The following is a 230,686-nucleotide window of genomic DNA, read 5'->3' on the forward strand; positions in this document are numbered from 1 at the left end:
GAGAATCTGTTTCGCGCGGATATGTGCAACGCTGACGTTAAGCTTGGCGATCTGTTGATTCATGAAGGATCAGCGAAACATGCGCAGAAATTTGCTGCGAAAGTTTTCCACGCGGATAAAACCTACTTTGTGCTGAATGGGACCTCTGCGGCCAATAAAGTGGTCACCAATGCGCTGCTGACGCGCGGCGATCTGGTGCTGTTTGACCGCAACAATCATAAATCGAACCACCACGGGGCGCTGATCCAGGCGGGTGCTACGCCGGTTTATCTGGAAGCGGCGCGTAATCCGTTTGGCTTTATTGGCGGCATTGATGAGCACTGCTTTGATGAGGAGTATCTGCGCCAGCAACTTCGAGAAGTTGCGCCGCAAAAGGCTGATCAACCGCGCCCGTTCCGTCTGGCGATCATTCAGTTGGGTACCTATGACGGTACGATCTACAACGCCCGGCAGGTGATCGACAAGATCGGTCACCTGTGCGATTACATCCTGTTTGATTCCGCATGGGTCGGTTACGAGCAATTTATCCCGATGATGGCCGATGGTTCGCCGCTACTGCTGGAGCTCAATGCTAACGATCCGGGGATTTTTGTCACTCAGTCGGTACACAAACAGCAGGCCGGATTCTCGCAAACCTCGCAGATCCATAAAAAGGATAACCATATTCGCGGCCAGGCGCGGTTCTGCCCGCATAAGCGTCTGAACAATGCGTTTATGCTGCATGCTTCCACCAGCCCGTTTTACCCGTTGTTTGCGGCGCTGGACGTTAACGCCAAAATCCATGAAGGCGAGAGCGGCCGTCGGCTATGGGCGGAATGTGTGACGCTGGGGATCGAGGCCCGCAAAGCGATTATTACCCGCTGTAAGCTGCTTCAACCGTTTATTCCTCCGGTAGTGGATGGCAAACCGTGGGAAAGCTATCCGACACAGGTGATTGCCAGCGAGCGTCGCTTCTTTAGCTTCGAACCTGGTGCTAAATGGCATGGTTTTTCTGGATATGCACGCGACCAGTATTTTGTCGATCCCTGCAAACTGCTGTTAACCACTCCGGGCATTGATGCGCAAACCGGGCAATATACTGAGTTTGGTATTCCGGCGACGATTTTGGCGCATTATCTGCGTGAAAACGGTATCGTGCCGGAGAAATGCGACCTTAACTCGATTCTGTTCCTGCTGACCCCGGCAGAAAGCGCTGAGAAACTGGCGCAACTGGTCGCGATGCTGGCGCAGTTTGAACAGCATATTGAGGACGATACGCCGCTGGCAAACGTGCTGCCCACCGTCTTCAACAAGTATCCGGTACGTTACCGGGATTACACGCTGCGTGAACTGTGTCAGGAGATGCACTCACTGTACGTCAGCTTTGATGTGAAAGATCTGCAAAAAGCGATGTTCCGTCAGGAGAGTTTGCCTGCCGTGGCGATGAACCCGCAGGATGCTAACAGCGCCTTTATCCGCGGTGATGTTGAACTGGTGCGTATTTGTGATGCCGCTGGTCGCATTGCGGCAGAAGGCGCGCTGCCTTATCCTCCGGGCGTACTGTGCGTGGTACCGGGCGAAGTATGGGGCGGGGCGGTGCAACGTTACTTCCTGGCATTGGAAGAGGGCATAAACCTGTTGCCGGGCTTCTCGCCGGAGCTGCAAGGGGTTTACAGTGAAACGGATGCAGACGGTATTAAACGTCTGTATGGATATGTTCTGAAGTAAGCGTCATCTGACCAAATAGGGCCACCATCAGGTGACCCTATTTAATCAATAAAGATTAGTGCGCGATAGTCTGGGCACCTGCCGGAACGCGTACGTGTTTGTATTTAAACAGCGCAACGAAGGCAAAAGCCAGAACCAGCGAGTAACCTGCGAAGATCAGCCACACGGTCTGCCAATCGGTAATACCGTTCAGCGTATAGTGTTCAACTACTTTACCGCTCACCAGACCGCCCAGAATACAACCGAAGCCGTTGGTCATCATCAGGAACATGCCTTGTGCGCTGGCGCGGATTTCAGGGCGAACTTCTTTCTCTACAAACACGGAGCCAGAGATGTTGAAGAAGTCGAAGGCGCAGCCGTAAACAATCATCGACAGAACCAGCAGCACGGTACCAAACGGTGTTGGATCGCCGTAGGCAAACAGGCCAAAGCGCAGCATCCACGCCACAATACTGATAAGCATCACGTTCTTAATACCGTAACGGCTTAAGAAGAACGGGATGGTCAGGATAAACAGCGTCTCGGAGATCTGCGAAATCGACATCATCACCGACGCGTGTTCAACGATGAAGCTGCCGGAGAACAGCGGATTGTTATCGAAGCTGTGCAGGAAGGTATTACCGAACATATTGGTAATTTGCAGCTCTGCGCCCAGCATCATAGAGAAGATGAAGAAAATCGCCATACGCTTGTTTTTAAACAACGCGAAGGCATCCAGGCCCAACATGGAAGACCAGCTCTGGTTTTTCTGCTGATTGGCGACCGGGATATGCGGCAGCGTCAGGGTGAACAGCGCCAATACGACGGACAGCGTCGCGCCGATATACAGCTGCATATGGCTCAGTTCAAAGCCGGAGAAGCTTACCGCCCACATCGCCAGAATAAAGCCGATGGTGCCCCAGATACGGATTGGCGGGAAGTCTGTAACAATATCCATCCCGGCTGATTGCAGGCGATAGTAAGAGATGGTGTTGATTAACCCCAACGTTGGCATATAGGCCAGGGAGTTAAGCAAGATCACAAAGAACATGGCGCCTGGCGTGGTGACTTCGGCTGCGGCGAACAGCGTTGCTGCGCCGACCAGGTGACAAATGGTGTACACCCATTTCGCACTGATCCATTTGTCAGCCACGATCCCTAACAGCGTAGGCATAAACACGGCGGCGATCCCCAGCGAGCTGTACACCGCGCCAATGGATGCACCATCAAATTTAAGGGTGACAAACATATAGGAGCCGAGGGTAGTGAGCCAACTACCCCATAAGCAGAACTGCAGAAACGAGAGAACTTTCAGCTGCAGCTTAAGATTCATGTTAATTTCCTCACACCGTAATGCGGATGAATGTTTTAAAAGGCACATTTGCCGTGGCTATATGATGTGATTCTATCAACGAGAGGCACTCTTTTTTTGTTACCTGTGACAAATATTTGCAAACAATTTCGGATTGCAAAGCAAAAGAGTGATGGAGTTAACGTTTTTCCCTCTTCAGGCCCCCGTTTTAGGGGGCAAGAGAGGGATACATTAGCGGCGACGATATGATTTTTGTGCGGAATTGACCTTGTAAAGATATCGGCGTGATTCAGCAGATGGGTGTCGGGTGGTCAGCGTTTGATAAACGTCCCCAGGGGACATACTGTTAATGATGTTTGCGGCCTGAATTTTATCGTTCGAGAACACGCGCAGCACGCTGCCCGCACCGCCGTTATACGCGGTGATCACCACATAGCGACGTGAGGTCGGATTATCAATGCCGCCCAAATAGACATTATTCAGCATTGCCAGATAGGCAGTACCGGTATCAATGTTGCTGGCCGGGTCAAACAAGAAGCTACGGCTTGGCGTGCCTGAGCGCCCCTGCGAACGGAACACATCTTTTCCGGCGCTGTGTTGTACCACCTGCATGAGTCCCAGCGCATCGGCATGGCTGACCGCATACGGGTTAAACGAGGATTCGGTTTGCATGATGGCCAGAATCAGTGACTCGTCGACGCCATACTTACGTGAAGCCTGACGTACCATGCCGACGTATTTATGCGCGCGCTTATCAAGGTGGTTCGGGACCAGATTGATCGTCACGCTATAGATGATACGCAAGCCATTGCTGCGCTTTTTCAGTCGCGTTTGTAGCAGGTAGTTGGCAAAGTTGGTTGCACGTCCCTCCCAACGAATAGGCTGGCCGGTATTATCGACTACCTGCCCGTACAGGAACGGCTCTTTGGAAATCTTAATGTCGTCGACATCGGAATAGAGGTCGATAGAACCCGGATCATCGCCCATCAGCAACGTCTTGATAATCGCTAGACGCAGATGTCCGGCGGGATCTGTCCCGGCAATGGTCTCGACGGTTATCGTACCGTCATCAAAATTGATATGGCTGCGGGTTTGATACTGATCGGTATACTTTACGTAGTCCTTCGGACCCGCAATCAGCACTTCCTTAAATCCCCACAGATTCTCAATGTTATGGGCAAATTGCCCCATCAGAATATCAAAACCGTTGGTATCCTTGACCCAGGCTTCGTTATAGGAGTCGCCTTTTTTGGTCGAACTGGAACAGGAGATGAGCAACGGCGCGATAACGGCAAGCGCGAGAAATTTTTTCATCATTCCGGGAGTGCGTGTTGTGTTTGTTGTTGTATCGTTTTGCCGGATGGCGGTGCAAGCACCCTATCCGGCCTACGAGATTGCCAGCAAGCGATGCTTATTTTTTTTCTTCAGGCGTATAGCCTTCAATATGCACATCCTTACCTTCAAACAGGAAGTTAATCATCTCCTGTTCCAGTAACTTACGGTGTTCAACGTTCATCATATTGAGTTTCTTCTCGTTAATTAGCATGGTTTGTTTATGCTGCCATTGCGCCCATGCTTCTTTAGAAATCTCGTTATAGATGCGTTTTCCCAGATCGCCCGGGTACAGCTGAAAATCCTGTCCTTCTGCTTCGCGTTGCAGGAAAGTGCAAAAAATCGTTCTGCTCATAAAAAATCCTCTTTATCGACCGGTACGTTAAACCTGTGTGCCGGTACGTAATTGCTGTAACAAACGCTCCACGGGGGCCGCCAGTCCGACCGACGGCGGTTGCGCTAAGTTATACCAGAGCGCGTTGCCTTCATCCATGCATGAGGTGAATGAGGACACGGGAAGCCACATAGGCACAATATCTAAGTGGAAATGGCTAAAGGTATGGCGAAACGCATTAAGTTGGGTCAGATTATCTGCGTTAATTTGCCGTTGCGCCAGCCAGTCGCGTAGCCCATCCTCATCATCAAACTGCGGAAAACAGTATAAGCCACCCCATAAGCCGCTGGGTGGTCGCTGCGCGAGCAACACCTCGTTTTCATGCTGCATCAGTAAAAAATAGCCCGTCCGTTCTGGTAATGTCTGTTTGGGCTTTTTACCCGGGTACAGCGCCCAGCTTGCATTGGCGCTCGCCACACAGCCATTTTCCAACGGACACAGGGAACATTTGGGTTTTGAGCGCGTACAGACCATGGCGCCTAAATCCATCATCGCCTGATTAAACCGTTCAACCCCATGGGCTGGCGTAATCTGCTCGCTCAACTCCCACAGTTTCTTTTCGACCTCTTTTTTACCCGGCCAGCCGCTTACAGCATAACAGCGAGCCAGCACACGTTTGACGTTACCGTCAAGAATCGGAAAATGCTGACCCAGGGAGAGCGAAAGGATCGCGCCTGCAGTTGAACGTCCGACGCCTGGCAGGGCGGCCACTTCATCAAAGGTTTGCGGGAATGAGCCGCCGTGCAGCGTCACAACCTGTTGCGCGGCTTTATGCAGATTACGCGCTCGAGCGTAATAGCCCAGCCCGGTCCATAAATGCAGGACTTCATCCAGCGGCGCATGGGCTAAATCCGTTACCGTTGGGAAGCGCGCCATAAAGCGCTCAAAGTAGGGGATAACGGTCGCAACCTGAGTTTGTTGCAGCATCACCTCAGAGAGCCATACTTTGTAAGGCGTCTTATCAATTTGCCAGGGCAGCGTTTTCCGCCCGTATTTGTCGTACCAGCTCAAAACCTGAGCCGAGAATTGAGACGCTTGCATGATTACCGTTTCATTATTGCCGGGGGCAAGATTGCAGCACAGCGGCAACGGGGTGTAAACCGGAACTTTCCGCTGCTCACTTTCTTCCTTTACTTGCATCCGGCAACTAACTTTGGATAATGCCCGTTTTCAGAACTCAAACACAGCAGACTAAACTTTTATGAAGAACGACGTCATTTCACCGGAATTTGATGAAAACGGCCGCCCGCTGCGCCGGATTCGTAGTTTTGTTCGTCGCCAGGGGCGACTGACGAAAGGGCAGGAACACGCGCTGGAAAACTACTGGCCGGTGATGGGCGTTGAGTTCAGCGAAGAACCTGTGGATTTCGCTGCGCTGTTTGGTCGCGATGCGCCAGTCACGCTTGAAATTGGTTTTGGTATGGGGGCTTCGCTGGTGGCGATGGCGAAAGCGCGTCCGGAGCAAAATTTCCTCGGCATTGAGGTTCACTCACCGGGCGTTGGCGCGTGTCTGGCTTCAGCTCATGAAGAGGGCGTCGAGAACCTGCGTGTCATGTGCCATGATGCCGTCGAAGTCCTGCATAAAATGATTCCTGACAATTCTTTATCTATGGTTCAGCTGTTTTTCCCTGACCCGTGGCATAAAGCACGTCATAATAAACGCCGTATCGTTCAGGTACCGTTTGCTGAGCATATCTTAAGCAAGCTGAAGCTGGGCGGCGTGTTCCACATGGCAACCGACTGGGAAGCCTATGCGGAGCACATGCTTGAAGTGATGTCCTCGATTGACGGGTATAAAAACCAGTCAGAGAGTAACGATTATGTACCGCGCCCGGAATCGCGCCCGGTAACCAAATTTGAACAACGTGGTCATCGTCTTGGCCACGGCGTATGGGACTTAATGTTCGAGAGGGTGAAATAATGGCAAAGAACCGTAGCCGTCGTCTGCGTAAAAAAATGCACATCGACGAATTCCAGGAAGTAGGATTTTCGGTTGCATGGCGTTTCCCGGAAGGTACATCTGGAGAGCAGGTCGATCAAATCGTTGATGATTTTATCAATGAAGTTATCGAACCGAACAAGCTGGCCTTTGACGGCAGCGGCTATCTGGCCTGGGAAGGTCTGATCTGTCTGCAGGAAATCGGCAAATGCACCGAAGAACATCAGGCTATCGTGCGTAAGTGGCTGGAAGAGCACAAACTCGAAGAAGTGCGCACCAGCGAACTTTTCGATATTTGGTGGGACTAAGTAGCAAAGGGTCGGCAAATGCCGGCCCAATTTGTATTGAGGGAAAGATATGATGCGCAAAACGCTGCTGGCGGCAGTCCTAACGTTCACGGCGATGGCCGCACATGCTGATTATCAGTGCAGCGTCACCCCGCGTGACGATGTGATTTTGAGTCCACAAACGGTACAGGTGAAGGGTGAGAACGGCAACCTGGTCATTACCCAGGCCGGTGATGTCACCTTTAACGGTAAACAGTACAACCTGAACGCCGCGCAGCGTGAGCAGGCTAAAGATTATCAGGCGGCGTTGCGTAGCAGCCTGCCGTGGATTGATGAAGGTGCCAGAGCGCGCGTGGAGAAAGGTCGCGTGGCGCTGGATAAAATCATCGCCAAAGAGGTCGGCGAAAGCAGCAACATGCGTGGCCGCTTAACTAAGCTGGATGCGCAATTGAAAGAGCAGATGAACCGCATTATTGAGCATCGCACTGACGGCCTGACCTTCCATTATAAGGCGATTGATCAGGTCCGCGCGGATGGACAACAGCTGGTCAATCAGGCGATGGGCGGTATTTTGCAGGACAGCATCAATGAGATGGGGGCGAAAGCCGTGCTCAAAGGCGGTGGTAATCCGCTGCAGGGCGTGCTCGGAAGCCTCGGAGGTTTGCAAACCTCAATTCAGAACGAATGGAAGAATCAGGAACAAGACTTCCAGCAGTTTGGCAAAGATGTCTGCGCCCGCGTCGTGACGCTGGAAAACGATCGTAAGACGCTGGTTAGCAATCTGAAATAATCTTCACCTCTTTTTAACGGCACAGAAACATTCTGTGCCGTTTTATTTTGTATTTTTCTGTTTTTTTGATATCCATCTCTAAGAATAACAATTTGATGGAGATATAAATCTGGTTAATTGGATGGCGTCACATTATTCATCTGTAAGATAGACATAATGCTGCAAATTCAAGTAACTGGAGAAATAACATGGAGTTTTTCAAGAGAACGGCACTTGCCGCACTGGTTATGGGTTTCAGCGGCGCGGCGCTTGCACTGCCAAACATCACTATTTTAGCTACCGGTGGGACGATTGCCGGCGGCGGTGACTCCGCAACAAAATCTAACTACACGGCAGGCAAAGTCGGCGTAGAAAATTTGGTTGATGCCGTACCTCAGTTGAAAGATATCGCCGTTGTGAAAGGCGAGCAGGTGGTAAACATTGGCTCCCAGGATATGAATGACGAAGTCTGGCTAACGCTGGCGAAAAAGATTAATACCGAGTGTGATAAAACTGACGGCTTCGTGGTAACACATGGTACGGATACCATGGAAGAAACCGCCTATTTCCTCGATCTCACCGTCAAGTGCAACAAGCCGGTGGTGCTGGTCGGCGCAATGCGTCCGTCTACGGGTATGAGCGCTGATGGCCCGTTCAACCTGTATAACGCCGTGGTAACCGCCGCAGACAAAGCCTCTGCCAACCGTGGTGTGCTGGTGGTCATGAACGACACCGTTATGGATGGTCGCGACGTGACCAAAACTAACACTACGGATGTCGCTACTTTCAAATCCGTTAACTATGGTCCGCTGGGTTATATCCATAACGGTAAAATCGACTACCAGCGTACGCCTGCGCGAAAACACACCACATCCACGCCGTTCGATGTATCTAAGCTGACTGAGCTGCCGAAAGTTGGGATTGTTTACAACTACGCTAACGCCTCCGATCTGCCAGCTAAAGCATTGGTAGACGCGGGTTACGCCGGGATCGTCAGTGCGGGTGTAGGTAACGGTAATCTGTATAAAACCATTTTCGATACGCTGGCCACTGCCGCGCATAAAGGTACCGTTGTGGTGCGTTCATCCCGTGTACCAACGGGCGCCACCACCCAGGATGCTGAAGTTGATGATGCGAAATACGGATTTGTGGCGTCAGGCTCTCTGAACCCGCAAAAAGCGCGTGTTCTGCTGCAACTGGCTCTGACCCAAACCAAGGATCCTAAGCAGATCCAGGAAATGTTTAATCAGTATTAATGGCATAAAAAATGCCCCTACCGTAGCGTTGGGGCATTCTCCAGAGGCAGTTACTCTTCGTATTTACATCAACCCCAGCATCTGTGGAATAAACAGAGAGATCTGTGGAATGTATACGATCATCATGAGTGCGACCAGCAATGCGGCGTAAAACGGCAGCAGGGGTTTGATCAATTGCTGGATCTTCACGCCAGAAATCGAACAGCCTACAAACAATGCACTTCCTACCGGCGGTGTCAGCAGACCAATGCACAGGTTGGCGACCATCATGATGCCGAAATGTACCGGATCCATACCTAACTCTTGAGCGATTGGCAAGAAAATGGGGGTAAAGATCAGGACTGCCGGTGTCATATCCATAAAGATCCCAACAACCAGTAGTACAATATTGATTAACAGTAGGATGATCAGTGGATTATCGGAAATACCCATTAATGTGTCACTGATCATGTAGGGAATATCGGCATTGGTCATCGCCCAGGACATGCCGACAGAGAAGCCGATCAGTAACAGTACGATAGAGGTCATCACGACTGATTCCAGGATCAGCTTTGGTAAATCACGCCATTTTACTTCCCGGTAAATCAGCACCGAGAGAATGAAGGTGTAGACGACCGCAATCGCTGAGGCTTCTGTTGCGGTAAAGATCCCACCTAAAATACCCCCCATCACAATGATGACCAGTAACAGACTCGGTAGCGCATCCAGAAGTGCTTTTACTGCCTGTGCGCAGGTTGGTCTTTCCGACAGGGGATAACCACGGCGTTTGGCGATAATGGCGCATACCACCATGATCGAAAGCCCCATCAGGATCCCTGGTAAATAACCCGCCATAAACAACGAAGCAACTGAAACACCGCCAGCAGTAAGAGAAAACACAATTAACACATTTGATGGTGGAATTAACAGCCCGGTAATGCAGGAGGAAACGTTAACGGCTGTCGAGAAGGTTGGGTCGTATCCTTGCTTTGTCTGAATAGGATTAAGCGTACCGCCAACGGCTGCAGCTGCGGCAACGGCAGAGCCGGATATCGAACCAAACATCATGTTTGCCAGCACGTTGACATGACCAAGTGAGCCGGGAACTCGCCCAACCATCACCTGCGCCAGGTTAATTAGCCGGATGGCGATCCCACCGCTGTTCATCAGCGTACCTGCGAAAATGAAAAACGGGATCGCCAATAGGGCAAAATTATCTAATCCGTTTGCCAGACGTTGAGAGACAGTGATAACGGCAACATCCCAAGGAAACATCAGCAGCATTGAGGCTACAGTGGCGATACCGATGGAGAACGAAATAGGTACGCCAATGAACACCAGGACAAAGAAGCAGCCAAACAGGGTTAGTGCGATATAGCCTTCCATCAAATTACTCCCTGCGAAGATTGTTTCAGTTGCTGAATATTTTGGTGAATAAACCACAGGGCATAGAACATCATGACTGCGCCGCTGAGCGGCAGGATGATATACACGTAACCCATTGGAATTTGCATGGCCGCAGAAACTTGCACCGTTGCCAGCGTTTTATTAATCAGCTTGATACCGCCTGTAACGATGACTGAACCTGCAAAGCCAAAAATCAGCAGATTAATGAATAAGCTCAATAACGCCTGTTTACGTTTATTAATCGACATGAACAGTAGATCGATAGACAGGTGGCGCTGGGCGCCTACGGTATAGGCTGCACCTAATAATCCGACCCAGATCATTAAGAAGCGTGCCAGTTCGTCAGTTAAGGTGCTGGGCTGATTGAGCACGTAGCGGCTAAAAACTTGCCAGACTACGCACATGACCAGCGCAATCATTACGATGACCGAAAATGCGGCAATGACGCGGTCTACCGCAAGCTTAAGGCGGTTAAATATCATGGTGAGTTTCCTGGTGAAACAGGGCCAATCAATGGCCCAAAGGGTTATTGTACTGCGTCTTCAAACTTCGCCAGCAGGGCTGCATGTTTTGGGTCTTTTTTGAAGTCATCAAACAGCGGTTGAACAGCGGCGCGGAAAGGGGCTTTATCAACTTTGATAATCTCGCCACCCATAGCTTTTGCTTGAGCGCGGGTATCAGCATCGATTTTTTCCCACAACTTTTGTTGATAAGCCTCGGAATTTTTAGCCGCTTGACGAAGGATCTGTTGTTGCCCCGGGGTCAGCTTATTCCATGTTTTGGTTGAGATAACGAGAAAATCTGGAATAGAGGCGTGCTCATCTTCGGAGAAGACTTTAGCTATTTCGATATGACGTGTTTGCACCCACGATGGAACGTTATTCTCTGCGCCATCCACTACACCTTGTTGCATAGCGGTATAAACCTCACCGAAGGAAATGGGGGTCGGCGATCCGCCCATCAGTTCAACCATTTTAATGGTTGTGGGGCTGGGTTGAACGCGGACTTTCAGACCTTTCAGATCCTCTGGTTTGGTAATAGGTTTTTTGGCATAAAAACTACGCGTGCCGGCAACGTAAGCAGATAACGCAAAGAATCCCTTTTCTTTTGTGGATTCCATAATGTCTTTACCTACCTCACCAAATACAACGTTATTGAAATGGTTTTGATCTTTAAATAAGAAAGGTAAATTATAAATGGCATAAATATTATCAAATGACTCTAAATCACTGGCAGAACCTTTTGTCATATCCAACGCGCCATTTTGTAACAACTCCATCGTTTCTCGGGCATTACCCATTTGGCTACTGGGATATATACGTACAATCATTTTACCGTCGGAGAGTTGTTTTACCTCTTTGGCCATTTCTTCGAAAGCCTGGTGAACCACATGGCTACGTTCAAGGTTGTGTGCCAGTTTGAGAGTCACTTTTTCAGCAGCATATGCGCCAGTGCTAAGTAGCGCCAACAAGGACGCACAGACTAGCGAGCGGGAAAAGGTTTTGATTTTCATAAGTAAGCTCCGTGCTTTAAGGTACAGTAATTGGTTGACATCTGATGATGGTTCACCTTTTTCTGTATGATAAATTAATATAGTTGTCAGACATCTATCCACTATATAGATCACATACCTTTTGCATGGCAGCAGTTTGATCTTATTTTGTGCGCTGTGTTCAATATATTTATGTTGGTGAAGAGGCTATTTAAAATGAATAAAATAATTAATATGGTTATTGTCAATAAATGACGTGTATTGTACTCGGTTTTTCCGAGTACAATATTTAGAGGAATTTGTAGAAGAAAATGCGCCGACAGGCGCACAGAGATTACTCCGCCAGAAACAGCTCCAGCAGAGAATTCAAAAATAGCTTACCGTGTTGGGTAATCTGCCAGTATTCATCGCATTCACTCAGATAGCCCTGGGCAATGGCCTCATCGATCTGTCGACGAATAACGTCTTCGGTAAGCCCGGTATATTGCGTGAACTCCGCGCGAGGCGCGGCTTCCAGCAGCCGGAAACGGTTCATAAAGAACTCAAACGGCTTATCGGCCTCGGCGACATCTCGCTGGCTTTCCAGATAACGTCCTTGCATGTATCCGCGCGGATGTCGCGTTTTGGTAGTGCGCAGGATGCGACCGTCTGGGAAAGTGACTTTGCCGTGCGCGCCGCAGCCAATGCCTAAGTAGTCGCCAAAACGCCAGTAATTTAGGTTGTGCTGACACTGATAACCCGGTCTGGCGTAGGCTGAGGTTTCGTACTGCTGATACCCCGCGGCGGTCAGCAACTGGTGGCCTTGCTCAAAAATATCCCACAGCGCGTCGTCGTCCGGTAATACCGGTGGTCGGGACCCGAAAAGCGTATTCGGCTCGATGGTCAACTGATACCAGGAAAGATGCGGCGGGTTGAGCGCGATGGCCTGCTGTAAATCGCCCAGCGCCTCTTCCAGCGTCTGATCCGGTAAACCGTGCATCAGGTCGAGGTTAAAGCTGCGTAGTCCCAGACCGCTCGCCAGGTGCGCTGCACGTTTGGCTTCTTCCGGCCCGTGAATACGTCCCAGACGTTCGAGTTTGGCGGAGCTAAAGCTCTGTACACCAATGGAGATACGGTTTACGCCAGCACGTTGATAATCCACAAAGCGATCGGCTTCCACCGTACCGGGATTCGCCTCCATCGTGATTTCTGCATCTGCGGCGAGATTCAGCCGTGCGCGCACGCCGTCGAGCAGCGTTTGCATTGCCGGGCCAGAAAGCAGGCTCGGCGTACCACCACCGATAAAAATCGTCTTTACCTCGCGGCCCTGGGCGTGGGCCACCTCAGAATCCAGATCGCTCAGCAGATGCTGCACATAGTCGTCATGAGGGACTTCGCCTTTAAGCGCATGCGAGTTGAAGTCGCAGTACGGGCATTTCTGCACGCACCACGGGATGTGTATGTAAAGACTTAACGGCGGAAGCTTAACCATTACGCAGGGCATCCAACAGCAGCTTCAGTGCTTGTCCGCGGTGAGAAATCGCACTCTTTTCTTCGCGGGTCAGTTCGGCGGCGGTTTTCCCTTCGGAGGGCACAAAGAAGATTGGGTCGTAGCCAAAACCACCGTTTCCGGCAGGTTCACGGGCAATAACGCCCGGCCAGCGTCCGTGGCAAACCACAGGTGTTGGATCGTCTGCATGGCGCATATACACCAGCACGCAGTGGAATTGTGCCTGGCGCTTGTCATCAGGAACATCCTGCAGGGTGTGGAGCAGTTTTTCCAGGTTCTGCTGATCGGTTGCATCTTCGCCGGAATAGCGGGCTGAATAGATGCCCGGCGCGCCGCCAAGGGCATTTACCGCCAGACCAGAGTCATCAGCAATGGCGGGTAAACCGGTAATTTGCGCGGCATGACGTGCCTTCAGAATGGCGTTCTCAATAAACGTCAGCCCGGTCTCTTCTGCAGAATCAACACCCAGATCCGTTTGAGCGACAACATCAAGACCGAAATCACTCAGAAGGGAGGCGAGTTCACGCACTTTACCGGCGTTGCCGGTCGCGAGGACAACTTTTTGCATGGGATACCTAATCAGTTAGCGCCGCAATTTCGGGCGGGATCTGTTGCGGATGAATGATTTTAACCTGTTTGTGACGACCAAGCTCGCCCTTCTCAATGACGACCTGGCTTTTTGCCACGCGGAACTGTTTGCCGAGAAACTTCACCAGATGGCTATTGGCTTGCCCATCAACCGGTGGGGCGGTAATGGCGACTTTTAGTTCGTCGCCATGTAAACCTACAATACTGTCACGGCTGGCTTTAGGCTGAATGTAGAGCCGTAAAACCAGACCGTCATCGCAGGGGGTAACGGCACTCATAGCGCCATCCACAGCCCCGGCAGCAGCATGTTACCTGTCGCCTGTAACACTTCTGCGATGCCCATGTTAATGACATACAGCAGCAGAACCAGGATCATTGGCGAGAAATCGATCCCGCCCATGCCTGGAAGTAAGCGACGAATAGGACGCAGCAGCGGATCCGCCAGTTGAATCAGCACGTACTCCACAGGGCTGCGGCCCTGGCTGACCCAGCTCATAATCGCCATCACCAGCAGAACCCAGAAAATCAGCAGTCCGATAGTCTTCAGGACAATCAGCACGGCGGCGATCCAGATGATCGGCTGGAACGTAACCACCTTAAACAGCACGATGGCCTTGATAAAGCTCAGAACGAGCGCAACTAATGCCGATGCGCTGTCAATTGGCCCCATCGGGGGAATGATACGGCGTAACGGCCCAATAATGGGCTGAGTGATTTTCACAATAAACTGCGAGAACGGGTTGTAGAAATCGCAGCGAGACCATTGCATCCACACGCGCAGCAGCAGCGCCATGGTATACAGCTCAATTACCGTTGAGAGCAGGAAGGTCAACGTATTCATGGTGTTCCTTAGTTTTCCTTATTTTTTAGTGTAATCACGAGCACCAAAAATGGCAGTGCCGATGCGCACCATCGTGCTACCCGCCGCAATGGCGGCATCCATATCATCAGACATCCCCAGTGAGAGCGTGTCGATACTTGGGTAGCGTGTTTTCAACCCGGCAAATGCTACCGCCATTTGCTGTGCAACTTCAAACTGCCTTACATAATCTGACTCTGGCGCCGGAATCGCCATCAGACCACGCAGGGTAATGCGTGGCAGCGCGGCGACTTCAGCGGCCAGTGCGTCAAGCTCTGCAAGCGGAATACCTGACTTACTGTTCTCATCGCTGATATTAATCTGAATCAACACATTGAGCGGCGGCAGTTCCGCAGGGCGCTGTTCGCTCAGACGGGCAGCGATACGCAGACGATCAATCGTATGGCACCAGTCAAAATGTTCAGCGACCAGACGACTTTTGTTCGACTGCAGCGGGCCGATAAAGTGCCACTGCAGATCGTTAACGCCTTTTTCCTGAAAGTAGCGGATCTTATCCACCCCTTCCTGGACATAGTTTTCACCGAAGGCACGCTGCCCTGCGGTCATGGCTTCTTCGATGGCGCTCGCAGGTTTGGTTTTGCTGACTGCAAGCAACATAACTTCTTCTGAAGACCGCCCGCAACGCGTCGCGGCGGCTGAGATTTTGTCCCGGACATGTGCCAGGTTATGCGCGATATCGTTCATTTTCCGAGGATGTTCATATGAATATGGAAGAAATAGTGGCCCTTAGTGTAAAGCATAACGTGTCGGATCTACACCTGTGCAATGCATGGCCTGCGCGCTGGCGCATAGGTGGAAAAGTCGAAATAGCACCATTTACTCCCCCTGACGTGGAGAATCTGCTGATGTGCTGGCTCAGTGAGCAACAACAGGTACAGTGGCGGGAACAGGGGCAGATTGATTTTGCCCTTACGCTGGCGGACTCCCGGCGTCTACGCGCCAGCGCATTTGCTCATCAGCAGGGCACCTCGCTGGCGCTAAGATTGCTACCGCTTGAATGTCCTCGTTTAGACGATCTTCAGACTCCGGAGGCCATACCTGAACTGCTGCACGGTGAAAATGGATTAGTTCTGGTCACTGGAGCCACCGGCAGCGGTAAATCAACCACCCTGGCGGCGATGGTGGAGTACCTTAATCAACATATTGCGGGGCATATTCTGACGCTGGAAGATCCGATTGAATATCGCTACACCAGCCAGCGTTGCCTTATTCAACAGCGGGAGGTGGGCGTACACTGCGCTTCTTTTGCTGCCGGTTTGCGCGGCGCATTACGCGAAGATCCCGACGTCATTTTGCTGGGCGAGCTGCGCGACGTGGAAACTATTCGTTTGGCCTTAACGGCAGCGGAGACCGGGCATCTGGTGTTGGCAACCTTACATACGCGAGGGGCGGCGCAGGCCATCGCGCGGCTGGTGGACACCTTTCCCGCTCAGGAGAAAGATCCGGTGCGTAACCAGCTGGCAGACAGCCTGCGGGCGGTACTTTCGCAAAAGTTGGAGGAAGATAAGCAGGGAGGACGCGTGGCGCTATTCGAACTGCTCGTCAACACTCCCGCCGTGGGCAATTTGATCCGTGAAGGGAAAACGCATCAGCTACCCGGTGTGATTCAAACCGGGCAGCAGACAGGTATGCAGACGTTTGCACAAAGTCAGCAGCAGCGCCAGGCGCAGGGGCGACTTTAGTAGCCCTGCTCGAAATAGCTTTCAAGGATAATAACGGCAGAAGCGGAATCTACTTTGCCTTTATTCAACGCCCGGTATCCGCCTTGCTCAAACAGGCCTGAGCGGGCTTCGACGGTGCTCAAACGTTCATCGTGCAGCGTTACGGTTACGCCAAAGCGACCGTGAATGCGGTTAGCGAATTTGCGTGCGCGCGCAGTAAGGGGTTGTTCAGTGCCATCCATGTTGAGCGGCAGGCCGACAATGATTTCGTCCGGCTGCCACTCTTTTAGCAGGCGTTCAATCAAACTCCAGTCTGGCGTACCGTCCTGTGCTTTGATGGCGGGCAAGGGTCTCGCCGTACCGGTAATGCGTTGACCAACCGCGACGCCGATACTTTTCGTACCAAAATCAAAAGAGAGTAATGTTCCGCTCATCAGGCGTGTCCCGCCACGCCAGGCATGGTCTGAATATCAATCCCGATAAGCTTCGCCGCATCGCGCCAGCGGTCGGCAATCGGCGTTTTAAATAAGATGTTGAGGTCTGCGGGAGCAGTGAGCCAGGCGTTATCCAATAGCTCTTGTTCCAGTTGACCTTTTTCCCATGATGAATAGCCCAGCGCAACCAGCACTTCGGATGGCTGCTCCTGCGTACCCAGGGTTTCAAGTACATCGCGGGAGGTGGTGATGATAGTGTTATCTGAAATGCGAATACTGGAGGCAAAGCGTGACGGCGGGGTGTGTAGAATAAATCCACGGTCTTCCGCCAGCGGGCCGCCGAGCATCACCGGTTTGTCCAGACGAATGGCAGGATCGCGTGCTTCTGGAGTAATCTTTAGCTTTTCCAGAATCCCTTCAATTTGTAAGTTTTCCAGAGGCTTATTGACGATAATCCCCATTGCTCCGTTCTCATTGTGTTCACAGATATACACCACGGAACGGCGGAAAATCGGATCCTGGAGAGCAGGCATGGCAATTAGAAAGTGATGCTGTAAATTCATTGTCAGAGGTTCTGTTTCCTGGTTCAAAAAAGCAACAGAGCCCAGTATGTGGGCAAAGCGCGAAGATGTCACCCTCTGAAGATAGCTTTGCCGGATGGCAGCTTTGCCTTATCCGGCCTACGGGGTGCAAATGTAGGCCGGATAAGACGCGAAGGCATCGCCATCCGGCAACTTATTTATTTCTGCAAACGTGCCTCGATGGCGTCCATCAGCATACCGGTAATCGAAACCGGGAACTCCGCTTCAATTTCACGAATACAGGTTGGGCTGGTGACGTTAATTTCCGTCAGACGGTCGCCAATGATATCCAGACCGACAAAAATCAAACCTTTTGCTTTCAGCGTTGGCCCAATGCGACGTGCAATTTCCCAGTCGCTGTCGGTTAATGGACGCGGCTCGCCACGACCGCCGGCTGCCAGGTTGCCACGGGTTTCGCCGCCTTGTGGAATACGCGCCAGGCAGTACGGAACGGGTTCGCCATCGACCACCAGCACGCGTTTATCGCCGTCTTTAATTGCCGGCAGATAGTTCTGCGCCATGCAATAACGGGTACCGTGCTCGGTCAGTGTTTCGGCAATAACGCCAAGGTTCGGATCGCCTTCCTTCACGCGGAAAATAGATGCGCCGCCCATGCCGTCCAGCGGTTTGAGAATGATGTCGCTGTGTTTTTGCCAGAAGGCTTTCAGCTGCGCTTTGTTACGCGTGACCAGCGTTTCCGGCGTCAGGTCGGCAAACCATGCGGTGAACAGCTTCTCGTTACAATCGCGCAGGCTCTGCGGTTTGTTGACGATTAGCGTCCCTTTCTCCTCTGCACGTTCCAGAATATAGGTTGCATAGATGAACTCGGTATCAAACGGTGGATCCTTACGCATCAGAATGACGTCCAGATCTGCCAGCGGGAGATCCTGCTCGCTATTGAACTCATACCATTTGTCGTAGTTCTGCTCTACGCTCAGGGTACGCGTACGGGCGCGGGCTTCACCGTTGATCAGATAGAGATCGGCCATTTCCATATAATGAATTTCGTAATCGCGACGTTGCGCTTCCAGCAGCATAGCGAAGCTGGAATCTTTCTTGATGTTGATGCTTGCGATGGGATCCATCACGATGCCGAGCTTGATCATTGTTCTTCTCCGTTAGCCCAGATCGCCAAAACGCACCTGTAGCGCGGTGATGGCGGTGAGCGCAGTTGTCTCAGTACGCAGAACGCGAGGTCCTAACAGAATATCAGTAAACTGATACCGTGCGGTCATGGCAATTTCATCTGCCGACAGCCCACCTTCGGGGCCAATCAGCAAGCGGATGCGTTCCACCGGGAGCGGCAGCGTATTGATGCTGGCGCTGGCGCGGGGATGCAGGTTCAGTTTCAGACCTTCATCCTGTTCGGCGCACCACGCTTCCAGATCCATCGCCGGGCGAATTTCAGGCACCCGATTACGACCGCACTGTTCGCAGGCGGCAATGGCGATTTTCTGCCACTGCTGGAGCTTCTTGTTCAGGCGTTCGCTGTCCAGTTTAACGCCGCAGCGCTCAGAAAAAAGTGGCGTAATGAGGCTTACACCCAGTTCGATCGATTTTTGGATAGTAAATTCCATTTTTTCACCCCGCGACATCACCTGGCCCAGGTGGATGTGCAGCGGCGATTCTCGATCGTCGAGTTCAGCGTTAAGCACCTTCACGTCCACGCTTTTCTTACTGGCGTGGGTGATTTCGGCGTCGAATACCTGATTGCTGCCATCAAACAGTTGTAGCGCCTGGCCTGGCCCCATACGCAGTACGCGGCCGATATGGTTGGCTGCATCTTCACACAGTGAAATTTGGCTGCCGGAAGTGAGTGGCTCAGGGTGATAAATGCGAGGAATGCGCATAGTTAAACATCCGCGTCATGGCCCTGGGCTGCAAAAGGCCAGGGCATGGTTAAAAAATATTGCTGCTAGTGTAGGTTAGCTCTTTTGCGCCTGGCAAGAGCGTTGCACATAGGGGTTATGGTTCCCCTGTACCTTCGCAATGCGTTCGTCGCGCTCACACTCCCAATCGGTGACCGGATACTGCTTATTCCAGGCATTAAAAAGCTGAGTTTGCTGGCGGGAGAGCGACAGGTTGTATTGGTCGCGCATGTAAAAATAGGTACGCGCGATGGCGCCACGGGCGCGGGCTGGCGGCTCGGCAACTTTCTCTTTGAAGTCAACCTTCATGGTGCATTGTCCATATTGGCCTTCACCACCGTTCCACTGGCTGTACATAAAGTTTGCGCGATCGCCATTGACCTCACCCACCGCGGGCTGCAGGTTATGCATATCGCTTTCCATTTTGCGATAGACCGGATCTTTAGCGCAGTTTTTACGCCCTCCGTCCTGCCAGCACTGGCGCTGATGACCAAATTGCCAGGCGGGGACAACGTGTTCCCATTCAATTCGACTGGCGCGGTTTTCATTTTTTCGCACTTTATAGCCGCAGGATTCGAGGTCAACGACCCCTTTTTTTCCTTGCCAGTTAATTTTACATCCGCAATAGAAATCGCCTGGCGCATCGGCGTTAACTTTAACGCCCGCTGCTTTTGCCTGAGAAAAACTGTTGATGCCTTCGGCTAAAACCGAGCCTGAAAACGCAGCGGCTAACAGGGCCGCAGCAAAAGAAAGATTACGGTACATCACGAACTCCGTGTCAAAACGAGCCCGCAACGTAGCGAAAGTCATTCCTGTATGCAATCAGTTAGATCAGAAAAGTTCCTGATAATTCTGAAGATTATTCTGCAACCAACGGTTCACCGCAGTGGACGCAGCGGTAGGTGGCTTCGCCGCGTACAACGCGGTTATGGCGGCGGACGGTCAGTTGGTGTTCCTGACACTTACAGCGGTATGTAAAGGTCTTACGCTGCACGGATTGCAGCTCAAACTGATGCGTGCGCCGGGCCGGTACGCCCAGCACGCTCTCCATCATCCATTTCCACTCTTTCCCGTGCGGCGGTACGCGGCCAAAGTGTTTCCACACCAGTAGATGCGCCAGTTCATGGGGCACCACTTCGTTAACGAACGCGTCAACATTCTCCATCAGCAAAACTGGATTAAGACGAATTTCGTAGGTTTGTAGCCACGCGGTACCCGCGGCGGTTCCGCGCTGTTGGTAAACCAGCTTTGGTTCCGGGTATTGGCGTTCGAGCTTGAGATTGGCCTGAGCGAGTTTTTCCCGCAGGCTGCGCATAACGGCTTGCTGGATGGCGATCGGGAGACGGGAGGTTTTCATAACGCCAGAGGATAGTGCGACAGGGAAGGGACTGCAAGAGGAAGGCTCCCTCCCACGGGGGAGGAAGCCTAACGAGATTAGTCGTGTGCGCCAATTTCGCGCAGTTTACGACCTTTCATCAGGTTACGTTCAATGTGTTCCAGAGAGACGTTTTTAGTTTCAGGGATCAGCCACAGGGTCAGGAAGATGAACAGTACGTTCAGGCCACCGTAGACCCAGAAGGTGTTGGCGCTGCCCAGCGAGTTCAGCATCGTCAGGAAGGTTGCGCCGACAATCATGTTGGCAATCCAGTTAGTTGCGGTAGAGCAGGTGATGCCGAAATCGCGACCTTTCAGCGGCTGGATTTCAGAGCACAGTACCCAAATCAGCGGACCGGCGCTCATCGCAAAGCCAACGATAAACATTAGCAGCATCAGGACAGCGAAGTATTGTGCGGCTGGCGAGTGAATACCCACGTGCATCATTGTACCCAGCACGCCCATACCGACGGCCATGACGATAAAGCCGAGGATTAGCGTAGGTTTTCGGCCCCAGCGGTCAACCAGGCCAATGGCGATAAAGGTTGCCAGCACGTTGGTCAGACCGACAATAACGGTCCCCCACATCTGTTCGGTGGTGTTGGTGTAACCCGCCAGCTCAAAGATTTTTGGCGCGTAATACATAATGACGTTCATCCCGGTGAACTGCTGCATCACCTGTAACAGAACGCCAAGGAAAACTGCGCGGCGGAAGTTGCTGTTTTCTTTAAACAGCGCCCAGCCGCTCTGCTTCACTTGCAGGCTTTCACGAATTTCATCCAGCTCGCGTTTGGCTTCAGCGCTGGTGTCACGCAGACGCAACAGAACGCGTTCGGCATCGACAAAACGACGTTTAGCCGCAAACCAACGCGGGCTGTCCGGCAGGAAGATGACGCCAACCAGCAGTAACAGGGCAGGGATGATGATCACGCCCAGCATCCAGCGCCATGCGCCGCTGTAGCTAAACGCCGTATCGGAAAGATACGCACCTAAAATACCGATGGTGATCATTAACTGATACATAGAAATCATGCTGCCGCGAATTTTTTCCGGGGCGATTTCGGACAAGTACAACGGTGCGGTATAAGACGCAACGCCGACTGCCAGGCCGAGCAGCACGCGGGAAACCAGCAGCACTTCAACGTTTGGCGCTGCGGCGGAGAACAGCGAACCGGCAACAAACAGGATTGCGCCGATCATCAGGCTTTTTTTACGCCCCAGCTTGAAGGAGAGCCAACCGCTGCCGACGGCGCCCACTGCCGCACCAAACATCATGGAACTCACCACCCATTCCTGAGTGTGTGGGGTAATTTGGAACTCGTCGGTTATGAATGGTAAAGCACCGGCAATAACACCGATATCCAGGCCAAAAAGTAATCCAGCCAGGGCTGCCAGGAAGCAGACAAAAAATGTCATGGCTTTGTTGGAATGCCCCGTTTTTTTATTGTCAGGCATGATGCCCTCCGTTGGGTAGCTAGTTTTGTTGATGTTAAGGGTAGGTGAGTACGGGGTAAAAAAATGCGAATCACATCACATTAGTGTAATCGGTTACACTGGCATTCATGTGGATTATTGTTTAATTAGTTGAAAGTTAACATTATTTATTATTATAGAATAAAGTTGATTGGCTGATTTTAAGACAATGCTGAAATATGATGTAACAGTGATGCAATGCTGGTAACGAAGAGATGTGAATTCAAGGTGGATAGAAATACCGTGCTATGTAATCGCTTTCATTTGTTATTGAAGCAAATGAAATTAGCGTGGTTATAGCGATGGGGGATGGGAGAGCAAATGACATAAAAAAAGACCAGCGCGAGGCTGGTCTTCATAAGCGTTGAGCCGTCGGGGAATTACTTCAGACCGGCAGCTTCACGCAGCAGGGCGGCTTTGTCGGTTTTTTCCCATGGGAAATGTTCGCGACCAAAGTGACCGTAAGCGGCGGTTTCTTTGTAAATCGGGTGCAGCAGATCCAGCATCTGAATCAGGCCATACGGGCGCAGGTCGAAGAACTCACGCACCAGCAGGGTCAGCTGTTCTGAAGGCACTTTTTCAGTACCGAACGTTTCCACCATGATAGAGGTCGGTTCAGCCACGCCGATTGCGTAGGAAACCTGAATCTCACAACGGTCAGCCAGGCCAGCGGCAACGATGTTTTTCGCTACGTAGCGGGCTGCATAAGCTGCGGAACGGTCAACTTTAGACGGATCCTTACCAGAGAATGCGCCGCCGCCGTGACGGGCCATGCCGCCGTAGGTATCAACGATGATTTTACGACCCGTCAGACCGCAGTCACCCATTGGACCGCCGATAACGAAACGACCAGTTGGGTTGATGAAGAACTTGGTTGAAGCTGTCAGCCATTCAGTCGGCAGTACCGGTTTGATGATCTCTTCCATAACGGCTTCTTGCAGCGATTTCTGATCGATATCTTCAGAGTGCTGAGTCGACAGAACAACCGCATCGATACCGACGATTTTACCGTCGTCATACTGGAAGGTTACCTGGCTTTTTGCATCCGGGCGCAGCCAGGATAAGGTGCCGTTTTTACGCACTTCAGCCTGACGCTGCACCAGACGGTGAGCATAGGTAATCGGGGCTGGCATCAGCACGTCGGTTTCGTTGGTTGCATAACCAAACATCAGACCCTGGTCGCCTGCGCCCTGTTCCAGCGGATCCGCACGGTCAACACCCTGGTTGATGTCCGGAGACTGTTTACCAATCGCGCTCAGTACCGCACAAGAGTTGGCATCAAAGCCCATGTCGGAATGCACATAGCCAATTTCGCGAACCGTGTTACGGGTGATCTCTTCGATATCAACCCATGCGCTGGTGGTGATCTCACCGCCAACTAAAACCATACCGGTTTTGACGTAGGTTTCGCAGGCAACGCGTGCTTTCGGATCCTGCTCCAGGATTGCATCCAGCACGGCATCAGAGATTTGGTCAGCGATTTTGTCAGGATGCCCTTCTGATACGGACTCGGACGTAAAAAGGTGTTTTGCCATATTTAATTTCACCTAAGGAGAATGTAGTTAGCTCAAACTGTCGAGTGGAATAGCCATGTGTAGAAGATTCTACCATGAGTCTGCAGATGACGGACACTGGCAGTCTGAGTGTTAATCGGTATAGATGGATTAACATCTGGACGGCTATTTTAAGGCGGTTCTGCGCCTGATTTCCAGCTTTTTTTGATTGAGCTCGCATTGTACTGAAAATGTAACTGGAAATTTTTCCTGACGGTGCTGGCAATGCGCGTATTTATCTTTTGCTTTTTCGTACTGTTGTCGGTATAAAACGCGGCGCGCGGCTCATATCCGTCATACTTCAAGTTGCATGTGCGTTGGCAATACTCGCCCAGTCACTTACTCCTGTAAGCGCCCGGGGATTCACTGCGTTGCCGCCTTCCCGCAACTCGATTTATTGAGGATAGACAAAAAAGCACACGACGTTTTCATCGTGTTGCCACTTCCAGCCGGGTTAAAACTTTAGCTTTGGCTTGTGGGTTCGTTCCGTCAGGAGCAACCGTGGAGGTGATACGAGATAATGAACCGTTGTATTCTGCTGAATCTGTCGCACCGTTCTGGTGTACATATGTCCCCCGCAATCTGCATCTTGCATACCTGCCGATGTTATACCCATCTCGGCGCTTCTCAGGACTCCAGGGCCGGCAACGGTCACTAAGAACTGAACAAGGGCGCTCTTGGTAAACAAGAGTTTTCTCGTGGTTTCGCCGAACCGTCAGCATTAAGTTCGGTTACGTGTTTACATTGATATGAAAAAGAAACCGGTCGCACAGTCGGAGCGTCAGCACTATCTGCTGGAAATTCTGCCTGTATTTGGGTTGTTATCGCGTCTTCGGATTGCGATAGTAGTCAACTGTTTTACACTTGTTAATAAAATTTGAGGTTCGCTATGTCTGACGACATTTCTTTGGGTTCGCCTTCGTCAGCAGGCGAACACGGTGTACTACGCTCCATGCAGGAGGTTGCAATGAGTTCCCAGGAAGCCAGCAAGATGCTGCGTACTTACAATATTGCCTGGTGGGGTAATAACTACTATGACGTCAATGAACTGGGCCACATCAGCGTGTGCCCGGATCCCGACGTACCAGAAGCGCGCGTTGACCTTGCTGAGTTGGTGAAAGCCCGTGAAGCGCAGGGCCAGCGTTTGCCTGCATTGTTCTGCTTCCCGCAGATCCTGCAACACCGTCTGCGTTCGATTAACGCCGCGTTTAAGCGCGCCCGTGAGTCTTACGGCTACAACGGTGACTATTTCCTCGTTTACCCGATCAAGGTTAACCAGCACCGTCGCGTGATTGAATCGCTGATCCACTCCGGCGAACCGCTGGGGCTGGAAGCCGGTTCTAAAGCTGAACTGATGGCCGTTCTGGCTCATGCCGGAATGACCCGCAGCGTGATCGTGTGTAACGGCTATAAAGACCGCGAATACATCCGCCTGGCGCTAATTGGCGAAAAGATGGGCCATAAGATCTATCTGGTCATCGAGAAGATGTCTGAAATCGCTATCGTGCTGGATGAAGCTGAACGACTGAATGTTGTTCCGCGTCTGGGCGTGCGTGCGCGTCTGGCGTCGCAAGGGTCCGGCAAATGGCAGTCCTCCGGCGGAGAGAAATCGAAATTCGGCCTGGCGGCAAACCAGGTGCTGCAACTGGTAGAAATGCTGCGCGAGCGCGGTCGTCTGGACAGTATTCAGTTGCTGCACTTCCACCTCGGCTCACAGATGGCGAACATTCGTGATATTGCCACCGGCGTACGTGAGTCGGCGCGTTTCTACGTTGAGCTGCACAAGCTTGGCGTAAATATCCAGTGCTTCGACGTGGGCGGTGGCCTGGGCGTGGACTACGAAGGTACCCGTTCGCAGTCTGACTGCTCCGTAAACTACGGCCTGAACGAATACGCGAACAACATCATCTGGGCCATTGGCGACGCCTGTGAAGAGCACGGTCTGCCGCACCCGACGGTAATTACCGAATCCGGTCGCGCTGTTACCGCGCATCATACCGTGCTGGTGTCTAACATTATCGGCGTTGAGCGTAGCGAGCATACCGAAGCAACGCCTCCGGCTGACGATGCGCCGCGTGCCCTGCAAAGCATGTGGGAAACCTGGCAAGAGATGCATGAGCCGGGAACCCGTCGTTCGCTGCGTGAATGGCTGCACGACAGCCAGATGGATCTGCACGATATTCACGTTGGGTACTCTTCAGGCACCTTTAGCCTGCAGGAACGCGCGTGGGCAGAACAGCTCTATCTGAACATGTGTCACGATGTGCAAAAACAACTCGACCCGAGCAACCGCGCGCACCGTCCGATTATCGACGAGTTGCAGGAGCGTATGGCGGATAAGATTTACGTCAACTTCTCGCTGTTCCAGTCGATGCCGGATGCGTGGGGGATCGATCAGCTGTTCCCGGTGATGCCGCTGGAAGGGCTGAACAAAGCTCCTGAGCGCCGTGCGGTGCTGCTGGATATCACCTGTGACTCTGATGGCGCTATCGACCACTATGTTGATGGTGACGGCATTGCGACCACCATGCCGATGCCGGAATACGACCCGGAGAATCCGCCGATGCTGGGCTTCTTTATGGTGGGTGCGTACCAGGAGATCCTTGGCAACATGCACAACCTGTTCGGTGATACCGAAGCGGTTGACGTGTTCGTCTTCCCTGACGGCAGCGTGGAAGTTGAGCTGTCTGACGAAGGGGATACCGTGGCGGATATGCTGCAATACGTGCAGTTGGATCCGAACACCCTGCTAACTCAGTTCCGTGACCAGGTGAAAAACACCGATCTGGATACCGAGTTGCAGCAGCAGTTCCTCGAAGAGTTTGAGGCAGGTCTGTACGGATATACCTATCTCGAAGACGAGTAATGCTGTTGGGGCTCGCTTGAACCTGAGCAAATTAACGGCGATAATTCGCCTATACAAGTAGTCACGTAAATCAATCCCTTCCTCGTCGGGCTTAACGACGCGGAGGGGATTTTTTTTCACCGATTTTAAAAGAGGTCAGTACATGAGCACCTTAGGTCATCAATACGACAACTCCCTGGTTTCTAACGCCTTTGGTTTTTTGCGTCTGCCGATGAACTTCATGCCGTACGACAGCGACGCCGATTGGGTGATCACCGGCGTACCGTTTGATATGGCAACGTCTGGCCGCGCGGGCGGTCGTCATGGTCCGGCTGCGATCCGTCAGGTTTCCACTAACCTGGCGTGGGAACACAATCGCTTCCCGTGGGACTTCGATATGCGCGAGCGCCTGAACGTGGTGGACTGCGGCGATCTGGTTTATGCGTTCGGTGATGCCCGTGAAATGAGTGAAAAACTGCAGGCGCATGCTGAGAAGTTGCTTTCTGCTGGTAAGCGCATGCTCTCTTTCGGCGGTGACCACTTCGTCACGCTGCCGCTCCTGCGCGCGCACGCTAAACACTTTGGTAAAATGGCGCTGGTGCACTTTGATGCCCACACCGACACCTACGCTAACGGCTGTGAATTCGACCACGGTACCATGTTCTACACTGCGCCGAACGAAGGTCTGATCGATCCGAATCACTCTGTGCAGATCGGTATTCGTACCGAGTTCGACAAAGATAACGGCTTTACCGTGCTGGATGCTTGCCAGGTGAACGATCGCGGCGTAGATGACATCATCGCCCAGGTTAAGCAGATTGTTGGTGATATGCCGGTGTATCTGACCTTTGATATCGACTGCCTCGATCCGGCGTTTGCTCCTGGAACCGGTACGCCCGTGATCGGCGGTCTGACTTCCGATCGCGCGATCAAGCTGGTACGTGGTCTGAAAGATCTGAATATCGTCGGGATGGATGTGGTGGAAGTAGCTCCGGCCTACGATCAGTCAGAGATCACCGCGCTGGCGGCGGCTACGCTGGCACTGGAAATGCTGTATATCCAGGCGGCGAAGAAAGGCGAATAACGGGTTTCGGACTATTTTGCCGGATGTCGCTGACGCTAGTCCGGCCTACATTATTGCTGAATTTGTAGGCCGGGTAAGGCGTTCACGCCGCCATCCGGCACTGTTCGAGGATTATTTTATCCCGTCTGCGCTCATGCGATCGCGAATGTGTTGCGCACGTTCTGCAGATGCCGGGTGATCGTCAAACATTGAGCTTTGGCGTCCTGCTTCCAGTTTTGCCAGTTTCTCAAAGCTGGTGGCCAGGCCTGCCGGATTGATCCCACGTTTGCGCAACAAATCATACGAGTAATCATCCGCTTCGGATTCCTGACGCTGGGAGAACTGCGAGTTCACCAGTTTCTCGCCAAGATCGCCCAATTGCGACTGCGACAGGCTGCCGACAATGCCGCCAGCGGAAGCCGCTGCTGCACGTACGGCGTTAGTGCCCAGCGCGACCTGCATGCCTTTTTTCACGTGACCCAGCGCGACGTGGCCCATTTCGTGGCCGATCACCGCTTCGACTTCGTTATCGGTCATCATATCCATCAGGCCGCTGTACACGCGGATACAACCGTTCGCCATGGCAAAGGCATTCACATCTTTCGCCATATAGACTTTGTAGTTCACCGGCTGGCCGTTAATGTTGTCGCCAAGCGCGGCGGCGATTTTGCCAAGACGCGTTGCGTACTCGCTGCTGGCAGGGGCGATAGTAGCCTTGCTGTCCATATCTTTACAGGCCTGATCGCTCAGCGCTTTTACCTGAGTATCGCTCAGACTATAGGCCTGAAAAGCCTCTGCGCCAGAAGAAAGCAGTCCGTTTGAGTCCATGTTCTGGCAGCCGGTCAATGCCGCCGCCATGCTCGTAGCAAGCAGTAAAGCGCGAATTTTCATTTTTTCTCTTCCGCACAAAGTCAGGATTTTTCTAAAAAATGCGTCGTTTGCAGGTAAACCGACGCTCGGCCTTAGTATAAAGAAAAGAACATTCAGCGGGCGAGAAGATTGCGCAACTTGCGCGCATGATCCAGAGATTTCTGAAGCGGTAAAAGGATGCTCCATGTACATGACACGCGGCTTGGGTTACATTGTTGGCACTTTTTTCCGGCGTAGCCCAAAACGCGCTGTCGTCAAGTCGTTAAGGGCTCAGCCTTCATTATCCGATCTGGAGTCAAAATGTCCTCACGTAAAGAGCTTGCCAATGCTATTCGTGCGCTGAGCATGGACGCAGTACAGAAAGCCAAATCCGGTCACCCGGGTGCCCCGATGGGTATGGCTGACATTGCCGAAGTCCTGTGGCGTGATTTCCTGAACCACAACCCGACTAACCCGTCCTGGGCTGACCGTGACCGCTTCGTGCTGTCCAACGGCCACGGCTCCATGCTGATTTACAGCCTGCTGCACCTCACCGGCTACGATCTGCCGATGTCCGAGCTGCAGAACTTCCGTCAGCTGCATTCCAAAACGCCGGGTCACCCGGAAGTGGGTTACACCGCGGGTGTTGAAACCACTACCGGTCCTCTGGGTCAGGGCATTGCGAATGCTGTGGGTATGGCTATCGCCGAAAAAACGCTGGCGGCGCAGTTTAACCGTCCTGGTCACGACATCGTTGACCACTTTACCTATGCTTTCATGGGTGACGGCTGCATGATGGAAGGTATCTCTCACGAGGTATGTTCCCTGGCCGGTACGCTGAAGCTGGGTAAACTGGTAGCGTTCTACGATGACAACGGCATCTCTATCGATGGCCACGTTGAAGGCTGGTTCACCGATGACACCGCTAAGCGTTTCGAAGCTTACGGCTGGCACGTGGTTCGTGGCGTTGATGGTCACGATGCTGACGCGATTAAGCGCGCAGTTGAAGAAGCTCGCGCTGTGACCGACAAACCGTCCCTGCTGATGTGCAAAACCATCATCGGTTTCGGTTCCCCGAATAAAGCTGGTACCCACGACTCTCACGGTGCGCCGCTGGGTGATGCAGAAATCGCACTGACCCGCGAACAGCTGGGCTGGAAATACGCGCCGTTTGAAATTCCGTCTGAAATCTACGCGCAGTGGGATGCGAAAGAAGCAGGCCAGGCAAAAGAAGCTGCATGGAACGAGAAGTTCGCTGCTTATGCGAAAGCCTTCCCGCAGGAAGCCGCTGAATTCACCCGTCGTATGAAAGGTGAAATGCCGTCTGACTTCGACGCAAAAGCGAACGAGTTCATCGCTAAGCTGCAGGCTAACCCGGCGAAAATCGCCAGCCGTAAAGCGTCTCAGAACGCGATTGAAGCGTTTGGTCCTCTGCTGCCTGAATTCCTCGGTGGCTCCGCTGACCTGGCACCAAGTAACCTGACTCTGTGGTCTGGTTCTAAAGCTATCAACGAAGATACTGCCGGTAACTACATCCATTACGGTGTACGTGAATTCGGTATGACCGCTATCGCTAACGGTATCTCCCTGCACGGTGGCTTCCTGCCGTACACCTCCACCTTCCTGATGTTTGTGGAATATGCCCGTAACGCGGTGCGTATGGCTGCGCTGATGAAACAACGTCAGGTGATGGTCTATACCCACGACTCCATCGGTCTGGGCGAAGATGGCCCGACTCACCAGCCGGTAGAGCAGGTAGCTTCGCTGCGTGTGACCCCGAACATGAGCACCTGGCGTCCGTGTGACCAGGTTGAATCTGCCGTTGCATGGAAATACGGTGTAGAGCGTCAGGACGGTCCGACCGCGCTGATCCTCTCCCGCCAGAACCTGGCACAGCAGGAACGTACCGAAGAGCAGCTGGCGAACATCGCGCGCGGTGGTTACGTGCTGAAAGATTGCGCCGGTCAGCCGGAACTGATCTTCATCGCTACCGGTTCTGAAGTTGAGCTGGCTGTGGCTGCCTGGGACAAACTGACCGCTGAAGGCGTTAAAGCGCGCGTGGTTTCCATGCCGTCTACCGACGCGTTCGACAAACAGGATGCCGCTTATCGCGAGTCCGTACTGCCGAAAGCTGTTTCCGCACGTGTTGCAGTGGAAGCGGGTATCGCAGACTACTGGTTCAAATACGTGGGCCTGAACGGCGCTATCGTTGGTATGACTACCTTTGGTGAGTCTGCACCGGCTGAGCTGCTGTTTGAAGAGTTTGGCTTCACTGTCGACAACGTTGTCGCGAAAGCAAAAGAACTGCTGTAATTTTGATTACAGGTGAAAACGGGTCGCTTATGCGGCCCGTTTTTTTAAAGTAATTAAATTTATTTGGTCGTGTGCAACCCGAAAATGTAGATTTGCATCACAAATATGATATTTAGCGATGTTTTATATTTGTAACTTGAATCACATTATTTATGTTGACTTTTATATTTCTTTTCTCAATTCATTGTTTTTAAAGGCATCACCAAAAAACATTCTGCGCTGTATGTAGTTTTCTCCTCGATTGATTTCATTTCGCCGTGCGCGTATTTTATTTTTAACGCTAACTCGTACCCTAAAAATAAAATAAGGAAAATGTATGCGGCTGATTGATTACTTTCCCGAATCATCTATCTCAATAAAAAATTCAGCAAAGAACTGGCAGGAGGCAATTGACTTTTCTATGTCATCCTTACTTGCCAACCATTATGTCAATTCAGATTATATTCAGGCCATTAAAGACTCAACGATTAACAATGGTCCTTATTATATTTTAGCACCAGGTGTCGCCATGCCGCACGCTCGACCGGAGTGTGGCGCGTTAAAAACCGGTATGTCATTAACGCTTCTCAAACAGGAAGTGAAATTTGCCGAAGATGATGAAGGTATCAGATTATTAATCGGATTGTCGGCGGCTAATGCTGATTCACACATTGGCGCTATTCAGGCCTTAAGCGAATTATTATGTGAAGAGGAAGCACTAACCGCTTTGTTAGCGGCTAAATCAGAAAAACAATTGGCGGATATTATCGCTCAAGCATAATTAACGGTTTCCTTTCAGGATATTATTATGGAAAACAAGTCTGCTCGTGCCAAAGTCCAGGCTTTTGGTGGGTTTTTGACTGCAATGGTCATTCCTAACATCGGCGCATTTATTGCCTGGGGTTTTATTACCGCATTATTTATTCCTACTGGTTGGATGCCGAATGAGCATTTCGCCAAAATTGTCGGTCCGATGATTACCTATTTACTGCCCGTCATGATTGGCTCCACTGGGGGACATCTGGTTGGCGGGAAACGCGGTGCGGTAATGGGGGGTATTGGTTCTATTGGCGTTATTGTGGGCGCGGATATCCCGATGTTCCTTGGCGCGATGGTAATGGGGCCGCTTGGCGGTTGGGTGATTAAGCATATCGACCGTCTGCTGGAAAAACGCATTCCTGCAGGCTTCGAGATGGTTATCAATAATTTCTCTCTTGGTATTGCGGGAATGCTCTTATGCTTGCTGGGGTTTGAAGTTATCGGCCCGGCGGTTCTCATTGCCAATAATTTCGTGAAGGAGTGTATTGAAGCGTTGGTTCATGCGGGCTATCTGCCGTTGCTATCCGTAATCAATGAGCCGGCAAAAATCCTCTTTCTGAACAATGCCATCGATCAGGGGGTGTATTATCCGCTGGGGATGCAGCAAGCTTCTGAAACGGGAAAATCAATTTTCTTCATGGTGGCATCTAACCCAGGGCCGGGATTAGGTTTGTTACTCGGCTTTGCTATCTTTGGCAAAGGGATGAGTAAAAAGTCTGCGCCAGGCGCCATGATTATCCACTTCCTCGGTGGTATTCATGAACTGTATTTCCCGTATGTGCTGATGAAGCCTCTGACCCTGATCGCGATGATTGCCGGGGGAATGACCGGGACGTGGGTATTCCACCTGCTGGACGGTGGGTTAGTTGCGGGGCCAAGCCCAGGATCTATATTCGCCTATCTGGCATTAACGCCGAAAGGTTCTTTCCTCGCGACCATTGCAGGAGTCACCGCGGGAACCGTTGTTACTTTTGTTATTACCTCTGTCATCCTGAAAATGGAAAAGAACGTTGAAACAGAAAGTGAAGATGACTTTGCTGAATCAGCCAGAACCGTCAAAGCGATGAAGCAGGAAGGGAAATTCTCTTATAAAAACATTAAACGCGTCGCTTTTGTCTGTGATGCAGGAATGGGTTCCAGTGCTATGGGGGCAACCACGTTTCGTAAGCGTCTGGAGAAAGCGGGATTGAATATTACTGTGACGCATTATGCTATCGAAAACGTTCCGCAAGATGCCGATATTATTGTCACCCATGCCAGTCTTGAAGGTCGTGTTAAACGTGTAAGTGAAAAGCCATTAGTGCTGATTAAGAACTATATTGGTGACCCATTGTTGGATGATTTATTTAAACGCATTACTGCGAACTAGCCTTCTTCTATTTTTGGAGTGAATATGAAAACGAAAGTTGCTGCCATATATGGCAAGCAGGATATTCGTATCCGCGAGTTTGAACTGCCTGCAATTACAGATAATGAATTGTTAGTAAGCGTAATATCCGATAGCGTTTGTTTGTCCACCTGGAAAGCAGCAGCATTGGGGAGCGATCATAAACGCGTACCGGACGATCTGGAAAACCATCCGGTGATTACCGGACATGAATGTGCAGGTATTATTGTTGAGGTGGGAAAAAACCTGACGGATAAATATAAGAAAGGTCAGCGTTTTGTGTTGCAACCCGCGATGGGATTGCCAAGTGGATATTCAGCGGGATACAGCTATGAATATTTTGGCGGCAATGCGACATATATGATTATCCCGGAAGTGGCGATTAACCTGGGATGCGTTTTGCCTTACCACGGCTCTTATTTTGCCGCCGCCTCATTGGCAGAACCGATGTGCTGTATTATTGGCGCGTATAACGCGAATTTTCACACCACGCCTTACGTTTATGAGCATCGCATGGGGATTAAGCCAGGGGGGAACATTGCGCTTCTGGCCTGCGCCGGGCCGATGGGTATTGGTGCAATAGATTATGCCATTAACGGGAATATTCAGCCGTCGCGCGTGGTGGTGGTCGACATTGACGAAGCACGACTGGCGCAGGCTAAAAAACTGTTGCCCGTTGAGTTGGCGGCTGAAAAGGGGATTGAGCTCATCTATGTGAATACTACTGGCATGGATTCTCCGACAGCGATGCTGCGAGCGTTAACTCATGACGCAGGTTTTGATGATGTCTTTGTGTATGCGGCAGTGCCTGCAGTTGTTGAGATGGCTGATGATTTACTCGCGGAAGATGGTTGCCTGAATTTTTTTGCCGGTCCTACGGACAGTAACTTCAAAGTGCCGTTTAATTTTTATAACGTGCACTACAACAGCACTCACGTTGTCGGGACATCCGGTGGTTCAACGGATGATATGAAAGAGGCCATTGCGCTCAGTGCAACTGGCCAACTGCAACCGTCGTTTATGGTGACGCACATTGGCGGCCTTGATGCAGTTCCGGAAACTGTTTTGAATTTACCGGCGATCCCCGGCGGTAAGAAGCTGATATATAACGGCGTTATCATGCCACTAACCGCCATTGCTGATTTTGCCGAGAAAGGGAAAACTGACCCATTATTCAAAGAACTGGCGCTACTGGTGGAGGAGACGCACGGTATCTGGAATGAAAAGGCAGAAAAATACCTTTTGGCACACTTTGGCGTTGATATCGGGGAGGCGGGGATATGATGTCGCTGGCATGGCCGCTATTTCGTATCACGGAGCAGGCTGCACTGGCAGCCTGGCCGCAAACCGGGTGCGGCGATAAAAACAAGATTGATGGTCTGGCTGTGACGGCAATGCGGGAAGCATTGAACAGTATTGCCATTCGCGGACGCATCGTTATTGGCGAAGGGGAGATTGATCAAGCCCCGATGCTGTGGATTGGTGAGGCAGTGGGAACCGGCACCGGACCTGAGGTAGATATCGCCGTTGATCCTATCGAAGGAACCCGAATGGTGGCTATGGGGCAAAGCAATGCGCTGGCCGTCATGGCGTTTGCCCCTCGCGGCAGTTTGTTACACGCTCCTGATATGTACATGAAAAAACTGGTTGTTAATCGGTTTGCGAAAGGGGCGATTAATCTGGCGCTGCCGTTGGCAGATAATCTGCGTAATGTGGCAGAGGCGTTGGGTAAACCGCTGGAGCGACTGCGGATGGTGACGCTGGATAAGCCGCGCCTTCAACCAGCGATTGCCGAGGCGACACGGCTTGGCGTCAAGGTCTTTGCTCTGTCCGACGGCGACGTGGCCGCCAGCGTGCTGGCCTGTATGCAGGAGAATCCTTATGATCTGATGTATACCATTGGCGGCGCGCCTGAAGGGGTTATTTCAGCTTGTGCGGTTAAAGCGCTGGGGGGCGATATGCAGGCTGAACTGATTGATTTTTGCGGAGCGAAAGGAAATAACGCAGATAATCGTCTGATTGCGGCACAGGAACATCAGCGCTGCGCGGAAATGGGCGTTGCGATCAACCGGATCTACGCGCTGGACGAACTGGTAGGGGGAAATAAGATCCTATTCAGTGCGACAGGAGTCACGGGCGGCGATCTTGTGAAAGGGATCCAACAGGTTGCGAATGGTGTGCGCACGCAAACTTTACTGATCGGCGGCGCGGATCGAACGTGTAATATAATAGACTCTCTGCATTCATGGTGATTTATCGAGAAACGAATGACGACGCTGACAGAAGACGATGTGCTTGAGCAACTGGATGCTCAAAATAATTTACTCTCGTTTATGACGACGGCACATAACATTTTGCTCCAGGGCATTAAGCGCTTTCTACCGTCGCTGTTCGTTAATAACGATGAAGAGATCGTGGAATATGCAGTGAAGCCGTTACTCGCCCAAAGTGGACCGCTTGACGATATCGACGTTGCGTTACGTCTGATTTATGCGTTGGGAAAAATGGATAAATGGCTTTATGCCGACATCACCCATTTCTCTCAGTTTTATCAGTACCTGAACGAGCAGGATAATATCCCCGGTTTTGCCGATGACATTACCTGGGATTTTGTCAGCAACGTGAACAGTATCACCCGTAACGCAACGCTCTACGGTGCGCTGGAGTCGATGAAATTTGCCGACTTTGCTGCGTGGTCCGAAGTGCGCTTTAGCGCAATGGTCAAGACGGCAATGACGCTGGCAGTGACGGCGATTTTAAAGGAATTAACGCCGTGAAAATCAAACTAACGGTGAATGGGCTACAGGTTGAAGCACATTACCGTGATGATGAGATAGAGAACGTCCACAAACCGTTATTACAACAGCTGGCAAAAATACACGCCACTCACCCGCAGCGACGAACGATCGTTTTTCTCAGCGCACCGCCTGGTACGGGTAAATCGACGCTGACCACCTTCTGGGAATATCTCTCCCGTCAGGATCCTGGCCTGCCGGAGATCCAGACGCTGCCGATGGATGGCTTCCATCACTACAACACCTGGCTGGATGCTCATAACCTGCGAGCATACAAAGGTGCACCGGAAACCTTTGATGTGGATAAACTTGCACAGAATCTACGTCTGATAAGGGAAGGGGAGGGCACCTGGCCACAGTACGACCGGCAAAAACACGATCCGGTAGAAGCGGCCATAACAGTGACCGCGCCGATTGTGATTGTGGAAGGAAACTGGTTATTACGCGATGATGAAAGGTGGCGGGCGTTAGCTGAGTTTTGTGATTACTCGCTGTTTATTCGTGCACCTGCCAACGCGCTCCGTACACGACTGGTAGGCCGTAAACTGGCGGGCGGACTATCACAAGCTGACGCTGAGGCGTTTTATGAGCGTACCGACGGACCAAATGTTCGTCGGGTACTGGAAGCGAGTCTGCCTGGTGACCTGACGCTGGAGATGCTGGAATCTGGTGAATATCGGATTGCGTGAAGGCCAATTATTCCTGTTAAGCCGTAATGATTATTACGGTTTACTGGAATAATTTCCCCCGGTCTCAGCGGGAAAAATGTGATGTACGTCAGATAACTGTTTTCTTTGGCTGGACAATCATTCCTTTTATTCCGCGTTTCGCTTATTCTAGCTGAAGCGTTTCAGTCGATTAAATGTTCGACAATTAACCAATTAGTCGCAGTTTGCGACAGGTAAGGTTTCCCTGAGCGATTTGCTGCATTACTCTGTCTGCCACATCGTTTCTGAGAAATCCTTGCAGGAGACCTATGACCGTACGCGTAGCGATTAATGGTTTCGGTCGCATCGGACGCAACGTGGTTCGTGCTTTGTATGAATCCGGGCGTCGGGCGGAAATCACCGTGGTGGCAATCAACGAACTGGCGGATGCTGCAGGCATGGCGCATTTGTTGAAATATGACACCAGCCATGGACGTTTTGCTTGGGATGTTCGTCAGGAACGTGACCAGCTCATCGTTGGCGATGACGCGATCCGCATTCTGCATGAGCGAACGCTCGATGCGCTTCCCTGGCGCGAACTGAGTGTCGACGTTGTGCTGGACTGTACGGGGGTCTTCGGCAACCGCGAACACGGCGAGGCGCATATTGCCGCTGGTGCAAAAAAAGTGCTCTTTTCACATCCTGGTAGTCACGACATCGACGCAACCGTTGTGTATGGCGTTAATCAGGATCAGCTGCGCGCTGAACACCGGATCGTTTCCAACGCCTCCTGCACCACGAATTGCATAATACCCGTCATTAAATTGCTGGATGATGCTTACGGCATTGAGTCTGGTACTGTCACCACGATCCACTCCGCGATGCACGATCAGCAGGTTATTGATGCCTATCATCCTGACCTGCGTCGCACGCGAGCGGCCAGCCAGTCTATTATTCCGGTTGATACCAAACTGGCGGCGGGCATCACGCGAATTTTCCCGCAGTTTAACGATCGTTTTGAAGCGATTGCGGTGCGTGTACCGACCATAAATGTGACGGCGATCGACTTAAGCGTGACGGTGAAAAAACCAGTAAAAGCCAGTGAAGTCAACCAGTTGCTGCAAAAAGCAGCACAAGGTGCATTTCATGGTATAGTTGACTATACGGAATTACCGTTGGTCTCTGTAGATTTTAACCACGACCCGCACAGCGCCATCGTTGATGGTACGCAAACGCGCGTGAGTGGCGCTCACCTGATCAAAACGCTGGTCTGGTGTGATAATGAATGGGGCTTTGCTAACCGTATGCTCGATACAACGTTAGCGATGGCTGCTATTGGTTTCAGGCTCGACGCTTGAGCGTCGACAAAACTTTATGAATCAACGAGAGGATTCACCATGTCTGTAATTAAGATGACCGATCTGGATCTGGCTGGTAAACGCGTTTTTATCCGTGCGGACCTGAACGTACCAGTTAAAGAAGGGAAAGTAACCAGCGATGCGCGTATCCGTGCTTCCCTGCCGACCATCGAACTGGCCCTGAAACAGGGTGCTAAAGTGATGGTAACTTCCCACCTGGGTCGTCCTACCGAAGGCGAGTACAACGAAGAATTCTCTCTGCTGCCGGTTGTTAACTACCTGAAAGACAAACTGTCTGCTCCGGTTCGCCTGGTAAAAGATTACCTGGACGGCGTTGAAGTCGCTTCCGGTGAACTGGTTGTTCTGGAAAACGTTCGCTTCAACAAAGGCGAGAAGAAAGACGACGAAGCACTGTCCAAAAAATACGCTGCGCTGTGCGACGTATTCGTAATGGACGCTTTCGGTACCGCTCACCGTGCACAGGCTTCTACCCACGGTATCGGTAAATTCGCCGACGTAGCTTGCGCAGGTCCGCTGCTGGCTGCTGAGCTGGACGCGCTGGGTAAAGCGCTGAAAGAACCTGCTCGTCCGATGGTGGCTATCGTTGGTGGTTCTAAAGTTTCTACCAAACTGACCGTTCTGGACTCTCTGTCAAAAATCGCTGACCAGCTGATCGTTGGTGGTGGTATCGCGAACACCTTCGTTGCTGCTCAAGGCCACAACGTCGGCAAATCCCTGTACGAAGCTGACCTGGTTGATGAAGCTAAGCGTCTGCTGACGACTTGCGATATTCCGGTCCCGACTGACGTTCGCGTAGCGACTGAATTCTCTGAAACTGCACCGGCTACGCTTAAATCCGTTAGCGATGTAAAAGAAGACGAGCAGATCCTGGATATCGGCGACGCTTCTGCACAGCAGCTGGCTGACATCCTGAAGAATGCGAAAACCATTCTGTGGAACGGCCCGGTTGGCGTGTTCGAATTCCCGAACTTCCGCAAAGGTACTGAAATCGTTGCTAATGCTATCGCTGACAGCGAAGCATTCTCTATCGCAGGCGGCGGTGACACCCTGGCAGCAATCGACCTGTTCGGCATTGCTGACAAAATCTCCTACATCTCTACTGGCGGCGGCGCATTCCTCGAATTCGTGGAAGGCAAAGTACTGCCAGCAGTAGCCATGCTCGAAGAGCGTGCTAAAAAGTAAGACATTGATGGGCAGGGAAACCTGCCCAATTATTAGCGCGCTGTCGAGCGCGCCCCCTTTCCAAGGCCGAAGATACAGGACTCGCAACATGTCTAAAATTTTTGATTTCGTAAAACCAGGCGTAATCACTGGTGATGACGTACAGAAAGTTTTCCAGGTAGCTAAAGAAAACAACTTTGCTCTGCCAGCTGTTAACTGCGTTGGTACCGACTCCATCAACGCCGTTCTGGAAACCGCTGCAAAAGTTAAAGCGCCGGTCATCGTCCAGTTCTCCAACGGTGGTGCTTCTTTCATCGCGGGTAAAGGCGTGAAGTCTGACGTTCCTCAGGGCGCTGCAATCCTGGGTGCTATCTCTGGTGCGCATCACGTTCACCAGATGGCTGAACACTATGGTGTTCCGGTTATCCTGCACACTGACCACTGCGCGAAGAAACTGCTGCCGTGGATCGACGGTCTGCTGGACGCGGGTGAAAAACACTTCGCAGCAACGGGCAAACCGCTGTTCTCTTCTCACATGATCGACCTGTCTGAAGAGTCTCTGGAAGAGAACATCGAAATCTGCTCCAAATACCTGGCGCGCATGTCCAAAATGGGCATGACTCTGGAAATCGAACTGGGTTGCACCGGTGGCGAAGAAGACGGCGTGGACAACAGCCACATGGACGCTTCTGCACTGTACACCCAACCGGAAGACGTTGACTACGCATACACCGAGCTGAGCAAAATCAGCCCGCGTTTCACCATCGCAGCGTCCTTCGGTAACGTACACGGCGTTTACAAGCCGGGTAACGTAGTTCTGACCCCGACCATCCTGCGCGACTCTCAGGACTATGTTTCTAAGAAACATAACCTGCCGCATAACAGCCTGAACTTCGTCTTCCACGGCGGTTCCGGTTCTACTGCTCAGGAAATCAAAGATTCCGTAAGCTACGGCGTAGTGAAAATGAACATCGACACCGATACCCAATGGGCTACCTGGGAAGGCGTTCTGAACTACTACAAAGCAAACGAAGCTTACCTGCAGGGTCAGTTGGGCAACCCGAAAGGCGAAGATCAGCCGAACAAGAAATACTACGATCCGCGCGTATGGCTGCGTGCTGGTCAGGCAACCATGATCACCCGTCTGGAACAGGCTTTCAAAGAACTGAACGCGGTTGACGTTCTGTAATTCCGTCTGCGGACAGTAAAAATGGCTTCCTTTGGGAAGCCATTTTTTTTACTGCATAACGCAGGTTCCTTTTTCACCCGCCAGGACCTGCGGCGCATCCTTCAGGGCGCCGATAAATGCTGCGTTTCCGGTCTGTTTGACAAACTGTATCACCGCCGCCGCTTTCGGGCCCATTGCACCGTCAGGCGCGGCAAACGGCGCCAGCTCTTCTGGTGTGACATGTCGTAGCGCACGCGCCTGGGGGGTTCCCCAGTTTTCATACACGGCATCGGCGTCCGTCAGGATCAGCAGGTGGTCAGCGTTAATGGATTGCGCCAGCACGGCAGCGGTCAAATCCTTATCAATGACGGCTTCGGTTCCCTGATAGCCATCGCCTTGCGCAATGACCGGAATACCACCACCGCCACAGCAAATCACCATGTGTCCCGCATCCATCAACGTGCAGATGGCATCACTGTCGAGAATTTTTAGCGGTGTCGGGGAGGGAACCACGCGGCGAATATATTGCCCATCCGCTTTCATCTGCCAGCCATAGCGTTCTTCCAGCTCTGTCTGTTGATCCGGCTGGTAGACGGGGCCGATATATTTACCGGGGGTTGAGAAAGCGTCATCCTGCGGATCGACCTCAACGCGGGTCATCAGCGTCGTCACGGGCGCGTTACCCGTGGATGACGCCAGCGCCTGGGCAATGGCAAAACCGATCATCCCCTGACTTTCCGCAACCAGAATGTCCAGCGGCCAGGCCGGGGACTCTTTGTAAGCCGCGTTCTGTAGCGCCAGCAGACCAACCTGAGGACCGTTGCCATGAACAATGACCAGTTGATAATCACGGGCTAATTCGGATGCCATTTCGGCAAATACCTGAATACTACGCTGCTGGTTTTCTGCACTCAAAATTTCTCCGCGCTGTAATAAGGCATTGCCGCCAAGCGCAATGACAATCTTCTTTTTCATTAATGACCTCATTGTGAAAAATATCTCGTGGTCAACATAGCGTTTTATCGCTTTTATTATGTGATAAGGTCGACAACTCAAATACCTGTAAAAATATCTCGATAATTAATGATGTTTTCTGTCTCTTTATTTAAATTGCTTTGAAAGTGATTATTAGACTTTTTTTAATAATGTTGCGGCCAGTTCCCAGGAATTTATAACAATGGATTTTGTGTGATTTTGTTCAAATGAAATGAATTTTTACCCCGATATGGTAGACGCAGTTAAAACATCAAACCTCACGTATCCTGTCAGATAACATGAGGTATTCAGCGGTAATGATTACCGGGAGATTAATTATGTCTGGTTCATATGAAGTGGCTGAGGCCACAAAGAAAAGAGGAATACCGGCCTGGTGGGTCACCGTTTTTCTGTTCTGGCTGGGATGGATTTTTATGTATGCCGACCGCACGGTGCTCAATCCGGTGATGGGCGAATTAGAAAAAGAATTTGGCTTAAGCGGCACACAATTGGGTATTCTTAATTCTGTGTTCTATTTTTCTTACGCATTACTTCAGGTACCTGCCGGAATTCTGGGTGACAAAATTGGTAAGAAAAAGGTGCTGGTTCCGGGGTTTATTCTTTTTGGTGTTTTCACCGCGGTAACCGGCTGGGCAAAAAGTTGGTACACCCTGCTGTTTGCCCGCGTGGTGACGGGGGCGGGTGAAGGAACCTATTATGGTCCGCAATACGGTCTTTCCTCTGAGCAGATCCCGAAGAAGTACCGCTCTCTTGGCAGCGCAATCATCAACAGCGGTATGGCTTTTGGTATTGCGCTGGGGCTGATGACCTCAAGCTGGCTGGTATACGATCAGGGATATTCATGGCGGATGCCATTCTATGCGATGGCGGTTCCATCCGTGCTGGTTGGGGTGGCTATCTGGCTATTTGTGAAAGAGAAGAAACGTACTGCCGACGCCGATGGCGCGCCGGTTAAAAAGGGTAAATTCAGCGATCTGCTGAAAAACCGTAATTTAATTATCACCTATATTATGGTGTTCTGTAGCCTGTTCGGTTTCTTCGTTATCCTGACCTGGCTTCCCTATTATCTGCAAAATGAACGGGGTATCGCTGGCAGCGAAACCGGATTTATCTCTTCGCTGGTGGCCTGGATTTCCATTCCTGGGGCGCTGCTATTCTCCAGCCTGTCTGACAAATTAGGCAAGCGTAAACCTTTAATTATGTTCCTGGTGCCGGTCGCGATTATCAGCATGTTGTCAATTATTTGGATGCCGAATATGACAGGTGTTATCACTGCGCTGTGTGTCTATGGTCTGGTGGGTAAACTGGCGCTGGATCCGGTACTGGTTGCCTTGGTAGCCGACAGCGTGGATGAAAATAATTACAGCACCGCATTTGGCTTATTTAATTTTATTGGCATGAGTTCATCCATTCTGGCACCGATTATTGCCGGGGCTGCACGTGATATGACCGGAAGCCTGGCTTCCAGTTTCTATGTTTCAGCCGTACTGCTGGCTATTGGTTTATTCGCAATGCTGTTTTTAAAAGAACAACGCACATAAAGAGGTAGTGGTAATGATTTACGCCTTTATTAAAAAGGGAAGTTTTCAGGATTCCGTCAGCCTGATGATCATTTCCCGAAAACTCAGTGAGCGCCCGGAAGTTGATCAGGTTTCGGTCATGATGGGAACACCAGCCAATAAATCGATGCTGGATTCCACAGGGTTCTGGCACGACGACTTTGCCGATGCCACGCCAAATGATATTTGTGTGGCGGTCAGAACCGAAGGTGAGCAGCCTGAGATCCTGGATTTGATTCGTGAGCAACTGGAGAAAGAGCTAAGCGCGATCGCCAACGCGTCGGGGAGTTCACATCATCTGGTGAAAGCTCGCCGCTTCGAAAGCGCGTGCCAGAAATTACCTCAGGCCAATCTTCTGCTGGTCTCCGTCGCCGGAGAATATGCCGCATCTGTTGCCAGAGAGGGGTTGCAGGCCAATAAAAACGTCATGTTGTTTTCCGATAACGTACCGCTGGAGCAGGAAGTTGAGCTGAAAACCATGGCACGCGAGCGCGGGCTGATCGTCATGGGGCCAGACTGCGGTACGGCGATGATTGCCGGAAGCCCATTAGCTTTTGCCAACGTCCTGCCTGAAGGCGGGATTGGCGTGATTGGCGCGTCAGGCACCGGTATTCAGGAAATTACCTCGCAGATTGCGCTGCATCAGCAGGGCATTAGCCATGCGATTGGCCTGGGGGGACGTGACCTGAGCGCTGACGTGGGCGGTATCAGCGCATTGACCGCGCTGGAGATGCTGGCTGCGGATGATGCCACGCGGGTAATGGCTTTTGTCTCCAAGCCGCCGTCTCCGCAGGTGCGAACCCGCATTATTGCTGCGATGCAAAAGGTGGGGAAACCGGTTGTCGCGCTGTTTCTGGGCAGCAAGCCGGAGCAGCGTCGCGAAGGAAACGTCTGGCTGGCGAATTCACTTTCTGATGCCGCGCGGCTGGCGGTGCTGCTGATGCGCGTGGCGCAGCAGAGACGGGCTCAGCCGGAAGTGGCAGGCAAAGGGATTTACGGTCTGTATGCCGGGGGGACGCTGGCCGCGGAAGCCGCCATGCTGCTCTCAGCGGGGCTGGGGGTTCCCGTGAGTGAAAGCCACGACCAGGGCGTGATGCTGGACGCCGGTGGTCATCGTATTGTCGACCTCGGGGACGACAGCTACACCCTGGGCAGACCGCATCCGATGATTGACCCAACCACCCGCAGCATTGAAATCGAAAAACTGGCCGCGTTTCCGGATGTAGGGGTACTGCTGCTGGATGTCGTACTGGGCTATGGCGCCTGCGCCGATCCAGCGGGGGCGGTTGTTGAGGCGGTAGATCAAGTGCGCGCCAAACGCACTGCGCCGCTGGTGGTGATTGCTACTCTGACCGGAACCGAGGGCGATCCGCAGGGCCGCAGCGAGCAGGAAGAGAAACTCCGTGAAGCCGGGGTTGCCGTGGTAGAAACCCTCGAAGAGGCGGTACTGCTCGCCGTTAGCCTGACGCATCACCAGAATCACAATATTCCACAGACGCATAGCGCGCTTCTTGCGGGCGTACAGGTTATCAACGCCGGATTGCGCAGCTTCGCGCTGGATCTGCAAAGTAGCGGTACGCCGGTTGTGCATTATCAGTGGGCGCCTGTTGCCGGTGGCAACGCCCGTCTTGCCAGCTTACTCAAACAGTTACATTAAGTTCAGAGGTACGGATATGTATTCATCTATTGCACAGGCCAACGAAGCCATTATCGAACGAATTAAAGCTGCACGCCCCCACTGGGTTGCCGTGCGTCCTGCAAAAGAAGCGGTGGCCGAATTATCTTCTGGACGCAAATTACTGCACGCTGGTCCGCCGATTGCCTGGGGAGAGATGACTGGCCCAATGCGCGGAGCCTGTATTGGCGCATCGCTGTTTGAAGGCTGGGCGGTCACGGAGGAAGATGCCCTGCGGATGCTGGAGCAGGGAGAGGTCGAGTTTATTCCTTGCCACCACGTTGGCGCGGTCGGTCCGATGGGTGGTATTACGTCCGCCAATATGCCGGTGCTGGTCGTGCGTGATATCGTCCACGGCAATCAGGCCTGCTGCAACCTCAATGAGGGGATCGGCAAAGTGATGCGCTTTGGCGCTTACGGCGATGACGTGCAGAAACGTCTGCGCTGGATGCGTGATACGCTGGCGCCGGTATTGCAGGAAGCGCTCTCGCAGATGGAAAACGGCGTCGATCTGACGGCACTGATGGCGCAGGCTATCACGATGGGCGATGAGTTCCACCAACGTAATATTGCGGCCTCTTCTCTGCTGCTACGCACGCTTTCTCCGGTGATTGCCGGACTGGCGCGTCCGAAGGCGGAAATCATTGAGGTGTTGCAATTCCTGAGCGTCACCGACCAGTTCTTCCTTAACCTGGCAATGGCCTACAGTAAAGCCGTTATGGATGCGGCGGCGGAAATTAAAGCAGGTTCTGTGGTGACCGCCATGACGCGTAACGGCCGTGATTTCGGTATTCGCGTGAGCGGCACAGGCGATCGTTGGTTTACCGCGCCGGTGAACACGCCGCAGGGGCTGTTCTTTACCGGCTATAGCCAGACTGATGCCAATCCGGATATCGGCGACAGTGCCATCACGGAAACGCTGGGGATTGGCGGTGCTGCGATGATCGCCGCACCGGGCGTAACGCGCTTCGTTGGCGCGGGTGGCATGGGGGCTGCGCTGGAGACATCGGAAGAGATGGCGGAGATCTATCTTGCCAACAGTCCGCTGTTCCAGATCCCGTCATGGGATTTCAAAGGGGCATGTCTGGGGCTGGATATCCGTCGCGTCGTGGAAACGGGGATTACGCCGCTGATTAACACCGGTATTGCTCACAAGGATGCGGGGATCGGCCAGGTGGGGGCAGGCACCGTTCGCGCACCGCTGCTCTGTTTTGAAAAAGCGCTTGAAGCGTTGGCGGAACTGCATCACATCACGGCATAACAACGTTGCCGGAAGGCGACGCAGTTGCGTTTTATCCGGCCTGCGAATGAGTTCATTCCGTAGGCCGGCTCGGGCGCTCTCCCTGCCATCCAGTGTCCTGGAGTGTATCGATGGTGACGATTAAGGCATTAGCCAGCGCGGGTTTTTATCGACTTCCCGATGGCGAATGGAGGTTGCACAGCCGCTTCTCGCAGGCGATTAATTTTTGCCGTCCTGACGGCGAGCTGTTGACGCTGTTTCGCTACGGAAAGGGGATGGGACCGACGGGCATGCTGCTGAGCACCACACAGTTTTCCCGCGTGGCGCATATTGAACGACTTATCAAACAGGGGAGCATCCTGCGGGGACAGGGTATAGCGCTTTGCTCGCGTCGCACACTCCGGATGTCGCTGGATCCTGCCGTACTTGCCCCTGTCGATCTCTCTTTTTGCACTCAACACAGTGGTCTTTCCGGAGCGCTGAATCAGCCACTCAATACGATGTTGCACTACCCTGAAATCATTGAGCAACTTGAGTGCTGGCATCGTGGCGTGACGCCTGACTGGCGCTGGCTGATCGGATACGGCCCAGGACTGACGCCCAGCGGCGATGATATGCTGACGGGGATGCTGGCTGTGCTGTATGCTGCGGGGCTTTCTGCCAAATTGCGCTATTTTTTACCCCCGACGGAGCAACTTGTGCCGCTCACCACGTCAGTAAGCTGTAGCTATCTGAACAGCGCCAGAGTGGGCGAATTTTCAACGCCGCTACAGAAGGTGATACGTGGTTTACAGTCCGGACGCGATCCGCATTCTGCAATCAGACGCCTGCTTGCTGTCGGGCACTCCTCGGGGGCGGACATATTGCTGGGAATCGCGATAGCGCAACGGTGGTTACAGGTGGTCGACTCAAGGGGAACGCATGCTCGATCAGGAAACAATACGCACTTTTATTCGGGTTGCACAGACGGAGAGTTTTTCCCGCGCGGCCAGCTCCCTGCATAAAACGCCCGCGGCGATTAGCTATCGCATTAAAACGCTGGAAGAGCAGGTGGGGACGCAGCTCTTTTTACGTACAACCCGCTCCGTCAGTCTGACGCTAGCCGGACAACATCTGCTTGAGCATTGTCGACAGTGGCTTAACTGGCTGGATGCAATGCCGGACGAGCTTCAGCAGATCAACGCGGGCGTTGAACGGCAGGTGAACATCGTTATCAACAATCTGCTGTACCAGCCGCAGACCACGGCAGATTTACTGACCTGGCTGCACCAACAATTTCCCTTCACCAGATTTCAAATTTCCCGACAGGTCTATATGGGCGTGTGGGATTCGCTACTGTATGACGATTTCCAATTGGCGATTGGCGTCACCGGATCGGAATCGCTCTCCAATAATATCTCTCTGTTGCCGCTGGGAGATATCAGTTGGCGGTTTGTGGTAGCGCAAAATCACCCGCTGGCCAGCCATCCAGTGCCGGTACTGTCAGACGATATGCTGCGCCGCTATCCGGCTATCAATATTGAAGATACCTCGCGTACGCTTACGCGCCGCGTCGCCTGGCTGCTTAGCGGGCAAAAGGAGATCAAAGTGCCGGATCTCAGCACTAAGCTGGCCTGTCATTTAAGCGGGCTTGGCGTCGGCTTTTTACCCGAGCGGATGTGTCGTCCTTATGTTGAATCCGGGGCACTGGTTGCCCGTGAGGTGATTAATCCGCGCCAGCCATCGCCGCTCTCGATTGCCTGGAAGAATGCGGGCAGCGGAAAGGTGGTCAGTGAAATTGCGGACATTTTTAAGCAAAAAGATTCGCTGGTGAGTGGGTTCCTGCGGATGGTCGATCGACCGGCGGAGAACTGAGTTTACGGCGGTTTTTTAAGGGATCATGTTGAAAAAATGGCAGATTCGGTCTTTTTTGTTTACCTTTAATAGGGTGTTTTCGTGAGATTGATCTCGTAATTTTTTTGACATGCTCAAGGAATATTGAATGGAAGATTTGAATGTTGTCGACAGCATAAACGGTGCGGGCACCTGGCTGGTCCGCAATCAGGAGCTACTGTTGAGCTATGCCGTCAACATCGTTGCGGCCATCGCGATTGTCATTATCGGTATGATCGTGGCGCGTATCGTATCAAACACCGTTAATCGCCTGATGCTGGCGCGTAAAATTGATGCCACCGTTGCCGACTTTCTTTCTGCACTGGTGCGCTACGGTATTATCGCTTTCACGCTGATTGCCGCGCTGGGTCGCGTTGGGGTGCAAACTGCCTCCGTGATCGCCGTTCTCGGTGCCGCAGGTTTAGCTGTCGGTCTGGCACTGCAAGGGTCGCTGTCCAACCTCGCCGCAGGCGTGCTTCTGGTGATGTTCCGTCCGTTCCGCGCGGGTGAATATGTAGACCTTGGCGGCGTTGCGGGAACCGTGCTTAACGTGCAGATTTTCTCCACAACTATGCGTACCGTAGACGGTAAGATTGTGGTGATCCCAAACGGTAAAATCATTGCCGGGAACATCATTAACTTCTCTCGCGAGCCGGTCCGTCGTAACGAATTTATTATCGGCGTGGCCTACGACTCCGATATCGATCAGGTGAAAAAAATCCTCACTGATATCATCCAGTCTGAAGATCGCATCCTAAAAGACCGTGAAATGACGGTACGCCTGAATGAGCTGGGCGCTTCCTCGATTAATTTCGTCGTACGCGTCTGGAGCAACAGCAGCGATCTGCAAAGCGTCTACTGGGATGTACTGGAGCGTATTAAGCGCGAGTTTGACGCCAACGGTATCAGCTTCCCGTACCCGCAGATGGATGTGAACTTTAAACGCGTGAAAGAGAACGCGACCGAGTAACTTCAGCTAAAAACGCCCGCCAGAGAGAGGCGGGCGTTGATTTATCTCGTCTTGTTAAGAATTGCGCTGACACCCTGCATCAGCTCGCCAACATCGTTTATTCCTTTACTTTCCTGTTGGGCAATCCATTCGGCCTGAACGTGCTGATACCCGGTAGCGGCTTGCCACGCATTCAGCTCGCTGTTGCTCAGGTAGTGAACGTGTGCGCCCTCTTTTGCCATCTTTTTCGCCATTGCGGTCAGGCTTGCGTCCTGCACTGCGCCAATACGTTTTTGCGTCATGGCGGCGGCCCGATTGATGGCTGCGCGATCTTTCACGTCCAGGCTATCCCAGACGTCTTTATTCATCACCAGAAGATAAACGTGTCCGAGCCAGAGCGAAGGGGAGAGCTGAATATAGGGGGCCGCCCGCTGGGCATGGATATCATCTCCGCTGTCGAGGTTAACCATCAGGCCGTCAAGCTGTCCGGTCTGAAGCGCATCGGTAATTTTTTCATTCCATGGCATGCTGACCGGCACGCCGCCCGCGTTGCGTAAAAATGATTGATGCCAAAAGCTGGCGGTCCGCCATTGGCTTGCATTCAGCTGTGCCAAATCGACGTTCGGCCTGGTCGTAAAAAATCCAACCGGATAGCCGAGGAAAAACTGAAGATTCACCAGATTGTTGTTTTCCAGCTCGCGACCAAACTGGCGATACTCGCGGAAAATCCGCTGAAAGGCGTTAACCTGCGCTTCACCACGGCCCGGTCCGAGGGGGAAGCTCTTAAAAATCTGGTGTCGCGGCAGTTGTTCGGGCGTGTACTCAGGGACCACGATCCCCATATCCGCCACGCTGCCCTGGCCGATCGTTTTTAAGGCGTCATAGCTGGTGGACAGCTCGCCGTTCCAGTGAGCGTCGATTTTCAAACGTCCAAGCGACTCTTGTTCGATCGCACGAAAAAAAGTCTCTTTTATGAGCCGGGTACGCATGTTGCCATATGGCTCGTGATCGGTATAGCGCAGCGTTCTGTCTGCGCTGGCGACAGTGGGCCACAAACTGGTAACTATCAGCGAGGCACAGAAGAGAAAAATGTTCGCGTTATGCTTCATACCCATTCCTTTGGTATAGACAGATTTATCTTTCAGCATACCCCGGGTAACGCACAATCGCTATTGTCAGAGACTGAATATGGAGGGGAGTGTGCGCGGTATTATTAATAATGCTAATTACTGATTAATATTATCCATTTCCTCTAATGAATCCCGCGCAGTATAGTCTGCCCACAAGACAATTATGTGAGATGTTTTACATGTTATCCTACTATTTTCAAGGGCTTGCGCTTGGTGCAGCCATGATACTTCCGCTTGGTCCACAAAATGCCTTCGTGATGAACCAGGGGATCCGTCGTCAGTATCACATCATGATTGCTTTACTCTGCGCTATCAGTGACTTAGTGCTGATTTGCGCGGGGATCTTCGGCGGTAGCGCCTTGCTGATGCAGTCGCCATGGCTGATGGCGCTGGTCACCTGGGGCGGGGTCGCATTTTTACTCTGGTACGGATTCGGTGCGCTAAAAACGGCGATGAGCAGTAATCTGGAACTGGCCAGCGCCGAAGTGATGAAGCAGGGGCGCTGGAAAATCATCGCTACTATGCTGGCGGTGACATGGCTCAACCCACATGTTTACCTGGATACCTTTGTGGTGCTCGGGAGTCTGGGGGGGCAACTGGACGTTGAGCCTAAACGCTGGTTTGCACTGGGAACCGTCAGCGCTTCGTTCCTGTGGTTCTTCGGTCTGGCATTGCTGGCGGCCTGGCTGGCACCGCGTCTGCGAACTGCGAAAGCACAGCGCATCATCAATACGCTGGTAGGATTAGTGATGTGGTTTATCGCTTTTCAGCTGGCAAAAGAAGGTGTTGCGCACGTTCATGCGCTGTTCAACTAAGTGTTGTCTGATGGACAACGCAGCGAGATCGGCTAAGCTTGCCTGCATGTGCCCTGAGTTTTGGGGTAATTAATGAAACATGGAGGAACGACCGTGAAGTTCAAAATAATGGCCCTGGCGGCATTAGTCGGATTCAGCGCACTATCGGTACAGGCAAATGAGTTGCCAAATGGACCGCACATCGTGACTTCCGGAACGGCAAGCGTAGATGCAACCCCAGACATCGCCACCCTGGCGATTGAAGTGAACGTTGCTGCAAAGGATGCGGCTTCCGCGAAGAAGCAGGCCGATGAGCGCGTGGCGCAATATCTGTCCTTCCTTGAACAGAACCAGATAGCGAAGAAAGACATTAGCGCTGCAAACTTGCGTACGCAGCCGGACTACGACTACCAGAACGGCAAAAGCATCCTCAAAGGTTATCGTGCAGTGCGCACCGTTGAAGTCACGCTGCGTCAGTTGGACAAACTCAACGCTCTGCTTGATGGCGCGCTGAAGGCCGGTCTGAATGAGATTCGTTCGGTATCGCTGGGCGTTGCCCAGCCGGATGCTTACAAAGACAAAGCGCGTAAAGCGGCGATTGATGATGCTGTTCATCAGGCTGAACAGCTGGCCGCGGGCTTTAATAGCAAACTGGGTCCCGTTTACAGTGTGCGTTACCACGTTTCCAATTATCAACCGAGCCCGATGGTACGGATGATGAAAGCAGATGCAGCGCCTGCAACCTCCGCTCAGGAAACCTACGAACAGCCGGTTATTCAGTTTGACGATCAGGTTGATGTCGTCTTCCAGATTGAGCCTACAGTAACCAATAAGTAGTCTTGATATAGGCGTAAGTCGCCATCCGGCAAGTTTTTAGCCTGATGGCGATGCTTACGCGTCTCATCAGGCCGACAAAATATTCCAGCCGGTTTTTCTGTGAGCAACTGTAAAAATGAGACCTCACATTCAGTCTTTTTTTTCGTGGTAATGAGGATAGGCCATAGCGATTTTTAAGGGGACGCTATGGATATTTTTATCTCGAAAAAGATGCGTAATTTCATTCTGCTGGCGCAAACCAATAACATCGCCAGAGCGGCAGAAAAAATACATATGACCGCATCGCCTTTCGGTAAAAGCATTGCTGCACTGGAAGATCAAATCGGCTATACGCTGTTTACCCGTAAAGATAACAACATCAGCCTGAATAAAGCCGGACAGGAGCTGTATCAGAAGCTGTTTCCCGTCTATCAGCGCCTCTCTGCCATTGATAATGAAATCCATAACGCCTCTTGTCGCTCGCGGGAAATCGTCATCGGTATCGATAATACTTATCCAACGATTATTTTTGACCAGTTGATTAGCCTTGGCGATAAATATGACGGCGTGACGGCCCAGGCCGTTGAATTCAGTGAGAATGGGGTGATTGATAATCTGTTCGACCGCAAACTGGATTTCATTATCTCGCCACAGCACGTTTCTCCCCGCGTACAGGAGTTGGAAAATCTGGCGATCAGCGAACTGCCTCCGCTACGTCTGGGGTTTCTCGTTTCCCGGCGCTACGAAGAGAAACAGCCGCAGGATCTGCTGCGCGAGCTGCCCTGGCTGCAAATGCGCTTCCAGAATCGCGCCAACTTTGAGGCGATGCTGGATGCTTATATGCGGCCCTGCGGGATCAATCCGACGATTATCTACCGTCCGTACAGCTTTATGGCCAAGATTAGCGCGGTGGAGCGCGGGCAGTTTTTGACGGTGATTCCTCATTTTGCCTGGCGGCTGGTGAATCCGTCGACGCTAAAGTATTTCGACGCGCCCGGCAGCCCCATGTATATGCAGGAGTTTCTCTATTCGCTGAAAAATCATCGCTATACCGGCACCATGCTCCAGCATATTGCTGAAGATCGTGACGGTACGGCAAGTTAACCGAGCATCGATCCTGTCTCGAGAAGGTTGCGATGCAGATCGAACGCATGGCTGAGATCGTGATGGATATGCCCGCCGGGCGCTTTTTCCAGATAGCGGTGCAGGTAGTCCCGGTAAAGGGGATGCGCACAGTTATCGATAATCGTGTGCGCCCGCTGCATCGGAGATAACCCACGCAGATCGGCAATCCCTTGTTCGGTCACGATCACTTTAACGCTATGTTCGCTGTGGTCGACATGGCTGCACATCGGCACGATGGTTGAGATTTTCCCGCCTTTGGCAATCGACGGCGCCATAAAGATAGACAGATAGGCGTTGCGCTCGAAATCCCCGCTGCCGCCGATACCGTTCATCAGGTTCACGCCCGCAACGTGCGTGGAATTGGCATGGCCGTAGATATCAAACTCAAGCCCAACGTTGAGTGCAATGACCCCCAGCCGACGGATGATTTCCGGGTTATTGGAGATCTCCTGCGGGCGCAGCACAATTCGGCTGGCGAAGAAGTCCATGTTGTCGTAAATCTTCTGTAGCGACGGGGCTGAGATGGTCAGGCTGGAGGCGCTGGCACCGGTGATCTTGCCCGTTTCCAGCAGATGCACCACCGATTCCTGTAACACCTCTGAATACATCATAAAGGGCGGGATATCCGGATTCTCTCCCAGTCTCGCCATTACCGCGTTATTGATATTGCCCACGCCGCTTTGTAAGGGCAGAAACTCTGCTGGAATGCGTTTGTGCGCCATTTCTGCCAGTAGGAAAGTGACTACGTTATCGGCAATTTGTTGGCTGAGCGGATTGGTTTTATCCGACACATTCCCGGCATCGGGCAGCTCGGTATCCACCACCGCGACCACTTTCCTGGGGTCTATCTGCACGCACTGACTGCCCACGCGATCCATGGTATGAAATATGGGCACGCTGTTACGCCGCGGCGGTGCGCCGGGTATTACGATGTCGGCAAACTCAGCCACGCGTGGATTATGGTAATGATTCAACTCGATAATCACCTTTTTCGCCCGCAGCAGCCAGGTGGGTGCATTGCCAATACCGCTGGAAAGCCAAATCCGGCCATCCGGCGCAATGGCGGAAGCTTCAATGACGGCAACATCGATTTCGCCAAAAAAGCCGTAATTAACCATCTGCGCGACTTCGCTCAAATGGAGATCGACAAACCTCACCTGGCCCTGGTTAATTTTCTCGCGCAGGCCAGATGAGGTTTGATAAGGCGCACGCCAGGAAACGGCATCCGCCGCGGATAGTGCATCATCAGCGGCGGCGCCAATTGACGCCCCGGTCAGCAGGCGGATCTGAAAAGGCTGCCCGTCCTGATGCCGTTCGCAGGCGCGTTGGGCAATTGCGGTGGGTAACGCTTTTGGCGAACCCGCGGGGGTAAAGCCGCTGAACGCCACCATATCATCGTGCTGGATAATTTCTGCCGCCTGTTCGGCGCTCATCCGTTTCATGGCCGTCTCCTTCGTCGGACGTGATTAATGGCCAACAAAATTAGGTTTACGTTTTTCCATAAACGCGTTCATCCCTTCCTGATAATCCTCGCTGTCATACACCGCGCGGCGCATGCCCTGAATGCGCTCGAATTCGTCAGAGTTCATGGTGTGTGCTTCGCCCAACACGCGCAGTTCTTCTTTGATGACGGCGATTGCCAGCGGCGCTTTTTCCGAGATGTGATGCGCCATTTGCAGGGTGAAATCTTCCAGTTCCTCGGTTGGAACGACATGGTTGAGGATCCCGACCGCCATAGCGCGTTGAGCGGTGATGGGCGAGGCGGTAAAAATCAGCTCCTTAACGATGTGAAAACCAGCGTCGCGGGTCAGGTTGTGGATGCCCACCAGGTTATAGGGCACGCCGAGGTTGACCGGGGTCATGGAGAAGGTAGACGTACTGGCTGCGATGATCAGATCGGAACTCATGATCATCTCAAACGCGCCGCCCCAGACGCTGCCTTCAACCATGGAGATCACCGGCTTCGGATATTTTTGGATCATACGAGTTATCTGACGCAGCGGATCGTCATAAGAGAGCGGATCGCGACGTCCGGTGGGGAGTTCATGAATATCATGCCCGGCAGAGAACACTTTGGCCCCGCTCGGGGCGCGCAGAATGATGCAGCGAATGTCCGGACGATTGAGGTCGTTCAGCGCCTGCATCAGATCGTCAATAAACACTTTGCTCAGGGCATTGAGCTTGCGGGCGTAATTGAACTCAATGACCGCGACTTTCTGGATGATGACCACGTTGACGTATTGATAAGACATAATGTTCTCTTTATTGAAAGTAATGATGCTGGATAAATTCGCTGATGTGCCGCAGGCCGGTGCGCGGCGAAAGATCATTGTTTTTGACGGCCAGCAGCGTCTGCTGGAAATACTGGTCGAAATCAGCCCGTGCAAACAGCAGATGCAGGGCTTCTTCTTCAGCCTGCTTGTGTAGCCATTCCACCGCCTGCTGCTGGCGGACTTTTTCCAGTCGACCGCTGGCGGTAAGGCACGTTTTAAAGTCGGTTATCGCCTGCCAAACCTCCTCAATGCCGCGTTTTTCCAGGGCGCTGCAGGTCAGAACCTGCGGCTGCCACTCGTCATATTTGCGGCGCAGAATATGCAGGGCGGATTCGTACATATGGCGGGCGATGGCAACGCTGGTACGGTTATCACCGTCGTCCTTGTTGATGACGACCAGATCCGCCATCTCCATCAGGCCTTTTTTGATGCCCTGCAAATCGTCGCCACCGCCGGCGATTTGCAGTGAGAGAAAGCAATCCACCATGCCTGCGACTTCGGTTTCTGACTGTCCAACGCCGACGGTTTCCACAATCACCACGTTGAAGCCCGCCGCCTCGCACAGCAGCATTAATTCGCGGGCGCGCTGGCTGGCGCCGCCTAAATGACCGCTGGAAGGAACCGGACGTATAAACGCAGATTCTGCGCGAGCCAGTTCCGTCATGCGGGTTTTATCACCAAGAATGCTGCCGCCGCTAACCGGGCTGCTGGGATCGACGGCGATCACCGCTACCCGTAACCCGCGGCGAATCAACAGCATGCCGAATGCTTCCAGAAAGGTGCTTTTACCCGCGCCTGGCGTGCCGGTGATCCCCAGACGCAGGGCGTTACCGGTGAACGGCATAATCGCGTCCAGCAATTGCGTACTCAGCGGCTGGTGGCGCGGGTGATTGCTTTCGACCAGCGTCATCGCCTGGGCGAGCGTAGCCCGTTCACCGAGTCGCAAGCGGCGGACGGTATCCTCAAGCGTGGTGGCGTTAATCATGATGCTGACTGATACGGGTTAACACATCGCGGACGCTGTCGAGCATCGGCGTGCCTGGGCCATAAATGGCTGCCACGCCATGTTCGTGTAGAAAAGCGTAATCCTGTGGCGGAATAACCCCGCCGGCGACGACGCAAATGTCTTCGCGTCCCCAGCCTTTGAGCGCGGTGACCAGCTCCGGGATCAATGTCTTATGACCAGCTGCCAGCGATGATGCGCCAACGACATGCACATCGTTTTCTACCGCCAGACGGGCAATTTCCTCCGGTGTGGAGAACATCGGGCTGAGATCGACATCGAAGCCGAGATCGGAGTAGGCGCTGGCGATCACTTTTGCGCCGCGATCGTGGCCGTCCTGACCCATCTTGGCGATCAGAATACGCGGGCGGCGGCCATTTTCTGCGAGGAATTGTTCGGTTTGCGCAACAATGGCATCGAACTCATCGGCGGATTTGTCGGACTGGTGATAGCTTTGCGCAATCACCCCAGTAACACACTGGCTGGGAACCAGATAACGGTCAAAGGCGGCCTCGAGCGCATCGGATATTTCGCCGAGCGTGGCGCGAACGCGGGCGGCGTTGACGGCGGCTGCCAGCAGATTTTCATTCTGTTGCGCGGCGTGGGTCAGCGCGGATAGCGCGGCTTTAACCGCATCATTGTCGCGGGTGGCGCGGATATGCTGCAGTGAGGCAATCTGCTCGTTGCGCACCTTCACGTTGTCGATCTCCAGCACCGACGTGTCGTCTTCTTTATCCAGCTTGTATTTGTTCACCCCGACGATAACGCGCTTACCCTGGTCGATCAGCGACTGTTCGCGCGCGGACGCTTCTTCGATCATCCGTTTAGGAAGCCCGGCTTCAATCGCCTTCGCCATGCCGCCTGCCTCATCAATCTGCTTGATGATCGTGCGCGCCTGCTTCACGATTTGATCGGTGAGTGATTCGACGTAATACGATCCGGCCAGCGGATCGACGGTGCGGCAGATCTCTGATTCTTCCTGAATGATGATCTGCGTATTACGCGCAATACGGGCTGAGAAATCGGTGGGCAGACCGAGCGCTTCATCAAAAGCGTTGGTATGCAGAGACTGAGTGCCGCCAAGCGTAGCGCCGAGCGCCTCAATGGTGGTTCGTACCACGTTGTTGTACGGGTCCTGCTCGGTCAGGCTCCAGCCTGAGGTCTGGCAGTGGGTACGCAGAGCGAGAGATTTCGGGTTGGTCGCGCCAAAACTGCTGACCGCTTCGCTCCACAGATACCGTGCAGCGCGCAGCATGGCGACGTTCATAAACAGATCCATGCCGATGCCGAAGAAGAATGACAGGCGCGGGGCGAAGTCATCAATTTTCAGTCCGGCGGAAAGCGCGGCCTTGATGTATTCAATACCGTCTGCCAGCGTAAACGCCACCTGCTGTACGCAGTTTGCCCCGGCTTCACCCATGTGATAGCCGCTGATGCTGATGGTGTTAAAGCGCGGCATGTTGCCTGAGCACCAGGCGATGATGTCGGCGATAATGCGCATGGAGGGTTTTGGCGGATAAATGTAGGTGTTGCGGCACAAGTACTCTTTCAGAATATCGTTCTGAATGGTCCCGGTGAGCTGTTCCGGCGTCACGCCTTGCTCCTGCGCCGCGACGATATAAAACGCCAGTACCGGCAGCACCGCGCCGTTCATGGTCATCGATACCGACATCTTATCCAGCGGGATCTGGTCGAACAGCACCTTCATATCTTCGACGGTATCGATCGCCACGCCGGCTTTGCCGACGTCGCCCGCTACGCGCGGGTTGTCTGAGTCATAGCCACGATGAGTGGCAAGGTCAAAGGCGACGGAAAGCCCTTTTTGCCCAGCGGCGAGGTTACGGCGGTAAAAGGCGTTGGACTCTTTGGCGGTAGAGAAACCGGCGTATTGGCGAATCGTCCACGGCTGCGCGGTGTACATAGTGGCACGCGGGCCCCGCACGTAAGGCGGCAGACCGGGCAGGGTGCCCGTGACTTCCAGATTATCGAGATCCGCTTCGGTGTACAGCGGCTTGATGGTAATCCCTTCCGCCGTTTGTCTTTCCAGCGACTCAACGGTTTTTTCCCGTCGACTGAGTTCTTTATTGGCGAGTGTTTGCCAGTCCTGCACATTAGCCATTTTTTGCTCCGTATTACGCAATAAGTTGAATCTTTGCGAATACGGTGTGCTTTTTCATTTGGCTTGTCGCCAGCAAAAAATAGCCAACAGGACGTCTTTTTTTGCCGCGTGGCGTGTTTTATTTTGTGATGTATTTCAAAGACGTGGCGGGAATAGCATGAAAAGAGGGGAAAGGCTTGCAGGCCGGATAAGGCGTGACGCCGCTATCCGGCCTCTGTTCGAGGAATTAATCCTGACGCAGTACGTTGTGGCCATAGGCCAGCAGCGCGTCGGTGACGTTGCGCATCATGCGGCTTTCTGGTGCAAAGCGGTGCCAGTACAGCATTCGACGCTGGAACAGGCCTGGCGTTAAGTCGATAAGCTCACCGCTTTCCAGCTCTTTCTCAATCTGTAAGTGTGGGATCATGCAGCAGGTTGTTCCCTGACGGGCTAACTGGACGAAGGCTTCAGACGAGTTAACGATATGGCACGGTACGCTGCCCGGCGGCAGGTCGAAGTTTTGTTGCAAGAACGCCTGGTGCATATCATCAAGATGGTCAAACGCGACCGCCGGGGCTTTCAGCAGGGCGGAACGGGTGACGCCGTTTGGGAAATAACGCTCGGCGAAAGGTTTAGAGCCAACAAACAGGTAGTCCAGCGCGCCCAGTTTATCCACCAGACAGCTTGGCAGCGCCTGATGTTGAATACTCACCGCACCGACTACTTCACCACGACGCAGACGTTCCTGGGTTCGGGTTTCATCTTCAACCTGCAGGTTCAGTCGAATCGGTGAATTAGCCAGTACCGGGGCCAGCGCCGGAAGTAACCAGGTCGCCAGACTGTCGGCGTTCACCGCCAGCGAAAGCAGAAGCGGCGTCGAGCCGGTTTGTTCATCGCCCAGCCACTCGTCTTCCAGCAGTTCAACCTGGCGCAGAAGCGCCAGTAGTTTCTGTCCCTGTTCCGTTGGGCGCGGCGGTACGGTACGCACCAGCAGCGGTTGTCCGAACATATTCTCAAGCTGTTTTATGCGCTGTGAAACCGCGGATTGCGTGATGCACAGCTTTTGCGCCGCGCGCTCAAATCCTCGTTCACGAATAACCGCATCCAGTGCTTGTAGTGTTCTGTAGTCCGGACGTTTCATTGCTTTGACGCACTCCTGAAATTTTTGCTTGTTCTGCACTATGACACAATTTTTGATTGGGTAAAGACGAAATCCGCCGCTTGCGAGCGGGTGTGGGGACATTTTTCTGCACAATGTTCTATAATGCGCGTGAATTTTCCCACCATATTCACACCACAGGCGAAACGATCATGACGCAGGATGAACTGAAAAAAGCAGTAGGATGGGCGGCACTTCAGTATGTACAGCCCGGCACCATTGTGGGCGTAGGTACAGGTTCAACAGCCGCACACTTTATTGATGCGCTGGGCACAATGAAAGGTCAGATTGAAGGTGCGGTATCCAGTTCGGACGCATCGACTGAAAAACTCAAAAGCCTTGGCATCCACGTGTTCGATCTTAACGAAGTGGACAGCCTCGGCGTATACGTTGACGGCGCGGATGAAATCAACGGTCACATGCAGATGATCAAGGGCGGCGGCGCAGCGTTGACCCGTGAAAAAATCATTGCTTCCGTGGCGAAGAAATTTATCTGCATCGCGGATGCGTCTAAAGAAGTCGATATTCTCGGTAACTTCCCGCTGCCGGTCGAAGTGATCCCAATGGCGCGCAGCGCTGTGGCTCGCCAGTTGGTGAAGCTAGGCGGTCGTCCTGAATATCGTCAGGGCGTCGTGACGGACAACGGCAACGTGATCCTCGATGTGCACGGTCTGGAGATCCTCGACGCCATCGCGCTGGAGAATGCCATCAATGCGATTCCAGGTGTGGTAACCGTCGGCCTGTTTGCCAACCGTGGTGCGGATGTCGCGCTGATCGGTACGCCTGACGGCGTGAAAACTATCGTAAAATGATCTGACGGGAGCGTCTTCTCCCGTTAAAAAAATTTTGGCAGGGCAAATTTGGTGACTTGTGTCACGTTTATAATATTGTCCTGCCGATCTCTCCAAAGAAAAAGTTATCGCCAGTATTTTCCTCTGACATTTCCCGTTGAATGACATTTCTTCAGCACGGCGACGCAAACGTTCATATTGCCGCAATATTATTTTTTGATATGTTGAAGAGACGGATGAAAATCCCACACACAACACATCAGTTTGAACAAAAAAGACAGGGTCGGGGAAATGGCAAAGGTATCACTGGAGAAAGATAAGATTAAATTTCTGCTGGTTGAAGGCGTGCACCAAAAAGCACTCGAAAGCCTTCGTGCAGCAGGTTATACCAACATCGAGTTTCACAAAGGTGCTCTGGACACTGAACAACTGAAAGAGTCCATCCGTGATGCCCACTTCATTGGCCTGCGATCCCGTACCCATCTGACTGAAGATGTGATTGACGCCGCAGAGAAACTGGTCGCGATTGGCTGCTTCTGCATTGGCACCAACCAGGTTGATCTAAGTGCAGCGGCAAAGCGCGGGATCCCTGTATTTAACGCACCATTCTCTAACACACGTTCCGTTGCTGAGCTGGTGATTGGCGAACTGCTGCTACTGCTACGTGGCGTACCCGAAGCGAACGCCAAAGCGCACCGCGGCGTGTGGAATAAACTGGCTACCGGCTCTTTTGAAGCGCGTGGTAAAAAACTGGGGATCATCGGCTACGGCCACATTGGTACTCAGTTGGGCATTCTGGCGGAATCGCTCGGGATGCATGTCTTTTTCTATGATATTGAAAATAAACTCCCGCTTGGCAATGCCACGCAGGTACAGCATCTTTCCGACCTGCTCAATATGAGCGACGTGGTGAGTCTGCACGTGCCGGAAAATGCCTCCACCAAAAACCTGATGGGCGCGCGTGAGATTTCGCTGATGAAACCGGGTGCGCTGCTGATTAACGCCGCACGCGGTACGGTTGTTGATATTCCTGCGTTGTGCGACGCGTTAGCGACTAAACATCTGGCGGGGGCTGCAATCGACGTATTCCCAACCGAGCCAGCAACTAACAGCGATCCTTTCACTTCGCCGCTGTGTGATTTCGATAACGTGATCCTGACGCCGCACATTGGTGGTTCAACGCTGGAAGCGCAGGAAAACATCGGTCTGGAAGTAGCTGGGAAACTGACCAAGTATTCCGACAACGGGTCTACGCTGTCTGCGGTAAACTTCCCGGAAGTTTCGCTGCCGCTGCACGGTGGTCGTCGTCTGATGCACATTCACGAAAACCGTCCGGGCGTACTGACGGCACTGAACCAGATTTTTGCCGAGCAGGGCGTCAACATTGCCGCGCAGTATCTGCAAACTTCCGCGCAGGTAGGTTATGTGGTTATCGATATTGAAGCGGATGAAGATGTGGCGGAGAAAGCGCTGCTGGCGATGAAAGCCCTTCCGGGAACCATTCGCGCTCGTCTGCTGTACTGATTTCCTCTACATGGGCAGGCGGTTGACCTGCCCATCTTTCCTCTGATTTCCCTGCCTCAAAATCTCTTTCTGTAACGCATACATTCTGTTTTCGAGCTTTGCCGCAGTTGGCAACTAAAGGCAGCGTTGCGTGTTGTACAGCAATAAAAGGAATTTACGATAGGGGCGCAGCATAGCGCTGAAACGGGAAAGCCCCTACCGAAGCAGGGGCTCTAAAAAGGAAAGGGACGATGATGAGATACGTCATCATGCTGCTGATCCTGTTAATCATCGCTTGGCCAGCATATTAACAGAGAGTACGCAGGAGGGAGGTTCGCCTCCCTCACCCTTCACCGAGGAATTTAGGTCAAAAAAACGGCGCTGTCAATCGGCAAAAAACGGCTACCACTCCCAGATTTTGGACGGCGTCACCACCGCTGGCAGCGGGATATCCCACTCTTCAACCGGCAATTTTTCTACCAACTGGCAGTCATGCGCGTAGCCCACGGGTTGGATCTTATGCTGCTGCCAGTTTTGTAGCGTGCGGTCGTAAAATCCACCGCCCATGCCCAGGCGCTGCCCGTCCTCATCAAATGCCACTAACGGCGTAATCAGTACGTCCAGCTTTGACAGCGGCAATACGTCGCGTACATCAAGCCGTGGTTCCATGATCTTTAAGCGATTGGTCACCAGGTCGCTGCGCGGATGATAGTGCAGGAACAGTAAATTACCGGGACTGAAGGGATGAAGAACCGGAAGGTAAACGCGCTTGCCCGCTCGCCACAGTTGATCTATCAGCGGCTGGGTATCGAGTTCGCCATCGAACGAGAGAAATACCGCCACAGTATGCGCGAGTACAACAGGGGGAAAACTGAGCATTCGGGTCGCGGCTTGCTGACCGTATTGTCGTTGCTGTTCAGAGGTCAGCGCGCGACGACGCTGTCGAATCAGTTGACGAATTTCTTGCCGGGATAAAGGGAGTTCAGAAAGTAGTGTCATGGCTGTTGCCAGGTAGAAGGGAATCTCCGAGATGCCGCCGCAGGCTGTAACCCTTGAACCCTTGGTTCAAGGTGAATGCGTCGTCACAGTTTTAAGGCTTCTCGGACGGGCCGAGCATGCTCACCAACCATGGAGCGCCACATTCTTGTGGTATGAAATATCGGCTCAGGGGACTGGCCCGCTTGCAAACATCTCAGAGAAATTTTGTCTTCACGGTCACTCTACCACAGTAAACCGAAAAGTGTTATTCAAAGTTTTGGCCCGTTTTTTCGGTTATGCGACCCTGATCAAGCAACGCCTGTTCGATGGTCTGTTGTAGCATCCGAATACGTTGTTCCATGCTCGCCGCGTACTCACGCGTCTTCGCTTTTTCCTGAGTTAATTCATAGCTGATGTTCAACGCGGCGATGAAAACCAACTGCTCAGTATTTGTGACTCTAGTGCGAACTTTCAGATCTTGCAATCGCTGATTGAGATCGTCCGCAGCCTGATTCAACGCATCCCTTTGTTCAGGCGGGCAATTCACTCGCAGTGAACGGCCAAATATTTGGATATCGACGGGTTGTGCAGACATGCCACCTTCCTGCTGATTGACTGCGCTGCCTTCGTCTCCAGACCTTGGGTCCGCGAAGGGGCGACACTATAGCTACCCTGGTATCAAGATACAAGCCCTTTTCTGGTCCACCAGGGCCCAAAGTGGTAGCATACCATGAATATTCCTCCCTTTGATGACGAATGCTTATGTCTATACAGAACGAAATGCCTGGCTACAACGACGTTAGCCAGTTTTTGAACCAACAAGGGGCTGGATTAACCCCGGCCGAAATGCACGGCTTGATCAGCGGGATGATTTGCGGCGGCAACAACGACAGCTCATGGCAGCCGCTGCTGCACGACCTGACGAACGAAGGTTTGGCCTTCGGTCACGAGCTGGCTCAGGCACTGATGAAAATGCACTCTGCCACCAGCGATGCCCTCGAGGACGACGGCTTCCTTTTTCAGCTTTATCTGCCTGAAGGCGACGACGTTAGCGTGTTTGATCGTGCCGATGCGCTGGCGGGATGGGTAAACCACTTTTTGCTGGGCCTTGGCGTTACGCAGCCAAAGCTCGACAAAGTGACCGGTGAAACCGGCGAAGCGATTGACGACCTGCGCAATATCGCTCAGTTGGGATATGACGAAGACGAAGATCAGGAAGAGCTGGAAATGTCGCTCGAAGAGATTATCGAATACGTGCGCGTAGCCGCCTTGCTGTGTCATGACACGTTTACGCGTCAGCAGCCGACCGCGCCGGAAGTCCGTAAACCGACTCTGCACTAAGAACGAAACGCAAAGGAGAGTGTGATGAGCGAGATATCTCAGCAAGAATTCCAGCGTCGTCGCCAGGCTTTACTGGCACAAATGCAGCCCGGCAGCGCCGCGCTGATTTTTGCCGCGCCTGAAGCGACGCGCAGCGCGGACAGTGAATACCCGTACCGTCAAAGCAGTGATTTCTGGTACTTCACCGGTTTTAACGAACCGGAAGCCGTGCTGGTGCTGATTAAAAGTGATGACACTCATAACCACAGCGTTTTGTTTAATCGGGTTCGCGATCTGACGGCGGAGATCTGGTTTGGCCGTCGTCTGGGCCAGGATGCCGCACCGGCAAAACTCGGCGTTGACCGGGCGCTGGCCTTCAGTGAAATCAACCAACAACTGCACCTGTTGCTCAATGGCCTGGACGCGGTGTACCACGCGCAGGGCGAATATGCCTGGGCAGACGAGATTGTGTGCACGGCGTTGGATAAACTGCGTAAAGGCTCCAGACAAAATCTGCACGCACCCGCCGCGATCATCGACTGGCGTCCAATGGTCCATGAAATGCGCTTGTTCAAATCAGCAGAAGAAATTGCGGTCATGCGCCGTGCTGGAGAGATCAGTGCGCTGGCGCATACCCGCGCGATGGAAAAATGCCGTCCGGGAATGTTTGAATACCAGTTGGAAGGGGAGATTCACCACGAGTTTACTCGCCATGGCGCGCGTTACCCATCCTATAACACGATTGTCGGCAGCGGCGAAAACGGCTGTATTCTCCATTACACCGAAAATGAAAGTGAAATGCGCGATGGCGATCTGGTGTTAATTGACGCCGGGTGTGAATACAAAGGTTATGCGGGCGACATTACGCGTACCTTCCCGGTAAACGGCAAATTTTCCCCTGCTCAGCGTGAAATCTACGACATCGTACTGGAGTCATTAGAGACCAGTCTGCGCCTGTATCGCCCGGGGACGTCCATCCAGGAAGTCACCGGCGAAGTGGTGCGCATCATGATTACGGGTCTGGTGAGGCTTGGCATTTTGCACGGCGAGATCGACCAACTGATTACCGAAAATGCGCATCGCCCATTCTTTATGCATGGTCTTAGCCATTGGCTGGGACTGGATGTGCACGACGTTGGCGTTTATGGTCAGGACCGCTCACGTATTCTCGAGCCAGGAATGGTGCTCACCGTCGAACCGGGGCTGTATATCGCACCGGACGCCGATGTGCCGCCTGCTTATCGTGGTATCGGCATTCGTATTGAAGATGACATCCTCATCACCGAGGACGGCAATGAGAACCTGACCGCCAGCGTGGTGAAGAAAGCGGATGACATTGAAGCCTTAATGGCTGCGGCGCGACTGCAATGAGCGTGATTATCGTTGGTGGTGGTATGGTCGGTGCGACGCTGGCGCTGGCCATTTCTCAGCTCAGCCACGGGACTCTGCCTGTTCACCTGATAGAAGCGAGCGAACCTGAAACTGACCGCCATCCAGGGTTTGACGCCCGGGCGATCGCGCTGGCGGCAGGGACCTGCCAACAGCTGGCGCGAATTGGCGTATGGCAGGCGATTGCCGATTGCGCAACGGCGATCAAAACGGTTCACGTCAGCGATCGCGGCCATGCCGGATTTGTGACGCTGGATGCGCAGGAATACCGTATTCCTGCGCTGGGCCAGGTGGTAGAACTGCACGATGTCGGGCTGCGTTTGTTTGCGCTGCTGCGTAAAGCGCCGGGCATCACGCTGCACTGCCCCGACCGTGTAGCCAGCGTGTCACGCACGCAGGAACGCGTTGAGGTTACGCTGGAAAATGGTGAGATGATTAATGGTCGCCTGTTGGTGGCCGCCGATGGCACGCGCTCCGCGCTGGCTACCGCCTGCGGCGTTGACTGGCAGCAACAACCCTATGAACAACTGGCGGTGATTGCCAACGTCACGACCTCCGTTGCGCATGACGGGCGAGCGTTCGAACGTTTCACGCAATATGGTCCGCTGGCAATGCTACCGATGTCTGATGGTCGCTGCTCGCTGGTATGGTGCCATCCGCTGGAGCGGCGTGATGAGATTATGGCCTGGTCCGACGAACAATTTTGCCGCGAACTGCAAACTGCGTTTGGCTGGCGGTTGGGGCGTATTACCCAGGCCGGTAAACGCAACGCCTATCCGCTTTCATTAACCTCGGCGCAAAAAGCCATTACCCATCGTACTGTGCTGGTGGGGAACGCAGCACAGACGCTGCATCCCATTGCCGGACAAGGTTTCAACCTTGGTCTGCGCGACGTGATGAGCCTGGCTGAGACGTTGACGCAGGCGCAAAACTGCGCGGAAGATGTCGGTGATTATGCGGTGCTGGCACGCTATCAGCAGCGCCGCGAACGCGATCGCGAAACGACGATTGGTGTGACCAACAATTTGGTGTATTTGTTTGCCAATCGCTGGGCCCCGCTGGTCGTTGGGCGTAATGTCGGGCTGATGGCGATGGAATTATTCACGCCTGCGCGCGATGCGCTGGCGGAGCGGACCCTCGGTTGGGTTGCGCGATAGATATAACCTGTAGGCCGAATTAAAAAAGCAGGCCTGATTAGCGCAGCGCCATCAGGCAATGTCGCGGAAGTAATGCCGGATGGCGGCTTTGCCTTATCCGGCCTACGGTTTTGATTGTCCTATTTTCAGGAGCAAACAGTGCAAAGTGTTGATGTAGCAATTGTTGGTGGCGGCATGGTGGGACTGGCGGTTGCCTGCGGCTTGCAGGGCAGCGGGTTGCGCGTTGCAGTGTTAGAACAACATGTTCCGCAGCCTTTGGCGGCGGATGCACCTCCTCAGCTTCGCGTATCGGCCATTAATGCCGCCAGTGAAAAACTGCTTAGCCGACTGGGCGTCTGGTCCGACATTGTTGCCCGTCGCGCTTGTTGCTACCACGGCATGGAAGTCTGGGACAAAGACAGCTTTGGGCGTATTGCGTTTGATGACCAGAGCATGGGCTACAGCCATTTAGGCCACATCGTTGAAAACTCAGAGATCCATTACGCACTCTGGCAAAAAGCGCAGCGTTCAGCGGACATTACGCTGATGGCACCCGCTGAGTTACAGCAGGTAGCCTGGGGTGAGAATGAGGCATTTCTGTCCCTGAAAGATGGCGCAATGCTGACAGCTCGCCTGGTGGTCGGCGCCGATGGCGCTAACTCTTGGATGCGCAACAAAGCGGATATTCCGCTCACTTTCTGGGATTACCGTCATCATGCGCTGGTGGCGACTATCCGCACGCAGGAAGCTCACGGCGCGGTTGCGCGGCAGGCGTTTCACGGTGAGGGGATCCTGGCGTTCCTGCCGCTCAGTGACCCGCACCTGTGCTCTATCGTCTGGTCGCTCTCGCCGCAGGAAGCAGAACGCATGCAGCAGACAAGCGTTGACGAGTTTAATCAGGCGCTGAATATCGCTTTTGATAATCGCCTGGGGCTGTGCAGCCTTGAAAGCGAGCGTCAGGCGTTTCCGCTAACGGGACGCTATGCCCGTCAATTCGCTGCTCATCGTCTGGCGCTGGTGGGGGATGCGGCGCATACCATCCACCCGCTGGCGGGTCAGGGGGTTAACCTTGGCTTTATGGATGCGGCGGAGCTGATCGATGAGCTGAAGCGGCTCCAGCGTCAGGGCAAAGATATTGGTCAGTATCTCTATTTGCGCCGCTACGAGCGCAGCCGTAAGCACAGCGCAGCGATGATGCTGGCCGGTATGCAGGGCTTTCGTGAACTGTTTGCTGGCGAGAATCCGGCGAAAAAACTGCTGCGTGATATTGGTCTGAAACTGGCCGATACCCTGCCAGGCGTAAAACCACAGCTCATCCGCCAGGCGATGGGACTGAACGATCTTCCTGAGTGGTTACGCTAGCGTCCGTAAGGACAATCTTAAGAGTTTGAGACCCGTCACACTTTCCACTCCCGGCCTGCGCGCCGGGGTGCTTCTCTCATTTGAAATAATCTAATTCCACGCCTTTTTTCGCATTAGTTTTTTTAATATTACGTTTTTTTCATAACGCCATTTTTGACAATTTTTCCACATTTAATGTTGGTTGGTGCTGTTAATTCCAGCTTGTATTTATTTTTTATTCTGATTATTTGCCGTATGGGTGGGGTTTTGTTCTGCCGGTGATTTTGCTGTTTTTGGCCATAAGCTAATGTGATGGTTAATTTTGCCTTATGGTTTAGCGTCTGTTTCGGTGGTAAGTTCAGGACAAAGAGAACGTTTGCGTCGTGGCCCCTGGAGCGGCTGCGGTGCTGGGTTTCGTGGCGAAAATTTCACCGCGAAAGAGTTGGTAGCCCCGCTTATTCAACGAGGAAAAGATGGCTCAACAGACTCCTTTGTACGAACAACACACGCTATGTGGCGCGCGCATGGTAGATTTCCATGGCTGGATGATGCCACTGCATTACGGTTCTCAGCTTGATGAACACCATGCTGTTCGCACCGATGCCGGAATGTTTGATGTGTCACATATGACCATCGTCGACCTGCGCGGTAGCCGCACCCGGGAGTTCTTGCGTTATCTGCTGGCAAACGACGTCGCGAAGCTAACGAAGACGGGTAAAGCCCTCTACTCCGGTATGCTCAACGCTTCGGGCGGCGTGATAGATGACCTGATTGTCTACTACTTCACTGAAGATTTCTTCCGCCTCGTTGTAAACTCCGCCACCCGCGAAAAAGACCTCTCCTGGATTACCCAACACGCTGAACCTTACGCCATCGACATCACCGTTCGAGATGATCTGTCGCTGATTGCGGTGCAGGGCCCAAACGCGCAGGAAAAAGCAGCCACATTGTTTACTGACGAGCAGCGCCAGGCGGTAGAAGGCATGAAGCCGTTCTTCGGCGTTCAGGCGGGTGATTTGTTTATCGCAACCACCGGTTATACCGGCGAAGCAGGCTATGAAATTGCCATGCCGAGTGAAAAGGCGGCAGACTTCTGGCGTGCGCTGGTACAAGCAGGTGTCAAACCTTGCGGTCTTGGCGCGCGCGACACGCTGCGTCTGGAGGCCGGCATGAACCTGTACGGTCAGGAGATGGACGAAGCCATTTCTCCGCTGGCGGCCAACATGGGCTGGACCATCGCGTGGGAACCGACTGACCGCGACTTTATCGGTCGGGAAGCGCTGGAAATGCAGCGTGAAAAAGGCCACGAACAGTTGGTTGGACTGGTGATGACCGAGAAAGGCGTACTGCGTAATGAACTGCCGGTGCGTTTCACCGATGCTTCCGGCAATCAGCAGGAAGGCATTATCACCAGCGGGACATTCTCCCCAACCCTGGGTTACAGCATCGCGCTGGCGCGTGTCCCTGCGGGTATTGGTGAGAACGCGATCGTACAGATCCGTAACCGCGAAATGCCGGTAAAAGTGACTAAACCTGTTTTTGTGCGTAACGGCAAAGCCGTCGCGTAATTCATCCTTTTTTGGAGATTGATTGATGAGCAACGTACCTGCAGAACTGAAATACAGCAAAGAACACGAATGGCTGCGCAAAGAAGCTGACGGCTCTTACACCGTTGGGATCACCGAACATGCTCAGGAGCTGTTAGGTGACATGGTTTTCGTTGACCTGCCCGAAGTTGGCGCAACCGTCAGCGCGGGCGATGACTGCGCCGTTGCGGAATCCGTAAAAGCGGCATCCGATATTTATGCGCCAGTAGGCGGTGAGATTGTTGCGGTTAACGACGCGCTCAGCGACTCCCCGGAACTGGTCAACAGCGAGCCGTATGCAGGGGGCTGGATCTTCAAAATCAAAGCCAGCGATGAAAGCGAAATTGAATCGCTGCTGGATGCGACTGCATATGAAGCTTTGTTAGAAGACGAATAAATACGCTTCATTCTTCACGTTGCAGGTGTGTTGGCTTTCTTGCACACCTCAGTTACTTACTGATGTAAGCTCCTGGGGATGTGCTGCGTCGCCGCCTTCCTGCAACGCGAATTTTTTGCGTATTCAGGTAAGTAGAGACACCTACGATTCACTGCACGTTTCAGGAACCATCGCCCATGACACAGACGTTAAGCCAGCTTGAAAATAGCGGCGCTTTCATTGAACGCCACATCGGACCGGACGCCGCGCAGCAGCAAGAGATGCTGAATGCGGTTGGCGCCGAGTCGTTAAACGCGCTGATCGGCCAGATTGTGCCGAAAGACATTCAGCTCGCAACCCCGCCACAGGTGGGCGAGGCGGCGACCGAATACGCTGCGCTGGCTGAATTAAAAGCCATCGCCGGGCGTAACAAGCGCTTCACGTCCTACATTGGCATGGGCTACACCGCCGTGCAGCTGCCACCGGTTATCCTGCGTAACATGCTGGAAAACCCGGGTTGGTACACCGCCTACACCCCGTATCAACCGGAAGTCTCCCAGGGCCGTCTGGAAGCATTGCTGAACTTCCAGCAGGTGACGCTGGACCTGACCGGCCTGGACATGGCTTCCGCTTCTCTGCTGGATGAAGCTACTGCTGCAGCTGAAGCCATGGCGATGGCCAAACGCGTCAGCAAACTGAAAAACGCCAACCGTTTCTTTGTGGCGGCTGATGTTCATCCGCAAACGCTGGACGTAGTGCGTACTCGTGCGCAAACTTTTGGTTTTGACGTCATTGTTGATGACGCGGCAAAAGCATTGGATCATCAGGATGTGTTCGGCGTGCTGTTGCAGCAGGTTGGCACCACCGGTGAAGTGCACGACTACAGCGCCCTGATGGCTGAGCTGAAATCCCGTAAAATAGTGGTCAGCGTCGCTGCCGACTTTATGGCGCTGGTACTGCTGACTGCACCGGGCAAACAGGGCGCGGATATCGTTTTCGGCTCTGCGCAACGCTTCGGCGTACCGATGGGCTACGGCGGCCCGCACGCGGCATTCTTTGCCGCTAAAGACGAATTCAAACGCTCCATGCCAGGCCGTATTATCGGCGTCTCCAAAGATGCAGCGGGTAATACCGCCCTGCGCATGGCGATGCAGACTCGCGAACAGCATATCCGCCGCGAGAAAGCGAACTCCAACATTTGTACCTCGCAGGTTCTGCTGGCCAACATCGCCAGCCTGTATGCCGTTTATCATGGCCCGGTTGGCCTGAAACGCATCGCTAATCGCATCCATCGTTTGACCGATATTCTGGCAGCCGGTCTGCAACAAAAAGGATTGAAGCTGCGTCATGCGCACTACTTTGACACTTTGTGTGTTGAAGTGGCCGATAAGGCTGCGGTACTGGCGCGTGCTGAAGCGGCAGAAATCAACCTGCGTAGCGATATCCATAACGCGGTAGGTATTACGCTCGATGAAACCACCACCCGTGAAAACGTGGTGCAGTTGTTCAATGTTCTGCTGGGAGACAGCCACGGTCTGAACATCGAAACGCTGGACAAAGACGTGGCGCTCGACAGCCGTTCCATTCAGGACAGTATGCTGCGTGACGATGCGATCCTCAGCCATCCGGTGTTTAATCGCTATCACAGCGAAACCGAGATGATGCGTTATATGCACTCGCTGGAGCGCAAAGATCTGGCCCTGAACCAGGCAATGATCCCGCTGGGATCTTGCACCATGAAGCTGAACGCTGCCGCCGAGATGATCCCTATCACTTGGCCGGAATTCGCTGAACTGCATCCGTTCTGCCCGCCAGAGCAGGCAGAAGGTTATCACCAGATGATCGGCCAGCTTTCCGAATGGCTGGTAAAACTGACCGGTTATGACGCAGTCTGCATGCAGCCGAACTCCGGCGCGCAGGGCGAGTATGCGGGTCTGCTGGCGATTCGCCATTATCACGAAAGCCGTAACGAAGGCCATCGCGATATCTGTCTAATCCCGGCCTCTGCCCACGGTACCAACCCGGCCTCCGCACAGATGGCGGGTATGCAGGTAGTGGTTGTCGCCTGTGATAAAAACGGCAACATCGATCTTGGCGATCTGCGTGAAAAAGCGGCGCAGGCGGGTGAAAACCTCTCCTGCATCATGGTGACCTATCCCTCTACTCATGGCGTGTATGAAGAAACGATCCGTGAAGTGTGCGACGTTGTGCACCAGTTTGGAGGACAGGTTTATCTTGATGGCGCGAACATGAATGCTCAGGTTGGGATCACCACACCGGGCTTTATCGGTGCTGATGTCTCACACCTTAACCTGCATAAAACATTCTGCATTCCGCACGGCGGCGGTGGCCCAGGTATGGGACCAATCGGTGTTAAATCGCATCTGGCGCCGTTCGTGCCGGGTCATAGCGTAGTACAGATTGAAGGGATGCTCACCCGTCAGGGCGCGGTTTCTGCGGCACCGTTCGGTAGCGCATCCATTCTGCCGATCAGCTGGATGTACATCCGTATGATGGGCGCAGAAGGTCTGAAGCAGGCAAGCCAGGTGGCGATCCTGAACGCTAACTACATTGCCAGCCGTCTGAAAGATGCCTATCCGGTGCTGTATACCGGTCGCGATGGTCGCGTGGCACATGAATGTATTCTCGACATTCGCCCACTGAAAGAAGAGACCGGCATCAGCGAACTGGATATTGCCAAGCGTCTGATCGATTACGGTTTCCATGCGCCGACCATGTCGTTCCCGGTAGCGGGTACGCTGATGGTGGAACCGACTGAATCGGAAAGCAAAGTGGAACTGGATCGCTTTATCAATGCGATGCTGGCAATCCGCGCAGAGATCGATCGCGTGAAAGCCGGTGAATGGTCGCTTACAGATAACCCGCTGGTTAACTCCCCGCACACGCAAAATGAGCTGGTCGCGGAGTGGAATCACGGTTACAGCCGCGAAATCGCCGTCTTCCCGGCGGGCGTAGCGAACAAATACTGGCCGACCGTGAAACGCCTTGATGACGTTTACGGTGACCGTAACCTGTTCTGCTCCTGCGTGCCGCTGAGTGATTATCAGTAATCGACTGATTCAGCTATCTTTTAAAGGCGCTTCGGCGCCTTTATTTTTGGGGAGAATAGTGATGGCTATAGCACTGGTTACGGGGGGCAGTCGCGGTATTGGCCGGGCAACCGCGCTGCAGTTAGCGCTAGAGGGTTACACGGTCGCCGTTAACTTTCATCACAATATTCGTGCGGCAACGGAGGTGGTGAACAATATCGCCGCTGCGGGAGGAAAGGCGTTTGCTCTGCGGGCAGATATCAGCGATGAAAGCCAGGTCGGGGCGATGTTTGAGTCCATTGACCGCGAGGGCGAGCCGCTGACTGCTCTGGTGAACAATGCCGGGATTTTGTTTGAACAGAGCACGGTGGAAAGCCTAACCGCTGAGCGTATTAATCGCGTCCTGGCGACTAATGTTACCGGCTATTTTCTGTGTTGTCGGGAAGCGGTAAAGCGTATGTCGTTTAAGCACGGCGGTCAGGGCGGGGCGATTGTGAATGTCTCTTCGGCGGCGTCACGGCTTGGCGCCCCGTTCGAATACGTTGATTATGCAGCCTCAAAAGGTGCGGTGGACACGCTTACCACCGGCCTCGCGTTGGAGGTTGCGGCGCAGGGGATACGCGTGAACTGCGTGAGACCCGGTCTTATCTACACGGAAATGCATGCGTCAGGCGGCGAGCCGGGAAGGGTGGATCGCGTGAAATCCATGTTGCCTATGCAGCGCGGCGGACAGCCGGAAGAGGTCGCGCAGGCGATAACCTGGCTGCTGAGTGAGAAGGCGTCTTACGTCACGGGCAGTTTTTTGGAGCTGGCCGGCGGGAAGTAATGAGTTGCTTGCCGGATGGCGGCGTAAATGTCTGCTCTGGTCTACAGGTTCAGTTCCCGTAAACCGGATAAGCGCAGCGCCATCCGGCAAAAAATTACAGATTCTCGCCGTTGCTGGCAATCACCGCTTTATACCACTCAAAACTTTTCTTACGCGAGCGCGACATATCGCCGGTGCCGTCGTCGTGTTTGTTCACGTAGATAAAACCGTAGCGTTTGCTGTACTGGCCGGTGGTGAACGAGACGCAGTCGATGCAGCCCCACGGCGTGTAGCCCATCAGATCTACGCCGTCATACGTTACCGCTTTCATCATCTCTTCGACGTGGGCGCGCAGATAGTCGATGCGGTAGTCGTCGTGGATGCTGCCGTCTTCTTCAACTTTGTCGTAAGCGCCAAATCCGTTTTCAACGATAAACAATGGCTTCTGATAACGCTCGTACAGTTCGCATAAGGCGTAACGCAGGCCGACCGGATCAATCTGCCAGCCCCAGTCGGATGCTTTGACGTGCGGGTTCGGCACGCTGCCCTCAAAACCGGAAATTGCATCGCCGCTACCACCTTCCGCTTTTACCGCGTTGGTCATGTAGTAGCTAAATCCGAGATAGTCGCAGGTACCTTCACGCAGGATTTGTTCATCGCCAGCTTCCATTCGAATATTGAATTCGCGGCGCTCCCACTCGTTCAGTACATAAGATGGATAGTAGCCGCGCAGTTGAACGTCGGTGAATACATAGCGTTCACGCATCGATTCCTGCGCGAACATCACATCTTCAGGCTTACAGGAGTACGGGTATAGCGGGACCATTGCCAGCATGCAGCCGACTTTCATTTCAGGGTTGATGCGACGTGCGGCTTTCACCGCCAGAGCGCTGGCCACGAACTGGTGGTGCAGCACCTGGTACATAGTCTCTTCCGGGTTTTCATGCTCGGTATACACCACGCCGGAGCAGCAATAGCCAAACAGCGGTGCACGCCAGTTACGCTGGTTGTTAATCTCGTTGAAGGTCATCCAGTATTTGACCTTGTGCTTGTAGCGCTCAAAGACCACTTCAGCAAAACGGACAAAGAAATCGACGACTTTACGATTGGTCCAGCTACCGTACTGTTGAACCAGGTGTAGCGGCATTTCGAAGTGGGAAAGGGTGATGACCGGTTCGATATTGTACTTCAGCAGTTCATCAAACATGTCGTCGTAGAATTTTAGCCCTTCTTCGTTTGGCTGGGTTTCGTCCCCTTTAGGGAAGATACGGGTCCAGGCAATTGACGTACGGAAGCATTTGAAGCCCATCTCGGCAAACAGCTTAATGTCTTCTTTGTAATGACCGTAAAAATCGACGGCTTCGTGGTTGGGGTAGTACTTACCTGGCACGACGTCTTGAGTAATTTCTCGCGGAACGCCGTGTGCCCCCCCGGTCAGTACGTCGCAAATGCTGGGTCCTTTGCCACCTTTATTCCAGCCGCCTTCAACCTGATGCGCCGCAACCGCGCCGCCCCATAAAAAATCGTTTGGTAAGGTAAGTTTTTTCATCTGCGCTCAGTCTCAAATTAATACAATCTGATTTTGAGTCTAACAAAGGAAAGATAAATGTCACGATATAACAAAATAGCGTTAATGTGATTTGTTACATCAAAAAAACATATTGTTTTTTTACGCTATTCTTTTCGCCAGCTTGCGACCGAGTGATTCCAGAATATAAATAACGGGGATCTGCGTAGTTATATCGTATACCCCGGCAATGCGTGTCTGTGGAACGTGCCAGGAGAGATTAAAGTCGGCAAGTTTCGCGAGGCGCGAATGTTCATGGCTGGTGACCGACAGAACCTTACAGTTATGCAGACTGAACTGGCTGGCAAAGCGTAGGATCTCTTCGGTTTCTCCAGAAACGGAAAGCACGATCGCCAGCGCGTTTCTGGCCATATCATTAGTTACCGGGAAATAAGGGTCATCGATGTGGTTACTAAATTTTCCGACGTTTGAGAAAAAACGAGCGCCATATTTTGCCAGAGCTCCGGATGTTCCCGCCCCGACGAATATAATACGCTCGGAAGATAATATAATATCAACAGCCTGATCGAGTAAATTGTCGAACTCGTCGTTATTGACGCCTTTAAAGAAGCTGATAATTTCGCTGGCACCGAAATTAGCCTGTTGCGGTTCATTCTGCTCTAAATATAATTTGAAGCGTACGCGAAATTCTGAGTAACCTTCACACTTAAGCTTGCGGCAAAAGCGCAGTACGGTGGTGGTGGAAACGCCCACGGCATCCGCCAGTTCGCGAATGGTCATGTACATGACTTTGTCACGGTTTTTGATGACATAGTTGTAGACCAGCATCTCAAGATTGTTGAGACTGGCGATGGCAGCGTGGGAGAACATACTCACAATGGCAAAACTCACTCATCAGACTTCATCTACAGGGAATAATAACATGCAGCCAAATGACATCACTTTTTTTCAGCGTTTCCAGGATGACATTCTGGCCGGACGCAAAACCATTACGATTCGTGACGAGTCCGAATCACACTTCAAAGCCGGTGACATTCTACGGGTTGGGCGCTTCGAAGATGAGGGGTACTTCTGCACGATTGAGGTTGTTGGCACCTCAACCGTCACGCTGGATACGCTGACGGAGAAACATGCTCGCCAGGAAAATATGACGCTAGAAGAACTTAAACACGTGATTGCCGAGATTTACCCGGATCAAACACAATTTTATGTGATTGATTTTAAATGTCTTTGATTTTAACGGTACGCCTGTTAGCTGAATATTAAAATATAATGTCATGATTTTTATTGATTATTATTTAGTTGGCAAATATTTTAGCTAACAGGTGTTCACTGGAACCATTCTCAGTTACGCTAGAGGAGCAATCACGATAGTGTTCGTTTCTCGGGAGTAAAATATGGTTCAGAAGCCATTAATTGCGCAGGGATATTCGCTGGCAGAGGAAATAGCCAATAGCATCAGTCACGGTATCGGGCTGGTGTTTGGGATTGTCGGACTGGTATTGTTGCTGGTTCAGGCAGTGGATACCAACGCCAGCGCCATGGCGATAACCAGCTATAGCCTGTATGGCGGCAGCATGATCCTGCTGTTCCTCGCCTCAACTTTATATCACGCGATCCCCCATCAAAGAGCGAAAGTCTGGCTGAAAAAGTTCGACCACTGCGCGATTTATCTGCTGATTGCCGGGACCTACACGCCATTTCTGCTGGTGGGGCTGGATTCGCCGCTGGCACGTGGACTGATGATTGTTATCTGGAGCCTGGCGCTGCTCGGTATTTTATTCAAACTGACCATTGCGCACCGGTTTAAGGTCCTGTCGCTGGTAACCTACCTGGCGATGGGCTGGCTATCGCTGATTGTGGTGTATCAACTGGCGGTTAAGCTGGCGGTGGGTGGTGTGACGTTGCTGGCAGTTGGTGGTGTGGTGTATTCGCTGGGCGTTATTTTCTACGTCTGTAAGCGCATTCCATACAACCATGCGATCTGGCACGGCTTTGTGCTGGGTGGCAGCGTTTGCCATTTCCTGGCGATCTATCTGTACGTGGGGCAGGCGTAATTATCATTACCCAGCAGTGCTGTGCTTACCGGGTCTTTAAAACGCGCGACCCGGTAAGATAAAGCCACCACCGGGCGATTTACTCTTCCAGCGAATACGGCAGCGGTACGATATGCAGCGTTTTCGCGTCGTCACGAACGCGGAACACGCTGTCGGCTTCCATGTCGTTATTCATCACAACCTGCACCAGTACCTGTCCATCCGCCAGTTGCACTGCGGCGAGTACGGTGCCGGTACGACGCCAGTTCTCACCCATTTTCAGCTCCAGGTCTTCACCTGCCGCCGGTACCCGACTGGCCGCACCTGCCAGCGTCCACATGGCACGTTTGTTGGCTCCGCGGAATTTTGCGCGAGCAACCATTTCCTGACCGGTATAGCAGCCTTTTTTAAAGCTGATCCCGCCCAGAGCCTGCAGATTGGTGGCTTGCGGAATAAACTGTGCGCTGTTGGCAGTATCAATCACCGGAATACCTGCTTCGATATCCAGCGCCAGCCACTGTTGGCTGTTATTTAACTCCGCTTCACCGCGCAGCTTCTCTACCAGGGTTTCCGCCGTTGCAATATCAACGAGCAGCAGGAAACGCTCAGCGGGATGTTCGAACCACAATATGGTGGAAGAACCTTCAGTAATGACCTGCTTATCGCTGTTTGGTAATTCGCTAAAGATATTGGCCAGCGCTGCGCGCGCCTGGAATCCCGCGACGCCCAGCAGTACGCGCTCGTCGTCCGGGGCAATCGCCACTTTCGAGAAGACCGCATATTTTTTCAGTTCGGTGAGCTGCGCATCGCGCAGACTACGGCGCTCAATCCATGCAAAACCGTCACCCTGGCGGAACAGACGCAGGTTGCTCCACATTTTACCTTTGGCGTCACAATGTGCTGCCAACACGTGCTGATGCTCGGTCATCTGGCTGACATCCGCTGTGACCTGACCCTGAATATACTTCTCACTGTCGACACCGGTGATGGTGGCGAGCGCCCATTCATCGAGCGTCATTAGCGTCAGAGGCAAGCGCGTTGACGCGAAAGGCTGGCGAGGAGGAAAAGATATAAAAGCCATAATTAATGTCCTGATTTGCTTAACGCAGTGATAATGACTAATGGTAAAAGAGCTATGGCCCATTGCAAGCGGTTTAAACAGGCTATTTGTGCCATATATTAAGCTTTGCGAGGAGACATCCAAAAATGCTGAATCCTTTGACTTAATGTGGTTTTATTTAGCGAGCACGCTTCCGTTTGCTGATATTCCCGTAAATATGAGGGAAAAACACGTTACAATAGCGGGATACTTCGTTTTCGCGAGACAGGAAGAAGAACATGGATATTAACAACAAAGCACGTATTCATTGGGCATGCCGTCGCGGTATGCGTGAGCTGGACATCTCGATCATGCCGTTTTTCGAACATGAATATGACAGCTTAAGTGATGAAGAAAAACGTATCTTTATCCGTCTGCTAGAATGTGATGATCCAGACTTATTTAACTGGTTGATGAATCATGGGAAACCGGCTGATGCTCAGCTAGAGCAGATGGTGCGACTTATCCAGACACGGAATCGGGAACGTGGTCCAGTGGCAATCTGATTTACGCGTTTCATGGCGCGCGCAATGGCTTTCGTTGCTCATTCATGGGCTGGTCGCGGTATTTATTTTATTGATGCCCTGGCCATTGAGCTACACCCCATTATGGCTGGTTCTGCTCTCTCTGGTGGTGTTCGATAGCGTCCGTAGCCAGCGCCGAATCAATGCCTGTCAGGGCGAGATTCGGCTGTTGATGGACGGTCGTCTGCGCTGGCAAGGGCAAGAGTGGACTATTGCTAGCGCACCCTGGATGGTCAAAACAGGCATGATGCTGCGTTTACGTTCCGATGCAGGAAAACGTCAGCATTTGTGGCTGGCGGCAGACAGTATGGATGACGCGGAGTGGCGGGATTTGCGGCGGTTAATACTGCAACAGGCGAGGCAGGGATAATGCTGATGAATGCCTGATGGCGTGCAGCGTTAAGGTCTACGGTTCGGTGCGGCATGTAGGCCGGATATGGCGTTTACGCCTACATCCGGCAAAATGGTTATCAGGACCAGTGTTCGGCCATTTCACCAAGGATTTGCTCGCACCAGGCCTGAATGCGTTCATCGCTGAGATCGTACTGGTTTGTTTCATCCAGCGCCAGGCCAACAAACAGCTGTCCATCGGCAATGACGGGCTTATCGCTGGTAAATTCATACCCTTCGGTTGGCCAGTAACCAACAAATTTTACGCCTTTGGTGACCAGTTTATCGTGCAGCATACCCAGCGCATCCAGGAACCATTCACCGTATCCCAACTGATCGCCCATACCGTAAAGCGCAACAATTTTGCCTTCCAGGTTGAGGTCGTCCAGTTGCTCCCAGACCGCTTCCCAGTCCTCTTGGATTTCACCGAAATCCCAGGTCGGGATACCCAAAATGAGCACGTCATACTGCTCCATTAAGGTCGGGGAATCATCTTTGAGGTTGTGCAGTGTCACCAGTTCGGGACCCAGGATATCGCGGATTTTTTCTGCTGCCATTTCGGTATAGCAGGTGCTGGAACCGTAAAAAAGACCCATGTTCATGACGTAAACATCTCAATTCTGCTGTAGCGTTGCGGGTAGTGTAACAGAATCGCCGCATTCTCGGCACAATGAGGCATAATGCATCAAAAATGAGAGTGAAATAAGGGGCGCGAGTGGAACAGGATCTGGCGCGCATCGAGCAGTTTCTTGATGCCCTGTGGCTGGAACGAAATCTGGCGGAAAACACGCTAAGTGCGTATCGTCGCGATCTGACCATGCTTGTTGAATGGCTACATCACCGCGGCGCCTCGCTTGCGACCGCGCAGAGTGATGACCTGCAAGCATTGTTGGCTGAGCGGATGGATGGGGGATATAAAGCCACCAGTTCCGCACGCTTGCTCAGTGCAATGCGGCGTTTTTTTCAGCATCTGTACCGTGAAAAATATCGCGAAGATGACCCCAGCGCCTCGCTTGCATCACCTAAACTTCCGCAGCGTCTGCCCAAAGATCTCAGCGAAGCACAGGTCGAACGACTTCTGCAGGCGCCGCTGATAGAACAACCGCTGGAACTTCGCGACAAAGCCATGCTGGAAGTATTGTATGCCACAGGCCTGCGCGTGTCTGAACTGGTGGGGCTGACGATGAGTGACGTCAGCCTGCGTCAGGGCGTGGTTCGGGTGATCGGTAAAGGTAATAAAGAGCGCCTTGTCCCGTTAGGTGAGGAGGCGGTGTACTGGCTGGAAACGTACCTGGAGCATGGGCGTCCGTGGTTGCTCAACGGTGTATCAATAGATGTGCTGTTTCCCAGCCAGCGGGCGCAACAGATGACTCGTCAAACCTTCTGGCATCGTATCAAACACTATGCTGTGTTGGCTGGAATCGACAGCGAAAAGCTGTCCCCGCACGTTCTGCGGCATGCGTTTGCCACACATCTGCTCAACCATGGCGCTGATCTGCGCGTGGTGCAGATGCTACTGGGGCATAGCGACCTCTCGACAACGCAGATTTATACTCATGTCGCAACGGAGCGCTTGCGGCAACTACATCAACAGCATCACCCGCGAGCGTGAGTGCTGACAGGAAAGGATAGGTTATGAAAAAACGTTTTATGATGTTCACCCTGCTGGCGACGGCGTTTTCCGGCATGGTACATGCAGACGATGCGGCGATTCGCCAGTCATTAGCGAAGCTGGGTGTTAAGAGTACCGAGATTCAGTCTGCTCCGGTTGCGGGCATGAAAACTGTACTGACCAATAGCGGCGTGTTGTACGTTACCGAAGACGGTAAACATATTATTCAGGGACCGATGTATGACGTGAGCGGTGCAAGCCCGGTAAACGTCACCAACCAACTGCTGATGAAGCATTTGAACGCGCTGGAAAACGAGATGATCGTCTACAAAGCGCCGCAGGAAAAACACGTCATTACCGTTTTCACCGACATCACCTGTGGCTACTGCCACAAGCTGCATGAAGAGATGAAAGACTACAATGCGTTAGGGATTACCGTACGCTATCTGGCCTTCCCTCGTCAGGGACTGGAAAGCCAGGCCGAGCAGGATATGAAATCTATCTGGTGTGCGAAGGACAAAAACAAAGCCTTTGACGACGCCATGGCTGGCAAAGATGTGAAGCCAGCGACCTGTAATGTGGACATCGCTAACCACTACGCGCTGGGCGTACAGTTCGGCGTCAGCGGTACGCCGGCGATTGTGCTGAGCAATGGCTATGTAGTGCCTGGCTATCAGGGCCCGAAAGAGATGAAAGAATTCCTCGACGCACATGCAAAACAAACCAGCGGTAAATAATTCGCGTGAAACAACAGATACAACTTCGTCGGCGTGAAGCCGACGAGACCGCCGAGCTACCTGCCGACTTGCCGCCATTGCTGCGCCGTTTATACGCCAGCCGTGGCGTGCGCAGCGCGCAGGAGCTTGAGCGTAGTGTGAAAGGCATGCTGCCGTGGCAGCATTTGAACGGTGTCGAAAAAGCGGTTGAAATCCTCTATAACGCTTTTCGCGAAGGAACCCGAATCATCGTGGTCGGCGATTTTGACGCCGATGGCGCGACCAGCACCGCGCTCAGCATTCTGGCGATGCGCGCGTTGGGCTGCAGTAACGTGGACTACCTGGTGCCTAATCGTTTTGAAGATGGTTATGGCTTAAGCCCGGAAGTCGTTGATCAGGCCCATGCCCGTGGCGCTCAACTGATTGTCACCGTCGACAACGGCATCTCGTCCCACGCGGGTGTTGAACATGCCAGAACGCTGGGGATCCCGGTCGTTGTGACCGATCACCATCTGCCAGGGGACACGCTGCCGGGCGCTGAAGCGATCATCAATCCTAACCTGCACGATTGTGAATTCCCGTCTAAATCGCTGGCTGGCGTTGGCGTGGCCTTCTATCTGATGCTGGCGCTGCGCACCTTCCTGCGTGACAAAGGCTGGTTTGATGAACGAGGAATTGCGCCGCCGAACCTGGCGGATTTGCTCGATCTGGTTGCGCTTGGCACGGTGGCCGACGTGGTCCCGCTGGATGCCAATAACCGCATTCTGACGTGGCAAGGCTTAAGCCGTATTCGTGCCGGAAAGTGCCGCCCTGGTATAAAAGCGCTGCTGGAGATTTCCAATCGCGACCCACTCAAATTGGCTGCCAGTGATTTAGGTTTTGCCCTCGGACCACGGCTGAATGCAGCGGGGCGTCTGGACGATATGTCCGTTGGCGTGGCGCTGTTGCTGTGCGACAACATTGGTGAAGCACGCGTGCTGGCCAATGAGCTGGACGCACTCAACCAGACGCGCAAAGAGATCGAGCAGGGTATGCAGGCGGAAGCGCTGACTCTGTGTGAAAAGCTGGAGCGCAGTAGCGATACGCTACCGGGCGGTCTGGCGATGTACCATCCCGAGTGGCATCAAGGAGTGGTGGGGATTCTGGCATCGCGTATTAAAGAGCGCTTTCACCGTCCGGTAATTGCGTTTGCCCCGGCCGGTGACGGTACGCTGAAAGGCTCCGGGCGCTCGATTCAGGGGCTGCACATGCGCGATGCGCTGGAGCGGCTGGACACTCTTCATCCAGGTATGATCCTCAAGTTTGGCGGTCACGCTATGGCGGCGGGTTTGTCGCTGGAAGAGGCGCAGTTTGAGCGTTTCCAGCAGCGTTTCGGCGAACTGGTAACCGAGTGGCTGGACCCCGCCTTACTGCAGGGCGAAGTGGTGTCAGACGGTGCTCTGAGCGCGGCGGAGATGACCATGGAGGTCGCGCAAATGCTGCGTGATGCCGGACCGTGGGGACAAATGTTCCCGGAACCGCTGTTTGACGGGCATTTCCGTCTGCTCCAGCAGCGTCTGGTCGGTGAGCGTCATCTGAAGGTGATGGTGGAGCCCGTCGGTGGTGGACCGTTGCTGGACGGTATTGCGTTTAACGTTGATACCACCTGCTGGCCGGATAACGGTGTTCGCGAAGTTCAGCTTGCCTACAAACTGGATATTAATGAGTTTCGCGGCAACCGCAGCCTGCAGATTATAATCGATAATATCTGGCCACTTTAGCGTCACTTTACACAAAATCATTCAAGCTGCATTGAGGCGGCAAGTGGATGAGTCTCCATGAGCGTATGAGTAGTACGTGACTGGGGCGAAATCGCGCAGCCAACAAAGAGGCAGCTTGAAGGATGATGTGTATATTCGCTATAAAAAAGGGTGTGGATTAGTTACAATCCCGCTCTTATAACCGCATTTTGACTAGTCCAATAAAAGAAATCAGACAATGTTTGAAATTAATCCGGTAAATAACCGCATTCAGGACCTCACGGAGCGCTCTAACGTTCTTAGGGGGTATCTTTGACTATGATGCCAAGAAAGAGCGTCTGGAAGAAGTAAACGCCGAGCTGGAACAGCCGGACGTATGGAACGAACCCGAACGCGCGCAGGCGCTGGGTAAAGAGCGTTCCTCCCTTGAGGCCATCGTTGATACGCTTGATCAGATGAGCCAGGGCCTGGAAGATGTCTCCGGCCTGCTGGAACTGGCTGTAGAAGCCGACGACGAAGAAACCTTTAACGAAGCCGTAGCAGAACTTGATACGCTGGAAGATAAGCTGGCCCAGCTGGAATTCCGTCGTATGTTCTCCGGTGAATATGATAGCGCAGATTGCTATCTCGATATTCAGGCTGGCTCAGGCGGTACGGAAGCACAGGACTGGGCAAGCATGCTGATGCGTATGTACCTGCGTTGGGCTGAAGCGCGCGGCTTTAAGACTGAAATTATTGAAGAATCTGAAGGTGAAGTGGCGGGTATTAAATCCGTGACCATCAGAATTGCTGGCGAATATGCTTACGGTTGGTTGCGTACCGAAACCGGTGTACATCGCCTGGTGCGTAAAAGCCCATTCGACTCCGGCGGTCGTCGCCATACGTCGTTCAGCTCTGCGTTTGTCTACCCGGAAGTTGACGATGATATTGATATCGATATCAACCCGGCGGACCTGCGTATTGACGTTTACCGCGCTTCTGGTGCGGGCGGTCAGCACGTTAACCGTACCGAATCTGCGGTGCGTATCACCCACATCCCGACCGGGATTGTGACGCAGTGTCAGAACGACCGTTCCCAGCACAAGAACAAAGACCAGGCCATGAAGCAGATGAAAGCGAAGCTTTATGAACTGGAAATGCAGAAGAAGAATGCCGAGAAACAGGCGATGGAAGATACTAAATCAGATATCGGCTGGGGTAGCCAGATTCGTTCTTATGTCCTTGATGACTCCCGCATCAAAGATCTGCGTACCGGGGTTGAAACCCGCAACACGCAGGCGGTGCTGGATGGCAGCCTGGATCAATTTATCGAAGCAAGTTTGAAAGCAGGGTTATGAGGAACCAACATGTCTGAACAACACGTACAGGGCGCTGACGCGGTAGCCGACCTTAACAATGAACTGAAAACGCGCCGTGAGAAGCTGGCGAGCCTGCGCGAGCAGGGGATCCCCTTCCCGAACGATTTCCGTCGCGATCATACCTCAGACCAACTGCATGCTGACTTCGACGCGAAAGAAAACGAAGAGCTGGAAGCGCTGAACATTGAGGTATCCGTTGCTGGCCGTATGATGACCCGCCGTATTATGGGTAAAGCATCATTCGTTACGCTGCAGGATGTTGGCGGCCGCATTCAGTTGTACGTTGCTCGCGACGATCTGCCGGAAGGCGTCTACAACGAGCAGTTCAAAAAATGGGATCTGGGCGATATCCTCGGCGCGAAAGGTAAGTTGTTCAAGACCAAGACCGGTGAGCTGTCTATCCACTGCACCGAGCTGCGTCTGCTGACGAAAGCGTTGCGTCCATTGCCGGATAAATTCCACGGTCTGCAGGATCAGGAAGCGCGCTATCGTCAACGCTACCTGGACCTCATCTCTAACGATGAATCCCGTAATACCTTTAAAGTGCGTTCACAGATTATGGCTGGTATCCGTCAGTTCATGGTTGGTCGTGGCTTTATGGAAGTAGAAACCCCGATGATGCAGGTGATCCCTGGCGGGGCGGCAGCGCGTCCGTTTATCACCCATCATAACGCGCTGGATCTGGACATGTACCTGCGTATCGCGCCGGAACTGTACCTCAAGCGCCTGGTGGTTGGCGGTTTCGAACGCGTATTCGAAATTAACCGTAACTTCCGTAACGAAGGCATCTCTGTTCGCCATAATCCAGAGTTCACCATGATGGAACTCTACATGGCTTATGCGGACTACAAAGATCTGATCGAACTGACCGAATCGCTGTTCCGTACGCTGGCGCAGAACGTTCTGGGAACGACTGAAGTGCCTTACGGCGAAGAAGTCTTTGACTTTGGTAAGCCGTTCGAAAAACTGACGATGCGCGAAGCGATTCAGAAATACCGTCCGGAAACCAACATGGCCGATCTGGATAACTTCGATTCTGCAAAAGCGATTGCGGAATCTATCGGCATCAAAGTTGAGAAGAGCTGGGGTCTGGGTCGTATCGTGACCGAAATCTTTGAAGAAGTTGCAGAAGCGCACCTGATTCAACCGACCTTCATTACCGAGTACCCGGCAGAAGTTTCTCCGCTGGCGCGTCGTAATGATGAAAATCCGGAAATCACCGATCGCTTCGAATTCTTCATTGGCGGACGTGAAATCGGTAACGGCTTCAGCGAGCTGAACGATGCAGAAGATCAGGCGCAGCGTTTCCAGGATCAGGTTAACGCCAAAGATGCAGGTGACGACGAAGCGATGTTCTACGACGAAGACTATGTTACCGCTCTGGAACACGGTCTGCCGCCGACTGCGGGCCTGGGCATTGGTATCGACCGTATGGTTATGCTGTTCACAAACAGCCATACTATCCGCGACGTAATCCTGTTCCCGGCAATGCGCCCGGTTAAGTAAGATGTGAAATGCCGGATGGCGGCTGATGCCTTATCAGGCCTACGATGCGTTATGTAGGCTTGATGGGCGTAGCCCCGTCAGGCAATCAATTCCCGTTGGCAAACTTGCGCAGTAACTCTCGCGCCTTAACGTCAGAAACCTGCATTACCATCCACGGGCTAAAAGCCCACGGCGTCGCGTCAATCCCGCTCAATACATCCTCAAGATTGCTCCACTGGGAATCCATCACTTCATCTGGGTTTAGCTGTAGCTCACTGACGATATGTGCGGCATAAACCGGGCATACTTCGTTTTCCACTATTCCACTCGGATCCGTGGCGCAATAACGAAAATCAGCATACACGGGGCTGAGCGAGTCGATGTCTGCACCCAGCTCGAAGCAAGCCCGGCGGATAATAGCGGCTTCGGTGCTTTCACCCAACTGCGGGTGACCGCAGACAGAGTTGGTCCAGACGCCTGGCCAGGCTTTTTTGTGCAGCGAACGGCGGGTGACCAGCAGTTGACCCTGCTCGTTAAATATCCAGCATGAGAAAGCAGAGTGCAGGGGGGTTGTGGCGGTATGCGCCGCATACTTTTCCAGTGTTCCACAGGGCTGGCCCTGCTCATTCAATAAAATGACATGTTCCTGTCGCATAGCGTCCACCATCAATCTTAAGCATTCACATTATATGCTTTATTAAGTCAGAATGATTAACAGAGGGTGTGAAATGCCAGAGTCGACGCTTCGTTGCGCGATATGATTTGGCATCCGGTTTCTGGCTGCTATGATAAAGCGTCTGAAAATGTTGCGAGGTATTGTTTTGAGTGCAGGACGCCTGAAGAAAAATGGCCTGAGTATCGCGATGCTGCTGTGTGTCGGTCTGCTGTTAGCAGGCTGTTCCGGGAGCAAGTCGTCTGATACAGGAAGTTATTCCGGCTCCGTGTATACCGTGAAGCGGGGAGATACGCTATACCGTATTTCGCGCGCCACCGGGACCAGCGTAAAAGAGCTTGCACGCCTGAATAATATTTCGCCGCCCTATACCATTGAAGTGGGGCAAAAGCTGAAGGTCAGCGGCGGCGCGAAAACCAGTTCAGGCTCTGGCAAAACAACGACGAAATCCTCAACCAAAACGGCGGCGGTCAGACCATCTTCGTCCGTACCGCAGTCCTCCTGGCCACCGGTAGGACAGCGCTGCTGGCAGTGGCCTGCCAGCGGTAAAGTGATTCTGCCTTATTCAACCGCGGACGGCGGCAATAAAGGCATTGATATCTCAGCTGCGCGCGGTACGCCGATTTATGCCGCCGGAGCCGGGAAGGTGGTTTATGTCGGTAATCAGCTACGGGGTTACGGTAATCTCATTATGATTAAGCACAGTGAGGACTACATCACTGCGTATGCGCATAATGACACCATGTTGGTGAACAACGGTCAAAACGTGAAAGCCGGGCAGAAGATCGCGACGATGGGCAGCTCGGATGCGACCACGGTGCGGCTGCATTTCCAGATCCGCTATCGGGCGACGGCTATCGATCCGCTGCGTTATTTGCCACCAAAGGGCAGTAAGCCAAAATGCTGACGGTGAATTAATCGCCAGTCAGTCAGTTAGTCCCTTGCCAAGAAGAGCGTAAGGTTTATAATCCCTTACGCACTCCAATGCGGGCGTAGTTCAATGGTAGAACGAGAGCTTCCCAAGCTCTATACGAGGGTTCGATTCCCTTCGCCCGCTCCATTTTCAACTCTCCAGAACTCCACTAAATTAAACTACCTCATGATTTAACTGGTTTTTTTGGCATTTTCTTGTCAACTGAACTCTACTTGGCTTACCCCAAATCAATAGCCTGTGTTGCATAGAAATGTGTATAGGCTCTCCTATACACTCTGGAACTATACACATAGCGAAATTTCAGAGGAGAAAACTATACATATGCCTCTTACTGACCTTGAGATCCGCCGCGCGAAGCCTGCGGAAAAAACGTATACCAAAGCCGATGGCAACGGTCTGTCTCTACAAATTGAGCCCAACGGTTCAAAGGGATGGCGATTCCGTTACCGCTTCGAAGGTAAAGCTAAAATGCTTTCTTTAGGGACATACCCGAAGGTTTCCTTATCCGAAGCGCGTAGACGGCGAGATGAGGCTCATGATCTGCTGGCTACGGGTATCAATCCCAGTGATTCGCGTAAAGAGAAGAAACTGGCTCAGCAGGACAGGCTGGGGAATACCTTTGAGGCGATTGCCCGTGAGTGGTATCAGCGGCGTTACGATCTTTGGGCCGAGTCGTACCGCACTGAAATGATCGCTACTTTTGAGAAGGATGTCTTTCCTCATATCGGTCATCGTCCAATAGATTCGATTACGCCTATGGAGCTGATGGCAGTTTTGACCCGCCTTGAGAAACGAGGTGCAACGGAGAAAATGCGCAAAGTACGTCAGCGCTGTGGTGAGGTATGGAAATATGCAATCGCAACAGGGCGTGCTCTATCTAACCCTGCGCCAGATCTTGCCAGCGTGATGATGCCCCATAAGAAAGAACATTATGCGCACCTGGAAGTTTCGGAGTTATCAGACTTCTTTACCGTGTTGCAGGCGTACACGGGAAATATACTCGTTAAGCTGGCTATGAGGCTTCTGATACTGACGGGGACTCGTCCCGGTGAGCTACGTAAAGCGGAATGGTCAGAGTTCGACTTTGAAAATAACCTCTGGAGCATTCCTGAAGAGCGAATGAAAATGCGACGACCACACCTCGTTCCGCTATCCCGACAGGCGCTGGCTATTCTGGAAGAACTGAAAACGATGACGAGTGGTTATCAATACGTTTTTCCCGGTAGGCTTGAGAAGGTTAAGCCAATCAGCGATATGTCTCTTAACGTGCTAATTCGTCGTGTCGGTTACGGTGGCAGGGCTACCGGGCATGGTTTCCGCCACACGATGAGTACCATTTTGCATGAGCAGGGCTTTAATTCAGCATGGATTGAGCTACAGCTTGCCCATGTGGATAAGAACAGCATTCGCGGCACTTACAACCATGCGCAGTATCTGGATGGCAGGAGAGAGATGATGCAGTGGTATGCGGATTATCTAGACTCACTGAAAGCTTCGTAAGTAAAGCTGTAATCAAATAGTAAAGGCATCTGTCCATTAACGTTCGGGTGCCTTTTTGTTTTTTAACAACCGAAAATCAGGAGATTTTATCAATGACTACAACATGTCCTATATGTGGTTCTGAGCGCGTCAGCGAACGTAACATTGGGAGGAAGGCAGGAAGTATCGCTGGAGGTGTGGCTGGAGCACTTAGCGGCGCAGGTACAGGGGCTGCAATCGGCTCTGTTGTGCCAGTTCTGGGGACTGCGGCCGGGGCCGTTATTGGTGCTGTGTTTGGGAGATTTGTGGCTGGTGCAACTGCAGGAGCAGTTACCGGCTCAGCCCTTGATGGACTCGTGTTTGACAGATATGAGTGTGGCGATTGTGGTCATACCTTTGACTAGAAGGTTATGAGAAATGTCATATCCTTATGTTTTTAATGAATAAAAAATACCCACTACTTGCCTCATCAATTTTAATACACCACATGCCCCGCATAAACCGATCTACAAAAACGATCGATATCATTATAATGATAGTTGCAAGCTATCAAATATATAAAATTGATCGTTTATATCGATAGATTACGCAGATCAATTATTGAAATTCGATCGGTAATAACAATTTTACCTGCACTCGTAACCTCCCTATCTTAGAAAGGATTTGATTAGAATCAGGCCAGGATTCTCATCGGGTGACAATTAGGAGATGCACCATGCGCCTATAGCAAGGATGTTTCAATGCGGCAGGTATAAGTCTGCCCATCCATTCAACATGTTTATCGGACAAAGTGACGGCATTAAACCACCACTTCAATCATTTATTGCTATTTTTCAAGGAGCCAACGATGGCATTTATTCTTTTACTTTTGTGGATCGGAGCATCGATAGTTATTGGTAAATTGGCTCAGGCCAGTGGCCGTTCGTTCTTCATATGGTTTGTTATCAGTATGCTTATAGACCCCATATTTGGTGCGATTCTTTTTGCTGTAGTCGTGAGGTCAAAATGAAGCCAGAAAGAATTAAGAGGCTTTTTAAAGCCTATCTAGGCATTGGTGTTTTATTCATGTTGCTTGTTTGTATAGGGATTGTTGTTTTGTTATGTTTATAAGGGAAGTGATTACGTATTTTAATAATTCTTTTATATCTACCGCTATACTCACTTCCTGTTCAACACTCTTGAAGTATATCAGTTTAACGTTCTCTGTAATATTTTGGCTATTATGTAAAGATAAGGAATTATCATGATAAACTATTATGAATATCTTGAGCTGGATATGAATGTCAGCTTTGATGAATTAAACCATGCGATACAAAAAGTAAGTGAGCGTGATGATGCAGATTTAAAATTAATCCGTGAAATGAAGTCCATTTTGTTAAACGATGAAGCCAGGGTACTGTATAATAATAAATTGATTTCTTTTATTGTTGGCGATAGAAAAAAGTCTGATTTTGTAAGCGCTGAGAATATCCGTAAATTATTAAATATAGACAGCTCGTCTTTACATGAAAAATATATCTGGATTGCAACGGGATTGTTTGTTGTCGGCGTTTTATCCGCATGTTTGTTTAGTTTAGCTGTCAACTATACGGTTAATCTGTTCGTTATGATTGCCCTGGTTATTTTGTTCTATATGGACTGGAAGCTACTGGATAAACATGGTAAGGCAAGTTTTTCAAAATGGTGGATTCTTTTTTCGCCAGTTTATATTGCTAAACGTTGTAAAGCCGTTGGTCAGGGGAAAATGCTGTTGCTGGTCTGGCTTGGGATCTGGGTTGTATATGGCATCGGGAACTTTGCGTTCAATGGTAGCAAAGCGATGCTGGAACGTACAGCATGCGAGGTGGTAACGGATATCTATCATAAACAGTTACGTCAATACTCACAGCAATGTGAGAACGTAACGTTAACTGAAAGTGAAGGGAAACAGCACTATGGATTTGCTCAACTTAGTGATGGTACAACTAAAGATATTACCGTGACAGAACAATCAGATGGTAAGATTGTTGTATATATTGAATAGGCATTTTTGAGGCAAAGTACTTACCTTTGGGGTAAGTGCTTTTTATTTATTATTTATTTTTAGAGGGGATTTGTATGAGGTTTTTAAATGGAATTAAATATGTGACTGCTCTGGGAGTAATTACTATCTCCTGTTCAGTAATGGCATCACCTTATGGAGATTCAGATGTTCTGTTCGGATGTGTCATAAAAGGTAAAACCACTAAAGAGGTGGCTGTGTTAAGAAATAATAATGAGGTCGCTTATTTATTCGGTAAGTCGGATATTAACGGAGATGGTGGGGTTATTCCTGAAATCACTTTGGTGAAAAATGTGAGCCAGTTAAGTCAGGCCTGGAATTACAGTAGGGCTGAGGGTGTGTCGATACATACATTGAACATACCAGAAAACGAGTATACTTACTCTGTTTCCTATATCGATGATGGAAAAAATACTGATGGGGAAATAACTGTTTTAAAACAGGGAAAAGAAATCAGTACGATAAAATGCGATGATGTCTGGGAACAACATCTGGGTGACAGCAATATGATGCATGGTATCCCCGATGAGTCAGAGTGATGTATCTGATATGTACTGTACCAGTTCACATGAGTGTTAACTGGTACAAAATATAGAAATATCAACTTAGGTAACGGTTTAATAGTGGCAATTAATAACCACCTCCTATGGAGGTGGTCAAGAAAACTAAAAGGGTAACTGACCATTCTATCAGCATTTTTCAACTATCGAAGAAAGAAATCCACAGTCATGTGGCTTATCAAAACCAGAGCTACTTTTCAGATATTCAGTAATCAGCGCTCCAATAATCTTAACCGACTTTTTGTTAGTTGTTATAAAGCCCAATGGCATAGTCACTGGCAAAGTTTCAGGTTGAGAAATATGGTAGATAACAACAGATAATTCATTCTCGAGATGGAGGATCCCATTGTTTACCTTGACTGTATCGTCGGCTTTGTTGAATAAATCGAACTTTCAGGAGATGGGCGGATCTGATCGTTACAGACGTTTCAGCATCAGGTCCCCATGGCAAAGCAAAAGTTTAAAATCACCAACTGGTCTGCCTACAACAAAGTGCTCAGGCAGCGCGGTTCGCTGACGGTCTGGCTTGATGAGTCTGCCATTACTGATCTTGCCCAGCAACGGCAGACACAATCTTGGACAGACTGGTGCATAACGCGCAAAGAGTGGTTCTGCAGGGTAAATTTACGAGAAAAAACCGCCAGTAGTGGAAAGCGGCGAAAAAACAGGTTAAAAAGTAGAATGAAAAGTTAAGTTCCCAGTTGATAGAATGGATGAGAAACTCTGATAGAACTTCAATGCCAATCCGTAACCGAATAGAGCGAAATACTCAGTGAGAAGCACTGATCGGAAAAATGTATCAATATTAGTCTATTGTATTAGACTGAACCTTCCTTTTAAATGATTTGCGCATTCCTAAAATCATTATTTAGTGATAATATTAGGGGCATGGCATAGAGAAGATTCGTGGTCCTAGCTATTAGTCGCACTCAGGTTTACTGGATGAGAGGTATTTTTAGGAGGAGTAAAATGGAAAAAAAATCCTTAAGAAAAATAAAAAAATGGATAATCGCGGCTGCAATATTTACTCAGACTTTAGGGTCTGCATATGGAAATTTAAACTTCCAAGCAGGAGCAATGGAGGATGGAACGTTTCTACTTACCGTAAATGGAAGTATTTCTTCAGGAGATGCATACATTTTCGCAAAACAAATCGACTCATTTAAGCAAGATAACATGCCACTCAGTCAGATTTGGTTAAATAGTCTTGGTGGTAATGTTGCCGACGCCTTAAAGATGTCATTGATTATATCAAGTAATAATTTAACAACGGTAGTGCCAAATAGATGGGAGTGTGTTAGTGCTTGCGTTCTTTTATTTGGCGCGGGAATACGACGCCATGCTTTTCCCGAAAGTATAATTGGTGTTCATCGTATAAGCATTAATGAAATTGATAATGACCAAGCAAGATCATTATCACTTGATATGGACACTGTATACACCGCAATGAACTTCCCAGAAAACATTAAATACAAAATGTTAACGACGCCCCCTAATGACGTATATTATCTAACAACAATAGACAAAAAGAACATATCAACGACATACTCAAATACTAAGCAGGTTGATACATCGTATAGAAACTCTGGAATCTCAGCACCACGGGTAATAATCACTAAAAAAGATCGTTCAGAATCAAGAGCGCTAAATCAAAAGGCTATTATACAAATTAGGTCAAATCAGTTCATTTCTGCTATAGCTAATCTTGAAACAGCAAAAAAAATATACCCGTCAGATGCTGAAGTATTAGGGAACCTTGGATATGCATATTACATGATCGGCGATTATACTGCAGCACAAATGAATCTGACATCATCACTTAAACTAGCTCCACGTAGAGGTTCATCATGGAATAACCTTGGATTAGTTTTAGCATCGACTAATCAAATAGAATGGGCCGTAAATTGCTTTATAAATTACTGGAACTTTTCAAAAAATAAAAAAACGGCAACAAATCAGTTCTTTTCATGGGAGCAAGAACGTCCAGGAACTGGTATTGATATAGCATCAAAAAGAGCTCGTTCTACCCTTGGGATTTATTCACCCGAGTGATGTCGCCCCCTGAAACCCCAGACTGTAGCTGTATCCCCAGATAAGAGATAGGCTTGAATATATGTCTAACACTAACGCCAATTTTGAGATGACCAGAATCCTGTTAGGGCAAGAAGTCCGTAAACGTAAACTCCTCAGGAGAAGATCGCCATTATCCAGCAGACGATGGAGCCGGGCATGAATGTCTCCCACGTCACACGCCTGCACGGTATTCAGCCCAGTTTGCTGTTCAAGTGGAAGAAGCAATACCAGGAAGGCAGCCTTACCCCCGTTGCGGCCGGAGAGGAAGTCGTTCCAGCTTCAGAGCTTACTGCTGCTCTGAAGCAGGTCCGGGAGCTTCAGCGCCTTCTGGGCAGGAAGACGATGGAAGTTGAGATCATGAAAGAAGCCGTGGAGTACGGTGTATCCCGAAAATGGATAGCGCATGCGCCCTTGTTGCCAAAGGACAAGGAATAGCACAGGTCAGCCGCACCATGGGCGTGTCGCGTGCGCAATTATCACTTCGGGTTAATCGTTCCGCCGACTGGCAGGATGGGCGGTGTAACCAGCGCGATGAAGAAGCGGATGCGGCGCTGCTATGGCGCATACTGGTGGTTATCGCCGATATGCCGTGTTATGGCTACCGCCGGGTCTGGGCGGTGCTGCGGCGTCAGGCCCGCGATGAGGGGCTTGCGCCGGTGAATGCTAAACGGGTTTATCGGGTGATGAGCGAAAACAGCCTGTTGTTGCTGCATGACAGGCCGCCGCGCCCGGTGCCGGGTCGGGAACACAACGGTAAGGTGGCGGTGGCGCAGAGCGATCAGCGCTGGTGCTCTGACGGCTTCGAGTTCGGCTGCGACAATGGCGAGAAACTGCGGGTAACGTTCGCGCTGGACTGTTGCGACAGAGAAGCCATAGACTGGGCGGCGAGTACCGGTGGCTACGACAGTTCGACCGTGCAGGATGTAATGCTGAGGTCGGTAGAAAAGCGCTTCGGCGATAAGTTGCCGGACACAGCGGTGCAGTGGCTGGCGGACAACGGTTCCGCGTATACCGCGCATGAAACGCGGAGGTTCGCCTGAGAGCTGAATCTGGAGCCCTGCACAACAGCGGTGAGCAGCCCGCAGAGTAATGGCATGGCCGAACAGTTCGTGAAGACGATGAAGGAAGACTATATCGCGTTCATGCCAAAACCGAATGTGAGAACAGCCCTGCAAAACCCTGCAGCAGCAGCGTTCACGCATTACAATGAACCCCGCACAGTGCGCTGGGATATTACTCCCCTGGGGAATACCGGCGACAGCGGGCATCGTTAACTTAAGATACAAAAGCTGTCCGGGGATGGCAGGGTAAGATCAGTCCGGGCTAGAGATTGTCACCATGATCTCTGCGGAATGCCTTTCAGGAGATCCGTTCATTATTCAGGCCTCCTCAGCATTTCTTTAGTGACAAGAACGATCCCTTCTTCAGAACGATAAAAACGACGGGCGTCCTCGACAGCATTCTCACCAATGACCGTTCCTTCAGGGATCACACATCCACGATCAATCACACAGCGTCGTAACCGACAGGAACGTTCTACCCACACACCGGGTAATAAAACAACCGAATCAATATTGCAAAAAGAGTTAATCCGTACGCTGGAGAATAAAACTGAATGAACAACGACAGAACCAGATATAATGCAGCCGCCGGAGATCAGTGAATTCATGGTCATTCCATGACTGCCTGTGCGGTCCTGAACAAATTTTGCGCTCGGTAAAGACTCTACATAAGTATGGATCGGCCAGTTGCGATCATAAACATCTAGTTCAGGTACCACGGAAGCTAAATCAAGGTTCGCTTTCCAGTAGGCCTCCAGAGTTCCGACATCACGCCAGTACGGTTCTGCATTATTATCTGTCTGCACACAGGAGCGCGGGAAAGGATGTGCCCAGGCTTCTCCGGATACCGTAATTGCTGGAATAATATCTTTGCCGAAATCGTGGCTGGACTGTTCATCCCGACCATCTTCATCCAGTAGCTGATAGAGGTATTCAGCATCAAATACATAGATCCCCATACTGGCAAGCGATTTGGTTTTATCCCCCGGCACAGTAGGAGGATTAGAAGGTTTTTCAATAAAATCAATGATTTTATCATTTTCATCCACAGCCATGACACCAAAAGCACTTGCGTATTCCACAGGTACAGGAAGGCAGGCCACAGTACACCGGGCTCCTTTTTTAACATGGTCAATCAGCATCCGGGAATAATCCTGTTTATAGATATGATCACCCGCTAGAATAACGACATATTCCGCACCATAGCGTCGAATAATATCCAGGTTCTGTGTGACAGCATCGGCAGTACCCCGGTACCAGTTCTCACCATGCACGCGTTGCTGGGCGGGTAATAAATCGACGAATTCATTCATCTCTTCATTGAGGAAAGACCAACCGCGCTGGATATGCTGAACCAGGGAATGTGATTGATATTGTGTAATGACCCCAATCCGTCTTATCCCGGAATTAATACAGTTTGATAAAGCAAAATCAATAATCCTGAACTTGCCACCAAAATGTACCGCCGGTTTTGCCCGGGTTGCTGTCAGGTCTTTTAATCGTGTCCCTCGACCTCCCGCTAGGATCAGCGCCACAGATTTAAGCGGTAACTGGCGTGCCAGCATGACATTGTCATTATATTCATGTTTACTCATAGTGATGTCCTGCCATTAAAATAAAAACAACAAAAGGAAACAGCGAATAAAAAATATTCTTCTGTAAATTAATTCAGAAGAGACCACCTCCGGGAATAACTCAACTACCATGGCACTACTATTTAAATGAATAACCCCACCGCCGGGTAGTAGAAACCTCCGAAGTTTATTGATTATCAGGCACCCTTGTAAGCCAGATCGTCGCCAGCGGCGGTAGCGTAATGGAGAGGGAATGCTCGCGACCATGGCTGGCAATGACATCGCTTTCAACGATGCCGCCATTACCGGTATTGCTGCCATGATAGTGCATTGAGTCAGTGTTCAGCTCTTCGCGCCAGCGGCCAGGCTGGTTGATGCCGAAACGATAATCATGGCGCGGTACCGGGGTGAAGTTGCTGACGACGATAATTTCGTTACCCTCCCTGTCGCGACGCACAAAGACAAACACCGAGTGCTCATGATCGTCGACCACCAGCCATTCGAAACCGTAGTGGTCGAAATCCAGCTCATGCAGCGCTTTGTGGCGACAATAGGTATGGTTGAGATCGCGCACCAGTCGCTGAACGCCGTGGTGCCAGCTGTCTACGCCCTCAAGCAGACGCCAGTCGAGGCTTCCGTCGTGATTCCACTCACGTCCTTGTGCAAACTCATTGCCCATAAACAGCAGCTTTTTACCCGGGAAGGCGAACAGCCATCCGTAGTAGGCTCGCAGGTTAGCGAACTTCTGCCAGGCATCGCCCGGCATGCGGTCGAGAATGGATTTTTTGCCGTGCACCACTTCATCATGAGAGAGTGGCAGGACAAAGTTTTCGGTGTAGTTGTAGAGCATACCGAAGGTCATCTTGTTGTGATGAAAACGACGGTATACCGGATCCAGTTTCATATAGTCGAGGGTATCATGCATCCAGCCCATGTTCCACTTGAACCAGAACCCCAGACCGCCAGTGGAGGAAGGACGAGAAACGCCAGCAAAATCGGTCGACTCTTCCGCCATCGTTACCGCCCCCGGCGTCTGTTCGCCCAGCACGCGGTTGGTATTACGCAGGAACTCAATGGCTTCAAGGTTTTCCCGGCCGCCAAATTCGTTCGGTACCCACTCACCTTCTTTGCGGCTGTAGTCGCGATAAATCATTGATGCCACCGCATCGACCCGCAGCGCATCAATGCCAAAGCGTTCAATCCAGTACAGCGCATTACCAACCAGGAAGTTGCTGACCTCGCGGCGGCCGTAGTTGTAAATCAGGGTGTTCCAGTCCTGGTGGTAGCCTTCGCGCGGGTCGCAGTGTTCATACAGCGAGGTGCCGTCAAACGAGGCGAGCGCAAAGTCATCCGCCGGAAAATGGCCTGGCACCCAGTCCAGAATAACGTTAAGCCCCGCGGCGTGCGCGGCGTTGATAAAGTAGCGGAAATCCTCCCGGGTGCCGAAGCGACGGGTGGGCGCGTACAGCCCGGTCGGCTGATAGCCCCAACTGCCGTCAAACGGATGTTCGTTAACCGGCAGCAGCTCCAGATGAGTAAAGCCCATCCATTTGGCATACGGGACCAACTGGTCGGCAAGCTCGCGATAGCTCAGCCAGAAGTTATTATCGGTGTGGCGGCGCCAGGAGCCGAGGTGCACTTCATAAATCGATATAGGCGCATCAAACTGGTTAGCCTGCTTGCGCGCTGGAGGCTGCTCGACCTTTTCCGGCAACCCGCAGATAAGCGAGGCGCTTTCCGGGCGCATTTGCGCTTCGAAGGCGTAAGGGTCGGACTTCACCCGCAGATTGCCGTGGGCATCAATAAGCTCGAATTTGTACAACTGACCGTTAAACGCGCCGGGAACAAACAGCTCCCAGATGCCGGACTCTTTACGTAGTCGCATCAGATGGCGACGACCATCCCAGTAGTTAAACTGGCCAACGACCGACACCCGGCGGGCATTAGGTGCCCAGACCGAGAAGCGCGTACCGACAACATCGTCTATCGTATCGGGATGCGCGCCCAGCGTTTCATAGGGGCGAAGATGCGTGCCTTCCGACAGCAGCCAAATGTCCAGTTCCTGTAACAGTGGGCCAAAACGGTACGGGTCATCAATCAGATGCTGCTGTCCGTGCCAGGTGGCGGCCAGCTGATAGCGAAAAGGATTTTTACGACGCGGCAGAACGCCGCTAAAGAAACCGCGCAAATCAAGGCATTCCAGCTTGCCGACTTTGCGCCCGTTTTTTGGTTCAATGACCCACACATCGGTGGCATCAGGTAATAATGCACGAACTTCCAGTCCGGCGTCGGTACAATGCATACCAAGTGTAGAGAATGGATCCGAACAGCAACCAGTAAAAAGTGCTTCAATCACTTTTTTTTTCATCATGCCTCCCTACTATCATCTCTTATCGGCTATCTGTAAATATATGGCTGCTAACAGCCTGCGTGAACAACCCCAATAAGTAAATGATGTTTTTAATATTTATCTTTAGATTAATTATCTCTTAATCTTTTTCTGTGAGTAAACCGTCACTTTTGGGTCGTAATGCAGATTAGACTGGCCCCATGAATCACCAGACACTTCGACCCACTTTAAATTAATGACTAGTCGGGAGATAAGCATGATCGAAGAGTTGCTGGGACCAGAGCGCCACAGGCGCCGTTGTCCACAGGAAAAGATTGCCATCGTTCAGGAAACGCATCGCCTAGCATGACCATTTCCCATGTTGCACGGCTTCATAGTGTGAATGCAAACCAGATCTTCGCCTGGCGAAAGCAGTACAAGGAAGGTAGTCTCACCGCGATCATGGCTGGCGAAGATGTTGTTCCCGCCTCAGAACTTGCGGCGACGGTGAAACAAATCAAAGAGCTACAGCGCTTGCTGGGTAAAAAGACCATGGAGAATGCGCTGCTGAAGGAAGCCGTTGAGTATGGTCGGCAAAAATGAACCACCCCGTGAATCCTGGAGAGATTTCAGGCTGACAACTTTTCCTGAAGAACCAGCAGCGCTGCCATTTGCGCCAGTGCTTTATCTTTCCGGCGTAACTCTTTTTCAAGCGCCCGGATGCGGCTTTTCTCTGTGCGGGTCGCTCGTTGCTCGTCGACCAACTGGCGATGCTTCGGCTGGTTGGCGATCAGACAGTTTGGCTTCCATTCAGCGACATGTTCAGGATAAAGGCCATTTTTACGGCAGTATTCAGACAGCTCATGCTTAGAAAGTGCAGCTGTTTCAAGCAGAATAGTAAAAATTTGCTCTGCCTATTGTTCCACACCGGGTTTCACTTTTCGGATGATCAAGCCCTCAAGTTCCAGTTGTTTTCGCCAGCCATGTACCGTGGCAGTTCCAACGGCATCGTTCAAGCCATCTCTCCAATCGTCTTACGAAAACGTAGCAGTGCAATCGTAAAAAATACGCCACCGATAGCCAGCAGCGTCAGAAACTGCGGCCAGACAATCGCAAAATCTGCGCCTCGATATAGAATTGCCTGCGCCAGGCTGACGAAATGAGTTGTCGGCATGGTGAGCATGATGTCCTGCACCGCCTGCGGCATACTTTCTCGTGGCGTTGATCCCCCGGATAGCATCTGAAGTGGTAGCAGCACTAGAATCATCAACAGCCCTAACTGCGGCATCGAGCGGGCCACGGTTCCCATAAATATTCCAATTGAGGTAGTAGCAAACAGGCTCAGGGCTACTCCAAGCATAAACAGCGGTATAGAGCCTTCAATCGGCACCTGCAACACTCCCTGGACCATCAATATAAGCGATAATCCAGAAACGACCAGCACCACCAAACCCATTGACCAGATCTTTGCCATCATAATTTCAAACGGCGTCACCGGCATCACCAGCAGGTGCTCCACGGTTCCATGCTCTCGTTCACGTATCAACGCCGAACCGGTAAGCACGATGGCCAGCATAGTAATATTGTTGATAATCGCCATTACGGCCCCGAAACGTTCCTGTTCCAGATTCGGGTTAAAACGCATCCTGACGGCTAGCTCGACTGGCAACGAGCTGTTATCCCGATAGCGGGCGACAAAGCTATTTACCTCACCAGTGACGATATTCTGGATATAGCTATTGCCGGTAAACGCCTGGCTCATTCGCGTCGCATCAACGTTTACCTGCAGCTCCGGCTGGCGTCCGGCTAAAACATCACGCTGGAAGTTAGGGGGAATATTGATCGCGAATGTATATCGCCCGGCATCCAGCCCTGCGTCCATTTCATCAGCGGTAATCAGCTCAGGGGGTAAAAACCAGGGGCGATAAAAACCGTTGATAATGCGCGATGAGAGCTGCGATTTATCCATATCCGCAATAGCGATAGGGGCTAAATGTAACGACCCCGGCATAACGGTAGCGGAGGAGTAAACCGAGACGGTAAAGGCGAAGACAATTAATGTCAGCATCGCCTTATCGCCAAGCAGGCTGCGTAGCTCTTTCATGCCTAAATTATAAATATTGCGTAATCCGCGCATTATCCCTCCTGTTTTTTCAGCAGCCACACGCTCAGGCCCAGCACCAGCGGAACCGCAATAAGCAGTGGTATGAAGGATGCCCACAGGTCCGTCAGATTTAGCGCTTTGGAAAACGTTCCTCGCGCAATGGTCAGAAAGTGGCTGGTTGGATAAATCTGGCCAATCCAGCGGCCCGGCCCTTCCAGAGAAGCGACGGGATCGATCATCCCCGAGAACTGCGTCGCCGGGATAAGCGTAATAATCGCGGTACCGAAAATCGCCGCAATCTGGCTTTTCATAAAGGTTGAGATCAGTAGGCCAAGCCCGGTGGCAATCGTGACATAGAGCAGTGCGGCCAGCATAAGCGTCAGGAAGCTCCCTTTATGCGGTACGCCAAAGACAAACACCGACAGTGCACATAGTAGAAAGAAGTTAAACATCCCCAGCACGATATACGGCACCTGTTTGCCCAGAAGAAATTCACTGCGGGTGGTCGGCGTCACGTACAGATTGATGATCGAGCCCAGCTCTTTCTCACGCACTACGCTGAGCGCGCTGAGCATTGCCGGGATCATCATCAACAGCAGCGGAATAACTGCTGGAACAATCGCTGGCAGACTCTTCACGTCCGGGTTATAGCGATAGCGGGTTTCAATAGAAATCAGTGAGGTATCGCGATTGGGGCTGGCCTGGCGACCGGCCATCTCCTGAAGCCAGGCCAAATGCATCGCCTGCACGTAGCCGCGCACCGTTTCCGCCCGGTTTGGCATTGCGCCATCCACCCACACGCCGATTTGCGCTGGCGTTCCCCGAGCGATGTCGCGGCCAAAATTAGGCGGAATTTCGATAGCCACCGCCAGCTCGCCGTTGCGCATCCGCCGGTCCAGTTCACTGTAGCTTTGCAGCGGCGGCTGTTCGATAAAATAGCGTGAACCGGCGATATTCTGCGACCAGCCCTGGCTGCTGACGGTTTGATCGCGGTCGAGTACCGCAAATCGCAGATCCTCGACGTCCATACTGATCCCATATCCCATAATAAACATCAGGATCACCGTGCCCAGCAATGCCAGAGTCGATCGTACCGGATCGCGACGTAGCTCCAGCGCTTCGCGACGGCTGTAGCTAAACAGGCGGCGCAAGCTAAACGCCTGACGCGGAGCAATGGTTTCGGTTTTGTGTTCAATCATGGGAATCGGCGCAGCCTCAGCAGCAGGCGGCTGTGCGGCATCTGCTGCCTCCTGTAGCCAGGCGATAAAGGCCTCTTCGAGGCTGGCCGACCCGCGCTGTTCGACCAGCGCCTGCGGCGTATCGCTGGCCAGCACTTTGCCAGCATGCATCAGTGAAATGCGATCGCAGCGCTCGGCTTCATTCATAAAGTGGGTGGAGATAAAAATCGTCACCCGATCCTGGCGGGCCAGATTGACCATCAATTGCCAGAACATGTCCCGGGCCACGGGATCGACGCCGGAGGTGGGTTCATCAAGAATTAACATTTCCGGACGGTGAATGACCGCGACCGCCAGCGATAGCCGCTGACGAATACCTAACGGCAGCGAGGCGGGCAGGGTGTCTTCAACCTCTTCCAGCATAAAGCGCTGACTCATCTCGGCGACCCGACCGGGGATCTCCGCATCCGGAATATGGAACAGACGGGCATGTAGATCGAGGTTTTGCCTAACGGTCAGTTCACTGTAGAGGGAAAAGGCCTGCGACATATAGCCAACGCGGCGGCGGGTTTCAATATCCTTCGGGTCGACCGGTTGGCCAAATAGCCAGGCCTCGCCTTCGCTGGCCGGTAACAGCCCGGTCAGCATTTTCATGGTTGTTGATTTACCACAGCCGTTGGAGCCGAGGAAACCGAAGATTTCGCCACGGGCGATACGAAAGTTCACGTGATCAACGGCGACAAAATTGCCAAAGCGCATCGTCAGGCCGCGAGCTTCAATGGCGATTTCGCTCTCCTCTGCGTTGCGCGGTGGAATGATCACCTCTTTATGCGCCAGGCGCTGGGCTTCAGGAAGCAGGGCGATAAACGCCTGTTCCAGCGTCTGGCTCTTCGTTTGCGCCCTGAGTTCGTCTGCGCTGCCGGTCGCCAGTACTTCCCCCGCATTCATGGCGACCAGCCAGTCAAAACGTTCCGCTTCTTCCATATAGGCGGTGGCGACCAGCACGCTCATCTCCGGCTGGCGCTGACGAATGCTGTCGATCAGATCCCAAAACTGTGCCCGGGAGAGAGGATCAACGCCCGTGGTCGGTTCATCAAGGATTAACAGCTGCGGATCGTGAATGAGCGCGCAGCACAGGCCGAGCTTTTGCTTCATCCCGCCGGAAAGTTTCCCCGCCGGACGGTCGCGAAACGGCGCGAGTCCGGTGCTCTGGAGCAGCTCATTGATTCTGCTCTCACGCTCGGCCTTATCATGGCCGAACAGGCGGGCAAAGAAGTCGACGTTTTCATAGACCGACAGGGTATGGTAGAGGTTCTTCCCTAGCCCCTGAGGCATCCAGGCAATTTTCGGGCACACATCCTGGCGGTGGCGAACATCGCTCATGTCGCCGCCGAGCACGACCACATTGCCGTGCTCAATGACCCGTGCGCCGGAAATTAATGACAGCAGGCTGGACTTGCCGACGCCGTCTGGCCCGATCAGGCCCACCATACAGCGGGCGGGAATGCTCAGCGTAATGTCTTTTAGCGCGGTGGTTGCGCCAAAGTGCTGACTGACGTTCTCCAGGCGGGCGATCGTGTTCATTGTGGCAACCTCACCGTCAGCGCTTCAGGCCACGCCTGCTGGTTATCCAGACGCACCCAGGCCATACCTGGCAGGCCGGTTTTCACATACTCAAGGTGCTGTTCCAGCAGCTCCGGCGGAATGCGGGCTTTGACGCGGAACATCAGCTTCAGCCGTTCATCGCTGGTTTCCACCGTTTTGGGGGTAAACTGCGCCACGCTGGCGACAAAACTGATATTGGCAGGAATGGCCAGATTGGGTGCGGCATCAAGGATAATTCGCGCTTCGCTGCCCAGCGCCAGCAGGCCAGCTTGTTCAGTAGGCAGGAAGAAGGTCATGTAGACATCGGACAAGTCGACCATATTCAGCACCCGCCCGCCTGCCGCCAGCACTTCTCCCGGTTCAGCAACGCGATACTGAATACGACCATCGCGGGGCGCTTTCAGTTCGCTATCATCGATATCGGCGATAATCCGACGCTCCGTGGCCTGAGCTGCTTCAACGCGGGTTTGTGCCTGAATAATGCTGGTTCTTGACGCCTCAATAGCCGCTCTGGCGGCAGAGACCTGGGCTTTTGCTGATTCCAGCACTGCTCTGGCGCTTTCCGCCGCCGCCAGGTCGTCATCAAGCTGCTGAGCGGAGACCGCGCCGCGCTGTGAGAGTGTGCTGGAACGGCCGTAGCGTTTGGCGGCGGAGTTTAATTCAGCCTGCCGCTGCTTCACGACCGCCTCAGCGGCGCGCATTTCGCCTTGACGCTGATCGAGCAGCGCTTTCGCTGCGGCAATCGAACTTTCAGCTTCTTTAATTTGTGCGGCGGCTTCCAGCCGTTGTTCGTTGAGCACCCGGATATCCATGCGGGCTAAGACTTCACCCTGGCGGACAAACTGCCCTTCTTTGACCAGAATGGTATCGATACGTCCGGCGGTTTTGGTGGCGATATCGACCTCTGTGGCTTCAATTCTACCGTTGCTGCTGGCAAAGCCTGCCGGGAGTCCCGGTGGGCGCAGCATCCACCATGCGGCGGCGGCAATCACCACCAGTAAACCAATAACGTAGACTGCCCAACGCCGTTTGATTTTGTCCATACGCGACTCGCTTTGTTCCATTTGCTGAGTGGTGCGCGTTTCTCCTCCGCATAGCGAAGTATCGTCTCTCCAGGAAAGGAAGGTATGGGGGATAAGGCCAACCGGCGCATGACGCCTTCAGCGCTGCTAACCGGTCAGAAAGAGGTGCGATTAATGTGGTCATCATCAGCAATCCTCGCCTTAAATGAAACACGCATATTTATTGCTACTGTCAATGCAATACTAACACCCGCAACAAATATGTCCATATACAAAACATGGACTTGTCGTAGAGTTAACATAAAAAAACAGCTGAGGCACGGTGAGGCAATATTACCCATGATGCTTATTGGGTTTAATGCTCCGGGCCTTGCTCATACAATCTTCATCGTTTTTCATTAAGAGCCTATCCCAGTCGGATTTTATTCCAGACAATGACGCCGCAGGAAAAATATAGCATCGCTTCATAATTTTCGATTTTCTGTTCCCTGCGCGTCAGGACGCGGCGGTAGCAATTCATCCAGCAGTGTGTTCTCTCCACACCCCAGCGATGAGCCTTAAAATCTGTGTTTTTAATGGTTTCTGCTCCCTCTTTCCGTGACCGGATATGAGGTTCATAGCACCGGATTTTCAGATACGCCTCCAGCTATCCGGCTTCATACCCCTTATCCATGCAAAGGCGGAGTCTTCTGCCGGGTCTGCCCGCCTGAAGAGCGTCGAGGGTATCTGCAACCAGCTTTATGTCGTGGGTATTTGCACCGGCGACAGCCAGTGCAAGCGGAAGCCCGTTCGCGTCAGTCATCAGGCTGCGTTTTACTCCCTGTTTACCGCGGTCTGTGGGGTTGCGGCCTGTTTTTTTGAACCAGCCAGTGGTGATTTGGTCATACATCCATCGAGCGACAGCCACGACCAGTCAATAGCATCCAGATGTTCACAGGCAAGCAGGCCGTTCTGCCAGAAGCGTTCAAATACTCCGGCATCCCGCCATTCCTGAAAGCGCCGGTGAGCGGAGTTGGACGAACAAATCCCTGTGGCATTCAGGGCATTCCACTGGCAATCTTTCTGAACATAAAGAAAATGGCATTCATGCCGCACGATTATCAACGCGCTTGCGATGCGTACACAGTGGGGGGTGAATTTTGCGTTCCAAGATGAGTCGGGCCATTTTCTCCCAGAGTTCATCGCTGATCTGCCACTTGTTGCCCGCCATACTTTGCTCTCAGCAATTTCCATCATTTATTACCTGACAATCCCTTTTGGGATGGGTTCTTAGCATCATTAACACTTTGTTAACTTGAGCTGGTTTAAGTTAATTCAAATTTGATAAAAACATAAGGGTGCATTACCTGTATGGACGCTAACCCGGTAACGTCTTTTGACGAATAATGCATGTTACCGGCTGGCAATATGAGAATATAAATGAAAATTCTGATTAACTGGCCTCCTTTGCGCCAACTAATAAATTACATACAAGAGCGTTTCACCTTTCTGGTTTTGCTCTGCTGGCCAGCGATTATCTGGTTGGTTTGTCGGGTAATTGTATGGCTGACGGATGGCATCATGACGCTACTGGGAAAGCCGTTAGAGCACTCATTCACCGTGTATCTTCAGCTCTGTATGACGCTAAGTACCCTGCTGAAAATCTCGGTCACCTGGGTGCTGCTGCTGTTTATTCTGTTCAGCATGGTAATGGGGTTTACCTGGCTGCTGCGGCGTGTTATGAACCGTAATAAGTAAAAGACCACCTTCTAAGAAGGTGGCTTCTGTAAGTTGATTTTCCCCTGTAACTCCAGACTCACCGACTCTCTTATTTAGGCCTACCGTATCGACAAAGTACCCTCGGGACCAAAAAATGGTTACCCCAAAGCTTCTTTCTTCGATTGTAGAGCCTGATTGCGCCGCATACGCATGATAAAGACGGCGGGTGATGTCATTGTGCAGTAAAAAGTCTTCGCAAAGAAACTGTTTCATAAGATCTCCGGGATTACAGTGCGGCGACGGCCTGACGGGCACCGGCATCAAGTAACCGCTGATACGCACGTTTTACCGCATCAACAAAACCCTGCTGCTTCGTCAGGTGGTCACCGAAAATGGATTCAATCGCCAGCAGCTCATCCGTGCCGCTGACATAACGCATCCAGCCTGCCACACCCAGTGCCAGATGACGATACCAGTTGCAGCACGACTGGGGCGAAATCGAAGTGGAGGTTGCAGGACAGCGATGCAAAGTTAACTTCGCGGTAAATATGCTGGGGTTCTCCCGTCGCTTCCATGTCTTCGCGGCACCAAAACAGGATGCTGAACACACCTATGAGTCGCTGGTCCGCGCCTTCCGGTACTTCGGTGGCAGTGTGAAAACCGTGCTGGTTGATAACCAGAAAGCTGCAGTAATGAAGAATAACAACGGAAAGGTGGTGTTCAACTCCGGGTTCCTGTTGCTGGCCGACCACTATGGCTTCCTGCCACGGGCCTGCCGTCCGCGCAGAGCCAGAACCAAAGGCAAAGTGGAGCGGATGGTGAAATATCTTAAGGAGAACTTCTTCGTCCGGTACAGCAGATTCGACAGCTTCACCCATGTAAACCAGCAACTGGAGCAGTGGATGGCTGATGTTGCTGATAAACGGGAGCTTCGCCAGTTCAGACAAACACCAGAGCAGCGCTTCGCGCTGGAACAGGAGCATCTGCAGCCGTTGCCGGATACGGACTTCGATACCAGCTACTTCGACATCCGCCATGTGTCCTGGGACAGCTATATCAAGGTTGGCGGCAATCGTTACAGTGTTCCCGAGACTCTGTGCGGGCAGCCGGTCTCGATACGGATCATCACTGGATGATGAGTGCTGGTGGCGCCACACCGGCTGTGTTCAGCATTATCTGGCTGGCAAACCGTCCCGGCGCACCATGCCCTTCTATGACAGCAGGTGAGTATGCTAAGTGCCTATGAGGGATTGCTGTGATGCATGAACTTGAAGTACTGCTGAGTCGTCTGAAAATGGAACAGTTTAATGAAAATGCAAGGAACCACGGCGATACTGAAAAACAGCCATCAGTACCAGAAGAGGCAAAGAAAGCTCAAGAAACTCTTCCTGAGAAGTCTGCAGTGCAATCAGCCATGCAGGGCCATGCCAGCCTAAGACTTCTTTCAGAATACCAAGGGAGCGATCAATAATATTAGTCACGATGATAAGTAAAATAAAAGTCACAACAGTGATTGCGTACCCTTCATGTGCTTTTGCCGCCGACCAGACCCTACGCCCGTGGCAGGATAAAATATGTAAACAGGCCAGAACAATCGGCAGCAAAATCACCAGTGCCATAATTTTATCCTGCCAGGGCAGTTCACCGGTCCAGAAACGGAGTTTAAGCATACTCATTCCATTAATCGATTTATGCAAATCAGATTCACGAGCCATCATTGTAAATAATACACAAATGACTGACCACCGGGTCCATTTTCTACCTGCGAATGAAGGGGATAGAGTTATAACTATCAGAGCAATAGCATAAAAATACAATGTCAGACTCTCAATGAACTCTCCTTCCTGAACAAGATGAATCAACGTCTGGACAGGCATAAAACACCACAAAATGAACGTAAAAACTGAAACCAGAACAGTAAATTTAACAGCAATAAACGGGGTGTTAATAAACGACATCATTTCTTCCTGAAAATATTTTATTATACATCTGGATCTGTAAATATTTTTATTAATTTATGCTCAATTTCAATCTGTAGGGTATATACCCGTGATCATTGAAGATGCTTGATTTTCAAGCAAGAGGGGATCATGCCGTTCACCATAAAAATCTTTATCACTGACCAGTAAAAAGCTGAACTTGAACGTCTTCATGGCTCCAGTCGTGATAAGCGCGTTTGCGATCGTATTAAAGCCATTCTTCTGACCTCCGAGGGCTGGAGTTCAGCCATGATTGCTCAGACTTTACTTGCATCAGACGACGGTTGATCGCCATATCAGCGAGTTTCTGAACAAATGGAAGCTGAAGCGTAAGCGCACCGTGAAGGACGTGGGGTAAAAATTAGTTTACAGAGAGAGTTACGTTCCAGGGCAACAGTTCTTTCACGCGGTTGGCAGGCCATGTATTGATGACGCTGACCACGTGCCGCAGCCAGGCCTCCGGCTCAATGCCGTTAAGTTTACAGCTACCGATCAGGCTGTACATCACTGCTGCACTGTCGCCACCACCATCAGAACCGAATAACATATAGTTACGCCGCCCCAGCGCAACCACCCGGAGGGCGTTTTCACACAGATTATTGTCTATCTCCACCCAGCCATTGCGACAGTATTCGTTCAGGGCATCCCATTGTTTCAGCAGGTATGTGAACGCTTTCGCCGTATCTGAGTGACGCGACAGCATGCCCATCTGCTGCTGTATCCAGTCGTACAGTGACTGCATCAACGGCATGTTTCTGGCTTTCCTGGCGGTCAGTCGCTCTTCTGCCGGACTGCCGCGGATCTCCGATTCGATAGCGTACAGAGCCCCGATACGGTTAGGGGTAGTGACCGGGTAACTGCTCTAATGCGCTCAGCAACTGTGTTTCCAGCTCTGTCATCCTGCTCTACTCCCGTACCAGCTTCACCGCGTTCCGCTTCCCGTTGCCCGCCGTCCAGCCCGCTTCGGCTTTCATTCCCTCCGGCAGCGCCGGTGGCAGAGTGGCAGACAAGTCGTTATCCGGCAGGCGAAGGGGCGAGAAGACCTTACAGGAGACAATATGAATCAGGGCAAGGCCTCTGACGTACCAGTTACGGACATGCTGAATTTTTTACGTGGTGGTGTGGGGGCATGCTTTTTGTCTTAGGGAATAAACATAACCACGATGCTACAGGGCTGAAAAAATTTGAAGATGTGAGTTCACTAGGCGTTACTTACGAAGCGTGTTGGCAGACCATTTAACGTGCAATTCGTGATAAAGTCGAAACATTTAAACATGTTGCTAAATGTAAAATATTGGAATATTATTCTTACCTTTATGTATTTTCGCAAAATACAGGACGATTAATCTTGTTTAAAAGCAGATTGTTCCTATTTTTGCTATTGCAATTCCAATCAATAGTCATTTCTTGATAGGCCCCCCCCTAACAATGAGTGGTTTTCGATTGTTTTAAACGATTTAACATTCTGAATACACTTAGACTATATTCTGTCCAGCAATGGATTCATCGTGCTTCATTCCTGACAAGGAGTAGCATCGCTGAATGTACTTTATAAGCGTATTAATTCATCGAGAGTCTAAATATGAAAATCTCTAAACTGTCTGCTGTATTGGCATTGGCTGTAAGCACTGCTGCAATTTCTTCTTTCTCAGCTCAAGCTACTGACGGGACTATTACTTTCAATGGTAGAGTGACTGACCAAACTTGTACTATATCCACCCCAGGCGGTAAAGATTTCACCGTAACTCTGCCAACTGTTTCTGCCTCTACTCTGGCAGCTCAGAGCGCAACTGCTGGCCGTACTCCGTTCGCGATCAATCTGAGCGACTGCTCTAAAGGCAATGTGGCTACTTATTTCGAGCCGGGCGCTACTGTTGATTTCAATACTGGCCGTCTGAATAACCAAGCGCAGACTGACGCTGCAACTAACGTACAGATTCAGTTGCTGGGCAGCAACAACCAATTCCTGCCAATCCTTGCTGCTGGTACTAATGGCGCGCAGGAGAACTCCCAGTGGGTTACCGTTGCTAACCAAGGTGACTCTGCTGACCTGAACTACTACGCTGAATATTACGCTACCAGCGCTGCCGGCGCCGGTGATGTAACTTCTACCGTCCAGTACACCATTATTTATCAGTAAGTAATATTTCTTTAAGAAATATTCTTATCCCGGTGGGGATGTTATGTCCCCACCGTTTTCCCTTACTGTAGCGATAATATAATGAAGAACTCATTTAAAAAATACAGCCTATTGCTGAGCGCCATGTTGTTCAGCAGCAGCGTTTTTTCCAGTGTCATTATTAACGGTACTCGTATTATTTATCCGGGGAAGCAACGGGAAGTTACCGTCCAATTATCAAATAATGGTGCTTCACCGGCACTTATTCAGTCTTGGATTGATGAAGGCGACGCAAAAACCACACCAGAAAACAGCAAAGCGCCATTTATCATTTCACCGCCAATCAGCCGTGTTGAACCGACTACCGGCCAAGCGCTGCGTGTTTCATTGACCACGGCGAGTTTGCCGCAAGACAAAGAATCCTTGTTCTGGTTGAACGTACTGGAGATCCCGCCAGCACCAACCGGGGCTAACAATAGTGCACCTGAAAACTATTTACAGGTGGCATTCCGTTCCCGCGTAAAACTGTTATATCGGCCTACTGGTCTGCCGGGGGAAGCGAATGATGCACCCGAAAAACTGCAGTGGCGTTTCAGCACTGCGGGCGTCAGCGTGAAAAACCCAACGCCGTACTATGTGTCATTTACCGAGATTAATGCAGTCGTAAATCAAAAACGTGTGCCATTGGCCCCGAACGGTGACATGCTGGCACCTGGGCAGGAAAAAACATTGTCCTTCTCCGGTGACATCACGCGTATTGCTGATATTGCTTACACCACCATTAATGATTTTGGCGGACGCGTGTCCCGTACTAAGAATAAGCAAAAGTAATTCTTGGAACAGAGTTTCAGGCCCAGAACAATTTATTTCAGAGAGCGGGCTTAATTTGGTAAAGGAATGCTTTATATGAAAGAGTTACCTATCTCTGCAGCGATTAAAATGGCGTGGCCCAATTATAAATCGATTCTACTGTTAAGCGGCAGCGCGCTCTGTATGGCGGCCCCTGCAGCGTCTTGGGCGAATGGAGGGGCTGATAGCAAAAAGCCTACGGCACCGGTTGAAGCGACCTTTAACAGTAGCTTCCTGGTTGGGGAAGCGCAAGGTGTGGATCTTTCACGCTTCCGTGATGGTAACCCGATCTTAGCGGGAAAATATTCGCTCGACGTGTATGTGAACGGCGAGTGGAAAGGCAAAAAAAACATCGACTTTAAAAACGTGCCGGGAAAAAACAGCGCTGATACCTGCTTTACCCTACTGTCGTTGGATGAGTTTGGTGTAGACACCGCGACAATGAGCGGGGACCCTGCGGTTAATACCGAGACGTGCAAAACTCTGGCTCAGTGGGTGCCTGAAGCCTATTACCGTTTGGACACCAGTACACTGCGCATGGATATCAGTATCCCCCAAGCGGCGCTGCGGCGCAGCGCTCGCGGCTATGTAGATCCGCGCTTCTGGGATCGTGGCATTACCGCCGGCAGCTTGTTGTATAACTTCAATGCGTTCAATACTCACAGCTCCGCCAACGGCAGCAATTCTGATTCAACTAATGCATACTTAACTTTGAACGCCGGGCTGAACGTGGCTGGTTGGCAACTGCGTCATGACTCCAACGTGAACTGGCGTTCTAACGACAGCACTCATTGGCAAAATACCGCGACTTACGCGCAGCGGGCAATGCCGTCTATCCGCGGCATGCTGACATTGGGTGACAGTTACACCAGCGGTGATTTCTTCAACTCCATAGGTTTTCGCGGTGTTCAGATCGCCACGGATGATCGCATGCTGCCTGATTCCTTGAACGGGTATGCGCCGGTTGTGCGTGGGGTCGCGCAAAGCAATGCTCTGGTGGAAATACGCCAGAATAACCAGCTAATCTATCAAACTACCGTTGCTCCGGGCGAGTTTATCATCAACGATCTCTATCCTACGGGTTACGGCGGCGATCTGAATGTTACCATAAATGAGGCCGATGGCAGCAAACGCCAGTTCAGTGTTCCCTATGCTTCGGTAGCGCAGATGCTTCGTCCAGGCATTCAGCGTTATGCAATAACCGCGGGTCGAGTACGCGATGATAATTTAAGCAAGGAACCCGATATGTTCCAGGCGACTTATCAGCGCGGTTTTACCAACATTATTACGGGATACACAGGTGGGATCGTCAGTGATGGCTATGGCGCAGTGCTGGTGGGCAGCGCGGTTGCGACACCGATCGGCGCATTTGCGTTCGACGTAACGCAGTCTAATACCCGACTGAAGCAAGGTGATCAGACAGGACAGAGTTATAAGCTCAGCTATAGCAAACTGATGGCCGAAACTAATACCAACTTCACTATCGCCGCTTATCGCTATTCAACTTCCGGCTACCTATCTTTGCAGGATGCCGTCTACTCCCGAGACAATGAACGCAAGGGATTGAGCGTAGATGCGGTTAACCGCCAGCGTAGCGAATACCAGCTGACGCTGAACCAAGGGCTGGGGGACAATTACGGTTCCTTGTACATCACCGGTTCGGTGCGTGATTACTGGAACCGTGGTGGGAGCACCAAGCAATACCAGGTGGGCTATAACAACTATTACAGTCGTGTGACCTATGGCCTTTCCGCTATGCGTACCACGGATATGTATAACCGAGATGAGACTCGTTATTACCTGACATTGTCGGTTCCATTCAGCGTCGGTTCGCAGACCCTGAGCCTGAATAGTTCACTAGGCTATACCGACAACGGCTACGACAGCAGTCGTGTGGGCCTGAATGGTTCAACCGGCGAAGACAACAACATCAGCTATAGTGCCACGTTGGCCAACGATCGTTCCGGCGGGACTAACAGTAGTGTGAGCGGTGAATACCGTAGTCGTTTTGCCACGATGAACGGGTCCTACAGCTATGGTAAAGATTACCGTCAATCTTCGATCGGCGTATCGGGTAGCGTCGTTGCCCATAGCGGTGGTGTCACACTGACACCGCAACGCGGGCAGACCATGGTGTTGGTGGAAGCCCCGGACGCCGCCGGCGCGATTGTGACCAACTCGTCAGGCGTTCGTATCGATGATAACGGTTATGCAGTGGTTCCTTATGTTGCGCCATATCGCATGACGAGCGTAACGCTCGATCCGAGCGGCATGTCGCGCGACGTTGAATTGGAAAGCAGCAGCCAACAGGTTGCACCCTATGCCGGTGCGATTGCCCGGTTGGAATTCAAGACAACGAAAGGCCAGGCGTTGATCATTCATGCACTCGGCCCTGATGGCAACGCGTTGCCGTTTGGCGCCGAAGTGCTGGATACCCGTAATCAGGTGGTCGGCATTGTTGGGCAGGGCAGCCGTATCTACTTGCGTACCGAAGCTCAGAAAGGTTTGTTGCAAATTAAGTGGGGCACACAGCCAACGCAGCAGTGCTCTGTCAGCTACAGCGCTAAGGCGCAAATTAATAATACTGACTACGAAATTATTGAAGCGAGTTGCAAATGATAAAGTATACATGTGTTCCATCGCTGAATAAAACGGCAGCGAAATGCCTGATGCTGCTCGGACTGCTAATGGCAGGTGGTCAGAGTGCTTATGCCGCCTGTTACGTCAATAATGGCTACAAGGCGCAAGTGATCAACATGAATCTTGGGCGTGTGCTGGTTACACCAAGCAGCCAGGTTGGGGATACTTTGGTCACCGCTCAGTTCACGATTAACCCGGTCTCTGGGTATGGCAGTTGTACTAATGGCGGCAACGCGATTGGGGAGATCCTCCAGGGCAGCCCGACGAGCTTCAGCAATGTGTGGAGTACCAATATTCCAGGTATCGGGATTCGTTTATACCGAGAAGCGGGGAGTATAAGTACCTATTATCCCCATACCTTGCGGTTGAACGGCAACATTGCTGTCAACCTGAACGGTGGTTATTTCAAGATCGACATTGTTAAAACCGCCGCACAAACCGGTTCTGGGCAACTGGTCCCTGGAAAGTACACGACTTATTATATGGATGGCTCTGGACGGAACTTACCGATGCTGGAATCGATCGTCGACGCCAACAGTCTGACAATCGTTACATCGACTTGTAACGTGGACAGCGGTTCCAAGAACAAGGTGGTTAATCTGGATACCGTCACCGCAGCCTCATTTGGTGGTGTAGGTTCAACGCAGGGCGAAAAGGCATTTGATATCAATATTAATTGCGTTGGTGGCATTGGCGAGGATCTGTTGCCGGGCAATGCGAGGCAAGGGATCGTCAATGTACGTTTTGACTATACGCAGGATGCTTCCAATGCTCCTGGCGTGATCAAATCCGAACCTGGTGCCAACACCGCATCCGGCGTTGCCATCCAGCTGTTGACTGGCAATACGACCCAGCCGATCAAGAATGGTGATGCGGTCAATGCCGGACGTACCATTCCTAACCAGTCCAATACGCTAACGTTGCCGCTGAAGGCGCGTTACTATCGCACTGGCTCGACAATTAAAGGCGGCAATATAAAATCGACCGCCACCTTTACCATCGAGTACAACTAAGCCGCGTTCAGACGAAAAAGCCAATGGAGTTACCCATTGGCTTTTTTGTTACGGAATCCCATGAATAATCTAAAAAAATCAGAAAGAGATTATCTCGCCTGTCACATCGGGGCAGGAAACAGGCGCTGATGCCGCCTGCCTATTCCGCGTTAATCCTTCCACCGTGGGGTTGATACCGGATGACGGATATAAATCTATGCGGGGGATTGATAGCAGAGCATGGTCCGCAAATCTGACAGCGTTGAATTATTGGCAGTGTGGGCAGAAAATGCCAAACACTCTGATTTTAAATTACATCGTCGGGTTGCCTAAAGAACTACTTTCGCCGGATCTGACCCGATGGGAAAAGAAGGGCAAAAATGACGAAGCCTTGTTACATTTTGCATGTGGTCTCGTCGTCTGGAATAAAGTCATATTGAGATAGATTTTTATTCAAAATTTAATTCATCATCGGCTTTTAACTTGACCATAAAATTATATAAGTCATGTGTGTTTTTTAATTTAAGTTTACTTACGATTTTCAACCTATGAGAATATACTGTCTTAAAATTAACATCTAAAATTGAAGATATTTTTTTACAATCATATTCGCTGGATATTAAGTCGAAAATAATTAATTCCCTTTGTGTTAAAGTATGAATGTAAATATATCGATGATATACTCCGTCAAGTATTTTTTGATAATCTGAAAGCGGAGATTTAAGATCTATAACAATTATTTTTGAAAAGAGGATTAGTCGATAATATGGAAAGGACTGAACATTATCAACTATGAATACAGGTACAGAATCAACAGGATTCAATAAATTATTATTGATAAACTTGATCTTCTCATAGCAGGACAAGTTATCTTTTGCTAAATTAAAAAAAATTATACTGCTGGTGTGATTCTCTATTTTAAAGTTACAACTTTCAGAGAAAGGTAATACATCAATATTTTTATTGATACTGCTGATAAATAACTGGATTGCCATTCCTGAAATATTATCTTCAGTGTAGATTTTTATTTTCTTCATCCGTATATCCTACGTATGGTCTACATTTCTTAAATATTTATCCTAGTGCATATCTCACACAACCCGATCTTTTATTCCGAGATGTTCCGAACTTACTTCCCTGTTTAATTTGAGCACAAATTCACGGTTTACTACGGCCAGATTCGACCATCATAAGCTCCGTTAATAAACATGTTTACTTCTGTGATCAGGAGTGAACTATAAACGGAGTAGAGTTAACACTCATAGTGTAATTTCTGTTTTTACCCTCTGTGGTGTCGTGATAAGTTCATCAATCCTTTTCTCTGGCCACAGATATCCCTGTAAAGCGAACCATGGCATATCTTTTAACCATGAAACATAGTGCAAAGTCTCAACACCTTCAATGACCACTTTATAATTATTTACATGGAAGTAATTTAATAATGCACACATCAGGTCCTGCCCGCCGTTCTGCGCAGATAAATTCCACAGAAGGTTTTTACTAATCTTTATATTTTGAAATGAATTATTTTCTAATGCCATAAAACCTGCATACCCTGCACCGAAATCATCCATCCAGAGTGAATACTCTTTATTTAGAGTGTTAATGATTGACCCGGATTTCACCAGCGATTCAGAAAACTCATTCATTTCAAAATGCAGACAACCGATTTTTCTTACCCATTGTATTATAGCGTCATCAGTCAGTATCTGTAATGTTGATTCATCAACATTCACTGTAGCAATAATATCATTCTGATGAAACCACGACCGATGCTTTTCAACAAGCGAAATCTGCTGCAGAAGGATCTGCGAGCGTAGTGTGACAGATATCTGACGAAAAAATTCCTCCATGGGCAAGGGGGCGTCCGTTAGACGGGTCAGACACTCTACGGCAACAATATTTCCGTCACGACCGAACATGGGTTGAAAAACATAATATACATCAGCCAGCATATTGGGTGTAGTGAGCATTAATAGCCCCTTAGGTTATTTGAAGGTGACATCAACATTAGCCGATGCATTAAAAGCACCTATTCTGGTCAGAGCTGCGTAGGTGCGCCATTTCAGGCTGGCCAGAAAATGACTTTCAATGACGCTGCCGTTGACACAGCCAAGAGTGGCCGGGTTGTTCATCGGGATCCAAGCTGTTGGGGCTGAAGAAGATATCAATATCCCAAAACCTCTGTCAGAAGTGTGCAAAATAACCGTTGCATCCTAGATGAGATTAATAATGCTGAAGGTAACCATCAGTGTTTGCCCCCCACCCTTGGTCAGTTCAGCCCTGATACTGAACGGAACCTGCTTTTCCCACTACTGCATTTCGCGCCAGAATTTTACTAAAATCCACCGCGGAATCATTATTGACTAAAAACATTATATTTTGACACATAATATATAAAATTTAGCCAAAATGTATAATCGTTATAAACGATTTATTTAACACTTTTCTTTGTTTATACCTATTGATTATGGTAATCAATAATTCTCAAACAATAGGATCAGGCTATTGAATGTAACGTTCCGGTGAACGCACATTGACGACAGTGACCGGTTCTGCATTCCACAGTTCCAGTCAGTCGATCAGGAGATTTTTCGCGAAGGGTAACAGTTCGTGCAGCCTCTCCTGCGGTAATGAAGGCAGGCGCTCCAGCACCGATTTCAGCCAGCCATACGGCTCCACGCCGTTCAGCCGCGCTGTTTCCAGCAGGCTCATGATGGCAGCAGCACGATGCCCCGCCTGCAACGATCCGGCGAACAGCCACGTATTCCGCCCCATCACCACCTGCCGGATCGCCCGTTCGCACCGGTTATTATCCAGCGGCAGCGCGCCGTCATCCACGAACCTTCTGAACTATGAGGATTATCATTGATGAGACAGTTTAAAATCTCCCACCCCGGAGAGATGATCGCCAGGGATTTAGCTGATATGGGGATTAGCGGTTGTCGATTTGCTCTCAATATTGGGGTTACGCCAGCAACCGTATCTCGCCTTCTGGCTGGAAAAACTGCATTAACTCCCGCACTTGCCATTCGAATATCTGCTGCGCTAGGCAGTACGCCTGAGTTTTGGCTCAGACTTCAAAGTGCCTTCGACTTACGCCAGCTTGAAAGCGAGATAGACACCTCAAATATCGTGCTGTATGGCACAGGAAGCGACGCAAAGACCAGCGCATAAAAGAAACCCGCCACTATCGGCGTAATGCCGATCAGTTAAGGATCGGTTGACCGATCCAGTGGCTGTGTAAGAATCCGGAAATGTTCATTCGTTTCCGGATTTTTTTATGCTTCTCAGTCAGGTACTCAACACCGTTCATAATTTTACACCGGAGGCGTTTTCTGCGCTTTCTGAACTGCTTTCACCTGAACTCATTGATGAATGCCTCGCCGATACAGGTATCGTCACTATTCGCAAACGTCGGCTTCCGATGGAGATGATGGTCTGGGCCGTGACCGGAATGGCATTGTTTCGTTCCCTGTCCATGAACCAGATAGTCTCACACCTTGATATTCTTCTGCCTGGTAAACGTCCCTTTGTGGCACCCAGCGCCGTTGTTCAGGCTCGTCAGCGACTGGAAGCCGATGTCATCCGTCTGGTCTTTGAAAAAACACGCCTGAACCGCCCCGGTTTTCCTGGAGTGAGTTAAGTTCGGGAGTTCAGGCTGCCAGATCCTTGTTCCCGATGGAAGCGTAATACGCTTTTTCTGCCTCTACGTTTTGCATGCATGGTTAGTTTCCTCTTGATTTTTCCATACGCTGTTTTAACCATGTCTTTACTTCACTTTCAGTCCAGCGGGAGCTACGGCCCAATTTAATCGGCTTCGGGAATTCACCGTCCTTGATGAGTTTATAAAACCATTTGTCTGTTAATCCAGTGTAAGCAGTAATAAAGGCCATATTAACGAGGCGATCTTTTGTGAGGTCTGTATCTGACATGTGATTATTATTTTTATGATTAAATACTGATGCATGTTCTTTCATTATTAATTCTCTTTCGGTAAATATACAATATCTGGAGTTGTTTGAAGCTTAGACTGATTTTTTTCTAAACTTTACCTTTAAAATATAACTGTGCGAAGAAAAATAATATTCGGATATTATAAATCTCATCATTCATGATGGATTATGAATTAACAGTTATTTTTGTATCTAGCCTTAATCTACCCATATGCTGACGTGAGTTGCTCTGACAACAGCAATAAAAATTGAATAGATTGTGTAAGCATTACATCTACAATATCAGATTGATATCGGGCGATTATTTAGCCAGTCGTCCAGTTCTGACTCCAGCCAGCCCACTGATTTAGTGCCCAGCCGACGCTGGATTGGAAAAGTTGGATCATATCGCGGTGATTTTGGATTCAGCCAGTCGTATATGGTGGATCTTTTGATCCCGGCTTTCTCGACTACTTCAGGTAACCTTAAAATCTTCATATCTTGTGTAGACATGGTTCATTGCTCTTGATTGCTTTAGATTGGTTCTTATATTAATGCGAGGGTTAGTATCGAAAAAGCTGTCTTCATAAAGTATTTTTTTAGCTTTACTACTTCACATTCACTTTTTGGTAACTAAATGAAAAATAACGACTTTGATATCCTTTTTGAAGAGGTTTTAAATGAGTTTGAGAAAGCGGTAGTGAAAGTGAAAACTTCCACTCACTTTGAGCCGTGTTCTGGCGAAGAGATGGTGCGTAAGCTCGAGAAAGATGCCCATACTGCCATTACTGATTACCAAAAATGCAGGATTCAGCCTTACAAACATGCTTACAGGGAACGTACTGTTGAAGAGTACATAAGCAGTATGAAGTCTCAAGCTATGTGGACGGGTACACCCAGCAAGCTTCTGGAATGCGCTTTTGCATCGCATAAATGGGGAATATCTCGGTACAGACAGGGCCGCAAAGCTGAAGGCCGTAAATATGTTTTGATGGCACTAAATTTGATAAACATGTGGAATGGAGCCTGCTGGGCTCTGGAAATGGTAGAATTTAAAGAAGAGTCTAATAAGTTAAAACGAGAAGCAGCAAGCCTCGGTGGTAAAAGAAAGTCGCAGAACTACAGGCCAGTCAAGGATGAAGTCATTAGGCTATTAAAGAAAAATAAGCCTGAAGACGGGTGGAAAAGTAAAGCTGCTGCTATTAATTCTTTAGAGGAAGAGATTTCTAAGTTTATTGAACTTGATTTCCATAAAAATAGTAATTGGACATCATGGGATAAATTATATAGGACCATTAGCGACTGGTCTAGAAATGACATCGAATTGAAGAATGCTTTCGCTGATGTTGTAAAGAGATAACTGATGAAAATAAGCGAATGAAAATGATTTTCAGAGTGTTAGATGTGGAGCCTGTCCGTAATTCTGTGTAACTGCCATCGTATTAAAGGTGATTGCTCGGGCGGTCACCGAACTCGATAATAAAACGACTCATTGTCAGCTGTCATTTGAGGCCTATTATTCAATGATGAAAATAAATGAGTTGAAAGGAGGGGGTTGAGAAAATAGAACATATAAATATCAACACCTCAATGCTGGGGAGTCACTAAGAGTCAAATGTTTATAACTGGTGATGTTTTTTATATGAGTGAATTACTGCTATTGTCTGCTACCAGTAGCAGACAATAGCAGCCCTTTATCTGTGGTTATCGATTGATAACGATTGTTTCGCCCATAGTTCCATTGTTGTTTCTCAATTTCTGAATACCCACTTTTCCTTCTTGTTCAAGGAATTCTAAAGCGGCGTTGAGTTTGATTTTATTTCTCAATTTATAAGGTCCTTTTCTTCTTATTTCCATTTTGTTTATATGGGTGGTATAACTATAGTAGTTATCTTTGCGAGAGACCAGCCAGGCATAGAGTAAATCAGCATTCTGATCCACTGTTTCACTACGTAAACCACCCGAAGTTAGTAAGTAAGAATAATAAAAAATCACAATCTTTGAGGCGTTTACAACATTCTTTGAGGAAATAACTCCTGAATTGTCACCGTCGAAATATTCAAATAAGGCAGCCACTCTTATAAGGTTTTCTGAGAATTTAGAAAACATGCCTTCAAAAAGAGGGGATTTGTCTTTGTGTTGAATTATAGCGTCTTCAGCCTTTTTCTGGTACTCGGATAAAGCAGTCTGAGCTTGTTCTGAGAGTGTATAGTAATCATGTGTAACAGTACCACTGTTACACATTTCTTCAAAACTGGATAGCGCCTCTTCGATTTTTTCATGAAATAATCTCAGGCTATCTCCTCCTGCATTTTGTACTGTCTTCGTGTCCCTGCGCCCTTGCATAGAGGTGACTCCGGTAATCATGAATCGAGAGAAAAAACCGGAACCCACTGCATAATCCCCTTGTTTTTTAACATATTTTTCGAATTCATCTGTCTGGATCATTAGTAAGATGGTGAACATGCAATCATCTACAGTGAAACTGCCTGTTTTGCGTTCTACATCGAATGAAGAGCCATCCCATAACTGGTTTAAAAAACCTAAATTACTCTTAGCTCTTCCCTTAAAGAATACCCCTGCTTCATCTGACATCAGGCTCGCAGAAGGTATATTGTTGTATAATCCCGACTGTAAAGCCTCAGGGGTAGTATCGTTGTAAATCATCTTAGGCAGAACAGGACTTTTCGGTTTTATTCTGTAATGGAGCTTCAGCCGCTCATTTTCACTTTCAATGCTGACACCTTTCTCCGTTTTCTTGCGGATACTCTTCAATATGGATTGTTCCTGTACCTTCCATGATTGAAGTTCTGCATTGTAATCAACTATTAGCATTTCATGTTTCTTTCGGCAGGCTTTCTCAAATGCAAAGACAGGTTGACCTACCACGTTATATACAGCAGTTTTCCGCTCTCCTGAGTCTGCAATCACGGTAAGATATAAGGAGAGGGGCCTGACTCGCCCGTCAGGATAACGAATTTTTTTTAACCCCTGCAACGCAAGTGATGCAATACCCAATATAGCGGTACCCACAAGTTCCGGAGGAGCCTGAACATCCCTTACTACAGATTCAATTGCATTCCGCATTATTTGAGGGAAGTATTCTACTGGGTAAGTAGCCTTTTTGTCTTTTACAACTCCAACACTCATATTCGACCTCTCATATGTTAATTTTTACTGGCAGGTACACTGCAGGACCAAGAATATGATACCCATCTGCTATTTGGAATACTCCGGCAGACCATTGGACTAAATTGGTTTTATTTGGATTGATATTTTTTAGTCAGGATTGTTTTGCTACCTGATACTGTACAGATATGAGTCATGAACAGCCCTGTACTGGTCTGTTTTGCTCATGGGGAAATAGATAATTTGTGATGCCATTATTTAAAGCTACATCCAAAATTACGTTCACCATCTGTAAAGCATTTGCTTTTCTTTTTTGCAAAGTAACTTGTCCGGTAAATCAGCGAGCCATATGACTCACTTTTCTTGCCATCCTTTGCATTCAGGTAATAACAAGGATTCCTGGGTGTGTGGACTAACTCTTTATCGGGGGGATATATGAAACTGACAGCACTCATCCATGACTCACGTATAAGGCGGAGGAGTGTACCTTTTTTACTATCGTACGCTCCCAGTGTATTGAAAGTGTCCCCGTTGAGTAACAGTAATACGTGATAATGTTTCTTATGTGAATCAGGTACAAACTCTCTGGCCCAGACAACGCGTAATGATGTTTTACGAACGCGTTTACCCTCTTTCTCCCGTTTGTTAAGATGATGTGAAATTTTTGCTTTCAGAGAATCCGTAAAGCGGGATATTACTGATGAATCTGTCCTTGCGAAATTAGCCTCATCAGGCATGTCATTTAATGGCTTGAGAGCAGGAGTATGTAAATCTATTCTTACAGCCAATACTCTTGGGTGTTCACTCAATGCTTTATCAATAGTTTGTTCTATTTTCTTTAAATGGTATTGATTCAATTTTCCGTGAGAGGTGATATATTCGTACATACTATTTGTTTCCTTTTTTATATTTCGAAAGTGTTAGTCGTAGTAGAGCTGATTATTTAATTAAATCACTTTCTCTACGCTTGTATTGTTCATATGCATTATGCATACGGTATATGTTTACTTACCGAGTTATATACATGAGCGTTGTTGTATTAGTGATGGAATGTTTTTTTGTTTCAATGTATTGAATTACATATGTTCTCATGTTTATTAATCTACAGGCATTGTTTTATATGTGTCGATATGTATCATATAATCTATATACACATCTATATACACATCTATATACACATCTATATACACATCTATATACACATCTATATACATACATAGACAAACGCCACTGTTCTTTAGTCCGGGGTTGAAGTTGCAATAAAGGAAGGAATTAACGATATTCATGATTTTTATACCTTTTTAGCCATCAAATTGCTCTGGAGTTATCACATATAATGTTTGGGATTTTTTTATTAAGTTATGGGTAAATTTGAACCTATATTACTTTGGTGAAAATCCGTTATTCCTCGAAGCATATATCTATTCTTCTGAGGTTAAGCCGTTTGGTGCAAAGAGATAAATTAAGGAGCTCATCATGAAACTAGCCAGTCGTTTTGGACGGGTAAATCAGGTACGGCGCGACCGCCCGTTAACCCGTGAAGAATTAATGCAATACGTCCCCAGTGTTTTTAGTGAGAATAAACACGAATCCCGCAGTGACCGATATACCTGGATACCGACCATCACTATTCTTGATAATCTGCAGCGGGAAGGTTTTGAGCCTTTCTTTGCCTGCCAGACCCGCGTACGTGACCAGGGCCGACGGGAGCACACCAAACATATGTTGCGCCTGCGTCGTACCGGGCAACTTACCGGACATCAGGTTCCCGAAATTATCCTCCTCAATTCACATGATGGCTCACCCAGCTATCAGATGTTGCCGGGATTGTTTCGTGGCGTCTGCACCAACGGGCTGGTCTGCGGGCAGTCATTCGGCGAAGTGCGGGTGCCACATAAAGGGGATGTGGTGGAGAAAGTTATTGAAGGGGCTTATGAGGTACTGGGGATATTTGACCGGGTTGAGGAGAAACGTGATGCCATGCAGTCGGCTCTGTTACCGCCACCAGCGCAGCAGGCGATGGCGAGGGCTGCTCTGCACTATCGTTTTGGTGAAGACCACCACCCCGTAACTACTGCTCAGATACTGACGCCACGTCGTTACGAAGACCGCAGTGATGACCTCTGGACGGTGTATCAGCGGGTGCAGGAGAACCTGATGAAGGGAGGACTCTCGGGGCGCACCGCACAAGGGCGAAGCAACCGTACCCGTGCTGTGAACGGTATCGACGGCGATGTGAAGCTTAACCGTGCGCTGTGGGTGATGGCAGAGAATATGCTCGAACTGCTGGGACAGGCATGACTTCGACGAGGAGAAACATACCCGTGAACACAGAAAGCCACCCACACCTTCCCTCCGGCCCGTTTACGCGTGAGCAGGCCTCAGGCATTGCAGCACAATATGACAATATCGCCATTGAAGACGACCAGGGGATGCATTTTCGTCTGGTTATCCGTTGTGAAGGTGTGATGGTCTGGCGGGCATGGAACTTTGAACCTGAAGCCGGAGTGATGCTGAATCGCTACATCGCACGTTATGGCATCCGCAGGTCCTGACCGGTCTTAACAGACTTTAGTCTCAGCCTTTCCCGCCAGCTCTGACCGGCTGGTTTTTTTATTTCCGGAGTTATTAATCATGAACAACGCATTAACGGATAACACCATTCCGACAGACACTCTTTGTGCCACACCTGTTAAAGATGAACAGCGCCTTCGTTTCTGGCCTCAGCATTTTGGCCGTATCCCGCAGTGGATAACCCTCGAACCCCACATTTTTGCCTGGATGGACCGGTTGTGTGCGGATTACAACGGTGGCGTCTGGGCCTTTTACACTCTCAGCAACGGTGGTGCTTTCATGGCTCCGGAAGAGAATGAAGGTCCCTGGTCGCTGTTTAATATCCTGAGTGGTAACGGCGCTGATATGAGTGCTGAAGCTGCCGGGATTGCATCCTGTCTGATGGCTTACAGCCACCATGCCTGCCGCACGGAGTGTGATGCCATGACGGAGCATTATTACCGTCTGCGGGATTACGCGCTGAACCATCCTGAACGCAACGCCATTATGTACATCATCGACTGAGGTCCTGCACCATGGAAAAACAGTTACCGTTGTTTGCGTATGAACTGACAGCCTCCGCACAACAGACCATCCGCGAGGCGCTGGCTCTGCTGGAGCGCCAGTTACGCGAGCCCGGCGCGTCATTTACCTCCAGCAGCTCAGTACGTGACTGGTTACGTCTTCAGCTGACAATGGAGGAAAGAGAGGCATTTGTTCTGCTGCTGCTGGATAACCAGCACCGGCTGATTACGCACGAAACGCTGTTCAAAGGCACCATCAGCCATACCGAAGTCCATCCACGGGAAGTGGTGAAGGCCTCCCTGAAATACAATGCAGCAGCGCTGATTGTTGCTCACTGTCATCCTTCAGGCCATGCCGAACCCAGCCAGTCTGACAGACGGGTGACAGAGCGTCTGAAGAACGCTCTGGACCTTGTGGATGTGCGTCTCCTGGACCACCTCGTCATCGGCGGAATGGATATCGTCTCGTTTGCTGAACGGGGCTGGTTATAAGGGAGGAGTATTAATGAAAATTATCAGTAAACGTCAGGCAATGGCGATATACCGCCAGTATCCACAGTCCCAGTTGTTCCGCTTCTGTACCGGCAAATACGCGTGGTCCGGCAGCATCTGCCACTATGCCGGTCGCGAGGTGGAAGATATCAGCGGTGTACTGGCCGTATTCGCAGAGCGCCGCCAGGACCGCAACGGCCCCTATGTCGTATTGCGCAGCGTTACGTTGAATTAATCCACGTTTAAGGAGAGCTACATTTTGTCGAAGAAAACCACGATAACAACGCATGATATCAGCGAACCCTGGTGGGGGCTCAGACGCAGTGTCTCCCCGTGTTTTGGGGCCCGTCTGGTCCAGGAGAGAAACTCCCTGCATTACCTGGCTGACCGTGCGAACTTTGATGGTCAGTTCTGCGATGCGGATTTGCGCTATCTTGACCAGGCCTTCCCGGTACTGATGAAACAGCTGGAGTTAATGCTCACCAGCGGTGAACTGAATCCCCGTCATCAGCACGGCGTCACACTGTATGCAAAAGGTCTGACCTGCGAGGCGGATACGCTCGGTTCGCACGGCTACGTTTATATCGCGATTTATCCCACTCCCGTCACCACGGCATAACACTTTAATACTTCGCCCTTCAACGCACATATCTTCCCACTAAAGAGATAACGTTTATGCAAACCAAATTATCCCCCCTCATGCGGGCGGCATCGTCACGCCCGTCTCCCGTGGGTGTCTGGCAGACCCTGCTGACCTGCCTGCTGGAACATCACTATGGTCTCACGCTTAACGATACGCCGTTCAGTGATGAACAGGTGATTCAGCAGCATATCGACGCAGGTATCTCGCTGTCCGATGCCCTGAATTTTATTGTAGAAAAGTATGAACTGGTCCGCACTGACCGGCCAGGCTTCAGCATCAGGGAGCAGTCTCCGTTTATCACACCCATTGATATCCTCCGGGCCAGAAAGGCTGCGGGGCTGATGAACCGTGGCACGTATAAAGAGGTGACGGCTATTACCAGAGGACAACATCCGCAGGCCAACGCTTCAGGCAAGCGATGATTCGGATAAAAAGAACCGCATCCCACAAGTACATAAACACCAGCCCTGAGCGGCTGGTGTTTTTCTGACTATAAAGGAGAGAAATAATGGCCGGAAATAATGTTAATGAACCCGAAGTGTTAACCGGGCACACTGATGTGATTTGCTCCACCAGCATTGAACGTATTGTTACAGGCCGTAATGCTGCGCTGACACGGATTCAAAGCCTTATCAGTGAACTTGATGATATCTCCATTCTGACCCACGATATCGGCGGTGGTACAGCACAAGAGTGGGGAATGCGGGATGGCCATCGCTACGATTGCTGGTTCACGGAAAAAACCGATAAAGCAATGAAAGCGACGACCCGCAATATTGATCGCCGCATCTGGCGCGATATGATGAATAAATCAGGCATGCTGACCCTGATGGATGCTCAGGCGCGTGACGAGTGGCACAAAAGCCTGGAGAAAAACGATATCCCCGCGATCTCTGAAAACAATATCCTTAGTACCTTTGAGCAACTGAATCACGACAAACAGGCCGTTTTTGAGCGTGGTGTTATCAACGTTTTTAAAGCGTTATCGTGGGATTATAAAACGAACTCACCCTGTAGGTTTGGAAAAAAGATCATCATGGATGGTCTGGTTTCTTACAACCGCTGGGGGTTTAGCTTCACACATGGCTATCGACGCGACCAGATTGTTGATCTGGAACGTATGCTGACACTACTTGATGGTAAGCTGCTTCCGGACAATCGGGCTGACATTGCCTGTCGGCTGAGTGACCATATCGGCCAGCAGCGGACTTCTGAAGTGTATGACGATGAGCTATTCAGGATTAATTATTTTCAGAAGGGGAGTGCGCACATTGCGTTCAAGCGTCCCGAGCTGATTGAGCGGCTCAACGATATTATTGCCAGACACTATCCGGGGATGCTAGCTTGATTATGTTGTGGTAGTTGGGTTCCCTGTTTGGCAACCAAACTATGTGCAGTTCTGTGAAAATCCAAGCAGAAGAATTACTGTATACGAATGTGTATAGCTATTGATGTAATGTAATAAAAATAATTTAATTACAGTGAGTTAAGTTCTTTGTTCGATTCCCTTCGCCCGCTCCACGACTTACTTCTCACTGACTCTCCTGATTCAATTATCCTTCGTAATCTCAATGTGTTTCTTTGTTTAACGGGCAGACAGACTCAATGCACGACTATGCAGGCTAAAGCGATTGTGGGAGACGATAGCCCCCCTGGCAGGAGATACCTCATATGAAACTAACTATCCACAGGGGCCAAAGAGAAATCTTTGACGCTCTCGGATAGTAGAGCTTTGTATATGCTGGTTAATCCTTTCAATTCGCGATACTGGTGTCTTAAATATCACATTTCCCCCGTGGTACAAAAAATCAACTATCAATCAATTGAATTTATTTAAGAAATTTTAAGGAGTATGTTTGATTGTCTGTCTGAAAATATATCAACGCTAATATAGGTCACGTAGTTAATTGTTAGATTATAATTCAATAGTTATCTTTTTTGAACACGATATAAGATTGGTCATTCTTCATAAATAAGTAATGTATTCTTTTTGTAGGTCAATTTTCTCTAATCGGTAGTAACAGGTTTTAAATGGTTTAGACTTGGTAGGATCTTACCTGGATAAACATGGTGGACATCTATTTTGTTAAAAATATCTTCAGTAGTTTTATCATTAGTAATAATTTCTTAAGGTGACTAGTTTTGTTCTCATTATCCGGTCACGAAATTATGTAGATACACAAAAATATACGAGTTAGTTTAGTACTTTGTACCATTTTGAATGCTTGCTATGCCGGGGGGCTCGTTAGCCTTGTGTATATTCTGTCATTGTTGTTGAAAAATATAGTAAATATAGTTAGATAGACTTCAGTTGTACTGATTAAAATCTCACACGGTATAGCTACGAATTTAAAGGTAGATATATGGGTGACAATTCAGTCAGGCTACCTTTAACCACAGTATGTATGCTGGTAATTTGTAAGAAAATGTTTCATTGTGTTTTGGGAATTTTCTCATTTTGAATAAAAGATGAAAGTGCGGTTTCACAGGTGGTGCTAATAATACAACCAATAATCGTATTGAAATGCCGGTATCCATTAGTAATTCAAATCTAAGAATGAGTGATTGATAGCTTTTAGCTATGAATGGCGAGGGGTTGATATCACATCCTTGTTGTGTAAAAGTTCATCTCATGTATTTAGCAATATTAATAAAATCAATTACTCGATTGTTAGGTATTTTTTAGAGGGTCGGTGTGCTTAAAAGTACACACTTACCTTTCCATGGATGAAATAGAGTTTTTTGAGGTTATGGAGGCTTCATGAAGTATCAACATTTCTGGCCACCTAATGATATTTACTTTGGGGGTGGTGTCGCTAGTGTTATTGATGAAATGTCACTGATTACAAACGAAAGAAATTATTTATTCGTGAATCTTAATCAATATAGCTTACGTAGCACCTTGGTTTTTTTCTCACGGAATAAAAATATCAATAAAATCATAATCATCATTTCCAGCTCACGGTTGATGCCTTTGGCTCTTTTTTGGCTGGATAATATCAAAAATGTTATTGCTGTTTTCGATACCTCAACATCTGTGTCGGAGATGATTAAGAAAATAAGCCTATATCGACGAAATGGTGACAAGATAACGGCAGGGCGAAGGGAATGTAACTTTAAGATTAGCAACAAAGATATCATGAAGATGAAGTACTTCTTAACCGAAAGCGGTATGGAGGAGCTTCAGGATAGATTTATGAACTCGCCGTCAACATTGTATCGTTGGAGAAAAGAGATTGCCCTTAAATTTGGCGTGCGAGACCCTCGATATCTTCTATTGCCAGAATAAAATGCTATGCGTTTTCTCATTAAGAATTACAATTAAAGATCCGATCTTTAATTGTTGTTTTAGAACGGATACTGCATACGACTTCCATTTAACTAAAATTAGGAAATATAAAATTTCTAGCCTTGCTTAGACTAGAAACTGTCGTGATTTCGATAAGAATAGATACGCTGGCTAAGAACGTCAGGGGCGGTAGCGTTCCAGAAAACATCTGGGATTTATTTAAAGTTAATAATTATTAAATAAGGGACTTATCAGTAATGATCAGCAAAGATGATGTAAAAATTGCCATTATTGGACTCGGGTATGTTGGCTTACCATTGGCTGCTGAATTTGGGAAAATTCGTCAGGTGGTTGGTTTTGATGTTAATCATAAACGTATACTCGAGCTAAAAGAAGGGATCGATGTCAATCTCGAAACCACAGAAGAAGAGCTACGTGATGCTCGCCATCTGACGTTTACCTCATCAATTGATGAAATCAGAGAATGCAATTTTTACATCATTACCGTCCCGACGCCGATCAACGATTATAAGCAACCAGATCTCACCCCTTTGATTATGGCAAGTGAAACTGTTGGCAAAGTACTGAGGCCGGGGGATATCGTGGTGTATGAATCTACGGTATATCCAGGGTGTACTGAAGAAGAATGCGTGCCGATCCTTGAGCGTATGTCAGCGATGACATTTAACAAAGACTTCTTTGTCGGATATAGCCCAGAGCGCATCAATCCCGGCGATAAAAAATATCGTCTGACAACTATCAAGAAAATTACCTCAGGTTCAACTGCAGAAACGGCCTGTCTGGTTGATGAGATCTATCGACAGATCATCACGGCAGGAACGTACAAAACGGAAAGCATTAAGATCGCGGAAGCGGCAAAGGTGATTGAAAATACCCAACGCGATCTCAATATCGCGCTGGTAAATGAATTGGCGATTATCTTTAACCGATTAGAGATTGACACTGAAGCCGTGCTGCGAGCAGCGGGAAGTAAATGGAACTTCCTGCCATTCCGTCCGGGACTGGTTGGTGGTCACTGCATTGGCGTCGATCCCTATTATCTGACTCATAAATCTCAGGGCATCGGTTACTATCCGGAAATTATCCTCGCGGGTCGTCGACTGAACGATAATATGGGTAACTATGTTTCGGGACAGTTGATCAAAGCCATGATCAAAAAAGGAATTAATGTTGAGGGTTCTAACGTTCTGATTCTGGGGTTCACCTTTAAAGAAAACTGCCCGGATATCAGGAATACCCGCATTATCGATGTTGTAAAAGAGTTGGGCAATTACAGCTGTAATGTTGATATTTTTGACCCTTGGGTGGATGCTGAGGAAGTCGAAGAGGAATATGGGATTATACCTGTATCGGAAATCAAGGCGGCTTCTTATGATGCCATTATTGTTGCCGTTGGCCATGAGCAGTTTAAGAAGATGGGGAGTACTGATATTCGTGGCTTTGGAAAAGATAAACATGTGCTTTATGATTTGAAGTATATCCTTTCGCCTGAGCAGTCAGATGTGAGGTTATAATCATGACAGCCTATGATGAATTAAGAATACAACTCGTTCTTGAACCAAAACGTTGGCTTATTACTGGCGTAGCAGGTTTTATCGGCTCTGGATTATTAGAAGAACTACTCTATTTAAATCAAACAGTAATTGGGTTGGATAACTTTTCAACTGGCTATCAACATAATTTAGAGGATGTACGTGCCGCTGTCAGTGAAGAACAATGGTCGCGGTTTACCTTTGTTCATGGGGATATCCGGTCGTTTGCCGATTGTCAGGCTGTTTGTAAGAATGTCGATTACGTTTTACATCAGGCCGCTCTGGGAAGCGTACCACGTTCCTTGCAGGATCCTATCACGACAAATAGCGCTAACATTGATGGTTTTTTAAATATGTTGACGGCGGCGAGAGATGCACATGTATCTGGTTTCACCTATGCCGCAAGCAGTAGTACTTATGGTGACCATCCCGACTTACCTAAAATTGAGGAACGGATCGGCCGGCCATTAAGCCCGTATGCGGTTACAAAATACGTCAATGAATTGTACGCCGAGGTGTTTGCTCGCAGCTATGATTTTAACGCTATTGGCCTACGCTACTTTAATGTATTTGGCCGTCGCCAAAACCCTAACGGAGCATACTCTGCAGTCATTCCTCGCTGGATACTATCGCTTCTTAAAGATGAACCAATTTATATCAATGGCGATGGTTCAACAAGCCGGGATTTTTGCTATATAGAAAATGTGATTCAGGCCAATTTATTATCAGCAACGACTAATGATTTAGCCTCAAAAAATAAAGTCTATAATGTGGCTGTTGGAGACAGAACTTCGCTAAATGAGCTTTATTATCTCATCCGCGATGGGTTGAATTTATGGCGGGACGAACAAATTAGTGCTGAACCAATTTATAAAGATTTTCGTGACGGTGACGTTAAGCATAGTCAGGCAGATATTACCAGAATAAAAACATTTCTTTCATATGAGCCTGAGTTTGATATCAAAGAAGGACTTAAGCAGACTCTAAAATGGTATATCGATAAAAAGACTGCTTTGTATTCCTGAGTAAAACTACTCACTTTCCTTTCACGTGGATGAATTTAATGAAATCGTCAGGGATGTTTACGCTTACAGCCATTGGTAGTTGCCGTATTGTGAGTCCGGTAAAACGAGCTCAGCCTTATTTTAATTTCAAGGCTAATTTTAAAAGGATATATGGTTTTACGCATACGAGCAGCGAGGCATTACAGCAGGTTCGTTTTATTTTAGGCTTGATAGATATTCCTGAAAAGGTCCGGCCTTTTATTTTTAGACCTGCCGTAAATTATTCAAATACCGACGTTCATAGTCGTTCTGATTTCTATATCGTTGAGATTTCAAGTCAGAAGAAGATTATGGCCTATGGGTTCTGCTTACAAATAAATTATTTAACTCGTCATTTCTATGAGTTTTTTAGCCAAACAGAGCGGGCGCGTGTGTACTGGTCGCTGGCCACGCAAGGAAATCAACACAAACTGCTGGCCTATCTCAAAGACGATCCTTGTTTTGCCGGAATGTCGGAAGACGATCGTGCCTTATTAAGCAATATCAATGTTGAGCAGATGGATGAGTATGCTATCGAACAGGACATGATGGAAATCGTTCAGCTTCTTGGTCGCGATCGCGTTATGTTTATGACCCATGTTGATGCCGTGACTCGTGCTGGAACCGTCATTCAGTCCCGCAGTCGATTGATTAAAAATGTCGAGACCATCGCCACCAGGATGGATATTCCCTGCGTTAATCCGACAAATTTGATGGAAAAGTGGGGACAGAAAAGAGCCCTGGAAAAAAATGGCGACGATCTTACTCATTATACCGACATGTTTGGTGACGCGATCGTTGCGGCTATTTTTAAGGGAGTGATCAATAATACTAATCATCATCTTGATGAGGGGCGACAAGAGAAACAGGACCAAATACGTGAGATTACCCTATCGATCACTAAGCTGCTTGCCGATGGCGACATTATTACTGCATCACAGCAACTTTTTGCCGCATTAAGAAATCAGCAGCAAGAGCCTGTTCTAATCCAACTTCGGTCCGTAATCTTCAGCCGTTTAGGTTATTATGAACAGGCTTATCAGGATATTAGTGATGTTGAGAAAATTATCGGTACGACGGACAGTACATTACGTTGTCGGCTGAGGTCTCTACATGGATTAGCGCGTTGGCGGGAAGCCTTATCGACGGCCGAGATGATGCTTTCCAATGAAATTGAAGATGAAGAAGTCCTTACCGTTGCCGCCGGCTCAGCCGATGCTTTACATCTGTTTGATAAGTCATATCAATACTGGAAACGTGTACTGTTATTAAATCCTGAAACCCAAAGCGGATGGGTTAATTTCCTGAGCAGCACGCAATATTTCAATGATGGCAACGCATTCTCCGAAGCTTTCCATGCCGGCATTCAATCGCAGCGCCTAAATGATGCGTTTATGGAAACAGCGTTATCTTTGGCAATCAAATTCAGTGATGAATTGATTTTCATGCATGCGCTCGAGCAGCTACTCCGCCATGAGTCAGAATTTGCGCTGACGGTATTGTCGACGATTCATGATACCGGTCTCGTTATCCGCACAGCTTTCTGTATCAAGAATATGAGCTATCATCAGGCGCTTAGCACCTCGTATAAAGATAAACTCCACGACGTTTTTGAGGCATGGAACAATACTGCGCTGTCGCTACATTCGGTTGATGATTTTGTCTCACTGAGTACTTCGCTGGTCTACAGCTACTCTGCATTTATGGTTTATCCCCATGCACGTATTTCTCGCTTTAATAATGAAGTTAAAATGGCATGGCGCGAGAAATTAAGAGAAATGTATGAGCGTGAGGATTATGAAAATATCCTGGCAGGGGCGAAAATAGTGTGGCCGCTTCTGGAGTTCGATCCCGTTAGCACCGTATATTGTGCAAGAACGCTGGTGAATCTTGGTGCCTGGAAAGACGCGTGCACGTTGGCCCATATGACCTTGATTCGTAATTCGAATATTACCAGCCTGCAGTCGATTATGTTACGCAGTATACGTCATATTAACGACATTCCGTTCCTCATTGATTTGATTGCTAACGTCATGAGCATTTCTCCATCATTCCAGAATGCCTCGATGAACGAGTTGTTTGAGAAAGAGTGTCGCAATGTTGCAACCAGAGCCCTTAAATATGTACGCCAGAAGAAAACTGAAGGGCGTCTGGATGAAGCATTGTCTGTATTGATTAGCCTGAAACGAATTGATCCTGATGTTTCTCGCCTGATGCGTGAATATAAGCAAATTATCAGATTATTTAATGAGTCACTGAAGGATGGCGGTAGCACTATCGCGTCTTATGAACATCTAGATTATGCGAAAAAATTACTCGTTTTTGATAGCGAAAATGCCTATGCCTTGAAATATGCCGCATTAAACGCAATGCATTTACGCGACTACACCCAGGCTTTGCAGTATTGGCAGCGACTGGAGAAAGTGAATGGACCAACGGAGCCGGTGACAAGGCAGATCTCGACCTGCATAACCGCATTACAAAAAAATACATCAGGGAAGTCGTAATGATTACGCAGGAAGAAAATTTAGCTGCGCTAGGGAAAACGCTTTTAACATTGAAAAAAGAGAAGAAGCTTGCGCAAGCTGTTGCGTTAATTGACAGTCAATTACCGGCTGAGGCTTTAACTTCATTAGCGATGCTAAAAAAAGCAGAATTTCTTCATGATTTCAATGAAACGGCGCGTGCATACGCGCTCTACGAAACGCTGATTGCACAAAACAATGATGAAGCTCGTTATGAGTATGCGCGTCGTTTATATAATACGGGGCTAGCCAAAGATGCGCAGCTAATTCTTAAAAAGGTTAGCACCGGCGTGCAGAAAAAATATAACAATTATTTAGGCAAAATAAATAAGATCTGCGATTTGCTTGAACGCCTTGAAGGGGAAGCGATCCCTGTGGGGACCAACACCCGTATTATTGCAATGAAGCATGCCATCTTGTTCTATCGAAATCGTCAGCCGCGGCAGCTTCCCGTCGGATCTTTTGGTCGCCTTGCGCTCTGTACAGGCTCGCTAGGTAGCGGCGGTGCAGAGCGTCAGATTTCCAGGCTGGCTATTGAGATCGCCAGAAAATATCGGCAACAGGGGAAAATTGGCGGCCTGAAAGTAGAAGAGCCGGTAGAGCTCATTATTCGCTCCCTGGCACCGGAACTCAGGCAAGACTTTTTCCTGAAAGAAGTGCTGGAAGAACAGGTCGAGGTGCTTGAAATCGCGAAGATTACCGGAAACTTCTTTGACGATACGACAATAGAATCTCCGGAGTTGCGCTTATTGCTCTCTCATCTGCCGCCGGTGTGTAACTACGGTATCAAGCATCTGGTCCCCCACTTATGCGAGCGCAAGCTGGATTATCTCTCCGTTTGGCAGGATGGCGCTTGTCTGATGATTGCGCTTGCAGCGCTGATTGCTGGCGTGCCCAGAATTCAGCTGGGATTACGTGGCTTACCGCCGGTGGTGAGAAAGCGTCTGTTCAAGCCGGAATATGAGCCTCTCTACCAGGCGCTGGCGGTCGTGCCTGGCGTTGATTTTATGAGTAACAACCATTGTGTGACCCGCCATTATGCCGACTGGCTAAAGTTGGAGGCGAAGCACTTCCAGGTTGTATATAACGGCGTCTTACCGCCATCTACCGAACCCTCTTCTGAGGTGCCACATAAAATCTGGCAGCAGTTTACGCAAAAAACACAGGATGCGGACACGACTATTGGTGGCGTTTTCCGCTTTGTAGGCGATAAGAACCCTTTTGCATGGATTGATTTTGCAGCACGCTATTTACAGCACCACCCCGCCACACGCTTTGTGCTGGTAGGCGATGGTGATTTGCGCGCTGAAGCGCAGAAACGCGCCGAACAGTTGGGGATTCTGGAGAGAATACTATTCGTTGGCGTCTCGCGTGACGTGGGGTATTGGCTGCAAAAAATGGACGTATTCATTTTGTTTTCGCGTTATGAAGGGCTACCCAATGTGCTCATTGAAGCACAAATGGTCGGGGTGCCGGTGATTTCAACCCCTGCAGGTGGATCGGCAGAATGCTTTATTGAGGGTGTTTCGGGTTTCATTCTTGATGATGCACAGACGGTCAATCTTGACCAGGCTTGCCGCTATGCAGAACAGTTGGTCAATTTATGGCGCAGCAGAACCGGTATTTGCCAACAGACGCAGTCATTTTTACAAGAACGCTTCACCGTGGAACATATGGTGGGAACGTTTGTACAAACCATTGCCTCTCAGCCTCGTTAATTAATGGGCAGCATTTTTTCAGCTATTTCATTTATAAAATAAGTTATGAAAAAAATTATTATATTATTAACGACGTTTTTTCTGCTTTCGGGATGCACTATTCCCAGGGCGGTATTTAAATCCAGCCTGATTAATCAGGACGATCCTCATTATCATCTGGTCGAAGTCACGCCGACATTAAAACTGAGTGATACCGATACTGTGCCGAAAACTATTGTCGATCCGGTCTTTGCCGAAAATAACTGGCACTGGACATCTTTGGCTAAAGGCGATGTGCTGCATATCACTATTTTATCCTCGGGCGGGGCGGGGTATTTATCCAATAACGTGAGCGGCGACCGGGCGGATTTTGAAAATATTCTTGTGACTGACGGTAATATCGTTCAGGTGCCTTATGCCGGGATCATTCCGGTTACCGGGCTGGATGTGACACAACTGGCTGAAGAGATCAGAAAGCGACTTTCGCGCGTTGTCCTGAATCCTCAGGTGCTGGTGACGCTTACCGCCCGCACCGGAGCCATGGTGACGGTCGAGGGCAGCGGGAAAACGGGTCGCTACCCTCTCGAACAGAGTATGAATCGTCTTAGTCATTTTTTGGCAACGGCGGCGGCAGTAGAAAATACCAGCGCAGATATGATGGAAGTTCACGTGACGCGCCAGCAGCATTATTTCAACGCGCGACTGTCAGATATTTATCAATATCCCGGGTTGGATATTGTCTTACAGCCGGATGACCGTATCACTCTGCGTCAAGTGACCGAGTATGTTAATGTGCTCGGCGCGGCGGGTGTTCAGGGAAAACATGCTCTGGTTCAGCGTCATTCCAGCGTAGTGGATGCTTTGGCGCTGGCGAAAGGATTAAACGACAATCTTGCCGATCCGCAGGCGGTTTTTCTGTACAAGCATGACGAAGCGGAGCAAGCGAAACAGCAGATGCGTAAGCTGAATATCTATCATGTCGATATGAGCCAACCTGACTCGGTGTTTTTAGCACAGGCCATGCGGGTGGAAGACGGCGATGTTATCTATATCTCGAACGCCTCTTTGACTGATTTCGCTAAGGTGAAAGCCGCATTCGATAGCTTTTTGATCCGCGGCTCTAATTCTTTCTAACGCGCCATATGAATATTTTGAAAAATAATACTTATTATTTTATGAAACTCATTACCGTCTATGAGTTAATCATTTTGTTAATGTCACGCGATATCAAAACACGCTATAACGGTAATTTGCTAAACTATATGATGGTGCTGGCCGTACCATTGGTATGGATAACCATTACCGTTATTTCTTTTCAATATTTAAATCGCACCGTGCCAATATTCACTGACGATATCAGCTTTGTTATTGCAGGTATATTACCGTATCTGTTATTTCGTTATACCATTACCGCAACCATGCGCACCCGTTCATTCTTTACATCGTTGGCGGTTGTCTCGCAGGTTAAGAAAAGACATGTGATTTTTGCTCTTGCCGCAGTCGAATTTGTTAATGCGGTTATCATTTATATTATTGTTTCATTAATTAACTTTCTTATCTTCTCCCGTTGGGAAGCCCAGAAACCGATCCTGATTTTTGAAGGGATGGTTATCGCATGGCTTCTGGGGTTATCGTTTGGTTACTTTTGTGACGCACTGTCTGAACGGTTTCCGCTGGTCTACAAAGCCGTTCCTGTAGTGCTAAGACCGATGTTTTTGATTTCAGCTGTCTTTTATACGGCGAATGAATTGCCCTATTCATTATTAAGCATATTCAGCTGGAACCCTCTACTTCATGCTAATGAGATAGTCAGAGAAGGAATGTTTGAGGGGTATAACTCCTTGTACCTTGAGCCTCTTTACCCTCTGGCATTTTCCGCAACGTTATTCCTCGCGGGCATCATTTTTCACCTGATTTGTGACACTGAAAATCACTGACTTTAGCTTCAGGAGAGACGCGTTCGTGTTCGGTTTATTAGGTTGTACACGCTATTTTGAGTCTGATAAGGGCCCGCGGGTGGTCCTTGATAAAACAGATTTTGTCATGGATTACCATGAGCATATCGGTATTCTGGCGGCCCCTGGTTCAGGCAAAACGACGCTAACCCGATTGCTGTGCGGTATAGATGCTCCTGATGAAGGGGATTTTATTGGGCTACGGGGTGATGCGCTCCCACTGGGGGCAAATGCTTTTGTTCTGCCGGGGTTAACCGGCGAAGAGAATGCGCGCATGATGGCCAGTCTTTATGGCCTGGATGGCGATGAATTTTCACATTTCTGCTATCAATTGACCCAGCTTGAACAGCGCTATACCGACAGGGTGAGTGAATATTCTGTCACGATGAAAGCGCATCTGGCATTTGCCATTAATTTACTGCTTCCCTGCCGCCTTTATATTGCCGATGACAAGCTGTACACCGGGGATAATGCTACACAGTTGCGTATGCAGGCGGCGCTAGCTTATGAGCTGCAACAGAAAGGGTTGATTGTGCTAACGCGCAACCCTCGGCTTATTAAAGAACACTGTCATGCGTTTGGCGTACTGCTGCATGGAAAAATTACGATGTGTGAGGATTTAGCACAGGCATCTGCGCTTTTTGAACAATATCAGTCAAATCAGGCGACGATTCAAACTGATGATTATTCCTTTGATATATAATTAGAAAATATACGGATAGAGTGTGGAAAATTCAGAACGTATTAAAAAATGGAAAGAGGAAAGGGCGAAGGTAGCAGAAGAAAGCCGAGCCTCGCGACTACAACAAAAAGAGAATGAACGCGCCCTTCGCCAGACGGAAAAAACGGCCGATGCGAAAAGTCATCATCGCCCAGACGCCGGGTGGTCCGCGACGGATGCTGATTCCGTCCGTAGAGCGTCATTGGTTATTAAAGAGCGACGTGTTCAGCAAGCCAAACAATCGCTACGTCGGCTCTTTCTTTATATTGCTTTGCCGCTGCTGGTTATTATGCTTATGTCGTGGCTATTAACTTCGCGTTTTTATAGCGCGGATGCCACCTTTATTGTGCAAACTGATGCCAGCCAGGATAATTTTTCTGGAACAGCTTTCTTTGGTGCAGGCAATGAGATGTCGGAAGGCTTTCAGGTTCGCGAGTTTATACTTTCGAAAGAAATGATGGAGCGGATGGAAAAAGAGCTCGGTTTTTTATCTTATTTCGCGCAAGACGATATCGCATTATTTTCCCGCTACCACGCGCCACTGGGTATTAATGATGATCCTTATCGTTACTATTTATCGAAAGTCTCGGTTGCTGTCGATATTCAACAGGGCATGCTGCGTTTAAACGTCAAGGCGCGGAGTGCGAAACAGGCTGAGTTTTTTACCCAGCGCATTCTGGCTTTTGCTGAACAGCACGTTAATACCGTTTCAGCGCGGATGCAGCAGGAACGGATTTTATGGCTGGAAAACGATGTTAAATCGGCCCAGGAAAATCTGGGGGCCGCTCGGCTTGAATTGCTAAAAATACAGCATATACAAAAAGATATTGAACCGCAGGAAACCGTGACCGCGATTTATCAATTAATTGCTGGCTTTGAAACGCAGTTGGCGGAGGCGAAAGCGGAATACGCGCAATTAATGGCTAATGGTTTGGATCAGAACCCCCTTATTCCTCGCCTGTCGGCCAAAATCAAGGTCCTGGAAAAGCAGATCGGCGAACAACGTAACCGCCTGTCAAATAAGTTAGGGTCGCAAGGTTCTTCAGAAAGTCTGTCCCTGTTTGAAGATCTTCGCCTGCAGAGTGAGATCGCCAAAACACGCTGGGAATCTGCCTTACAGACCTTACAGCAAGGGAAGCTTCAAGCGTTACGTGAGAGACGGTATTTGCTGATCATTTCTCAACCGATGGTGGTGTCTGACACCACTCGCTATGCCGATGGAACAAAGTGGTTACTGTTCTTCGTGTTGCTGGGCATCGCGTACCTGGTGACTTCTCTCCTGATAACTATCAGGCGGATGCGTGAATAAGGCGGAGTAAGGAAATACGATGAGCTTGCACTCTACATGTAAAAAAAAATCGCCAACCACCCTGCTCAAACAAGAGGATTGGGAGGGGCTATGTCACTATTTCGGGCAGCATCCCGAAAAAGTGCGAGATAGTGCTGGAAATGAGCAAAACATTCTTCTCTTCGCTATCGCGTGTTTGCGTAAAGATGAAACAGATGCCGCGCTGACTTTGTTGTCCGACCGTGTGCTGACAGCAAAGAATAGCCGTGATTTATTGCGACGCTGGATTATTTCGCCGCTGGCATCACATCATCGGGACGCTGTACTACAGGTGGTTAACAAACTGCTGGCGGTGAATGTGTGCCAGCCGGAGGATGTCCTGCTGGTCGCAAGCGTGCTGCTTAAGAGTAAACAATATGCGACTGTTGCTGACTTAGCCGAGCGGGCATGGCTCGCTTTTTCGGGCAATAGCAAAATTTTTGCCCTCCATCTGCGCAGCCTGACGCTGGTGGATAAAGAGTTACAGGCAATCTCGTTGGCCAGAACACAGGCGCAGGAAGTTCCCCCGCGGGGAGATATGATTGAGACCTGCCTCCGTTTCTTAAATAAAAGCCGCCTACCAGAAGATCATGACCTGGCCCGCGCATTGCTCCCTTTCTTCGTGTTAGAAAGCCAGGAGTCGGCGGGGCTGGCGGTTGATACGCTGTGCGCTGTCGGTAAATATCAGGAAGCCATTCAGACTGGGGAGTCCGCATTAGGCCGTGGGTTGGATGGTGCGGCGCTGCGTCGTAGCCTGGGGCTTGCCCACTATCAATCCGGCCGCAGCCGGGAAGCGAAGCTTCAGGCCGCTGAGCATTGGCGTCATGCCCTGGATTTTAACCCTGATAATTTACGTATCGTGACCCTGTATGCCGATGCCTTAATCAGAACGGGTCAGAATGAGAAAGCCATTCCGTTACTGCAGCAGTCGCTCGCGACTCATCCTGATCTTCCTTATGTCAGAGCCATGTATGCCCGAGCACTGCGCCAGGTTGGGCAATACGCTGCTGCCAGCGATGAGTTTGTACAACTGGCAAGGGAAAAAGGGGCGACCAGTAAATGGAACCGTTATGCCGCGGCGGCGTTGTTACAGGCGGGGAAAACAAGCGAAGCGGAAAGCGTCTTTGAGCACTATATTCAGGCCAGAGCAAGCCATCTGCCTCAGTCATTCGAAGAGGGGCTGCTGGCGCTTGATGGGCAAATATCTGCCGTTAATCTACCGCCTGAGCGCCTTGACTGGGCATGGGAAGTTGCCGGCAGACAGTCCGGTATCGAGCGCGATGAATGGGAACGCCGGGCGAAGTGGGGGTATCTTGCCGATAATTATCTCCTCGACTGGCTTGAATGCCGTGGAGAGCAGGCCGACGAACCGATGTATCGGTTGGCCGATATATCGCATGTCGAGCAGTTTTTCCAACGGCTGCAGCTCGATAAGCGTGGTTGCATTGTTGTATCGGCTCATATGGGCGCAATGTATGCCGGGCCGATGATCCTCTCCTTGCTGGAAATGAACAGCAAATGGGTGGCTTCCACGCCTGGCGTGCTCAAAGGGGGCTACGGTGAGCGGTTGATTTCGGTTAGTGACAAAAGCGAAGCGGACGTGGTCAGAGCCTGCATACAGACCTTGCATAGTGGGCAGTCGCTTGTTGTGGCGATCGACGGCGCGCTGAATTTGAGCGCGCCGACTATCGACTTTTTCGGCCAGCAGATTACCTACTCCACCTTTTGCTCTCGACTTGCCTGGAAAATGCACTTACCCACCGTATTTGGTGTTCCGGTGTGGCGAGACGGGCGCATCCATTTTGTTTTGGAGAAAATGGTCGATCCGCAGAGGTTCGAAAGCCAGTCTTCTTTTATTGAGCGCTGGAAAGACAATTACCTGAAATGTGTAACCCAAATCCTGAATAGCGGGCCTGAAAATCTGAGACTGTCGGGGGGGATTTGGCGAAATATCACGCGCAGGGATGAAACATCTTCGGGCTGAAAAGACGTTTGCCCCGTGATGCCTTTGGCGCACCAGGCGGGGCCGCCCGCTAAGTAAAACTGAGTTATTCGATTTAGAAAGCATCCGTTCATTAACGTTCGGGTGCTTTTTTCGTTCTAACGAGCTGAAAAACGGAGAATTATATAATAGCTACGTTATACCTGATTGTGGTTCTGTTTGTCTGAGGGTTACCAGAAGACAGTATCCTGAAGTCATCCCTTAGCGATGTTAAATAGCGGCATCGAAATCCGCTGGTAGCGTACTGTTACCTGTGCCCAGGCTGCGTTGCATTAATACCGTATCAAGCCAGAGCCCATGCTTGAATCCAATGTTCGTCAGCGTGCCTATTTTCGTAAATCCGGCCTGCTGATGGACTTTCAGCGATCCCTGATTATTGCTGTCGCCGACGATAGCGATCAACTGCCGATAACCCTGCGTTTCAGCCCACTCAATTACATGGCGTAGCAACGCTTTTCCCACCCCCTGACGCTGTGCCGTCGGGTCAATATAAATCGAATCTTCGAGGGTATAGCGATAGGCATAACGCTCGCGGTAGCGGGTGAGATAGCAATACCCGATGACCTTATCTTCTTGCAATGCGACAACCCACGGCAGTCCCAGACTGCGGATTTTTTCCAGACGATCCTGCATCTCGCGGGTATCCGGCGGGTCAGTTTCAAAGCTGCCGGTACCGTGATTAACATGATGGGCGTAGATATCGCGTATGGCGGGGATGTGTTTTTTTTCAGCGTTAACGATTTTCATTGACCAGCTCCCATTGGCATCTTTGTCCAAATTACCTCAAAGGCTGGAGAGAAGGTAAGTGCAAAAAATTATGCGTCTATACCCGTCATTCTTTAAGCTGCATGTGCGTTGGCTACGCTAGCTCGCCTCAGTCACATAGTTCGCTATGCTCCTGGGGATTTACTCACTTGCCGCCTTCATGTAACTCGAATTATTTAGGGTATATAAATTATTTTCAATGTAAATAAGCTTTCAAATTGTAAGGGTAAAGTGAGTGTGGTTGATACTGTCAATAATACGCAAGAGTGGTAAATATTTTAGCGAGTCGAGCAATGCACAATTCTTCGCGCACGTATTATGGCGGATACCAAAATACCAATTTTGGTAGATTTCAATGATAGGTTAAGAAGTCATTTGATTTTATTGAGTTTTTACTGTACTTAGTTCTGCTTATGACTGTACCTTTAATTTCATTTTATCGACCCTGTTCGAAACTTAAAATTAGGTTATATTATTTACATTGTTATCTTTGTTGTTATCAGGGGCATTATTATCAGAACTTTCTCTATCCGCACACAATAGTTACCATGCAAACAGTTGCGCGGTGTAGCTATGCCAACCAGCAATAGTTATCATCGTCACAAGGTTTCGTCATGCAAACTTAATCTAAATCCAGAATTCAATCCCAAGAGTATTAGGATTATTTAGTCTAAAATACTTTTTTGTCTAAGAGTTTTCGTATCGCATAGCCACGAACTACGCTGAGTGATAAAATTTTCGAGTTTACGCCTGCTTTCCCACGATTAGAGGGCGAGGCGCGGGTAGTCAATAAGACGAAAGAGTTAATTGCTTCATAACCCTATTGCAAAATAAGCGGCAGTGCATCTTACATGGTCGGGTATCGTTAGTAACCGACTGTAATATATTGAAAACGCTTATTTTTACTCTGATGTAAGTTATAAGGGCAGATATGTTAAGTATGCGTCGACATGCCAACTTCATTAAACGTTTTAAGTCTTTAAGCTGTTTATTTACGGCAAGCGTTCTTTTCCCTATGCAAATCTCTGCAGCGACATCAGATTATGACGCTTTGGTTATTGAAGCGCGGGGTGGTAATAGTGCACCGTTATTGCGTTATCTAAATAGCTGCGCGGAATAGTAGATCACTGAAAGGGAACTCAGCCCGGATTGTGCGATCTGATCAATCGCCAAACCAACCAAAACCACCAACCGGACTGAGCGATGCCGATCATAGCACCAATACCCCGTGGCGAACGACGCCTGATGCAGAAAGCTATTCATAAAACGCGCGATAAAAATCATGCCCGCAGACTCACGGCCATGCTGATGCTTCATCGGGGTGAACGGGTCAGCGATGTTGCCAGAACTCTCTGTTGTGCCCGTTCATCCGTTGGTCGCTGGATTAACTGGTTTACGCACTCAGGTATTGAAGGCCTGAAATCCTTACCCGCAGGGCGCTCCCGACGCTGGCCTTTTGAACATATCTGCACCCTGTTACGTGAGCTGATAAAGCATTCTCCCGGCGATTTTGGTTATCAACGTTCACGCTGGAGCACCGAATTACTGGCAATAAAAATCAATGAGATAACCGGTTGCCAGTTACATGCAGGAACCGTTCGCCGCTGGTTGCCATCTGCGGGGCTTGTATGGCGCAGGGCCGCGCCAACTCTGCGTATCCGTGACCCACATAAAGATGAAAAGATGGCGGTAATCCACAAAGCGCTGGATGAATGCAGCGCAGAGCATCCGGTATTTTATGAAGATGAAGTGGATATCCACCTTAATCCTAAAATCGGTGCGGACTGGCAGTTGCGCGGACAGCAGAAACGGGTAGTGACGCCGGGGCAGAACGAAAAATACTATCTGGCCGGCGCACTGCACAGTGGCACGGGTAAAGTCAGCTACGTGGGCGGCAACAGCAAAAGTTCAGCGCTGTTTATCGCTCTGCTGAAGCACCTGAAAGCCACTTACCGGCGGGCGAAAACAATCACGCTGATCGTTGATAACTACATTATCCATAAAAGCCGCGAAACACAGCGCTGGTTGAAAGCAAATCCCAAGTTCAGGGTAATTTACCAGCCGGTTTACTCGCCGTGGGTGAATCATGTGGAACGGCTATGGCAGGCACTTCATGACACGATAACCCGTAATCATCAGTGCCGCTCAATGTGGCAGTTACTGAAAAAGGTCCGCCATTTTATGGAAACCGCCAGCCCATTCCCCGGAGGAAAACATGGTCAGGCAAAAGTGTAGCGGTATTAGGCGCAGCTATTTAGAGGATCAGGGAAAGCAAAGCGCGCTAACGCCAAATCAGGTTGCCGACTGGCTGCAAGTTTCCAGTTGGGTTGATAACAACGATAAAGCCACTATTGAAATCTGGCGGCGCTATCGTGGGCAGATGGATGTGCCTGCACGCGGCAAAGTCGCCGCTGCACGTGCGTACCGTAACCAGAAAAACTGGAATGATTCATTGGCGGTATGGGAAAGCGTTTTACAGGAAGAGCCTGACAACGTTGACGTACGCACCGGCTGGATAATGACGTTGGCAGATGCTCGCTACAATCAGCAAGCCCTTACTGAAGCGAATAAATGGGCACAGGCACATCCGGGGGCTGACTCCGATGCGCTACTTGCCTACGTATATCATTCTCAGGGGAAAAACTGGGACGCGCTGTTGGTTGCCAGCCAGGCGGATGACGTTGATCCTGGCAACAAAAATGCAAAATCCACGCTGCTGTCTGCTCTGTCAGCAAACCGTGTTTCCGGACCCGCCTTAAATATGGCGGAGGTAGTGCCTACGGCAGATCCTGTGAAGCGTCGCCTTGAGCTTGATGCGGCCGCCGAAATGGTACGTTCCTCCTATACGTCCGCACGTAATGAAGAAGAGCGGTTTATCGTGGCGGATAAAGCGCTGGCCCGTTATGACCAGTTGCTGGCTGCCTGGAAGGATGAGCCGTCCGCGCAGAATGATGTCCGTCGGGCGAGAATTGACCGCATGGGCGCTTTGCTGGTTCGTAAGCGAACGTCTGAAGTGATTAAGGAATACGAATCGCTTTCTGCGAGCGGCGAAGTGCCAAACTACGCAAAACGCTGGGTAGCATCGGCATGGTTAAGCGAACGCCAGCCAGAAAAAACCGAAGCGATGCTGATGAGCATCTACTACCCGAATGGACCGATTCCCGTTACGCCGCTTGGTCCTGAGGATCAACAGGATCTGTTCTACGCGCATATCGATAATGAAAACTTTGATGCCGCTAAAAAACAGGCCGAAAACCTAATCAAAGAGAGTCCGTACCTGCGACGCATCTATGGTTCGCCAACGCCGCAGCCTAACGATAACTGGCTGCTCGGACAGTCGATGCTGACGCAATATTATATCGCTGCCAATGAGCTACCTGAGGCTGAAAAGCTCGCTGAGCATCTGGCGCGAACAGGTTCAGGTAACCAGGGGCTGCGCATATCTTATGCCTCCGTTCTTGAAGCGCGTGGCTTGCCGCATGCGGCGGAGAAAGAGCTGAAGCTGGCGGAAGTGATTGAGCCAAGTAACCTGGAACTGGAGCGTCAGCAGGCTTATGTTGCGTTGGATCTCCAGGAATGGAGGCAGGCCGATGAACTGACGGATGACGTCATCGCCCGTAGCCCGGATGATGAAGCGACGCTGCGCCTCGCGCGTATTCGTGATGTCCACAAAATGTCGGAAGTGCGCATTAGCGGCACACAAGGGATCTCGTCCGATAGCCCGGTCAGCGGTAAGAATGACTTCAACATCAATACTGCCATTTACAGTCCGCCAATTAACGACAACTGGCGATTGTTTACTGGATTCAACTTTGCTACCGGCGAATTTGAGGAAGGTAAAGGTATCAGCCGCGATCTGGCGGCGGGGGCGGAATGGACTTCCCGCGACTACTGGGCAGAAATGGAAGTCTCTGGCCGAAATTATGGCGATGGTCAGAAAATTGGCGGTCGTCTTTCCGGCTGGCATGACTTCAATGACAACTGGCGCGTAGGCGGTTCGGCCGAGCGCTTGTCGCGTAATACGCCACTGCGCGCGCTGCGTAGCGGCGTGTATGCCAACGGCGGCGATATGTTTGTTCGCTGGTATCAAAACGAACGACGTGAATATCAACTGTCGTTTGCCGCATCACATTTCTCAGATGGTAACGATCGCATCGAATACGGACTCAGCGGAAAAGAGCGCATGTGGACAACGCCGCGCTTCACCCTGGACTTTACCCCGGGCATCGGCGGGAGCACCAACACCAAAGAGAATGTGCCGTATTACAACCCGAAGAGTGATTTTTCCGTGGTACCGGGTCTGAGCGCGGAGCAGGTTCTTTACCGCCATTATGACACCGTGTGGACGCAGCAAGGTCTGGCTGGCGTAGGTGGCTATTGGCAGCAAGGCCAGGACGCTGGTGCCATCGTTCAGGTGGGATACGGACAACGGCTCAAATGGAACAACGTCGTAGATGGCGGGGTGATGCTGATTTGGGATAAACGCCCCTACGACGGTAAACGTGAGCGGAATATCTCCCTCGCTTTCGATTTAAATGTCAGGTTTTAAGGATTGTTCATGCTGAAAAGATGCCTGTGGCTTAGCGCATTAATCGCTGGCTGGTTGATGATTACCGCGTGCAGTAGCGCGCACAATACAACGCCTCGCTACGTTCCTCCCGCAGAGAGAACGCCGCTGACGGCGGATCATCCGTGGCCGAAAAATAGCTTCCTGGTGCTCGGCTACCACGATGTCGAGGATGGTGCCGCCGACCAGCGCTATCTTTCTGTGCGCACCAGCGCGTTGAGCGACCAAATGGCCTGGCTGCGTGATAATGGCTATAACCCGATCAGCGTGCAGCAAATCCTGGACGCCCATGACGGTAAAATCGTGTTGCCGGAAAAAGCGGTATTACTCACCTTTGATGACGGATATAGCAGTTTTTATACCCGCGTCTGGCCGCTGCTGAAAGCCTACAACTGGCCTGCGCTTTGGGCGCCGGTGGGGAGTTGGGTTGATGCTCCCGCCAACAAAAAAGTCGATTTTGGCGGCTTAATGACGGCGCGAGATAAATTCGCCACCTGGAAAATGGTCGAAGAGATGGGCAAATCACCGTTGGTGGAAGTCGGTGCGCACACCTGGAATTCGCATTTCGGTGCACAAGCCAACCCGCAGGGAAGTAAAGAACCGGCGGTGGCGAACCGCCTGTATGATAAGAAAACCGGCACTTACGAAACGGATGAACAGTACACGCGCCGTATAAACGCGGATATCTCTCTCATCACCAACAAGATCAAATCGGTGACCGGGAAATCACCGCGCGCGTGGGTCTGGCCGTACGGTGCGGCCAATGGCACAACGTTAAACCTGGCTAAAGAGCATGGCTATAAGATGGCCTTCACGCTCAACGAAGGGTTGGCGAATGCCGCGTTTCTTGATGACATCCCGCGCGTGCTAATCTCTGATAACCCCTCTCTTAAGCGCTTTGCCAGCCAGGTCGCTCAGGTACGTGAACCGCAGACGATGCGCGTGATGCATGTCGATCTGGATTACGTGTATGACAAGGACCCTGCTCAGCAGAAGCGAAACATCGACAAACTTATCCAGCGCGTTTATGACATGCGTATTTCTCATGTCTTCCTGCAGGCCTACGCCGATCCGCAGGGTGACGGAAATATTCGTGAGCTCTATTTCCCTAACCGCTGGCTGCCGATGCGTGCCGACCTCTTTAACTATATCTCCTGGCAGTTACAAACGCGGGCAGGGGTGACGGTGTATGCCTGGATGCCGGTTCTGGCTTTCGATCTCGACGCTTCCATCCCACGCGTAACTGCCTGGGATCCGAAAACGGGACGTACAGCGATCAACCGCGAGAATTATGTCCGTCTGTCCCCCTGGAGCAGCGAAGCGCGTCAGCGCATCACTGAAATCTATGAAGACCTGGCCAAACACGCCAGCTTCAAAGGGATTTTGTTCCATGACGATGCTTTCCTGACGGACTTTGAAGACGCGTCACCGGAGGCGTTGGCTGCCTACCGCGCCGCAGGGCTTCCCGGAAGCATTGAGCAAATCCGTAGCAATCCACAGGCGTTCGAGCGCTGGACGCGACTGAAAAGTAAGGTGCTGATCGACTTCACCAAACAACTGACCCAGGCGGTGCGTAATATTCGCGGTCCGCAGGTGCAGACGGCGCGCAATATTTACGCCATGCCGGTACTGGAGCCGGAGAGTGAAGCCTGGTTTGCGCAGAACCTGAATGATTTCCTCAATACCTATGACTGGACGGCACCGATGGCGATGCCTTTCATGGAGCAGATCCCGGCTAATGATGCCAACGCCTGGCTCGACAGATTAGTGAATGCCGTTGCACAAACGCCCGGCGCGCTGGACAAAACCGTGTTTGAACTACAGGCACGAGACTGGCGTAAATCCGGGGACGAGGCTGAAATCAGCGGAAAACAAATAGCCGAATGGATGCGCCAGCTGAAATTAAGCGGTGCAGGTAACTACGGCTATTACCCGGATGATTTCATCAGCGACAAACCTGAGATGTCAGAGATTCGCTCGACGTTCTCCTCATACTGGTACCCGCAAAAATGACCGATCGCATAATTGCTTTCCTGATACTTTGCCTGATGTTCAGCCTGCCGTTTGGCGTGGCGGTCATCTTTACAGGTGAAGTGATGTTGAACTTCGTCTTCTTCTGGCCCTTGTTTATGTCTGCTTTGTGGATAAGCGGCGGGGTCTATTTCTGGTTCTACCGTGAGCGTCACTGGAAATGGGGAGATGACACACCGCCACCGACGCTGGAGGGGAATCCGCTGGTTTCCATTCTGATCCCCTGTTTTAACGAAGGGATCAATGCGCGCGAAACCATTGAGGCCGCGCTGGCGCAGCGATATAAAAATATTGAAGTGATTGCCATCAACGATGGTTCAACGGATGACACCCACGACGTGCTGGAACAACTGGCGGTGGAATACCCCAGTCTGCGGGTGATTCATCTGGCTGAAAACCAGGGCAAAGCGCTGGCGCTCAAGACCGGGGCAGCAGCGGCGCGCAGTGATTACCTGGTGTGTATTGATGGCGATGCGTTACTGGACCGTGATGCCGTTGCCTATATTGTGGCGCCGCTGATCCAGTTCCCGCGCGTCGGTGCGGTGACCGGGAACCCACGTATTCGAACCCGCTCCACCTTAATCGGTCGGGTGCAGGTCGGGGAGTTTTCTTCCATTATCGGCTTGATTAAGCGCACTCAGCGAGTTTATGGGCAGATCTTTACCGTTTCCGGCGTGGTTGCTGCGTTTCGTCGTCGCGCGCTGGCCGAGGTCGGTTACTGGAGCCCGGACATGATCACCGAAGACATCGATATCAGTTGGAAGCTGCAATTGCGCCACTGGTCGATATTCTTTGAGCCGCGCGCACTGTGCTGGATCCTGATGCCTGAAACGTTAAGAGGGTTATGGAAACAACGACTGCGCTGGGCGCAAGGCGGTGCGGAGGTGTTTATCGTGAACATGCGCCGCCTGTGGTCATGGGAATATCGCCGTATGTGGCCGCTGTTTTTTGAGTTCTGTTTTTCTACCACCTGGGCGTTTGCCTATGCGATCAGTATCGTGCTGTTCCTGTTAGGGCTGATGATCCCGATGCCGGACTCGCTGTATGTACAACATCTGTTCCCGCCGGCCTTTACTGGGCTTATCCTCGGTGTGGTGTGCTTGCTGCAGTTTGCGGTGAGTCTGATGATTGAGCGGCGCTATGAAAAAGGCATTGGCGCGTCGTTGTTCTGGATTATCTGGTTCCCGGTGGTGTACTGGATGCTAAGCCTGTTCACCACGCTGGTCGCTTTCCCGAAAGTAATGCTCAAACGCAAACGCGGCAGGGCGCGTTGGGTGAGTCCCGATCGTGGAATTGGGAGGATCGAATCATGAGCCAGCCGCTGATCTTTACGGAGCAGCGTTTGCTGCCGCGCATCATTGACGTGCTGTTAACGCTTTTTGCCTGGGTTGGTTTTTTATATTTGATCTATAAAGGGCTGATCACCGCTCTGGCGCACTCACCTTATATAGGCGTGCGACCCTTTTTCACCACGCTGGATACGGTCACGTTTTACATCCTTGTCGCGCTGGTCAACGGACTGGTGCTGATTGGTTGGGCGAAGTACAACCAGTTTCGTTTTCGGGTGGAACGTCGCAGTCGCAGGCCCGGACTGGAAGACCATGAGCTGGCGGAAAGTTTACGTATTACCCGGGAACTGGTGACAGAGCTGAACAAAGCGCGGGTGCTGACGGTTCACCATCATGAAAGTGGTGAAATCAGTCATATCGATGTGGACAGGGACATCGCCGATAACCGTCTACCGCCGCCGACGCCTGCGATGCTGGAGTATTTGCCGCCAGAGCCGCAGCCATCGTTGCAGAAAAGGCCTGAGTGATATTTCTACTTTCAGCTGCTTCCTTCAGCCTCGCACAGGTCTATGATTAGACCCAGACAATAAAAAAATGCGAGGCAATGTCGTGGATAAGGAACTACTGGATGCCGGTTACCGGGCCTATACCGGCGAGAAGATTGACGTCTACTTCAATACGGCGATATGTCAACATTCGGGCAACTGCGTACGGGGAAGCGCAGCGCTTTTTAACCTGAAACGTAAACCGTGGATCATTCCAGATGAAGTGGATGTCGCGACGGCCATTAAAGTGATTGATACCTGTCCGAGCGGTGCGCTGAAATATCGCCAGAAATGAGTGAGGGGACCATGGAAATTCTTGCAGGCCACAACAAATTTTATGTTAACGATGCCGAAGGCAATCAGGTTGCCGAGATTGTCTTCGTGCCGACGGGTGAGCATTTGAGCATCATTGAACATACCGATGTCGACCCCAGCCTGAAAGGCCAGGGGGTCGGTAAACTGCTGGTGGCGAAGGTGGTGGAGAAAATGCGCGCCGAAAACCGCAAAGTTATTCCGCTGTGCCCGTTTGCCAAACATGAGTTTGATAAAACCCGCGAGTATGACGATATTCGCGCCTGATAATCTTACGTACGCCGGAAGGCATGACCGCCGTCCGGCGCATCACTCCCGATGCAGCAAATCCTGATAAATTCCCGTCAATACACCTTGTGGGCCAAACTCTTTTTTAATCCATTGGGTTACACGACCGGTGGCCGAATGCTGGGTCGCCAGCAGCATCCGTGAATCCTGACGCGGGTTGTGGATCTGCCGTGTGACCAGCAACGACTTTTCCATCGCCTCGCGCACCATATAGTCCGGCAGAAAACCGATGCCCTCACCCAGGATCTGGCACTGGCATTTGGTATTAAAATCAGGAACCAGAATCGACTCCTGTCCGTGTAACAGCCAGCCGACCTTCTTGTTGATGGTGTGCGCGGTGTCTTCCACCATGATGTTCGGGTACAGGCGCAGCTGGCTCTCAGAAATCGGTTCAGGCATAAAAGCCAGCGGATGATCCGGGGCAATCGCAAACGACCAACGGATCGCGCCGATCTCGGTGTAATCAATTCCCCCGCCGTCCAGTAACGTATCCGGCGCGCCGATAGCGATGTTGGCGAGGTTGTTAATGATCGAATCCCAGACGCCGTTATACACCTCGGTGGTGACGGTTATCTGGCAGGTTGGAAACTGTTTCTTGAGTACCTGCAGCAGTCGTGCCGTATGTTGAGGGGTATACAACAGTTGATTAATACAGATGCGTACCCGGGCTTCAATGCCCTGAGCAATGGTATCAATACTGCGCTTGATGGCGTGGAAATCGTTGAGCAGGTCGGTCGCCTTGCGAAACAGATAGCGTCCGGACTCAGTCAGCTCAATGCTGCGGGTACTGCGGGTAAACAGCACCACGTCGAGCCCCAGCTCCATGCGCTTAATGGTGTAACTAATTGCTGATGTGGTTAAGCCAAGTTCCTCAGCCGCCTTGCTGAAGCTGCTGTAGCGGGCTGCCATCGTAAATGCCAGCAGGTTTTCCTCGGTAAAAATTGAATTCATCTTCCTCCCCTCCGGCGACAAACGCGCATCTGCGACGCGATGATTGTTGAATGTATTTGTAATCCTTATGCAGAGCAATCAGTTTTGAACAGAATTTAACACTAGTTTTACAATTGATTTGAAGGCAATCACACTTCTGTATATTAATTGCAGGCCGCTATCCGTGTAGCATCACGCCTGATTTTCCTGACAACTGATTAATGGCTAAAAGCGGCTCTGTCATAAGGAAAAGATTGCACTACAGCACGTTTTGTTCTCATTGTTAAATTTGATTCAATAATCGACACGCTTACGATGAATGAAATTTAAGCGGATATTATTCTCTGCACTCTGTTGCTATTCTCAGCTTATCGGATATTTAAAAAGTCTAAAAAACTGCAGGAGAGCGATTATGTCAGAGAAAGAACTCATTACTGAATTTCTGCTGGCGGCAGAGCAGGGTGATGCCGATGGATTAAAATCCTGCCTGGCAAAAAATGTGGATATTAATGCCACTAACCGCCAGGGGCGCACTGCCATAATTATTGCCAGCCTGAATAAACATTATGACTGTGTTTCTTTATTGATTGCCGCCGGTGCTGATATTAATAAACAGGATCAAACCTGTTTTAATCCATTCCTGATTAGCTGTCTGACTAACGATTTAACGCTGCTGCGTACCGTATTACCGGCCAACCCCGATCTCAATTGCCTGAGCCGTTTTGGCGGCGTTGGTATTACGCCAGCCAGCGAAAAAGGTCATGTAGAGATCGTGCGCGAACTGCTGCTGCGTACCGATATCAATGTTAATCATACCAACTTTGTCGGCTGGACGCCGTTACTGGAAGCCATCGTGCTTAATGACGGCGGCGCGAAACAGCAGGAAATCGTCAAGCTGCTGCTCGACCATGGCGCAAACCCGCACATGACGGATAAATACGGTAAAACCCCGCTGGAGCTGGCGCGGGAGAAAGGATACCACGAAATTGCCGAGCTGCTGATTGCGGCCGGAGCCTGACAGAGGAGCGCCACTATCGCTACGCCATCACGGCGATGCGTACGGGCGCTAACCGCAGACGGCGCGTTTCTGGCTTTCCGGGGAACGGGACGGGTTGAACAGGTTTTTTCCCGCGCGGTAAACCTGTTGATACCCGAACAGCAGCGGTTGCTGACGTTACTGAGTGAAGGTAGTGATAACGCGCCTAACAGCTGTCGGCTGGCGCTGACGCATTGTGAAGAGCTGTTTCACCCCGGTGAGAGAGTCAGTTTTACCGAATCGGGGATAGCCGTTGGCAACGATAAATGGATAGAAACTTCCGGTTGTCTGCCGTGGCGCATACCACGGTGGAGGCTTGATGCAATAAGCCTTGCTGCAATCCGCTGGCTGCGCTGGGAAGAGGTTATCCGCCAACAGCTAAGAAGCGCTGACACATTATTTCTGTACCAGGGGGATAACCCGTTTTATCTGGAAATCACCCGCCAATTACTTAATCGCCGGCAAACATTACTGGCGGCGTTGCATACAGGAGAAAATATCTCTACAGCGGTCAGCCATTTAATTGGTCTGGGGATTGGTTTGACGCCTTCATCTGATGATTATTTAGTGGGTTTAAGCACTATTTTATTTATTCCTGGACATCCGCTGGGGAAATATCGTGATGATTTTTTAGCAGCCTTACAACGTGCCGGAAATAATACCACGCTACTCAGCAAAATAACGCTAGAGGAAGCCTTTCATCAACGTTATCGGGAAAGCGTCGGACGGCTGCTGAACCATATTATTACTGAGCAACAACCCGTTTCTACGCAATATATTACTGACATTAAAAATATCGGCTCAAGTTCTGGCTGCGACATGCTGTATGGCATGGCGGATGCCTGCGCCCTGAGCCACAGGTCCGGAGGGAATTATGTCGATCAGGATAGTTGTTAAAAAGAATACGTATTTTGATTCTGTCTCACTGATGTCTATCTCCACACGCGCAAATAAGCTCGATGGCGTTGAGCAGGCGTTCGTGGCTATGGCGACAGAAATGAATAAGGGCGTACTGAAGAATCTCGGTCTGCTCACGCCTGAACTTGAAGAGGCGAAAAGTGGCGACCTGATGATTGTCATTAAAGGTGCCAGCGAGGCGGCGAACGATCAGACGCTGGTGGCGATTGAAGACTTGTTTACGCATAAAGAGCAAGGGGGGCAGCATGAAGCGCGCTATGCCACGCTTGCCAGTGCGAAGAAGCATGTTCCTGACAGCAACCTGGCGGTGATCTCGGTCAATGGTCTGTTTGCCGCGCGTGAAGCGCGTCAGGCGCTGCAAAATAACCTCAACGTGATGCTGTTCTCTGACAACGTCTCTCTTGAAGACGAACTGGCGCTCAAGCAGCTGGCGCATGAAAAAGGGCTGCTGATGATGGGGCCCGATTGCGGAACCGCCATTATTAACGGCGCGGCGCTGTGTTTTGGCAATGCGGTGCGTCGCGGCAACATCGGAATTGTTGGCGCCTCCGGTACCGGTAGCCAGGAGCTGAGCGTACGCATTCACGAGTTTGGCGGCGGGATTTCCCAACTGATTGGCACCGGTGGACGCGATCTGAGCGAAAAGATTGGCGGCCTGATGATGCTTGACGCGATTGGTATGCTGGAGGCCGATCCGCAAACCGAGATCATCGCGCTTATCTCCAAACCTCCTGCGCCAACAGTAGCGCGCAAGGTGCTGGAACGTGCGCGCGCCTGCCATAAGCCCGTCGTGGTGTGTTTCCTCGGACGTGAAGCCGCGCCTGCGGATGAAAACGGTCTGCTGTTTGCACGCGGCACTAAAGAGGCGGCGCTGAAAGCGGTACTGCTGACTGGCGTGAAAAAAGAGAGTCTGGATCTGCATCCGCTCAACTGGCCGCTGATTGAAGAGGTCCGCGCCCGCCTGACCCCGCAGCAAAAGTACATTCGCGGCTTGTTCTGTGGCGGCACGCTGTGCGATGAGGCGATGTTTGCTGCCATGGAAAAACATGCGGAAGTTTACAGCAACATTCATCCGGATCCGGCTTTTCGCCTGACAGATCTCAACCGCAGCGTGGGACATACCTTCCTTGATTTCGGAGATGACGATTTTACCAACGGTAAACCGCACCCGATGATCGATCCAACCAACCGCATTAGTCGTCTGTTGCAGGAAGCACGCGATCCTGAAGTCGGCGTGATTGTTATGGACTTCGTTCTTGGATATGGATCACATGAAGATCCGGTTGGCGTGATGATCGAGGCGATCGTCGAAGCCAAAGCGATCGCCGCCGCAGAGGGGCGTCCGCTTGAGATCCTCGGCTACGTGCTGGGAACCGATCTCGATACGCCGTCGCTGGAAAAACAGTGCCAGATGCTGACCGATGCAGGCGTGATCTGGGCGAGCAGTAGCACCAATACCGGATTGCTGGCGCGTGAATTTATCTGTAAAGGGGAGGAAGCCTGATGAGCCAGACACTGTTTAACCAGCCGCTGAACGTGATTAACGTCGGCATCGCGATGTTCAGCGATGACCTGAAAAAGCAGAATGTTCCCGTGACCCAGCTCGACTGGACGCCGCCGGGCCAGGGCAACATGCAGGTCGTGGCCGCACTGGACGAAATTGCCGATTCGCCGCTGGCTGACAAAATCGCTGCCGCTAACCAGCAGGCGCTGGAACGCATTATCCAGTCGCATCCGGTGCTGATTGGCTATGACCAGGCGATCAACGTCGTGCCGGGCATGACCCGCAACACCATCCTGCACGCCGGACCGCCCATCTGCTGGGAAAAAATGTGCGGCGCAATGAAGGGCGCGGTCACCGGGGCTTTGGTGTTTGAAGGACTGGCGAAAGATCTGGATGAAGCCGCCGACCTGGCCGCCTCGGGTGAAATCATCTTCTCACCGTGCCACGAGCATGACTGTGTCGGTTCGATGGCGGGTGTGACGTCGGCGTCGATGTTTATGCACATCGTCGAGAACAAAACCTACGGCAACCGCGCATATACCAATATGAGCGAGCAGATGGCGAAGATCCTGCGCATGGGCGCGAACGATCAGAGCGTTATCGATCGCCTGAACTGGATGCGCGATGTGATGGGACCGATGCTGCGCGACGCCATGAAGCTGGCGGGCGAAATCGATCTGCGCCTGATGCTGGCGCAGGCGCTGCACATGGGCGATGAGTGTCATAACCGCAACAATGCCGGGACGGCGCTACTGATACAGGCACTGACGCCGTGGATTATTCAGACCGGCTATCCGGTTGAGCAGCAGCGTGAGGTATTCGAGTTCGTCCTCAGCAGCGATTACTTCTCCGGACCGACCTGGATGGCGATGTGTAAAGCCGCAATGGATGCCGCACACGGGATCGAATACAGCACCGTAGTCACGACGATGGCGCGTAACGGCGTTGAATTCGGTCTGCGCATCAGCGGCTTACCGGGTCAGTGGTTTACCGGTCCGGCGCAGCAGGTGATTGGCCCAATGTTTGCGGGCTATAAGCCCGAAGATTCCGGACGTGATATCGGTGATAGCGCAATTACCGAAACCTACGGCATCGGCGGTTTTGCCATGGCCACGGCACCGGCCATCGTGGCGCTGGTGGGCGGTACGGTTGAAGAGGCGGTCGATTTCTCTCGCCAGATGCGTGAAATCACTCTCGGCGAAAACCCCAACGTTACCATTCCGTTACTTGGTTTTATGGGCGTACCGACCGCTATCGACATTACGCGCGTGGGTAGCACCGGCATTCTGCCGGTGATTAACACCGCAATTGCGCACAAAGATGCGGGGATCGGCATGATCGGTGCCGGAATAGTCCATCCGCCGTTCGCCTGTTTTGAAAAGGCGATCCTCAACTGGCGCGACCGCTACTGCCAATAACAACAATCGGGGCTAACGCTGTTAGCCCCGCAGTAGCGAAGCAAAAAACGTTGCTTACCTGCAGGGCTGGGCGATCCCCGGGATCGCAAACGATGCTTAACCTGTTAAGGATATTCCATGAACAGCATAAAACTAGAATGGAAACGTGGTGACTGGGCTGCTTACTTTGGGCTGATGACCAACAACCTGACTAACCTGCTGACAATGATGGGGCTGCTCATTTTTGTCGTCGGGATCCCTACCGAAATTGTCTATGGTCGCATTGCGCCTGCCTTTGGTCTGGCGGTGCTGGTGGCCAGCGTCTGCTACGCCTGGTTTGGCCTGCAGATGGCAAAGCACACCGGGCGTAAAGACGTGACGGCGCTGCCGTCCGGGCCGAGCGCACCGTCAATTTTTACCGTGACCTTCCTGGTGCTAATGCCGGTATATCAGCAAACCAAAGATGCCAACTTTGCTATCCAGATAGCCCTGGTGTGGTGCTTTGTGGAAGCGTTGATCCTGGTCGGCGGCTCCTTCCTGGGCGAGACCATCCGCAAGATGATCCCGCGTACGGTATTACTTTCTTGTCTGTCCGGTCTGGGACTGTTGCTGCTGGCGATGAACCCGATGCTGCAGGCATTTGAAGCGCCGACCGTCTCTTTCATCGTCTTGTTGTTGATCTTCATTAACTGGTTCGGTAAGAAGCCGATTTTTGCCCGCATCCCCACCGGTTTGCTGCTGCTGATTGCCGGTACAGCGTTGGCGTGGATCTCCGGTTTGCAAAGCCCGGAAGCCATTAAATCTTCGATGTCTTCCTTTGGCTTCAACCCGCCGGAAATCCATGTCGACAGCTTCCTGCAGGGTTTGCCGCACGCGCTGCCGTACCTGGCTTCTGCGGTTCCTTTGGGTCTGGCGAACTACATTTTTGACCTTGAGAATATTGAAAGTGCGCATGCGGCGGGTGATGAGTACAACACCCGTAAGGTCATGATGGCGAACGGTTTTGCCTCCATGCTCGGCTGCATGCTGGGCAACCCATTCCCGGTGACCGTATATGTTGGGCATGCGGGCTGGAAAGCGATGGGGGCCAGCATCGGTTATACCCTCGCTTCAGGCATCACCATGTTCCTGGTACCGCTGTTTGGGCTGGGGGCGTTTATGCTCGCGATTATTCCGATGACTGCGATAGTGCCGATTCTGGTGTTTATCGGCGTGGTGACCGCCAACCAGGTGGTGCGAGAGACGCCCAAAGTCGAGGTTCCCGTTATCTTTATCTGCTTGTTCCCGTGGATCGCTAACTGGGCGTTGACCATCGTCAACAGCGTGATGGGCGCCGCCGGAACATCCGCGGGGAAACTGGGTAGCGACCTGCTGCACAGCAAAGGTGTCTATTACGATGGGCTGGTGCATCTGGGAAGCGGCGCGCCGCTGGCCAGTATGCTGTGGGGCTGCGTCGCTATCTTCGCCATTATGAATAAGCCGCTGCGTGGGGCGATTGCCGCAGCTTTTGGCGCGCTGTTATCGCTGTTTGGTGTGATTCACTCTCCGGCGGTTGGCTTTGCAGAAGGCAGTTCGATGATGTTTGTTGTGGCCTACCTGATGATGAGCGGCATGTTTGTCCTCAAGCATGTTCTTGATAGCCGTGAAGCGGTGACTGCGCCTGAGCAGGAACCGACGAAAACGACCTGAATCGCCTGTAAGCGGAAGATAACACTATGAAAGAACTTGTGGTCGTTGCCATTGGCGGCAACAGCATTATCAAAGATAACGCCAGCCAGTCGATTGAGCACCAGGCTGAAGCGGTGAAAGCTGTGGCGGATACGGTGCTGGAGATGTTGGCATCGGACTACAACATTGTGCTGACGCACGGAAACGGGCCGCAGGTGGGGCTGGATCTACGGCGTGCGGAAATCGCGCATGAGCGTGAAGGGTTGCCGCTCACCCCGCTGGCAAACTGCGTCGCCGATACGCAGGGCGGGATCGGCTATCTGATCCAACAGGCGCTGAACAACCGCCTGGCGCGGCGCGGTGAGCAGAAGGCGGTTACGGTGGTCACGCAGGTGGAGGTCGACAAAAACGATCCGGGCTTCGCTAACCCGACCAAGCCTATCGGCGCGTTCTTTAGCGAAGCGCAGCGCGATGAACTGCAGCGGGTCAATCCGGGCTGGCGCTTTGTTGAAGATTCGGGACGCGGCTACCGCCGGGTCGTCGCCTCTCCGGAACCGAAGCGTATTGTCGAGGCGGAGGCGATCAAAACGCTGACCCAGCAAGGTTTTGTGGTGATTGGCGCGGGTGGCGGTGGGATCCCGGTGGTGCGTAGCGATCAGGGGGATTATCAGAGCGTGGATGCGGTGATTGATAAAGATCTCTCCACGGCTCTGCTGGCGCAGGAGATCCGCGCTGACATTCTGGTGATCACCACCGGCGTCGAGCAGGTCTGTATTCATTTTGGCAAACCCAACCAGCAGGCGCTGGATAAGGTGGATGTCGCAACGATGACCCGTTACATGCAGGAGGGACATTTCCCGCCGGGGAGCATGTTACCCAAAATCGTTGCCAGTCTGGCGTTCCTGGCGCGTGGCGGTAAGCGAGTGATCATCACCACGCCGGAATGCCTGCCGGCCGCACTGCGCGGCGAAACGGGCACCCATATTGTCCATTCCTGAGAGGAAATGTGAATGAAGGAAAGTAACAGCCGCCGTGAATTTTTAAGTCAGAGCGGAAAAATGGTGACCGCTGCCGCGCTGTTTGGCGCAGTGGCTCCGGTCGCGTATGCTGCTAATCCTGTCGGGAACACCTGCGGGGCGAAGAGCACAATGACGATTAACGATAAGCACTATTACCTGGATAACGTCCTGCTGGAAGCGGGGTTTGATTACGAAAACTCGGTGGTGGTGCATACCCGTACCGCGCTGCAAACCGTTGAAATTCAGGACGGGAAAATTGTTGCCCTGCGTGAGAATAAGCAGCATCCGGATGCGACGCTGCCGCACTACGATGCGGGTGGAAAGCTGATGCTGCCCGCCATGCGCGACATGCACATCCATCTGGATAAAACCTTTTACGGCGGTCCCTGGCGTTCGCTGAATCGCCCGGCTGGCACCACCATTCAGGATATGATCCGCCTTGAGCAAAAGCTGCTGCCTGAACTCCAGCCTTACACGCAGGAGCGCGCGGAAAAGCTCATCGATCTGCTGCAATCAAAAGGCACCTCGATCGCCCGCAGCCACTGCAATATCGAACCGGTTTCCGGGCTGAAAAACCTGGAAAATCTGCAGGCGGTGCTGGCGCGTCGCCAGCCGGGTTTTGCCTGTGAAATCGTGGCGTTTCCGCAGCATGGCCTGCTGTTATCGAAGTCTGAACCGTTGATGCGTGAAGCAATGCAGGCGGGGGCGCATTACGTCGGCGGTCTGGACCCAACCAGCGTGGACGGGGCGATGGAAAAATCCCTCGACACCATGTTCCAGATTGCGCTGGATTACGATAAAGGCGTGGATATCCATCTGCATGAAACCAGCCCGGCGGGCGTTGCGGCGGTGAATTACATGGTGGAAACGGTGGAGAAAACGCCGCAGTTGAAGGGCAAACTGACCATCAGCCACGCATTTGCGTTGGCAACGCTGAACGAACAGCAGGTGGATGCGCTGGCGAGCCGCATGGCGGCGCAGCAGATTACCATTGCCTCGACGGTGCCGATCGGAACCTTGCATATGCCGCTCAAGCAGCTGCGTGACAAAGGCGTGGAAGTGATTACCGGGACTGACAGTGTGATTGACCACTGGTCGCCGTACGGGCTTGGAGACATGCTGGAGAAGGCGAATCTGTACGCGCAGCTGTATATTCGTCCCAATGAACTCAACCTGTCGCGGGCGCTGTTCCTCGCCACCGGCGATGTGCTGCCGCTTAACGATAAAGGTGAGCGCGTCTGGCCGAAGGCGCAGGATGAAGCCAGCTTTGTACTGGTGGATGCCTCCTGCTCAGCGGAAGCGGTCGCGCGAATCTCCCCACGCACCGCGACCTTCCATAAAGGCCAACTGGTGTGGGGGAACGTGGCAAGCTAGCCTGGTTTGATGCGCAGCGGCAATCGCTGCTGCGCTCTCTGCTCGTTAACCGACGATACCCATATAGCCGTGAATCCCCATATATAAGCCGACCATCGCGATGAGCGCGCTGGAAAAATAGGGGGCTTTGCGTGCCAGTGTGTTAAATCCGCTCCAGCGTTTGGCCGCCTGCTGCACGCTGATTGCCGCTCCCACGCCCACCGTTACCAGCGTTAGCGCCAGCCCGAGGCTGAAGCACAGCACCATGGTGGCACCCAGCGTGAAGGCTTTGAGCTGGATGCAAATAAGCAGTACCGTAATGGCGGCAGGGCAGGGGATCAACCCGCCGGTCAGACCAAACAATAATATTTGGCCGTTGGTGACCTCTTTGCCTGCAAAGCGGCGCTGAATATCGGTAGCATGTGCCCGCTCGTGCGCGTCCTGATACGCTTTCGAACCCTCGCTCAGCCCTGCTAACGCAGCATGGTTATGATCGTGGTCATGTTCGTGATGATGATGGTGAGCTTCACCGTGGTTATGATGGTGGTGATGGTCATCATGATCATGGTGATGCTCATGATCGTGGTCATGATGCGTCTGGGTCAGCCAGTTCTGTTCTCCCTGCCAGGTTCGCCAGAACATCCAGAATGCGGTCCCGAGAATAATAATCGCCGAGACAAACTGCAGCCACGGCTCAACGGCCTGGGCAGTAAACGCTTTGCTGATATACATCCCGCCGAGCGCAATCAGCCATACCACTGCGGTATGCGACAGCGTTGCCGCCAGCCCCAGCATCACCGCCTGTTTGATGGTCCCCTTAATGGCAATAATAAAGGCCGCCATCATCGTCTTGGAATGCCCCGGTTCCAGACCGTGTAACACTCCTAATAGAATCGCGCTGGGAATGAAAAACCAGGCGTTGCCTTGCTGAAGAAGCGTAGAAAACTCACCCATGAGAATGATTCTTAGTTGTTTAATTTTGCCAGATTCTACTCCCCCCCAGTATTAAATACTACCCCCCAGTAGAATGACGATGGTATTGTCGCTACAGCCAGACGTTGAAAAGGTATTGCTATGTCACACACGATCCGCGACAAACAAAAGCTGAAAGCCCGAGCCAGTAAGATTCAGGGGCAGGTAGCGGCGTTGAAAACCATGCTGGATGAACCGCATGAATGCGCGGCGGTATTGCAGCAAATAGCGGCGATCCGCGGTGCGGTAAACGGGTTAATGCGCGAGGTGATTAAAGGTCATCTGACCGAGCACATTGTGCATCAGGGCGATGAAATTAAGCGCGAAGAAGATTTGGATGTGGTTTTGAAGGTACTCGATTCGTACATCAAATAAGTCAGTTTAACGGCTCATCCACATACTGATGAATGAGCCGTTAAAAACACGTTCTAGCCAAAAAACATCACAGATACGCACAGCAGACCGACAATCAGGGTGATCAGATTACCCACTGAACGGTACGGCTTTAGCGCCGGGATCAGATAGGTAGATAATGTCGGCATGATAAACAGAATCATGGCAATCAGCGGCCCGCTAATCGCGTAAATCATTGAAATTGCATTAGGGTTAATGCAGCAAATGATAAACGTAATGGTCGAAACCAGCATAATGGACAGGGCGCGGTTAAAGGCCCGGCTTTTCTTCACTCCCACCTGATGCAACGATGTTTTTACCACCTCGGTTGCCCCTTCAATCACGCCAAAGTAGGTGCCGAGGAACGATTTTGACATCGCCACGACGGCGACAATGATCCCAGAAATCGACAGCCATGCTGGTGCGTTTGGCATCATCGATAGCGCTGACAGAATGGTCACCCCTTCATTTTTCGCGTCCTCGATATAGTTTGTCGGAATCGAAAGCAAACAGCTGAAGACGAAAAACAGCACGCTCAGGCAGATGATGATGTAGGCTACCTTCATGATTTTTTTGCATTTACCCATGGCCTGCTCGCCATATTTCTCACGTCGGTCGATGGCGAACGTCGAGATAATTGGCGTATGGCTAAAAGCAAAAACCATCACGGGAATAGATATCCAAACCTGATGAAGCGTGTGCTGATCGAAAGACATCTGACCGGTGAGTAGCGTTGGCTGCCAGCTTCCGGTCAGGTAGAGCGAAAGGAACAAAAAGTACGCGATGAGCGGGAACACCAGAAAACCCATTACCCGAATGGTTGCTTGTCGGCCCATCAGAAAAATCAAGTTCAGCACCAGCACCACGCCAAGACTGACCAGCATGCGAACACGCAGATCGATGGCGATATGTTTTGCCAGTTGTTCAGTGAGTGAATTGGTTATCGCCACGGCGTAGATCAGCACCACCACAAAGAAGGCAATAAAATAGAGGGTCGTGATCAGGCTGCCTATCTTTTTGCCGTAGTAGTGCGTAACTGCACCAGTGATCCCTTCACCTGCCGAGGTTTTTGAGGACAGGATAAACTGGCACAGCGCCTTGTGCGGCCAGTAGGTTAAAGGCCAGGCGACGAGTGCGGTGATAAACAGTACCACTGCGCCTGCAGAACCCAGCTGTATGGGGAGGAAGAGGGTTCCTGCGCCGACGGCAGTCCCATATAGTGCGAAGCTCCAGAGAGTATCTTCTTTTGACCAAAATTTCGACATTATTTGAACGTATCAACTATAAAATAAACAAAAAGAAGCGCAATTTACCACAAATGGCAGGGGCTGGGGGAGGTGTCAACAAGCGGGCGAGTGAATGGATCAAAAGCCGGAACCGAGAAGATTCCGGCTATTGTTTGAATTATCAGGCAGTAACGCGCTGCTGGCGACGCTTCATAACGCGCTCGCGTAAAGTGTCATAAGCCCAGTTATAGAACATGGTGTATGGCAGGAAGAACAGGAAGAAACCTATTTCCAGCGTGAATGCCTGGAGCAGGCTGACGTTCAGCACATACGCCACGATGCTCACCCCGATGACAATAAAACCGCTCTCGAAGCCTAAGGCGTGGAATGCCCGCACTTTAGCCGTACGTTTTACCAGGTGCGACGGCCACAGTCGGTCAAACAGGGCGTTATAAATGATATTCCAGATCATCGCCGTCGTGGCGAGAAGAATGGTCAGTCCGCCCATTTCCAGCACCGAGCGCTGCATCAACCATGCGGTGGTTGGTGCGAGGATCGCGGTGGCAATGCCTTCAAAGCAGACGGCATGAAAAATTCGCTCCAGTAACGAGCGGCGTTGGACTGTATCGTGTTGCATAATCTAAAACCTTCTTTGATGCCCGGATAACGGAATGGTGGCAATTTTATCGTTTTATGTGATATCTAAAAGATAGTATCCATCGATAAAGTAGATAGTTCATGCGTTACTCTCCTGAAGCGTTAACGGCATTTGTGGAGACCGTTTCCTGCGGCTCATTTTCTGCTGCGGCCCGGCGTCTGCGTAAAAGTCAGTCCACCATCAGCACGGCCATTGCGCATCTGGAAGCCGATCTCGGTTTTGCGCTGTTTGACCGCTCATCACGTCAGCCGACGCTAACCGAAGAAGGTAAGCGGGTGCTGGGCTATGTGCAGGCAATTTTGACGGCCAGCGAACGTCTTGATGAGGCAGCGATTTCGCTGTCGGGTGAAACGGAAGCGCGTCTGACCTTCGTGTTGTCTGACACGCTGCATCCGGATGTGCTGGAAGAATTGATGGTGCAGTTTGACCACAAGTTTCCCCATACCGAGTTTGAATGTCTGATTGGCGAAGATGAAGACGTTATCGATCTGCTGCAAAAAGGACGTGCTCAGGTTGGGTTGATCGAAGCGCGGGAGGATTACCCGACCGACATGGGCGTCACGCGTCTGCCGATGCAAACCTGGATGGGATTATACGTTGCGGCATCACATCCACTGGCGACTCAAGAAAAAATGCAGTGGGAACAGCTACATACCTGGCGAGAGCTGCGGCTGAATACCTATCTGGAGAGCGGCACCAACGTGGCGCGCGGCCCCGTCTGGTCGGCGCCTAACTATTTGTTGCTGCTGAGTATGGCGGTGCAGGGATTCGGCTGGTGCGCGCTCCCTTGTGCGCTGGTGGAGGAGTTTGCGGCAGAAAAACCGCTGGTTCAATTGATGCTGCCTGGCTGGCCAAAGGCTATCTCTATCGATCTGCTGTGGAATAAGAAATCACCGCCTGGCGTGGCGGGAAGTTGGCTGCGCGACCATTTACAGCAGAGTGGCGTTCAGATGACCAATAAATGATACGAATTTCCTTTGTGATAAAAATCACCGTTTTTAAACAACCTTGATAACTCTTTTTAACAATCATCTACTATTGCGGTGTTATTTTGCGCTGAGGTGGTGATGAAAGAGGTTGTGATAGTCGGGGCGTTACGGACACCGATCGGCTGCTTCCAGGGGACGCTGGCGCGCCACTCTGCCGTTGAATTAGGTAGCATGGTAGTCAGGGCGTTACTGGAGCGCACGGGCGTGGACGTTCACGCTGTGGATGAAGTGATCCTCGGACAGGTGCTTACCGCAGGTGCCGGGCAAAACCCGGCGCGTCAGTCCGCCATCAATGGTGGGCTACCCAATACCGTCTCCGCCATCACCATTAACGATGTCTGCGGCTCGGGTCTGAAAGCGCTGCATCTGGCGACCCAGGCTATCCAGTGCGGCGAAGCCGACATTGTGATTGCGGGCGGACAAGAGAATATGAGCCGTGCGCCGCATGTCCTTACTGATAGCCGTACCGGCGCACAGTTGGGCAACAGTCAACTGGTCGACAGCCTGGTGCATGACGGCCTGTGGGACGCTTTCAACGATTACCATATGGGCGTTACCGCGGAAAATCTGGCGCGGGAATATGGCATCAGCCGTGAACTGCAGGATGCCTACGCACTGCATTCGCAGCACAAGGCGCGGATGGCAATTGACGCCGGGCGCTTTAAAGATGAAATCGTGCCGGTGGTAACGCAGCGTAATGGGCAATCGTTCGTGGTGGATACCGACGAACAGCCGCGCACCGATGCCAGCGCAGAAGGGCTGGCGCGTCTGGATCCGACCTTCGACAGGCTCGGTTCAGTAACCGCGGGCAACGCGTCATCCATCAATGATGGCGCCGCTGCGGTGATGATGATGAGCGAGGCCAAGGCCCTGGAGCTGAATTTGCCGGTGCTGGCCCGCATCCGCGCCTTTGCCAGCGTCGGGGTCGATCCCGCGCTCATGGGAATTGCGCCGGTGTACGCGACGCGCCGTTGCCTTGAGCGTGTGGGCTGGCAACTGGCTGATGTTGATCTTATCGAGGCCAACGAAGCCTTTGCCGCACAGGCATTGTCCGTTGGAAAAATGCTGGAGTGGGATGAACGGCGGGTGAATGTGAACGGCGGAGCCATTGCGCTCGGTCATCCGATTGGCGCATCTGGCTGCCGTATTCTGGTTTCACTGGTGCATGAAATGGTGAAGCGTCGGGCGCACAAGGGCCTGGCAACGTTATGTATCGGCGGTGGTCAGGGCGTGGCGCTCGCTATCGAACGAGATTAACCACCCGTAGTTTTCTCTGCTTAAACGCCTTTCCCGCTGTATATCCCCTGCATCTATAAAAAAGCCCTCCAACAGGAGGGCAAGGCCAGTTACAGAAACATACACTCTAAACTCTGCCAACGTATCAAAACGGCGTTTCATTTCATGTGATTAACAGCGCACTTTGCTATAAAAGGTGTGTGAACGGCGTGTGAGGCTGGCTGTATTTTCAATGTCTTATCCCTACCCTTCATGAACTACTCTTGTTTATTTTTATCTATCTAATTGTTTTAAATAATTTTATTGAAACCATTCCCGCGATTTATATGCGCTAGCGTGATCGCAATTACACTTTTGATAATAAGATGCAGAAAAAGTGAAACGTTGTTTTATTTATAATTGAAAACCCATTCCGGGAGGGATATCATGAGCGCATAAGATAAAACGGAACAGCGTTTTGCTATTCGTTTAAGCATTCACGGTCAATTTATCACTGGAGGTAAATGTGGACGTAAGACAAAGCATCCATAGTGCGCATGCGAAAACCCTGGACACTCAGGAGCTACGTAATGAGTTTTTGGTCGAAGAAGTGTTTGTCGCAGATGAATACACCATGGTCTACAGCCACATTGACCGCATCATTGTTGGCGGCATTATGCCAGTGGCCAAAACCGTCTCTGTGGGTGGCGAAGTCGGCAAACAGCTGGGCGTAACCTACTTCCTCGAGCGTCGTGAGCTGGGTGTGATTAACATCGGTGGCCCGGGCACGATTACCGTTGACGGCCAGTGCTATGAAATTGGTCATCGTGACGCGCTGTACGTCGGGAAAGGGGCCAAAGAAGTGGTATTCGCCAGCATCGATACGGCGAAACCAGCGAAGTTTTTTCTACAACTGCGCGCCGGCCCACACGACTTATCCAACCAAAAAAGTCACGCCAGCAGACGTTGCACCAGTGACGCTGGGCGATGACCTCACCAGTAACCGTCGTACCATCAACAAATATTTTGTGCCGGATGTGCTGGAAACCTGCCAGTTGAGCATGGGTCTGACCGAACTGGCGCCGGGTAACCTGTGGAACACCATGCCGTGTCATACCCATGAACGTCGTATGGAAGTCTATTTCTATTTCAATATGGAAGAAGATACCTGCGTCTTCCACATGATGGGGCAGCCTCAGGAAACGCGTCATATTGTGATGCACAACGAGCAGGCGGTGATTTCGCCGAGCTGGTCAATTCACTCCGGCGTTGGCACAAAAGCTTATACGTTCATTTGGGGCATGGTCGGCGAAAACCAGGTCTTTGATGATATGGACCATGTAGCGGTCAAAGATCTGCGCTAGTTGCGGGCGATAGCCGTGCCTGCTGCGGCGGGCATTATAAAAAATTAAGGATTTACAATGATTTTGAATGCATTCTCTCTTGAAGGTAAGGTCGCCGTTGTGACCGGTTGTGACACTGGCCTGGGTCAGGGTATGGCGTTGGGTTTGGCTGAAGCGGGCTGCGATATCGTGGGGATCAACATCGTTGAACCGACGGAAACTATCGAACGCGTGACCGCGCTGGGGCGCCGTTTTTTAAGTCTGACCGCCGACCTGCGTCAAATTGACGGCATTCCGGCGCTGCTGGAGCGCGCAGTGGCAGAATTCGGTCATATCGATATTCTGGTCAACAACGCAGGTCTTATCCGTCGTGACGATGCGATCGACTTCAGTGAAAAAGACTGGGACGACGTGATGAACCTGAACATTAAGAGCGTGTTCTTTATGTCTCAGGCCGCGGCGAAGCACTTTATCGCTCAGGGTAACGGCGGCAAAATTATCAACATCGCCTCTATGCTTTCTTTCCAGGGCGGGATCCGCGTGCCGTCTTACACCGCGTCTAAAAGCGGCGTAATGGGCGTCACCCGCCTGATGGCGAACGAGTGGGCCAAACATAACATCAACGTCAACGCAATTGCGCCGGGTTACATGGCGACGAACAACACTCAACAGCTGCGCGCTGATGAGCAGCGTAGCGCAGAAATTCTCGATCGTATCCCGGCGGGTCGTTGGGGTCTGCCGAGTGACCTGATGGGGCCGATTGTGTTCCTGGCATCCAGCGCATCTGACTATATCAACGGCTATACCGTTGCGGTAGACGGCGGCTGGCTGGCGCGTTAATCTGCTTTCCAGAACTGACAAACCCTGCCCTTTGGCAGGTTTTGTCAGTTAAACATAAGGTGAATGTAGCAATACACCGGAGGCGACATATTCATTCCCTCTGGAACAACATTATGCCGCCAGGCAGATTACGAACAGATAAAATTACGCAGGCAGAAAATCTTCGCGCATGGGCGTAAAGGTATCGAGTAGCGTTCCCGGTTTTAAACAGACGCAGCCATGCATAATGTTGGGTTGTTTATATAGGGTATCGCCTGCCCTAACGACATGCTTTTCTTCGCCGATGGTAAATTCAAACTCCCCAGACAAAACGTAAGTCAGCTGCTCATGCGGATGATTGTGCATCGGACCAATCGCGCCTTGCTCGAAGTTCACCTCAACCGCCATCATTTTACCGTCGTGAGCAAGAATGCGTCGGGTAACGCCATTGCCCAGATCTTCAAGGGTGGTCTCTTTATGAAAAATAAACATTCGGCCTTCCTGTAATTAAAACAATGTTTCATTAAACCTATATCAGAAAATTAAAAAAAGAAATGCACGCCAACAGATGTGGAAAGTTGATCACATCTTTGGTTCACTGGAGAGATAACAACAAATCAGGGGAAATGATGAAAACGATCGGTCTGTTAGGCGGTATGAGCTGGGAATCCACCATTCCTTATTATCGACTCATTAATGAAGGGGTAAAACAGCGTCTGGGTGGCCTGCACTCGGCACAGATTCTGTTGCACAGCGTAGATTTTCACGAGATTGAAGCCTGTCAGTCTGGCGGTGACTGGCAGCGGGCTGGGGAGATCCTCGCGCAGGCCGCCGCAGGGCTTCAGCAAGCCGGAGCGGAGGGGATTGTGTTGTGTACCAACACCATGCACAAAGTTGCTGAGGCGATTGAAACCGCCTGTGACGTGCCGTTCCTGCATATTGCCGATGCGACGGGTCGGGCCATACAAAAACAGCAGATGAGCAATGTGGCGCTACTGGGTACGCGCTACACCATGGAGCAGGATTTTTACCGCGGACGCCTACAGACTGAATTTGGTATTAGCACGCTTATTCCTGAGGCTGATGACCGTCAGAAAATAAACCAGATTATTTTCGACGAGCTGTGCCTCGGTGAGTTCAGCAACGCCTCCCGCGACTACTACCTGAGCGTAATTGATCAGTTGGCTAAACAGGGCGCTCAAGGGGTTATCTTTGGCTGTACCGAGATTGGTCTGCTGGTTCCAGCCGAGCTAAGTCCATTACCGGTTTTCGACACCGCGGCAATCCATGCGCAAGATGCGGTGGCGTTTATGCTTTCGTCTGTGGATACAAAATAGCCTCCAGTGGATCGATAAGCCTCGGGAGTTGGGCTTGCAGATGCGCCGTAAAAGCATCGACCAGCGCCGAGGCAGGGCGATGAAGTGGGTGGATCAGGCTGACCGTAAAGGGTACCGAAATACTGAAGCGGCGGATAACCACTCCGCTGCTGGCATAATCCAGCGCGGTCAGTGGGTTTACCACCGAGATCCCCACGCCCGCCCGCACCATTGCACAAATTGAAGCGGCGCTGTGGGTTTCAATCACCATGCGGCGCTTCACCTGATGTTCGTTAAACAGGGTGTCCAATAGCTGACGGTAACTGTCGGTCCGCGACAGGCTGATATAGTTCTCTCCCTGAAAATCCTGCGGCGTTAATACCGCTTTTTCGGTCAGCGGATGACCCTGCGGCAGTACACACACTTCATCCAGCGCCAGCAATTCGGTGCGTTTCGTTCCGGCAGGCGTATGCAGCGTTTCCGTTAACCCCAGATCGTGGCGCTGCGCCGACAGCCACTCTTCCAACAGTGGTGACTCCTGCGGCACGATCTGAATGTTGACCTGCGGATAGCGCGCGAGAAATGGCTGCAGCAGCGGCGGTAAAAAGGACTGTGAAAATACCGGCAGGCAAACAATCGACAATTCACCTTGACGAAATTCGCGCAGGCTTTCGGCGGCGCTCACAATTCTGTCCAGGCCGTACCACGAACGTTGTACCTCTTCAAACAGACGTAAGCCTTGCACGGTTGGATGCAGTCGGCCACGCGTGCGTTCAAACAGCGTTAATCCCAGGACTTTTTCGAATCGGGCCAGTTCCCGACTGACGGTGGGCTGCGAGGTATGTAGCATGCGCGCGGCTTCCGTCAGATTACCAGCGGTCATGATGGCGTGAAAAATTTCAATGTGGCGCAGGTTAACCGCGGGCATAGGCAATCCTCGAATGAGCTAATCCATATCATTTTTGCATAGACTCACGATAAAACGATATTTTTTATTCTTTTTGGGCTGTGGCGTAATCATAAAAAAGCCAATACCGGAGCACACCATGCCACGCCCACTCAACAACACAGACACTGACCTGACCGCCGACAACCTGTTGCGCCTGCCTGCCGAATTCGGCTGCCCGGTGTGGGTCTATGATGCGCAGATTATTCGCGCGCAGATTGCCAAACTGAGTCAGTTTGACGTGGTGCGTTTTGCCCAGAAGGCATGTTCGAATATTCATATTTTGCGCCTGATGCGCGAGCAGGGCGTGAAGGTCGATTCCGTCTCGCTTGGCGAAATTGAACGCGCGCTGGCGGCAGGTTTTGTACCGGGCAAAGATGAGATTGTCTTTACCGCCGATATGATTGATGAAGCGACGCTCGCCCGGGTGCATGAATTGAGCATTCCGGTAAATGCCGGGTCGGTCGATATGCTGGAACAACTGGGCCAGTTCTCGTCGGGCCATCGCGTGTGGCTCCGCGTAAACCCTGGCTTTGGGCATGGACACAGTCAGAAAACCAATACCGGGGGCGAGAACAGCAAGCACGGCATCTGGTACAGCGATCTTCCGGCGGCGCTGGAGGTAATTCAGCGCTATAAGCTGAAGCTGGTAGGTATTCATATGCATATCGGCTCTGGCGTGGACTACGCGCATCTGGAGCAGGTGTGCGGCGCGATGGTGCGTCAGGTAGTGGAATTTGGTCAGGATCTGGAGGCGATCTCCGCAGGCGGCGGTTTATCAATCCCGTATCGCGAAGGTGAAGAGGCGATCGACACCGATCACTATTTTGGATTGTGGAACGCCGCGCGCGATAGTATTGCGCGTCATCTGGGTCATGCCGTCAAACTGGAGATCGAACCAGGGCGTTTCCTGGTCGCGGAAGCCGGCGTGTTAGTGGCGCAGGTGCGCAGCGTAAAAGAGATGGGCAGCCGTCACTTTGTGCTGATCGATGCGGGCTTCAACGATCTGATGCGCCCGGCCATGTACGGTAGCTATCACCATATCTCCGCGCTGGCGGGAGATGGTCGTTCTCTGCAACAAACTCCTCAACGAGAGACCGTGGTGGCCGGACCGCTGTGCGAATCAGGCGACGTGTTTACCCAGCAGGAAGGCGGAAATGTGGAAACCCGTCTGTTGCCTGCGGTGGTGCCGGGTGATTATCTGGTTTTGCATGATACCGGGGCGTACGGAGCGTCAATGTCGTCAAACTACAATAGCCGCCCGCTGCTGCCGGAGGTCTTGTTTGATAACGGTGTGGCACGACTGATTCGTCGTCGCCAGACCATTGATGAGCTGTTAGCGCTGGAATTAATCTGAGTAAAGCTGGCCGGATAAGGTGCTTGCGTCACTATCCGGCTCTTTTTCATATTACTTAAAGTACGGTCCGAGCGTTACTGAGTCACGTAATACCAGTTTGCCGGTAAACGGAGGGATCGGCTCCACGCTCTCACCGTTGGCCAGACGTATAGCCTGGTCGATTGCCGTGGTTATCATGGTATCAATCGGCAGATAAACGGTAGATAACCCCGGTTCCAGCCATTTGGCGCTGGGCGCATCATCAAAACCAAACAGCGAGACGTCCGTCGGGATCCTCAGTCCGGCCTGATGTAACGCTTTTGATGCACCTAATGCCATGTCATCGTTACAGGCGAACAGGGCGCTGAATTTCACCCCTTCCTCCAGCAGTTCTCGACAGGCTTCATAGCCTCGCGTCATCGTGGAGTCGCCGTATTTAACCTTATCAGGATCCCAGGGAATACCGTTTTTTTCCAGAGCCTTACGATACCCCATCAGGCGGGATTTACCAGTAGGCGTATGGCTTGGCACGGTGATACAAGCAATATCGCTGTGCCCCTGCGAGATCAGATAATTGACCGCCTGATACGCCGCGTCTTCCTGCTCAAAGAAAATCGCGCGATCGCGGGCCTGACTGACATCACGGTTGATGACCAGCAAGGGCATCGCAATGCTGTTCATCAGCGACATAATCGCCGTTTCACTCATATAGCGGGTATAGAGAATAATGGCGTCGCACTGCCTGTCGGCCAGCATTTGCACGGCTTCCTGCTCACGCTCCGGCGTGTCGTGACCATCGGTGACGATCAACTGCTTGCCGTGAGACTCCGTCTGGCGCGAGGCCTGTTGCAGCAGGCGGCCAAAGTAGAATCCATCAAATGTGGAAACCACCAGGCCAATGCTGTTGCTGGTGCGATTCGCTAAAGAGCGCGCTAAAAAGTTGGGCCGATAATCGAGTGCCTGCATGGCCTTGAACACTTTCTGGCGCGTGCTCTCTTTTACCTGACCCGTTCCATTTAGTACGCGCGAAACGGTCGCTTTTGAGACGCCTGCGTGTCGTGAAACGTCCAACATCGTAGTCATGACGCAATCCTGGTTAATCGTTTGACGATGAGTTCCCCGGCTCTGTCAGCGCCGAAACGGAATGGCGACGCACCAGAGTTGGGTTAAAGACGTGGGTAATTTCAGGTGCGGGTCGCTTCTCCGCCAGCGCGAGCGCCAGTTCGGCGGCCTGGGTTGCCATCGTCACGATGGGATAGCGTACCGTGGTCAGACGTGGGCGTACATAGCGGGAAATCAGCACATCATCAAAGCCAATCAGCGAGATTTCTCCCGGCACATCAATGCCGTTATCATTCAATACGCCCATGGCGCCAGCCGCCATTGAGTCGTTGTAGCAGGCTACCGCAGTGAAGTTTTTGCCACGACCAAGTAACTCGGTCATGGCCTGTTCACCGCCGCTTTCATCCGGTTCGCCGAACGTCACCAGTCGATCGCTCACCTGTATATTGCTCTCCGCCAGCGCGTCGTAATAGCCTTGCAGACGATCTTCCGCATCAGAAATACTGTGATTGGAACACAGGTAGCCAATGCGCGTATGGCCCTGTTGAATAAGGTGTCGGGTAGCGAGCCATGCGCCGAAACGGTCATCGAGGGCAACGCAGCGTTGTTCGAATCCCGGCAGAATTCGGTTAATCAATACCATGCCGGGGATTTGCTTCATTAATGAAGCCAAATCCGCATCCGGGATGATTTTGGCATGGACAACAAGGGCCGCGCAGCGGTGGCGAATGAGCTGTTCAATCGCCTGACGTTCCTTCTGTTCATTATGGTAGCCGTTGCCAATCAGCAAAAAATTCCCGGTGTTATAGGCCACCTGCTCGACAGCTTTAACCATTGCCCCAAAGAATGGATCGGACACATCACCAACGACCAGGCCGATGGTTTCAGTGGATTGTTGCGCCAGTGCACGCGCATTGGCATTGGGGTGGTAGCTGAGTGATTCCATTGCACTCGTTACGGCCAGACGCGATGCTTCGCTGGCTTTGGGGGAATCATTGATCACTCGAGAAACGGTGGCGACTGATACACCAGCTAGTCGGGCTACATCCTTTATGGTCGCCATGATAGTACCTGTTGTGGGTAAACGCTTACATTCCGTCAGTGTTACGGAAAATGGCTGGCTGTTCAAGCAGATTGCCCGTCAGGACCTCGCAAATGTGAGCGCGCGAGCGAAGATAAGACAGAAAATAGAAAATGCTAATTTTTGCTTACACTTTGCGATGTGCTGTTGCGATTGTTCGCTGGTGGGAGAACTGAGCGGATTGCTAAAGTTGGGGTCCCAGAGGTATTGATAGGTGAAATCAACTTTCGGGTTGATCACTAGAATTACACCAGCCTGCGCAGATGCGCAGGTTTTTTTTGTGCACAGAAAACCCCCAGCTAGGCTGGGGGTTCCGGAAAGCTTTCAGCTTTGGGCCAGTTATTAAAACCCCTTTTGATTTGTTAAAACACATTGCGGTCTGGCAACTGCAAATGTTTAACAAGAAATCAAAAGGGGGTCCCAATGGGGGACGAAAAGAGCTTAGCGCACACCCGATGGAACTGTAAATATCACATAGTTTTTGCGCCCAAATACCGGAGACAAGCATTCTACGGTGAGAAACGCAGGGCGATAGGCAGCATCTTAAGAAAGCTGTGTGAGTGGAAAAACGTGCGGATCCTGGAAGCGGAATGCTGTGCGGATCATATCCATATGCTTGTGGAAATCCCACCCAAAATGAGCGTATCCGGCTTTATGGGGTATCTGAAAGGGAAAAGCAGTCTGATGCTGTATGAACAGTTTGGGGATATGAAATTCAAGTACAGGAATAGAGAGTTCTGGTGCCGGGGATACTACGTAGATACGGTGGGTAAGAACACGGTGAAGATACAGGAATACATAAAGCACCAGCTTGCAGAAGATAAAATGGGTGAGCAGTTATCGATCCCTTATGCGGGTAGCCCGTTTACGGGCCGTAAGTAACGAAGTCTGATGCAAATGTCAGATCGTATGCGCCTGTTAGGGCGCGGCTGGTAACAGAGCCTTATAGGCGCATCCGAAAAACCTCCGGCTATGCCGGAGGATATTTATTTTGCCTTCAGCCTATCTGTAACAGTAACCGATAATTTACACAACTCGTTGCATTTGGGTTCATTCCTTTGCGTTTTCGTACTGGCGTATCTGGCTGCTGACGACCACAATCAAGATCCCAGAGGTATTGATTGGTGAGATTATTCGGTACGCACTTCGTACCTGTCTCTTGCACCGACCTGCGCGGATGCGCAGGTTTTTTTTCGGACTGTATTTACCTGTTTACCTGTCGCGCCCATTCCCCAACTCGTATACTCTCCCACCATTAATGTTTCTATAATTAATGGCACAGGGAGTTGAGATGCTATTTGGCTTTTTTCGTAATCTGTTTCGCGTGCTTTTCCGCGTTCGCGTCACGGGCAATGTCAGCGCGCTACAGGGAGAACGCGTTCTAATCACTCCCAACCATGTCTCATTTATAGACGGCATCCTACTGGCGCTATTTTTACCGATTCGTCCCGTCTTCGCCGTTTACACCTCGATCAGCCAGCAATGGTATATGCGCTGGCTAACCCCGCTGATTGACTTTGTGCCGTTAGACCCAACCAAACCGATGTCGATTAAGCATCTGGTCCGTCTGGTCGAGCAGGGCCGTCCGGTGGTGATTTTTCCCGAAGGACGCATTTCGACCACCGGTTCGTTGATGAAAATATATGACGGTGCCGGGTTTGTCGCCGCGAAGTCGGGAGCGACGGTCGTTCCTGTCCGCATTGAGGGAGCAGAGCTTTCCCACTTCAGCCGCCTGAAAGGTCTGGTTAAACAGCGATTCTTCCCGCGTATCCACCTGCACATTCTACCGCCGACTCAAATGCCAATGCCGGAAGCCCCGCGAGCGCGCGATCGCCGCAAAATCGCCGGTGAAATGCTGCATCAAATTATGATGGAAGCACGCATGGCGGTACGCCCGCGTGAAACGCTATACGAGTCGCTGCTGGCGGCAAAATACCGTTTTGGCGCGGGCAAAAACTGCATTGAAGATGTTAACTTTACGCCAGACAGCTACCGCAAGCTGCTGACTAAGACGCTCTTTGTGGCCCGTATTCTGGAAAAATACAGCGCCGAAGGTGAAAAAATCGGCCTGATGCTGCCAAATGCGGGGATCAGCGCGGCGGTCATTTTTGGAGCCATTGCGCGTCGACGCATTCCGGCCATGATGAACTACACGGCGGGCGTGAAAGGGTTAACCAGCGCCATTACTGCGTCTGAAATCAAAACGATCTTCACTTCCCGACAGTTTCTCGATAAAGGCAAACTCTGGCATCTACCGGAACAGCTAACCCAGGTACGCTGGGTTTATCTGGAAGATTTAAAAGCCGATGTGACGTTGAGCGATAAGCTGTGGATTTTCTCACATCTGCTGGCACCGCATCTGGCGCAGGTGAAACAGCAGCCGGAAGAGGCTGCGGTGATCCTCTTTACGTCTGGTTCGGAAGGCCATCCGAAAGGCGTGGTCCACAGCCACAAGAGTATTCTGGCGAACGTTGAGCAGATTAAAACAATTGCCGATTTCACCGCCGATGACCGCTTTATGTCGGCACTGCCGCTGTTCCACTCCTTTGGCCTGACGGTGGGATTATTCACACCGCTACTGACCGGTGCGGAAGTGTTTCTTTATCCCAGCCCGCTTCATTACCGCATTGTGCCGGAGCTGGTATACGACCGGAACTGCACCGTGTTGTTTGGTACTTCAACGTTCCTCGGTAACTATGCGCGTTTCGCGCATCCGTACGATTTCCACCGCCTGCGCTATGTGGTGGCAGGCGCAGAAAAACTGCAAGACAGCACAAAGCAGCTATGGCAGGAGAAATTTGGCCTGCGTGTCCTTGAAGGCTATGGCGTGACGGAATGTGCGCCGGTTGTGTCGATCAATGTGCCGATGGCGGCAAAATCAGGAACGGTAGGGCGCATCTTGCCTGGCATGGATGCCCGACTGCTGGCTGTTCCGGGTATTGAGGACGGTGGGCGTTTACAACTGAAAGGCCCGAATATTATGAGCGGCTATTTGCGCGTCGAAAAACCTGGCGTGCTGGAAGTGCCGACGGCAGAAAATGCGCAGGGTGAGATTGAGCGCGGCTGGTATGACACCGGAGACATCGTCCGCTTTGATGAAAACGGCTTTGTACAGATCCAGGGGCGCGCCAAGCGTTTTGCTAAAATTGCCGGAGAGATGGTCTCGCTGGAAATGGTTGAGCAACTGGCATTGGCGGTATCTGCAGACAAAATGCACGCCACGGCGATCAAGAGCGATGCCAGCAAAGGTGAGGCGCTGGTGCTGTTCACTACCGACAGCGAACTCACACGTGAAAAACTACAGCAGTATGCGCGAGCGCATGGCGTGCCTGAACTTGCCGTACCGCGTGATATTCGCCACCTGAAGCAACTCCCATTACTCGGCAGCGGTAAGCCGGATTTTGTTACGCTGAAAAGCTGGGTCGATGAGCCGGAAAAACAACATGATTGAGTCAGCGCACACTAACACTTCAATCTGGTCCAAAGGGATGATGTCCGTCATCGCCGCGCAGTTTCTGTCGGCGTTTGGCGATAACGCGCTGCTGTTCGCCACGCTGGCGCTGCTGAAGGAACAATTTTATCCGGACTGGAGCCAGCCAATCCTGCAAATGGTGTTTGTGGGCGCTTACATCCTGTTTGCGCCATTTGTTGGACAGGTGGCGGATAGCTTTGCCAAAGGCAGAGTGATGATGTTCGCGAACGCCCTGAAACTGCTGGGCGCGGCGAGTATTTGCTTCGGCATTAATCCGTTTCTCGGGTATACGCTGGTGGGGATTGGCGCGGCCGCGTATTCACCGGCCAAGTATGGCATTCTCGGTGAACTGACCACCGGTGACAAACTGGTGAAAGCCAACGGTCTGATGGAAGCCTCCACCATCGCCGCGATTTTGCTCGGTTCTGTCGCCGGCGGCGTTCTGGCCGACTGGCATGTGATTGCCGCGCTTTCTGCCTGTGCGCTGGCCTATGCTGGCGCCGTGGTGGCTAACCTGTACATCCCGAAACTGGCCGCGGCTCGTCCTGGCCAATCCTGGCATCTGGGGAAAATGACGCGCAGTTTCTTCTGCGCCGCTTCTTCGCTGTGGCGCAACGGTGAAACACGTTTTTCGTTGGTCGGAACCAGCCTTTTTTGGGGCGCGGGCGTCACGCTGCGTTTTCTGCTGGTGCTGTGGGTTCCGGTGGCGCTCGGCATCACCGATAACGCTACGCCGACCTACCTCAATGCCATGGTAGCGATTGGGATTGTAGTAGGCGCGGGGGCGGCAGCGAAGCTGGTGACGCTGGAAACCGTGTCGCGCTGTATGCCTGCGGGGATCCTGATTGGCGTCGTGGTGCTGATTTTCTCACTTCAGCATGCGCTGCTTCCGGCTTACGCGTTGCTGATGCTTATCGGCGTGTCAGGTGGCTTCTTTGTGGTACCGCTGAATGCGTTGCTGCAGGAGCGGGGCAAGAAAAGCGTCGGTGCGGGTAATGCGATCGCGGTGCAAAACCTGGGCGAGAACAGCGCGATGCTGCTGATGCTTGGGATTTACTCACTGGCAGTGCTGGTGGGGATCCCGGCGGTAGCGATTGGTATTGGATTCGGTGCGCTGTTTGCGCTGGCGATTGCGGCGCTGTGGATTTGGCAGCGCCGCCAGCCTGGTACGAGATGAATGAACAATGAATGTGCCGGATGGCAGCGTCGCCTTATCTGGCCTACAGAGAGCAGCAATTTGTAGGTCTGATAAGCGTAGCGCCATCAGGCACTAACCGTCACGGTGCAGGATAGGTATACACCTGATGCACCGCTTCAATCTCTGCCAGTACTTCTTCGTTCAACTCCAGATGCAGGCTTTCAACGTTGGTTTTTAGCTGCTCCATCGTCGTGGCTCCCAGCAGGGTGCTGGCGACAAACGGCTGACGACGCACGAATGCCAGCGCCATTTGCGCAGGATCCAGATTATGGCGTTTCGCGATATCCACATAGGCCGCAACGGCTTTTTGCGTTTGCTCACCGCTGTAACGCGTGAAACGGCTAAACAGCGTATTGCGTGCACCGGCTGGCTTCGCGCCGTTCAGGTATTTACCGGTTAATGTACCGAAGCCAAGGCAAGAGTAGGCCAGCAGTTCAACGCCTTCATACTGGCTCACTTCCGCCAGTCCAACCTCATAGCTGCGATTCAGCAGGCTGTAGGGGTTCTGGATGGTGGCGATGCGCGGCAGATCGTGTTTGTCCGCCAGGTGCAGGTAGCGCATCACGCCAAACGCGGTTTCATTGGACACGCCGATGTAGCGAATTTTCCCCGCGCGCTGAAACTCTGCCAGCGCGTCCAGCGTATCCAGCAGCGAAACGACCGGCGCAGAGTCCGCCCAGTTGTAGCCTAACTTACCAAAGCAGTTGGTCGGGCGCTGCGGCCAGTGAACCTGATACAGATCCAGGTAATCGGTTTGCAGTCTTTTCAGGCTGTCGTGCAGCGCTTCACGAATATTTTTACGGTCTAGCGCCTGATTCGGTCGAATACCGCTGTCGTTGTTACGTGAAGGTCCACTGACCTTAGAAGCAACGATTAGCTTTTCACGGCTGCCGTGTTTGGCGAGCCAGTTACCTACGTAGGTTTCGGTGAGACCCTGGGTTTCAGGACGCGGCGGTACCGGATACATCTCGGCAACGTCGATCAAATTTATGCCTTGTTCTACGGCATAATCGAGCTGTGCATGTGCGTCGGCTTCGCTGTTTTGTTCACCAAACGTCATTGTGCCCAGCCCCAGTGTACTGACTTCAAGCGAGCTGTGGGGTATACGGTGATATTGCATAGCCGTTTCCTTTTTATAATCACGACATAAGGATTATAAAAATGGCTGAGGGAAGAGAAAAAGGGAAGTAAAATTGTTAAGGCCAGCGCGCTGCTGACCTCAACCATCAGCGTTCAATGATTTGAGACACATCATCGCGATTAATCTGCATCGCATTGCCTTGCTGGTCGTGATAGCTCACCAGACCGGTATCATCGTCAATTTCTGGTTTTCCATCGGTCAGGATCATTCGACCATCTTTTGTCGCCATTACATAATCACTGCTGCATCCGGAAACGGCAAAAGCCAGTCCTACGGCGGAAATCAAAACTGCCCATTTTTTCATCTGCTTATCCTCACATGGCCTGCATCTGACAATAGTTTAGTAATAACGCGAAGTTGTGCATGGCGAAAGCAGTAAAATCTTAAACTGTGAGAAGAGGTAGGTGTGGCGTGCATTCGCTCCCCGTGCGGGGAGCGATGGATTTCATCAGAGCGGATTTTTTTTATTACGCCACAGGTTCAGGGTCTCTACCGCAATAGAGAAGAACATGGCGAAATAGATATATCCTTTCGGAACGTGGACGTCGAAACTTTCCAGAATTAGCGTGAAACCGACCAGAATCAGGAACGAGAGCGCCAGCATTTTTACCGAAGGATGGCGATCGACAAAATCGCCAATCGGGCGTGCAGCAAACATCATCACACCCACGGCAATCACCACTGCCGCCATCATGATAAACAGATGATCGGACAAGCCTACCGCAGTAATCACGGAATCCAGGCTGAAGATAATGTCTAACAACATGATCTGCACAATCGCGCCCAGAAAAGAGGAAACGCGGGTTTTCAGCCCCTCTTCCTCACCTTCAATGGATTCGTGGATCTCCTTACTGGCTTTCCAGATCAGGAACAATCCCCCCAGTAGAAGGATCAGGTCGCGCGCTGATATTGCCTCGCCAAACACTTCGAATAGCGGGTTTGTCAGACGCGTTACCCAGGCAATAGAGGCGAGCAGTGCCAGACGCATGATCATCGCCGCCGCAAGCCCAATACGTCGGGCATGATTGCGTTGCGCTGTCGGGAGTTTGGCTACAACCAGAGAGAGGAAAATAATATTGTCGATCCCAAGAACGATCTCCAGCAGCGTCAGCGTACCGAGCGCAAGCCAGGCGTTAGGATCGGTTATCCATGCAAATAACATCGAACAAAGTCCTGCCAAAAAAAAGAAGCGGTAATTATAGGCCCGTAACGCGGCGGGTGAAAGACCGGACGGTGCCTATTGCGCCTGGAACAAGAAATGTCGCTCAAGCAATGCGCGCGTGAAGTTCTTTTTCAAGTAAAAACCGCGTGGTAGGGTCAGGATGGGTTCGCCATGGGCGCCAATGGCCTCGGTAAGCGCTCGGGCGTTGGCGGCTTTAGGACGCAGCTGTAGCACTTCCCCATGGCGGGCAGTGATGCGTTCGACGTGGCCTAACACTATCATGTCCATCAACTCTTCCCAGTCCAGACGCAATTGCCGGTCTTCTTCTTCATTCGGGCTCCACAGCAGGGGAGAGCCGACGCGGCGCTCAGCCAGCGGGATGCTGCGTTCGCCTTCTACCGGGATCCACAGAACGCGTTTAAGTTTGTGCCGCACATGGCTGGTTTCCCAGGTAACGCCGGTATTGCCGGTTAACGGTGCCACGCACACAAAGGTGGTTTCCAGCGGTCTGCCAAGGCTATCCACTGGGATTGTTTTCAGCTCCACGCCCAGCGCCGCAAAATCCTGCTCCGGTTTGCTGCCCGCACTGGCGCCGAGCCAGATTTCCAGTAGCACGCCAATCCAGCCTTTATCGCGCTTGAGATCCTTGGGGGCGACGAGTCCCGCCATTGCCGCCAACTCTCCCAGCGCGTAGCCCGAAAGCAGCTGTGCCTGGCTCAACAACTGGGCTTCAGATTCAGGGGGAGAAAGCAGCGGATGGAGTTCTGACATCGGGTTAACCCTTAGGTGAAAAAATGAGCAAAGATTTTATACCGTGTGGACAGAGTTTATCTTTTTCCACATGCTTTATTCAATTCTATGATTTATATTGGTTTTTAGATTCACATACGCAGAGTTGCGCAACAGCGAAGCGGGTTTTCCAATTCTGGTCACTGACAATGAACAGGATCTTACACCATGTTATCCACAGAAAGATGGGATAACTGTGAAAAACCCCCACTACTGTTTCAATTTACAGCCTTGACGTGCGACGAAAATCGAATTTTCACACAAATTGTGCCTAACTTATTGGCATAATCTGTGGATAAAACCAACGCTGGTCGATCTTTCATCAGCCTGAAGATCGTGTGCGTGATATACGTCACGTTTCTATGGGTTTATTTGCGCTGAACGGTTTTAACTTTATGAATATAGAAGACTATTTTTGATATGTGACGAATGTCTTATTCGGACTGTTCTGGGTTTTCCCATAGTAATTCCGTACTTCTTCACAACTATATCCACAGAAAAGGTGAATAAAATCGCCTTGCTTGCCCTTCTTCTGTTTATAACTCCGCCCTTAGCTGTGAGTTATTCAATTGTTATTAGAGTATCGCGCCCTTAACAGAGTGGTTTACCGCCTCTCTGGAGTGTGAAACAATCGTTTGTATATAAGGTTTATATTGAGGTAGTCCGGTGATTGATGACGATGGCTACCGCCCGAATGTAGGGATAGTAATTTGTAACCGCCAGGGGCAGGTCATGTGGGCCCGGCGATTTGGTCAGCACTCCTGGCAATTCCCGCAAGGTGGGATAAATGCAGGAGAGACAGCAGAGCAGGCGATGTACCGGGAACTCTTTGAAGAAGTGGGTCTCAGTCGTAAAGATGTACGGATCCTTGCTTCTACTCGTAACTGGTTGCGTTACAAGTTACCGAAACGTTTGGTGCGTTGGGACACGAAGCCGGTTTGTATCGGCCAGAAACAAAAATGGTTTCTTCTGCAATTGGTTAGCAGCGATGCTGAAATCAATATGCAAACCAGCAGTACACCTGAGTTCGACGGCTGGCGCTGGGTGAGTTACTGGTATCCGGTTCGACAGGTGGTGTCATTTAAACGCGATGTCTATCGCAGGGTGATGAAAGAATTCGCAAGTGTTGTCATGGCGCTTCAGGAGAGCACTCCTAAGCCGCAAAGCGCACCTGCGTACAGACGTAAAAGAGGTTAAGCTACGCAAATTATGCTCACCCGCCTGCGCGAAATAGTCGAAAAGGTGGCCAGTGCTCCGCGTCTGAATGAAGCGCTGAATATTCTGGTTACCGACATCTGTCTTGCGATGGATACAGAGGTCTGTTCGGTTTACTTGGCCGATCACGATCGACGTTGTTATTACCTCATGGCGACCCGGGGACTGAAGAAACCGCGTGGTCGTACTGTCGCACTCGCGTTTGATGAAGGTATCGTTGGCCTGGTTGGCAGGCTGGCGGAACCTATCAACCTCGCCGATGCGCAAAAACATCCCAGCTTTAAATACATCCCTTCGGTAAAAGAAGAGCGCTTTCGTGCGTTCTTAGGCGTACCGATTATTCAGCGCCGTCAGCTGTTAGGTGTGCTGGTGGTCCAGCAGCGCGAATTGCGCCAGTACGATGAAAGTGAAGAGTCTTTCCTCGTCACGCTCGCCACGCAAATGGCGGCGATTCTTTCGCAGTCGCAGCTAAACGCGCTGTTCGGCCAATACCGGCAAACGCGCATCCGCGCATTGCCCGCCGCGCCTGGCGTGGCAATAGCCGAAGGCTGGCAGGATGCGACGCTGCCGCTGATGGAGCAGGTCTATCAGGCTTCAACGCTGGATCCGGTGCTTGAGCGCGAGCGGCTCACCGGTGCGCTGGAAGAGGCGGCGAATGAATTCCGCCGCTACAGCAAACGCTTTACCGCCGGGGCGCAGAAAGAAACGGCGGCGATTTTTGATCTCTATTCACACTTGCTTTCCGATACTCGTCTGCGCCGTGAGCTGTTTGCGGAAGTGGATAATGGTTCGGTGGCCGAGTGGGCCGTTAAAACGATCATTGAAAAGTTTGCCGAACAGTTTGCCGCGCTGAGTGATAACTACCTCAAAGAGCGGGCCGGAGATTTACGCGCGCTGGGCCAGCGTCTACTGTTCCATCTTGACGACTCGATCCAGGGGCCGAATACCTGGCCGGAGCGCTTTGTGCTGGTGGCGGATGAGCTTTCCGCCACCACGCTGGCGGAACTTCCTCAGGACCGCTTAGTCGGTGTGGTTGTCCGGGACGGCGCGGCCAACTCTCATGCGGCTATTATGGTTCGTGCGCTGGGCATCCCTACCGTCATGGGGGCCGATATCCAGCCATCGGTGTTACACCGCCGTACGCTGGTAGTGGACGGTTATCGCGGTGAACTGCTGGTCGATCCAGAACCGGTATTGATCCAGGAATACCAGCGTCTTATCAGTGAAGAAATTGAGCTGAGCCGCCTGGCGGAAGACGACGTCAACCAGCCAGCACAGTTGAAAAGCGGCGAGCGCGTGAAGGTGATGCTCAATGCGGGCCTCAGCCCGGAGCATGAAGAGAAGCTGGGGAGCCGGATCGACGGCATTGGCCTGTATCGCACCGAAATCCCGTTCATGCTGCAAAGCGGTTTTCCTTCGGAAGAAGAACAGGTTGCGCAGTATCAGGGCATGCTGCAAATGTTTAACGACAAGCCGGTGACTCTGCGTACGCTGGATGTCGGCGCCGATAAACAACTGCCCTACATGCCGATCAGTGAAGAGAACCCGTGCCTTGGCTGGCGTGGGATCCGCATAACGCTCGATCAGCCGGAGATCTTTTTGATCCAGGTTCGGGCCATGCTGCGTGCCAACGCGGCAACCGGCAACCTGAGCATTTTGCTGCCGATGGTCACCAGCATTGATGAAGTGGACGAAGCGCGACGTTTGATTGAACGCGCCGGACGCGAAGTGGAAGAGATGATCGGCTACGCGATCCCAAAACCGCGCATTGGCATCATGCTGGAAGTTCCGTCGATGGTGTTTATGCTGCCGCATCTGATAAACCGGATAGACTTTATCTCGGTCGGAACCAACGATCTCACCCAGTACATTCTGGCTGTCGATCGTAACAATACACGGGTAGCCAGCATTTATGACAGCCTGCATCCGGGTATGTTACGTGTGCTGGCGATGATTGCGCAGGAAGCCGAAAGAAGCGGTATCGATTTGCGATTGTGCGGTGAAATGGCGGGCGACCCGATGTGCGTGGCCATTCTGATCGGCCTGGGTTTTCGCCATTTGTCGATGAACGGTCGTTCCGTGGCTCGCGTTAAATATCTGCTGCGCCATATCGATTTTGATGAGGCGCAAACGCTGGCGCAACGCAGCCTGGAAGCGCAGATGGCGACAGAAGTACGCCATCAGGTGGCGGCTTTTATGGAACGCCGTGGCATGGGGGGACTGATTCGCGGGGGATTGTGAATCGGGGGCTGGTAACAGTAGGTATACATATCTTTTAACTGTAATCGGCATCCGCTGCGATCCCCATGTGCTATCATTCGCACCTTTGGAGCGCCTGCATTATGCAGGCGCGCTTATCAATTGCTGTCTGACTTCAGCGAAATAACAAGAACTTGTGGTGACAGATGACCAGTAGCTATCTGCATTTTCCGGATTTCGATCCGGTCATTTTCTCAATCGGACCCGTCGCGCTTCACTGGTACGGCTTAATGTATTTGGTGGGGTTTATTTTTGCGATGTGGCTGGCGACGCGCCGTGCTAATCGTCCGGGCAGTGGCTGGACCAAAAATGAAGTAGAAAATCTACTGTATGCGGGCTTCCTCGGGGTTTTCCTTGGAGGGCGTATTGGTTACGTACTGTTCTATAACTTCCCGTTATTCCTCGATAACCCGCTGTATCTGTTCCGCGTTTGGGACGGCGGGATGTCCTTCCACGGTGGGCTTATTGGTGTGATCCTGGTGATGATTATCTTCGCCAAACGCACCAAGCGTTCGTTCTTCCAGGTTTCTGATTTCATTGCCCCGCTGATTCCGTTTGGTCTGGGGGCAGGGCGTTTGGGCAACTTTATCAACGGTGAGCTGTGGGGACGCGTTGATCCGAATTTCAAGTACGCCATGCTGTTCCCGGGCTCCCGTACCGAAGACATTTTACTGCTGCAAACTAACCCGCAATGGCAGTCTATTTTTGATACCTACGGCTCGCTGCCGCGCCATGCCTCACAGCTTTATGAGATGGCGCTGGAAGGCGTTGTGTTGTTTATCATTCTTAATCTGTACATTCGTAAACCGCGCCCGATGGGTTCGGTATCCGGTCTGTTCCTGATTGGTTATGGCGCGTTTCGTATTATCGTTGAATTCTTCCGCCAGCCGGATGCACAGTTTACCGGCACCTGGGTACAGTACATTAGCATGGGACAGATCCTCTCAATCCCGATGATTGTCGCAGGCATTATTATGATGGTTTGGGCGTACCGCCGCAGCCCACAGCAACACGTTTCCTGAGGAACCATGAAACAGTATTTAGAACTGATGCAAAAAGTGCTGGATGAAGGCACACAGAAAAACGACCGTACCGGAACCGGAACGCTTTCCATTTTTGGTCATCAGATGCGTTTTAATCTGCAGGAAGGGTTCCCGCTGGTTACGACTAAACGCTGTCATTTACGCTCGATCATTCATGAACTGCTGTGGTTTTTGCAGGGCGACACCAACGTTGCCTACCTGCATGAAAACAACGTCTCAATCTGGGACGAATGGGCGGATGAAAACGGTAATCTGGGCCCGGTTTATGGCAAACAGTGGCGTGCGTGGCCTACGCCAGACGGTCGCCATATTGACCAGATCACCACGGTGTTAAACCAGCTCAAAAATGACCCGGACTCTCGCCGAATTATCGTTTCTGCATGGAACGTCGGTGAGCTGGATAAAATGGCGCTGGCGCCGTGCCACGCGTTCTTCCAGTTTTACGTGGCGGATGGCAAGCTCTCCTGCCAGCTTTATCAGCGTTCGTGCGATGTGTTCCTCGGTTTGCCGTTTAACATTGCCAGCTACGCCTTGCTGGTACACATGATGGCGCAGCAGTGCGATCTGGAAGTGGGTGATTTTGTCTGGACCGGCGGCGACACGCACCTGTACAGCAATCATATGGATCAAACGCATCTGCAGCTTAGCCGCGAACCGCGCGCGCTGCCGAAGCTGGTCATCAAACGTAAGCCTGAATCTATCTTTGACTATCGCTTCGAAGATTTCGAAATTGAAGGCTACGATCCGCATCCTGGTATTAAAGCGCCAGTGGCTATCTAATCGGCTTCATGCTGTCACAACCGACGCCCGTGTGCGTCGGTTTTTTTTGTCTCAAATCGCGTTCTTCGGCGTGGGTTCCTGAAATATTGCAACGACCTGCAACGCGACAAATATTCCTCGTAGCTCGCCGTAGAAACCGAATTTCCCGCTCGTTATTCATTTTCCTCACGCCATACTGGCGACATGAAAAAACAACACGGCTACACGCTTATCGAAACCCTGATTGCGATGCTGATCGTCGCGGCGCTTGGCGCCTCGGGGCTGTATGGTTGGCAGCGCTGGCAACAGCAACAGCGGCTATGGCAAACCGCCATTCAGGTGCGAGATTACCTGCTGCAACTGCGTGAAGATGCTAACTGGCGTAACCGCGATCACGTCATCAGCGTGATTCGGGATGGCACATCCTGGTGTTTTGTCAGCTCTGCTGCTGTGCAAACCACGTGTCTACCCGTTTCGCCCTTGGTTTTTACACCGCCCTGGGACGATGTCGAAATGGCAGAGATAACGCCTTCACTGGCCTTTTTTGGTCTGCGCAATACGGCATGGGCTGGACATATTCGCCTGAAAAATACGACAGGGGAATGGCGCGTGGTGGTGTCAGGCTGGGGGCGAATCAGGCTTTGCGAGAAAGATGAGGCCAGGTTATGTCAGTAAATGAACGGGGCTTTTCACTCCTGGAGGTGCTGATTGCTATGGCGATTAGCAGCGTTTTATTGCTTAGCTCAGCGCGATTTTTACCCGCGCTGCAGCGAGAGATCCTGCGCAACACGCGCCAGTTAGCGCTTGAAGATGAAATATGGCAGCGGGTATACACCGTGGCGAAGCATCTTCAGCGGGCAGGGTACTGCCGCGGAAACTGTGTCGGAGAAGGGCTGGAGATATCGGCTAAGGGCGACTGTGTCATTGCGCGCTGGGATGCCAATAGCAACGGCATTTGGGAGAGCAGTCCCGCGAAAGAGGCCGATACGATTGGATTTCGTTTACAGGACAAGGTACTGGAGACCCTGCGGGGAGTAACGGACTGCAATGGAAAAGGGTGGGAGAAAATGTCCGATCCAGCCACGATACAGATTGAGGCATTTCAGGTTGAACGTCTGAATATCAGCGGATATTCCCCGCTCCTTACGCTGCGTTTGCGCGGAGTGAACAATGTCGAACCACAAAAGGTTATTGAAGCAGTCTACAGCGTGACAGGATTCAACCTGTGAACCGTGAGCGGGGCGTTTCATCTTTAGCGATGGTCCTGTTACTGCTGGTGCTCGGTAGCCTTCTGCTGCAAGGCGTTAGCAGGCAGGAGTCCCGTTTTGCTTCGCGAGTGGTCACGCAAAGTCAGGCTCTGCAGCGCCAGGTGGTGGTGCAATCTGCGATGGAATGGGGGCGTATGCAGCCCTGGCGCTTACAACTCGCTGCACAGTGTCGGCGTTATACCACGCAGGATGCCGCGGTTTGTCTGCGACAGCTCACTAATAATTCCGTGCTGCTTATAGTCCATTATGAAGGGGTATCGTTATGGCGGCAGGGGGCGATTATTGATGACAATATCGAATACTCGGCGCACGGCTGGAGCGATTTTTGTCCGCTAAAGGAGCAGGCATTATGTCAGATCCCCTGAACAGACAGCGTGGCTTTAGCCTGCCGGAAGTGATGCTGGCAATGGTGCTGATGATCATGATTGTGACCGCGCTGTCAGGATACCAGCGGGCGCTGATGAACAGCTTTATCATCAGAAACCAGTATCAGCAACTCTGGCGTCACGCCTGGCAGCAAACCCAGCTGTATCAGTTTTCATCGCCTTTGAACTGGCAGGTTAACCGAATGCAGACAACGAGCGCGGGATGTGTCAGCATCAACGTTAAAATTTCTTCACCCTTGGGCAGGCAGGGTCAGATGACGCGTCTGCATTGCCCGAATCGTCAGTAGTCAGGAGTCGCTATGTTAAGGGTCTACCACTCCAATCGTCTGGATGTGTTGGAAGCGTTAATGGAATTTATCGTTGAGCGCGAGCGGCTGGACGACCCCTTTGAACCTGAGATGATCCTGGTTCAAAGTACCGGTATGGCGCAGTGGCTACAAATGACCCTTGCACAGAAGTTTAGTATTGCCGCCAACATCGATTTTCCGCTGCCCGCGAGTTTTATCTGGGATATGTTTGTGCGCGTGCTGCCGGATATCCCGAAAGAGAGCGCGTTCAGCAAACAGAGCATGAGCTGGAAGTTGATGACGCTGTTGCCGCAATTGCTGGATGGCGATGACTTCGCATTGCTGCGCCACTATCTGACGGACGACACCGATAAACGTAAGCTGTTTCAGCTTTCCTCGCGCGCGGCTGACCTCTTTGACCAGTATTTAGTCTATCGCCCTGAGTGGTTGACCCAGTGGGAAGCCGGGCGACTGGTTGAGGGACTCGGCGAATCTCAGGCCTGGCAGGCGCCGTTGTGGAAAGCGTTGGTGGAACACACCGAGGAATTGGGCCAGCCGCGCTGGCATCGCGCCAATTTATACCAACGATTTATTCAGACTCTGGAAAGTGCGTCCGAGTGCCCGCAGGGACTGCCTTCTCGCGTCTTTATTTGCGGCATTTCGGCTCTGCCGCCGGTTTATTTGCAGGCATTGCAGGCGCTGGGCAAGCACATTGATATTCATCTGCTGTTTACCAACCCTTGTCGCTACTACTGGGGAGATATAAAAGATCCCGCCTGGCTGGCGAAGCTGATGGCGCGTCAGCGTCGGCACAGCTTTGAAGAACGCCATCTGCCGCTGTTTCGCGATAGTCAGAAAGCCGAAGGATTGTTTAACAGCGATGGTGAACAGGATGTGGGCAACCCGATGCTGGCCTCGTGGGGCAAACTGGGGCGCGATTACATTTATTTGCTTTCAGAACTGGAAAATAGTCAGGAGCTGGATGCGTTTGTCGATATAACACCTGACAATCTTTTGCATAATATTCAATCGGATATTCTGGAACTTGAAAGTCATGCCGTGGCGGGCGTTACCCTGGAAGAGTATTCGCGTAGCGACAATAAACGACGGCTTGAACTGAACGACACCAGCGTGACTTTCCATGTTTGTCATAGCCCACAGCGCGAGGTAGAAATTCTTCATGACCGCCTGCTGGCAATGCTGGAAGCGGATCCTACGCTGACGCCGCGCGATATTATTGTGATGGTGGCGGATATCGACAGCTACAGCCCATTTATTCAGTCGGTCTTTGGCAGTGCGCCAGCTGAGCGTTACTTACCTTATGCGATTTCCGACCGTCGGGCGCGCCAGTCTCATCCCGTCTTACAGGCCTTTATTAGCCTGCTGTCGCTGCCGGATAGCCGTTTTGTCTCAGAGGATGTGCTGGCATTACTGGATGTGCCCGTGCTGGCGGCGCGTTTCAATATCAATGAAGAAGGGCTGCGCTATCTTCGTTTATGGGTCAATGAATCCGGGATTCGCTGGGGAATTGACGACGATAACGTGCGTGAACTGGAACTTCCGCCTACAGGTCAGCATACCTGGCAATTTGGTTTAACGCGCATGCTGCTCGGCTACGCGATGGAAAGCGCGCAGGGCGAGTGGCAATCGGTATTGCCATACGATGAGTCCAACGGTTTGATTGCCGAGTTGGTAGGGCATCTGGCCTCGTTGCTGATGCAGCTCAATCTCTGGCGTAGAGGGTTAGCGCAGGAACGGCCGCTGGAAGAGTGGCTGCCCGTTTGTCGGGACATGCTTAATGATTTCTTCCTGCCGGATGCAGATACCGAAGCGGCGATGACGCTGATTGAACAGCAGTGGCAGGCCATTATCACTGAAGGTCTGGGGGCTGAGTATGGTGATGCCATACCGCTTTCTCTATTGCGTGATGAGCTGGCCCAGCGTCTTGACCAGGAGCGCATTAGCCAGCGCTTCCTGGCGGGGCCAGTTAACATTTGTACGCTGATGCCGATGCGCTCTATTCCTTTCAAGGTGGTGTGCCTGCTGGGTATGAACGATGGCGTTTATCCGCGTCAGCTTGCGCCGTTGGGCTTTGATTTGATGAGTCAAAAACCGATGAGGGGCGATCGCAGCCGTCGCGATGATGACCGCTACCTGTTTCTTGAAGCATTGATTTCAGCACAGCAAACGCTCTACATCAGCTACATTGGCCGCTCCATTCAGGACAACAGCGAGCGCTTCCCGTCGGTACTGGTGCAGGAACTGATGGACTACATCGGGCAAAGCCACTATCTGCCGGGCGATGAATCGTTGACCTGCGATCAAAGCGAGGCCCGGGTAAAAGCACACATTACTCGTTTGCATACCCGTATGCCCTTTGATGCACAAAACTATCTGCCGGGCGAACAGCAAAGCTATGCCCGGGAATGGCTGCCTGCGGCGAGCCTGTCAGGAAAAGCGCACACGGATTTTGTCCAGACGCTTCCCTTTGAGATGCCTGAAACGCTGACGCTGGAAACGCTGCAGCGATTTTGGGCTCATCCGGTAAGGGCTTTTTTCCAGATGCGGCTGAGGGTCAACTTCCGCTCTGAAGAAAGTGAGATCCCGGAAACGGAACCGTTCACTCTTGAAGGATTAACCCGCTATCAGCTTAATCAGCAATTGCTTAACACGCTGGTTGAAGAGAAGGATGCTGAACAACTGTTTCGCCGTTTTCGTGCGGCGGGCACGCTTCCCTATGGGCCATTTGGCGAAATTCTGTGGGATACGCAGCGTCAGGAGATGCAGTCGCTGGCTGAACGCATTATCGCCTGTCGTCAGCCCTGTCAGAGTATGGAAATCGATCTTAACTGTAACGGCGTGCAAATCACCGGTTGGTTGCCACAGGTGCAAGAGGACGGTTTGTTGCGCTGGCGCCCATCTTTGATAAGCATTGCGCAGGGTGTGCAACTTTGGCTGGAACATCTTGTCTATTGTGCCAGTGGCGGTACGGGAGAGAGCCGGTTGTTCCTGCGTAAAGACGGGGAATGGCGTTTTCCGCCACTGGATGCAGAGCAGGCGCTGCTGTACCTGTCGCAGCTCATTGACGGGTATCGGGAAGGCATGTCGTCACCATTGCTGGTATTGCCCGAAAGCGGCGGCGCCTGGATAAAAACCTGTTATGACGCCGTAAATGATGCCATGTTAGATGACGATGCAACGTTGCAAAAAGCGCGCAGTAAGTTTCTGCAGGCCTATGAAGGCAACATGATGGTACGGGGTGAAGGTGATGATATCTGGTATCAGCGTCTTTGGCGTCAGCTGGATGCGGCTACGCTGGATACCATTGTTTTACAGTCTCAGCGCTACCTGTTACCGATTTTTCGCTTTAATCAGTCATGATGATTGTATAAAAATTGCGCAGTTCGATGGCTTCCACTATGATGCGCATTCTGTCACGGACTGATTCTTACAAAGAGAGGATGCTGGCTCGTTCAGCACATAGTCTTGCCCTGTTCAGACCACGTATTTATGCGTGCTTTGCTGTGAACAGGTGAATACGTTAATGATGAGGTTTGTGAATGCCCCGCAGCACCTGGTTCAGCGCATTACTGTTGTTCGTCGCCCTTTGGGTTCCCGTAAGTCAGGCAGATACCGGTTGGCAGCCTTTAGCTGAAACCATCCGTAAAAGCGATAAAGACACCCGCCAGTATCAGGCCGTGCGCCTTGATAACGGCATGGTCGTGTTGCTGGTATCCGATCCTCAGGCCGTGAAATCCCTTTCTGCACTGGTGGTTCCCGTGGGCTCGCTGGAAGATCCGGACGAGCATCAGGGGCTGGCGCATTATCTCGAACACATGTGTCTGATGGGCTCGAAAAAATACCCGCAGCCGGACAGTCTGGCTGAATTCCTGAAAATGCACGGCGGCAGCCACAATGCCAGCACCGCGCCTTACCGTACGGCCTTCTATCTTGAAGTCGAAAACGACGCGTTGGTGGGGGCGGTGGATCGCCTGGCGGACGCTATTGCCGATCCGTTGCTGGATAAAAAATATGCCGATCGTGAGCGTAACGCGGTTAACTCCGAGCTGACGCTGGCGCGCACCCGAGACGGGATGCGTATGGCGCAGGTGAGTGCTGAGACCATCAACCCGGCGCACCCTGGCTCGCGTTTCTCCGGCGGAAATCTCGAGACATTAAGCGATAAACCGGGAAACCCGGTGGTGCAGGCATTACAAAAATTTCATGAAAAGTACTACTCCGCGAACCTGATGAAGGCGGTGATTTATAGCAATAAGCCCCTGCCAGAGCTGGCGCGGATAGCTGCTGACACCTTTGGACGCGTACCGAACAGAAATATCGCAAAGCCTGAAATTACCGTACCGGTAGTCACCGACGCGCAAAAGGGCGTCATCATCCACTATGTTCCGGCAATGCCGCGTAAAGTACTGCGCGTCGAGTTTCGTATCGATAACAACAGCGCGCAGTTCCGCAGTAAAACCGATGAGCTGGTGACCTATCTGATTGGTAATCGTAGCCCTGGCACGTTGTCTGACTGGCTGCAAAAGCAGGGGCTGGTTGAAGGTATTCGTGCGGATTCCGATCCGGTGGTCAATGGGAACAGCGGCGTGTTAGCCATTTCCGCGACGTTAACCGACAAAGGGCTGGTGAACCGCGATGAAGTTGTTGCGGCAATTTTCAGTTATCTCAATCTGTTACGCGATAAAGGCGTCGATAAACGCTATTTTGACGAACTGGCGCACGTACTGGATCTCGATTTCCGTTATCCCTCCATCACCCGTGATATGGACTACGTGGAATGGCTGGCTGATACCATGATCCGCGTTCCTGTCGAACATACGCTGGATGCGGTGAATATTGCCGACCAGTACGATGTGCAAGCCGTTGAGCAACGCCTGGCAATGATGACGCCACAGAATGCGCGTATCTGGTATATCAGTGCGAAAGAACCGCATAATAAAACCGCTTATTTTGTCGATGCGCCTTACCAGGTGGATAAAATCAGCGACAAAACCTTTGCCGACTGGCAGCAAAAAGCGCAGGGCATTGCGCTGTCGTTACCGGAGTTGAACCCCTACATTCCGGATGATTTCACGCTGATTAAAACGGATAAAAAATACGCTCACCCGGAACTGATCGTTGATGAGCCGGATCTACGCGTGGTGTATGCGCCGAGCCAGTATTTTGCCAGTGAGCCGAAGGCTGACGTCAGCGTGATCCTGCGTAACCCGAAGGCCATGGACAGCGCTCGCAACCAGGTATTATTCGCACTTAACGATTACTTGGCGGGGATTGCGCTCGATCAGTTAAGCAACCAGGCGTCGGTAGGTGGAATTGGTTTCTCTACCAACGCTAACAATGGGTTAATGCTTAACGCCAACGGCTACACCCAACGTCTGCCGCAGCTTTTTCAGGCTCTGCTGAGCGGCTATTTCAGCTACACCTCAACGGATGAACAGCTGGAACAGGCGAAATCCTGGTATGCCCAGATGATGGATTCTGCAGAGAAGGGTAAAGCCTACGATCAGGCAATTATGCCAGTGCAGATGCTTTCTCAGGTGCCGTACTTCTCACGCGATGAGCGCCGTAAACTACTGCCTTCTATCACCCTGAAAGAGGTGATGACGTACCGCGACGCCTTAAAAACCGGTGCGCGGCCTGAATTCCTGGTAATTGGTAATATGAGCGCCGCTCAGGCGACGACCATGGCGCGGGATATCCAACAACAGCTTGGCGCTAACGGGTCACAGTGGTGTCGCAATAAAGATGTGGTTGTGGACAAGAAGCAGTCCGTCATCTTTGAAAAAGCAGGCAGTAGCACGGACTCCGCGCTGGCGGCGGTATTTGTGCCAACCGGATACGATGAATACGCCAGTTCAGCCTACAGCGCCATGTTAGGGCAGATTGTTCAGCCGTGGTTCTACAATCAACTGCGTACTGAAGAGCAGTTAGGCTACGCTGTATTTGCTTTCCCGATGAGTATCGGCCGTCAGTGGGGAATGGGGTTCCTGCTGCAAAGCAATGATAAGCAGCCGTCTTATCTTTGGGAGCGTTATAAAGCGTTCTTCCCGACGGCGGAAGCGAAGCTGCGGGCGATGAAACCTGAAGAGTTTGCGCAAATTCAGCAGGCGATTATTGCGCAAATGCTGCAGGCGCCGCAAACGCTGGGGGAAGAAGCCTCACAGTTAAGCAAAGATTTTGATCGCGGCAATATGCGCTTCGATTCACGTGATAAAATAGTGGCTCAGATTAAACTGCTGACGCCGCAAAAACTTGCCGACTTCTTCCATCAGGCGGTGGTTGAGCCGCAAGGCATGGCGATACTGTCACAGGTTTCCGGCAGTCAGAACGGGAAAGCAGAATATGTGCACCCGGAAGGCTGGAAAGTGTGGCAGACAGTCAGCGCGTTGCAGCAAACCTTACCCCTGATGAGTGATAAGAATGAATGATGCCGCTGAGTCCCTTGATCCACTGCGCTTGCCCCTGACGGGCGAGCGCCTGATTGAAGCCTCTGCGGGCACCGGTAAAACCTTTACCATCGCCGCCCTGTATTTACGTTTACTGCTTGGACTGGGCGGCTCTGCCGCCTTTCCTCGTCCTCTGACCGTTGAAGAACTGCTCGTGGTCACCTTCACCGAGGCGGCCACCGAAGAGTTGCGTGGTCGAATTCGTAGCAACATTCATGAACTGCGAATTGCCTGCCTGCGTGAAACAACCGACAACCCGCTATATGCCCGTTTGTTAGATGAAATCGCCGATAAAAAACAGGCCGCTCAGTGGCTGCTATTGGCTGAAAGACAGATGGATGAAGCGGCGGTGTTTACCATCCACGGCTTTTGTCAGCGTATGCTCAGTCTCAACGCCTTTGAATCAGGCATGCTGTTCGAACAGCAACTGATAGAAGATGAATCGCTGCTGCGCTATCAGGCCTGTGCGGACTTCTGGCGTCGACACTGCTATCCACTACCCCGCGACATTGCGCAGGTGATTTTTGAAACGTGGAAAGGACCGCAGGCTCTGCTGAGAGACATCGATCGCTATCTGCAGGGGGAAGCGCCGGTCATCAAGGCTCCGCCGTCTGATGACGAAACGCTGGCTTCCCGGCACGAACAAATTCTCACGCGCATTAACCAGATCAAGCAGCAATGGCGTGATTCCGTTGATGAGCTGGATGGCCTGCTGGAAGCCTCCGGGATTGACCGGCGTAAATTTAACCGTGGTAACCAGGGTAAGTGGATCGAAAAGATCAGCGCATGGGCGCAAGAACAAACCCAAAGTTATCAGCTTCCTGACGCGCTGGAGAAATTCTCACAGCGTTTTCTGGAAGAGCGCACTAAAGCGGGCGGAATAACCCCTCAGCACCCGCTGTTTGTCGCTATTGATGAACTGCTTAGCGAACCGTTAACTCTCCGCGATCTGGTGATCACCCGGGCGCTGGCGGAGATCCGTTCAGCGGTTGCCGAGGAGAAACGACGCCGCGGTGAGCTAGGCTTTGACGATATGCTCAGCCGTCTGGATGCGGCGTTGCGCAGTGAAAGCGGCGATGCGCTGGCGACGGCTATCCGTACCCGTTTTCCGGTCGCGATGATCGATGAATTTCAGGATACCGATCCGCAGCAGTACCGTATTTTTCGCCGGATCTGGCAGCATCAGCCGGATACCGCACTGCTGCTGATTGGCGACCCAAAACAGGCGATTTACGCGTTCCGTGGCGCGGATATCTTCACCTATATGAAGGCGCGCAGCGAGGTCAGCGCACACTATACGCTCGATACCAACTGGCGTTCGGCCCCCGGCATGGTCAATAGCGTAAATACGCTTTTCAGCCAGATGGATGACGCCTTTATGTTCCGCGAAATCCCCTTTAGCCCGGTAAAATTTGCAGAAAAAAACCAGTCGTTTCGGTTTGTTTTACATGGTGAGACACAGCCAGCCATGAGCATGTGGCTGATGGAAGGGGAAAGCTGCGGCGTAGGCGATTACCAGAACTACATGGCCCAGGTGTGCGCCACGCAAATTCGCGACTGGCTTAAGGCCGGGCAGTCAGGCGCTGCGCAACTGGTCAGTGGTAAAACATCCAGTCCGGTACGCGCGTCGGACATCAGCGTACTGGTTCGTAGCCGCCAGGAGGCGGCACTGGTCCGTGATGCGCTGACGCAGCTGGCAATTCCCTCCGTCTACCTTTCCAACCGTGACAGCGTATTTGAAACGCTGGAAGCGCGGGAGTTGCTGTGGGTGCTGCAGGCGGTGATGACGCCGGAGCGTGAGAACACGCTGCGTAGCGCGCTGGCGACCTCAATGATGGGGCTGAATGCGCAGGATCTTGAAGCCTTAAATAACGATGAAAATGCCTGGGATGCGGTGGTCGAAGAGTTTGATGGCTATCGTCAGATCTGGCATAAACGCGGCGTGATGCCGATGCTGCGCGCGCTGATGACAACCCGCCAGATTGCGGAAAACCTGCTGGCGACGGCGGGGGGCGAACGCCGCCTGACCGATATTTTACATATCAGCGAACTGTTGCAGGAAGCAGGCTCGCAGCTGGAAAGCGAGCATGCGCTGGTGCGCTGGCTGTCCCAGCATATTCTTGAACCCGACAGCAACGCGTCCAGCCAGCAGCTCAGGCTGGAAAGCGACAAGCATCTGGTCAAAATCGTCACTATCCATAAATCTAAAGGGCTGGAGTATCCGCTGGTCTGGCTGCCGTTTATCACGAATTTCCGCGTCCAGGATCAGGCTTTCTACCACGATCGCAGCTCTTTTGAAGCCATGCTGGATCTCAGCGATGCCGAGGAGAGCGTTGAGCTGGCTGAAGCGGAGCGTCTGGCGGAAGACCTGCGTTTGCTCTATGTCGCGCTAACCCGTTCGGTATGGCACTGCAGCCTTGGTGTTGCGCCGTTGGTGCGACGTCGGGGCGATAAAAAAGGGGATACCGATGTACATCACAGCGCCCTTGGTCGCCTGTTGCAAAAAGGTGAGCCGATGGATGCCGCGGGTCTGCGTAGTGCGATTGAAGCACTGTGTAGCGACGATATTGCCTGCCAGACGCCTGCGCAGCCTGACGGTGAACGCTGGCAAGTTGCGCAGGCTGTTAGCTGCGAACTGAGTGCGAAAATACTGCAGCGTACGCCCGGCGATAGCTGGCGCGTGACCAGTTATTCCGGTCTGCAGCAGCGTGGGCATGGAATCGCGCAGGATCTGATCCCGCGACTGGATATTGATGCCGCAGGCGTTGGTGAGGTTATTGAAGAGTCAGGGCTTACACCGCATCAGTTCCCGCGCGGCGCTTCGCCAGGTACATTCTTGCATAGCCTGTTTGAAGATCTCGACTTTACTCAACCGGTAGATCCGAGTTGGGTCGAGGAAAAACTGGCGTTGGGCGGTTATGACGCGCACTGGACGCCGGTTTTGACCGAATGGCTGGACGCCATTTTGCAGGCGCCTCTCAACGAGACGGGCGTGAGTTTGAGCCATCTTTCCGCGGGTGAAAAACAGGTGGAGATGGAGTTTTACCTGCCGATTTCGCAGCCGCTGATGGCCAGCCAACTTGATGCGTTAATTCGCCAATACGATCCGCTCTCCGCGGGGTGCCCTGCGTTGGAATTTATGCAGGTACGCGGCATGCTGAAAGGATTTATTGACCTGGTTTTCCGCCACCAGGGGCGTTATTACCTTCTCGATTACAAATCGAACTGGCTGGGGGAAGACAGCTCAGCGTATACGCAGCAGGCGATGGCCTCTGCCATGCAGGCGCATCGCTACGACCTGCAGTATCAACTTTATACCCTGGCGCTGCATCGCTACTTGCGCCATCGCATTGCTGATTACGATTATGAACGCCATTTTGGCGGTGTTATCTATCTCTTCTTGCGTGGCATTGACAGTGAAAATCCGCAACAGGGAATTTACGCGACCCGACCTGACGGGGAGTTAATCGCCTTGATGGACGAGATGTTTGTCGGTGCGCCACTGGAGGAGATGTCATGACAATCCAGAAACGATTACTGGAAGCTGTGGAGCAAAAACAGCTCCGGCCTCTGGATGCTCAGTTTGCGCTGGCGGTTGCCGGAAATGACAACCCTGCCGTTGCGCTGGCGGCGGCGTTGCTCAGTCGTGAAGCAGGAGAAGGGCACGTCTGCTTACCACTTTCGCGGTTATCCCTGAGCGAGGATGCCCATCCCCTTTTAAGCGCCTGGCTCGCTGAAGTGGGGGAGCCAGAAGACTGGACGGAATGTCTGCTGGCCTCCGGGGCGGTAAGCCGTGGTGAGCAACCCACGCCGCTGGTGCTGCACGGCGATCGCTTGTATCTGAACCGGATGTGGCATAACGAACGGGCGGTGGCTCGCTTTTTCAGTGAAGTTAACCACGCCATTGAGGTGGATGAACAACGGCTGACCCACACGCTGGCGGCGTTGTTTCCACCAGCGGAAGGTGTTAACTGGCAAAAAGTGGCCGCTGCGGTGGCGTTGACCCGTCGTATATCGGTGATCTCCGGCGGGCCGGGGACCGGAAAAACGACAACAGTTGCGAGGCTTCTGGCGGCGTTGATTCAGATGACTGAGGGGGAACGCTGCCGTATTCGCCTGGCGGCTCCTACTGGAAAGGCGGCAGCGCGCCTGACTGCCTCGCTGGGTGCAGCGCTACGAGAACTGCCGTTAACCGAAGAGCAAAAGAAACGCATTCCCGATGACGCCAGTACGTTGCATCGATTATTAGGCGCTCAGCCAGGCAGTCAGCGCCTGCGCCATCATGCGGGAAACCCGCTGCATCTGGATGTGCTGGTGGTGGATGAAGCCTCGATGATTGATTTGCCGATGATGTCGCGCCTTATCGATGCGCTACCGCCGCACGGGCGGGTGATTTTTCTTGGCGATCGTGACCAGCTCGCTTCCGTCGAAGCGGGGGCGGTGCTGGGGGATATCTGTGCTTTCGTCGGTGACGGGTTTACCCCGGAACGCGCCCGCCAGCTCAGTCGTCTGACCGGAAGCGCTATTCCGGCAGGTCTGGGAACTCAGGCCGCCGCTTTGCGCGACAGTTTGTGTCTGCTGCAAAAGAGTTACCGTTTCGGTAGCGATTCCGGAATCGGTCAGTTGGCTGCTGCGATTAATCGTGGTGACAAAGCCGCGCTCAAAACGGTCTTCCGGCAGGGGTTTAGCGACATTGAAAAACGCACGCTACATAGCAGCGAAGATTACGCCGCGATGTTGGATGAGGCGCTGGCGGGTTATGGGCACTATCTGGATTTACTGCGTGAGGGCGCTGAGCCGGATGCTGTCATTCAGGCCTTCAATGAGTATCAGCTGTTGTGCGCCCTGCGTGAAGGTCCGTTTGGCGTGGGTGGTTTGAATGAACGCCTTGAGCAGGTGATGGCGCAAAAACGTAAAATTCATCGTTCAACGCATAGCCGCTGGTATGAGGGAAGGCCGGTGATGATCGCGCGCAATGACAGTTCGCTGGGATTATTTAACGGTGATATCGGCATTGCCCTCGATCGTGGACAGGGCCTGAGGGTGTGGTTTGCGCTGCCGGACGGTTCTATCAAATCAGTCCAGCCCAGTCGCTTACCTGAACATGAAACCACCTGGGCGATGACCGTGCACAAATCACAGGGATCTGAGTTTGACCATGCGGCGTTGATTTTACCCAGTCAGCATTCACCCGTGGTTACCCGCGAGCTGGTCTATACCGCCGTCACCCGCGCGCGCCGGCGTCTGTCACTGTATGCCGATGAGCGGATATTAAGTAACGCCATTGCCACCCGCACCGAACGTCGCAGCGGATTGGCGGCGTTGTTTAATCAATAAAATTCGTTGCCGGATAAGGCATTTATACCGCATCCGGCAACGACTACTACCCCAAATCCGCCATCAGCACCTTTGACCGCCGCTGATAGTTGTACATCTCTTTCTTGCTTTCCGGCAGCAGGTCGATATCCACCGGCGTGAAACCACGTTCCTGGAACCAGTGAATGCTGCGCGTGGTCAGCACGAACAGTTTGCTCAGTCCCATTTGCCGGGCCTGCGCGGCGATCCGCTCCAGCAATACTTCCCCGCGCGATGAGCTACGGTAGTCCGGATGCACCGCCACGCACGCCATTTCGCCAATTCTCTCCTCCGGGAAAGGGTACAGAGCGGCGCAGGCGATGGTCAGGTTATCGCGCTGAATAATCGTGAATTTGTCGATCTCCATTTCCAGTTGTTCGCGGGAGCGACGTACCAGAATGCCTTGTTGCTCCAGCGGGCGGATCAGCTCCAGAATCCCGCCGATATCGTTAATGGTAGCGCGGCGGATCTGCTCGGCGCTTTCCATTACGATCTGCGTACCAATCCCGTCACGGGAGAACAGTTCCTGCAGCAATGCGCCATCTTCCTGATAGCTGATCAGATGGCTGCGCCGTACCCCACTGCGACAGGCTTTCACTGCCCCGCGCAGGAAGCGCACTGTGCCGGAGCTGTAATCGCCTTTCTCTTCCTGCAACTCAACGCGCGCCTGGGCTTCGTTAGGAAACAGCTCGGAAATAATATCGCCATCATCGTTGGTGACGCCCTGAGAGGAGCAAAAGCCGATCATTTTCTCTGCCTTCAGTTTGATAGCCAACTGCGTGGCGACCTCTTCTGAAGTCAGGTTAAAGCTCTCTCCGGTGACGGAAACGGCGACCGGGCCCATCAGCACAATCGCGCCACTGTCTAACTGCCGGTGAATGGCATCTTCATCAATACGACGAATACGTCCGCTATGGCAGTAATCCACGCCGTCATCAACGCCCAGCGGCTGGGAGATAATAAAATTACCGCTGACCACATTGATGTGCGCCCCCTGCAATGGCGTATTATTCAGGCTCATTGACAGGCGGGCGGTAATATCAAGCTGAAGTAACCCTGCCGCCTGTTTGACCAGCTCCAGGGTTTTAGCGTCGGTAACGCGCGTATTCTTGTGGTACACCGGTTCATGATGATGCGCCGCAAGATTGGCATCAATCTGCGGTCGTGCGCCATAGACCACGACAAGGCGGATGCCGAGACTATGAAGAAGGCCAATGTCATTGACGATACTGGAAAAGTTTTCATGCTCGATGGCTTCGCCGCCCAGCATAATGACAAACGTCTTTCCCCGATGGGTATTGATATAGGGAACAGAATGGCGGAATCCCTGTACCAGTTCGGTTCTACGCTCCTTCACCACGGCACACCCTCATTGCATGATTATTCGTAATTTATGTATTTTTATTCTGTTTTAACGCTGTGCGCAAGCGTAATTTTTACCCATGCCGAAGATTTTTCTCAGTAATGCCGTGAATATAAAAAGAATGTTTACCCTTTTATAGATGACAGATTATGCGTCATTCGCTAAAGTTTCCGGTCAATTCAGACGTTTTACGTATTACCTCAATAAAGATTTCTTTTTGCTCGGGAGAAGCATGTCGGGATCCAATTCAGCAATCAGTCGCCGCCGTTTACTGAAAGGTGCGGGTGCTATGTGGCTTTTGAGCGTCAGCCAGGTTGGTCTGGCGGCCATGAGTCAGGTCGTTGCCGTACGTGTCTGGCCAGCGTCCAGCTACACCCGCGTCACGGTAGAATCTAACCGTCTGCTGAAATACAAACAGTTTGCCCTGAGTAATCCTGAGCGTGTGGTTGTGGATATTGAAGGCGTTAATTTGAACTCGGTGCTCAAGGGCATGGGTGCGCAGATCCGTCCTGACGATCCGTATATTAAATCGGCGCGCGTCGGGCAGTTTGACCCACAGACCGTGCGGATGGTGTTCGAGCTGAAACAGAATGTGAAGCCGCAACTTTTTGCGCTGGCTCCGGTGGCCGGCTTTAAAGAACGTCTGGTGATGGATCTCTATCCCGCGAATGCCCAGGATGTTCAGGATCCGCTGCTGGCGTTGCTGGAAGAATACAACAAGGGCGATCTGGACAAACAGGTGCCGCCTGCGCAAAGTGGCCCGCAGCCGGGTAAAGCGGGGCGCGATCGTCCCATTGTCATTATGCTCGACCCAGGGCATGGAGGAGAGGACTCCGGTGCGGTGGGGAAATACAAGACGCGTGAAAAAGATGTGGTGCTGCAGATTGCCCGACGCCTGCGAGCCCTCATAGAGAAAGAGGGCAACATGAAGGTCTTTATGACGCGAAATGAAGATATCTTCATTCCGCTTAAAGTCCGCGTGGCGAAAGCGCAGAAGCAGCGTGCAGACCTGTTTGTCTCTATTCACGCCGATGCATTTACCAGTCGACAGCCCAGAGGTTCGTCGGTATTTGCGCTCTCCACCAAAGGGGCGACCAGCACCGCCGCGAAATATCTGGCGCAAACTCAGAACGCCTCGGATTTGATTGGCGGCGTCAGCAAGAGCGGCGATCGCTACGTCGACCATACCATGTTTGATATGGTGCAATCGCTGACCATCGCCGACAGCCTGAAGTTTGGTAAAGCGGTATTGAATAAGCTCGGTAAAGTTAACAATCTGCATAAGAACCAGGTTGAACAAGCCGGGTTTGCGGTACTAAAAGCGCCGGATATTCCGTCTATTCTGGTGGAAACCGCATTTATCAGTAACGTTGAGGAAGAGCGCAAGCTCAAAACTGCGACCTTCCAGCAGGAAGTTGCAGAGTCGATTCTGGCGGGGATCAAAGCCTACTTTGCCGATGGCGCGACGCTGGCGAGAAGGGGATAACAAAAAAGCGCTGAAAAGCGCTTTTTTTATGGACCGCAGATACAAAAAAACACCCTTTAGGGTGTTTATAATGTTGGTTGCGGGGGCCGGATTTGAACCGACGACCTTCGGGTTATGAGCCCGACGAGCTACCAGGCTGCTCCACCCCGCGTCACCGTACTGCTTTATATTTTATCAAATTTGATTGGTTGCGGGGGCCGGATTTGAACCGACGACCTTCGGGTTATGAGCCCGACGAGCTACCAGGCTGCTCCACCCCGCGTCACCGTACTGCTTTTATTTCATCAAATTTTAATTGGTTGCGGGGGCCAGATTTGAACTGACGACCTTCGGGTTATGAGCCCGACGAGCTACCAAGCTGCTCCACCCCGCGTCCGTGGATGCGCACTATACTCTGCTCGCATTTTCATGCAACCCTTTTTTCACCTTGATCACGTTTTTAAGGTGAAAATGAACAAAAACAACGCATTCTGGATTGTTTTTTGCTCAAAATTTGCGTTCGGGTATGTATACGCATTTCATTAGGTTCGGGGGTTTGTTATCTTCGTCTCGCATTCAGGCAACATAAGACGAGAACAATGAAAGGACGTTGGGCAAAATATCTTCTTGCGGGAGCAGTCGTCGCGATGCTCGCCGCGTGTTCCTCAAAACCCACCGATCGTGGGCAGCAGTATAAAGACGGGAAATTTACCCAGCCTTTCTCACTGGTGAACCAGCCTGATGCGGTTGGCGCACCAATCAATGCCGGTGATTTCGCCGAGCAGGTTAATCAAATTCGCAGCGCTTCGCCACGTTTGTACGGCAACCAGAGCAACGTTTACAACGCTATCCAGCAGTGGTTACGTGCGGGCGGTGATACGCGCAGTATGCGCCAGTTTGGTATTGATGCCTGGCAAATGGAAGGGGCGGACAATTACGGTAACGTCCAGTTTACCGGTTACTACACGCCGGTTATTCAGGCGCGCCATACGCGCCAGGGCGAGTTTCAGTATCCTATCTATCGCATGCCGCCAAAACGTGGCCGCTTACCAAGCCGGGCCGAGATTTACGCGGGCGCGCTGAGCGACAACTACATTCTGGCGTACAGCAACTCCCTGATGGATAACTTCATTATGGATGTGCAGGGCAGTGGTTACATCGATTTTGGCGATGGCAGCCCGCTTAACTTCTTTAGCTATTCCGGGAAAAACGGCCACGCCTATCGCAGCATCGGTAAAGTGCTTATCGACCGTGGCGAAGTGAAAAAAGAAGATATGTCGATGCAGGCTATTCGCCATTGGGGTGAAACGCACAGCGAAGCCGAAGTGCGTGAGCTGTTGGAGCAGAACCCATCGTTTGTCTTCTTTAAACCGCAATCTTTTGCACCGGTCAAAGGGGCCAGCGCGGTACCGTTGATTGGCCGCGCGTCTGTGGCTTCTGACCGCAGTATCATTCCGGCGGGCACAACATTGCTGGCGGAAGTCCCGTTACTGGACAATAACGGCAAGTTTACCGGCCAGTACGAACTGCGCCTGATGGTGGCGTTAGATGTGGGTGGCGCTATTAAAGGGCAACACTTCGATATCTATCAGGGCATTGGTGCTGACGCCGGACACCGTGCGGGGTGGTATAATCACTACGGTCGCGTCTGGGTACTGAAAACAGCGCCGGGTACGGGTAACGTGTTCAGCGGTTAATAGCCGGATGGCGCTCGATATTAATGAATTTGAGGTGTTATGTCTGTGGTTATCAGTGATGCCTGGCGCCAGCGTTTTGGCGGTACGGCGCGTCTGTATGGCGAAAATGCGCTGCAGTTGTTTGCCCAATCGCACGTTTGCGTGGTCGGGATTGGCGGGGTAGGATCGTGGGCGGCGGAAGCGCTGGCGCGTACCGGTATTGGCGCCATCACGCTCATCGATATGGATGATGTGTGCGTCACCAATACTAACCGCCAGATCCATGCTCTGCGCGATAACGTCGGCCTGGCAAAAGCTGAAGTGATGGCTGAACGTATCCGCCAGATTAACCCGGAGTGCCGGGTGAACGTGGTCGATGATTTTGTCACGCCGGATAATGTTGCTGAGTATATGAGTGCGGGTTATTCGTATGTCATTGATGCGATTGATAGCGTGCGCCCAAAAGCGGCACTGATCGCCTGGTGTCGGCGTAACAAAATTCCGCTGGTGACCACCGGTGGTGCGGGAGGGCAGATCGACCCGACGCAGATACAGGTCGTTGATTTGGCAAAAACTATCCAGGATCCGCTGGCAGCCAAGCTACGCGAGCGACTGAAAAGCGATTTTGGCGTGGTGAAAAACAGCAAAGGCAAGCTGGGCGTGGACTGTGTGTTCTCGACCGAAGCGCTGGTTTACCCGCAGGCAGATGGCTCGGTATGTGCGATGAAGGCGACGGCGGAAGGGCCGAAGCGCATGGATTGCGCATCCGGTTTTGGCGCGGCCACTATGGTGACCGCCACCTTTGGCTTTGTTGCCGTCTCACACGCGCTGAAGAAGATGATGGCGAAAGCGGCGCGCCAGAGTTGAGTGTTGTGCCGGATAAGACGCGTTCGCGTCGCCATCCGGCAACCATCAAACCTGTCGGGCAGCCTCAAGAATCGCCTCGTTCAGAGCATGCAGCCCCTGGGTACGCGAGGCGCTGAGCTGCGCGCGTAAACCTAGCTCGTCAAATAATGCCATAGGCGAATGCGCCAGTAACTCGGCTGCAGTTTTACCTTCGACCGCCGTGAGTAATACCGCCAGCAGCCCGCGAACAATGCGACCTTCGCTGTCGCCGAAGAAATGCAAAGTACCATTCTCATGAAGGGTATGCCCCAGCCAAACGCGGTTTTCGCAGCCCGCGATCTCTTTGGCCTGTGCCTTTAGCGAATCCGGAAGCGCTGGCAACTGCTTACCCAGCAGAATCAGTTGGCGATATTTATCTTCCCACTGGGTGAGCGAGGTAAAGGTATTGCGTAACGTCTCTTCCGTTACGGTTGTGCCAAACGGGTGTCCGGCGAACAGAGGGCTTGTCATTAATCCACCAATATTTCCAGCGCGCGGTCAACGGCTGCGACCAACGCATCTACATCACTTTGCGTATTATAAGGTGCAAATGAGGCGCGTAGCGTCCCGGATACGCCCAGTTCTGCCAGCAGCGGTTGCGCACAGTGTTGTCCTGCACGCAGTGCAATGCCATATTCGGCCAGCAACGTCACCATGTCGCTGTGATGAACCCCTGCGAAATCAAAGGCTAACAGACTGGAGTCCTGGCAGCGGAAGGAGCGAAAGCCGGGGCGTTTCGCCAGCGCATCTTCTGCCAACGTCGCCAGACCCCGACTCCAGTTTTCGGCCTGCACCACGTCAACGTCCGCCAGCCATTCGAGCGCCGCGCTTAGTCCGATAACGCCAGCAACGTTAGGCGTACCGGCCTCCAGCTTCCATGGAGCAGCCTGGGGGGTGAAACCGTCAAAACTGACTTCGCTAATCATTTTACCGCCACCGAGCCAGGGAGACATGGCATCCAGCAGTTCCGGTTTACCGTACAGCACGCCAATGCCGGTGGGACCATACAGCTTGTGGCCCGAGAACGCATAGAAATCAATGTCTAATTGCTGTACGTCGGCGGGGAAATGGACAATCCCCTGGGCACCATCCACCATCACCACCATTCCAGCCGCATGGGCGAGCGTAATGGCGCGGGCTAAATCCGGGCAACCGCCGGTAACGTTCGACATCTGCCCAAGCGCCAGAATGCGGCTGCGTGGAGTGATGAGTTGCGCGAGGCTTTCAACGTCTGGCAATAAATGGGCGTTAAGCGGCAGCCTGACGACCTTCGCCCCCGTTTGCTCCGCCACCATCAGCCAGGGCACGAGGTTGGCATGATGCTCTGCTGCGCTAACGATAATCTCATCACTCGGTTGTAAGCGAGGTCGCGCATAGCTTTGGGCAACCATGTTGATCGCTTCAGTCGTACCGCGGGTCCAGACGATTGTTTTGTCATCCGGCGCATTAATCAGGCTTGCGACTTTTTCCCGCGCGGCTTCATAGCGTGCGGTCAGGCGCTGTGCTTCTGCAAACTGGCTGCGATGGACGTTCCCGGCGCTCAGGCTATAAAACTGATGGGTGGCCTCAATCACTGCCTGCGGCTTCAGTGCGGTAGCAGCGCTGTCGAGATAGACGCCAGCATCGTTGAGTGCGGGAAATTGCGCGCGAAACTGCGCGGGGTTAAAAGCGTTCATGGTATTCCTCAGTTCAGTAAACCGATCGTGGCGCAAAAAGGGCGCTGATACAAGGGGGGGGGCTAACCATCGGAATACTCTGGATATCCTGGCAAAGTCCACGCAGTGTCTTATGCTATATACCGTTAGGCGAGCAATTTAGCCTGTTACGGAGTGTGTTTTTAATAGCATAAATCGCTTTAAGGAGAAAAAGATGAAAAAGACTGCCGCAATTATCTCTGCTTGTATGCTGACTTTTGCCCTGAGCGCCTGTTCTGGTTCGAATTACGTGATGCACACCAATGATGGTCGATCAATCGTATCTGATGGTAAGCCACAGACCGACAATGAAACGGGGATGATTTCGTATAAAGACGCTAACGGCAACAAACAGCAGATTAACCGTACCGATGTGAAAGAGATGGTAGAACTGGATAACTAACCGGTCGTCCATCGACAAAGAGTCGGACAAAAAAAAGCACCGCAATTTGGCGGTGCTACATTAATCACTATGGACAGACAGGGTAAATGTACAGGAAGTGAAAAAGGGTAGCTTTGCTACCATGGTCTGAATCGCAGACCAATTGCAAACACAACAACACAACATCACAACCGTAAGCCAAAAGCCCACCAGAACACGCATTCCGATAAAACTTTTCGTTCCGGCTTCAGGAAGTGCCGCCACTATAGGTATTTGCTGGTAGAACCTCAACGGACAATTTATAATGGCTCAGATAAAAAAAACTAATAGGTTGCAACCTGTTGGTTAATTGTTAAATTCATTTAACATCAAAGCCTAAAAGTCATGTCAAAACGATTACCACCCCTAAATGCGTTGCGTGTTTTTGATGCTGCAGCGCGTCATTTGAGCTTTACTCGCGCAGCAGAAGAGCTTTTTGTGACGCAGGCCGCAGTAAGTCATCAAATCAAGTCACTTGAGGATTTCCTGGGGCTGAAGCTGTTTCGTCGACGCAATCGATCTTTGCTGTTAACGGAAGAAGGCCAAAGCTACTTTCTCGACATCAAAGAGATTTTTTCGCAATTAACCGACGCGACGCGTAAACTTCAGGCACGCAGTGCAAAAGGTGCGCTCACTGTGAGTTTATTGCCCAGTTTTGCAATCCAATGGATGGTACCCAGACTCTCTAGCTTTAACTCAGCTTATCCGGGAATCGATGTCAGGATCCAGGCGGTGGACCGTCAGGAAGACAAACTGGCTGACGATGTTGATGTGGCGATTTTCTACGGACGTGGCAACTGGCCGGGTCTGCGTGTTGAAAAATTGTACGCAGAATATCTATTGCCGGTCTGCTCGCCGCTATTACTCACCGGTGATAAACCGCTAAAGACGCCCGAAGATCTGGCGAAGCACACATTATTGCACGATGCGTCACGCCGTGACTGGCAAGCCTATACGCGCCAACTTGGCCTGAATCATATCAACGTACAGCAGGGACCCATCTTCAGCCATAGCGCCATGGTGCTCCAGGCTGCTATCCATGGACAGGGAATTGCATTGGCTAATAACGTCATGGCGCAATCCGAAATAGAAGCCGGACGTCTGGTTTGTCCGTTTAATGATGTTCTGGTCAGCAAAAACGCATTTTATCTGGTTTGTCATGACAGTCAGGCAGAACTGGGTAAAATAGCCGCCTTCCGTCAGTGGATTCTGGCGAAAGCGGCCACGGAACAAGAAAAATTCCGCTTTCGTTATGAACAATAATTTACGTAGGGTATTCACATGACCAGCCGTTTTATGCTGATTTTTGCCGCCGTAAGTGGCTTTATCTTTGTGGCGTTGGGCGCCTTTGGGGCACATGTTCTGAGTAAAACCCTCGGTGTCGTTGAGATGGGGTGGATCCAGACTGGCCTCGAGTATCAGGCGTTCCATACGCTGGCTATATTTGGCCTGGCCGTCGCCATGCAGCGGCGCATTAGCATTTGGTTTTACTGGAGTAGCGTGTTTTTGGCATTAGGAACCGTGCTGTTTAGCGGCAGCCTGTATTGCCTCGCGCTCTCGCATTTACGCCTGTGGGCGTTTGTTACCCCCGTCGGCGGTTTCAGCTTCCTTGTGGGCTGGGCGCTGATGTTAGTGGGCGCTATTCGATTGAAACGTAAGGGCGTTAGCCATGAATAAGGTTGTATTGTTGTGTCGCCCAGGTTTTGAAAAAGAGTGCGCCGCAGAAATTACGGATAAAGCAGGACGCCGGGAAATCTTCGGTTTTGCCCGCGTGAAAGACAATGCGGGTTACGTCATCTTCGAATGCTATCAGCAGGACGATGCCGAAAAGTTAGTGAAAGAGTTGCCGTTTAGCTCGCTGATTTTTGCCCGTCAAATGTTTGTGGTGGGCGAACTGCTGCAATATTTACCGCCGGAAGACCGCATTACGCCGATTGTCGGCATGTTGCAGGGCGTGGTAGAGAAAGGCGGCGATCTGCGCGTTGAAGTTGCTGACACCAATGAAAGCAAGGAGTTGGTTAAATTTTGCCGTAAATTTACCGTACCGCTGCGCGCGGCGCTGCGGGAAGCGGGCGTGCTGGCAAAGTATGAAACGCCAAAACGTCCGGTGGTTCATGTGTTCTTTATCGCACCAGGCTGTTGCTATACCGGCTATTCCTGGCCCGACAATAACTCCCCGTTCTACATGGGCATTCCGCGTCTGAAGTTCCCGGCCGATGCGCCGAGCCGTTCAACACTGAAGCTGGAAGAAGCGCTGCACGTGTTCATTCCTGCCGATGAGTGGGATGAACGTCTGGCTAACGGAATGTATGCGGTGGATTTAGGGGCATGCCCGGGCGGTTGGACCTATCAACTGGTTAAACGCAACATGTGGGTTTACTCCGTGGATAATGGTCCGATGGCGCAAAGCCTGATGGATACCGGACAAGTTACCTGGCTGCGCGAAGACGGATTTAAGTACCGGCCAAATCGCAATAACATTTCGTGGATGGTTTGCGACATGGTGGAAAAGCCCGCGAAGGTTGCCGCCCTGATGGCGCAGTGGCTGGTCAACGGCTGGTGTCGTGAGACTATCTTCAACCTCAAGCTGCCGATGAAAAAACGCTACGAAGAGGTGTCGCAAAACCTGGCTTATATTCAGGCACAGCTTGACGAGCATGGCGTAAATGCCCAGATTCAGGCGCGTCAGCTGTATCATGACCGTGAAGAAGTCACCGTGCACGTCCGTCGCCTGTGGGCTGCTGTTGGTGGTCGTCGCGACGAGCGATAAGGTAAAATTGCAGGCCGGATGAAGGCGTAAATGTCTCATCCGGCCTGCATTGTTTCAATCAGCGGCGTATCTGAAATAATATGCGTCACATCATCCAGATGCCCAATCCGGGCCTCTCCCGAACGATTAAATTTACTTTTATCGATCAGCAATAATGACTGCGCTGCGCGCTTAAGCAGAATGGACTTGAAGTCGGCATTGGTCGCGTTAGAGTCCCAGAGTGCGCCGTCGCTGTCGATCCCTGCGCAGGAAAAAATAAACAGATCGATCTCGAGTGGTTTGAGCTGCGAGATGAGCGAGGGGTTAACATAGCAACCGTATTTACGCTCAAGGCGACCGCCGGAGCTGATTAGCTGAAGGTGTTCGCGTTTAGCCAATTCCTGGCAAATGGGCTGGCTGTTGGTAAAGACGTGAATGTTGATGTCCGGTAACTGTCGCGCCATGTACCAGCACGTTGAGCTGGCGTCCAGGGCTATCACCATACCTTCTTCGATCCATGCCAGCGCTTCGCGGGCAATATTCGCTTTGTGGGCATAGTGGCTTTTGAGTCGCATATGAAACGGGTCGCCGCTGTCCTGATTTTCCCGATGAATCACTTTGGCCCGCCCGTGATTGCGCAGCACTTTTCCCTGGGCTTGTAGCTCGCTGAGATCGCGGCGGATGGTCTCTTTGCTGACCTTAAGTTGCAAAGCAAGGGTTTCGGTTGTCAGATTTTTGTGGTTGGTAAGCAGATCTACGATCGCCTGCTGGCGCGCCGCTTTCATGTTCTGATCCTCATCTTATGATGAATGCCCGTAGCTGACGGGCATTCAGACCAGAGATTACGGGGTTACTCCTTTTTTTAATAGAATATTCCCGTACTTTGCCCGCTCTCCTGTGATAACGATCGCAAACGCCTGTTGCGCGCGTTCATAGAAGGCATAGCGGTCAATACGCGTGATGTCCGGGTAGGGGGTTTGCAGTGAAAGCGCCTGACGATAGCGGGCCTCGACGTCAGGATCGAGGGCATCGCCTTCAACAGCCGCCATCATCACCAGCGGTGGGGCATAGCTGTCCAGTTCAAAGAGCGGAATAATCGCCTGTAGCAGGTCGCTGACCAATAGACCGTCGGCGCGGATAACCTGTGGTCCCATGCTGTGGGCCGGGAAGTGGGCATCGGAAAATATAATCTCATCGCCGTGGCCCATCTCAGCCAGCACCTTCAGCAGGTCGGGCGAAATTAAGGGAGATATTGTTTTGAGCATATTACTCAACTCCTGTTAGTTCGGATTCGGTTTGCGGATAGAAGTAACGGTACTGGTAGCGTACCTGCCCGCGTGCCTGTTCCGGTGAGGCAAATTCCCCAATGCCCGACCACGCAAACATTGCGGCACCTGCCACGGTGGTTTCGGCGTCATCCAGCACTTTGACAGGTATCCCGAGAACATTCGCTTTGATCTGATTCCACAACGCGTTGCGGCTTCCCCCACCTACCAATAGCAGTTCAGTGGCTTGGAAATGACCGATTTTTTCCAGCGTATGGAGGTTTCGCTGCAGCTGTTCTGTCAGTCCTTCCAGCGCGGCGCGATAAAAGTGACCACGGGTGGTATTGAGCGTAACCCCTTGCCAGCCCGCATTCTGACAGGCCAGCAGGTCGCAGTGCATCTTCACGCCTTCGGCGCCTGCCGGGATGGCCCTGGCTTCGTCAATCAGCGTCTGCCAGGGGGTGTCGGCAGTCCACAGCAGCTTACGCACCCACTCGAGTACACCGGAAGCCAGCCACTGCATGCCGGGGTTATTCAGTCCAGCCTGGCTATCCAGCTCACAAGTGGAACCCGCATATTGGCTGAGCTGGGAGGTATCCACCTGCGCACTGCGCACCATCAGAATTTCCCATGTGCCGGAAGAGAGCACCGGTTCATCTGGCTGGGCTCCTGCGCCAAATAGCGCAAACTGCGTGTCGTGTCCGGCAGAGATGACCGGAATTCCCGCCGTAAGCCCGAGCAGGCTGGCAGCCTCTGGTTGCAAAGCCCCAATCTGTTCGCCTGCTTCAACCAGGCGCGGGAACAGACGGCACGGTATGCCCGTAGCTTGCAAAATGTCATGACTAAAATTGCGCTGCCGGATGTCCAGCAGCTGGCTGGTGCCCGCCATGGTGATATCTGTAGTGAACTCGCCGGTTAAACGGTGGTTGATAAGCGACGAGATAAACAACCAGGCGTGCGCCTGCTCCAGAAATTGCGGATGGTTTTCTTTCAGCCACACCAATTTATACAGCGTGTTGAAACTAAATGCGCCGACGCCGGAAATTTCCTGCAATTGCTGCGGTGATATGTAGCGGTGAATATTCTCCATCACCGCTGCGGTGCGTGGGCATTTCCAGCTAATCACCGGATACAGCTGCTTGCCGTTCTTATCAACCAGCGCGCCGTCTACGCCAAAAGTGGTGACGGCGATCCCGCGGACATGGCAGGCGGCCAGTTGCGTGCAGAGGCGCTGACAGCAATCGGCGAAGCGTTGCAGAATGGCCTCCAGCGACCACTGATGCCAGGTACTGTTTTCTGTTGCGATGTCACTGGCGTTCGGGGTCGCTGCGCGGGCGACAATCTTTCCCTGTCGGTCAACGGCGATAGCCCGCACGTTGGTCGCGCCACAGTCGAGAACCAGGATAACGTCTTGTTTCATAATCGCTCCCCAAACGTAGCCGGATGGCGCAGCGCTTACCCGGCTTACAAAATTCACCGCGCAGGCCCGGTAAGCTTGCGCCACCGGGCCAGAGTCGCATTAACGCTTATACAGCGGGCCGTAGTTCTGGCAGGCGCGATAATCCTGGCCTTCCATATCCATACCATGGGCTGCCCAGGCTGAAGGGCGGTAAATTTTTTCGTCTTCCACGTTGTGCATACAAACCGGGATACGCAGCATGGCGGCGAGCGTAATAAAGTCCGCGCCCACGTGACCTATCGTCAGTACGCCGTGGTTTGCGCCCCAGTTAGCCATGACGGAATAGACATCGCTGAACGGGCCTTTACCGGTTAAGCGCGGGGCAAACCAGGTGGTTGGCCAGGTGGAGTTGGTGCGCGCATCAAGCTGGTCGTGCATCTCTTTCGGCAATTCCACGCTCCAGCCTTCCGCGATTTGCAGCACCGGGCCCAGGCCTTTGATGATGTTGATGCGGGTCATGGTGAACGGCACGCCGCCCTCGGTCAGGAAGCGAGAAGAATAGCCGCCGCCGCGGAAGTATTCGTGAATAGCCGGACACCATTCGGTAGCCGCCAGGCAATCATCCGCCTCTTTCTGTGAGATTTCCCAGTGCGGCTTCATGGTCGGTTTCCCTTCGCCGTCGCGCTGTTTGCAGGAGCCATCCAGCGCTGCCGAGCCGGAGTTAATCAGGTGAATAATACCGTGCTCAGCAAGGCCGGTTAGCGGTTTACCCGTGACGCGTTCAACCGCCTCTGGCGACCAGTAGGTGCGCACATCGGCAAAGACCTGCGCTGTGCCGGTGAGTTGATGACCAAACAGCATCGCCACGCCGTTCAGGCTGTCGTTTTCGGTGGCGACAACGAACGGTTCGCGAATGCCGTTCCAGTCAAAGGAGCTGTTGAGCAGTGCTTCGGCGGTATCGCCATTCGGGTATTGATCGGTCCAGTGACGCTGGCCCTGGAAGCCTGCGGCAATCGCGTTGTACCCCAGCGACTCTTCAACCCGACCTTTGTCTGCCAGTTTCTGGTTACCCTGCATCATGTCGCGAATGCACATGGCCATCAGCAGGCTCTCTTTCAGCACCGCACGGCTCTGCTCTGCGTTACGCTTATATTGCTGTGCGTTCTGATCTTCACCGTAGCGGAAGTTTTTATCCGCCCACGCCAGCGCCATTTCCAGCTCAGCTTCGTCATAGATTTTTTGGTCGATGCGACGACGCAGTTCGGTCATATCAACGGGTTGAACCTTCATTCCCAGCCAGGATTCAAAGAAGTTATGATCGACAATCGAGCCAGCAATGCCCATTGAAACGCCGCCTACGGACAGGTAGCTTTTGCCTTTCATACTGGCAACCGCCAGGCCCGCACGGGCAAAGCGCAGCAATTTTTCTTCAACATCGGCAGGGATCGTGGTATCGCCGGCATCCTGTACGTCATGGCCGTAAATAGAGAAGGCGGGAAGTCCTTTTTGATTATGCGCAGCCAATGCTGCGGCCAGATAAACTGCGCCGGGACGTTCTGTTCCGTTAAAGCCCCAGATAGCTTTCGGGCGCATCGGATCCATGTCGATGGTTTCGCTACCGTAGCACCAGCATGGGGTCACAGTAATCGTCACGCCTACGTTCAGGCTGCTGAATTTTTCTTCACAGGCGGCAGATTCAGCCATCCCGGCAATGCAAGTGTCGGCAATCACACATTCAATTTGTGCGCCACAGGCGTGACGAAGTTTCTCTGTGATCAGCGCAGCAGTGGCTTTAGCCATATTCATGGTTTGCTCTTCGAGCGATTCACGAACACCCATACGGCGCCCATCAATCACCGGACGAATTCCAATTTTCGGTAAGCTATTTTTGTTCATTCGAGGTTCCTCATCTCACTTTATGCCGTGCTGCAAAAGCGGATGTTGAACACCACTGTCGCAGTTGGCTGAATAACTCATTTTTGCTAACTCGAGTTAGCTTAGGTATTAGAGAGTTTTTTGCACAACTTTTTTGTTGTGGAACTGTGAGAGGCTTCACGAGAAGTGGTTAAAATTCGATCTGCGTCAAATAAACCAGGACGGGTATTTTCAATAAATCCTTTTTAAATTAATTGGTTGTAATAAATTGTCTGTTCAGCGTCACAGTTTTAAACCAAATGATTTGGCTATTTTGAGTAGCTAAAATAGCTTTAAAAGGCACTTCGCTAACTCGAGTTAGCATAATTGATAAAACGCATATGAACTTATAGGTAGTATTCGCATTAACGGTGACGATGGCTTCCTGGCAACGTTTTGCGCCTGATTCACTGATTGCAGTTTCTGTATATTGAGGAAAGCAGCAATGTCTGAAACATTTTTACAGATGAGTCATATTACGAAACGTTTTCCCGGCGTATTAGCGTTGAGTAATGTGGATTTTGCTTTACGCAAAGGAGAGGTTCATGCGCTGCTGGGTGAGAATGGCGCAGGAAAGTCTACGTTGATGAAGATTTTATCCGGTGTTTATCAGCCTGATGAAGGGGATATTATTTTTGAGGGACAACCTGTTACTTTTGCGAATCCGTTGAGTGCACAAAGCGCAGGTATCACCATCATTCACCAGGAGTTTAACCTTTTCCCTGAACTCACGGTGGAAGAAAATATATTTATTGGCAGGGAGTTTTGCAAAAATAATCGCTGGCGTCTGGATGAAAAACAACAGCGACAGGCAGCTATCGATATTTTGCAAAAATTAAACCTGAATATCTCTCCAGAAACGCTGGTGGCCGATCTGACCGTCGCGCAACAACAAATGGTTGAGATTGCTAAAGCGATATCGGTGAATGCCAAGATTCTTATTATGGATGAACCGACGGCAGCGCTGACCGAAACGGAAATTGACAGCTTATTTCAGGTAACTCGTTTGCTGAAAGAACAGGGAACGGGCATTGTTTATATCTCGCACAGATTAGAGGAACTGGCGCTGATCGCCGATCGCGCGACGGTGATGCGGGATGGTCAGTTTATTGCCACTGTGGATTATGATGCGGTTAAAATTAGCGATCTGATTGCCATGATGGTTGGGCGCGATCTTGGCAATATCTATCCTCGCCGCGAACCTTTGGCTCAACGCAAGCCGGTGTTGGAAGTAAGCGGTTTGACGCGCAATGGCGTATTAAACAATATTGATTTCACTCTGTATCAGGGCGAAATTTTGGGCTTCGCCGGTCTGATGGGGGCAGGACGAACTGAGCTGGCGCGGGCGATTTTTGGTGCGGATCCCATTGATGGCGGAACCCTCAAGCTGAACGGTAACGTGACGGTAATTAAAGATATTCCTGATGCTATCAAACAGGGTATCAGCTATTTAACCGAGGACAGGAAAAAAGAGGGGCTGGCATTAGGACTGTCCGTTGAGCGCAATATTATGTTGGGCAATTATCCTGAGTATTCCGATCGTTATGGCAACGTGGACAGCAAACGTTGTCAGAAAACCAGCGAAGAACAGGTGAAAGCCCTACGCATTAAAACACCACATTTAGAACAGGCTGCTCTGAATTTAAGTGGTGGTAATCAGCAGAAAATTATTATTGCCAGATGGGTGTGTAAAGACACCGATATTCTCATCTTTGATGAACCCACTCGCGGTATTGATGTGGGTGCCAAACTTGAGATTTATGAATTAATGAATCGACTGGTGGCAAAAGGGAAGTCAATTATCATGATCTCCTCTGAATTACCGGAAGTGCTGGGTATGTGCGATCGCATTTTAGTGATGCGTAATGGACGTATTACCGGGGAGTTAGCTTCTGATGACGCCACACAAGAAAAAATCATGCAATATGCGACGTTAGAGGACTAATTTATGACTATCTCTGTAACCTCTTCAGACAGCAATAATAAGAAAATAAAAATTAACAAAGAGCTTTTAATGCGCCTTGCGCCGCTTTTGAGTCTGATTATTTTAGTAATATTTTTTAGCTTTGGTTCGCCATTTTTCTTTAACACTGAAAACATCATGACAATCGCTCTGCAAACTTCAGTGATTGGCATTATGGCGATTGGCGTTACCTTCGTCATTATCACGTCAGGAATCGACCTTTCTCTTGGCTCGGTGGTGGCCTTTTCGGGTGTTGCGGTAGGCATCAGCGCCACGCTGGGATTGCCTCTGCCCGTATGTATTCTGGCCGGGGTGCTGGCCGGTGGATTATGCGGCTATATCAATGGTCTGCTGGTCACCAAAATGACTATCCCGCCTTTTATCGCCACGCTGGGCCTGATGATGTCCGTCAGAGGCATCAATATGGTGATGACAGATGGTCGTGCGATTTATTTCGCTGATTACCCCACCTTCAAAATGCTGGCCCAGGGACGTTTGTTCGATGTGTTGCCTTATCCCGTTTTTTACCTGGTGGTGGTGGCGCTAATCGCCGCCTACATCCTGAAGAAAACGGTGATTGGTCGCTATGTTTACGCTGTAGGTAGCAATGAGGTGGCCGCACATCTTTCCGGTATTAAAGTTCAACGCGTCAAAATTTTCGTCTACGCCTTTTGTGGTCTGCTGACCGGGATCGCCGGTGTTATTCTGGCCTCACGTCTGAACTCTGGTCAGCCAACGGTTGGTGTGGGTTATGAACTGGAAGCCATCGCGGCGGTTGTTATTGGCGGTACGAGCCTGATGGGAGGAATTGGCACCATCGGCGGGACTATCATCGGCGCATTCATTATGAGCGTGTTGAAAAACGGTCTGAACCTGATGGGGGTTTCCCAGTTCTGGCAAATGGTGGCCATGGGCGTGGTGGTCATTGCTGCGGTTTATCTCGATACATTACGCAAAAAAATTCGTTGATTTACGCTCCCGGAAGTCACGGGGCATCATAACCCTGACGTTTAGGGTGACTCACTCAGAACGGAGTAAAACAATGAGAACCAGGAATTTTGTCTATGCGTTATCCCTGCTGGCCTGTATGACATCCAGCGTATTGGCTAAAGATATGAACCTTCCGGTGGTCAGTAAAGGTTTCCAGCATGAATTCTGGCAAACCGTAAAAATGGGGACGGAAGCGGCAGCAAAAGAGTCGGGTGATAAAACCAGCTATGTTGGCCCGGCGGATGAAACTCAGATTGCCGAGCAGATTCAGCTAGTTGAAAACGCGATGGCGCAAAAACCCAATGGGCTATTGCTGGCAGCGTTAGATGCCAATGCGCTGGCGCCATTAGTTGAGACCGCAAATTCACGCGGCATTAAAGTTGTGACGTTTGACTCCGGCGTGAATTCCGATATCCCGGTGAGCTTTGTCGCCACGAATAACCGTAAAGCCGGTGCTGAAGCGGCGGATGCACTGGCAGCGGAAGTGGGCAGCAAAGGTAAAGTGGGCATTATTGCGCACGTAGCGGGGACCTCCTCAGCGATTGAGCGTTCGGAAGGGTTTATTGCCCGCATGAAGGAGAAATACCCGGAAATCCAGGTGCTACCGGTCCAGTACAGCGATGGCGATCCGCAAAAAGCGATGGATAAAACCATCGATATGATCCAGGCCAACCCTGATATTGCAGGGATTTATGGCACCAATGAAGGCTCAACGCTGGGCGTAGCAAACGCCATTGATAGTCAAAACCTGAAAGGTAAAGTGAAAGTGATTGGTTTTGATAGCACCGAGGCAATCATTGCTTTCCTGAAGTCTGGGGTCATTCAGGGCTTTGTCGTGCAGGACGCTTATCAGATTGGCTACCAGGGTATCAAGACACTAAATGCAGCGGTATCGGGTCAGTCTGTACCGAAAGAAATTGATATTCCGGTTAAATTCGTTAATGCGAAGAACATTGACACCCCGGAAATTGACAAGCTGTTACACCCATTCGGTAAAAAATAACACCGTTGGGGCGACGTGCTCGCCCCATCATTCGCCAGCGTCAGGGAGTTACTATGGGCAGTGGATATTTCCTCGGTGTGGATGTCGGTTCCGCCAGCGTCAGGGCTGGTGTCTTTGATGCCAGTGGCAAACGGCTGGCTTTTGCGACACACGCCATCTCGCAGTTTCGACCCGGTCCTGAGCGGGTTGAGCAGTCATCTGCAGAAATCTGGCAGCAGGTTTGCCATGCAGTGAAGGAAGCGGTGTCGTCATCCGGGGTTCGCATTGAGGAGATCCGCGCATTGGGATTTGATGCCACCTGTTCATTGGTGGCACTGGATGAACTGGGGCGGGGCCTGGCGGTTTCACCAGGCGAACCATCAGACCATAACATCATCATGTGGATGGATCATCGTGCGGCGCGGGAGACGCAACGTATAAACGCCACGCAGGATCCGGCTTTGCGCTACGTTGGCGGTGAAGTCAGCGTCGAAATGGAGCTTCCTAAAGTACTGTGGTTGAAAAACCATTTTCCAGCCACCTGGCAGAGTGCGCATCGCTTCTACGATCTGGCGGACTTTCTGGTCTCTAAAGCTACCGCCTGTGATGTTGCTGGTCTGTGCACGCTGACGTGTAAATGGAACTATCTGGCACATGAACAACGCTTTAGCCACTCCCTGCTTGACGCTGTTGAGCTAACGGATTTGTTGGGAAAAATCCCGTCGCGGATCCTGCCGCCAGGCGCTGCCGTTGGAACGCTTAGCGCCGATGCGGCCCAGGCGCTGGGGCTGACGACTGCAGTGGTCGTCGCCAGCGGAATGATTGATGCCCATGCGGGCGGAGTAGCGCTTGCCGGTGTTGAGCCTGAGGGGACGTTGGCGTTGATCAGCGGAACGTCAAATTGCCATATGCTGTGCAGCGAGCAGGAAATTCATACACCAGGTGTATGGGGGCCGTACTGGTCAGCCATGCTGCCAGGCTACTGGCTGACAGAAGGGGGGCAAAGTGCTGCTGGGGCGTTAGTCGACTGGACGCTTCAGGAGTCAGGAGCCAGCGCGGCGCTATTTCACAAGGCTGAGGCGCGGGGTTGCCATCCCATCGTTTTAGTTAATGAATGGGTTGCCGCACTTGAGGAGCTGGAGTTAGAGCCAGGTCGTTATTTGCATGTGCTGGCCGATCATCACGGTAATCGTTCACCGCGCGCGCGACCCGATGCCCGGGGGAGTGTTTGCGGTTTGACTCTTGAGCGAGGCGAGATGCAGGTTGCTCGTCTGTACCTGGCGACATTACAGGCGATCGCCTGCGGTACGCGGCATATTATGGAAGTGATGCGCGAAAACGGTCACACCATTTCCCGACTGACGCTGTGCGGCGGCGCAACGCATAACCCACTGTGGTTGCGAGAATATGCCGATGCCACCGGATGCGATATTCATCTGATGCAGGAAGAGGATGCAGTGACGTTAGGTGCGGCCATCACCGGCGCGGTTGCCTGCGGCGCGTGGGAAAATATTCCATCTGCATGCCAGGCGATGGTTCGATCAGGCGAGGTGATTAAGGCTAACCCGGCACGGCGGAACTTCTATGACCGCAAATATCAGGCTTATCTGATGATGTGGGATCAGCAGCAGGCGATTAACCAACTTATGCAGTAAGACAAAAGTTTAAAATACTTTTATGATTGTAGATTGACGTTTTTGGATGTGAACTGGGGCATATAAATGGCTAAAACAGTAGAACAGATAGCCAGCGATCTGAATTTATCGGTTACGACCGTACGACTGGTGCTGAACGGGAAAGCAGAGCAATATCGAATCAGTGTCAAAACCCAAACGCGTATTAATGAATATGTCGAGCGCTATGGTTACGTCATTAACCATTCAGCACGCAGCCTGAAATTGAATAAAACGGATACGTTGGGATTGATTGTGCCCAATATTTCCAACGTGTTTTTTGCCACACTCGCAGAAAAACTTGAGCAACGCTGTCGTCGTTCCGGTTATCAGCTAACGATTAGCTGTACCTATGACGATGTTGATTACGAAAATAAACTGACCAAAGCGTTAATAGCTCGCAATGTCGATGGCCTTTTTATTGTTCCCTCAACATTAGAGAATCAGCAGCACCATTTACGTCAGGTCAGAAAACCGATGGTGTTACTTGACCGTGATTTTAAGTATACCGATAACGCTCTGGTAGAAAGCCATAACATTTTGGGCGGCGAAAAATTGACGCAAAGTTTGTTTGACGCTGGAAAGTCGCCGATCTGGTTTTTGGTGGGAGATACCGGATTGCCCAGCATCGGCGACCGTTTACAAGGTTATCTTAATGCATTGAACAATAATGGTATTTTGCATAGCGATTGGGTGCGCGAAGGGCCGGACAACACGCCCGAGGGAGGTTATCGACTTATGGATGAGTTGATCGGCGAACAGGGCTGCCCACAGGCATTTATCGCCTCATCATTACCCGTACTGGAAGGGGCCATTAACGCTATTCGTAATCGTTTTGGCACAATTCCACCTGAAATTAATATTGGGACATTCGATGAACACCCGATGCTGGGATTCCTCGCCAATAATGTCTGGTCAATGCAGCAGGATGAAAATGTTTGGGCGGAAAAAGCGTTCGATATGATGATGAGTGCTATTGATGACCAGCCAATTAAAGAAACTGTAAAAGTTGAGATGAAACTTATTAAGCGCGTAAGACAACCTTAATACGCCGCTATAAATAAATCGGCCTACTGAACCTGAATATATACGTTCAGTGGCTGCCTGTATCTGAAACCTGACCCGTCTTACTCTGCGGCTGCATTTTTCGCAATAAAGACGAGGGGAAACTGTACCCGGAGAATCATTATGGAAAGAATGCGTTTGTCGCGAGAAATCATTGAAACCTGCCTTGAAATGACCAGCCTTGGATTGAATCAGGGGACGGCGGGAAATGTGAGTGCGCGTTATGAAAATGGGATGCTGATCACGCCCAGCGGTATTCCTTACGAAAGACTTACTGAAAATATGATCGTGTATGTAGATAACGACGGGAAATATGATAAAGGACAATTACCCTCCAGTGAATGGCGTTTTCACCTGGCGGCATACCAGACGCGTCCGGATGCCAATGCGGTTGTCCATAACCATGCCGTACATTGCACGGCCGTTTCTATTCTTAATCGCCCTATCCCGGCAATTCACTACATGATTGCGGCGGCAGGGGGGAACTCTATTCCGTGTGCGCCTTATGCGACGTTTGGTACACGAGAGCTGTCAGAGCATGTGAGCGTCGCCCTGAAAAACCGTAAGGCAACGCTTTTACAGCACCATGGGTTGATTGCTTGTGAAGCGAATTTGGAAAAAGCACTGTGGTTGGCGCATGAAGTGGAAGTTCTGGCCCGCCTTTATCTGAGCACGCTGGCGATTGTTGACCCCGTGCCGGTGCTGGATGACGAGGAGATCGCCATTGTGCTGGAGAAATTCAAATCTTACGGATTACGCATTGAAGAGTAATTTCGCATAGCGAAAAGGAGAAATACGATGGCGAACAGAATGATTCTGAACGAAACGGCATGGTTTGGCCGGGGAGCTGTTGGTGCATTAACCGATGAAGTCATCCGTCGTGGTTATCGCAAGGCGTTGATTGTGACTGATAAAAATCTGGTGCAGTGCGGCGTTGTCGATAAGGTGACTTCCCGAATGGATGCTGCTGGTCTGGCATGGGAAATCTATTCAGGCGTTATTCCTAACCCAACCATTGCGGTGGTGCAGGAAGGGTTGGGTGTCTTTCAGCAAAGCGGCGCAGACTATCTGATCGCCATCGGCGGAGGCTCCCCTCAGGATACCTGTAAAGCGATTGGCATTATCAATAATAACCCTGAGTTTGCGGATGTACGCAGCCTTGAAGGGTTATCGCCAACACGCAACCCGAGCGTGCCGGTTATGGCTATCCCCACCACCGCGGGAACGGCAGCGGAAGTGACCATTAACTACGTGATCACTGACGAAGAAAATCGGCGTAAGTTTGTTTGTGTCGATCCCCATGACATCCCACAGGTAGCGTTCATTGATGCTGACATGATGGACGGCATGCCAGCGGCGCTAAAAGCCGCCACCGGAGTGGATGCCCTGACCCATGCTATTGAGGGGTACATCACGCGGGCGGCGTGGGCGCTTACCGATGCGCTGCACATTAAAGCCATTGAAATGATAGCCGGGGCATTACGTGGTTCCGTTGCGGGCGATACCCAGGCCGGGGAAGCGATGGCGCTGGGCCAGTACGTGGCCGGGATGGGCTTTTCCAACGTTGGTCTGGGATTAGTGCATGGAATGGCACACCCGTTAGGCGCGTTTTATAACACGCCGCACGGCGTAGCAAATGCCATTTTGCTGCCGCACGTGATGCGCTATAACGCCGAATTCACCGGGGAAAAATTCCGCGATATCGCCCGGGTGATGGGAGTTAAGGTTGAAGAACTGACGCTGGCAGAGGCACGTAAAGCGGCAGTAGATGCCGTCTTCGCCCTTAACCGCGATGTAGGGATCCCGCTGCATTTACGCGATGTTGGCGTACGTAAAGAGGATATTCCTGCGCTGGCGCAGGCGGCATTTGACGATGTTTGTACCGGGGGAAATCCCCGTGAAGCGAATCTTGGGGATATCGTTGAGCTGTACCACACCGCCTGGTAATTTTTCAGCGTGACGGCGTGAAAGCCTTATCCGGCCTACCGGGGTGTTCGACGTGTAGGCCAGATAAGCACAGCGCCATTTGGCAACAGAGCTATCGCACCAACCGTAATTGCTGCAGGTTTCCGTCGATATGTAAGTCCGTTTGCAGCCGTGCGATATCGCGACACAGAAACGCCATCTCCTGGTGCATCTCTAGTTTCTTGCGCCACTTGTCCGGTACTTCATCAAGATGCGCGTAAATGCCTTCCAGATGTTGAAACTGTACGAGCAGCTGCGTGGCGCTTTTGGGACCAATACCTGCAACCCCCGGTACTTTCGAACTGCTGATCCCGGCCAGTCCCCAGTAATCAGGCAACTGCTGCGGCAGCACGCCAAACTCTTTCTCAATAAACGGTGCATCCAGCCAGCGCTTCTGGAAGTAGTCACGAATACGCAGCGTCGGGGAGAGCAACTGACAATAGCCTTTATCGGTTGAGACGATGGTAGCCTGATGTCCCGCCTGGCTCACTTTAACCGCCAGGGTTGCGGCTAAATCATCGGCTTCATTCCCGCTGGAGACCCAACAGCAGACGCCGCGCTGTTCAAAAGCGGCGCGTAAGGCGGGCATTTCCTGGTGCAATTCATCAGGCATCGGTGGGCGACCGGCTTTGTAGTCAGGCAACCGTTGGTGACGCCAGCCGCTGTTGCGCGCTTCATCATCGAATACCGCCACAGCGTGCGTAGGCTGACTGTGCACAATCAGCTGATCGAGCGCGTGCTGGCACGTCTCTACGCAGGGTGAGCCCTGTACGGCGTGAATGCGGCGGATAAGGTTCAGTGCATCGACAATGAGCAGGTGGACGGCCACGGTGTTCTCCCTAACAAGTAAGTTTGTAGGGTAACATTCACGGCGAGGGGAGGCGAGTGTTGCGAAATAGCGTTATCCGTAGACCGGATGGCGGCGAGCGCCTTATCCGGCCTACAGACCCTGAAACGTGGTGGGACTTAATCGCAGGTGACAATCTTCATCGCCAGACCGCCGCGAGATGTTTCACGGTATTTGGCGTTCATGTCTTTACCGGTTTCGTACATGGTCTCGATGACTTTATCAAGGCACACGCGCGGTTCGCTGGTACGGCGCAGCGCCATACGTGCGGCGTTCACTGCTTTAACCGAAGCAATGGCGTTACGCTCAATGCACGGTACCTGCACCTGACCGGCAACCGGATCGCAGGTCAGACCCAGGTTATGTTCCATACCGATTTCCGCCGCGATGCACACCTGCATTGGGCTACCGCCCAGCAGTTCAGCCAGACCGGCCGCAGCCATGGAGCAGGCAACGCCGACTTCACCCTGACAGCCCACTTCGGCGCCAGAGATAGAGGCGTTCATCTTGTACAGTGAACCAATGGCGCTCGCGACCAGCATGTAGCGTGCCAGCGAGTTAGCGTTCACTTCGCGGATAAACTTGTCGTAGTACGCCAGCACGGCAGGAACAATCCCGCATGCGCCATTAGTTGGCGCCGTAACCACGCGTCCACCGGCAGCGTTTTCTTCGTTCACGGCCAGCGCGAACATGTTGATCCAGTCAACAACCGCCATCGGATCAGTGGTGGTTTTGTCGCTGCTGACCAGCATACGACGCAGCGCCGCCGCGCGACGTGGAACGCGCAGTTTGCCCGGCAATACCCCTTCGGTGGTGATGCCGCGCTCAATCCCGCTGCGCATGACGTCCCAGACGTTGGCGAAGTGTTGTTCCAGCTCTTCTTTGCTGTGCAGCGCCAGTTCGTTTTGCATCATCAGACCGGAAAGTGACAGGCCGGTTTCCTGGCAATGACGTTGCAAATCAGCCGCAGATTTATACGGATACGGCACGTTTACCGGAGAGTTGTTCGGTAAACCAAAATGTTCTTCATCAACGATGAACCCACCGCCAATGGAATAGTAAGTCTGGCTGTAAATGGCTTTTTCGCCCGCCAGTGCGGTAATACGCATCCCGTTTTCGTGCAGGGACAGATTGTCCGCATGGAAATTCATGCACTTGTCGACCGGGAACTCGACCTCATGTTGACCGTCCGCCAGCAGCAAACGTCCATGAGTATTCACATCCTGGATAAAGGCCGGGATGGCATCAATGTCTACGGTATCCGGCAGATTACCCGCCAGGCCCATAATAATCGCGATGTCGGTATGGTGACCTTTCCCCGTCAGAGACAAGGAGCCATAGACATCAACCACTACGCGGGTTACGTCAGTGAGAATTCCGCGTGCAATCAGGTCATCCGTGAATTGTTTGCCTGCTTTCATCGGGCCAACAGTGTGGGAGCTGGAAGGGCCAATGCCGATTTTGAAAATATCGAATACGCTAATCATGAGGCGTCCATTGTGTATCGAGGTGCGCCGCCCCGAGGAGCGGCGCAGGGGAATTAACTGAACAGAGAGTAGAAAATAGCGGAGATAGCGATCAGGCCCATAATCACAACGAAGACGTTGCTGATATGGCCGCTGTATTTACGCATTGCCGGTACTTTCTGAATTGCATACATCGGCATCAGGAACAGAATCATCGCGATGATTGGGCCACCCAGAGTTTCAATCATACCGAGGATACTTGGGTTCAGCGTCGCCACAATCCAGGTGGTTACCAGCATGAACAGCGCAGTGATTTTGTTCAGTTTGTTGATTTCGATGGTTTTGCCTTTGCCGCGCAGAGACTTAATCACCATACCGTTGAAACCTTCACGTGCGCCCAGGTAGTGGCCGAGGAAGGATTTGGTGATAGCGATAATCGCGATAATCGGTGCCATCCAGGCAATGATCGGCGCGTTAAAGTGGTTTGCCAGGTAAGACAGGATAGAGATGTTCTGCTCTTTCGCTGCAGCCAGATCCGCTGGGGTCAGGCTAAATACGCAGCTGAAGACGAAGAACATAACGGTCAGCACCATCATGATGTGAGCGAATGCCAGAATCTTAGAGCATTTCTTCTCAGCTTCATCACCGTATTCTTCACGCTTCGCCACGGCGAAGGAGGAGATGATTGGTGAGTGGTTGAAGGAGAACACCATTACCGGAATTGCCAGCCACAGGGTCAACAGCAGTCCGTTGCCGGTGGTTGCTGCAGAGTCAAAGGACAGGGTTTCCAGAACGGCACCGCTCCACTGAGGGATCAGGTACAGCGCCAGCAGCATCAGGGCGGCAACAAACGGGAATACCAGGATGCTCATCGCCTTCACGATCATCTGCTCACCGAAACGCACGATGGTCATCATGCCGACAATCAGGATCAGAGACAGGATTGCGCGCGGCGGCGGCGTAATTGCCAGCTGGTGGGTCAGGAAGCTTTCGACGGTGTTGGTGATTGCTACGCTGTAGACCAACAGAATTGGGTAGATAGCGAAGAAGTAGAGCAGGGTAATCAGTTTACCTGCGCCTACACCAAAGTGTTCTTCTACAACTTCAGTAATGTCTTCACCCGGATTTTTACCGGACAGCACGAAGCGAGTCAGGCCGCGGTGTGCAAAGAAGGTCATTGGGAAAGCGAGGATCGCCATGATGATCAGCGGAATCATACCGCCTACGCCTGCGTTAATCGGCAGGAACAATACACCCGCGCCAATCGCCGTGCCGTAAAGGCCCAGCATCCACATGGTGTCTGTCTTGCGCCATGCGCTGCGGGTCTGGCCCGTAACGATAGTGCTGGTTTGAGTGTTTTCCATCTATTTCTCCTGGAGGAAGCTTAAAAAGTCGGGTTTGGGGTCAATCCAATGAGAAAATACCCGACTGTAAATCGAAATTCGTTGAGCGATTTTTTATATAATTTTTCGCCGTAATAATTTGCGGGCGGAAAGATACATTTTAGTAATGAATGTATCAGTGATCGCGATCCCAAATGCAATAATCCACCTTTTATGTGGATAAATTTGGACCATTAATCTGTTAAAAAATAGTCAAAGCGAATTTACGGGCGCGAAGGCTAACATTAACGACATATATCATGAAAGCGAAGGCGCGAAGATACGAGCGTTACGCTGTAAAAACTGTTGTTTTTAGAGGATTTTGGCGACTAATAATAATTTCCTAAGATAAATCACGGTTGGGTTTTAAAGGTAATCGTTTGCGTAGCGCGCTATTTTTAATGAAACATCATCGGTATTTATATGATTGTCTGAGCTATGTGACTGGTATCACTAAAAAAAGCCGGGAGGCTGATGCGCCAAACCCGGCTTTGATATGGACAAAACTGTCACCGCGATAGCGTCTGCTGGCGGCTGTTGGAGGTTAGGCGCAAATCTCGTAGCAAGGGATATACGCGGAGCCAGGTAACTTCATACGATGCTGTGCAACAAAGCCCTGCAGGAGATCGTCCATGCGGCGCATCATTTCGCGGTCACCGTGGATTTTGTACGGGCCAAACTCTTCGATGGCGCGGATCCCGACTTCCTTCACGTTACCGGCTACAATCCCCGAGAACGCACGGCGCAGGTCTGCCGCCAGTACTTCCACGGGTTGATCCGGGTACAGCTTCAGGTTAGCCATGTTTTCATGGGACGGCTCGAACGGCATCTGCAAATCAGGCGCGATACGAATAGACCAGTTAAAGCTGTAGGCATCACCGGTGTCACGGCGGTTCTCTTTCACCAGCGGCATCGCTTTTTTCATCAGACGAGCCACTTCTGCTGCATCGTCTATGATAATGCGATAGTGGCGACGCGCATCTTCCCCCAGCGTGTGCACGATAAATTCGTCCAGCACGCGGAAGTAATCGGCGCTCTCTTTTGGTCCAGTCAGGATCAGCGGTAAAACCTGATCTTTGTTGGCCGGGTTCATCAGGATCCCCAGCAGATACAGCAGCTCTTCTGCTGTCCCTACGCCGCCTGGGAAGATGATTATACCGTGGGCAATACGCACGAACGCTTCCAGACGTTTTTCAATGTCTGGCATGATGATCAGTTCGTTAACCAGCGGGTTAGGCGGCTCAGCGGCAATGATTGACGGTTCGGTCATACCGATAAAGCGGCTGTCTTTGTATCGTTGCTGGGCGTGACCGACCGCAGCGCCTTTCATTGGCGCTTCCATCGCCCCCGGACCACAGCCGGTACAGATGTTCAGTTCGCGCAGGCCCAATTGGGTACCAACGCGACGGGCGTACAGGTACTCATTTTCGTTGATTGAGTGACCCCCCCAGCAGACGACCATGTTCGGCGCTTCACCCACGTGTAGCGCCCGGGCATTGCGCAGGATCGAGAATACCAGGTTGGTAATATGCACCGAGCTTTCAAGATCCAGATGCTGAAAGCGACCGGCGTTATGGATCTGGCCATTGACGAACAGAATGTCGCGCAGCACGGCAAACAGGTTGGCCTGCAGTGCGCGAATAATGCGTCCATCAACAAACGCATCTTCAGGCGGGTTGATCAGTTCCAGCTTTACGCCCCGTTCGCGGCGCAGCACGTTAATGTCGAAACTTTCAAAGCGTGACAGCAGCTCTTTGCTGTTGTCGGTCAAACTGCCGGAGTTCAGAACGGCAAGCGAACAGTTACGAAACAGTTGATACAGGTCGCTGCTGGCC

199 protein-coding genes, 4 tRNA genes, 1 other RNA gene and 15 pseudogenes (2 of these 219 cut by a window edge) are annotated in these 230,686 nt (G+C 51.5%); 138 read left to right on the plus strand and 81 right to left on the minus strand.

Annotation, left to right across the window (positions count from 1 at the left end; all coding sequences use genetic code 11):
- Positions 1-1,707, plus strand: the 3' portion of a protein-coding gene (locus HV237_RS04150) for an ornithine decarboxylase (protein WP_047357853.1). 429 nt of this gene lie to the left of the window's left edge; the window shows 1,707 of its 2,136 coding nt (coding positions 430-2,136); the start codon falls outside the window, past its left edge; its stop codon occupies positions 1,705-1,707.
- Between the two features lie 55 nt (positions 1,708-1,762).
- Here the strand turns inward: HV237_RS04150 and HV237_RS04155 are convergent, their stop codons facing one another.
- From HV237_RS04155 to mutY, 4 genes are all read right to left on the minus strand, one after another.
- Entirely contained in the window at positions 1,763-3,019 is a 1,257-nt protein-coding gene (locus HV237_RS04155; RefSeq protein WP_016157449.1) for a nucleoside permease, read from the minus strand.
- Between the two features lie 210 nt (positions 3,020-3,229).
- On the minus strand, positions 3,230-4,315 hold the full coding sequence (gene mltC, locus HV237_RS04160) for a membrane-bound lytic murein transglycosylase MltC (RefSeq protein ID WP_135107951.1): 1,086 nt from the start codon (positions 4,313-4,315) through the stop codon (positions 3,230-3,232).
- Between the two features lie 94 nt (positions 4,316-4,409).
- The gene (locus HV237_RS04165; RefSeq protein ID WP_016154409.1) at positions 4,410-4,685 is read right to left on the minus strand and encodes an oxidative damage protection protein; all 276 of its coding nucleotides are present in this window, start codon (positions 4,683-4,685) and stop codon (positions 4,410-4,412) included.
- Between the two features lie 27 nt (positions 4,686-4,712).
- Entirely contained in the window at positions 4,713-5,765 is a 1,053-nt protein-coding gene (gene mutY, locus HV237_RS04170) for an A/G-specific adenine glycosylase (protein WP_047357852.1), read from the minus strand.
- 160 nt (positions 5,766-5,925) lie between these two features.
- Here mutY and trmB point away from each other — a divergent pair, with 160 nt between their 5' ends.
- The 4 genes from trmB (at position 5,926) to ansB (ending at position 8,975) form a co-directional block, all read left to right on the plus strand.
- Entirely contained in the window at positions 5,926-6,645 is a 720-nt protein-coding gene (gene trmB / locus HV237_RS04175; RefSeq protein WP_016154407.1) for a tRNA (guanosine(46)-N7)-methyltransferase TrmB, read from the plus strand.
- Positions 6,645-6,971 (plus strand): YggL family protein, encoded by a 327-nt coding sequence (locus HV237_RS04180; RefSeq protein WP_016154406.1) that lies wholly within the window; start codon positions 6,645-6,647, stop codon positions 6,969-6,971. Before trmB ends, HV237_RS04180 begins: the two co-directional genes overlap by 1 nt.
- 49 nt (positions 6,972-7,020) lie before the next feature.
- Positions 7,021-7,740 carry a DUF2884 domain-containing protein gene (locus tag HV237_RS04185; protein ID WP_016154405.1) on the plus strand — a complete coding sequence of 240 codons (720 nt, stop codon included), beginning with the start codon at positions 7,021-7,023 and terminating at the stop codon, positions 7,738-7,740.
- A 188-nt stretch (positions 7,741-7,928) separates the two neighbouring features.
- Positions 7,929-8,975, plus strand: a complete 1,047-nt coding sequence (gene ansB, locus HV237_RS04190) for an L-asparaginase 2 (protein ID WP_016154404.1) — start codon at positions 7,929-7,931, stop codon at positions 8,973-8,975.
- Positions 8,976-9,038: 63 nt separating this feature from the next.
- On the opposite strand, the gene HV237_RS04195 is transcribed toward ansB, so the two are convergent.
- From HV237_RS04195 to HV237_RS04230, 8 genes are all read right to left on the minus strand, one after another.
- Positions 9,039-10,340: a TRAP transporter large permease subunit gene (locus HV237_RS04195; RefSeq protein ID WP_016157446.1), complete on the minus strand. Its 1,302-nt coding sequence runs from the start codon at positions 10,338-10,340 to the stop codon at positions 9,039-9,041.
- The gene (locus tag HV237_RS04200; protein ID WP_016157445.1) at positions 10,340-10,843 is read right to left on the minus strand and encodes a TRAP transporter small permease; all 504 of its coding nucleotides are present in this window, start codon (positions 10,841-10,843) and stop codon (positions 10,340-10,342) included. Before HV237_RS04200 ends, HV237_RS04195 begins: the two co-directional genes overlap by 1 nt.
- Positions 10,844-10,887: 44 nt before the next feature.
- A complete protein-coding gene (locus HV237_RS04205) occupies positions 10,888-11,874 on the minus strand; it encodes a TRAP transporter substrate-binding protein (protein WP_047357840.1) in 987 nt (328 codons plus the stop codon).
- 313 nt (positions 11,875-12,187) lie between these two features.
- Positions 12,188-13,324 (minus strand): radical SAM family heme chaperone HemW, encoded by a 1,137-nt coding sequence (gene hemW / locus HV237_RS04210; protein ID WP_047357839.1) that lies wholly within the window; start codon positions 13,322-13,324, stop codon positions 12,188-12,190.
- Positions 13,317-13,910: an XTP/dITP diphosphatase gene (locus tag HV237_RS04215; RefSeq protein ID WP_016154402.1), complete on the minus strand. Its 594-nt coding sequence runs from the start codon at positions 13,908-13,910 to the stop codon at positions 13,317-13,319. The genes hemW and HV237_RS04215 overlap by 8 nt, the downstream gene beginning before the upstream one ends.
- Before the next feature lie 7 nt (positions 13,911-13,917).
- A complete protein-coding gene (yggU, locus tag HV237_RS04220; RefSeq protein WP_005123286.1) occupies positions 13,918-14,208 on the minus strand; it encodes a DUF167 family protein YggU in 291 nt (96 codons plus the stop codon).
- Complete coding sequence (locus HV237_RS04225; RefSeq protein WP_016154401.1) at positions 14,205-14,771, minus strand: YggT family protein; 567 nt, start codon at positions 14,769-14,771, stop codon at positions 14,205-14,207. The genes yggU and HV237_RS04225 overlap by 4 nt, the downstream gene beginning before the upstream one ends.
- Before the next feature lie 18 nt (positions 14,772-14,789).
- Positions 14,790-15,494 carry a YggS family pyridoxal phosphate-dependent enzyme gene (locus HV237_RS04230; protein ID WP_016154400.1) on the minus strand — a complete coding sequence of 235 codons (705 nt, stop codon included), beginning with the start codon at positions 15,492-15,494 and terminating at the stop codon, positions 14,790-14,792.
- A 17-nt stretch (positions 15,495-15,511) separates the two neighbouring features.
- Here HV237_RS04230 and HV237_RS04235 point away from each other — a divergent pair, with 17 nt between their 5' ends.
- Positions 15,512-16,492 carry a type IV pilus twitching motility protein PilT gene (locus HV237_RS04235; protein WP_047357838.1) on the plus strand — a complete coding sequence of 327 codons (981 nt, stop codon included), beginning with the start codon at positions 15,512-15,514 and terminating at the stop codon, positions 16,490-16,492.
- Here HV237_RS04235 and ruvX read toward each other — a convergent pair.
- From ruvX to metK, 8 genes are all read right to left on the minus strand, one after another.
- On the minus strand, positions 16,489-16,905 hold the full coding sequence (gene ruvX, locus HV237_RS04240) for a Holliday junction resolvase RuvX (RefSeq protein ID WP_003825428.1): 417 nt from the start codon (positions 16,903-16,905) through the stop codon (positions 16,489-16,491). The genes HV237_RS04235 and ruvX overlap by 4 nt on opposite strands.
- Complete coding sequence (locus tag HV237_RS04245) at positions 16,905-17,468, minus strand: YqgE/AlgH family protein (RefSeq protein ID WP_016154395.1); 564 nt, start codon at positions 17,466-17,468, stop codon at positions 16,905-16,907. The genes ruvX and HV237_RS04245 overlap by 1 nt, the downstream gene beginning before the upstream one ends.
- Before the next feature lie 176 nt (positions 17,469-17,644).
- Positions 17,645-18,592 carry a glutathione synthase gene (gshB, locus tag HV237_RS04250; RefSeq protein WP_047357837.1) on the minus strand — a complete coding sequence of 316 codons (948 nt, stop codon included), beginning with the start codon at positions 18,590-18,592 and terminating at the stop codon, positions 17,645-17,647.
- 12 nt (positions 18,593-18,604) lie between these two features.
- Positions 18,605-19,336 carry a 16S rRNA (uracil(1498)-N(3))-methyltransferase gene (rsmE, locus tag HV237_RS04255; RefSeq protein ID WP_016154393.1) on the minus strand — a complete coding sequence of 244 codons (732 nt, stop codon included), beginning with the start codon at positions 19,334-19,336 and terminating at the stop codon, positions 18,605-18,607.
- Positions 19,337-19,411: 75 nt separating this feature from the next.
- Positions 19,412-20,119 (minus strand): deoxyribonuclease I, encoded by a 708-nt coding sequence (gene endA / locus HV237_RS04260; RefSeq protein WP_047357836.1) that lies wholly within the window; start codon positions 20,117-20,119, stop codon positions 19,412-19,414.
- A 94-nt stretch (positions 20,120-20,213) separates the two neighbouring features.
- On the minus strand, positions 20,214-20,711 hold the full coding sequence (locus HV237_RS04265; RefSeq protein ID WP_016157438.1) for a SprT family zinc-dependent metalloprotease: 498 nt from the start codon (positions 20,709-20,711) through the stop codon (positions 20,214-20,216).
- 77 nt (positions 20,712-20,788) lie between these two features.
- On the minus strand, positions 20,789-22,183 hold the full coding sequence (galP, locus tag HV237_RS04270) for a galactose/proton symporter (protein ID WP_016154390.1): 1,395 nt from the start codon (positions 22,181-22,183) through the stop codon (positions 20,789-20,791).
- 398 nt (positions 22,184-22,581) lie between these two features.
- Positions 22,582-23,736 carry a methionine adenosyltransferase gene (gene metK, locus HV237_RS04275; RefSeq protein ID WP_003027071.1) on the minus strand — a complete coding sequence of 385 codons (1,155 nt, stop codon included), beginning with the start codon at positions 23,734-23,736 and terminating at the stop codon, positions 22,582-22,584.
- A gap of 538 nt (positions 23,737-24,274) precedes the next feature.
- Between metK and HV237_RS26325 the strand changes: the two genes are divergently transcribed.
- The 4 genes from HV237_RS26325 (at position 24,275) to speB (ending at position 27,683) form a co-directional block, all read left to right on the plus strand.
- Positions 24,275-24,412 carry a hypothetical protein gene (locus HV237_RS26325; RefSeq protein ID WP_269149342.1) on the plus strand — a complete coding sequence of 46 codons (138 nt, stop codon included), beginning with the start codon at positions 24,275-24,277 and terminating at the stop codon, positions 24,410-24,412.
- A 91-nt stretch (positions 24,413-24,503) separates the two neighbouring features.
- Positions 24,504-24,635 carry an acid stress response protein YqgB gene (gene yqgB / locus HV237_RS04285; protein ID WP_049041971.1) on the plus strand — a complete coding sequence of 44 codons (132 nt, stop codon included), beginning with the start codon at positions 24,504-24,506 and terminating at the stop codon, positions 24,633-24,635.
- Positions 24,636-24,643: 8 nt separating this feature from the next.
- Entirely contained in the window at positions 24,644-26,620 is a 1,977-nt protein-coding gene (gene speA / locus HV237_RS04290; protein ID WP_016154389.1) for a biosynthetic arginine decarboxylase, read from the plus strand.
- Between the two features lie 142 nt (positions 26,621-26,762).
- Positions 26,763-27,683: an agmatinase gene (gene speB / locus HV237_RS04295; protein WP_016154388.1), complete on the plus strand. Its 921-nt coding sequence runs from the start codon at positions 26,763-26,765 to the stop codon at positions 27,681-27,683.
- 111 nt (positions 27,684-27,794) lie between these two features.
- On the opposite strand, the gene HV237_RS04300 is transcribed toward speB, so the two are convergent.
- Positions 27,795-28,553, minus strand: coding sequence for a M48 family metallopeptidase (locus tag HV237_RS04300; protein WP_016154387.1), 759 nt, complete (start codon positions 28,551-28,553; stop codon positions 27,795-27,797).
- Positions 28,554-28,832: 279 nt separating this feature from the next.
- On the opposite strand from HV237_RS04300, the gene tkt reads away from it, so the two are divergent.
- From tkt to fbaA, 10 genes are all read left to right on the plus strand, one after another.
- Positions 28,833-30,824, plus strand: a complete 1,992-nt coding sequence (tkt, locus tag HV237_RS04305) for a transketolase (RefSeq protein WP_016154386.1) — start codon at positions 28,833-28,835, stop codon at positions 30,822-30,824.
- A 316-nt stretch (positions 30,825-31,140) separates the two neighbouring features.
- A complete protein-coding gene (cmtB, locus tag HV237_RS04310) occupies positions 31,141-31,584 on the plus strand; it encodes a PTS mannitol transporter subunit IIA (protein ID WP_016157436.1) in 444 nt (147 codons plus the stop codon).
- Between the two features lie 27 nt (positions 31,585-31,611).
- Positions 31,612-32,991: a PTS mannitol transporter subunit IICB gene (locus HV237_RS04315; protein ID WP_016154384.1), complete on the plus strand. Its 1,380-nt coding sequence runs from the start codon at positions 31,612-31,614 to the stop codon at positions 32,989-32,991.
- Between the two features lie 24 nt (positions 32,992-33,015).
- Positions 33,016-34,293: a zinc-binding dehydrogenase gene (locus HV237_RS04320; RefSeq protein ID WP_047357835.1), complete on the plus strand. Its 1,278-nt coding sequence runs from the start codon at positions 33,016-33,018 to the stop codon at positions 34,291-34,293.
- Entirely contained in the window at positions 34,290-35,261 is a 972-nt protein-coding gene (glpX, locus tag HV237_RS04325; RefSeq protein WP_047357834.1) for a class II fructose-bisphosphatase, read from the plus strand. Before HV237_RS04320 ends, glpX begins: the two co-directional genes overlap by 4 nt.
- A gap of 15 nt (positions 35,262-35,276) precedes the next feature.
- A complete protein-coding gene (locus tag HV237_RS04330) occupies positions 35,277-35,786 on the plus strand; it encodes an MltR family transcriptional regulator (RefSeq protein WP_016154381.1) in 510 nt (169 codons plus the stop codon).
- Entirely contained in the window at positions 35,783-36,493 is a 711-nt protein-coding gene (locus HV237_RS04335) for a nucleoside/nucleotide kinase family protein (RefSeq protein WP_016157432.1), read from the plus strand. The genes HV237_RS04330 and HV237_RS04335 overlap by 4 nt, the downstream gene beginning before the upstream one ends.
- 287 nt (positions 36,494-36,780) lie before the next feature.
- Positions 36,781-37,809: an erythrose-4-phosphate dehydrogenase gene (gene epd / locus HV237_RS04340; RefSeq protein ID WP_016154379.1), complete on the plus strand. Its 1,029-nt coding sequence runs from the start codon at positions 36,781-36,783 to the stop codon at positions 37,807-37,809.
- 39 nt (positions 37,810-37,848) lie between these two features.
- Entirely contained in the window at positions 37,849-39,012 is a 1,164-nt protein-coding gene (pgk, locus tag HV237_RS04345; RefSeq protein ID WP_047357833.1) for a phosphoglycerate kinase, read from the plus strand.
- 88 nt (positions 39,013-39,100) lie between these two features.
- Positions 39,101-40,180 carry a class II fructose-bisphosphate aldolase gene (gene fbaA, locus HV237_RS04350; protein WP_003027029.1) on the plus strand — a complete coding sequence of 360 codons (1,080 nt, stop codon included), beginning with the start codon at positions 39,101-39,103 and terminating at the stop codon, positions 40,178-40,180.
- A gap of 48 nt (positions 40,181-40,228) precedes the next feature.
- Here the strand turns inward: fbaA and HV237_RS04355 are convergent, their stop codons facing one another.
- Complete coding sequence (locus HV237_RS04355; RefSeq protein ID WP_016154378.1) at positions 40,229-41,134, minus strand: carbamate kinase; 906 nt, start codon at positions 41,132-41,134, stop codon at positions 40,229-40,231.
- A gap of 338 nt (positions 41,135-41,472) precedes the next feature.
- Here HV237_RS04355 and HV237_RS04360 point away from each other — a divergent pair, with 338 nt between their 5' ends.
- The 6 genes from HV237_RS04360 (at position 41,473) to HV237_RS04385 (ending at position 48,471) form a co-directional block, all read left to right on the plus strand.
- The gene (locus HV237_RS04360; protein WP_016157430.1) at positions 41,473-42,696 is read left to right on the plus strand and encodes an MFS transporter; all 1,224 of its coding nucleotides are present in this window, start codon (positions 41,473-41,475) and stop codon (positions 42,694-42,696) included.
- A gap of 13 nt (positions 42,697-42,709) precedes the next feature.
- Complete coding sequence (locus HV237_RS04365) at positions 42,710-44,371, plus strand: acyl-CoA synthetase FdrA (RefSeq protein ID WP_047357832.1); 1,662 nt, start codon at positions 42,710-42,712, stop codon at positions 44,369-44,371.
- Positions 44,372-44,387: 16 nt separating this feature from the next.
- Positions 44,388-45,650: a DUF1116 domain-containing protein gene (locus HV237_RS04370; protein ID WP_047357831.1), complete on the plus strand. Its 1,263-nt coding sequence runs from the start codon at positions 44,388-44,390 to the stop codon at positions 45,648-45,650.
- Positions 45,651-45,760: 110 nt separating this feature from the next.
- On the plus strand, positions 45,761-46,633 hold the full coding sequence (locus tag HV237_RS04375) for a DUF2877 domain-containing protein (RefSeq protein ID WP_016154374.1): 873 nt from the start codon (positions 45,761-45,763) through the stop codon (positions 46,631-46,633).
- On the plus strand, positions 46,551-47,483 hold the full coding sequence (gene allS, locus HV237_RS04380) for an HTH-type transcriptional activator AllS (RefSeq protein WP_032931810.1): 933 nt from the start codon (positions 46,551-46,553) through the stop codon (positions 47,481-47,483). Before HV237_RS04375 ends, allS begins: the two co-directional genes overlap by 83 nt.
- A 127-nt stretch (positions 47,484-47,610) precedes the next feature.
- The gene (locus HV237_RS04385; protein ID WP_016154372.1) at positions 47,611-48,471 is read left to right on the plus strand and encodes a small-conductance mechanosensitive channel MscS; all 861 of its coding nucleotides are present in this window, start codon (positions 47,611-47,613) and stop codon (positions 48,469-48,471) included.
- A gap of 41 nt (positions 48,472-48,512) precedes the next feature.
- Here the strand turns inward: HV237_RS04385 and dctP are convergent, their stop codons facing one another.
- On the minus strand, positions 48,513-49,559 hold the full coding sequence (gene dctP / locus HV237_RS04390; protein WP_019077644.1) for a TRAP transporter substrate-binding protein DctP: 1,047 nt from the start codon (positions 49,557-49,559) through the stop codon (positions 48,513-48,515).
- 200 nt (positions 49,560-49,759) lie between these two features.
- On the opposite strand from dctP, the gene argO reads away from it, so the two are divergent.
- The 3 genes from argO to HV237_RS04405 all read left to right on the plus strand — a co-directional run bounded on the left by argO (position 49,760) and on the right by HV237_RS04405 (position 52,294).
- Positions 49,760-50,395 (plus strand): arginine exporter ArgO, encoded by a 636-nt coding sequence (argO, locus tag HV237_RS04395; protein ID WP_003027005.1) that lies wholly within the window; start codon positions 49,760-49,762, stop codon positions 50,393-50,395.
- A 93-nt stretch (positions 50,396-50,488) separates the two neighbouring features.
- On the plus strand, positions 50,489-51,211 hold the full coding sequence (locus HV237_RS04400; protein WP_029139653.1) for an oxidative stress defense protein: 723 nt from the start codon (positions 50,489-50,491) through the stop codon (positions 51,209-51,211).
- 186 nt (positions 51,212-51,397) lie between these two features.
- Complete coding sequence (locus HV237_RS04405) at positions 51,398-52,294, plus strand: LysR family transcriptional regulator (RefSeq protein WP_046274941.1); 897 nt, start codon at positions 51,398-51,400, stop codon at positions 52,292-52,294.
- Here HV237_RS04405 and HV237_RS04410 read toward each other — a convergent pair.
- From HV237_RS04410 to argP, 5 genes are all read right to left on the minus strand, one after another.
- Positions 52,291-53,757, minus strand: a complete 1,467-nt coding sequence (locus tag HV237_RS04410) for an acetyl-CoA hydrolase/transferase family protein (RefSeq protein ID WP_047357830.1) — start codon at positions 53,755-53,757, stop codon at positions 52,291-52,293. The two genes, HV237_RS04405 and HV237_RS04410, sit on opposite strands and share 4 nt — an antisense overlap.
- 24 nt (positions 53,758-53,781) lie before the next feature.
- On the minus strand, positions 53,782-54,567 hold the full coding sequence (gene scpB / locus HV237_RS04415; protein ID WP_016154367.1) for a methylmalonyl-CoA decarboxylase: 786 nt from the start codon (positions 54,565-54,567) through the stop codon (positions 53,782-53,784).
- 10 nt (positions 54,568-54,577) lie between these two features.
- The gene (meaB, locus tag HV237_RS04420) at positions 54,578-55,573 is read right to left on the minus strand and encodes a methylmalonyl Co-A mutase-associated GTPase MeaB (protein ID WP_047357829.1); all 996 of its coding nucleotides are present in this window, start codon (positions 55,571-55,573) and stop codon (positions 54,578-54,580) included.
- The gene (gene scpA / locus HV237_RS04425; protein ID WP_047357828.1) at positions 55,566-57,710 is read right to left on the minus strand and encodes a methylmalonyl-CoA mutase; all 2,145 of its coding nucleotides are present in this window, start codon (positions 57,708-57,710) and stop codon (positions 55,566-55,568) included. The genes meaB and scpA overlap by 8 nt, the downstream gene beginning before the upstream one ends.
- Before the next feature lie 226 nt (positions 57,711-57,936).
- Positions 57,937-58,830: a DNA-binding transcriptional regulator ArgP gene (argP, locus tag HV237_RS04430; protein ID WP_003825477.1), complete on the minus strand. Its 894-nt coding sequence runs from the start codon at positions 58,828-58,830 to the stop codon at positions 57,937-57,939.
- 170 nt (positions 58,831-59,000) lie between these two features.
- Here argP and rpiA point away from each other — a divergent pair, with 170 nt between their 5' ends.
- Complete coding sequence (rpiA, locus tag HV237_RS04435) at positions 59,001-59,660, plus strand: ribose-5-phosphate isomerase RpiA (protein WP_016154364.1); 660 nt, start codon at positions 59,001-59,003, stop codon at positions 59,658-59,660.
- A gap of 270 nt (positions 59,661-59,930) precedes the next feature.
- Entirely contained in the window at positions 59,931-61,163 is a 1,233-nt protein-coding gene (serA, locus tag HV237_RS04440) for a phosphoglycerate dehydrogenase (RefSeq protein ID WP_016154363.1), read from the plus strand.
- A gap of 381 nt (positions 61,164-61,544) precedes the next feature.
- Here the strand turns inward: serA and HV237_RS04445 are convergent, their stop codons facing one another.
- The 3 genes from HV237_RS04445 to zapA all read right to left on the minus strand — a co-directional run bounded on the left by HV237_RS04445 (position 61,545) and on the right by zapA (position 62,715).
- Complete coding sequence (locus HV237_RS04445) at positions 61,545-62,141, minus strand: 5-formyltetrahydrofolate cyclo-ligase (protein ID WP_047357827.1); 597 nt, start codon at positions 62,139-62,141, stop codon at positions 61,545-61,547.
- 19 nt (positions 62,142-62,160) lie between these two features.
- Positions 62,161-62,344, minus strand: a non-coding RNA gene (gene ssrS, locus HV237_RS04450) — 6S RNA.
- Between the two features lie 41 nt (positions 62,345-62,385).
- Positions 62,386-62,715 carry a cell division protein ZapA gene (gene zapA, locus HV237_RS04455; RefSeq protein WP_003026980.1) on the minus strand — a complete coding sequence of 110 codons (330 nt, stop codon included), beginning with the start codon at positions 62,713-62,715 and terminating at the stop codon, positions 62,386-62,388.
- Positions 62,716-62,882: 167 nt separating this feature from the next.
- Here zapA and HV237_RS04460 point away from each other — a divergent pair, with 167 nt between their 5' ends.
- The 8 genes from HV237_RS04460 to HV237_RS04495 all read left to right on the plus strand — a co-directional run bounded on the left by HV237_RS04460 (position 62,883) and on the right by HV237_RS04495 (position 73,144).
- Positions 62,883-63,461 carry a YecA family protein gene (locus HV237_RS04460; RefSeq protein ID WP_016157420.1) on the plus strand — a complete coding sequence of 193 codons (579 nt, stop codon included), beginning with the start codon at positions 62,883-62,885 and terminating at the stop codon, positions 63,459-63,461.
- Between the two features lie 24 nt (positions 63,462-63,485).
- Positions 63,486-64,811 (plus strand): Xaa-Pro aminopeptidase, encoded by a 1,326-nt coding sequence (gene pepP, locus HV237_RS04465; protein WP_047357826.1) that lies wholly within the window; start codon positions 63,486-63,488, stop codon positions 64,809-64,811.
- Positions 64,808-65,986 carry a 2-octaprenyl-6-methoxyphenyl hydroxylase gene (ubiH, locus tag HV237_RS04470; protein ID WP_047357825.1) on the plus strand — a complete coding sequence of 393 codons (1,179 nt, stop codon included), beginning with the start codon at positions 64,808-64,810 and terminating at the stop codon, positions 65,984-65,986. The genes pepP and ubiH overlap by 4 nt, the downstream gene beginning before the upstream one ends.
- A 138-nt stretch (positions 65,987-66,124) precedes the next feature.
- Positions 66,125-67,327: an FAD-dependent 2-octaprenylphenol hydroxylase gene (ubiI, locus tag HV237_RS04475; RefSeq protein WP_047357824.1), complete on the plus strand. Its 1,203-nt coding sequence runs from the start codon at positions 66,125-66,127 to the stop codon at positions 67,325-67,327.
- A gap of 452 nt (positions 67,328-67,779) precedes the next feature.
- On the plus strand, positions 67,780-68,874 hold the full coding sequence (gene gcvT, locus HV237_RS04480; RefSeq protein WP_016154356.1) for a glycine cleavage system aminomethyltransferase GcvT: 1,095 nt from the start codon (positions 67,780-67,782) through the stop codon (positions 68,872-68,874).
- 25 nt (positions 68,875-68,899) lie between these two features.
- Complete coding sequence (gene gcvH / locus HV237_RS04485; RefSeq protein ID WP_003026965.1) at positions 68,900-69,289, plus strand: glycine cleavage system protein GcvH; 390 nt, start codon at positions 68,900-68,902, stop codon at positions 69,287-69,289.
- A gap of 176 nt (positions 69,290-69,465) precedes the next feature.
- Positions 69,466-72,339: an aminomethyl-transferring glycine dehydrogenase gene (gene gcvP, locus HV237_RS04490; protein WP_019077632.1), complete on the plus strand. Its 2,874-nt coding sequence runs from the start codon at positions 69,466-69,468 to the stop codon at positions 72,337-72,339.
- 61 nt (positions 72,340-72,400) lie between these two features.
- The gene (locus HV237_RS04495) at positions 72,401-73,144 is read left to right on the plus strand and encodes an SDR family oxidoreductase (RefSeq protein WP_016154354.1); all 744 of its coding nucleotides are present in this window, start codon (positions 72,401-72,403) and stop codon (positions 73,142-73,144) included.
- Positions 73,145-73,238: 94 nt separating this feature from the next.
- Here HV237_RS04495 and bglA read toward each other — a convergent pair whose 3' ends face one another.
- Entirely contained in the window at positions 73,239-74,672 is a 1,434-nt protein-coding gene (gene bglA, locus HV237_RS04500; RefSeq protein ID WP_016154353.1) for a 6-phospho-beta-glucosidase BglA, read from the minus strand.
- A gap of 120 nt (positions 74,673-74,792) precedes the next feature.
- Positions 74,793-75,521 carry a MurR/RpiR family transcriptional regulator gene (locus HV237_RS04505; RefSeq protein ID WP_008785744.1) on the minus strand — a complete coding sequence of 243 codons (729 nt, stop codon included), beginning with the start codon at positions 75,519-75,521 and terminating at the stop codon, positions 74,793-74,795.
- Positions 75,522-75,573: 52 nt separating this feature from the next.
- Here HV237_RS04505 and yqfB point away from each other — a divergent pair, with 52 nt between their 5' ends.
- Positions 75,574-75,885 (plus strand): N(4)-acetylcytidine aminohydrolase, encoded by a 312-nt coding sequence (gene yqfB, locus HV237_RS04510; RefSeq protein WP_016154352.1) that lies wholly within the window; start codon positions 75,574-75,576, stop codon positions 75,883-75,885.
- A 163-nt stretch (positions 75,886-76,048) separates the two neighbouring features.
- Complete coding sequence (locus tag HV237_RS04515) at positions 76,049-76,708, plus strand: hemolysin III family protein (protein ID WP_016154351.1); 660 nt, start codon at positions 76,049-76,051, stop codon at positions 76,706-76,708.
- Positions 76,709-76,787: 79 nt separating this feature from the next.
- Here the strand turns inward: HV237_RS04515 and ygfZ are convergent, their stop codons facing one another.
- The gene (gene ygfZ, locus HV237_RS04520; RefSeq protein ID WP_047357823.1) at positions 76,788-77,768 is read right to left on the minus strand and encodes a tRNA-modifying protein YgfZ; all 981 of its coding nucleotides are present in this window, start codon (positions 77,766-77,768) and stop codon (positions 76,788-76,790) included.
- A 257-nt stretch (positions 77,769-78,025) separates the two neighbouring features.
- On the opposite strand from ygfZ, the gene sdhE reads away from it, so the two are divergent.
- The gene (gene sdhE / locus HV237_RS04525) at positions 78,026-78,292 is read left to right on the plus strand and encodes an FAD assembly factor SdhE (RefSeq protein ID WP_016154349.1); all 267 of its coding nucleotides are present in this window, start codon (positions 78,026-78,028) and stop codon (positions 78,290-78,292) included.
- Positions 78,273-78,680 (plus strand): protein YgfX, encoded by a 408-nt coding sequence (locus tag HV237_RS04530; protein WP_047357821.1) that lies wholly within the window; start codon positions 78,273-78,275, stop codon positions 78,678-78,680. The genes sdhE and HV237_RS04530 overlap by 20 nt, the downstream gene beginning before the upstream one ends.
- A gap of 100 nt (positions 78,681-78,780) precedes the next feature.
- Here the strand turns inward: HV237_RS04530 and fldB are convergent, their stop codons facing one another.
- Entirely contained in the window at positions 78,781-79,302 is a 522-nt protein-coding gene (gene fldB, locus HV237_RS04535; protein WP_016154347.1) for a flavodoxin FldB, read from the minus strand.
- A 113-nt stretch (positions 79,303-79,415) separates the two neighbouring features.
- Here fldB and xerD point away from each other — a divergent pair, with 113 nt between their 5' ends.
- The 5 genes from xerD (at position 79,416) to lysS (ending at position 85,631) form a co-directional block, all read left to right on the plus strand.
- Positions 79,416-80,312, plus strand: a complete 897-nt coding sequence (xerD, locus tag HV237_RS04540) for a site-specific tyrosine recombinase XerD (RefSeq protein ID WP_016154346.1) — start codon at positions 79,416-79,418, stop codon at positions 80,310-80,312.
- Between the two features lie 23 nt (positions 80,313-80,335).
- Entirely contained in the window at positions 80,336-81,049 is a 714-nt protein-coding gene (dsbC, locus tag HV237_RS04545; protein WP_047357820.1) for a bifunctional protein-disulfide isomerase/oxidoreductase DsbC, read from the plus strand.
- Positions 81,050-81,054: 5 nt separating this feature from the next.
- Entirely contained in the window at positions 81,055-82,788 is a 1,734-nt protein-coding gene (recJ, locus tag HV237_RS04550) for a single-stranded-DNA-specific exonuclease RecJ (RefSeq protein ID WP_016157413.1), read from the plus strand.
- Between the two features lie 217 nt (positions 82,789-83,005).
- A protein-coding gene (prfB, locus tag HV237_RS04555) for a peptide chain release factor 2 (protein WP_100250065.1) occupies positions 83,006-84,104 on the plus strand; the annotation gives its coding sequence in 2 pieces (ribosomal slippage) (positions 83,006-83,080 and positions 83,082-84,104; 1,098 coding nt in all).
- Positions 84,105-84,113: 9 nt separating this feature from the next.
- Positions 84,114-85,631 carry a lysine--tRNA ligase gene (gene lysS, locus HV237_RS04560; RefSeq protein WP_005123357.1) on the plus strand — a complete coding sequence of 506 codons (1,518 nt, stop codon included), beginning with the start codon at positions 84,114-84,116 and terminating at the stop codon, positions 85,629-85,631.
- Positions 85,632-85,716: 85 nt separating this feature from the next.
- On the opposite strand, the gene idi is transcribed toward lysS, so the two are convergent.
- Positions 85,717-86,265 (minus strand): isopentenyl-diphosphate Delta-isomerase, encoded by a 549-nt coding sequence (gene idi, locus HV237_RS04565; RefSeq protein ID WP_047357819.1) that lies wholly within the window; start codon positions 86,263-86,265, stop codon positions 85,717-85,719.
- A 166-nt stretch (positions 86,266-86,431) separates the two neighbouring features.
- Here idi and actS point away from each other — a divergent pair, with 166 nt between their 5' ends.
- From actS to HV237_RS04610, 10 genes and pseudogenes are all read left to right on the plus strand, one after another.
- Complete coding sequence (gene actS / locus HV237_RS04570) at positions 86,432-87,190, plus strand: amidase activator ActS (RefSeq protein WP_046274955.1); 759 nt, start codon at positions 86,432-86,434, stop codon at positions 87,188-87,190.
- A 79-nt stretch (positions 87,191-87,269) separates the two neighbouring features.
- A tRNA-Gly gene (locus HV237_RS04575) sits at positions 87,270-87,343 on the plus strand.
- 195 nt (positions 87,344-87,538) lie between these two features.
- Complete coding sequence (locus HV237_RS04580) at positions 87,539-88,717, plus strand: integrase arm-type DNA-binding domain-containing protein (protein WP_049239070.1); 1,179 nt, start codon at positions 87,539-87,541, stop codon at positions 88,715-88,717.
- An 826-nt stretch (positions 88,718-89,543) separates the two neighbouring features.
- The gene (locus HV237_RS04585) at positions 89,544-89,705 is read left to right on the plus strand and encodes a hypothetical protein (RefSeq protein WP_040216727.1); all 162 of its coding nucleotides are present in this window, start codon (positions 89,544-89,546) and stop codon (positions 89,703-89,705) included.
- A 234-nt stretch (positions 89,706-89,939) separates the two neighbouring features.
- Complete coding sequence (locus HV237_RS04590) at positions 89,940-90,719, plus strand: hypothetical protein (RefSeq protein WP_080490680.1); 780 nt, start codon at positions 89,940-89,942, stop codon at positions 90,717-90,719.
- Between the two features lie 74 nt (positions 90,720-90,793).
- Entirely contained in the window at positions 90,794-91,276 is a 483-nt protein-coding gene (locus tag HV237_RS04595) for a hypothetical protein (protein WP_047683739.1), read from the plus strand.
- Between the two features lie 465 nt (positions 91,277-91,741).
- A pseudogene (locus HV237_RS04600) lies at positions 91,742-91,840 on the plus strand (IS5/IS1182 family transposase); the annotation flags it as partial.
- A gap of 11 nt (positions 91,841-91,851) precedes the next feature.
- Positions 91,852-91,970: pseudogene (locus HV237_RS26110) on the plus strand (AAA family ATPase); the annotation flags it as partial.
- A gap of 296 nt (positions 91,971-92,266) precedes the next feature.
- Entirely contained in the window at positions 92,267-93,349 is a 1,083-nt protein-coding gene (locus HV237_RS04605) for a hypothetical protein (protein ID WP_181541734.1), read from the plus strand.
- Between the two features lie 88 nt (positions 93,350-93,437).
- Positions 93,438-94,649 (plus strand): annotated as a pseudogene (locus tag HV237_RS04610) (IS3 family transposase).
- A gap of 96 nt (positions 94,650-94,745) precedes the next feature.
- On the opposite strand, the gene glgC reads toward HV237_RS04610, so the two are convergent.
- Positions 94,746-96,026: a glucose-1-phosphate adenylyltransferase gene (glgC, locus tag HV237_RS04615; RefSeq protein WP_181541736.1), complete on the minus strand. Its 1,281-nt coding sequence runs from the start codon at positions 96,024-96,026 to the stop codon at positions 94,746-94,748.
- A gap of 166 nt (positions 96,027-96,192) precedes the next feature.
- Complete coding sequence (gene glgB / locus HV237_RS04620; RefSeq protein WP_031285560.1) at positions 96,193-98,376, minus strand: 1,4-alpha-glucan branching enzyme; 2,184 nt, start codon at positions 98,374-98,376, stop codon at positions 96,193-96,195.
- Between the two features lie 235 nt (positions 98,377-98,611).
- On the opposite strand from glgB, the pseudogene HV237_RS04625 reads away from it, so the two are divergent.
- Positions 98,612-98,928: pseudogene (locus HV237_RS04625) on the plus strand (transposase); the annotation flags it as partial.
- A gap of 44 nt (positions 98,929-98,972) precedes the next feature.
- On the opposite strand, the pseudogene HV237_RS26115 reads toward HV237_RS04625, so the two are convergent.
- The 5 genes and pseudogenes from HV237_RS26115 to HV237_RS04650 all read right to left on the minus strand — a co-directional run.
- Positions 98,973-99,350, minus strand: a pseudogene (locus HV237_RS26115) (IS3 family transposase); the annotation flags it as partial.
- Positions 99,347-100,471 (minus strand): ABC transporter permease, encoded by a 1,125-nt coding sequence (locus tag HV237_RS04635; protein WP_021314392.1) that lies wholly within the window; start codon positions 100,469-100,471, stop codon positions 99,347-99,349. The gene HV237_RS04635 and the pseudogene HV237_RS26115, both read right to left, overlap by 4 nt.
- Entirely contained in the window at positions 100,471-103,200 is a 2,730-nt protein-coding gene (gene rbbA, locus HV237_RS04640; protein WP_021314393.1) for a ribosome-associated ATPase/putative transporter RbbA, read from the minus strand. The genes HV237_RS04635 and rbbA overlap by 1 nt, the downstream gene beginning before the upstream one ends.
- Complete coding sequence (locus HV237_RS04645; protein ID WP_028016386.1) at positions 103,197-104,264, minus strand: HlyD family efflux transporter periplasmic adaptor subunit; 1,068 nt, start codon at positions 104,262-104,264, stop codon at positions 103,197-103,199. The genes rbbA and HV237_RS04645 overlap by 4 nt, the downstream gene beginning before the upstream one ends.
- 385 nt (positions 104,265-104,649) lie before the next feature.
- A pseudogene (locus tag HV237_RS04650) lies at positions 104,650-105,453 on the minus strand (IS5 family transposase).
- Positions 105,454-105,662: 209 nt separating this feature from the next.
- Between HV237_RS04650 and HV237_RS04655 the strand changes: the two are divergent.
- Complete coding sequence (locus HV237_RS04655; protein WP_014837258.1) at positions 105,663-105,980, plus strand: hypothetical protein; 318 nt, start codon at positions 105,663-105,665, stop codon at positions 105,978-105,980.
- 247 nt (positions 105,981-106,227) lie between these two features.
- On the opposite strand, the pseudogene HV237_RS04660 reads toward HV237_RS04655, so the two are convergent.
- Positions 106,228-106,419 (minus strand): annotated as a pseudogene (locus tag HV237_RS04660) (fructuronate reductase); the annotation flags it as partial.
- On the opposite strand from HV237_RS04660, the pseudogene istA reads away from it, so the two are divergent.
- Positions 106,412-107,158: pseudogene (istA, locus tag HV237_RS04665) on the plus strand (IS21 family transposase); the annotation flags it as partial. The pseudogenes HV237_RS04660 and istA sit on opposite strands and share 8 nt — an antisense overlap.
- A gap of 87 nt (positions 107,159-107,245) precedes the next feature.
- On the opposite strand, the gene HV237_RS04670 reads toward istA, so the two are convergent.
- A complete protein-coding gene (locus HV237_RS04670) occupies positions 107,246-107,902 on the minus strand; it encodes a hypothetical protein (RefSeq protein ID WP_125295935.1) in 657 nt (218 codons plus the stop codon).
- Positions 107,903-108,031: 129 nt separating this feature from the next.
- Here HV237_RS04670 and HV237_RS04675 point away from each other — a divergent pair.
- Positions 108,032-108,248, plus strand: a pseudogene (locus HV237_RS04675) (helix-turn-helix domain-containing protein); the annotation flags it as partial.
- Between the two features lie 33 nt (positions 108,249-108,281).
- On the opposite strand, the pseudogene HV237_RS04680 reads toward HV237_RS04675, so the two are convergent.
- Positions 108,282-108,755, minus strand: a pseudogene (locus tag HV237_RS04680) (transposase); the annotation flags it as partial.
- 747 nt (positions 108,756-109,502) lie between these two features.
- Here HV237_RS04680 and HV237_RS04690 point away from each other — a divergent pair.
- The 5 genes and pseudogenes from HV237_RS04690 to HV237_RS26125 form a co-directional block, all read left to right on the plus strand.
- Positions 109,503-110,060, plus strand: coding sequence for a fimbrial protein (locus HV237_RS04690; RefSeq protein ID WP_136895276.1), 558 nt, complete (start codon positions 109,503-109,505; stop codon positions 110,058-110,060).
- Between the two features lie 81 nt (positions 110,061-110,141).
- On the plus strand, positions 110,142-110,870 hold the full coding sequence (locus HV237_RS04695; protein ID WP_042933963.1) for a fimbria/pilus periplasmic chaperone: 729 nt from the start codon (positions 110,142-110,144) through the stop codon (positions 110,868-110,870).
- Positions 110,871-110,945: 75 nt separating this feature from the next.
- On the plus strand, positions 110,946-113,507 hold the full coding sequence (locus HV237_RS04700; protein WP_014837265.1) for a fimbria/pilus outer membrane usher protein: 2,562 nt from the start codon (positions 110,946-110,948) through the stop codon (positions 113,505-113,507).
- Complete coding sequence (locus tag HV237_RS04705) at positions 113,504-114,541, plus strand: fimbrial protein (RefSeq protein ID WP_181541738.1); 1,038 nt, start codon at positions 113,504-113,506, stop codon at positions 114,539-114,541. The genes HV237_RS04700 and HV237_RS04705 overlap by 4 nt, the downstream gene beginning before the upstream one ends.
- A 261-nt stretch (positions 114,542-114,802) precedes the next feature.
- Positions 114,803-114,965, plus strand: a pseudogene (locus tag HV237_RS26125) (IS5/IS1182 family transposase); the annotation flags it as partial.
- Positions 114,966-114,969: 4 nt separating this feature from the next.
- Here the strand turns inward: HV237_RS26125 and HV237_RS04710 are convergent.
- The 4 genes and pseudogenes from HV237_RS04710 to HV237_RS04725 form a co-directional block, all read right to left on the minus strand.
- Positions 114,970-115,557, minus strand: coding sequence for a LuxR C-terminal-related transcriptional regulator (locus HV237_RS04710; protein ID WP_047683733.1), 588 nt, complete (start codon positions 115,555-115,557; stop codon positions 114,970-114,972).
- Between the two features lie 222 nt (positions 115,558-115,779).
- Positions 115,780-116,493, minus strand: coding sequence for an EAL domain-containing protein (locus HV237_RS04715; protein WP_042933967.1), 714 nt, complete (start codon positions 116,491-116,493; stop codon positions 115,780-115,782).
- Between the two features lie 15 nt (positions 116,494-116,508).
- On the minus strand, positions 116,509-116,721 hold the full coding sequence (locus HV237_RS26130) for a fimbrial protein (RefSeq protein WP_071846151.1): 213 nt from the start codon (positions 116,719-116,721) through the stop codon (positions 116,509-116,511).
- Between the two features lie 373 nt (positions 116,722-117,094).
- Positions 117,095-117,367 (minus strand): annotated as a pseudogene (locus HV237_RS04725) (transposase domain-containing protein); the annotation flags it as partial.
- 24 nt (positions 117,368-117,391) lie between these two features.
- On the opposite strand from HV237_RS04725, the gene HV237_RS04730 reads away from it, so the two are divergent.
- Together HV237_RS04730 and HV237_RS04735 are read left to right on the plus strand one after the other, a co-directional pair.
- Positions 117,392-117,697 carry a HigA family addiction module antitoxin gene (locus HV237_RS04730; RefSeq protein ID WP_042933968.1) on the plus strand — a complete coding sequence of 102 codons (306 nt, stop codon included), beginning with the start codon at positions 117,392-117,394 and terminating at the stop codon, positions 117,695-117,697.
- Between the two features lie 106 nt (positions 117,698-117,803).
- Positions 117,804-118,124, plus strand: a pseudogene (locus HV237_RS04735) (transposase domain-containing protein); the annotation flags it as partial.
- A gap of 124 nt (positions 118,125-118,248) precedes the next feature.
- Here the strand turns inward: HV237_RS04735 and HV237_RS04740 are convergent.
- Together HV237_RS04740 and HV237_RS04745 are read right to left on the minus strand one after the other, a co-directional pair.
- Positions 118,249-118,455, minus strand: a complete 207-nt coding sequence (locus HV237_RS04740; protein WP_047725194.1) for an AlpA family transcriptional regulator — start codon at positions 118,453-118,455, stop codon at positions 118,249-118,251.
- 303 nt (positions 118,456-118,758) lie between these two features.
- Positions 118,759-118,968: an AlpA family phage regulatory protein gene (locus tag HV237_RS04745; RefSeq protein ID WP_080491305.1), complete on the minus strand. Its 210-nt coding sequence runs from the start codon at positions 118,966-118,968 to the stop codon at positions 118,759-118,761.
- 124 nt (positions 118,969-119,092) lie between these two features.
- On the opposite strand from HV237_RS04745, the gene HV237_RS04750 reads away from it, so the two are divergent.
- Positions 119,093-119,815: a hypothetical protein gene (locus HV237_RS04750; RefSeq protein ID WP_080491304.1), complete on the plus strand. Its 723-nt coding sequence runs from the start codon at positions 119,093-119,095 to the stop codon at positions 119,813-119,815.
- 344 nt (positions 119,816-120,159) lie between these two features.
- On the opposite strand, the gene HV237_RS04755 is transcribed toward HV237_RS04750, so the two are convergent.
- Both HV237_RS04755 and HV237_RS04760 read right to left on the minus strand, forming a co-directional pair.
- Positions 120,160-121,605 carry a YfjI family protein gene (locus HV237_RS04755; RefSeq protein WP_080491303.1) on the minus strand — a complete coding sequence of 482 codons (1,446 nt, stop codon included), beginning with the start codon at positions 121,603-121,605 and terminating at the stop codon, positions 120,160-120,162.
- A 233-nt stretch (positions 121,606-121,838) separates the two neighbouring features.
- Entirely contained in the window at positions 121,839-122,471 is a 633-nt protein-coding gene (locus HV237_RS04760) for an inovirus Gp2 family protein (protein WP_181541740.1), read from the minus strand.
- Between the two features lie 589 nt (positions 122,472-123,060).
- On the opposite strand from HV237_RS04760, the gene HV237_RS04765 reads away from it, so the two are divergent.
- The 18 genes from HV237_RS04765 to vexE all read left to right on the plus strand — a co-directional run bounded on the left by HV237_RS04765 (position 123,061) and on the right by vexE (position 141,890).
- On the plus strand, positions 123,061-123,885 hold the full coding sequence (locus tag HV237_RS04765; RefSeq protein WP_049238647.1) for a DUF932 domain-containing protein: 825 nt from the start codon (positions 123,061-123,063) through the stop codon (positions 123,883-123,885).
- The gene (locus HV237_RS04770) at positions 123,882-124,139 is read left to right on the plus strand and encodes a DUF905 domain-containing protein (RefSeq protein WP_049238645.1); all 258 of its coding nucleotides are present in this window, start codon (positions 123,882-123,884) and stop codon (positions 124,137-124,139) included. The genes HV237_RS04765 and HV237_RS04770 overlap by 4 nt, the downstream gene beginning before the upstream one ends.
- 79 nt (positions 124,140-124,218) lie before the next feature.
- Complete coding sequence (locus HV237_RS04775) at positions 124,219-124,662, plus strand: antirestriction protein (protein WP_049238643.1); 444 nt, start codon at positions 124,219-124,221, stop codon at positions 124,660-124,662.
- Between the two features lie 11 nt (positions 124,663-124,673).
- Entirely contained in the window at positions 124,674-125,153 is a 480-nt protein-coding gene (gene radC, locus HV237_RS04780) for a DNA repair protein RadC (RefSeq protein ID WP_049238640.1), read from the plus strand.
- Between the two features lie 13 nt (positions 125,154-125,166).
- Positions 125,167-125,388 carry a DUF987 domain-containing protein gene (locus HV237_RS04785; RefSeq protein WP_049238638.1) on the plus strand — a complete coding sequence of 74 codons (222 nt, stop codon included), beginning with the start codon at positions 125,167-125,169 and terminating at the stop codon, positions 125,386-125,388.
- Between the two features lie 24 nt (positions 125,389-125,412).
- Positions 125,413-125,772: a type IV toxin-antitoxin system YeeU family antitoxin gene (locus HV237_RS04790; protein ID WP_049238636.1), complete on the plus strand. Its 360-nt coding sequence runs from the start codon at positions 125,413-125,415 to the stop codon at positions 125,770-125,772.
- A gap of 56 nt (positions 125,773-125,828) precedes the next feature.
- Entirely contained in the window at positions 125,829-126,218 is a 390-nt protein-coding gene (locus HV237_RS04795) for a TA system toxin CbtA family protein (protein ID WP_049238634.1), read from the plus strand.
- An 86-nt stretch (positions 126,219-126,304) separates the two neighbouring features.
- Positions 126,305-127,144 carry a DUF4942 domain-containing protein gene (locus tag HV237_RS04800; RefSeq protein WP_181541742.1) on the plus strand — a complete coding sequence of 280 codons (840 nt, stop codon included), beginning with the start codon at positions 126,305-126,307 and terminating at the stop codon, positions 127,142-127,144.
- A gap of 1,413 nt (positions 127,145-128,557) precedes the next feature.
- A complete protein-coding gene (locus tag HV237_RS04805) occupies positions 128,558-129,085 on the plus strand; it encodes a Vi polysaccharide biosynthesis protein TviA (RefSeq protein WP_046274927.1) in 528 nt (175 codons plus the stop codon).
- A gap of 257 nt (positions 129,086-129,342) precedes the next feature.
- On the plus strand, positions 129,343-130,620 hold the full coding sequence (tviB, locus tag HV237_RS04810; RefSeq protein ID WP_016157409.1) for a Vi polysaccharide biosynthesis UDP-N-acetylglucosamine C-6 dehydrogenase TviB: 1,278 nt from the start codon (positions 129,343-129,345) through the stop codon (positions 130,618-130,620).
- Positions 130,621-130,622: 2 nt separating this feature from the next.
- On the plus strand, positions 130,623-131,663 hold the full coding sequence (tviC, locus tag HV237_RS04815) for a Vi polysaccharide biosynthesis UDP-N-acetylglucosaminuronic acid C-4 epimerase TviC (RefSeq protein ID WP_047357818.1): 1,041 nt from the start codon (positions 130,623-130,625) through the stop codon (positions 131,661-131,663).
- Positions 131,664-131,692: 29 nt separating this feature from the next.
- Complete coding sequence (gene tviD / locus HV237_RS04820) at positions 131,693-134,188, plus strand: Vi polysaccharide biosynthesis protein TviD (RefSeq protein WP_135107950.1); 2,496 nt, start codon at positions 131,693-131,695, stop codon at positions 134,186-134,188.
- Positions 134,188-135,924, plus strand: coding sequence for a Vi polysaccharide biosynthesis glycosyltransferase TviE (gene tviE / locus HV237_RS04825; protein ID WP_047357816.1), 1,737 nt, complete (start codon positions 134,188-134,190; stop codon positions 135,922-135,924). Before tviD ends, tviE begins: the two co-directional genes overlap by 1 nt.
- A gap of 45 nt (positions 135,925-135,969) precedes the next feature.
- Positions 135,970-137,037, plus strand: a complete 1,068-nt coding sequence (gene vexA, locus HV237_RS04830) for a Vi polysaccharide ABC transporter protein VexA (RefSeq protein WP_047357815.1) — start codon at positions 135,970-135,972, stop codon at positions 137,035-137,037.
- Positions 137,038-137,045: 8 nt separating this feature from the next.
- Positions 137,046-137,840, plus strand: coding sequence for a Vi polysaccharide ABC transporter inner membrane protein VexB (gene vexB, locus HV237_RS04835; RefSeq protein WP_047357814.1), 795 nt, complete (start codon positions 137,046-137,048; stop codon positions 137,838-137,840).
- Between the two features lie 25 nt (positions 137,841-137,865).
- Positions 137,866-138,561, plus strand: a complete 696-nt coding sequence (gene vexC / locus HV237_RS04840) for a Vi polysaccharide ABC transporter ATP-binding protein VexC (RefSeq protein ID WP_016157403.1) — start codon at positions 137,866-137,868, stop codon at positions 138,559-138,561.
- A gap of 22 nt (positions 138,562-138,583) precedes the next feature.
- Positions 138,584-139,888: a Vi polysaccharide ABC transporter inner membrane protein VexD gene (vexD, locus tag HV237_RS04845; protein ID WP_047357813.1), complete on the plus strand. Its 1,305-nt coding sequence runs from the start codon at positions 138,584-138,586 to the stop codon at positions 139,886-139,888.
- Positions 139,889-139,907: 19 nt separating this feature from the next.
- The gene (vexE, locus tag HV237_RS04850; RefSeq protein ID WP_047357812.1) at positions 139,908-141,890 is read left to right on the plus strand and encodes a Vi polysaccharide transport protein VexE; all 1,983 of its coding nucleotides are present in this window, start codon (positions 139,908-139,910) and stop codon (positions 141,888-141,890) included.
- A 228-nt stretch (positions 141,891-142,118) separates the two neighbouring features.
- Here vexE and HV237_RS04855 read toward each other — a convergent pair whose 3' ends face one another.
- Positions 142,119-142,655, minus strand: a complete 537-nt coding sequence (locus HV237_RS04855; RefSeq protein WP_016157400.1) for a GNAT family N-acetyltransferase — start codon at positions 142,653-142,655, stop codon at positions 142,119-142,121.
- Between the two features lie 1,221 nt (positions 142,656-143,876).
- Between HV237_RS04855 and HV237_RS04860 the strand changes: the two genes are divergently transcribed.
- From HV237_RS04860 to HV237_RS04890, 7 genes and pseudogenes are all read left to right on the plus strand, one after another.
- Complete coding sequence (locus HV237_RS04860; RefSeq protein ID WP_046092923.1) at positions 143,877-144,908, plus strand: IS630-like element ISEc33 family transposase; 1,032 nt, start codon at positions 143,877-143,879, stop codon at positions 144,906-144,908.
- A 16-nt stretch (positions 144,909-144,924) separates the two neighbouring features.
- A pseudogene (gene pgaA, locus HV237_RS04865) lies at positions 144,925-147,222 on the plus strand (poly-beta-1,6 N-acetyl-D-glucosamine export porin PgaA); the annotation flags it as partial.
- Between the two features lie 9 nt (positions 147,223-147,231).
- A complete protein-coding gene (pgaB, locus tag HV237_RS04870; RefSeq protein ID WP_016157399.1) occupies positions 147,232-149,253 on the plus strand; it encodes a poly-beta-1,6-N-acetyl-D-glucosamine N-deacetylase PgaB in 2,022 nt (673 codons plus the stop codon).
- Complete coding sequence (gene pgaC, locus HV237_RS04875) at positions 149,250-150,584, plus strand: poly-beta-1,6-N-acetyl-D-glucosamine synthase (protein ID WP_016154305.1); 1,335 nt, start codon at positions 149,250-149,252, stop codon at positions 150,582-150,584. Before pgaB ends, pgaC begins: the two co-directional genes overlap by 4 nt.
- Positions 150,581-151,087: a poly-beta-1,6-N-acetyl-D-glucosamine biosynthesis protein PgaD gene (gene pgaD, locus HV237_RS04880; RefSeq protein ID WP_046276119.1), complete on the plus strand. Its 507-nt coding sequence runs from the start codon at positions 150,581-150,583 to the stop codon at positions 151,085-151,087. Before pgaC ends, pgaD begins: the two co-directional genes overlap by 4 nt.
- A gap of 82 nt (positions 151,088-151,169) precedes the next feature.
- On the plus strand, positions 151,170-151,400 hold the full coding sequence (gene yjdI, locus HV237_RS04885; protein ID WP_047357851.1) for a 4Fe-4S mono-cluster protein YjdI: 231 nt from the start codon (positions 151,170-151,172) through the stop codon (positions 151,398-151,400).
- A gap of 11 nt (positions 151,401-151,411) precedes the next feature.
- Positions 151,412-151,684: a GNAT family N-acetyltransferase gene (locus HV237_RS04890; protein ID WP_016157396.1), complete on the plus strand. Its 273-nt coding sequence runs from the start codon at positions 151,412-151,414 to the stop codon at positions 151,682-151,684.
- A 42-nt stretch (positions 151,685-151,726) separates the two neighbouring features.
- Here the strand turns inward: HV237_RS04890 and HV237_RS04895 are convergent, their stop codons facing one another.
- Positions 151,727-152,656: a LysR substrate-binding domain-containing protein gene (locus tag HV237_RS04895; RefSeq protein WP_016154301.1), complete on the minus strand. Its 930-nt coding sequence runs from the start codon at positions 152,654-152,656 to the stop codon at positions 151,727-151,729.
- Positions 152,657-153,047: 391 nt separating this feature from the next.
- Between HV237_RS04895 and HV237_RS04900 the strand changes: the two genes are divergently transcribed.
- The 7 genes from HV237_RS04900 to HV237_RS04930 all read left to right on the plus strand — a co-directional run bounded on the left by HV237_RS04900 (position 153,048) and on the right by HV237_RS04930 (position 161,551).
- On the plus strand, positions 153,048-153,653 hold the full coding sequence (locus HV237_RS04900) for an ankyrin repeat domain-containing protein (RefSeq protein ID WP_016157395.1): 606 nt from the start codon (positions 153,048-153,050) through the stop codon (positions 153,651-153,653).
- A 126-nt stretch (positions 153,654-153,779) separates the two neighbouring features.
- The gene (locus HV237_RS04905) at positions 153,780-154,568 is read left to right on the plus strand and encodes a DUF2877 domain-containing protein (RefSeq protein WP_047357810.1); all 789 of its coding nucleotides are present in this window, start codon (positions 153,780-153,782) and stop codon (positions 154,566-154,568) included.
- Positions 154,546-156,093 carry an acyl-CoA synthetase FdrA gene (gene fdrA, locus HV237_RS04910; RefSeq protein WP_016157393.1) on the plus strand — a complete coding sequence of 516 codons (1,548 nt, stop codon included), beginning with the start codon at positions 154,546-154,548 and terminating at the stop codon, positions 156,091-156,093. The genes HV237_RS04905 and fdrA overlap by 23 nt, the downstream gene beginning before the upstream one ends.
- A complete protein-coding gene (locus tag HV237_RS04915) occupies positions 156,093-157,511 on the plus strand; it encodes a DUF1116 domain-containing protein (RefSeq protein WP_016154297.1) in 1,419 nt (472 codons plus the stop codon). Before fdrA ends, HV237_RS04915 begins: the two co-directional genes overlap by 1 nt.
- Positions 157,512-157,628: 117 nt before the next feature.
- Positions 157,629-159,179 (plus strand): hypothetical protein, encoded by a 1,551-nt coding sequence (locus tag HV237_RS04920; RefSeq protein ID WP_016154296.1) that lies wholly within the window; start codon positions 157,629-157,631, stop codon positions 159,177-159,179.
- A 26-nt stretch (positions 159,180-159,205) separates the two neighbouring features.
- Positions 159,206-160,156: a carbamate kinase family protein gene (locus tag HV237_RS04925; RefSeq protein ID WP_016154295.1), complete on the plus strand. Its 951-nt coding sequence runs from the start codon at positions 159,206-159,208 to the stop codon at positions 160,154-160,156.
- Between the two features lie 12 nt (positions 160,157-160,168).
- On the plus strand, positions 160,169-161,551 hold the full coding sequence (locus HV237_RS04930; RefSeq protein ID WP_016157391.1) for an amidohydrolase family protein: 1,383 nt from the start codon (positions 160,169-160,171) through the stop codon (positions 161,549-161,551).
- A 45-nt stretch (positions 161,552-161,596) separates the two neighbouring features.
- Here the strand turns inward: HV237_RS04930 and HV237_RS04935 are convergent, their stop codons facing one another.
- The gene (locus HV237_RS04935) at positions 161,597-162,484 is read right to left on the minus strand and encodes a nickel/cobalt efflux protein RcnA (protein WP_047357809.1); all 888 of its coding nucleotides are present in this window, start codon (positions 162,482-162,484) and stop codon (positions 161,597-161,599) included.
- 120 nt (positions 162,485-162,604) lie between these two features.
- Between HV237_RS04935 and rcnR the strand changes: the two genes are divergently transcribed.
- Entirely contained in the window at positions 162,605-162,877 is a 273-nt protein-coding gene (gene rcnR, locus HV237_RS04940) for a Ni(II)/Co(II)-binding transcriptional repressor RcnR (RefSeq protein ID WP_016154292.1), read from the plus strand.
- Between the two features lie 53 nt (positions 162,878-162,930).
- Here the strand turns inward: rcnR and HV237_RS04945 are convergent, their stop codons facing one another.
- A complete protein-coding gene (locus HV237_RS04945) occupies positions 162,931-164,160 on the minus strand; it encodes an amino acid permease (protein WP_047357808.1) in 1,230 nt (409 codons plus the stop codon).
- 142 nt (positions 164,161-164,302) lie between these two features.
- On the minus strand, positions 164,303-164,758 hold the full coding sequence (locus tag HV237_RS04950) for a multidrug/biocide efflux PACE transporter (RefSeq protein WP_016154290.1): 456 nt from the start codon (positions 164,756-164,758) through the stop codon (positions 164,303-164,305).
- A 101-nt stretch (positions 164,759-164,859) separates the two neighbouring features.
- Here HV237_RS04950 and HV237_RS04955 point away from each other — a divergent pair, with 101 nt between their 5' ends.
- The 4 genes and pseudogenes from HV237_RS04955 (at position 164,860) to kduD (ending at position 169,166) form a co-directional block, all read left to right on the plus strand.
- On the plus strand, positions 164,860-165,744 hold the full coding sequence (locus tag HV237_RS04955) for a LysR family transcriptional regulator (protein WP_047357807.1): 885 nt from the start codon (positions 164,860-164,862) through the stop codon (positions 165,742-165,744).
- A gap of 102 nt (positions 165,745-165,846) precedes the next feature.
- On the plus strand, positions 165,847-167,025 hold the full coding sequence (locus HV237_RS04960; protein ID WP_016157388.1) for an acetyl-CoA C-acetyltransferase: 1,179 nt from the start codon (positions 165,847-165,849) through the stop codon (positions 167,023-167,025).
- Positions 167,026-167,509: 484 nt separating this feature from the next.
- Positions 167,510-168,347: pseudogene (gene kduI / locus HV237_RS04965) on the plus strand (5-dehydro-4-deoxy-D-glucuronate isomerase).
- 57 nt (positions 168,348-168,404) lie between these two features.
- Positions 168,405-169,166, plus strand: coding sequence for a 2-dehydro-3-deoxy-D-gluconate 5-dehydrogenase KduD (kduD, locus tag HV237_RS04970; protein WP_016154286.1), 762 nt, complete (start codon positions 168,405-168,407; stop codon positions 169,164-169,166).
- 144 nt (positions 169,167-169,310) lie between these two features.
- On the opposite strand, the gene HV237_RS04975 is transcribed toward kduD, so the two are convergent.
- Entirely contained in the window at positions 169,311-169,637 is a 327-nt protein-coding gene (locus HV237_RS04975) for a cupin domain-containing protein (RefSeq protein ID WP_016154285.1), read from the minus strand.
- Positions 169,638-169,774: 137 nt separating this feature from the next.
- On the opposite strand from HV237_RS04975, the gene HV237_RS04980 reads away from it, so the two are divergent.
- Entirely contained in the window at positions 169,775-170,482 is a 708-nt protein-coding gene (locus HV237_RS04980; RefSeq protein ID WP_016154284.1) for an aspartate/glutamate racemase, read from the plus strand.
- Here the strand turns inward: HV237_RS04980 and HV237_RS04985 are convergent.
- Positions 170,454-171,389 carry a LysR family transcriptional regulator gene (locus tag HV237_RS04985; RefSeq protein ID WP_016154283.1) on the minus strand — a complete coding sequence of 312 codons (936 nt, stop codon included), beginning with the start codon at positions 171,387-171,389 and terminating at the stop codon, positions 170,454-170,456. The two genes, HV237_RS04980 and HV237_RS04985, sit on opposite strands and share 29 nt — an antisense overlap.
- 118 nt (positions 171,390-171,507) lie before the next feature.
- Between HV237_RS04985 and lysA the strand changes: the two genes are divergently transcribed.
- Positions 171,508-172,764, plus strand: coding sequence for a diaminopimelate decarboxylase (lysA, locus tag HV237_RS04990; protein WP_047357806.1), 1,257 nt, complete (start codon positions 171,508-171,510; stop codon positions 172,762-172,764).
- A gap of 51 nt (positions 172,765-172,815) precedes the next feature.
- Here lysA and HV237_RS04995 read toward each other — a convergent pair whose 3' ends face one another.
- A complete protein-coding gene (locus HV237_RS04995) occupies positions 172,816-173,826 on the minus strand; it encodes a LacI family DNA-binding transcriptional regulator (protein WP_047357805.1) in 1,011 nt (336 codons plus the stop codon).
- Between the two features lie 13 nt (positions 173,827-173,839).
- Positions 173,840-174,868 (minus strand): HTH-type transcriptional regulator GalR, encoded by a 1,029-nt coding sequence (gene galR, locus HV237_RS05000; protein ID WP_047357804.1) that lies wholly within the window; start codon positions 174,866-174,868, stop codon positions 173,840-173,842.
- A 441-nt stretch (positions 174,869-175,309) separates the two neighbouring features.
- Between galR and tnpA the strand changes: the two genes are divergently transcribed.
- The 3 genes from tnpA (at position 175,310) to lplT (ending at position 179,535) form a co-directional block, all read left to right on the plus strand.
- The gene (tnpA, locus tag HV237_RS05005; protein ID WP_079778750.1) at positions 175,310-175,768 is read left to right on the plus strand and encodes an IS200/IS605 family transposase; all 459 of its coding nucleotides are present in this window, start codon (positions 175,310-175,312) and stop codon (positions 175,766-175,768) included.
- 409 nt (positions 175,769-176,177) lie between these two features.
- Entirely contained in the window at positions 176,178-178,337 is a 2,160-nt protein-coding gene (aas, locus tag HV237_RS05010; RefSeq protein ID WP_047359081.1) for a bifunctional acyl-ACP--phospholipid O-acyltransferase/long-chain-fatty-acid--ACP ligase, read from the plus strand.
- On the plus strand, positions 178,330-179,535 hold the full coding sequence (gene lplT / locus HV237_RS05015) for a lysophospholipid transporter LplT (protein ID WP_016154279.1): 1,206 nt from the start codon (positions 178,330-178,332) through the stop codon (positions 179,533-179,535). Before aas ends, lplT begins: the two co-directional genes overlap by 8 nt.
- Before the next feature lie 100 nt (positions 179,536-179,635).
- Here lplT and HV237_RS05020 read toward each other — a convergent pair whose 3' ends face one another.
- The 4 genes from HV237_RS05020 to mutH all read right to left on the minus strand — a co-directional run bounded on the left by HV237_RS05020 (position 179,636) and on the right by mutH (position 182,630).
- Positions 179,636-180,676, minus strand: coding sequence for an NADP(H)-dependent aldo-keto reductase (locus HV237_RS05020; RefSeq protein WP_047359082.1), 1,041 nt, complete (start codon positions 180,674-180,676; stop codon positions 179,636-179,638).
- Positions 180,677-180,782: 106 nt separating this feature from the next.
- Positions 180,783-181,001 (minus strand): lipoprotein YgdR, encoded by a 219-nt coding sequence (gene ygdR / locus HV237_RS05025; protein WP_000758660.1) that lies wholly within the window; start codon positions 180,999-181,001, stop codon positions 180,783-180,785.
- Between the two features lie 144 nt (positions 181,002-181,145).
- Entirely contained in the window at positions 181,146-181,859 is a 714-nt protein-coding gene (locus HV237_RS05030) for a TerC family protein (protein ID WP_016154277.1), read from the minus strand.
- Between the two features lie 75 nt (positions 181,860-181,934).
- Complete coding sequence (gene mutH, locus HV237_RS05035) at positions 181,935-182,630, minus strand: DNA mismatch repair endonuclease MutH (RefSeq protein WP_016157380.1); 696 nt, start codon at positions 182,628-182,630, stop codon at positions 181,935-181,937.
- A gap of 684 nt (positions 182,631-183,314) precedes the next feature.
- On the opposite strand from mutH, the gene rppH reads away from it, so the two are divergent.
- The 12 genes from rppH to recD all read left to right on the plus strand — a co-directional run bounded on the left by rppH (position 183,315) and on the right by recD (position 201,669).
- Positions 183,315-183,845: an RNA pyrophosphohydrolase gene (rppH, locus tag HV237_RS05040; RefSeq protein ID WP_003825602.1), complete on the plus strand. Its 531-nt coding sequence runs from the start codon at positions 183,315-183,317 to the stop codon at positions 183,843-183,845.
- 12 nt (positions 183,846-183,857) lie between these two features.
- Positions 183,858-186,104 (plus strand): phosphoenolpyruvate--protein phosphotransferase, encoded by a 2,247-nt coding sequence (ptsP, locus tag HV237_RS05045; RefSeq protein ID WP_016157379.1) that lies wholly within the window; start codon positions 183,858-183,860, stop codon positions 186,102-186,104.
- Between the two features lie 164 nt (positions 186,105-186,268).
- On the plus strand, positions 186,269-187,144 hold the full coding sequence (lgt, locus tag HV237_RS05050) for a prolipoprotein diacylglyceryl transferase (protein ID WP_003825606.1): 876 nt from the start codon (positions 186,269-186,271) through the stop codon (positions 187,142-187,144).
- Between the two features lie 6 nt (positions 187,145-187,150).
- Positions 187,151-187,945, plus strand: a complete 795-nt coding sequence (gene thyA, locus HV237_RS05055; protein WP_003033990.1) for a thymidylate synthase — start codon at positions 187,151-187,153, stop codon at positions 187,943-187,945.
- 183 nt (positions 187,946-188,128) lie between these two features.
- The gene (locus tag HV237_RS05060) at positions 188,129-188,599 is read left to right on the plus strand and encodes a prepilin peptidase-dependent protein (RefSeq protein ID WP_047359083.1); all 471 of its coding nucleotides are present in this window, start codon (positions 188,129-188,131) and stop codon (positions 188,597-188,599) included.
- Positions 188,590-189,153: a prepilin peptidase-dependent protein gene (locus HV237_RS05065; protein ID WP_047359084.1), complete on the plus strand. Its 564-nt coding sequence runs from the start codon at positions 188,590-188,592 to the stop codon at positions 189,151-189,153. Before HV237_RS05060 ends, HV237_RS05065 begins: the two co-directional genes overlap by 10 nt.
- On the plus strand, positions 189,150-189,557 hold the full coding sequence (locus tag HV237_RS05070; protein ID WP_047359085.1) for a DUF2509 family protein: 408 nt from the start codon (positions 189,150-189,152) through the stop codon (positions 189,555-189,557). The genes HV237_RS05065 and HV237_RS05070 overlap by 4 nt, the downstream gene beginning before the upstream one ends.
- Positions 189,542-189,865 carry a prepilin-type N-terminal cleavage/methylation domain-containing protein gene (locus HV237_RS05075; protein WP_047359086.1) on the plus strand — a complete coding sequence of 108 codons (324 nt, stop codon included), beginning with the start codon at positions 189,542-189,544 and terminating at the stop codon, positions 189,863-189,865. Before HV237_RS05070 ends, HV237_RS05075 begins: the two co-directional genes overlap by 16 nt.
- Positions 189,866-189,877: 12 nt before the next feature.
- The gene (recC, locus tag HV237_RS05080; RefSeq protein ID WP_047359087.1) at positions 189,878-193,246 is read left to right on the plus strand and encodes an exodeoxyribonuclease V subunit gamma; all 3,369 of its coding nucleotides are present in this window, start codon (positions 189,878-189,880) and stop codon (positions 193,244-193,246) included.
- A 179-nt stretch (positions 193,247-193,425) separates the two neighbouring features.
- Positions 193,426-196,314 carry a pitrilysin gene (gene ptrA, locus HV237_RS05085; RefSeq protein WP_047359088.1) on the plus strand — a complete coding sequence of 963 codons (2,889 nt, stop codon included), beginning with the start codon at positions 193,426-193,428 and terminating at the stop codon, positions 196,312-196,314.
- The gene (gene recB / locus HV237_RS05090) at positions 196,307-199,852 is read left to right on the plus strand and encodes an exodeoxyribonuclease V subunit beta (RefSeq protein WP_047359089.1); all 3,546 of its coding nucleotides are present in this window, start codon (positions 196,307-196,309) and stop codon (positions 199,850-199,852) included. The genes ptrA and recB overlap by 8 nt, the downstream gene beginning before the upstream one ends.
- Positions 199,849-201,669 carry an exodeoxyribonuclease V subunit alpha gene (recD, locus tag HV237_RS05095; RefSeq protein WP_047359090.1) on the plus strand — a complete coding sequence of 607 codons (1,821 nt, stop codon included), beginning with the start codon at positions 199,849-199,851 and terminating at the stop codon, positions 201,667-201,669. The genes recB and recD overlap by 4 nt, the downstream gene beginning before the upstream one ends.
- Positions 201,670-201,715: 46 nt before the next feature.
- On the opposite strand, the gene argA is transcribed toward recD, so the two are convergent.
- Complete coding sequence (gene argA / locus HV237_RS05100) at positions 201,716-203,047, minus strand: amino-acid N-acetyltransferase (protein WP_047359091.1); 1,332 nt, start codon at positions 203,045-203,047, stop codon at positions 201,716-201,718.
- A gap of 235 nt (positions 203,048-203,282) precedes the next feature.
- Here argA and amiC point away from each other — a divergent pair, with 235 nt between their 5' ends.
- The gene (gene amiC, locus HV237_RS05105) at positions 203,283-204,536 is read left to right on the plus strand and encodes an N-acetylmuramoyl-L-alanine amidase AmiC (RefSeq protein WP_016154266.1); all 1,254 of its coding nucleotides are present in this window, start codon (positions 203,283-203,285) and stop codon (positions 204,534-204,536) included.
- 74 nt (positions 204,537-204,610) lie between these two features.
- Here the strand turns inward: amiC and HV237_RS05110 are convergent.
- From HV237_RS05110 to HV237_RS05120, 3 genes are all read right to left on the minus strand, one after another.
- Positions 204,611-204,687, minus strand: a tRNA-Met gene (locus tag HV237_RS05110).
- Positions 204,688-204,721: 34 nt separating this feature from the next.
- Positions 204,722-204,798: transfer RNA gene (locus tag HV237_RS05115), tRNA-Met, on the minus strand.
- 34 nt (positions 204,799-204,832) lie between these two features.
- Positions 204,833-204,909: transfer RNA gene (locus HV237_RS05120), tRNA-Met, on the minus strand.
- Positions 204,910-205,114: 205 nt separating this feature from the next.
- Here HV237_RS05120 and mltA point away from each other — a divergent pair.
- Together mltA and tcdA are read left to right on the plus strand one after the other, a co-directional pair.
- Positions 205,115-206,212, plus strand: a complete 1,098-nt coding sequence (gene mltA, locus HV237_RS05125; protein ID WP_019077597.1) for a murein transglycosylase A — start codon at positions 205,115-205,117, stop codon at positions 206,210-206,212.
- Between the two features lie 39 nt (positions 206,213-206,251).
- Positions 206,252-207,058: a tRNA cyclic N6-threonylcarbamoyladenosine(37) synthase TcdA gene (tcdA, locus tag HV237_RS05130; RefSeq protein ID WP_019077596.1), complete on the plus strand. Its 807-nt coding sequence runs from the start codon at positions 206,252-206,254 to the stop codon at positions 207,056-207,058.
- A gap of 45 nt (positions 207,059-207,103) precedes the next feature.
- Here tcdA and csdE read toward each other — a convergent pair whose 3' ends face one another.
- Both csdE and csdA read right to left on the minus strand, forming a co-directional pair.
- Complete coding sequence (gene csdE, locus HV237_RS05135; RefSeq protein WP_047357912.1) at positions 207,104-207,547, minus strand: cysteine desulfurase sulfur acceptor subunit CsdE; 444 nt, start codon at positions 207,545-207,547, stop codon at positions 207,104-207,106.
- Positions 207,547-208,752: a cysteine desulfurase CsdA gene (csdA, locus tag HV237_RS05140; RefSeq protein ID WP_047357911.1), complete on the minus strand. Its 1,206-nt coding sequence runs from the start codon at positions 208,750-208,752 to the stop codon at positions 207,547-207,549. Before csdA ends, csdE begins: the two co-directional genes overlap by 1 nt.
- Before the next feature lie 193 nt (positions 208,753-208,945).
- On the opposite strand from csdA, the gene HV237_RS05145 reads away from it, so the two are divergent.
- The 4 genes from HV237_RS05145 (at position 208,946) to rlmM (ending at position 211,961) form a co-directional block, all read left to right on the plus strand.
- On the plus strand, positions 208,946-209,173 hold the full coding sequence (locus tag HV237_RS05145) for a YgdI/YgdR family lipoprotein (protein ID WP_016154261.1): 228 nt from the start codon (positions 208,946-208,948) through the stop codon (positions 209,171-209,173).
- A gap of 363 nt (positions 209,174-209,536) precedes the next feature.
- Positions 209,537-210,454, plus strand: coding sequence for a glycine cleavage system transcriptional regulator GcvA (gene gcvA / locus HV237_RS05150; RefSeq protein ID WP_016154260.1), 918 nt, complete (start codon positions 209,537-209,539; stop codon positions 210,452-210,454).
- A gap of 18 nt (positions 210,455-210,472) precedes the next feature.
- Complete coding sequence (locus tag HV237_RS05155) at positions 210,473-210,868, plus strand: DUF423 domain-containing protein (protein WP_003034037.1); 396 nt, start codon at positions 210,473-210,475, stop codon at positions 210,866-210,868.
- A complete protein-coding gene (gene rlmM, locus HV237_RS05160) occupies positions 210,861-211,961 on the plus strand; it encodes a 23S rRNA (cytidine(2498)-2'-O)-methyltransferase RlmM (RefSeq protein WP_003034040.1) in 1,101 nt (366 codons plus the stop codon). Before HV237_RS05155 ends, rlmM begins: the two co-directional genes overlap by 8 nt.
- A 35-nt stretch (positions 211,962-211,996) precedes the next feature.
- On the opposite strand, the gene fucR is transcribed toward rlmM, so the two are convergent.
- From fucR to fucI, 4 genes are all read right to left on the minus strand, one after another.
- Positions 211,997-212,725, minus strand: coding sequence for an L-fucose operon activator (gene fucR, locus HV237_RS05165; protein WP_047357910.1), 729 nt, complete (start codon positions 212,723-212,725; stop codon positions 211,997-211,999).
- A gap of 57 nt (positions 212,726-212,782) precedes the next feature.
- Entirely contained in the window at positions 212,783-213,205 is a 423-nt protein-coding gene (fucU, locus tag HV237_RS05170) for an L-fucose mutarotase (RefSeq protein WP_047357909.1), read from the minus strand.
- 1 nt (position 213,206) lies between these two features.
- Positions 213,207-214,625, minus strand: a complete 1,419-nt coding sequence (gene fucK / locus HV237_RS05175) for an L-fuculokinase (protein WP_047357908.1) — start codon at positions 214,623-214,625, stop codon at positions 213,207-213,209.
- 99 nt (positions 214,626-214,724) lie between these two features.
- Positions 214,725-216,500: an L-fucose isomerase gene (fucI, locus tag HV237_RS05180; RefSeq protein WP_047357907.1), complete on the minus strand. Its 1,776-nt coding sequence runs from the start codon at positions 216,498-216,500 to the stop codon at positions 214,725-214,727.
- A 463-nt stretch (positions 216,501-216,963) separates the two neighbouring features.
- Here fucI and HV237_RS05185 point away from each other — a divergent pair, with 463 nt between their 5' ends.
- From HV237_RS05185 to fucO, 7 genes are all read left to right on the plus strand, one after another.
- Positions 216,964-218,463 carry a sugar ABC transporter ATP-binding protein gene (locus tag HV237_RS05185; protein WP_046276142.1) on the plus strand — a complete coding sequence of 500 codons (1,500 nt, stop codon included), beginning with the start codon at positions 216,964-216,966 and terminating at the stop codon, positions 218,461-218,463.
- A 3-nt stretch (positions 218,464-218,466) separates the two neighbouring features.
- On the plus strand, positions 218,467-219,450 hold the full coding sequence (locus tag HV237_RS05190; protein ID WP_003034055.1) for an ABC transporter permease: 984 nt from the start codon (positions 218,467-218,469) through the stop codon (positions 219,448-219,450).
- 73 nt (positions 219,451-219,523) lie between these two features.
- Positions 219,524-220,474 carry an ABC transporter substrate-binding protein gene (locus tag HV237_RS05195; protein WP_016157361.1) on the plus strand — a complete coding sequence of 317 codons (951 nt, stop codon included), beginning with the start codon at positions 219,524-219,526 and terminating at the stop codon, positions 220,472-220,474.
- Positions 220,475-220,527: 53 nt separating this feature from the next.
- On the plus strand, positions 220,528-222,108 hold the full coding sequence (locus tag HV237_RS05200) for an FGGY-family carbohydrate kinase (RefSeq protein WP_047357906.1): 1,581 nt from the start codon (positions 220,528-220,530) through the stop codon (positions 222,106-222,108).
- A gap of 66 nt (positions 222,109-222,174) precedes the next feature.
- A complete protein-coding gene (locus HV237_RS05205; protein ID WP_016154251.1) occupies positions 222,175-223,173 on the plus strand; it encodes a LacI family DNA-binding transcriptional regulator in 999 nt (332 codons plus the stop codon).
- A gap of 141 nt (positions 223,174-223,314) precedes the next feature.
- Positions 223,315-223,962: an L-fuculose-phosphate aldolase gene (fucA, locus tag HV237_RS05210; RefSeq protein WP_003034062.1), complete on the plus strand. Its 648-nt coding sequence runs from the start codon at positions 223,315-223,317 to the stop codon at positions 223,960-223,962.
- 27 nt (positions 223,963-223,989) lie between these two features.
- Complete coding sequence (fucO, locus tag HV237_RS05215) at positions 223,990-225,138, plus strand: lactaldehyde reductase (RefSeq protein WP_046276144.1); 1,149 nt, start codon at positions 223,990-223,992, stop codon at positions 225,136-225,138.
- 91 nt (positions 225,139-225,229) lie between these two features.
- Here the strand turns inward: fucO and xni are convergent, their stop codons facing one another.
- The 4 genes from xni to ppnN form a co-directional block, all read right to left on the minus strand.
- Positions 225,230-225,985, minus strand: a complete 756-nt coding sequence (xni, locus tag HV237_RS05220) for a flap endonuclease Xni (RefSeq protein WP_016154249.1) — start codon at positions 225,983-225,985, stop codon at positions 225,230-225,232.
- Between the two features lie 137 nt (positions 225,986-226,122).
- On the minus strand, positions 226,123-227,490 hold the full coding sequence (locus tag HV237_RS05225) for an L-serine ammonia-lyase (RefSeq protein WP_016154248.1): 1,368 nt from the start codon (positions 227,488-227,490) through the stop codon (positions 226,123-226,125).
- Positions 227,491-227,543: 53 nt separating this feature from the next.
- The gene (locus HV237_RS05230) at positions 227,544-228,833 is read right to left on the minus strand and encodes an HAAAP family serine/threonine permease (RefSeq protein WP_016154247.1); all 1,290 of its coding nucleotides are present in this window, start codon (positions 228,831-228,833) and stop codon (positions 227,544-227,546) included.
- Positions 228,834-229,395: 562 nt separating this feature from the next.
- Positions 229,396-230,686 carry the 3' portion of a nucleotide 5'-monophosphate nucleosidase PpnN gene (gene ppnN / locus HV237_RS05235; RefSeq protein ID WP_003840366.1) on the minus strand. It continues 74 nt past the right edge of the window, so only the last 1,291 of its 1,365 coding nucleotides appear in the window; the start codon falls outside the window, past its right edge; the stop codon is at positions 229,396-229,398.

It is taken from the genome of Citrobacter sp. RHBSTW-00570 (assembly GCF_013739755.1).
In the GTDB taxonomy this organism is placed as follows: Bacteria; Pseudomonadota; Gammaproteobacteria; order Enterobacterales; family Enterobacteriaceae; genus Citrobacter; species Citrobacter braakii.

Bases quoted from the DNA above. Each gene is read 5' to 3' on its own strand.
- HV237_RS04155 (WP_016157449.1), bottom strand. From the start codon at position 3,019: ATGAATCTTAAGCTGCAGCTGAAAGTTCTCTCGTTTCTGCAGTTCTGC.
- mltC (WP_135107951.1), bottom strand. From the start codon at position 4,315: ATGATGAAAAAATTTCTCGCGCTTGCCGTTATCGCGCCGTTGCTCATC.
- HV237_RS04165 (WP_016154409.1), bottom strand. From the start codon at position 4,685: ATGAGCAGAACGATTTTTTGCACTTTCCTGCAACGCGAAGCAGAAGGA.
- mutY (WP_047357852.1), bottom strand. From the start codon at position 5,765: ATGCAAGCGTCTCAATTCTCGGCTCAGGTTTTGAGCTGGTACGACAAA.
- trmB (WP_016154407.1), top strand. From the start codon at position 5,926: ATGAAGAACGACGTCATTTCACCGGAATTTGATGAAAACGGCCGCCCG.
- HV237_RS04180 (WP_016154406.1), top strand. From the start codon at position 6,645: ATGGCAAAGAACCGTAGCCGTCGTCTGCGTAAAAAAATGCACATCGAC.
- HV237_RS04185 (WP_016154405.1), top strand. From the start codon at position 7,021: ATGATGCGCAAAACGCTGCTGGCGGCAGTCCTAACGTTCACGGCGATG.
- ansB (WP_016154404.1), top strand. From the start codon at position 7,929: ATGGAGTTTTTCAAGAGAACGGCACTTGCCGCACTGGTTATGGGTTTC.
- HV237_RS04195 (WP_016157446.1), bottom strand. From the start codon at position 10,340: ATGGAAGGCTATATCGCACTAACCCTGTTTGGCTGCTTCTTTGTCCTG.
- HV237_RS04200 (WP_016157445.1), bottom strand. From the start codon at position 10,843: ATGATATTTAACCGCCTTAAGCTTGCGGTAGACCGCGTCATTGCCGCA.
- HV237_RS04205 (WP_047357840.1), bottom strand. From the start codon at position 11,874: ATGAAAATCAAAACCTTTTCCCGCTCGCTAGTCTGTGCGTCCTTGTTG.
- hemW (WP_047357839.1), bottom strand. From the start codon at position 13,324: ATGGTTAAGCTTCCGCCGTTAAGTCTTTACATACACATCCCGTGGTGC.
- HV237_RS04215 (WP_016154402.1), bottom strand. From the start codon at position 13,910: ATGCAAAAAGTTGTCCTCGCGACCGGCAACGCCGGTAAAGTGCGTGAA.
- yggU (WP_005123286.1), bottom strand. From the start codon at position 14,208: ATGAGTGCCGTTACCCCCTGCGATGACGGTCTGGTTTTACGGCTCTAC.
- HV237_RS04225 (WP_016154401.1), bottom strand. From the start codon at position 14,771: ATGAATACGTTGACCTTCCTGCTCTCAACGGTAATTGAGCTGTATACC.
- HV237_RS04230 (WP_016154400.1), bottom strand. From the start codon at position 15,494: ATGAACGATATCGCGCATAACCTGGCACATGTCCGGGACAAAATCTCA.
- HV237_RS04235 (WP_047357838.1), top strand. From the start codon at position 15,512: ATGAATATGGAAGAAATAGTGGCCCTTAGTGTAAAGCATAACGTGTCG.
- ruvX (WP_003825428.1), bottom strand. From the start codon at position 16,905: ATGAGCGGAACATTACTCTCTTTTGATTTTGGTACGAAAAGTATCGGC.
- HV237_RS04245 (WP_016154395.1), bottom strand. From the start codon at position 17,468: ATGAATTTACAGCATCACTTTCTAATTGCCATGCCTGCTCTCCAGGAT.
- gshB (WP_047357837.1), bottom strand. From the start codon at position 18,592: ATGATCAAGCTCGGCATCGTGATGGATCCCATCGCAAGCATCAACATC.
- rsmE (WP_016154393.1), bottom strand. From the start codon at position 19,336: ATGCGCATTCCTCGCATTTATCACCCTGAGCCACTCACTTCCGGCAGC.
- endA (WP_047357836.1), bottom strand. From the start codon at position 20,119: ATGTACCGTAATCTTTCTTTTGCTGCGGCCCTGTTAGCCGCTGCGTTT.
- HV237_RS04265 (WP_016157438.1), bottom strand. From the start codon at position 20,711: ATGAAAACCTCCCGTCTCCCGATCGCCATCCAGCAAGCCGTTATGCGC.
- galP (WP_016154390.1), bottom strand. From the start codon at position 22,183: ATGCCTGACAATAAAAAAACGGGGCATTCCAACAAAGCCATGACATTT.
- metK (WP_003027071.1), bottom strand. From the start codon at position 23,736: ATGGCAAAACACCTTTTTACGTCCGAGTCCGTATCAGAAGGGCATCCT.
- HV237_RS26325 (WP_269149342.1), top strand. From the start codon at position 24,275: ATGAACCGTTGTATTCTGCTGAATCTGTCGCACCGTTCTGGTGTACAT.
- yqgB (WP_049041971.1), top strand. From the start codon at position 24,504: ATGAAAAAGAAACCGGTCGCACAGTCGGAGCGTCAGCACTATCTGCTG.
- speA (WP_016154389.1), top strand. From the start codon at position 24,644: ATGTCTGACGACATTTCTTTGGGTTCGCCTTCGTCAGCAGGCGAACAC.
- speB (WP_016154388.1), top strand. From the start codon at position 26,763: ATGAGCACCTTAGGTCATCAATACGACAACTCCCTGGTTTCTAACGCC.
- HV237_RS04300 (WP_016154387.1), bottom strand. From the start codon at position 28,553: ATGAAAATTCGCGCTTTACTGCTTGCTACGAGCATGGCGGCGGCATTG.
- tkt (WP_016154386.1), top strand. From the start codon at position 28,833: ATGTCCTCACGTAAAGAGCTTGCCAATGCTATTCGTGCGCTGAGCATG.
- cmtB (WP_016157436.1), top strand. From the start codon at position 31,141: ATGCGGCTGATTGATTACTTTCCCGAATCATCTATCTCAATAAAAAAT.
- HV237_RS04315 (WP_016154384.1), top strand. From the start codon at position 31,612: ATGGAAAACAAGTCTGCTCGTGCCAAAGTCCAGGCTTTTGGTGGGTTT.
- HV237_RS04320 (WP_047357835.1), top strand. From the start codon at position 33,016: ATGAAAACGAAAGTTGCTGCCATATATGGCAAGCAGGATATTCGTATC.
- glpX (WP_047357834.1), top strand. From the start codon at position 34,290: ATGATGTCGCTGGCATGGCCGCTATTTCGTATCACGGAGCAGGCTGCA.
- HV237_RS04330 (WP_016154381.1), top strand. From the start codon at position 35,277: ATGACGACGCTGACAGAAGACGATGTGCTTGAGCAACTGGATGCTCAA.
- epd (WP_016154379.1), top strand. From the start codon at position 36,781: ATGACCGTACGCGTAGCGATTAATGGTTTCGGTCGCATCGGACGCAAC.
- pgk (WP_047357833.1), top strand. From the start codon at position 37,849: ATGTCTGTAATTAAGATGACCGATCTGGATCTGGCTGGTAAACGCGTT.
- fbaA (WP_003027029.1), top strand. From the start codon at position 39,101: ATGTCTAAAATTTTTGATTTCGTAAAACCAGGCGTAATCACTGGTGAT.
- HV237_RS04355 (WP_016154378.1), bottom strand. From the start codon at position 41,134: ATGAAAAAGAAGATTGTCATTGCGCTTGGCGGCAATGCCTTATTACAG.
- HV237_RS04360 (WP_016157430.1), top strand. From the start codon at position 41,473: ATGTCTGGTTCATATGAAGTGGCTGAGGCCACAAAGAAAAGAGGAATA.
- HV237_RS04365 (WP_047357832.1), top strand. From the start codon at position 42,710: ATGATTTACGCCTTTATTAAAAAGGGAAGTTTTCAGGATTCCGTCAGC.
- HV237_RS04370 (WP_047357831.1), top strand. From the start codon at position 44,388: ATGTATTCATCTATTGCACAGGCCAACGAAGCCATTATCGAACGAATT.
- HV237_RS04375 (WP_016154374.1), top strand. From the start codon at position 45,761: ATGGTGACGATTAAGGCATTAGCCAGCGCGGGTTTTTATCGACTTCCC.
- allS (WP_032931810.1), top strand. From the start codon at position 46,551: ATGCTCGATCAGGAAACAATACGCACTTTTATTCGGGTTGCACAGACG.
- HV237_RS04385 (WP_016154372.1), top strand. From the start codon at position 47,611: ATGGAAGATTTGAATGTTGTCGACAGCATAAACGGTGCGGGCACCTGG.
- dctP (WP_019077644.1), bottom strand. From the start codon at position 49,559: ATGAAGCATAACGCGAACATTTTTCTCTTCTGTGCCTCGCTGATAGTT.
- argO (WP_003027005.1), top strand. From the start codon at position 49,760: ATGTTATCCTACTATTTTCAAGGGCTTGCGCTTGGTGCAGCCATGATA.
- HV237_RS04405 (WP_046274941.1), top strand. From the start codon at position 51,398: ATGGATATTTTTATCTCGAAAAAGATGCGTAATTTCATTCTGCTGGCG.
- HV237_RS04410 (WP_047357830.1), bottom strand. From the start codon at position 53,757: ATGAAACGGATGAGCGCCGAACAGGCGGCAGAAATTATCCAGCACGAT.
- scpB (WP_016154367.1), bottom strand. From the start codon at position 54,567: ATGTCTTATCAATACGTCAACGTGGTCATCATCCAGAAAGTCGCGGTC.
- meaB (WP_047357829.1), bottom strand. From the start codon at position 55,573: ATGATTAACGCCACCACGCTTGAGGATACCGTCCGCCGCTTGCGACTC.
- scpA (WP_047357828.1), bottom strand. From the start codon at position 57,710: ATGGCTAATGTGCAGGACTGGCAAACACTCGCCAATAAAGAACTCAGT.
- argP (WP_003825477.1), bottom strand. From the start codon at position 58,830: ATGAAACGTCCGGACTACAGAACACTACAAGCACTGGATGCGGTTATT.
- rpiA (WP_016154364.1), top strand. From the start codon at position 59,001: ATGACGCAGGATGAACTGAAAAAAGCAGTAGGATGGGCGGCACTTCAG.
- serA (WP_016154363.1), top strand. From the start codon at position 59,931: ATGGCAAAGGTATCACTGGAGAAAGATAAGATTAAATTTCTGCTGGTT.
- HV237_RS04445 (WP_047357827.1), bottom strand. From the start codon at position 62,141: ATGACACTACTTTCTGAACTCCCTTTATCCCGGCAAGAAATTCGTCAA.
- zapA (WP_003026980.1), bottom strand. From the start codon at position 62,715: ATGTCTGCACAACCCGTCGATATCCAAATATTTGGCCGTTCACTGCGA.
- HV237_RS04460 (WP_016157420.1), top strand. From the start codon at position 62,883: ATGTCTATACAGAACGAAATGCCTGGCTACAACGACGTTAGCCAGTTT.
- pepP (WP_047357826.1), top strand. From the start codon at position 63,486: ATGAGCGAGATATCTCAGCAAGAATTCCAGCGTCGTCGCCAGGCTTTA.
- ubiH (WP_047357825.1), top strand. From the start codon at position 64,808: ATGAGCGTGATTATCGTTGGTGGTGGTATGGTCGGTGCGACGCTGGCG.
- gcvT (WP_016154356.1), top strand. From the start codon at position 67,780: ATGGCTCAACAGACTCCTTTGTACGAACAACACACGCTATGTGGCGCG.
- gcvH (WP_003026965.1), top strand. From the start codon at position 68,900: ATGAGCAACGTACCTGCAGAACTGAAATACAGCAAAGAACACGAATGG.
- gcvP (WP_019077632.1), top strand. From the start codon at position 69,466: ATGACACAGACGTTAAGCCAGCTTGAAAATAGCGGCGCTTTCATTGAA.
- HV237_RS04495 (WP_016154354.1), top strand. From the start codon at position 72,401: ATGGCTATAGCACTGGTTACGGGGGGCAGTCGCGGTATTGGCCGGGCA.
- bglA (WP_016154353.1), bottom strand. From the start codon at position 74,672: ATGAAAAAACTTACCTTACCAAACGATTTTTTATGGGGCGGCGCGGTT.
- HV237_RS04505 (WP_008785744.1), bottom strand. From the start codon at position 75,521: ATGTTCTCCCACGCTGCCATCGCCAGTCTCAACAATCTTGAGATGCTG.
- yqfB (WP_016154352.1), top strand. From the start codon at position 75,574: ATGCAGCCAAATGACATCACTTTTTTTCAGCGTTTCCAGGATGACATT.
- HV237_RS04515 (WP_016154351.1), top strand. From the start codon at position 76,049: ATGGTTCAGAAGCCATTAATTGCGCAGGGATATTCGCTGGCAGAGGAA.
- ygfZ (WP_047357823.1), bottom strand. From the start codon at position 77,768: ATGGCTTTTATATCTTTTCCTCCTCGCCAGCCTTTCGCGTCAACGCGC.
- sdhE (WP_016154349.1), top strand. From the start codon at position 78,026: ATGGATATTAACAACAAAGCACGTATTCATTGGGCATGCCGTCGCGGT.
- fldB (WP_016154347.1), bottom strand. From the start codon at position 79,302: ATGAACATGGGTCTTTTTTACGGTTCCAGCACCTGCTATACCGAAATG.
- dsbC (WP_047357820.1), top strand. From the start codon at position 80,336: ATGAAAAAACGTTTTATGATGTTCACCCTGCTGGCGACGGCGTTTTCC.
- lysS (WP_005123357.1), top strand. From the start codon at position 84,114: ATGTCTGAACAACACGTACAGGGCGCTGACGCGGTAGCCGACCTTAAC.
- idi (WP_047357819.1), bottom strand. From the start codon at position 86,265: ATGCGACAGGAACATGTCATTTTATTGAATGAGCAGGGCCAGCCCTGT.
- HV237_RS04580 (WP_049239070.1), top strand. From the start codon at position 87,539: ATGCCTCTTACTGACCTTGAGATCCGCCGCGCGAAGCCTGCGGAAAAA.
- HV237_RS04585 (WP_040216727.1), top strand. From the start codon at position 89,544: ATGGCATTTATTCTTTTACTTTTGTGGATCGGAGCATCGATAGTTATT.
- HV237_RS04590 (WP_080490680.1), top strand. From the start codon at position 89,940: ATGATAAACTATTATGAATATCTTGAGCTGGATATGAATGTCAGCTTT.
- HV237_RS04595 (WP_047683739.1), top strand. From the start codon at position 90,794: ATGAGGTTTTTAAATGGAATTAAATATGTGACTGCTCTGGGAGTAATT.
- HV237_RS04605 (WP_181541734.1), top strand. From the start codon at position 92,267: ATGGAAAAAAAATCCTTAAGAAAAATAAAAAAATGGATAATCGCGGCT.
- glgC (WP_181541736.1), bottom strand. From the start codon at position 96,026: ATGAGTAAACATGAATATAATGACAATGTCATGCTGGCACGCCAGTTA.
- glgB (WP_031285560.1), bottom strand. From the start codon at position 98,376: ATGATGAAAAAAAAAGTGATTGAAGCACTTTTTACTGGTTGCTGTTCG.
- HV237_RS04635 (WP_021314392.1), bottom strand. From the start codon at position 100,471: ATGCGCGGATTACGCAATATTTATAATTTAGGCATGAAAGAGCTACGC.
- rbbA (WP_021314393.1), bottom strand. From the start codon at position 103,200: ATGAACACGATCGCCCGCCTGGAGAACGTCAGTCAGCACTTTGGCGCA.
- HV237_RS04645 (WP_028016386.1), bottom strand. From the start codon at position 104,264: ATGGACAAAATCAAACGGCGTTGGGCAGTCTACGTTATTGGTTTACTG.
- HV237_RS04655 (WP_014837258.1), top strand. From the start codon at position 105,663: ATGAAAATTCTGATTAACTGGCCTCCTTTGCGCCAACTAATAAATTAC.
- HV237_RS04670 (WP_125295935.1), bottom strand. From the start codon at position 107,902: ATGATGTCGTTTATTAACACCCCGTTTATTGCTGTTAAATTTACTGTT.
- HV237_RS04690 (WP_136895276.1), top strand. From the start codon at position 109,503: ATGAAAATCTCTAAACTGTCTGCTGTATTGGCATTGGCTGTAAGCACT.
- HV237_RS04695 (WP_042933963.1), top strand. From the start codon at position 110,142: ATGAAGAACTCATTTAAAAAATACAGCCTATTGCTGAGCGCCATGTTG.
- HV237_RS04700 (WP_014837265.1), top strand. From the start codon at position 110,946: ATGAAAGAGTTACCTATCTCTGCAGCGATTAAAATGGCGTGGCCCAAT.
- HV237_RS04705 (WP_181541738.1), top strand. From the start codon at position 113,504: ATGATAAAGTATACATGTGTTCCATCGCTGAATAAAACGGCAGCGAAA.
- HV237_RS04710 (WP_047683733.1), bottom strand. From the start codon at position 115,557: ATGAAGAAAATAAAAATCTACACTGAAGATAATATTTCAGGAATGGCA.
- HV237_RS04715 (WP_042933967.1), bottom strand. From the start codon at position 116,493: ATGCTCACTACACCCAATATGCTGGCTGATGTATATTATGTTTTTCAA.
- HV237_RS04730 (WP_042933968.1), top strand. From the start codon at position 117,392: ATGAGACAGTTTAAAATCTCCCACCCCGGAGAGATGATCGCCAGGGAT.
- HV237_RS04740 (WP_047725194.1), bottom strand. From the start codon at position 118,455: ATGTCAGATACAGACCTCACAAAAGATCGCCTCGTTAATATGGCCTTT.
- HV237_RS04745 (WP_080491305.1), bottom strand. From the start codon at position 118,968: ATGTCTACACAAGATATGAAGATTTTAAGGTTACCTGAAGTAGTCGAG.
- HV237_RS04750 (WP_080491304.1), top strand. From the start codon at position 119,093: ATGAAAAATAACGACTTTGATATCCTTTTTGAAGAGGTTTTAAATGAG.
- HV237_RS04755 (WP_080491303.1), bottom strand. From the start codon at position 121,605: ATGAGTGTTGGAGTTGTAAAAGACAAAAAGGCTACTTACCCAGTAGAA.
- HV237_RS04760 (WP_181541740.1), bottom strand. From the start codon at position 122,471: ATGTACGAATATATCACCTCTCACGGAAAATTGAATCAATACCATTTA.
- HV237_RS04765 (WP_049238647.1), top strand. From the start codon at position 123,061: ATGAAACTAGCCAGTCGTTTTGGACGGGTAAATCAGGTACGGCGCGAC.
- HV237_RS04770 (WP_049238645.1), top strand. From the start codon at position 123,882: ATGACTTCGACGAGGAGAAACATACCCGTGAACACAGAAAGCCACCCA.
- HV237_RS04775 (WP_049238643.1), top strand. From the start codon at position 124,219: ATGAACAACGCATTAACGGATAACACCATTCCGACAGACACTCTTTGT.
- radC (WP_049238640.1), top strand. From the start codon at position 124,674: ATGGAAAAACAGTTACCGTTGTTTGCGTATGAACTGACAGCCTCCGCA.
- HV237_RS04785 (WP_049238638.1), top strand. From the start codon at position 125,167: ATGAAAATTATCAGTAAACGTCAGGCAATGGCGATATACCGCCAGTAT.
- HV237_RS04795 (WP_049238634.1), top strand. From the start codon at position 125,829: ATGCAAACCAAATTATCCCCCCTCATGCGGGCGGCATCGTCACGCCCG.
- HV237_RS04800 (WP_181541742.1), top strand. From the start codon at position 126,305: ATGGCCGGAAATAATGTTAATGAACCCGAAGTGTTAACCGGGCACACT.
- HV237_RS04805 (WP_046274927.1), top strand. From the start codon at position 128,558: ATGAAGTATCAACATTTCTGGCCACCTAATGATATTTACTTTGGGGGT.
- tviB (WP_016157409.1), top strand. From the start codon at position 129,343: ATGATCAGCAAAGATGATGTAAAAATTGCCATTATTGGACTCGGGTAT.
- tviC (WP_047357818.1), top strand. From the start codon at position 130,623: ATGACAGCCTATGATGAATTAAGAATACAACTCGTTCTTGAACCAAAA.
- tviD (WP_135107950.1), top strand. From the start codon at position 131,693: ATGAATTTAATGAAATCGTCAGGGATGTTTACGCTTACAGCCATTGGT.
- tviE (WP_047357816.1), top strand. From the start codon at position 134,188: ATGATTACGCAGGAAGAAAATTTAGCTGCGCTAGGGAAAACGCTTTTA.
- vexA (WP_047357815.1), top strand. From the start codon at position 135,970: ATGAAAAAAATTATTATATTATTAACGACGTTTTTTCTGCTTTCGGGA.
- vexB (WP_047357814.1), top strand. From the start codon at position 137,046: ATGAATATTTTGAAAAATAATACTTATTATTTTATGAAACTCATTACC.
- vexE (WP_047357812.1), top strand. From the start codon at position 139,908: ATGAGCTTGCACTCTACATGTAAAAAAAAATCGCCAACCACCCTGCTC.
- HV237_RS04855 (WP_016157400.1), bottom strand. From the start codon at position 142,655: ATGAAAATCGTTAACGCTGAAAAAAAACACATCCCCGCCATACGCGAT.
- HV237_RS04860 (WP_046092923.1), top strand. From the start codon at position 143,877: ATGCCGATCATAGCACCAATACCCCGTGGCGAACGACGCCTGATGCAG.
- pgaB (WP_016157399.1), top strand. From the start codon at position 147,232: ATGCTGAAAAGATGCCTGTGGCTTAGCGCATTAATCGCTGGCTGGTTG.
- pgaC (WP_016154305.1), top strand. From the start codon at position 149,250: ATGACCGATCGCATAATTGCTTTCCTGATACTTTGCCTGATGTTCAGC.
- pgaD (WP_046276119.1), top strand. From the start codon at position 150,581: ATGAGCCAGCCGCTGATCTTTACGGAGCAGCGTTTGCTGCCGCGCATC.
- HV237_RS04890 (WP_016157396.1), top strand. From the start codon at position 151,412: ATGGAAATTCTTGCAGGCCACAACAAATTTTATGTTAACGATGCCGAA.
- HV237_RS04895 (WP_016154301.1), bottom strand. From the start codon at position 152,656: ATGAATTCAATTTTTACCGAGGAAAACCTGCTGGCATTTACGATGGCA.
- HV237_RS04900 (WP_016157395.1), top strand. From the start codon at position 153,048: ATGTCAGAGAAAGAACTCATTACTGAATTTCTGCTGGCGGCAGAGCAG.
- fdrA (WP_016157393.1), top strand. From the start codon at position 154,546: ATGTCGATCAGGATAGTTGTTAAAAAGAATACGTATTTTGATTCTGTC.
- HV237_RS04915 (WP_016154297.1), top strand. From the start codon at position 156,093: ATGAGCCAGACACTGTTTAACCAGCCGCTGAACGTGATTAACGTCGGC.
- HV237_RS04920 (WP_016154296.1), top strand. From the start codon at position 157,629: ATGAACAGCATAAAACTAGAATGGAAACGTGGTGACTGGGCTGCTTAC.
- HV237_RS04925 (WP_016154295.1), top strand. From the start codon at position 159,206: ATGAAAGAACTTGTGGTCGTTGCCATTGGCGGCAACAGCATTATCAAA.
- HV237_RS04930 (WP_016157391.1), top strand. From the start codon at position 160,169: ATGAAGGAAAGTAACAGCCGCCGTGAATTTTTAAGTCAGAGCGGAAAA.
- HV237_RS04935 (WP_047357809.1), bottom strand. From the start codon at position 162,484: ATGGGTGAGTTTTCTACGCTTCTTCAGCAAGGCAACGCCTGGTTTTTC.
- rcnR (WP_016154292.1), top strand. From the start codon at position 162,605: ATGTCACACACGATCCGCGACAAACAAAAGCTGAAAGCCCGAGCCAGT.
- HV237_RS04945 (WP_047357808.1), bottom strand. From the start codon at position 164,160: ATGTCGAAATTTTGGTCAAAAGAAGATACTCTCTGGAGCTTCGCACTA.
- HV237_RS04950 (WP_016154290.1), bottom strand. From the start codon at position 164,758: ATGCAACACGATACAGTCCAACGCCGCTCGTTACTGGAGCGAATTTTT.
- HV237_RS04955 (WP_047357807.1), top strand. From the start codon at position 164,860: ATGCGTTACTCTCCTGAAGCGTTAACGGCATTTGTGGAGACCGTTTCC.
- HV237_RS04960 (WP_016157388.1), top strand. From the start codon at position 165,847: ATGAAAGAGGTTGTGATAGTCGGGGCGTTACGGACACCGATCGGCTGC.
- kduD (WP_016154286.1), top strand. From the start codon at position 168,405: ATGATTTTGAATGCATTCTCTCTTGAAGGTAAGGTCGCCGTTGTGACC.
- HV237_RS04975 (WP_016154285.1), bottom strand. From the start codon at position 169,637: ATGTTTATTTTTCATAAAGAGACCACCCTTGAAGATCTGGGCAATGGC.
- HV237_RS04980 (WP_016154284.1), top strand. From the start codon at position 169,775: ATGAAAACGATCGGTCTGTTAGGCGGTATGAGCTGGGAATCCACCATT.
- HV237_RS04985 (WP_016154283.1), bottom strand. From the start codon at position 171,389: ATGCCCGCGGTTAACCTGCGCCACATTGAAATTTTTCACGCCATCATG.
- lysA (WP_047357806.1), top strand. From the start codon at position 171,508: ATGCCACGCCCACTCAACAACACAGACACTGACCTGACCGCCGACAAC.
- HV237_RS04995 (WP_047357805.1), bottom strand. From the start codon at position 173,826: ATGACTACGATGTTGGACGTTTCACGACACGCAGGCGTCTCAAAAGCG.
- galR (WP_047357804.1), bottom strand. From the start codon at position 174,868: ATGGCGACCATAAAGGATGTAGCCCGACTAGCTGGTGTATCAGTCGCC.
- tnpA (WP_079778750.1), top strand. From the start codon at position 175,310: ATGGGGGACGAAAAGAGCTTAGCGCACACCCGATGGAACTGTAAATAT.
- aas (WP_047359081.1), top strand. From the start codon at position 176,178: ATGCTATTTGGCTTTTTTCGTAATCTGTTTCGCGTGCTTTTCCGCGTT.
- lplT (WP_016154279.1), top strand. From the start codon at position 178,330: ATGATTGAGTCAGCGCACACTAACACTTCAATCTGGTCCAAAGGGATG.
- HV237_RS05020 (WP_047359082.1), bottom strand. From the start codon at position 180,676: ATGCAATATCACCGTATACCCCACAGCTCGCTTGAAGTCAGTACACTG.
- ygdR (WP_000758660.1), bottom strand. From the start codon at position 181,001: ATGAAAAAATGGGCAGTTTTGATTTCCGCCGTAGGACTGGCTTTTGCC.
- HV237_RS05030 (WP_016154277.1), bottom strand. From the start codon at position 181,859: ATGTTATTTGCATGGATAACCGATCCTAACGCCTGGCTTGCGCTCGGT.
- mutH (WP_016157380.1), bottom strand. From the start codon at position 182,630: ATGTCAGAACTCCATCCGCTGCTTTCTCCCCCTGAATCTGAAGCCCAG.
- ptsP (WP_016157379.1), top strand. From the start codon at position 183,858: ATGCTCACCCGCCTGCGCGAAATAGTCGAAAAGGTGGCCAGTGCTCCG.
- lgt (WP_003825606.1), top strand. From the start codon at position 186,269: ATGACCAGTAGCTATCTGCATTTTCCGGATTTCGATCCGGTCATTTTC.
- thyA (WP_003033990.1), top strand. From the start codon at position 187,151: ATGAAACAGTATTTAGAACTGATGCAAAAAGTGCTGGATGAAGGCACA.
- HV237_RS05060 (WP_047359083.1), top strand. From the start codon at position 188,129: ATGAAAAAACAACACGGCTACACGCTTATCGAAACCCTGATTGCGATG.
- HV237_RS05065 (WP_047359084.1), top strand. From the start codon at position 188,590: ATGTCAGTAAATGAACGGGGCTTTTCACTCCTGGAGGTGCTGATTGCT.
- HV237_RS05075 (WP_047359086.1), top strand. From the start codon at position 189,542: ATGTCAGATCCCCTGAACAGACAGCGTGGCTTTAGCCTGCCGGAAGTG.
- recC (WP_047359087.1), top strand. From the start codon at position 189,878: ATGTTAAGGGTCTACCACTCCAATCGTCTGGATGTGTTGGAAGCGTTA.
- ptrA (WP_047359088.1), top strand. From the start codon at position 193,426: ATGCCCCGCAGCACCTGGTTCAGCGCATTACTGTTGTTCGTCGCCCTT.
- recB (WP_047359089.1), top strand. From the start codon at position 196,307: ATGAATGATGCCGCTGAGTCCCTTGATCCACTGCGCTTGCCCCTGACG.
- recD (WP_047359090.1), top strand. From the start codon at position 199,849: ATGACAATCCAGAAACGATTACTGGAAGCTGTGGAGCAAAAACAGCTC.
- amiC (WP_016154266.1), top strand. From the start codon at position 203,283: ATGTCGGGATCCAATTCAGCAATCAGTCGCCGCCGTTTACTGAAAGGT.
- mltA (WP_019077597.1), top strand. From the start codon at position 205,115: ATGAAAGGACGTTGGGCAAAATATCTTCTTGCGGGAGCAGTCGTCGCG.
- tcdA (WP_019077596.1), top strand. From the start codon at position 206,252: ATGTCTGTGGTTATCAGTGATGCCTGGCGCCAGCGTTTTGGCGGTACG.
- csdE (WP_047357912.1), bottom strand. From the start codon at position 207,547: ATGACAAGCCCTCTGTTCGCCGGACACCCGTTTGGCACAACCGTAACG.
- csdA (WP_047357911.1), bottom strand. From the start codon at position 208,752: ATGAACGCTTTTAACCCCGCGCAGTTTCGCGCGCAATTTCCCGCACTC.
- HV237_RS05145 (WP_016154261.1), top strand. From the start codon at position 208,946: ATGAAAAAGACTGCCGCAATTATCTCTGCTTGTATGCTGACTTTTGCC.
- gcvA (WP_016154260.1), top strand. From the start codon at position 209,537: ATGTCAAAACGATTACCACCCCTAAATGCGTTGCGTGTTTTTGATGCT.
- HV237_RS05155 (WP_003034037.1), top strand. From the start codon at position 210,473: ATGACCAGCCGTTTTATGCTGATTTTTGCCGCCGTAAGTGGCTTTATC.
- rlmM (WP_003034040.1), top strand. From the start codon at position 210,861: ATGAATAAGGTTGTATTGTTGTGTCGCCCAGGTTTTGAAAAAGAGTGC.
- fucR (WP_047357910.1), bottom strand. From the start codon at position 212,725: ATGAAAGCGGCGCGCCAGCAGGCGATCGTAGATCTGCTTACCAACCAC.
- fucU (WP_047357909.1), bottom strand. From the start codon at position 213,205: ATGCTCAAAACAATATCTCCCTTAATTTCGCCCGACCTGCTGAAGGTG.
- fucK (WP_047357908.1), bottom strand. From the start codon at position 214,625: ATGAAACAAGACGTTATCCTGGTTCTCGACTGTGGCGCGACCAACGTG.
- fucI (WP_047357907.1), bottom strand. From the start codon at position 216,500: ATGAACAAAAATAGCTTACCGAAAATTGGAATTCGTCCGGTGATTGAT.
- HV237_RS05185 (WP_046276142.1), top strand. From the start codon at position 216,964: ATGTCTGAAACATTTTTACAGATGAGTCATATTACGAAACGTTTTCCC.
- HV237_RS05190 (WP_003034055.1), top strand. From the start codon at position 218,467: ATGACTATCTCTGTAACCTCTTCAGACAGCAATAATAAGAAAATAAAA.
- HV237_RS05195 (WP_016157361.1), top strand. From the start codon at position 219,524: ATGAGAACCAGGAATTTTGTCTATGCGTTATCCCTGCTGGCCTGTATG.
- HV237_RS05200 (WP_047357906.1), top strand. From the start codon at position 220,528: ATGGGCAGTGGATATTTCCTCGGTGTGGATGTCGGTTCCGCCAGCGTC.
- HV237_RS05205 (WP_016154251.1), top strand. From the start codon at position 222,175: ATGGCTAAAACAGTAGAACAGATAGCCAGCGATCTGAATTTATCGGTT.
- fucA (WP_003034062.1), top strand. From the start codon at position 223,315: ATGGAAAGAATGCGTTTGTCGCGAGAAATCATTGAAACCTGCCTTGAA.
- fucO (WP_046276144.1), top strand. From the start codon at position 223,990: ATGGCGAACAGAATGATTCTGAACGAAACGGCATGGTTTGGCCGGGGA.
- HV237_RS05225 (WP_016154248.1), bottom strand. From the start codon at position 227,490: ATGATTAGCGTATTCGATATTTTCAAAATCGGCATTGGCCCTTCCAGC.
- HV237_RS05230 (WP_016154247.1), bottom strand. From the start codon at position 228,833: ATGGAAAACACTCAAACCAGCACTATCGTTACGGGCCAGACCCGCAGC.